Origin of the sequence: Sphaerisporangium siamense (assembly GCF_014205275.1) — a bacterium.
GTDB classification, from domain to species: Bacteria; Actinomycetota; Actinomycetes; order Streptosporangiales; family Streptosporangiaceae; genus Sphaerisporangium; species Sphaerisporangium siamense.
Genome location: NZ_JACHND010000001.1, coordinates 1,812,430 through 2,040,932 on the forward strand (window position 1 = coordinate 1,812,430; position 228,503 = coordinate 2,040,932).

Sequence of the window (228,503 nt, forward strand, 5' to 3'; positions counted from 1 at the left end):
GCCTGCCAGCTCGGCCTGGATCGTGGTGCGGCTCAGGTGACGCAGGTCGTCCAGGGTGCCGGTCTCGACGGCGCGGCCGTCCCTGATGATGGTGAGCCGGTCGCACAGCGCCTCGACCTCGGAGAGGATGTGGCTGGACAGCAGCACGGTGCGGTCGCCGCGCCGCTGCTCCTCGCGGACCGCGTCCCGGAACACCTCCTCCATGAGGGGGTCCAGGCCGGAGGTCGGCTCGTCCAGGAGCAGCAGCTCCACGTCGGACGCCAGGGCCGCGATCAGGGCCACCTTCTGCCGGTTGCCCTTGCTGTAGGCGCGGCCCTTCTTCCGGGGGTCGAGGTCGAAGCGCTGGAGGAGGTCGGCCTTGCGCCGCTTGTCCAGCCCGCCGCGCATCCGGCCGAGCAGGTCGATCACCTCGCCGCCCGACAGGCCCGGCCACAGCGTGACGTCGCCGGGCACGTAGGCCAGCCGGCGGTGCAGCGCGGTCGCGTCGGCCCAGGGGTCGCCGCCGAGCAGCCGGGCCGTCCCGGCGTCCGCGCGCATCATGCCGAGGAGGATCCTGATGGTGGTGCTCTTTCCCGCGCCGTTCGGGCCCAGGAAACCGTGCACCTCGCCGGTGCGTACGGTGAGGTCGAGGCCGTCCAGCGCCCGCGTGGGGCCGAACGTCTTGACCAGCCCTGCCACCGCGATGGCGTCAGTCATGGTTGTCGCTCCTTGAACGCGCGGAGCGCGGCGTCGCGCTCCGCTGGGGTTTGGTCCCGGACCTTGTCCAGAGCGGCGCGCGCCGTGGCGGCGTCCTCCGGACTCACGAGAGCGTGCGAATAGATGTCGAGCAGCGCCATGGCGAGGCGGTGGTCTCCCTCCGGCGTCATCGTGTCGACGCCGAGCCCCCGCGAGACGTGCTCGTGCAGCACCGGGACGGCCAGCGCCATCGCGGTGAGCACGGTCGCGCGGGCACGGCGGTCCGCCGTGAAGGTGGCGTCGCCGGTCTCCTCGAAGGTGGCGAGCCACGCCTCGGTCATCTCGACCATCTGGTCGAACAGTGCCGCGGCGGATCCGTCGGCCAGTTCGCGCGCCAGGTACCTCTGGTAGGGGATCAGGGCGGCACGTGCGGCGGCGATGTGGTTGATGTCGCCGAACGTGCCGTCCTTGTGGCCTTCGCGCGCCTGGTCGTTCAGTTCCCGGACCGTCTTGGCCATGTAGTCGTCGCACGCCTCGCGCAGCGCCTGTTTGGAGCCGAAATGGTGGCGTACCAGACCTGAGGACACTCCCGCGGTCCTGGCGATCTCGCGGATGGTCGCTCTCTCGAATCCGTGCTCTCCGAAGTGCAGCAACGCCGCGTCTCGGATGCGGGCACGGGCGGTGAGGTCCTCGGGGTTCGGCTGGGTCGTCGCCACGATCTCTCTTCCTGTCCAGGCGTGTAGCCGACTACACCTGCGTGAAGGAAGCTATACGTGTGTGTAGTCGGCGTCCAGGCTTCCCTACGCGTTCTTGACGCCAAGGCTCTCACTTGGGCGTGATCCGGCCCGATGGCCGCCGGAAAAGCTGACGGATCCTGACGGGTACGGCCGGTAGCGTCGCCGTGCACTCCCGGACGGAACGCAGGTGAGATCGATGCGCTACGTGGCGCTGCTGCGCGGTATCAACGTCAGCCCCCGCACCCAGATCGCCATGGCCGATCTCCGGGCGCTGCTGGAGGGCCTCGGGTACGGCGATGTCCGCACCCACCTGCGGAGCGGGAACGCCCTGTTCACGGCCGCTGAGGAGGACGCCGCCGGCCTCGCCGCCCGCATCGGGCGCCGATGCGCCGAGGAGCTGGGCGTCGGGCCCGCGGTCATCCTGCGGACGGTGCCGGAACTGCGCGCCGTCGTCGAGGAGAATCCCCTGGAGGTCCGGGATCCGGCGAGGTTCATGGTCGTGTTCCAGGCCGAGGCCCCCGACCGGAAGGTCGTGGACGGCATCGACCCGGCGCTGTACGCGCCCGAGGAGGTCGCGGCCGGCAGGCGGGAGCTGTACATGTACTTCCCCGACGGCCTCAGGCGGACCAAGCTGCCGGCCCTGCTGGAGGAGCGGTCCCGTGTCCCGGCCACCATGCGCAACTGGAACACGGTCACGCGGCTGCTCTCACTCGGGGAAAGCTCTCCCTGACGAGTCGCCGTGGGCCGTCATCGCGAACGAAGACCGGCCGCAGTCCGGCCTGGCTTCGTCACCGGAGCGACGGGATCGCCCGCGTGAGGCGCCGGTGAAGCGGAGCACGTGCGGATGGCCATCCTCGTGACCGGGGCGACGGGCACCGTCGGACGCCATGTGGCGGATGTGCTGATCAGAGCCGGCCGCCGGGTGCGCGCGCTGACCCGCGACCCGTCCAGGGCCCCCGGCCGGGGCGTAGATCGTGGCCGGAGACCTCACCGACCCCGGCGGGTTCGTGGACGCGTTCGAGGGCACGGAAAGGTGTGACTTCTGTGCAAGGCAATGGGATACGGCCCGACCTGATCCGGCCTTTCTCCTAAAAGCGGCCGGATCAGGTGGACGTGGGGAGGCTCATCCCCCTGTGGTGTTCCTGCGGGTATACGCTGCGTTCTGGCGTATCCGAATGTTACAGATGCGGTGCTTCCTCTTGCAGTTGCCTATTCCTATCGCCGAGCTTCCGTGCTGCAGTTCGAGCGACATGTTCTGCGTGCCGATGTTATAGTTCGGACTGCTCGTCTCAAGGATGGCGGAGATGTATTTGCCGTTACCCACCCTGCTTATACGGTTGTGGGACCCCCTCCCGTGATCATCCGAAGCGGTGATCGTGGGAGAGGCCGCCTCGGCCGGTGACGCGGCGATCGCCCCGGCGAGCCCGATGACGAACACGGCGGTCACGAGCCGTGTCACGGCTCCCGTCAGGTATACGAGCGGATTGCCCGCGCGGTGACTCATGCGTCGCGCACCTGCCTTCAAATAGATCGGTCGGCGGGTCCTTACGTGCGCCTCGCCTCGGCGACACCGCCTGCATACCCGCCGACCAGGTCGGAGTCTCCTTTCGCGCGATCGGCGGTCTGGATGATTGCCTCCTTTTTGTCCGGCCATCACCGGGACCGCCTTCCTCGCGCTTTTCGTAAACCGTCCCCCGGTCGATTCTCGCCCCCTTTTGACCTGATCAGATGTGTAGTGCGGCTAATGAGCTGAATGCCGAAGATGATGGTCTTGATGTGGTTGGCCGGAATCGTCCGAGGGCGGCGGCCGGACAGAATTCCGCGGGGTATCGCCGGCGGCAAAGTTACGGCAAACTACTCCAGGTGTCAGGGTCGTCACCTTTGGTGAGGGCCGCGGTCGGCTCACGAGAGTAGGCGCGCTCATGCAGGCTTTCACGCTGCCGAACTTCTACTTGGCCTATCCGGCGCGGCTCAACCCGCACCTGGAGCGCTCACGGGCGCACAGCGAGGCGTGGGCAGAACGCATGGGCATGCTCGACGAGCCGAAACCGTCCGGCGAGGTCATCTGGGACGCCCAGGCCCTCGCCCGCATGGACTACGCGCTGATGTGCGCCTACACCCACCCCGACTGCGACGGCCCCACCCTCGACCTCGTCACCGACTGGTACGTCTGGGTCTTCTACTTCGACGACCACTTCCTCGAAATGTTCAAACACTCCCGCGACCTCGCCGGCGGCAAGGCCCACCTCGACCACCTCGAACGGTTCATGACCGTGGACGGCGAGGCCCCGCCCGAGCCGGGGAACGCCGTCGAGGCCGGGCTGAAAGACCTGTGGGAACGCACGGTGCCCGCCATGTCGCCCGCATGGCGGCGGCGGTTCATCGCCAGCACCCACAACCTCATGGTCGAGTCGATGTGGGAGCTGGACAACATCAACCGAGGCCGCGTCGCCAACCCCATCGAGTACGTCCAGATGCGGCGCAGGGTCGGCGGGGCTCCCTGGTCGGCCAACCTCGTCGAGTTCGCCGCGCACGCCGAGATCCCCGGCGTCATCGCCGCGACCCGGCCGATGCGCGTCCTCGCCGACACCTTCTCCGACGCCGTCCACCTGCGCAACGACCTGTTCTCCTACCAGCGCGAGGTCCGTGAGGAAGGCGAGAACTCCAACGCCGTCCTGGTGTTCGAACGGTTCTTCGGCTGCGCCACGCAGGAGGCGGCCGAGATGGTCAACGACCTGCTGACGTCCCGCCTGGAGCAGTTCGAGACCACCGCGCTCACCGAGGTCCCCGCGCTGCTCGCCGACCACGCCGTCCCGCCGCACGAGCAGATCGCCGTGGCCGCGTACGTCAAGGGCCTCCAGGACTGGCAGTCCGGCGGCCACGAGTGGCACGCCCGGTCCAGCCGGTACATGAACGAGGGCGCCGTCTCTGGGCCTGGCGGCCTGCCGGCCGGTCCCACCGGCCTCGGCACCACCGCCGCGCTGGTCACGCGCTCGCCGCTCGCGCCGGGGCTGCGCCGCCGGGCGCGTCAGCATTCCCACGTCCCGTTCGTCCCCGTGGGCCACCTTCCCCTGCCCGATCTCCTGATGCCCTTCGCCCCGCGCAGCAGCCCCCACCTGGAGGGCGCGCGTGCCCACGGCATCGCGTGGGCGCGCGAGGTCGGCCTCTTCGACTCGCTGCCCGGGGTCGAGGCGGGTGGGGTGTGGGACGAGCGGTGGTGCCGTGTCACCGACCTCGCGCACTGCGCCGCGATGATCCACGCCGACGCCACCCCCGGGCAGCTCGACCTCTCCACCGACTGGCTCACCTGGGGAACCTACGCCGACGACTACTACCCGCTCGTCTTCGGCAGGTCCCGCGACCTGCCGGCGGCCAAGCTGTGCACCGAGCGGCTGTCGGCCTTCATGCCGCTCGACGCCGGAGCCGCCCCCGAGCCCGCCAACCCGCTCGAACGCGGCCTGGACGACCTCTGGCGGCGCACCGCCGTCCCCATGTCGCCGGACGCCCGGCGCCACCTTCGCGCGGCGGTCGACGAGATGACGGCGAGCTGGCTGTGGGAGCTGGCGAACCAGGCCGAACACCGCATTCCCGACCCGATCGACTACGTCGAGATGCGCCGCAGGACCTTCGGGTCCGAGCTGACCAAGAGCCTCGCCCGGTTCGCCGAGGGCGACACCGTACCGTCCGAGATCTACGGCACCCGCGTCATGCACGAGCTGGAGACCGCCGCGGAGGACTACGCCTGCTTCACCAACGACCTCTTCTCGTACCAGAAGGAGGTCCAGTTCGAGGGCGAGTTCTTCAACATGGTCGTGGTCGTCGAGAACTTCCTCGGCGTCGATCGCTACACGGCGCGCGACATCGTGGCCGATCTCATGGCGGCCCGCGTGCGGCAGTTCGAGCACATCGTCGCCAATGATCTGCCGGTGCTGTTCGACGAGCTGGGCCTGGACGAACGCGCCCGCGGCGCGGTGTACGGCTACGCCGGCAAACTCAAGGACTGGATGTCCGGCATCCTCGAATGGCACCGCGAGTGCGCCCGCTACACCGAGCCCGAACTGGCGCGCCGCCACCTCCCGGCGATCCGCCCCGACTTCACCCTCCACCCCACCGGCCCGGGCACCACGACCTCCCGTTCACCCTCCGGCGCACCGTCCCCCACCCCCACCTCCTCGCCCCCTGCGCCGACTCCGTCGTCAATCCCCACACTGTCCCCCGTCCCGACCGCCGCCTCGTTCGCCGCGTCGATGCCGGCCGCTGAGGTGAGTGCCGGTGCCCCCGCTTGGACGGGCATGGCCGCCGATGTGACCGGCACTCACCGGGCTTCCGGGTCCGCTTCCGGAGCCGTGCGCGCGTCGGAGGTCAAGGGGTGAGGACGATCTTGCCTCGGGTGTGGCCGGTGGCGATGAGGTCGTGGGCCTTGGCGGCCTCGGTGAGGGGGAGGGTCTGGTCGATGTGCACGGTGAGGCGTCCGGCGTCGACGAGGGCGGAGAGCTGCCCGAGGTCGGCGGCCGAGGGGCGTACGGAGACCACTTCCAGGCGCACGCCCCGCCGGCCGGCCTCCTCGGGGGTGATGCCGAGGTTGTTGCCCAGCGCGCCGATGAGCAGGCCCCCGGGCTTGAGCGCGGCGGCGGAGCGCGCCCCGTATTCCCCGCCGACCAGGTCGAATACCGTGTCCACCGGCGCCGTGGCGGTGACGAAGTCGGTGGCGGTGTAGTCGATCAGCTCGTCGGCGCCGAGCTCGCGCAGCCAGGCGTGGTTGGCCTCCCCGGCCGTCCCGATGACGTACGCGCCCCGCGCCTTCGCGATCTGGACGGCCAGGTGCCCGACGCCTCCCGCGGCCCGGTGGACGAGCACCCGGTCTCCGGCGCCGACGTGCCCGATGCCGACCAGCGCCTGCCAGGCGGTCAGGCCGGCCAGCGGCAGTCCCGCGGCCCGCTCCACGGTGAGCCCGGTCGGCTTGCGGGCGATCTCGTTCACGGACGCCAGCACGTACTCCGCGTAGGTGTCGCCCGCGCCGGGGAAGGCGAGCAACCCGAACACCTCCTCGCCGGGCTCGAAGGCCGACACCCCCGAGCCGACCAGTTCGATCACCCCGGCGACGTCCCAGCCGAGCGTGAACGGCGGCTCGCCGAGCACCGGGTACCAGCCCGCGCGGACGGCCACGTCCGCCGGGTTGACGCCGACGGCCCCCACCTTGATCAGAACCTGGCCGGGCCCGGGCCGTGGCCGGTCCACCTCGACGAGGTCGAGCACGGAGGGGTCTCCGAAGGACGTCTGAGTGATGGCACGCATGTCGATCTCCTAGGTCGCGTTCTCCTGCCGCGACCATCGTCGGCTACAGCACTCTCTCTCCGAAAGTCGGCACCTTTGCGATATATAGGTACCTTGTGGATACCGCCTCTGACCAGTGCACGACGTTCTCCGTCGACGCCTACATGCGGGACTGCGCCTCCCGGACGGTCCTCGACGCCATCGCCAACAAGTGGACCTGCCTGCTCGTGGACGCGCTGCGCGCCGGCCCCGTGCGGTTCGGGGTGCTGCGCCGCCGCCTGGACGGGATCACCCAGAAGAGCCTCACCCAGACGCTGCGCACGCTGGAACGGGACGGCATGGTGATCCGCACCGTCTATCCGACGATCCCGCCCCGGGTGGAGTACGAGCTGAGCGAGCTCGGCATGAGCGTGGTGTCCCTGATGAAGGGCATCAAGCACTGGGCGGAGGAGCACGTGCCCGAGATCGTCGCCGCTCGTGCCGCCTTCGACCGGCGCGCCACCGAAGAGCCGGTCCCCATCTCGACCCCCACCCCGGCGGGCTGAGGCGCCGCAGAGCCCGGGAAGATCAGGAAGAGGCTCGGGTGTCGTAGGACCGCCGGGCGTGGAGCAGTTCGGGAAGGTGCTCGCGCGTCCAGGCGCATCCGGCGGCCATGGGCACCAGGAGGGAGCGGCCGAGGGGCGTCAGCTCGTACTCCACGCGCGGCGGGATCTCGGCGAACGCCGTGCGGGTGACCATGCCGTCGCGCTCCATGGCGCGCAGGGACTCGGCCAGTACCTTCGGCGTGATGCCGCGCAGCGGAACGCGAAGCTCGGAGAACCGCCGCGGGCCGTCCTTCAGGCAGTGAATGATCTTCGCGGTCCACTTGCCGCCGACCATGAGCGGCGTGAACGGGTCACATCCGGCGAACATCTCGGGATCAAGAGGCTCCGGCACGCGAACCACCCTACGCAGGTACCGTTGCGGAAACCAACGCCCCCAGGGCTACCGTCTGCCGCACCAGACCGCACAACGACGGTCCGGCCCGGATCGGCAGGGGGTTCCCAATGAGCGAGACCAGCAGAGCACCCGAAACCACGGACCAGGGCGAATTCCGCGGAGTCGGAGACCAGGGCCAGCCGCGCCAAGTCGGGGACCAGGGCGGATCCGCCGAAGCGGGGGGCCAGGGCGGAGCGCGCGAGGCCGGGGGACGACACGGAAGTGCCGCTACCGACACGGCGGGGTCGGGTGAGGGCGATGCGCGGCGGGGTGTGGTGGTGTTCGGGGCCGGAGGGCGGGCGGGCCGGCGCGCGGTCGCCGAGGCCGTCACGCGCGGGCATCGCGTCACCGCCGTCGTCCGTGACCCGGACCGCTACCGCGCGGCACACGGCGAGCCGGGCGCGGGCGTGTCGCTGGTGGCGGGCGACGTGACGGACGCCGGCAGCGTGGCGGCGGTCGCGGCCGGGCACGACGTGGCCGTCAACGCCGCGGCCCGCATGGACGTGCCGGCGCGGGAGTTCTTCACCGCCGCCGCGCGCGCCCTGCTCGCCGGCCTGGAACGGGCGGGGGTGCCGCGGCTGGTCATGGTCGGCATCGGCACGACGCTGGAGACCGCGCCCGGCGTCCGCGTGATGGACGCGCCCGGCTTCCCCGAGGAGGCGCGGAACTTCTCCGAGGGCCACGCGGCCGAGCTGGCGATCTTCGAGGCGGAGGGCGGCGGCGTCGACTGGGTCATGATGGTGCCCCCGCCGACCCTGCTGGACGACGAGGCCCCCCGGACCGGCCGCTACCGGACCGGCGGCGACCAGGTGCTGCCCGCGGCCGAGGACGCGGGCACGCTGTCCTACGCCGACCTCGCGGTCGCCCTGATCGACGAGGCCGAGAACCCGAAACACCACCACCGGCAGATCGCCGTGGCCCCGTAGCCGCACAGAACCCGCCCACCAGGCCGCCCCGAAACGGCCGTTGTGTCCCCAGGATCCCCCGTCGGGCCGGTGGCGGTCCCCGCGACCCGCGGCGTCAGCGGGTCCACAGGGTCTCCTGGGTGGAGCGGACCAGGGCCATCAGTTCGGGGGAGGTCTGGTCGGGGGGCCAGGTCAGGCCGAAGGTCAGGCGCAGGTCGTCGGCGTCGAAGGGGACGAAGGTGATGTCGGGCCTGCGGATCGACGAGATGAGCAGGTGGGGGACCGGCAGGAGGCCGGCGCCCGCGGCGACGAGGTCGAGGGCGGCGGCGAAGTCGTCGATCTCGTCGGCCACGACGTGGTGCTGGTGCGGGCCGCGCAGCCGGGCGGCCAGCCGCTCCCACATGCCGCCGGGCGGCCGTTCACGCGGCATCAGGATCTTGTGGCGGGCCAGGTGGGCGGGGCGCAGCGGCCCGCGTGCCGCCAGCGGGTCGCCCGCGGGCACGGCCAGGTGGCCGACGGTGACGTGGAAGCGGGTGCCCGTCGTCATGCGCAGCGGGAACGGCGAGCCGAGGATCGCCGCCGACGCCTCGCCCCGCTCCAGGGCCGCCGTGGCCGCGCGCCGCCCGAGCGGGGTCAGCTCGACGGCGATCGGCGGCGTGCGCCGGGCGAGCCGCCGCGCCACGCGCGCGGCCAGCACTCCGACCAATGGCGCATAAGCCAGACGAATAGCTGGGATTTCGGGGATGGTGAGCCGCGCCGCCTCGGTGGTGAGCGCGGTCAGGGCGTCCAGGACGGACTCGGCGTGCGGCAGCAGCGCCTTCCCTGCGGACGAGAGCCGTACCTCGCGGCTGGTGCGGCCGAACAGGCGTACGCCGAGACCGCGTTCGAGGCGGGATATCGCCTGGCTGACGGCCGGCTGGGACATGCCGAGCTCGGCGGCGGCCCGCGAGAAGCCGCCGTTGCGCGCCACGCTCACGAAGCAGCGGAGGTCGCGCGGGTGCGGGCCGTGATCCATGCTCCAGTATGACCTCCGCGCGGCCAGGGACGACGCGGCCATTCATAAGCGAACGCAATCAATGGGCCCGGTGCGCGGCGAAGCAGGGCACGATGCCGTCCGACCGATCTTCCGCCGGAAGGAGCCCGCATGCCCGCCGAACGCACCTCTCCGTTCCCCGCCTCGACCGTCCTCGGCTACCCGAGGATCGGGCCGGACCGGGAGCTGAAACGGGCGCTGGAGCGGTACTGGGACGGCCACGCGACCGCCGGCGAGCTCCGGCAGGAGGGCGCGCGCGTCCGCGAGCGGACCTGGCGCCACCTGCGCTCCCTGGGGCTGGACGCGCTCCCGTCCAACACGTTCTCCTACTACGACCAGGTGCTGGACACGGCGGTGGCGCTGGACGCCGTCCCCGAGCGGTACCGGGGGCCGTCCCCGCTGGACACCTATTTCGCGATGGCGCGCGGTGCCCCCGACGTCGCGCCGCTGCGGATGACCAAGTGGTTCGACACCAACTACCACTACATCGTCCCGGAGATCGGCCCGGACACCGTCTTCCGTCCCGTGCCGGACAAAGCGGTCGCGGAGGCGCGCGAGGCGCGCGCGCTGGGCCTGGACACCCGGCCGGTGCTGATCGGGCCGGTCACGTTCCTGCTGCTGGCCCAGGCGGCCCCGGGCGCCCCGAAGGGGTTCCACCCGCTGGACCGGCTGGGCGACGTGCTGGACGTCTACGGCCGCCTGCTCGCGGCGCTCGCCGCCGAGGGCGTGAGCTGGGCGCAGCTCGACGAGCCCGCCCTCGTCGCCGACCGCACCGGCGCGGAGCTGGACGCGGTCCGGCAGGCGTACGAGCACCTGGGCACGCTCACCGCCCGGCCGGGGCTGTTCGTCGCCTCCTACTTCGGCGACCTCGGCGAGGCCCTGCCGGTGATCGCGCGCACGCCGGTCGAGGCCGTCGGCGTGGACCTCGTGCGCGGCCGCACGCCCGTCCGGACGCTCGGGGAGGAGCTCGCTGGCAAGACCGTGGTGGCGGGCGTGGTCTCCGGGCGCGACGTCTGGCGCACCGGCCGCGACCGGGCGCTGGCCACGCTGCGCGCCCTCCGCGCCCACGTGGACCGGGTCGTGGTGAGCACCTCCTGCTCACTACTGCACGTCCCGCACAGCCTGGAACGCGAGACCGGCCTGGACCCGGCGCTGCTGCGGCGGCTGGCGTTCGCCGACGAGAAGGTCGCCGAGGTGGTGGAGCTGGCCCGCCTGCTGAAGGCCGCCCCGCGCGTCGAGCCGTTCCCCGCGCCCGACGTCCACGGCGGGACGGAGGCCGGCCTCCCCGTCTGGGAGACCCGCTCGCCGTATCCCGTGCGAGCCGCCGCCCAGGCCGAACACCTGGGGCTGCCCGCGCTGCCGGTGACCACGATCGGCTCCTTCCCGCAGACCGACGAGCTGCGCGCGGCCCGCGCGGCGCTCGCCCGCGGCGAGCTGCCGGTGCCGGACTACGAGGACCGCGTCCGCGCGGAGATCGAGCGCGCCGTCCGCGTGCAGGAGCGGCTCGGCCTGGACGTCCTGGTGCACGGCGAGCCCGAGCGCAACGACATGGTGCAGTACTTCGCCGAGCACCTCGACGGCTTCGCGGTGACCCGCCACGGCTGGGTGCAGTCGTACGGCTCGCGGTGCACGCGCCCGCCGATCCTGCACGGGGACGTCCACCGGCCCGCGCCGATCACGGTCCGCTGGGCGCGGTACGCGCGGTCGCTGACGGACCGGCCGGTCAAGGGCATGCTGACCGGCCCGGTGACGATCGTGGCCTGGTCGTTCCGCCGCGACGACCTGCCGCTGCGCGAGGTGATGCTCCAGGTGGCCGACGCGGTGCGCGCCGAGGTCCTCGACCTGGAGGCGGCGGGCGTGTCGGTGATCCAGGTGGACGAGCCGGCGCTGCGCGAGCTGATGCCGCTGCGCCGGGCGGCGCAGGACGCCTACCTGGCGTGGGCGGTGGCCGCGTACCGGCGGGCGACCTCGGGCGCGGGGGACCGGACGCAGATCCACACCCACCTGTGCTACTCCGACGCCGACCAGATCATCGCCGCCGTCGACGCCCTGGACGCGGACGTCACGACCGTCGAGTCGGCCCGGTCGCACGGGCGCGTCCTGCGGGAGCCCGCGGTGCGCGACTTCGGGCGGGGGCTCGGGCCGGGGGTGTACGACATCCATTCGCCGCGCGTGCCCGCGGCCGGGGAGGTGGAGGAGCTGCTGGAGGCGGTGCTGCGCGTCCTGCCCGCCGAGCGGGTGTGGGTCAACCCCGACTGCGGCCTGAAGACGCGCACCTACGAGCAGGTGGAGGCGGCGCTGGCCACCATGGTGGCCGCGACGGGCCGCCTGCGCGCGAGGCTCGCGCCTCAGCCCTCTTCTTCGTCGTCGTCGGTGTAGGCGTCGAGGAGTTCCCGGCGCAGCAGGTCGGTGCGGACCATCAGCGCGCCGAGGAGCTCCTCGTCGTTGAGCCCGTCCGTGCGCCGGAACGCCCACGAGGAGCGGCCCTCGTCGTCGAAGCACTTGACGAGGATGATCGCGCCCAGGGCCGTCCACCCGTCGGGGAGCGGTGAGACAGTGAGGCCCGACAAGGCGTCGCCCACCGGGACGTAGTCGTCGTCTTCCACCGTCGCTTCTCCCCGAGTCCGCAGGTCGAAGACCTACTTTATGGTCACAGGATCCTCGGGTGCGCGTCCGGGCCCACGTCAGGGGCCTGATTCGCCGATAAGATCGGCCCATGACCCCGGAAGCGCCAGACGGGCCCGGCGGCCCGTCCGGGGTCGCGGCCGAGCGTCCCCTGCGGGCCGACGCCCGGCGCAACCGGGCCCGCGTGCTGCGGGCGGCGGACGCCGTCTTCGCGGCCAAGGGCGCCGGCGCCTCCACCGAGGAGGTCGCCCGCGAGGCGGGGGTGGGCATCGGCACGGTCTTCCGGCACTTCCCCACCAAGGAGGCCCTGCTGACGGCCGTCCTCGTCGACCGCCTGCGGAGGCTGGCCGACGAGGCGGAGGCGCAGGCGGACGCGGAGGACCCGGGCGGCGCGTTCTTCCGCTTCTTCGCGCGCGTGGTGGACCAGGGCCGTACGAAGAACACCTTCACCGACCTGCTGCGGCAGGCCGGTGTGGACGTCAGGGCGGAGACCGCGGCGTACGGCGCCCGCGTCAGCGCCGCGGTGGCGGGCCTGCTCGTCCGCGCGCAGCGTGCGGGGGCCGTGCGCGAGGACGCCGGGGTGGCCGAGGTGCTGGCGCTGATGGCCGGGGCCGCGCGCGCCGCCGAGCACGCCGCGTTCGACGACGAGGTGCGGGCCAGGGCCCTGGCCATCGTCTTCGACGGCCTGCGCCCGGCGCGCTGACCCGATATCCGGATGCGGGCCGGTCCCCGCTCTGGATACCCTCCGCGGGAAGGCTTGGAGGGATCGTCGTGGGTCATGTCGAGGTGGGTCGCCTGACCTACGTGCTGCCCGATGGGCGTCCCCTGCTCAACGAGGTGTCCTTCCGCGTCGGCGAGGGCCTGAAGGCGGCGCTGGTCGGCCCGAACGGGGCGGGCAAGACCACGCTGATGCGGCTGATCGCCGGCGACGCGCGGCCGGTGGAGGGCAGCGTCGCGTCCTCGGGCGGGCTGGGGGTGATGCGCCAGTTCATCGGCAGCATCCGGGACGGCCGCACGGTCCACGACCTGCTGCTGTCGGTGGCCCCGGCCCGCGTCCAGGAGGCGGCGCGCGCGCTGGAGGCGTCCGAGCTGGCGATGATGGAGCGCGAGGACGAGAAGACCCAGATGCGCTACGCCCAGGCCATCACCGACTACACCGACGCCGGCGGCTACGACATCGAGGTGCTCTGGGACACCTGCACCATGGCCGCGCTCGGCGCGCCGTACGACCGGGTCAAGTACCGCGAGGTGGACACGTTGTCCGGCGGCGAGCAGAAGCGCCTGGTGCTGGAGGCCCTGCTGCGCGGCCCCGACCAGACCCTGCTGCTGGACGAGCCGGACAACTATCTCGACGTCCCCGGCAAGCTCTGGCTGGAACAGGCGCTCAGGGAGACGCAGAAGACCGTCCTGCTCGTCTCGCACGACCGCCAGCTCCTGGCCAACGTCGCCGACCGCATCGTCACGGTCGAGGGCGGCAACGTGTGGATCCACGGCGGCGGGTTCGCCACCTACGCCGAGGCCCGCAGAGATCGCAACGCCCGCCTGGAGGAGCTGCGCCGCCGCTGGGACGAGGAGCACGCCAAGATCAAGCGGCTGGTCGTGATGCTCAAACAGAAGGCCATGTACAACGACGGCATGGCCCCGGCCTACCACGCCGCCCAGACCCGCCTGCGGCGCTTCGAGGAGGCCGGCCCGCCCGAGGTGGCGCCGAAGGACCAGTCGATCACGATGCGCCTGCGCGGCGGGCGCACGGGCAAGCGCGCGGTGATCTGCGAGCACCTGGAGCTCACCGGCCTGATGAAGCCGTTCGACCTGGAGGTCTGGTACGGCGAGCGGGTGGCCGTGCTCGGCTCGAACGGCTCGGGCAAGTCGCACTTCCTGCGTCTGATCGCGGGCGAGGAGATCCGGCACACGGGCGTGGCCAGGCTCGGCGCGCGGGTCGTCCCCGGCCACTTCGCGCAGACCCACGCCCGGCCCGAGCTGCGGGGCAGGACTCCCTGCGAGATCGTCATGACCGAGCACGCCAGGCTCAAGAACGAGGCGATGAAGGCCCTGGCCCGCTACGAGCTGGCGGGCGCGGTCGCCGAGCAGCGGTTCGAGACGTTGTCGGGCGGCCAGCAGGCCCGGCTGCAGATCCTGCTGCTCGAACTCTCGGGCGCGACGCTCCTGCTCCTCGACGAGCCGACCGACAACCTCGACCTGGCCAGCGCCGAGGCTCTGCAGGACGGCCTGAGCGGGTTCGACGGCACGGTGCTCGCGGTCACGCACGACCGCTGGTTCGCCGCCGACTTCGACCGCTATCTGGTGTTCGGCGCGGACGGCCGCGTGTACGAATCGCCGGAACCGGTGTGGGACGAGACCCGGGTGGCGCGCGAGCGCTGAGCGCGCGGCCCGGGTGTGCCGCCGTTAAAGAATCCGTACGGGTTGCGCGTGTCGGAGGAATCGCGCCCGACTAACCGGGCTATGACGGCCTTGTGACCCAGCGTAGTCGAAACTCGACAGCACTCGGACTCGCTCTCGGCGTGGCGGCCTCGCTCGCCGGGCTCGCCGGGTGCGGTGGCGAGGCGCCGCGGCGCGAGCGGCCGCTGAAGCCGCTCGTGCTCAAGGAGCAGACCTCGTCGGTCGCCCAGGGGACCGGCGGGTACGTGGTGACGTGGGCCGGCGTGATCAGCAACCCGAACCGCTGGCACTTCGGCGAGAACGTCGCGGCGACCGTGGTGGGCAAGGACGCCTCCGGCAAGGAGGTGGTCCGCATGCAGCAGCCGCTGGACGCCGTCCCCCCGTGGGGGGCGCTGAAGTTCACCGGCCAGGCCACCGCCGCCTCCGCGCCCGTGGACGTCAAGGTGTCCTTCCGTCCGGCCCACTGGCGGCGCGCGGCGCGGATCCCTTCCGCGTTCGTGCCGTTCCCCGTCTCCGGGGCCAACACCGAGAAGCTCGGCAACGGCACCTACCTGGTCACCGGCGCGGTCGGCAACCCGTACGCCAAGGCGGCGACGAGCCTGGTCGTGACCGCGCTGCTGCGCGACAAGGACGGCAGGCTGATCGGCGGCGGCAGCACCTACGTGGACGACGTGCGCGCCGGGTCGCCGCGCCGGTTCGTGCTGACGGTGGACAGCCTCAGCGGTGGCGCGCAGGTGGCGCGCACGGACATCGCCGCGCGGACCTGGGGGTCCAGCGCGCGGCCGTACGAGGAGCTGGCCATGAGCGGCGCGGTGCCGCCGAGCACGGTCAAGCCGAGGACCCCACCGTTCGCCAGGGACCGCGGGTATCAGGCGATGCCCGTCGACAGCCGGCCGTGAGTCCCGGGCTGACCGCGTCGACCGCCGGGACCGCTCCAGGCGGAGACCGGCCCGCCCCGCTATGGATCTTGAAAAGCCCCGCGGGTTACGGTACTTACATGACCTCCCCCCGGATAGTCATCTTCGGCGCCACCGGTTACACGGGCAGGCTCACGGTCGAGGCGCTCCTGGCCCGCGGCGCCCATCCGGTGCTGGCGGGACGCGACCCGGCGCGGCTGGAGTCGCTGGCCTCCTCGCTGCCGGTGGAGCTGCCGACCGCGGTCGCCGACGTGAACAGGCCCGCGACGATCCGGCGGATCATCGAGCCGGGCGGCGTGCTGATCTCGACCGTGGGGCCGTTCGCCCGGTGGGGCGAGCCCGCGGTCGAGGCGGCGATCGAGGCCGGGGGCGTCTATCTGGACTCCACCGGGGAGCCGACGTTCATCCGCCGCATCTTCCAGCGGTACGGCCCGGCGGCGGCGGCCTCGGGGGCGACGCTTCTCACCGCGTTCGGATATGACTACGTGCCGGGCAATCTGGCCGCGGGGCTCGCGCTGCGCAAAGCGGGGCCCGAAGCCGTACGCGTGGATATTGGGTATTTCGTACAGGGCAATATGGTGCGGCGGTCGAGCGCGGGCACGCGGGCGTCGATCCTCGGAATGCTCCTGGACCCTATGTACGGCTTTCGTGAGGGCCGTATTCTCCGCGAGCACGGGCGCACCCGCGTTTTCTCGGTGAACGGCAGGCGCAGGCAGGCGCTGTCCGTCGGCGCCTCGGAGCATTTCGCGCTGCCGCGGACGCACGCCGGGCTCCGCGAGGTGAACGTCTACCTGGGGTGGTTCGGCGGGCTCACCAGGGCGGTGGGCGCGGCGGCCAGGGCGACGCCCTTCTTCGCCGCGATCCCGGGCGCCAAGCGGGTCACCGAGCTCGTCGCCGACCGCGTGCTCCAGTCGGGAGGCAGGGACGGATCTTCGACGGCGTCCGCCGAGGAGGTCTCGTCCCAGGTCGTGGCCGAGGCGTTCGACCGCGACGGGGTGCGGCTGGCCTCGGTCGAGCTGCACGGCGGCGACCCGTACGACTTCACCGCGCGCGTGCTGGCGTGGGGCGCGGTCACGGCGGGGGTCGAGGGCGTGGCGGCCCAGGGGGCGGTGGGGCCCGCCGAAGCGTTCGGGCTGGAGGGCCTCGTGCGCGGGTGCGACCAGGCGGGGCTGCACGCCATCGCCTGACCGGGCGTACGAGGTTCCGTGAATCCGTTTCATATAAGCCGTGGTGAATTCGCCGTGCCGTCAGGTCGATGTCGCGATATGTGAATGACTTTTCATGCCGGTCTGCCGTCATTCGGCCTATGGTTCTGTCTGATCATCTGGTGATATATCGAGCCTGATAGCGGTATTGCGGGCGCACCGTCCCGAACAATCTTGCTGGCTTTCATTACGGTATTAATACAAGGCAGGTCATTGTCCGGGAAACGGTGGAGCGAGCAGTTACCGAGCCTTTACTGTCGGTTACATGAATGACCGCGACCTGGTCGAGGCACTCCGCGCCCGCGATCCCGGTGCCCTCGCTGCCCTCTACGACACCTACGCGGACGACCTCTACGCGTACGCGTCGGCCATGCTCGGCAGCCCCGACAGCGCGCAGGTCACCCTGCGGGACACCTTGATCGCGGCCGAGGCGCACATCGAGACCTTGTCAGACCCCGCGCGGCTGCGGCCCTGGCTCTACGCCCTGGCCCACGGCGAATGCCTGCGCCGGCGCGCCGTGCCGCCGGACTTCTCCGCCCAGGACACCGCCGAGTCGGCCGCGGTTCCCGGCGGCGACCTGCGGCGCGTGGCCGTCGGCGCCGTCGGCGCGCTGCCGGACGACGAGCGCGAGGTCCTGGAACTCCTCGTCCGCCACTCCATCGCCGAAAGCGATCTCGCCGCCGTGCTCGGCGTGCCGCCCGCGCGGGCCGACGAGCTCCGCGACGCCGCCCGCACCCGTCTGCAGGACCTCGTCACCGTCGAGATCCTCACGAGCGGCACCGCCCAGGACTGCCCCGACAGGACGCGCGTCCTCGCCGACGGCCCGGACGAGGAGGTCCGTGAGCGGCTGGTCGAGCACGCCGTCCACTGCCCCATCTGCGGCCCCTACCGCGAGCGCCAGGTGTCGGTGGCCAAGGTGTTCTCCCTGCTGCCCCGGCCGGTCCTGCCGGAGACCCTCCGGGTGCGGGTGATGAGCTGCTTCATCGACCCCGAGCTCGTGCCGTACCGCAAGTTCGTGGCCAGGCGCACCGGCCTGCTCGACGGCGACGGGTTTCCCGTATCGGAGACCAAAGGGGATGGGCGGCGGCCTCGGCTTCTTGCGGGCGCTGTGGCGGCGGTCGCGATGGCCGTCGCCGCCCTCGTCCTGGTGAGCGCGTTGAGCCGGGGCGAGGGGCTCTCGCAGACCGCGTACGGCGTCCTTCCCGCGTCCTCCCCGGCGGAGGCCACCGCACGGATCACCACGGCCGGGGGCACGCCGCCCCGCACCGCGCCGCCGGACCCCACGCCCACCGGCCCGGTGCGCGAGCACGTCCCCGCGATCACGCTGCCGGTGGTCGCACGGCCGGACGCCCGCGTGCCCGTCCGCCCCGCGACGCCCCCGGGGTCCGCCGTCCGCACGTCGCGCCCGGCCCCCGCGCCGCGCACGCCGTCCCCCCGCCCCGCGCCCACGGCGCCCACGCCGTCGCCGCCGGTCCACACCACCCCGCCCGGTCCCACCCCGGCCCCGACGGCCACCGCCCCGCCCACTTCTCCGCAGCCGACCGCCGCGCCGACCGTGCCGCCGCCCACAGGGCACCGCCCCCGGCCGCCGCGCCGCCGCCCGCCGGACCGTCCCGCGCCCACCGCGGGCCACCAGCACCGTCCGGCGCCGACGCCCTGCCGCCGCACGCCGCCCCCGGCCGCGACCCCGCCCGCGCAGAGCTCGTCCACGACCGCGCCGGCCCCGCGGCCCCCCGGCAAGGGCGAGCGCCCCTGGCCCGAGGGGCGCGGGCGGGGCGGCGAGGCGCGAGCCGGCCGCTGACGGCGGCCCGCCGCCGTGTTCACCGCCCGCGACGACTCCCACCTCGGCCGCCGCGTCTTCCCGTGTCCGGTGCCGGCCGAGCTGGCCGCGCTCGTGCCGCGCGCCCACCACGCCGCCTGGCCCGTCTGGCTGGACCCGGGGCCCCGCATGCTGCGTGACGTCCTGGAGCTGTGCCGCCTGCAGACCGCGCGCGGCCTCACCGTGCTGTCGTGGCTGGCCTCGGGGCACCGCCCCGAGGACGTGGCCTGGCTGTGGCCGGGCCGGCGCCTGACCGGCCCGCGCCAGCGGCTCATGTACGCGGCCGCCGACGCGATCCCGGGAGCCGCGCTCGGCCTGGTCGTCGCCGACTGGACGTGGATCATGGACACGCGGTTCGCCGGCCAGGTCATGGCGCCGTACCTCGCCGGCACCGCCTACCCCGACGACGGCTTCGCGGCGGCGCAGGCCACGGTGACCCTGACGCGTGTCTGGGACCGCCAGGCCGAGGCCCGCGCGGCGCTCGGCGCCGCCTGGGCCGCCTGCCGCACGATCGCCGACTGGTGCAAGGCGGCCGAGCTGCACGCCTCGTACGGGCACGAGGTGCCCGTCTTCACCTATCCCCGCGGTCCCATGCCGCGGCCGGCGGGCGTGCGCCCGTGGATCTCCCGGCTGTTCCGCCTGGGCTGATCACAACCCGGCGGCCTCCCCGCGCGCCGGTGATCCACGTGCCGCCCGCCCGGCGGGCGCGTGTCAGTTCTCCTCGTGCTCGTCCTCGGCGGGCGCCTCGGCCTCGGGCTGCTCGGCGTGCCCCTCATGCCCCTCGTGCCCCTCGTGGTCGAGGTGGCGCTTGGCCGAACGCTGGATCTCCATCTCGGCCTCCACGCGGCCGACCCAGTTGGCGCCCTCGACCGACTTGCCCGGCTCCAGATCCTTGTAGACCTCGAAGAAGTGCTGGATCTCCAGCCGGTCGAACTCCGGGACATGGTGGATGTCGCGGATGTGCTCCATGCGCGGGTCCGTGGCCGGCACGCAGAGCACCTTGTCGTCGCCGCCCTTCTCGTCGGTCATCCGGAACATGCCGACCGCGCGGCATCGGATCAGGCAACCGGGGAAGGTAGGTTCCTGCAGGAGGACGAGCGCGTCGAGGGGGTCGCCGTCCTCTCCCAGCGTGTCTTCGATGAAGCCGTAGTCGGCGGGGTACTGCGTGGAAGTGAAGAGCAGGCGGTCCAGGCGGATCCTGCCCGTCTTGTGATCAACCTCGTACTTGTTGCGTTGCCCTTTCGGGATCTCAACGACAACGTCGAACTCCACCGCGGTTCCTCCGCTCAGCCGTCCGGACGCTCCGGACGGGCGTTAATGTCTCGTAGGCGTATTTCCAGGATGACGCATGTGAGAAGGGGGCCGGCGAGGTGGTACGACACGAGCGCGTTGCCGCGGTGGCGACACTCGCCCTGCTGCAGGCGTTCGTCTGCGCCGTGGGCGCGTACGTCCTCGCGGCCGGAGGGGTGGGCGGTGACGCCGCGAGCCCGCCGGTCAAGGCCGTCACGCCGACGCGGGCACCCGTCGCCATCGTGACCTCGGGCCCCGTGCTCGCACCGGCCCCTGATGGATCTCTCCCGGGAAAGGGTACTTTGGCGGCCCGGCTCACCCGCGCGATGGGTGACGCCGCGCTCGGCCGCAGCGTGGGCGCGGTGGTCGTCGACATCGCCGGGGGCGGCGTGCTGTACGGCAGCAAGGCCGACACCGGCATCACCCCGGCCTCCACCACCAAGGTCGTCACGGCCGTCGCCGTGCTCTCCGCCGCCGGGCCGGACGCCAGGATCGCCACCCGCGTCGTCCAGCCCAAGCCCGGCGTGGTGACGCTGGTCGGCGGCGGCGACCCCACGCTGGCGAGCCCCAAGGCCGAGCGCGTGCCGGGCCGTCCCAAGTTCGCCTCCCTGGCGACGCTGGCCGCCCGCACCGCCCAGGCCCTGAAGGCCGCGGGCGTCGCCTCGGTCACGCTCACCTATGACGACTCCCTGTACTCCGGCCCGCGCACCGCGCCCGGCTGGAAGCCCGGGTACGTGCCCGAGGGCAGCGTCGCCCCGGTCTCCGCGCTGACCATGGACGAGGGCCGGCAGAACCCCGGCCACGAGAACTCTCCCCGCTTCGCCGACCCGTCGGGGACGGCCGCCGGGGCCTTCGCCGCCCTGCTCGCCCGGGAGGGCGTCAAGGTCGGCAAGTCGGTCAAGCGGCTGCGAGCCCCCGCCGGGGCCAAGGAGGTCGCCCGGGTGGAGTCACCGGCGGTGTACGAGCTGGTCGAGCACATGCTGACCGAGAGCGACAACGACCTCGCCGAGGCCCTCGCCCACCTGGTGGCGCTCAAGCAGGGCGGCCCGGGCAGCTTCGCGGGCGCGTCCAAGGCCGTGACGTCCACGCTGGGTCGGCTCGGCGTCGCCGCGGGCGTCGCGGTCAGCGACGGCAGCGGCCTGTCGATCCGCAACAGGATCACCCCGGCCGCGCTGGCCCGCCTCGTCGCCCTGGCCGCGTCGCCGGCCAACCCGCACCTGAAGGCCGTGATCAGCGGGCTGCCCGTCGCCGGGTTCACCGGCACGCTCGGCGGCCGGTACGACAAGGGCGTGGCGAAGGCCGCGGCGGGAGTGGTGAGGGCCAAAACGGGCACGCTGAACGGAGTGAACACCTTGACGGGCCTCGCCAGGACCATCGACGGCCGGCTCGTGGCCTTCGCGTTCATGGCCGACGACGTCCGCGATCCCGCCGGCGCCGTGGAGGCTTTGGACAGGCTGGCCGCCACCGTCTCCGGGTGCGGGTGCTCATGACGCGGCCCGACGACGTACGGTGGTTAACATGCAGGTGATCGACTGGGACCTCGCCGTTTCGACCGGTGTCCGCCTCGTCCGCCCGGGCCCTCAGGTCAGCCGGGAGGAGGCCAGGCACGCCGTCGCCGAGCTCCGGCGGCTGTCGCGTGAGGCCGAAGGACACGTTCAGGAGTTCGCCCGCATCGACGGCGCGGCCGAACCGGAGGCCGCGACCATCGTCGACCGCCCGGGGTGGATCCGGGCCAACGTCGACGGGTTCCGGGTCGTGCTGGAACCGCTGACCGAGCGCATGAACGCCCGCCGCTCCCAGATCCCCGCGATCGTCGGCGCGGTCGGCTCGCGGGTGACCGGCGTCGAGGTCGGCGCGGTGCTCGCGTTCCTGGCCACGCGCGTGCTCGGCCAGTACGAGCTGTTCCTCCCGCCCGACCCGAGCGGGCGGGCCCCCACGGGCCGGCTCACGCTCGTCGCCCCCAACATCGTCAACACCGAGCGCGAGCTCGGCGTGAACCCCCGCGACTTCCGCCTGTGGGTCTGCCTCCACGAGGAGACCCACCGGGTGCAGTTCACGGGCGTGTCGTGGCTGCGCGAGTACGTCCGGTCCCAGATGACCGAGTTCCTGCTCGCCTCCGACCTCGATCTCGGCACCCTGCTCGACCGCATGCGCGCCGCGTCCGACGCCGTCGCCGACGCCATCAAGGGCGGCGAGGGCAACCTGATCGACGCCATCCAGACCCCCGAGCAGAAAGAGATCCTCGACCGGCTGACCGCGGTGATGACGCTGGTCGAGGGGCACGGCGACTACGTCATGGACGCCGTGGGGCCCGCGGTGGTGCCGTCGGTGGCCGAGATCCGGTCCCGCTTCCAGCACCGGCGCGAGGGCGGCTCCCGCTTCGACAAGACGCTCAGGCGTCTGCTCGGCATCGACCTGAAGATGAAGCAGTACGCCGAGGGCGCGGCGTTCGTCCGCAAGGTCGTCGCCGAGGCGGGCATCGACGGGTTCAACCGCGTGTGGGGCTCGCCCGCCACGCTGCCCACCCACGCCGAGATCCGCGAGCCCGAGCGGTGGATCTCGCGGGTGCTCCACGCGCCCGAGCTGCCCACCTCCAACGGACACCTCTGACCTCCCGCGGGCGGCGGTGATCCGGCGGCCCCGCACGCCGCCAGACTAGGAACATGGGGCCTCATCCCGCCGTCGCGGAGATCCGCCGCGCCGTACGCCTGTCGCTCGCCGGCCTGCCGTCCGGCGCCCTGGTCCTGGCCGCGTGCAGCGGCGGGGCCGACTCGCTCGCGCTCGCGGCGTGCCTGGGCTTCGCCGCGCCGCGCATGGGACTGCGCGCCGGGCTCCTCACCGTCGACCACGGCCTGCAGGAAGGCTCCGCGCGGCGCGCCCGCGAGGTCGCGGAGCTGGCCGCCTCGCTCGGACTGGAGCCGGCCGAGGTGCTCACGGTCACCGTCGGCCGCGCGGGCGGCCCGGAGGCGGCGGCGCGCGAGGCCCGGTACGAGGCGCTGACGCGCGCCGCCGACCGGCTCGGCGCCCCGGCGGTGCTGCTCGGCCACACGCGTGACGACCAGGCCGAGACCGTGCTGCTGCGGCTGTCCCGGGGGAGCGGCACCCGCTCGCTCGCCGGGATGCCCGCGGCGGCGGGGCTCTACCGCAGGCCGCTGCTCGGCGTCGGCCGCCGCGCGACCCGGGCGGCCTGCGAGGCGCTGGGCCTGTCCCCCTGGGAGGACCCGCACAACGCCGACGCCGCCTACGCCCGCGCGCGGGTCCGGCACGACGTGCTGCCGGTGCTGGAGCGCGCGCTCGGGCCCGGCGTCACCGAGGCGCTCGCCCGGACGGCGAGCCTGTGCAGGGACGACGCCGACGCGCTCGACGCCTGGGCCGAGGAGGCGTACGCGGCGCGCGCGCGGGTCACCGGCGCCGGGGTCGAGCTGGACGTGGACGCCGTCGAGGACCTGCCCGCCGCGGTGCGCCGCCGGGTGATCCAGCGGGCGGGGCTGGCGGCGGGGGCGACGGCGTCGGCGCTGGCCGCCGTCCACATCGCGGAGGTGGACCGGCTGGTCACGCAGTGGCGCGGCCAGCGCGTCGTGGAGCTGCCCGGGGGGGTCGGAGTGGTCCGGCGGTATGGCACCCTGGTGTTCGCCAGCACCCTCTTGTGAAGGAAAACCCCTGGTGGACGCAGCCGACATGGGCACGGACCTTGAAAAGGTCCTCATTTCCGAGGAAGAACTTCAGGCGAAGGTCAAGGAGCTAGCCGGCAAGATCGACGCGGACTACGCGGGCAAGGACCTCCTGATCGTCGGGGTGCTCAAGGGGGCGGTCATGGTCATGGCCGATCTGGCGCGCGCGCTGCACATCGACGTCCAGATGGACTGGATGGCCGTGTCCTCCTACGGCGCGGGCACCAAGTCCTCGGGCGTCGTCCGCACCCTCAAGGACCTCGACACCGACATCGCCAGGCGGCACGTCCTGGTGGTGGAGGACATCATCGACTCCGGGCTGACGTTGTCGTGGCTGGTGCACAACCTGCGCTCGCGCAACGCGGCCTCGGTCGAGATATGCACGCTGCTCCGTAAGCCGGACGCCGTGAAGGTGCCGATCGACGTCAAGTACGTCGGCTTCGACATCCCCAACGAGTTCGTGGTCGGCTACGGCCTCGATTACGCCGAGCGGTACCGCAATCTGCCGTTCATCGGCACGCTCGCGCGGCATGTCTACGGCGGCGAGTAAGCCCTGAGCGAATTTCCAGGCCCGCAACCGGAGAGTCGGCCCCTTATTGGGACTCGTCGTGGGGAACACCGGGCGGGCTGACGTACGTTGGTAGGACAAAGCCGGTGTCGCCGGAGCAGTGACCCTGCGCGGCGGCCCGGTGTACCTTCGGATGTCTCGGAGGGATCATCCCTTCGGGTCGTCAGTAGGAGCGGTTGGATGCCGCTAACCCCGGGTCCGCCCGGGGGTCAGGCCGTGTTCAGGAAGGGACGGGCCCGCAGGGGTTCCGCATCGGATGGATCTCAAGCGATTTACACGTGGGCCACTGCTGTGGATCCTGGGCATCGTCGTGCTGCTCCTGCTCGCCTCCACATTCTGGAGCGGCAACAGCAACTACGCCCAGCGAGACACCTCGTTCGTCATCACCCAGATCGAGAACGGCGCCGTCGACAACGCCGTGATCGTCGACAAGGACCAGCGCATCGAGATCAAGACCACGCAGAAGATCCGTGGTGAAGATCGCTTCTACGCGTACTGGGTCCAGGGGCAGGGCGTCGAGCTTCAGAAGATGCTCCAGACGCAGGTGAAGGCGGGCAAGCTGCCCGGCGGCTACAAGGTCACCGTGCCGACGGAGAACTTCCTCGTCGGCCTGCTGGTGAGCTTCCTGCCGATCGTCGTCATCGTCCTCATCTTCTTGTTCATCATGAACCAGATGCAGGGTGGCGGCTCCCGGGTCATGAACTTCGGCAAGTCCCGGGCGAAGCTCATCACCAAGGACACTCCCAAGACCACTTTCGCCGACGTCGCCGGTGCGGACGAGGCCATCGAGGAGCTCCAGGAGATCAAGGAGTTCCTGCAGGCCCCGGCCAAGTTCCAGGCCATCGGCGCCAAGATCCCCAAGGGCGTGCTGCTGTACGGCCCGCCCGGCACCGGCAAGACGCTGCTCGCCCGCGCGGTGGCCGGCGAGGCGGGGGTCCCGTTCTACTCGATCTCCGGTTCGGACTTCGTCGAGATGTTCGTCGGCGTCGGCGCCTCCCGCGTCCGCGACCTGTTCGAGCAGGCCAAGGCGAACGCCCCGGCGATCATCTTCATCGACGAGATCGACGCCGTCGGCCGGCACCGCGGCGCGGGCCTCGGCGGCGGGCACGACGAGCGCGAGCAGACCCTGAACCAGCTCCTCGTCGAGATGGACGGCTTCGACGTCAAGGGCGGCGTGATCCTCATCGCGGCGACCAACCGTCCCGACATCCTCGACCCCGCGCTGCTGCGTCCCGGCCGGTTCGACCGCCAGGTCGTCATCGACCGCCCGGACCTGGAGGGCCGCAAGGGCATCCTGCGCGTCCACGGGCGCGGCAAGCCGTTCGCGCAGGACGTCGACCTCGACGTCATCGCCCGCAGGACTCCCGGCTTCACCGGCGCCGACCTCGCCAACGTCATCAACGAGGCCGCGCTGCTCACCGCGCGCCAGGACCAGAAGCTGATCACGATGAACACCCTTGAGGAGTCCATCGACCGCGTCATGGCGGGCCCGGAGCGCAAGAGCCGGGTCATGTCCGACCAGGAGAAGAAGATCATCGCCTACCACGAGGGCGGCCACGCCCTGGTGGCGCACGCCCTGCCGAACTCCGACCCGGTGCACAAGATCACGATCTTGTCCCGTGGCCGGGCGCTGGGCTACACGATGACCCTCCCCATGGAGGACAAGTTCCTGGCCACCCGCTCGGAGATGATGGACCAGCTCGCCATGCTGCTCGGCGGGCGCACGGCCGAGGAGCTCGTCTTCCACGAGCCCACGACCGGCGCGGCCAACGACATCGAGAAGGCCACCTCCATCGCCCGCCGCATGGTCACCGAGTACGGCATGAGCGAGCACCTCGGCGCCCGCAAGTTCGGCACCGGCAACAGCGAGGTCTTCCTCGGCCGTGACATGGGCCACGAGCGCGACTACTCCGAGAAGATCGCCTCCACGATCGACGAAGAGGTCCGCCGCCTCATCGAGTCCGGGCACGACCAGGCGTGGGAGATCCTCGTCCAGTACCGCGACGTGCTGGACAACCTGGTGCTCGAACTCATGGAGAAGGAGACGCTCTCCCGCGAGCAGGTCCTGGAGATCTTCGCGCCGGTCGTCGTCAAGGAGAAGCGCCCGTCCTACTCCGGGTACGGCAAGCGGCTCCCGTCCGACCGTCCGCCGATCCTCACGCCCAAGGAGGTCGCGGGCAACGGCAACGGCACCGCGCTCCCCGCGGGCAACCAGGCCGGCTCCGGCGCTCTGCTCAGGAACGACCACCCGACGCCCAAGGACGAGGCGTAACGGGTGAGCGTGGATCCACTCAAGGTCGACTCGGGCCGGATCGAGAAGGCCGTTCGCGAGATCCTTCTCGCGATCGGTGAAGATCCGGACCGGGACGGCCTGGTCGACACCCCCGCCCGGGTCGCCCGCGCGTACGCCGAGCAGTTCGCCGGGCTCGGGCAGTCCCCCGAGGACGTCCTGACCACGGTCTTCGACGCCGACCACGACGAGATGGTGCTCGTCAAGGACATCGAGGTCTTCTCGACCTGCGAGCACCACCTCGTGCCGTTCCACGGCGTCGCGCACGTCGGCTACGTCCCGAACGACAAGGGCCAGATCACCGGCCTGTCCAAGCTGGCCAGGCTGGTGGACGTCTACGCCCGGCGTCCCCAGGTGCAGGAGCGCATGACCTCCCAGATCGCCGACGCGCTGATGGACGTCCTCGCGCCCCGGGGGGTCATCGTGGTCATCGAGGCCGAGCACCTGTGCATGACCATGCGCGGCGTGCGCAAGCCGGGCGCCAAGACCATCACCTCGGCCGTGCGCGGCGACTTCCGCGACAGCGACAGGACGCGCGCCGAGGCCATGGCACTCATCCTCGGCCGCCGCTGACGAGCGTTCCCGGCGCCAGGTGGTGGGAAGCAGCCGACCGACGCGCGCCGGGTTTCGCCGGATATGAGATCTCACGCGCAAGTCGGGCTGATTCGTTATCCACAACCCGGACCCATGGCGCAGATCGTCATCGGGAAGCACCTAGGCTGGACGCCATGACCACATGGACGGTGCCGGGCCTGCCCGACCCGGGGCGCTGCCTGGTGATGGGCGTGGTCAACGTCACCCCCGATTCCTTCTCCGACGGCGGCCGGTGGTTCGACCCCGAGGTCGCGGTGCGCCACGGCCTCGACCTGGTCGCCCAGGGCGCCGACATCGTCGACGTCGGCGGCGAGTCCACCCGGCCCGGCGCCGCGCGCGTCCCCCTGGACGAGGAACTGCGCCGGGTCGAGCCGGTGGTCCGCGCCCTGGCCGAGCAGGGCGTGGTCGTCAGCGTCGACACGATGCGGGCCGAGGTGGCCGAGGCCGCGGTGGCCGCGGGGGCCCGCCTGGTCAACGACGTGAGCGGCGGCCTCGCCGACCCGGCGATGCCGCGCCTGGTGGCCGCCTCGGGCGTCGCCTACGTCGTCATGCACTGGCGCGGCCACAGCCACGACATGGACACGCGCGCGATCTACTCCGACGTGGTCGGCGAGGTCACCGAAGAGCTCCGCAAACGGGTCGACTCCGTGCTGGCCGAGGGGGTCGCCGAGCACCAGGTCATCGTCGATCCGGGCCTGGGCTTCGCCAAGAAGGCGGAGCACGACTGGTCTTTGCTCTCGGGCATCGGCGAGCTGGGGCGGCTGGGCTACCCGATCATCATCGGCGCCTCGCGCAAGCGCTTCCTCGGGCGCCTGCTGGCCGGCCCGGACGGCACGCCGAGGCCCTTCAGCGGCAGCGACGACGCCACCTTGGCCGTCACGGCGCTCGCCGCCCAGGCCGGCGCCTGGTGTGTTCGCGTTCACCATGTGCGTCCCAACGCCGACGCCGTCCGCGTCGCCGCGGCCTGGAAGGGCGGTAGACGATGAGCACCACAGCCGCTGAGATCGAGAAGCTCAACGAGGCGTTCTACACCGCCATCGAGAGCGGCGACCTGGACCGCATGACCGAGATCTGGGCCGAGGACGAGAACGGCCGGGTGGCGATGTGCGTCCACCCCGGCTGGTCGATGGTCACCGGCAGGGCCGAGGTGCTGCGCTCCTGGGCGCTGATCATGGCCAACACCACCTACATCCAGTTCGTGCTGACCGACGTCCGCACCACCGTCGCGGGCGACGTCGCCGTGCTGTCCTGCGCCGAGAACATCCTCACCGCCGCCGACACCGAGGACGCCACCTTCGCCGCCGGCCGCGTGGTCGCGACCAGCACCTTCATCCGCACCCCCGCGGGCTGGCGCCTCTGGGTGTACCACGGTTCCCCCGTCCTGCAGGCCGATGACGACGACGAGCAGGCGGATGAATGACCGCTGCCCGCCTCCGCGCGGACGCGGCGGGGTTCGAGCACGTCCCGGGCCTGGTTAGCGTGGAAGCTGCTCCGGAGGTCCCGGGGCGCGTCGGAACGGGAGCGGTTCCATGAGTGGGGACACGATCAGCCTTGTAGGGCTGCGTGCGCGCGGCAGGCACGGCTGCCTGCCCGCCGAGCGCGAGCTCGGCCAGGAGTTCGTGGTGGACGTCACGTTGTTCCTCGACACCGCCCCCGCGGCCGCCGCCGACGATCTGTCCAGGACCGTCGACTACGGCGAGCTGGCCCTCCGGCTGGCCGCCATCGTCGAGGGGGAGCCGGTCGACCTCATCGAGACCCTGGCCGCGCGCCTGGCGGACGCGTGCCTGGCGAGCGGGCCGGTCGAGGCGGCCGAGGTCAGCGTGCACAAGCCCGCGGCGCCGATCCCGCTCCCGTTCGGCGACGTGGTCGTGACGATCAGGAGGAGGCGCGGATGAAGGTGGTCCTGGCGCTCGGCAGCAACGTCGGCCGCCGTTTCGACACGCTTCAGGGCGCCGTCGACGCGCTGTTCGACGCCCCCGGGCTCGAATTCGTGGCGGTGTCCCCGGTGTACGAGACCGACCCGGTCGGGGGTCCCCCGGACCAGCGTCCCTATCTCAACGCCGTGGTGATCGCGAACACCATGACGCTCGGCCCGAAGGCGATCCTGGAGCGCGCGCTCGGCGTCGAGAGCGCGTTCGGCCGGGTGCGCACCGAGCCGTGGGGGCCGCGCACGCTGGACGTCGATCTGATCATGGTCGGCGACCTGCTCTCCGACGACCCCGAGCTGACGCTCCCGCATCCCTTGGCCCACGAGCGGGCGTTCGTCCTGGTGCCGTGGTCGCAGGCCGATCCGGGCGCGGTGCTGCCCGGCCGCGGCTCGGTGGCCGGGCTGCTCGCCGACCTGGACGAGGGGGGCGTGCGCCTGCGCGCCGACCTGGCGCTCCAGCCGCCCAGCTGACCGTCCCCCTCCGGACCGGCGCGTGCCGTGTCCGGAATAGGCCACGCCTCGATGGGCTTTACTCTCACGATGACGCCGCCAGGGCCGTCCGCCGGGGGCTTCGCGCGGGGGAGGCCGGGGTGCCGGTGGCAACGATGAGGAGGATCACGTGAGACCGAGCCGTCCCGGCGTGCTCGTCGTGCTGGTGGTCGCGTTCGCCCTGGTGACGTGGCTCGTGCTGCAGCAGGTCTACTCCGACCTGCCGACCGTCCCGTGGACGGCCATCCCCACGGTGCTCCTGCTCGCCGTCGGCGAGGCGTACAGCGGGTGGATGACCCGCGCCCGCATCCAGCGCAAACCCGACACCAAGCCGGTGGAGCCGCTCGCGGTGGCCCGGCTGGCCGCCCTGGCCAAGGCGTCGGCGTACGTGGGGGCGGCGTGCGCCGGGATCTTCGCGGGCTTCGTGTTCTACGTCATGCCGCTGCTGGACCAGGACACCCCCCGGCGCGACTTCTTCCTGGCCGGCGGGTCGCTGCTCTCCTGCGTCGTGCTCGTCTGCGCGGCCCTGTTCCTCGAACACTGCTGCCGGGTGCCGAAGGGCCCCGAGGACGACGAGAAGCGCTCCTGAGCCGGGGCATGCGACGGGGCCCGGCACCACCACCGGGCCCCGCCACCGCAAGGAGTCACCCTTGTCTCTTCCACCCTGTCCCTTTACGCACAGGTCTTCTGCACCGGAGCGGGACGTCTAAACCTGCGGTTCGCGCCGGGCCTGGTGGACGGTCACTTGTCGATGTCGCCGACGACGAAGAACATCGACCCGAGGATGGCCACCATGTCGGCGATGAGGTGCCCGGGCAGCATCTCTCTGAGCACCTGCACGTTGTTGTAGGAGGCGCTGCGCAGCTTGAGCCGCCACGGCGTCTTCTCGCCGCGTGACACCAGGTAGTAGCCGTTGAGCCCGAGCGGGCTCTCGGTCCAGGCGTAGGTGTGGCCCTCGGGCACCTTGAGCACCTTGGGCAGCCGCTGGTTGATCGGCCCCGGCGGCAGCGACCGCAGCCGGTCGACGCAGGCGTCGGCGAGGTCGAGGGAGTGCTTGACCTGGTCGAGCAGCACCTCGAAGCGGGCGTGGCAGTCGCCGGCCGTGCGCGTGGCCACCTTCACGGGCAGCTCGCCGTAGGCGAGGTAGGGCTCGTCGCGGCGCAGGTCCAGGTCGACGCCGGAGGCGCGGGCGATCGGCCCGCTCACCCCGTACTGCAGGATCGTCTCGCGGTCGAGCACGCCGACGCCGCGGGTGCGGGCGAGGAAGATCTCGTTGCCGTAGATCAGGTTCTCGATGTCGGACAGCCGCCCGCGCGTGTCGCCGACCGTCGCGGCGACCCGGTCCAGCCAGCCGTGCGGGAGGTCCTCCTTGAGGCCGCCGACCCGGTTGAACATGTAGTGCATGCGCCCGCCGGAGATCTCCTCCATCACGGCCTGCAGCATCTCGCGCTCGCGGAAGGCGTAGAAGATGGGCGTGATCGCGCCGAGCTCCAGGGGATAGGAGCCGAGGAACATCAGGTGGTTGAGCACGCGGTTCAGCTCGGCGAGCAGCGTGCGCGCCCAGACGGCCCGCACCGGGACCTCCATGCCGAGCATGCGCTCGACGGCGAGCACGACGCCGAGCTCGTTGGCGAAGGCCGACAGCCAGTCGTGCCGGTTGGCCAGCACGATGATCTGCCGGTAGTCGCGCACCTCGAACAGCTTCTCGGCGCCCCGGTGCATGTACCCGATGATCGGCTCCGCCGAGGCGATGCGCTCGCCGTCCACGGTGAGCCGGAGACGCAGCACACCGTGGGTCGAGGGGTGCTGGGGCCCGATGTTGAGGATCATGTCCTCGGTGGCGAGCTCCTTGGCCCCGGCGCCGATGCCCACGACCCGCTCGATGGGCCCTCCCGCGGCATGAGGTCCGGTCATAGACCCCATGCTGTCACGTCACCGCCGGGAGACAAGTTCGGTCAGGGCGGCGACCAGGCGGCGCACGTGCTCCTCGGTGGTGCCGATGCCGATGGAGGCCCGCACGGCGCCCGCGGTGCCGTCCGCGCACGTGCCGTCGTCGAGGCGCCCGGCCTCGCCGAGCAGGTGGCGGACGAAGGGGTGGGCGCAGAACCTGCCGTCGCGGACACCGATGCCGTACTCCGACGACAGGGCCTCGGCGACCTCCCGCGCGCTCCAGCCGTCCACCACGAACGAGACGATGCCGACGCGCGGGTGCCCCGGGCCCCACAGCGAGAGCTCGTGCACGCCGTCGATCTTCGCGAGGCCCTCGCGCAGCAGGCCGATGAGGCGCTCCTCCTCCTTGACCAGGGAGGTCCAGCCGGTGGCGGACAGCGCGTCGCAGGCGGCGGCCAGCGCGACCGCGCCGAGGACGTTCGGGGTGCCGGCCTCGTGCCGCTGCTCGGCGTCGTCGCTCCACTCGGTGGCGAGCGGCGCGCCCTCCGCGGCGCCCCCGGCGACGTTCCTGGAGGCGCCCCCGCCCCGCAGGTACGGGTCGGCGGCGGTGAGCCAGTCGGAACGGCCGATCAGCACGCCCGCCCCGAACGGCGCGTACAGCTTGTGCCCGGAGAAGGCGACGTAGTCCAGGTCGAGGGCGGTCAGGTTGAGCCTGCGGTGCGGGACGAGCTGCGCGGCGTCGACGAGGACGCGGGCGCCGTGCCGGTGCGCGATGTGCGCGAGCGCGGCGATCGGCCACAGCTCGCCGGTGACGTTGGAGGCGGCGGTGACGACGAGCAGCTTGGGGCCGTCGATGGCCGCGAGGGCCTCGTCGGCGGCGCGCACGGCCTCGCCGGGGAAGGCGGGCGGCGCGAGGCGCACGGCGTCGGCCCAGGGCAGCAGGGACGCGTGGTGCTCGGTCTCGAAGACCACGACGGTGGTGCCCTCGGGCAGGCAGCGGGCCAGCAGGTTCGTCGCGTCGGTGGTGTTGCGGGTGAACACCACGGCGTCGCCGGGGCGGGCGCCCGCGAAGGCCCGGACGGTGTGGCGGGCCTGCTCGTAGCGGGCGGTGGTGAGCTGGGAGGCGTACCCGGCGCCGCGGTGCACGCTGGAGTAGGCCGGGAGCGCGGCGGCGACGGCGGCGCTCACCGGCTCCAGACAGGGGGCGCTGGCGGCGTAGTCGAAGTTGGCGTACCTGACCAGCCTGCCGCCCTTGACCGGGACCTCCAGGTCGGCGCCGACCACCGCGGGGATGCGGGAGCGCGCGCCGAGCGGGGACTCCGGGTCACCGGAGGGAACGGGGGACGAGCTGGAAGGGGTGGTCAGGTCGGTGACGACGGACAACGCCGGCCTCCTCGGGTCAGGGGCCCCCGGTCATGGCGTTGAGACGACGGAGCCCGCGCTTGCCCGGCACACCTCGTGCCGGACCTGGTCTTCACCCGGGGCACCCCGCCGCGAGCGCGAGGGTTGCCGGCCAGCGAGCCGGGGCTTGGCGCTGGCACTCATGACCTACACCGGGACTATAACCCACGCCCCGGCCGTCCTCGCAACCTCTGACACCCCGGTGTAGGGGTGGCGATCCGGGCGAACTCTGGTGAACCCCCGTGCGTTGGACAGGGAACGGTCCGCCCGCCGGGCGGGCCGTCGTTCGTGCACCGCTGGAGGAGTACTCGCATGGATTGGGTCGCCGACCCCACGATCTGGATCGGGTTCCTGACCCTGGTCGCCCTGGAGATCGTTCTCGGTATCGACAACATCATCTTCATCTCGATCCTGGCGGGGAAGCTTCCCGCCGAGCAGCGGGACAGGGCGCGCAAGCTGGGTCTCGCGCTGGCGCTGCTCAGCCGCCTGGCGCTGCTGCTCGGCCTGTCGTGGGTCGTCCGGCTGACGGAACCGCTGTTCGAGGTGTTCGGGCACGGCATATCGGGGCGAGATCTGATCTTGATCCTCGGCGGGCTGTTCCTGCTGGGCAAGAGCGTGTACGAGATCGGCGACAGCATGGAGGGCTCCTCGGGCCACTCCGGCGGGCGGGCCGCGGCCTCCTTCGGCGCGGTGATCGTGCAGATCATGCTGCTGGACGTCGTGTTCTCGCTGGACTCGGTGATCACGGCGGTGGGCATGGTGGACGAGCTGGGCGTCATGATCGCCGCGGTGATCGTCGCGGTCCTGGTGATGCTCGTAGCGGCGCGGCCGATCGGCGAGTTCGTCGAGCGGCACCCGAGCATCAAGATGCTGGCGCTGTCCTTCCTCGTCCTGATCGGCGTCGTGCTGATCGCCGAGGGCTTCGACCAGCACATCTCCAAGGGCTACATCTACTTCGCGATGGCGTTCTCGCTGATCGTGGAGCTGCTGAACATCCGGGTGCGCAGGAAGGCGGGCCGGCGGCCGGTGGAGCCGCGCGAAAGCCACGAGGAGTCCCCGGAACCGGACACCGCGCGCTGAGACCGGCGGCCCCGCCCGGGGGCGTTCCCCCGGGCGGGGCAACGGCTCGACTTTCGGTGCATACGATGACTTTGTGCACTTCGACCCATGGAACCCCGCCTTCGTCGCGCACCCCTACGACGTGTACCGCGAGCTTCGCGACCGCGCGCCGGTCAGCTACTTCGAGCCCACCGGCCAGTGGCTGGTGGCCCGGCACGGCGACGTCAACGCCGCCCTGCGCGACCGCAGGCTCGGCCGCTCATACCTGCACGTGGCCTCGCACGAGGAGTTCGGCCGCGAGCCCGAGCCCGGCTTCCAGGAGCCGTTCTGGCGCGTCATCCGCGCCGGGATGCTGGACGTCGAGCCTCCCGTCCACACACGGCTGCGCCGCCTCGTCTCCAAGGCGTTCACCCCTCGCATGGTCGAGGAGCTGCGCCCCCGCGTGCGGCGCGTCGCCCGCGAGCTGGTGGCCGCGTTCGTCGAGCGCGGCGGCGGCGACCTGATCGGCGAGGTGGCCGAGCCGCTGCCGGTGACGGTGATCGCCGAGATGCTGGGCGTGCCCGAGTCCGACCGTCACCTGCTGCGCCCGTGGTCGGCCGACATCTGCGGCATGTACGAGTTGAACCCCTCGACGGAGGTACAGCACACCGCGGTGCGTGCCGCGTCGGAGTTCTCGGACTACCTGTCCGGGCTCGCCGCCGCCCGCCGCGCCGACCCCGGCGACGACCTGATCAGCGCGCTGGCCCAGGTTGCCGACGAAGGGGACACGCTGACCGAGGAGGAGCTCATCGGCACCTGCGTGCTGCTGCTGAACGCCGGGCACGAGGCCACGGTCAACGTCACCGCCAACGGCTGGTGGGCGCTGTTCCGCAACCCCGCCGAGCTGGAGCGGCTGCGCGCCGACCCCTCGCTGCTGCCCACGGCGGTGGAGGAGCTGATGCGCTACGACACCCCGCTGCAGATGTTCGAGCGGTGGGTGCTCCAGGACGTCACCATCGGCGGGGTGGACATCCCCAAGGGGACGGAGGTGGCCCTGCTGTTCGGCTCGGCCAACCACGACCCCGAGGTGTTCGACGACCCCGAGCGGCTGGACGTGGGCCGCAAGGACAACCCGCACATCTCGTTCGGGGCAGGCATCCACTTCTGCCTGGGCGCGCCGCTGGCCCGCGTGGAGCTGATCGAGTCGTTCGGCGCCCTGCTCGCCGCGGCGCCCGGACTCGAACTCGCCGAGGAACCCTCCTGGAAGCCCAACTTCGTCATCCGCGGCCTGGAGTCCCTGAAGGTCACCATCTGACCCTCGCGTCGCCGAAGGCGCGGGGAGGCGCGGGCCGCGCCATGGCCGGGCGCCGGTCGCGGTACGCCCCGGGACGCCGGTGGGTCATGGCTTGCCCTGGGCGAGCCAGCCGAAGCCGCCGAGGCCCGCCGGGTCGATCAGCTCGGCCTCCTGGGACGCCCGCGCCAGCGCCCGCAGGTAGCCGCCCGGATCGGTGGCCGCGAGGCTCAGCGGCGGCCGCCGCCCGGTGACCCCGAGATCGCGCAGCGCGTGTCGTTGCGTGGTCAACGTTGTGGATATCGCGCCCGCTCGCTCGCCCGCCGCCGCGCAGGCGTCCAGCGCCACGTGTGCCGTGATATCGCAGGATCCGTCGGGTATGGGCGGCACACACGCCCCGTCGCGGTACCCGGTCAGCGTGCCGTACGGCGGCCGGTTATCCACAGGGTGTGCATAATCGGCCGCCACCGCGAGCCCCCGCGCCAGCCGGGCTACCACCCCCGCCCACGCCTCGTCGCGCGGCCTGCCGATCTCGGCGCGCAGGCCCGTCGCGGCGAGCGGCCACCAGCGCTCCAGCCACCGCCGGTCGCGCTCCTCCGGCGGGCCGTCCAGCCGCTCCTCGCCCGTCCCGGGATCGACCAGGACCAGCCGCGGCCCCTCGGGCGTCTGCTCGGCGACGTCGAGCGGCACGTTGTCCAGCCACTCGTTCGCGAACACCAGCCCGGTGATCTCCTCCGGGAGCGCGGGCGTCCAGGCGACGGCCCCGGGCAACCCCTCGGGGCGCGGGGACAGATCGACGGCCGTCACCCGCAGCCGCCGCGCGAGGGCGGGCTCGGCCGCGCGCAGCACCTCGGTCACGAGCGCGCCGTCACCCGATCCGACGTCGGCCAGGTCGAGCGGGTCGGGACGGCCGAGGCCGGCGTCCACCCGGATCAGCAGGCGCAGCACCGCGGCGGCGAACGCGGGCGAGGCGCCGACCGAGGTGCGGAAGTGACCCGAGGGCCGCTCCCGCATGTAGAACCCGTCCTCGCCGTACAGCGCTCGCCGGAAGGCCTCCCGCCAGGTCACCCACACGGCACCGGACGTTACCAAGGAGGACGCCGCCCGCCGACCGGCCCGGTGAGCCCGGACGGCGCGGCCGGGGGAGCCGGGCGGCGGTGATCGGAGAGGCGCCCGTTACGCTGGGGCGTCTGAGGCTGATACGTCGAACGTGAACGGGAACGTGATGCGGACAAGCGACCGCCCGGGGCGCCTCGCGGTCGGCGTCGTCGGCGCCGGGCGGGTGGGCTCGGTGCTCGGCGCGGCGCTCGCCCAGGCCGGGCACCACGTGACGGGAGCGGCCGGGGTCTCCGAGGCCTCGGGCCGCCGGGCCGCCGATCGTCTCGGCGTCCCCCTCTCCCGGCCGGACGACGTCATCCGCGACGCCGAGCTCGTGCTGCTCACCGTGCCCGACGACGTGCTGCCCGGCCTGGTCTCCGGCCTCGCCACGACCGGCGCCGACCTGCGCGGCAAGATGCTCGTGCACACCAGCGGCGCCTACGGGCTCGGCGTGCTCGACCCCGCGACGGCCGCGGGCGCGGTGCCCTTCGCGCTCCACCCGGTGATGACCTTCACCGGCAGGGACGACGACCTGCGCCGCGTCGAGGGCTGCTCGTTCGGCGTCACCGCGCCCGAGGCGCTCAGGCCGGTCGCCGAGGCCCTGGTCATCGAGATGGGCGGCGAGCCGGTGTGGATCCCCGACGAGGACCGCCCGCTCTACCACGCGGCTCTGGCGGGGGCCGCCAACCACATGGTCACGCTGATCGCCGAGTCCCAGGAACTGCTGAGGAAGATCGGGGTGGAGCACCCGGGCCGCATGCTCGGCCCGCTGCTCGGCGCCGCCCTGGACAACGCGCTGCGCCTCGGCCTGTCCGGGCTCACCGGGCCGGTCGTGCGCGGCGACGCGGGCACGGTGCGCAAGCACGTGGACGCGCTGATCGTCGCCGCGCCCGAGGCCGCCGACGCCTACATCGCCCTGGCCAGGCTCACCGCCGACCGCGCGCTCGCGGCCGGGCTGCTCAAACCCGAGACGGCCGAGCGGCTGCTCGACGCGCTCGGCGGCAACACGTGGACATGACGGCCGGGCCCGGCGCCCGGCCCGCGTACCGAGGAGGCGACGCGTGGACGTGATCGTCGCGCATGACCGCTCCGAGCTCCTCGCGGCCCGCGCCGCGCTCGGCATCGGCGCGGACGGCGCCTCGGCGCGGCCGGGAGGTCAGGGCGCCCTCGCCCTGGTGCCGACCATGGGCGCGCTGCACGAGGGGCACCGCGCGCTGATCCGCCTGGCGCGGGAGAGGGCCGAGCACGTCGCGGTGAGCATCTTCGTCAACCCGCTCCAGTTCGGGCCGAACGAGGATCTCTCCCGCTATCCCCGGACGTTCGACGCCGACCTGGAGGTGTGCGCGGCCGAGGGCGTGCGCGTGGTCTTCGCGCCCTCCGCCGGCGAGATGTACCTCCCCGACCGCCAGGTCGGCGTCTCGGCCGGCCAGATGGGCACGATCGTGGAGGGCGCGTTCCGCCCCGGCCACTTCGACGGCGTGCTGACGGTCGTGCTGAAGCTCTTCAACCTGGTCGCGCCGGACGTCGCCGTGTTCGGGCAGAAGGACGCCCAGCAGCTCGCGCTGATCCGCCGCATGGTCGCCGACCTGAACCTGCCGATCGCGATCGTCGGCGCGCCGACCGTGCGCGAGCCCGACGGGCTGGCCCTGTCCAGCCGCAACCGCTACCTGTCCGAGGCCGACCGCGGCACGGCCCTGTCGCTGTCGGCGGCGCTGCGCGAGGGCGCGGCGCACAAGCGCCCCAAGGACATCCTGCACGCGGCGCACGCCGTCCTGGACGCCGCCGCCGGGGCCGCGCCTCCGCTCGCGCTGGACTACTGCAGCCTGGTCGATCCCGCGACGTTCGCCGCCGTCGGCGACGGGCACCAGGGGGAGGCGGTCCTCGTCGTGGCGGGACGGGTCGGCGCCACCCGCCTGATCGACAACATGGTGCTCACCCTGGCCCCGTAACGGGAGGCGCGGCGGGTCGGGTACCTTGGGCTCTCACCTGCGACAACACCGTTCGTCCCACCCCTCTCCGCCCCACCTTCGCCTCATGGTTTATCGTCATCTTGACGAAATGAGGGGAGTACCCATGTCCCACCCGCCCATCCCCCGGCGGCTCACCGCACCCGCGCCCGGCTGGACCGCGCGCGCCGACGTCGTCGTCGTCGGGTCCGGCGTCGCGGGCCTCACCGTGGCCCTGCGCCACGCCGAGCTGGTCCCGGGCGCCAAGGTCCTCGTGGTCACCAAGGACGTGCTCTCCGCCGGATCCACGCGCTGGGCCCAGGGCGGCATCGCCGCCGTGCTCGACCCGGCGGACTCCCCGGAGGAGCACCTCGACGACACGCTCGTCGCCGGCGTCGGCCTGTGCGACCTGCCCGCCGTCCGTACCCTCGTCACCGAGGGGCCGCCCGCGCTGCGGCGGCTCATGGCGCGCGGCGCCCGCTTCGACAGGGACCCCGCCGGCGACCTCCAGCTCACCCGGGAGGGCGGGCACCACCGCAACCGCATCGTCCACGCCGGCGGGGACGCCACCGGCGCCGAGGTCCAGCGCGCCCTGGTCGAGGCCGTGCGCGCCACGGGCCGTATCGAGATCATCGAGCACGCCCTGGTCCTCGACCTGCTCAAGGACGCCGCGGGCGCCGCCTGCGGGATCACCCTGCACGTCATGGGCGAGGGCGCGCGCGACGGCGTGGGCGCGGTCCGCGCGGACGCCGTCGTCCTCGCCACCGGAGGCATGGGCCAGGTCTACGCGGCCACCACCAACCCGCTGGTGTCCACCGGGGACGGCGTGGCGCTCGCCCTGCGCGCCGGCGCGGTCGTGCGCGACCTGGAGTTCGTCCAGTTCCACCCCACGGTGCTCTGGCTCGGCCCCGACGCCACCGGCCAGCAGCCGCTCGTCTCCGAGGCCGTGCGCGGGGAGGGCGCGGTCCTGCTCGACGCCGCCGGCGAGCGCTTCATGCTCGGCGTCCACGAGCTCGCCGAGCTCGCGCCCCGCGACGTCGTCGCCAAGGCGATCATGCGCAGGATGCTGGAGACCGGCGCGGAGCACGTCCACCTCGACGCGCGGCACTTCGGCGAGGAGATGTGGCGCACCCGCTTCCCGACCATCTACGCCGTGTGCCGTGAGCACGGCGTCGACCCCGTCCACGAGCCGATCCCCGTCGCGCCCGCCGCCCACTACGCCAGCGGCGGCGTCCTCACCGACCCGCACGGCCGCACCAGCGTCCCCGGCCTGTACGCCTGCGGCGAGGTCGCCTGCACCGGCGTGCACGGGGCCAACCGCCTCGCCTCCAACTCCCTGCTGGAGGGCCTGGTCTTCGCCGAGCGCATCGCGGCCGACCTCGCCGCCACGCGGTGGGCCCCCGGCGAGCCGGTGGACGACGGCCGCCCCTCCGGGCTCGTCGACCCCCGGGCGCGGGCGCGCGTCCAGGGACGGATGAGCGCGGGCGCGGGCGTCCTGCGCGGCGCGGAGAGCCTGTCGGAGGTCGCCAGGGGCCTGCTGGACGCCCGCTGGACCCCGGTGGCCGTGGAACCCTGCATGGAGGCCTGGGAGGCCACCAACCTGCTCACCGTGGCCACCGCGCTCGTCGCGGCGGCCGGCGCCCGCGAGGAGACCCGCGGCTCCCACTGGCGCGAGGATTTTCCCGAGCGAGACGACGCCCGATGGCTGGGGCACCTGGACGTGACCCTGGGCGAGGAAGGACCGACCATGACCTATCGGCGGCACGACGACGGCCGGGCGGCGAGCGCGCTCGGCGAGCACCTGGAGGCCGACCTCGCGCTGGCGGGCCTCGACCCCGAGGCGGTGGCCGCGGTGGTCGCCGCCGCCCTCGCCGAGGACCTCGCGGAGGCGGGCGACGTCACCACGATCGCCACCGTCCCCGCCGGCAGGACGGCCGTCGCCGACGTCGTGGCCCGCGCCGACGGCGTGGTGGCCGGCCTGCCCGTCGCCGAGGCCGTGTTCGCCGCCGCCTCCTCGGGACGGCTGAGCGCCGAGCGTCACGTGAAGGACGGCGAGCGGGTGGCGCGCGGCGACGTGCTGATGACGGTCACCGGCCCGGCCCGCGACCTGCTGACCGCCGAGCGCACCGCGCTCAACCTGGTCACCCACCTGTCGGGGATCGCCACGCTGACCCACCGCTGGGTGCGGGCCGTGGACGGCGCCAAGGCCCGGGTGCGGGACACCCGCAAGACCCTCGCGGGGCTGCGCGCCCTGGAGAAGTACGCCGTCAGGTGCGGCGGCGGGACCAACCACAGAATGTCCCTTTCGGACGCGGCCTTGATCAAGGACAATCACGTGGTGGCGGCGGGTGGGGTCGCCGAGGCGTTCCGCGCGGTACGGCAGGCGTACCCCGGACTGCCGATCGAGGTGGAGATCGACCGGATCGACCAGCTCGAACCCGTGCTGGCGGAAGGGGCGGAGGAGATCCTGCTGGACAACTTCACCGTCGAGGACCTGGCGCTGGCCGTACGCCTGGTGGACGGCAGGGCGCGCCTGGAGGCCAGCGGCGGTCTCACGCTGGAATCCGCGCGTGAGGTGGCCGAAACCGGTGTTGACTACCTAGCCGTGGGGGCTCTGACCCACTCCGCCCCCGCACTCGACCTCGCTCTGGACCTTCGGGGGGCTTGATGCTGCTCACGATCGACGTCGGCAACACCCACACCGTGCTGGGACTCTTCGAGGGCGAAGAGGTCATCGAGCACTGGCGCCTCGCCACCGACGCGCGGCGCACCGCCGACGAGATCGCGGTCGTCCTGCAGGGGCTGCTCGGCCAGAGCCCCCTGCTCAAGGGCGCCGACATCAGCGGCATCGCCATCTGCTCCACCGTCCCGTCCGTGCTCAACGAGATGCGCGAGATGTGCCGGCGTTATTACGGCGACGTGAACGCCGTCATCGTCGAGCCGGGCGTGCGCACCGGCGTCCCGGTGCGCATGGACAACCCCAAGGAGGTCGGCAGCGACCGCATCGTCAACGCGCTCGCCGCCATCACCCTCTACGGCGGTCCCTGCGTGATCGTCGACTTCGGCACCGCGACGTCCTTCGACGCGGTTTCGGCCAAGGGCGAGTACGTCGGGTCCGTCACCGCCCCGGGGATCGACATCTCCGTGGACGCCCTGGCCGCGGCGGGCGCGCAGCTTCACAAGGTGGAGCTGGTGCGCCCCCGCTCGGTGATCGCCAAGAACACCGTGGAGGCCCTGCAGGCGGGCATCATCTACGGCTTCGCCGGCCAGGTGGACGGCATCGTCGAGCGCATGGCCCCCGAGCTGGCCGCCGACCCCGACGACGTCACGGTCGTGGCCACCGGCTCGCTCGCCTCTCCCGTCGTGGACGAGGCCCGTTCGATCGACGTGCACGAGCCGTGGCTGACGCTCATCGGCCTGCGGCTGATCTACAACCGCAACACCAACTGACGTTCCGCCCCACGCGCCCCGGCCTTCCGGCGCGGCCGGGCGCGCCCCGCATGGGATTCGACGCGTCGAAGACGCTTTCGGTCGGTCGCGCGCAGATAACGAAGACCAGTCCGTTCGCGGCGTGCCGATGACGCGCGCGTGATGGCCGGCCGCCCGGCGGAGATCCATATCGCAGCCGCGCCGCGGCGCCGCCTGCAGATTACGCCGCCCGTGGCCCATGCCGGGAATGCCCCCGTGACACCGCGCGCACGCGGCCGTGTCCAGCCGAAAATGATGGGAAAGGGCCTGTGATTTCACGCGAAATTATGGCTGGAGAGGCGTTGATCTTATATGCCTGGCATGGGGCGATCCGGGGTGTCCTGCCCGCCGACCTGCCGTGAACCGGCGCCACGGGGTCTCCGCCGCGTCCCGGCGCCGGTGCCGTCCATGATCGTCTTGCGGCTCGGCCTGCGGCTATGGGTTCGCGAACATGTCATGAGTAGTTCACATATGCACAGGTATGTCAATCGTAGCGGTAACGACTATGCGGGGCCGGTGCTTGACGACCTTTGAACGTGGCGTTTACCGTTCCTGACGGGCGGGCTAGAAGCATTCGAGTATGTTGCCGAGTTCGTCGTGGGGGAGGACACCCGATGGCGTATCCGGATCTGGTTTCCCGAGGGAATGACATTCACCCGGGATCAGACGGCGTGGGATTGAGCGACGATGATCTTCTATTGCTCGCCGAACTGGCCAAGGGCGTCACCGTCGACCGTGTCGGCCGGCGGCTGGACGTCAGCGGCAGGACGGTCCGGCGCCGCCTCCGGGGCATCTGCGACCGCATCGGCGTGGCCACCGCCATCGAGGCCGTGGCCTGGGCGGCGCGGCGGCGGCTGATCTAGCCCCCGGTCGCCGGCCCGCCCGCGTTCCCGCGCGTCGCCGTGTCAGTCGGCGATGCGCACGGCCCCGGCGAACGGACGGTTGCCGAGCGGGGCGACCCTCACCACGTCACCTGTGCGCGGGGCGTGCACCATCATGCCGCCGCCGATGTAGATGCCGACGTGGTGCAGGTCGCTGTAGAAGAAGACCAGGTCACCCGGGCGCATATCCTCACGCGAGACGTGGGTGCCCGCGGTCCACTGGTCGCCGGTGTAGTGCGGCAGGCTGATGCCCACCTTCTGGTAGGCCCACATCACCAGGCCGGAGCAGTCGAAGGTGCTCGGGCCGGCGGCGCCCCAGACGTACGGCCTGAGCTGCTGGGTCAGCGCCCACTTGGTGGCCTCGGCGGCCTTGCCGGTCCCCGGGATCGGGATGTCGATGCGGGTGGCCCTGCCGCCCGGCTGGCCGGCCTGCGCGAGGGCGCGCTTGAACAGCGAGCTCTCGGTCTTGGCGATCAGACCACGGATCTTGTCGCGCTGGGTGGACAGGCTGGACACCAGCTTCTTGACCTCGGCCTCGCGCGCCTTGGCGCCCGCCTTCGCGCGCTCGGCGATCTGCATGGCCTTGGTGATCTGCGCGACCTCCTCGCCCTGTTGCAACTGCAGGGCGTAGGTGGTCGCCGCGCGGTCCAGATAGCCGTCAGGATCGCCGGACATGGCCAGGGCCAGGGAGGAGCCCACCCCGCCGGTCATGTAGGCGTCCTGGGCGAGCAGGCCCGCCCTGCGGCGCTTCTCCTCAAGGTCGGCCTGGCTCTTGGTGAGCGTCTTCTTCGCCAGGTCCGCCGAGCGCTGGGCCTGCTTGAGCCGCTCCTTCTGGCCGTTGTACTGCTCGGTGAGCGACTCGATCTGGTTGTACAGGTCCTCGACCTGCTTCTTGAGCTGGGTGAGGCTCGGTTTGGGCTCGGCGGTCGCCGCCACGAGCGGGGAGCCGAAGGTGAGCACCGTCAGGGCGGTGGCGATGAGCGCGATGCGGCGTGGCAGCCGCCTGGGGATCGCGCCGGCGAGCCGGGCACGCGTCGTGTGTTCGCGGGGGCGGGCGTGCCTGCCCGCACTCTTTCCAGGCGTGCGCCTAGGCTGCACCAACGAGCTCCTCTCCTCGGCCGCTTACCGGGTTAGCTGACGGGTTCGGGCCGGAGCAGCCCTACCGAGTTCGCGATCATGGAGAACTCCATGCCTCCCTCTCGGATTCACCCCAGGAACAACGGCTCGCACGGTCGGGGCCCGTGCGCCGGTTGGGTCCCCGGCTCCCTGCCGCACGGGGACGCGGCCGGGATTAGGCGGCGCGGCCATCGCGGGGGCGATGACCGGCATCGACGCTGGACACTAGTGCAGCGCGGGTTCCTGCTCAACCAGAACTGCGGATTCTGTTGAGCTTTCACAACTGAGGTGTCACAGGACGATCACGCTCGAACCGCTGACCGACCCACTTTACCGTGCGTTTACGGCACTTTGCCCTCGCCTTGGCGACGGCGCCCGCAGGTGGGCGACTGTGCGGAACCTCAAACGATGCCCTGGTGGACCCCATGGACATCAAGTGTGCGCAACCTCACCTCCGGCCACCTGAGTGCGCACGCGTCCCCGGTTTCGGACCGTCCGTTATGTGCGGCGGCGGAACGGCGCGGCAGCCGGGCCGCTCGCCGGGGCGGATACGCTGGCGCTTCATGGAGCAGGTCGTGGAGTTCGTGCCGTCCGGCGGCACGCTCGTGGTGCGACGCGCCCGCACGCCCGACGTCCGGCGCATCAGGCGCCTGGTCGACGCGTACTCCGGCGACGGCCCCCGTCTGCTGCGCAAATCGACCGCCACCCTTTATGAGGACGTCCAGGAGTTCTGGGTGGCCGAGCGGGACGGCGTGGTGGTGGGCTGCGGCGCCCTCCATGTCCTCTGGGAGGATCTCGCCGAGATCCGCACCGTCGCGGTCGACGACTCCTGCCGCGGCCTGGGCATCGGGCATATGATCGTCTCCGCGCTCATCGAGGCGGCGCGCGAACTCGGGTTGCGGCGGGTGTTCTGCCTGACATTCGAGGTGGAATTCTTCGCCAAGCATGGGTTCATCCCGATCCAGGGCACTCCGGTCTCTCCTGAGGTGTACGCCGAGTTGCTCGACTCCTACGATGAGGGCGTAGCCGAGTTTCTCGATCTTGAACATGTCAAGCCCAACACCCTCGGCAACACGCGCATGCTTCTCCATTTGGTCCCACGCTCTGACCAGCGTGGTGACCCGGTGGAAAGGTGACTGTTGATGCCGCTGTCGCTACGTTGGGCAACACCACAGCATGCGTGTCTTACATATGTCGCATGCGAAGCCGAAGTGAGGTGACACGGTGAGCACCGGACAGCCGCCGTACCCACGCGATGAGCCGGGGGGCAACGAGTCCTCCGGCTCCCCGTATGGGCAGCACAACGCAGATCGGTCGCTCCCCGGCGCCGATCCGGAGGTGACGGTCGTCCACCGTCCCCAGCCGACGTCGGAACACCCCAACCAGTCCAGCCAGTCCAACCAATCCAGCCAATACGGTCAGCAGTCCTACGGCCAGCAGGGTTACGGGCAGTCGCAGTACGGCCAGGCCCAGCAGGGCTACGGCGAGCAGGGATACGGCCAGCAGAGCTCGGGCCAGCAGTACGGCCAGCAGCAGGGCTACGGGCAGCAGGGGTACGGGCAGTCCCAGGCGAGCTCGGGCTACGGCGACCAGGGGTACGGCCAGCAGCAGGGCTATGACCAGCAGCAGTCGTACGGTCAGTCCGGCCAGCAGGGCTACGGCGACCAGGGTTACGGCCAGCAGCAGGGTTATGGCCAGCAGGCGCAGTACGGGCAGCAGGGCCAGCAGGGCCAGCAGGGCCAGCAGGGTTACGGCCAGCAGTCCCAGTACGGCCAGCAGCAGGGCTACGGCGAGCAGGGCTACGGCCAGCAGCAGAGCCAGCAGGGTTACGGCCAGCAGCAGGGCTACGGCGAGCAGGGCTACGGCCAGCAGCAGAGCCAGCAGGGGCAGCAGGCTTACGGCCAGCAGTCCCAGTACGGGCAGCAGGGCCAGGATTACGGGCAGCAGGGTCAGTACGGCCAGGCCCAGCAGGGCTACGGCGAGCAGGGGTACGGCCAGCAGGCGCAGTACGCCCAGCCCGGTTACGGCCAGCAGCCCGGTTACTCCTCCCCGGGGTACGGCCAGCCGGGCTACCCGCAGACCTCGGGTGGCTACCAGCAGCCTTACGGCGTGGCGGGCGCGGTTCCCCCGGGCGCGCCGGCTCCCCTGGCCGAGTGGTGGCAGCGGCTCGTCGCCCGCATCATCGACGGCGTGATCCTGGCGATCCCCACCTTCATCCTCAGCGCCATCGTCACCGCGATCCTGGTCACCAGCGCGTCGGTCGACCCCTCCACGGGCCTCTCGGTCGTGGAGAGCGGCGTGTTCGTCGCCACGCTGGTGAGCGCGATCCTCGTCGGCGCCGCCTACGTGGCGTACGAGTTCCTCATGCTCAAGCAGCGCGGCCAGACGCTGGGCAAGATCGCCATGGGCATCAAGGTCGTCCCGGTGGGCGGCGCGGTGGACTCGCGGCTCGGCACCGATGTCGTCGGCAAGCGGGCGATCGTCCTGATGGGCCCGCAGCTCATCCGGTGGATCCCCGTCGTCGGCTGGCTCACCAGCATCTTCGCCCTCGTGAACGTCCTGTGGCAGCTCTGGGACAAGCCGTTGCAGCAGTGCCTGCACGACAAGTTCGCGAACACGATCGTGATCAAGGTCAAGTAAGAGTCGGGCAAGCGGATCACGTCCGGGGCCGGAGGCGCGTCCTCCGGCCCCGACGCATGTCCGGAGATCTTCAGGGAAGTGCCGCGGGAGCGCCGGGTACAGGTGTCCGTCCCCGAATCGTGATGCCTGGCTTGGCGAATCGGTAACGGACAGACCTGTATGTGCGATAGGACCTTGCACGAACCAGAAACACCTTCGCTTGCCGCGAAAGGCGATGAGATGACCGCAGAACCGTCCCCGCCGGCCGGTCACCCCAACGTGCCCCACTTATCCCCCCGACAGGCCTACGGAGCCCCTCAGGGCTTCCCGTGTGGCCGCCCCCGTACCCGAGGCCTCCTGTCCCCTCCCGCGGGTGCCGCCATCGCACCCGCTTCCGTAGCACAAAGGCGCGGCGGATCGCCGCGCGGCCCGTCGAGGGCCACGTTCCCGGAAGCCACCGTGCCCTCCTGCGGCCGGCCCTGACGCCCGCCGGCCTTACTTCTCCCCCGCGATTCCCCGCCGGAAAGGCGGCGCCCGATCGCGTCCGATCGCGCGGCGCGCGCCCTGCGGCGGCGCCATTGCGTTCGGCGCGCATACCGCCTACGACTATGCGTCGCATTCCACGGGCCCCCCGGCTCCGGGAAGAAGGTGATGAAGATCCGTCTTGCCGGGATCGGCGGCGGCGCCCGCACGATTCCCCGGCGACGTGAAGCGCCCCGCCGACTTCCGCGTGGCGGCGCTTCTCCGCAGCATTCCCATGCGCGGATGGCCGGACTCACTTCGCCCTCGCGGCGGGGGTGCTAAAGAACGGACAAGCGGCCGCCTCCGGCGCCGCGCGGTACGACCGCCGGCGCCGTTGTCGTCATGGATCCTCGACGGGATCGGCATTATCGGCGCGGGCGGGCGTGTCGCGGGCGCGGTGTGCCTGTTTTCAGGGGATCGTCATTACGCGGGCATCCGGTAAGACGGCTGACGAGATCGGGAAAGCCCTGGAACGGTCCTTCGGGAGGCTTTGGGCGCCGCCCCGCAACCTGCCCTGACCTCCTGTGGGGATAGAGTCGGATCCTGACTCCCCGATCAGGCGACCGTGGCACAGGACCACGGGGCACCGTGTGACAATTAGCGTAGGGGACAGGTGAATGCCCGCCCCCCGCGTGGAGCGAGGATCAATGAGCGATGTATTGTCCGCCTTGATACCGCCCGGCGTAGTCGCTGCGGTGGTCATCGCAGCCGTCGTCAAGCTGATGCGTTCCGAAGCCGCGGGCCGGCGGGAGGCGGCGGAACCACAGGAGAAGTCCGAGCCTTCCGGCTGACCCTCGTGGGGCCCGGCCCGCCTTCCCTTCAATCGACACGGCTCTTGAATTGTCAACAAGGGTTTGTGGGTATATGTTTAGCTGGCGAATCGAACAATGCTCTGCGAAAGGATTGCCAGATGGCCACGCAGATCCAGAAGATACTCATCGACGACCTCGATGGCGGCGAGGCCAATCAGACTGTCTCCTTCGCGATTGATGGCTCCGCCTACGAGATAGACCTGAGCGACGAGAACGCCAAGAAGCTGCGCGACGCGCTGTCCGCTTTCGTCTCCGGTGCCCGTAAGGCCGAGGCCGCACCGGCGCGGGGCCGTAAGCGTGGTGGCGGGCAGCGGCCTTCGAGGGAAAAGAGTTCGGAGATCCGGGCCTGGGCCAAGGCCCACGGCATCTCCGTGAGTGAGCGCGGTCGTATTGCCTCCTCCGTGGTGGAGCAGTACGAAGCGGCACACTGACGGCTGTTTGCGATCAGTCGGCCATGGCGGTGATCGGCCAATCACCGCCATGGCCGCATGATCGTGTTAACCCTGAGAGTGATCGTCCGGCGCGTGCTCCAGGGGCCCACGGATATCCGTGATGTTAAACGTCGTTCGCTTCCGGCGTAGCGGGAACACGTGGCCCCCCAACAGTAGTTGGATGGAGCGTGAACGCCCTGCTGTCGGGGAACGTCTGGTGTATAGAGCGGTCACCGGTCGGGGCTAGCATGCGGATGCGGCGGGCCCGGATATCCCGAGCAGCCTGACCGCTCTGTGAGGAGCGACGAGATGTTCGAAAGGTTCACTGACCGCGCACGGCGGGTTGTCGTCCTGGCCCAGGAAGAGGCCCGGATGCTCAACCACAACTACATCGGCACTGAGCACATTCTTCTTGGCTTGATCCATGAGGGTGAAGGCGTTGCCGCCAAGGCTCTGGAGAGCCTCGGCATCAGTCTTGAAGGTGTGCGCCAGCAGGTCGAGGAGATCATCGGCCAGGGCCAGTCCGCGCCGTCGGGGCACATCCCCTTCACCCCGCGCGCCAAGAAGGTCCTTGAGCTGTCGCTCCGCGAGGCCCTGCAGCTGGGCCACAACTACATCGGCACTGAGCACATCCTTCTGGGCCTCATCCGTGAGGGCGAAGGCGTTGCCGCTCAGGTGCTGGTGAAGCTTGGTGCCGATCTCAACCGGGTACGTCAGCAGGTCATCCAGTTGCTCCACGGCTACCAGGGCAAGGAGCCCGCGGCGGCGGGGGGCCCGCAGGAGTCGGCCCCGTCGACCTCCCTTGTGCTGGACCAGTTCGGCCGCAACCTGACCCAGGCCGCCCGCGAGGGCAAGCTGGACCCGGTGATCGGGCGGGACAAAGAGATCGAGCGCGTCATGCAGGTCCTGTCCCGCAGGACCAAGAACAACCCCGTCCTGGTCGGCGAGCCCGGTGTCGGCAAGACCGCCGTGGTCGAAGGGCTGTCCCAGAAGATCGTCAAGGGCGAGGTGCCCGAGACGCTCAAGGACAAGCAGCTCTACACCCTCGACCTCGGCGCGCTGGTCGCCGGCTCTCGCTACCGCGGTGACTTCGAAGAGCGCCTGAAGAAGGTCCTCAAGGAGATCCGCACCCGCGGCGACATCATCCTGTTCATCGACGAGCTGCACACGCTGGTCGGCGCGGGCGCCGCCGAGGGCGCGATCGACGCCGCCAGCATCCTCAAGCCGATGCTGGCCCGCGGCGAGCTCCAGACCATCGGCGCCACCACGCTCGACGAGTACCGCAAGCACCTGGAGAAGGACGCCGCGCTTGAGCGCCGCTTCCAGCCGATCCAGGTCGCCGAGCCCTCGCTGAGCCACACGATCGAGATCCTCAAGGGTCTGCGCGACCGTTACGAGGCTCACCACCGCGTGACGATCACCGACTCGGCCCTTGTCGCCGCCGCCCAGCTGGCCGACCGCTACATCAGCGACCGGTTCCTGCCGGACAAGGCGATCGACCTCATCGACGAGGCCGGCTCGCGCATGCGCATCCGCCGCATGACCGCCCCGCCGGACCTGCGCGAGTTCGACGAGAAGATCGCCCAGGTGCGCCGCGACAAGGAGTCCGCGATCGACGCGCAGGACTTCGAGAAGGCCGCGGCCCTCCGCGACCAGGAGAAGCAGCTCCAGCTCAAGCGCGACCGGCGCGAGAAGGAGTGGAAGGCCGGCGACATGGACGTCGTCGCCGAGGTCACCGAGGAGCTCATCGCCGAGGTCCTCGCCACGGCCACCGGCATCCCGGTCTTCAAGCTCACCGAGGAGGAGTCCCAGCGGCTGCTCCGCATGGAGGACGAGCTCCACAAGCGCATCATCGGCCAGGACGACGCCATCAAGGGTCTGTCCCGGGCGATCCGCCGCACCCGCGCGGGTCTGAAGGACCCCCGCAGGCCGGGTGGCTCGTTCATCTTCGCCGGCCCCTCGGGCGTCGGGAAGACGGAGCTGTCCAAGGCGCTCGCCGAGTTCCTCTTCGGCGACGAGGACGCTCTGATCATGCTGGACATGTCCGAGTTCATGGAGAAGCACACCGTTTCGCGGCTGTTCGGCTCCCCGCCCGGCTACGTCGGGTACGAAGAGGGCGGCCAGCTCACCGAGAAGGTCCGGCGCAAGCCGTTCTCCGTGGTCCTGTTCGACGAGATCGAGAAGGCCCACCCGGACATCTTCAACTCGCTGCTGCAGATCCTGGAGGACGGTCGCCTGACCGACGCCCAGGGCCGCGTCGTCGACTTCAAGAACACCGTCATCATCATGACGACCAACCTCGGAACCCGGGACATCTCCAAGGGCATCGGGGTCGGGTTCGCGAAGACGAACGACGTCGAGGGCAACTACGACCGCATGAAGGCCAAGGTCCAGGAAGAGCTCAAGCAGCACTTCCGGCCCGAGTTCCTGAACCGCGTCGACGACACCGTGGTCTTCCACCAGCTGACGCCCAATGAGATCATCCAGATCGTCGATCTGATGCTCGCCCAGGTGGACGCCCGGCTGAAGGACCGCGACATGGGCCTGGAGCTCACGCAGGAGGCCAAGCAGCTGCTGGCCGACCGTGGCTACGACCCCGTCCTCGGCGCGCGGCCGCTGCGCCGCACCATCCAGCGCGAGCTGGAGGACGCCCTGTCCGAGAAGATCCTGTACGGCGACCTCCGCCCGGGCCAGATCGTGAAGATCGCGATCCAGGGCGAGGGCGAGGCCGCGACGTTCACCTTCACCGGTGAGCAGAAGGCCCAGCCGGAGATCCCGGACTCGGCGGCGGCCATCGCCGACGCCGCGCCCGCGAGCAGCCGCGCCGGCGCCTCGGCCGGTCCGGCGGACCGCACGCGCCCGTAGGGACGTCCCGCGTCCCTGCCGCAGGGATCCGAGACTCGCGAAAGACCCCTCGTGAGCACCACTCACGAGGGGTCTTTCGTATTTCATGAGATCACTTTGGTGTGATTCGCTATGACACCACCGAAGGTAGTACTACACTCCGTAGAGCGAATCAGGCCAAGTCTCGACCAAGTGGTTCACAAGATCCACTCAGTACGGTGCGGCTCACCGGGATCCACCCGCTGACGTAGCGGCGGATCACCTGCCGGGCGGACGCGCCCGCCGGCCCGTACCGGGAAGACTCGGGCGGGCCAGGCCGGATTCCCGGCAGAAAGAGACCTCCGCCGCGCGGGCCCGAGACCCGCGCGGAGCCCCGGAGGCCGGCAAAGAGTAGTACGTCTGGGAGGCACCCACATGCGCTTGTGTCATGAGGACGGCACGCTCGTTCACGTGTCCTACAACGCGGGCGTGCACCCCGCGGAGGATCTCGAGAACCTCATCGCGCACCTGACCCGCTACGCCGTCCCGGTGCGCCGGCGCCTCGGCGTCGACAGGCTCGGCATCGGCCTGTGGCTGGCCCCCGCCGTCGCCGACCACCTCACCGCCGACCGCATCGAGCTCGTCCGGCTGCGCCGCTCCCTGGAGGAACGCGGCCTCGAAGTCGTCAGCCTGAACGGCGCGGGCGGCCGGGGCATGGGCCAGGACAGCCCCGGGCCCGACTGGGCCAAGCCCGAGCGCTACCGGTACACGATGGCGCTGGCGAAGATCCTCGCCTTCCTGCTGCCGGAGGACGTCCGGTTCGGCAGCATCTCCACCATCCCCATCGGGTGGCGGCGCGACTGGCCCGCCGACCTGCACGCCATCGCCTCCCGGCGTCTGGACCGCCTGTCGCGCGAGCTGCGCGGCCTGCACAGCGTCACCGGCAAGACCATCAGGGTGGGCTTTCAGCCCTGGCCGGGGTGCGTGCTGGAGACCACCGAGCAGGCGGTGCGCCGCGTGTGCGGCATCGACTCCGAGTACCTGGGCGTCTGCCTGGACGCCTGCCACCTGACCTGCGGCGTCGAGGAGCCGGGCGCGGCGCTGCGCGGCGTGGCCGCCGCCGGGGCGACCGTGGTCAAGCTCGGCCACGTCCACAACCACACCGGCGAGGTGCCCGGCACCGAGTCCATCCTGGAGGACACCCTGGCCACGATCCTGGCCGGTCCCGGCAGCGGCGGCGCCCACATCGAGGTCGAGGCGCACGGCCTGGCCGCCCCCGCCAAGGACAAGGGCCCGGCCGCCCTGGTGGCGACCCTCGCCGACGAACTCGACTGGACCCGCCGCAACCTCACCGCCCTGGGCCTGAAGCTCGCCGCCTGACCCTTCGGGGTCACCGGCTCCCGAGGATCAGGCGGCGTTCCGTCCGATCGCCTCAGGCGGGCAGGCGGTAGGTGCCGCCGGGGAGCGGTTCGGCCAGGCCGTCGGCGACGAGGCCGTCCAGGGCGCGTTCGCGCTGGACGGGGTCGTCCCAGACGGCGTCGAGCGCGGCCTTCGGCACGGGGCCGTGGGCGTCCCTCAGCACCGCCAGCAGGCGGCCGCGGCACTGGCGGTCCGTCCCGGCGTAGGTCTGCCCCCGCCGCTCCGGGCCCTCGTAGGCCGGCCGTCCCGCGAGGCGCCAGGCGCAGCGCGCCGCCACGGGGCAGTCGGCGCAGCGCGGACCGCGGGCCGTGCAGACCAGCGCGCCGAGCTCCATGACGGCGACGGCCCACCGGGGCGCGTCCACGGCCGGGATCAGCGACTCGGCCAGCCGGCGCTCGGCCGCGGTGGTCGCCGTGGGCGGGTACTCCTCGCCCCGCACGGCACGCGCCAGCACCCGCCGCACGTTGGTGTCCAGCACGGCGTGGCTGCGTCCGAACGCGAAGCTCGCCACCGCGGCGGCGGTGTAGTCGCCGATGCCGGGCAGCCGGCGGAGCTCCTCGTACGCCGACGGCACCTCGCCGCCGTGGTCGGCGGTGATCGCGCGGGCGCAGGCGTGCAGGTTCAGGGCGCGTCGCGGGTATCCGAGACGCCCCCAGTGGCGTACGGCCTCGCCGGGCGGCTCGGCCGCGAGCGCCTCCGGGGTGGGCCACCGCGCCATCCATTCTTCCCAGATCGGGAGGACCCTGACGACGGGCGTCTGCTGCAGCATGATCTCGCTGACCAGGATGGCCCAGGGGCTCGCCTCGGGCCGCCGCCAGGGGAGATCGCGCGCGTTCGCCGCGTACCAGTCGAGGATGGGCTGATGAAGTCCGATGGCCACGCCGCCGAGCCTAGGACGTCCCCACCCCGCCCGCGTCGCTTTCCCCGCGCCGCGTGAGCGCATCCGTGGGGGATATGTCGGGCGCGGCGCGGGCGGCTTTTCCCGGATCGGCGGGTTGACACGTCCGGCGAGCCACAACTCACCATACTGTCAGTATGGATCCGGACACGTTCCGTGGCGATGTCGGCGTAGAGGGCCCGGAGGTCTACTGGCGCCGCAGGGTCGCCGTGCTCACCGGCGCCCTCGTCGTGGTCGCCGTCGTCGCCTGGGCCTGCACGAGCGCGTCGGGCGGGTCGGGGTCCGACGCCCGAGGCCGCCGCGACGGCGCCGTCCCGAAAGGCGGGCCCGCGGGCGTCACGGCCACGCCTTCGCCGGCCGTCACGGCGACGCCGCCGGCCAAGGCCGCCGCGCCCCCGCCCCCGTCCGCGACGCCCGCGCCCACCCGCGTCCGGCGGCCCGGAGACCCGTGCGAGCGGGCCGACCTGGTGCTCAGCCTGCACGGCGAGTCCGAGGTCTACACCGGCAAAGGGGCGCCGATGTTCATGCTCACCCTCGTCAACACCGGTCGCGTGGACTGCGCGGTGGACGTCGGGCCTCGCGCGATGGAGGTCCGCATCACCTCCGGCGACGACCGCGTCTGGTCCACGGCCGACTGTCTGAGCGGCGAGCGCAGGCAGGTGCGCCGGCTGCGGCGCGGCGTCCCGCACCTGCGCACGATCCGCTGGGACCGCCACCGCTCCGCCCCCGACTGCGACGCCTCGCGCCCGAAGGCGCGTGCGGGCACGTACGTCGCCCAGGCGCGCCTGGGCGTCCTGAGAAGTCCCAAGGTGGTGTTCCACCTCCGCCGCGCCTGACGGCGGGCCAGGCCGCGCCTGGGAGCGTTCTAGACGTACCGCTCCAGGATGGACGCCTCGGCGAGGCGGGAGAGGCCCTCGCGCACGCTGCGCGCCCGGGACTCGCCCACGCCGCCCACCGTCTGCAGGTCGTCGATGCCGGCGGCCAGCAGTTTCTGCAGGCCGCCGAAGTGGTCCACGAGACGGTCCACGACGGTCGCGGGCAGCCGGGGCACCTTGGCCAGCAGGCGGAACCCGCGCGGGCTGACCGGCCGCTCCATGGCCTCCGAGCCGGCGTGGCCGAGGACGTGCCCGACCGCCGTGAGGTCGAGCAGGTCGCTCGGCGACAGCCGGTCCAGCTCGGCGAGCGAGTCGGCCACGTGACGCGACCGGCGCCCGGCCTCGGCGGGCAGGTAGTCGCGCATGATCAGGTCGCGGTCCTCCTCGACCCCGGCGACCAGCTCGGCGAGCTGCAGGGACAGCAGCCGCCCGTCGGTGCCGAGCTCGACGACGTAGCCCTCGATCTCGCCCGCGATGCGGCGCACCATTTCGAGCCGCTGGACGACGACCGCGACGTCGCGCGCGGTGACGAGATCTTCGATCTCAAGCGCGGACAACGTGCCGGAGACCTCGTCCAGGCGCATCTTGTAGCGTTCGAGCGTCGCCAGCGCCTGGTTGGCCTTGGACAGGATCGCGGCGGACTCCTCCAGGACGTACCGGACGCCGTCCAGGTAGAGCGCGATGATCCGCATCGATTTGCTGATGGAGACCACCGGGGAGCCGGTCTGCCTGGCCACGCGCTGGGCCGTGCGGTGGCGGGTGCCCGACTCGTTGGTGGGGATGGACGGATCGGGCACGAGGTGCACCGCCGCCCGGACGATCTTGTTGGCCGCGGAGTCCAGGACGATGGCGCCGTCCATCTTGGCCAGCTCGCGCAGCCGCGTCGCGGAGAACTCGACGTCGAGCGTGAACCCGCCCGTGCACACCTCTTCGACGCCTTTGTGATAGTTGAGGACGATGAGCCCGCCGGTGTGCCCACGGAGAATACGCTCCAGGCCGTCGCGTAGTTCGGTGCCCGGAGCGAGGGCGGCAAGGGTGGATCTCCGGCGGTCGTCGATGCCCTTGGGATTGTTCGCCACATGACCCCCGCTGGTCGCTGACGCGCCCAGTTTAGCGGCGGCGCGTGGACACCGGCCCGGGCCGCGCGCCGTACGGCTCACGTGACGTGCGTCAGCGCGTCCCAGACGTTCTCTGCCTCTGTGACGTCGAAACCGTGCGCGAAGTTCGTCGTGCGCAGGGGAGACCTGGCCACGGGGACGGGTTTGCGGCCCTCGCGGCCCTCGGGAGAGGCGAGCGCGGTGTCCTGTTCGAGGGAGCCGGTGGGGACCAGGGCGTGCGAGAAGCCCAGCCGCGCGGCCTCGGCCACCCGGCGCCGGACGTCGCGCACCGGGCGCAGCTCGCCCGCCAGGCCGACCTCGCCGAGAACGATCAGGCCCGGTGGGAGGGGACGGTCGCCCGCGGCGCTCGCGACCGCGAGCATCACCGCCAGGTCGACCGCGGGGTCGTTGAGGCGGATGCCGCCCACGGTCGCGGTGAAGACGTCGCAGCCGCTCAGGCGGGCGTTCAGCCGGCGCTCCAGCACGGCGAGGATCATGGTCACGCGGAAGGGGTCGAGGCCGGAGGTGGAGCGGCGGACCTGCTGGGCCTCGGTGGGGCCGACCAGCGCCTGCACCTCGGCCGGCAGGGGACGCGTGCCCTCGACGGTGACGGTGACGCAGGTGCCGGGCACGGGCTCGGCGCGGCGCGAGACGAACAGGCCGCTCGGGTCGGGCAGGCCCTGGATGCCCCGCTCGTTGAGGTCGAAGCAGCCGACCTCGTCGGTGGGCCCGAACCGGTTCTTGATGCACCGCACCATGCGCAGCCGGGAGTGGCGGTCGCCCTCGAAGTGGAGCACGACGTCGACCAGATGCTCCAGCACGCGGGGACCGGCGATCGAGCCGTCCTTCGTGACGTGGCCGACCAGGACGGTGGACAGGCCGCGCTCCTTGGCCAGGCGGACCAGGTTGCCCGTCACCTCGCGGACCTGGGTGACCCCGCCCGGCACCCCGGTGGCCTGGGTGGAGCCGATGGTCTGCACGGAGTCGACGATCAGAAGGCGCGGCTGGACCCGCTCGACATGGCTGATCAGCGCGCCGAGGTCGGTCTCCGCGGCGAGGTAGAGACGGTCCTGGATGGCGTTGATGCGGTCGGCGCGCATGCGGACCTGGGCGGCGGACTCCTCACCGGTGACGTACAGGACGGTCTCGTGGCGGGCCATGCTCGCCGCGGCCTCCAGCAGCAGGGTGGACTTGCCGATGCCCGGCTCGCCGGCGAGGAGCACGACCGCGCCGGGCACCAGGCCGCCGCCGAGCACCCGGTCGAGCTCGCCGACCCCGGTGGTGCGCGCGCGGGCGAACTCGGCCTTGACCTCGCCGATCGGGAGCGCGGGGGCGGTCACCGCGCCGCCCTGGACGACGTGGACGCCGGCCCGGCCGCCCTCTTCGTCGACCGTGCCCCACGCCTGGCACTCGCCGCAGCGGCCGACCCACTTGGGGGTGCGCCAGCCGCACTCCGCGCAGCGGTACCCGGCCTTCTGCGTCTTGGTCATGGGGGGCACGTTAGCGGCCCGCACCGACATTTCCCATCGGCGCGGGCCGCGTCAGGCCGTCAGAACTCGCCGTCCAGCTCCGCCAGCAGCAGGCGCTTGGGCTTGGCGCCGACCACCCGGCGCACCACCTCGCCGTTCCGGTAGAGGTTCATGGTGGGGAAGCCCATGACCCCGTAGCGGGAGGCGATCTCGGGGTGGTCGTCGGCGTTCAGCTTGGCCACGGTCAGGCGGCCCTCGTACTCCTTGGCGATCTCTTCGAGGATCGGGGCGACCATGCGGCACGGCGGGCACCACTCGGTCCAGAAGTCCACGAGGACGGGCTTGTCGCTCTCCAGGACCTGCTCGGCGAAGTTGTCCGCGGTCAGCGTGATCATCTTGTTCCTCCGGTTCTCAGCGCGCATCCCGGGCACGCCGCGGCGAGTTGGGCCGCCACCTCGGCGCGGCGGCCGAACAGGGTGCGGATCTGCTCGTCGATCTCGGCGAGCTTGCGCCGGTAGACCTCCACGGACTCCGGGCAGGCGTTCCCCGACTCGTTGCCCGCGCGCAGGCAGTTCACGAACGGCCGCGCGTCGTCCAGCGTGAAGCCCACCGTGAGCAGCGAGCGGATCTCGGCCACGAGCTTCAGGTCGTCCTCGTCGTACTCCCGGTAGCCGTTGGACGAGCGGCGGGCGGTCAGCAGTCCCTGCTGCTCGTAGTAGCGCAGCGCCCGCGTGCTCACCCCCGCGCGCCTCGCCAGCTCCCCGATGCGCATAGGCCCTCCCTGATCCGCGCTCACGCTAACCCTTGACGTCAACGTCAAGGTCAAGCCGGAACGTCCCGCCGACGGGAAGGACAGGAGGGCGAAGGGTCAGTAGAGGCGCCAGCGCAGGACGTTGGGGTAGGCGATCTCCAGCCCTTCCGTGCGCGCGATGGCCTCCTCGGCGACGGCGGGGGCGAACTCGATGCGCAGGACCGCCTCCAGGTCGGCGCGGGAGGAGAACACCATGCGCAGGTCCAGCTCCTTCCGCTCCCACCCCTGCCGCGCCCAGAACGCCTCCACGGCCGGCGCGGAGTAGCTCGGCACCGTACGGCTGAACCAGGCCCCGAAGTCGCCGCGGCCCGCGTCCAGGTCGATGACGAACGCGGCGCCGCCCCGCCGGATCACCCGCGACAGCTCGCGCAGCCCGGGCTCACAGCCGGGCCCGAAGAAGTACGCCCACCGGGCGAAGGCGACGTCGATCGACGCGTCGGGGACGGGCAGGGCCTGGGCGGCAGCGGTGCGGACCGTCACGTGGGGCAGGGCCCGGCAGCGGTCGGCGGCGAGGGCCGCGAGCCCGGCGTGCGGTTCGACGCCGACGACCTTGGCGGCGGTCGCGGCGAGGCCGGGCAGGTGGAAGCCGGTGCCGCAGCCGATGTCGAGGACGGCGCCGCCCGCCCACGGCCGGATCGCCGCCATCGCGGCCTCGGCCGCGCCGTCGGGGTCGACGGCGCGGTTCTCCAGTTCGTAGGTGCGGGGGGAGTTCCAGATGTTCGGGCTGGGAATGGCCCCGTCGACGATCCTCGCCATGGGACATACGCTAGACCAGGCATAACGCCGGGCACGCGAGTGTGATCTCCGTTGCATCCGGGTTGCGCAACGCGACCTGGGCGCGACCCGGCTTAGGCTGGCAGATGTGACCGACGTCATCCGTGTCCCCAACGCCAAGATCGCACTGTCCACCGCGTCGGTGTATCCCGAGCGCACTCCTGACGCTTTCGAACTGGCCGCGCGCCTCGGTTACGACGGTGTCGAGGTCATGGTCGGCGCCGACCCGGTCAGCCAGGACATCGACGTGCTCGAACGCCTCTCGGACCACTACGGCGTGCCGGTGCTGGCCGTCCACGCCCCCTGTCTTCTCGTCACCCAGCGGGTGTGGGGCCGCGACCCGTGGGCCAAGCTCGTCCGGGCGCGCAAGGCCGCCGAGCGGCTCGGCGCCCGCACGGTCGTGGTGCACCCGCCGTTCCGCTGGCAGCGCGAGTACGCCCGCGACTTCGAGACCGGCCTCGCCCGCATGCGCGACGAGACCGACGTGATCTTCGCGGTCGAGAACATGTTCCCCCTGCGCGCCCGCGGCGCCGAGGTCGTCCCCTACTCCCCGGGGTGGGACGTCGTCGACTACGACTTCCCGCAGGTCACGCTGGACCTGTCCCACACCGCCGTGTCCGGGTCCGACGCCCTGCAGATGGCGGAGAAGCTCGGCGACCGTCTCGCCCACCTCCACCTCGCCGACGGGGTGGGCACCACCAACAAGGACGAGCACCTGGTGCCGGGGCGGGGGAGCCAGCCGTGCGCGCGGGTGCTGGAGCGCCTGGCCACCGCCGGGTACGGCGGCCTCATCGTGCTGGAGATCAACACCCGCAAGGCCACCGGGCGCACCGAGCGCATCGACGACCTCGCCGAGGGTCTCGCCTTCGCCCGCCTCCACTTCGCCGCCTCGTCCTCGACATGATCGGATCTTCCCGGCATGATCCGATCCACGATCGGCGATGACGGCGCGGAAGGCGGAGGGGTGACGGGGGAACGGCGGCGTCCGGGGCGGCGCCCCGGCTCGGCGGACACCCGCGGCGACATCGTGGCCGCGGCCCGCAAGATCTTCGCGGAGAAGGGGTTCGACAAGGCGACGATCCGGGGGATCGCCCGCGAGGCCGGCGTGGACCCCGCCCTGGTGCACCACTACTTCGACACCAAGGAGGGCATCTTCGTCGCCGCCCTCCAGCTTCCCGTCGACCCGTCCAAGGTGCTCCCCCTGGTCATAGAGGGTCCCCGTGAGCAGATCGGCGAACGGGTCGTCCGGTTCGTCCTCACGCTGACCGCGGACGCCCAGGCGCGCGAGCCGATCCTGGCGCTGATGCGCAGCGCGATGACCAACGACAAGGTCGTCGCGATGATCCGCGAGTTCATGACGCACGCGGTGATCGGGCGGGTCGCCACGGGGCTCGGCGTTCCGCTGATCCGCATGGAGGCGGCGTTCGCGCAGATGTTTGGCGTGATCCTGATGCGGTACGTCCTCCGGGTGGAGCCGGTGGCGTCCGTCGACGCCGAGGAACTGGTCGCCCTGCTGGCGCCGACGATCCAGCGCTACCTCGGCGAGGCTTGATCGACCCCGCCGCCCGGCCTTCGTAGAGCATTGTTCTAATATCGAACCGTCCGGCGGGACGACGCCCTGGTCAACCCACAAATCACCTGTGGGTACCATTCGCAGTGGTTCCACCGTCACGCTGGATGACCGGCATGTCTACGCTGGGCAGCCAACGCACAGTTTGGAGGACCCGTGCTCCTGGTAGCGATCATAGGGCTCGTGATGACGGCGGTGGCCGTCACCCTCGCCGGTCGCCGCGCGCACTGGCTCTACAGTCTCGCGACGAGCGGCCAGCCGGCCCCCGAACGCGTGCGTTACGCCAAGGACAACGCCGGCGCGGAGCTCAGGGCCCAGGTCGTCGAGGTGTTCGCGCAGAAGAAGCTGCTGAAGTGGACGCCGTCGGGCGTGGCGCACTTCGTGGTGTTCTGGGCGTTCGTCATCCTGATCACCGTCTACGTCGAGGCGTACGGCGCGCTGATCCAGGGGGCGATCACCGGGGAGCCCGACTTCCACATCCCGCTCATCGGCACCTGGCCGGTGCTCGGGTTCCTCCAGGACCTCATCGCCGTCGCCTGCGTCCTCGGCCTGGCGTCCTTCGCGGTCATCCGCCTGAAGAACTCGCCCAAGAAGCTCGGCCGCGAGTCCCGGTTCTCCGGCTCGCACCTGGGTGGCGCCTGGCTGATCCTTTTCATGATCTTCAACGTGATCTGGACGCTGTTCCTGTTCCGCGGCGCGTCGATCAACACGGGCAACTTCCCCTACGACTCCGGGGCGTTCGCCTCCGAGGCCGTCGCCGCGGCGCTCCGCCCGCTCGGCACGGGCGTCAACGAGGCGCTGGAGCCGGTGGGGCTGCTGCTGCATATCGGCGTGATGCTGGTGTTCCTGGTCATCGTGGTGAACTCCAAGCACCTGCACATCTTCACCGCGCCGCTGAACGTGCTGTTCTCGCGCCGTCCCGACGGTCTGGGCGCGGTGCCCGAGATGCGCAGCAACGGCAAGGTGCTCGACTTCGAGGAAGCCGACCCCGACACCGACGTCTTCGGCCGCGGCAAGCTTGAGGACACCACGTGGAAGGGCTTCCTCGACTTCTACACCTGCACCGAGTGCGGGCGGTGCCAGTCGCAGTGCCCCGCCTGGAACACCGGCAAGCCGCTGTCGCCCAAAATGCTCATCCTCGACCAGCGCGACCACGCCTTCGCCATCGCCCCGTACCTGCTGGCCGGCGAGGAGGAGCGCGCCAAGCTTCCCGAGGACGTCCTCGCCCTGGCGGGCAAGCCCTTGGTCGGTGAAGAGGGTGTGATCCACCCGGATGTGTTGTGGTCGTGTACCAACTGTGGCGCGTGTGTGGAGCAGTGCCCGGTGGACATCGAGCACATCGATCACATCCTCGACATGCGGCGTTACCAGGTGATGATCGAGTCCAGCTTCCCCTCCGAGGCGGGGGTGATGTTGAAGAACCTGGAGAACAAGGGCAATCCGTGGGGTCTGCCGGAGGGTAAGCGCGCCGAGTGGATCGAGGAGCTGGCCTCTCGTGAGGTGGACCCGATCGAGGTCCAGATGGTCGACGAGAAGATGCCCGGCGATGTGGAGTACCTGTTCTGGGTGGGGTGCGCCGGTGCGCTGGAGGACCGGGCCCGCAAGACCACCAAGGCGGTGGCCGAGTTGCTGCATATCGCCGGGGTGAGGTTCGCGGTGCTGGGGCCGATGGAGGCGTGCACGGGGGATCCGGCTCGTCGTCTTGGCATGGAGTTCGTGTTCGACATGCTGGCCCGGCAGAACATCGAGACGTTGAACGAGGCCGGGGTGAAGAAGATCGTGGCGACGTGCCCGCACTGCTTCAACACTCTGGCCAACGAGTACCCGCAGCTCGGCGGCCACTTCGAGGTGGTGCATCACACGCAGTTGCTGGCGCATCTGGTGGAGCAGGGCAGGCTGACGCCGGTGACGCCGATCGAGGAGAAGATCACTTATCACGATCCGTGTTTCCTGGGGCGGCACAACAAGGTGTACGCGCAGCCGCGCGACATCATGGCCACGGTGCCGGGGGTGCGCACGCAGGAGATGCACCGGTGCAAGGAGCGGGGGTTCTGTTGTGGTGCGGGTGGGGCGCGGATGTGGATGGAGGAGCGGATCGGCAAGCGGATCAACACCGAGCGGGTGGACGAGGCGCTGACCACCGATCCCGACACCGTGTCCACCGCATGCCCGTTCTGCCTGGTGATGCTCGGGGACGCGATCAACGAGAAGAAGAACACCGGCCAGGCCAAGGAGACCCTGGAAGTCGTCGACGTCGCCCAGCTCCTGATCACCTCGGTGAAGGGACAGAAGGACCAGAAGGGACAGCAGGGCGAGCCGGTCGGAGCCTGACCGAACCGCCGAGGCGGGGCGGCGCCTGCGACCAATGTGGCCAGATTGAAATAGCCTGGAAATCCTTTCTCCTCATAACGGACGGATTACGGTAACCTCAACGTCGCGCGGCTCAATCAACGGGGAGGGGGCCCGGTGCGCGTTGTCGTAACCGACGCCGAGGTCACGATGGCGGATGTCCTCTCGCTCAGGCTTGCCATCAGCGATCCTCTGGCCGAGGGCACCCGGCTCGTCCTGCGGCAGCGCGGCGGCGGCGCCGAGGTCGCCGTGGCGCTCGGCGCCCCGGGCGCCGAGGTGCGTGAGGCTTCCGTCGCGGTGTCGCTCGCGCCGCTCGCCCTGACCGCCGGCCGCTGGGACGCCTATCTCGAACATGAGGACCCGCCCAGCGGCCCCGAGGGGGTCGCGCGTCCTCCCTCGTGGGAACGGTCCCCGGATCGCACGCCCAGGCGCACGCGGGTGCAGTGCGTGGACCCGGGCTTCTCGCTGGACCGCCTGGACGCCTACGCCCTCAGCCGGCGCACCCTGGCCTACCGCGCCTACCGGACGCGCAACGGCTACCTCGCGGTCAAGGTCGCGCACGTCGAGCCGGGCGCCGACGTCCGGGCGGTGTGGTTCCGCGAGGGCCGCTTCGAGGTCACCGGCCTGCTCGCCTACACCGGCTTCGTGGACGACGACTCCCACCACACCGCGCGCCTGGCCCTGCGCCGCGCGGAAGGCCCGGAGACGGCCGTGACGGCCACCGCGACCGTGAAGGGCGTCCGCTTCCACGCCGCCCTGTCGTTGTGCGACGTGCTCGCCGCGACGCCCGAGTACGAGGGGGTGTGGGAACCCTCGCTGGAGGTCGACGGCCTGGAGGCCCCGCTGCCGCTCGGGGCGCGCATCGACGACGTCGACGGCAAGGGGCGCAGGGTCCAGTACCCCGACACCCGCGTGGACGGGGTGCCCGTCCGCCCGTGCTACACCTCCGACGACGAGCTGCGTCTTGAGGTGGGGGGATGAAGATCTCCTTCCTCGTGCCCTCGGCGTACGGCATGCGGGGCGACACCCGGGCGGTGCTCAACCTCGCCGCGGGGCTGGCGTCCCGGCACGAGGTCGAGATCATCAGCGTCAGACGGGTCCGCGAGACCCCCTTCTTCCCGGTGGACCGGCGCCTGTCCATGCGCTGGCTGATCGACGCGCGCCCCGGCGTCCGGCACATCCTGCCCGGCGGCCAGATGCGCACCGAGATGGCCCTGTGGCGGGCCCTGCGCGGGCTGCGCGCGGACGTCCTGGTCACCACCCGGGCGGCGCTGAGCGTGCAGGCGGCGCGGCACGTTCCCCGTGAGACCCTGCGGCTGGCCAGGGAGTGGACGCGCCCGGCCGTCCCCGCGCCCGTCCGCCGCTTCTATCCCAAGCTGGACGCCGTGGTGACCTCGACGGAGACGGCCAGGGACGACTTCGCCCGCGTCTTCGACGGCGCCGCCCGCCCCCGCCTCGAAGTCGTGCCCGACGCGCTGCCCCAGGGCCCGTGGCCGCGCTCGCGCATGGACAACCGCATCGTCTCCGCCGGCGGCCGGTGGCTGCCGGGCAAGGCGTTCGACCAGCTCATCAACGCCTTCGCGATCGTCGCGGACAAGCGTCCCGACTGGCGGCTGCGGCTGTACGGCGGCGGGCCGGAGGAGAAGCGGCTGCGCGCGCTGGTCGGCCGGCTGAACCTGCACAACAACGTGTACTTCATGGGCACGACGCCCGATCTGCAAGGTGAGTTCGCCAAGGCGTCGCTGGTGGCGGTGACCTCGCTGGCCGAGAGCCCGGGCATGACGGTGATCGAGGCGCTGGGCTGCGGCGTTCCCGTGGTGGGCTTCGCGGGGGCGCGCGGCGCGGGGGAGTTCGTCACCCCCGGCCGCGACAGCGTGCTCGTGCCGCGGGGCGAGGACGAGGTGGAGGCGTTCGCGTCCGCGATGCTGACGCTGATCGACGACGAGCGGCGCCGCATGGTGCTCGCGGCGGGGGCCCTGGAGTCGGCGGCGGCCAGGCACGCCGGGTCGGTGATCGCCGCACAGTGGGAGTATCTCGCCGACGACCTGCGGGGACGCGGGGCCAAGGTGGCGTCGGGACGGTGAGGGCACCCCGGCCGTCCGGCGCGCGCACCGCTGTGGTATACCCCGAACCGGTATGGTAGATGCCATGCACGGGTACAGCGGAGACAAGCAGGCGTATCTGACCAGACTTCGGCGGATCGAGGGACAGATCCGCGGCCTGCAGCGCATGGTCGAGGAAGACTCTTACTGCATCGACGTCCTCACCCAGGTGTCGGCGGCGACACGCGCCCTGCAGGCGGTGGCCCTGGGCCTCCTGGAGGACCACATCGGCCACTGCGTCACGGACGCCATCGCCAACGGCGGTCCTGAGGCGGAGGCGAAGGTCAAGGAGGCGTCGGCGGCCATCGCGAGGCTAGTGCGCTCGTAGGGCGGTACGACCGTCCGGCGGTCCGGCCGGACTAGTCCCGTCGGGTGGTAAGGGTGGGGTGGTAAGGGACCTTTTCACAAAACCGTCCCGAACCCCCGAGGAGTCCGGGACCAGTTCTGTGAGCTTCTTCAGCGACTTACCGAAGTACGCAATCCGAGCGCGTTGTCGAGCTCATCCAAGGTCAGCTGTCGCTCGCTGACGGCGACGGCGCTGAGCACCTCCGCGTAGAGCGCGATCTCGTCCAACGCGACACGGTCATGGACCCGTGAGTCCAGGTTGTCGTGCCCCACCGCGTCGTCCTTCCTTCCGCAGCCCACACCCACTTCGAGGTTACGACCGGGCGGCTTTCGACGACATGGCCCATCGGGACCATTCGCCGGGGCCGCCCGTGTACTGGGGGAACCATTTCCAGGATCGTAGATCACAATTCGGTCAAAGCCGCTGATAGGGGGATGGGGAATGATATACGAGAGGTAAGTATGAAATAGCCGGATTTAACGTTTAGATCACGACGCCCCGGTCACGTGTGGTGAATCCATTCGCCTGAGGTCTCCGTGGCTTCGGACGACGGGCCCGTCTCCTCAGGGAGCGCCGCGGGCAGAGGGTCGTCCCGCTGGCCGATCAGGCAGCTCACCGTCGCCGCCGACGCCGGGAACCCGCGGGCGGGAGGCTCGGTTCCCGTCAGCCCGCACCACGCCAGCCCCGTCGCGTACCCCGCCCCCAGCAGCGCCGCCGCCGACGCGCGGTCGGGCGGGCGCAGGCCGTCGGCGGGCGCGCCGTCCTCGGGCCAGCAGCCACGCAGCGGGTGGCCCGGCTCGGCGAGCGCCAGGTAGTACGTCCGCCGCAGCTCGGGGTCCAGGTAGGGGTACAGCCGGGCCGCCGCCTCTGGCGCCACCTCGTGGACGTCGGCGGCCAGCAGCGACGCCGCCACCACGCGCGGATCGGCGCCGTCGCCCGCGGCGAACGCCAGCGCCTCCACCAGGTCGTACAGGGTGTGCCGGAAGTGGTCCTCCGGAGAGGTCTCCGCCAGCACGGCCGCCGCCCGGCCGCGCGGGCAGCGGGCGAGCCAGGCGTCCCTCAGCGCCGCCGCGTCCCGGGCCGCGTGGTCCAGCCACGGCCGGGCCAGCAGCGGCTCCAGCATCGCGATCAGGGCGTGCGCGCGCGGGGTGAACCGGCCGTCCGGGAGCAGCACGCGGGCGGTGTCGGCCATCACGGCGACCAGCCGCAGCGCCGCCCCCTGGGCGCCGTGCCCGAGCGGCTCGCAGTAGAGGGCGGCCAGCGCCTCCAGCGGCATGGGCGGCAGCCACCGCACCCAGTCGTCCCCGGGCAGCGGCCGCCTCAGGAACTCGCCGAACATCGACAGCAGGACCTCGTTGCCGTCGAACGCCGGGGCGTAGGCGCACCACATGATCGTGCCCCAGACCGCCGCGACCCCCGCCGTGACGTCCCCGTAGAAGAGGTCGCGCAGCGGCCCCGACACCAGGGGCGCGTCCTCCCGCGGCCGGCAGGCCTCGGTCAGCAGCCCGCGCACCCGCTCGGTGACCTCGCGGGAGACGTCCGGCCCCACGAACGCCTGGGTGGAGCCGCGGCCGGCGGTCACGTCCGCGGGGCCGGGCAGCAACCCCTCGGGGATCGGGACGCCCGGCTGCGGCGGCCGCGCGGCGGCACGGATGGCGGGCGCGGCCGGAGGGGCCGACAGGTGCCAGGCGGCCTCCGAGCCGTCGGTGCGGTACCAGCGGGCGTGGGCGCCGAACATCCAGCAGGCGCCGTCCTCGGTGCGCAGCAGACGCGCCGCCATCGCCTGGAGCTGGGTGGCAGGAGGGACGTCGGCCCACCGCGGGTCCGCGACCATGGCGCGGACATCCCGCTCGATCGCCGCGAAGGGGTCCCACTGCACGGCGGCCATGCTACTGGTGACCTGGAAACGGATCCCGGACGGCGGACGCGCCCGGCCTCACGCCCCTCGCAGCGGGGAGGCGGCGCGGTGGCGGGCGGCCTTCGCCATGTAATTGTCCGGCGTGCGTGCGAACGTGGACCGGTCGGCGTCCGTCAGCTCCCGCACGACGCTCCCCGGCACCCCGGCGAACAGCACCCCCGCGGGGACGTGCCGGCCCGGCGGCACCACGCACCCGGCCGCGATCAGCGACCCCGCGCCCACCCTCGCGCCGTTCAGCACGACCGCGCCGATGCCGACCAGCGCCCCGGTCCCGACGTGCGCCCCGTGCACCACCGCCCGGTGCCCCAGGCTGACCCGGTCTTCCAGCACGGCCGGCAGCCCCGGGTCGGCGTGCAGGCAGCACAGGTCCTGGACGTTGCACTCCTCGCCGACCTCGATCGCCTCGTCGTCGCCGCGCAGCACGGCGCCGTACCAGACGCTCGCGGCGCGCCCCAGCCGCACCCGGCCGACCACGACGGCGGTCGGCGCGACGTACGCCTCGGGGTGGATGGACGGCGTGTCGGCGTCCAGCGACGCGATGTACGGCGGGAATGGGGGCTCGTTCATGCCTTCGAGGATCTCATGCGGGCATCCGCCGGTTTCGGGACCCTTGCTGCTGGTAGGCGGTCATTAGACCGCATGAGGCCATGCGTTCGGGTTGCGGACTTGGGCGGATGGCAGGAAAGTCGTGTCCTGACGTGTCGTATGCACGACCCCCACTCGAATCCAGACCCCCAGGGCTCAGCCATGACGAACCAGCACGACAGCTTCCCCGACATGATGCACGAGGACCTCGGCTTTGAGGTCGTGATGCGTGGATACAGCCGCAGGCAGGTCCACGATCACATGGTCCGAACGCGCAACCAGATCCGTGATCTTGAGGAACGTCTGGCGAGGGCCATCGATCAGGCCGAGCAGGGCCGCATCGAGCTCGCGGAGGCCCGGCGCCGCCTGGCCGAGGCCCCCCAGGACTATGACGAGCTGGGCCAGCGGTTGAGCGCGATACTGAAGCTCGCGGAGGAGGAGGCCAAGTCCAAGCGCGAGTCCGCCGACGCCGACGCGACCAAGACCCGTGAGGAGGCCACCGCCGAGGCCGAGCGCATGCTGACGGCCGCGCAGGCCGAGGCCGAGCGCCGCGTCCACGAGGCCACCGAGTCCGCCGAGCGGCTGCTCGCCCAGGCCGGGTCGGACGCCGAGGAGACGCTGGGCACCGCGCGCGCCGAGGCGGAGGAGACGCTGCGCAGCGCGCGCGCCGAGTCCGACCGCACGCTGACGGCCGCGCAGCACGAGGCCGAGCGCCTGGTGAACGAGGCCGACGCCCAGGCCGAGGCGACCCGCGAGTCCGCCTCCGCCGAGGCAGAGGCGACGCTCAAGTCCGCGCGGGACGAGGCCGCCGAGACGCTGTCCTCGGCGCAGCGGCGCGCCACCTCGCTGGACGACCACACCGGGCGCCGGGTCACCTTCCTCACCGACACCCACAGCGAGGTCATGCGCCGCCTCAACGAGATGGGGTCCGTGCTCACCGACCTGCTGCAGCGCGAGAACTCGGCGGGCCCGCTGATCGACGAGGCCGCCGTCCTGCCGCCGCGCCCGGTGCTCGTGGACGAGCCCGCCGGCACGGCGGAGGAGCGCGAGGCCGTCCGGGTGGTCCTCGACGACGCCGACGAGACGGCCGGCCAGGACGACCGGGACGACCGGGACGCGGCGGAGAAGGCCGCGGGCGGGAACGGCGACCAGGACTTCGCGGACCCGCGGGCCGGCGCGCGTACGGGCGAGGACGCGCGCCGCGAGGACGACTCCGTGGCGGTCTCCGACGCCAAGGCCGGGGACGGTCAGGACCACGACGAAGAGGAGTACGTGGAGTTCCGGCGGCACGACGCGGCCGGCCCGGAGGACACGGACGGGGCCAGCGGCGTGGTCCGGGGGCGCGGGGCGAACGACGTCCACCAGGCCAACGACCACGAGGGCCCGTCGCAGGGTCGCGTCCGCGGGTTCTTCGACACCGGCGACGTCCACGTCGCGGCGGCGGGTAACCGCGCCGGTGAGGACGGCCTGACCGCGCACCGGCCATAGGGCCGGGCGGAGCGGGGCCCGGGGTGCCGAACCGAGCGGGAGAGCCCGGGCTCCGCGTCATGAGGCGACGGCCGGCTCTCCGGCCGGCACGGAAACCTCCGCCCCCGATCGGGTCGGAGGTTTCCGTGCGTCCTGTCGGCCGGCGTCGCGGGCGATCAGGTCTCGTTGTCGTCCGGCGCGCCGCGCTCCTGCTGTTCGAGCAGCCGTTCGCGCAGGCCCTCGGCGTCGTCGGCGTCGATCGTCATGGCGCAGCCCGCGTCGCGTTCCTCTTCGGTGAGCAGGCGGTGCCGGGTGGCCCACCATCGCCCGGCGTCGCTCCGCCAGATGGTCCAGTCGGGGAATTCCCGGGCGATTTCGGCGAGGTGCCGATCGAACGACATCCCGTCCACCCTTCGCAGCGCCAGGTTTGTACCTTTCACCCTCACGTTGAGGGACATCTCTAGAGAAATCAATGTTCGGTGGGGACAGGTCAACCTAACGCTTGTCGTGACGCCTTGACTCACGCGTCGAAGTCGTACTGAAGTACATACGAGGCGGCGTCCATGATCATCTTATTGAGCTCGACCGCCACGCCGCCGGCCGCGAACGCCGTACGGCACACCTCGATCACCGGCGTCCCCGCGGGCAGGCGCAGCCGCGCCGCCTCCTCGGGTGCGGGCATGCGGGCGCGCACCTCCTCGGTGAAGTGCACGGGCGCGCGGCCGAGGTCGCGCAGCCGGGCGTAGACGCCGCCCGCGCCGGTGTCGGGCGTGGTCACCGGCGTGCCCTCCACCAGCTCGGCGGGGAAGTGCGAGGCCGCGAGCTGCACCGGCCTGCCGTCCACCGCGTAGCGCCGCCGCCGCACCCACACCTCGTCGCACTCCAGCACCCGCCCGACGTCCTCGGCCGCCGGCTCGCGCGCGATGACCAGCTCGTCCACGGTGTACGGCCGGCCGCTGACGTCGGAGTCCCAGATCGCCTTGCCCGTGCCCCACTGCTCCCGCGCCAGGCGGCGCGACCCGTGCCGCCGGATCGGCCGGAACTGGCGTACGTAGACCCCCGACCCGCGCTTGGGCACGGCCACCCCTTCGTTGATGAGGACGGCCAGCGCCTGCCTGGCTGTGGCTCTGGCGATGCCGTACTCGGACATGAGGGCGTTCTCGCCCGGCAGCCGGTCCCCGTCCCGCAACTCGCCGGACAGGATCGCCTGGCGTAGACGGTCGGCGATGCGGCGATAGATCGGGGGTTCATGTGGTACCGGGGATCCTTCAATCACGCTCTACCACCCTCAGTCACCAAAGCGGCCCGCGTCTCCAGAGAACTTGCCCCGCCTTGTCCACGATCGCACAGATACGGAGGTTGGTCCCGTGCTTCTTTTGCGCGGATCGTGCCTGTGTGGTGATCTGCGGGGCGTTCTGGGGTTGTTACCGTGGAGCGCTTCCGGCAACCGTGGGGCGCGCATGCCATCGCAGAGTGGCCAGACTCGCCAGCGCGGCCCCCGCGGAATTGAGCAGGACGTCGTCCACCGAGGAGATCCGGCCGAGGTCGAGAACGTACTGCGCGGCCTCCACGGTCACCGAGAGAGCCGCCGCGAGCAGGGTCACCCGCCACACCCCGGCGAAGCGGGGCGAGCGCACGGGCAGCAGTGCGCCAAGGGACGCGAATACCAGAAGGTTGCCTCCGACCTGCGCCAACACCGTTCCGGGCGGCGCCGTCGCGAGTTCGGCCAGATCGCTGAACGGCAGCAGCGTCACGCCGGAGGCGCCGCCGGGCGTCAGGATCATCCACAGCCACGGGATCGTCCCCGCGACGGCGAACACCTCCGCGTACGCCGTACGGTACGGATGCGGGTCGCCGCGCCGCGCCCGCCGGACGGCCACGCCGTACGCGACGAGCGCCACCACCGGGAGGGACAGAAATGTAGCTAGAACGACATATCCCCAGATCTGCAATTCAAGCCGCACACCCCCATCATTCCTAACGTTCACACCCGCACGAGCAGGCTCGGGAGCAACACGAAGTAGCCCACCTCCCTGTGACCGGAGGTGTCAGGGAGCCGGGAGGGTCGTCCACAGGCCGAGGATCTCGCGGGCCACCTCGTCCACAGGGCGGGCGTCGTTGTGGACGACCGCGTGTTCCAGGTCCGCGTGCTCGACCGCGTGCTGGAACGCCTCCAGCTCGGCCAGGTGCCCGTCGAGGGTCGCGCCCCGGTCGCGGGCCCGCAGGCGCTCGCGCGCGGTGTCCGGCGAGACGGCCAGGCGTACCACGGTGATCGCCGCGCCCGGCAGCGCCCGGCGTACCGCGTCGAGGTGGGACGGCTCCAGCAGGGCCCGCGCCAGCACCAGCCGCCTGATCCCCGCGGCGGCGTAGGCCGAGGCCACCGCGCGGAGGTTCGCCGTGAGCATCTCGCGCACGTCCGCGCCCGCGCACCAGCAGAGCCAGTCGAGGTCGATGACGGCGTGCGGCACGTCCCCGAGCGACTCGCCGACCGCGATCGCCAGCGTCGTCTTGCCCGACCCGAGCCCCCCGGTCAGCACCAGCGCCTCGGCCGCGCCCTCATCACCGGCGTCCGGCGCTGCCCCGGGGACGTGGTCGTTCCTCACGGCGCCGGACCTTCCCGCGGCGGGGACGTCATCCGGCACGGGAGGCGTCGAGCTCGGCGACGAGGCGTTTGGGGGCGACGATGCGGTAACTCTCCTCGACCCAGTCGTCCAGGACCTCGCCGTCCGGCATGTCGTCGGTGAACGGGACCGTCACCCATCCCGACCGCCCGAGGCCGTGACCGGTCGGCGCCGCGCCGGGGACGCTCAGCGCGTGGCCGTGGGACCCGCCGAGCTTCACCGAGAACTGCGGCCGCCACTTCCCGGTCGGTTCCTCCAGGCCGAGGAATACGAAGACCTTCTTGTTGACCTTGACGACGCTCTCGCCCCACGGGAAGTCCTCGTGCGCCCCGGGAAGGCCGAGGGCGAACGCGCGCAGGCGTTCCCGCGTCTCCTGCCATTCGCTCATGCGTTCTGTCCTGGTCCGCCGGAGGCCAGATGGCGCCGGCCTTCGGCGAAGAACCCGGGCACGTCCGAGACCTCGCTCATCGGACGCGCGGCCCCGAACGGGGCGTTCCAGAACTCCCCGCTCCGCGCCTCCCACGGCACCACGTAGGCGTACGGCACGCCGAGATAGGTGTCCCCGCACGACACGCCGTAGGCGACCTGGTCGAGCAGGATCCCGATGTCGAAGTGCTCCGGCCACAGCACCGGCGTCTGGCCGGGGGCGAACGCGCGCAGCGCCTCGTCCCCGAGGGCCAGGCACCGCTGCAGGTACCGGGCCGCGCCCGCGTCCACCCGCAGCACGTCGGCGATGGACGCCCCGGAGCCGTCGTGGTAGAGCCCCTCGGGGGCGCCGGCGCCGGCCCCGGTGACCGCGCCGAGCTCCCGGGGGGACCGCCCGTCCAGCGGCAGCCGCGTCCCGCCGGTGACCAGGGCGTCCCCCTCGACCCGCAGGTCGGGCGCCGCGACGGTCCCGAAGCCCTCCGGGGTGGCCCGCAGCCTGATGGTCCCGCTGGTCCGGTACTGCGGCCCCGCCAGCAGCAGCTCGGCGACCGCGTGGAGGGACAGGCGCGTGGCGGTGTAGGTGTCGGCGTCCGGCAGCTCTTCGGCGTTCATGGGTCTCCGTCCTTCACGGCGTCCGCGGCCCGGCGATACGGCCACATCCTGCTGGAACATCGCCTCGCCCGCCACTTCGCCTACTGTGGGTGAGGAACGGCGCCGCTCCCGTGACGACCTCGACGGCCGGAAGGAATGATGCAGACATTCCTCCCTTATCCAGACTTCGCGGCCACGGCCCGCGTGCTGGACCCCCGCCGCCTCGGCAAGCAGAGGGTCGAGGCCCTCCAGGTCCTGCGCGCCCTCACCGTCCCCGGCTACGGCTGGCGCCACCACCCCGTCGTCCGCATGTGGGCCGGCTACGAGGAGGCCCTGGTGAGGTACGGCCTGGAGGTCTGCGCGCACTGGTGCTCGCTCGGCCGGGCCGACACCTGCGCCGCCAAGATGCTTCACGAGCTCGCGGAATGCCACGCCGTCACCGCGCCCCGCTCCCAGCCCCGCCTCGGCGAGGCGGGCGAGCTGCCCCCGTGGCTGGGCGACCGGGCGCTGCACCTCAGCCACAGGTCGGCCCTGGTCCGCAAGGACCCGTCCTTCTACGGTCCGCTCTTCGCCGGCACCCCGGACGACCTGCCCTACCTCTGGCCCACCTCAGACCGCGCCCCGTCCCGTCCGTGCTGAGCCTTCTTCGCCGGGCGTCCGTCAGGTCTCCTTCGCGCTCTTCTTGCGCAGGCGCCCGCGGGTCCAGCGGACGGCGCGCTGGGCGACCGGGCCGGCCAGGCTGATCTCCGAGGTCGCCTTGCGCAGCGCCGCGGTCGTGGCGCGGGACTCGGCGAGCGACCGCTTCAGCTCCTCGGAGGTGCGCTTGAGGTCCGCGCCGAGGCGGCGCAGGGTCGCGGCGTCCACCGCAGGCTCCGCGGGCTTCTTCTTCTCGTTGACGCGCAGCAGGTCCCGGTCCCCGAGCGGGTCGACGGTGAACCACAGGTCGGAGCTCTTCTCCAGCCACGCCCGCAGGCGCGTCCGCAGCGGCTCGGGGTCGCCCCACGTGCCGTACAGCTTCTGCGTGCTGACCGCGATGGGCTCCAGCCCGAGGTTGACCACCGCCTCCCACACCGCCAGCGCGACGCCCGGGGTGTGGACGCTGCGGTAGTCGTCGAACACCACGACGCCGTCCGGCCTCAGCACCTGCCGCGCCGCCAGTACGTCTTCCCGGACGTGCGTGTAGAGGTGCGACGCGTCGACGTGGACGAACCTGCACGAGCCCGGCGCGACGTGGTCGAGGATGACCGAGGTGGGGCCGTGCACGATCCTGGGCAGCGCGTCGTGGAAGGTGAGGTAGTTCTCCTCGAACTGGTCCCGGGTCAGCGTGCGGTACGAACGGCTGGTCTCGGTGTTGTTGGCCTCCTCGGGCGCCTCGGACTCGAAGAGGTCGCACACGGTGAAGGTCTCGCCCTCACGCAGGTGGGCGCCGATCAGGATCGCGCTCTTGCCCAGATAGGTGCCGAGTTCCAGCAGGTCGCCCGGGGGTTCGTCGGCGGCCTTCTCCGAGAGGATCCAGCTGAAGAGGCGCTGGTCCGTCCCCCAGAACCAGCCAGGGATCCGGTCGAGAGCCTTGGGGGTGAGTTCTTCCCTAGCCGCCATTGGCGCATCGTAACAGGACGAAGTTCTAGATCATGGCTTATAGCCCTTTTATTACCTCATATAGCCCATTAGACACCTGACGTTTCCCCGCGCTTAACTCGCGCCGCACGGGAGCACCTTTGATACGGATGACGATGCGATTAGCGTGCCTCATGACATCCGCGACCCGAAGGTCGGGCAGCTGAACCTCCGTGCTCCTGATTCCCATCTGACACTCGGCCACGTTTCGAACGGGACTTCGCGGGGCAGAACGCCGCCTGCGTGACCGTCCGCCGATCCACCGGGCCGACGGTCGCATCGCACGATGGCACGACGACTCACACGGACAGGCACGACGACCGGGCGCCGTACGCCCAACGCGCCGCCCGGCGGGCACGTCGGTGATCACCGCACCCCCTGACAGATGGGATGTCGTCCAATGAAGGTGGCAGCTTTCGTAACGGGGTTCCTCACCCTCCTCGTGTCGACCCCGGCCGTCGCCACGGCCGAGGCCGCGACCGGAACCACGAGCCCCGCGTCCGCCTCCGCGGGCAAGCCGAGCTACCCGACCGAGTTCTCCCTTCCCGACGGTTTCCAGCCGGAAGGGATCGCGATCGGCCCGGGTCCGGCCGCGTACTTCGGCTCACGCGCGAACGGCGCGATCTACCGCGCCGACCTGCGCACAGGAGAAGGAAAGATCATCAACCCCGGGCCGGGCACCCCGTCCCTCGGCCTCAAGGTCGACCCGCGCGGCCGGCTCTTCGTCGCCGGGGGCAGCGGCGGCGACGCCCGCGTGATCGACGCCCGCAGCGGCGAGGTCATCAAGTCCTACAAACTCACCAGTGGCGCCGCGTTCGTCAACGACGTCATCGTCACGCCCGACGCCGCGTACTTCACCGACTCCACCAACCCCGTCCTGTACAAGCTGCCGTTCGGGCGCAGGGGAGCCCTGCCGGACGAGGCGGTGAAGGTGCCGCTGAGCGGCGACATCGTCTACACGCCCGGCTTCAACGCCAACGGCATCACTCCGACCCCGGACCACAAGGCCCTGGTGATCATCCAGTCCAGCACCGGCAAGCTGTTCCGCGTCGACCCCTCGACCGGTGCGGCGACCCTGGTGGACATCGGCGCCGAGACCCTGGCCGCCGGGGACGGCCTGCTCCTGCAGGGCCGCACGCTCCGCGTCGTCCAGAACCGCCTCAACACGGTGACCTCCATCGAACTGGACCGCCACGCCACCACCGGCAAGGTCGTCGGCAAGCTCACGGACCCGCGCTTCGACGTCCCCACGACGATCGCCGCCTTCCGCGACCGCCTCTACCTCCCCAACGCCCGCTTCGCCACGCCTCCCACTCCCACGACTCCCTACAACGCCGTTTCTGTGAAACGCCCCTGAGCGCGGGCGAGAATAACGCGCTGCACGCCGACCCTGGATACCACCGTCGTGGATATCAGCGGTCCACACTGAAAACGCCCTCTTGGCCGTACTCGTATCGAACGGCCAAGAGGGCGTTGCGCGCCGGGCGGCCCGGCCTGCTCCCGGACTACCGGGACGGGGGCGCCTTCGCGCGGTGAATCAGCAGGCGTCGATGAGCTGCCCCGCCCATTTCGCGGAGTCGGTCCCCAACTTCTCCAGTGCCTTGATGGCGGTGTCGTCGTTGGTGACGTCGAGGTTCTTCAGCTTCTCCGCGACCTCGGTGGCGGCCTTCTTGAGTTCGTCGTCGCTCGTCTTGTCGGCGACCTCGGCCAGCTTGGCGGCTCCGTCGTTCAGAGCCTTTTCCATCCCCGCGGGGTCCTCGGAGAGGGCGGTGGCCTTCTGCACGGTGCTCGTGACGATACCGCCCGCGTCCAGGCACTGCTGGGTGCCACCGGAACACCCCGCGCTGACCAGGAGGGCGGTCAGCGCGGAGAGGGTGACGGCGGAGATACGTCCTAAAAAGGGCTGCATTAAAAGAATCCTAACTCGGATATAACGCGAGCAATTCCGAGAGCTCTGCTCAACGGTCACCGCAGTATAGTGGAGCTTACGACCTCTCGCCATCGCACTTATTGGAATCACATTCCGCGACAGCGCGACCACGATTTTCGCCGGATTTGAACGCCGGATCGACTCGAAATGGTCGCCGTCAACTGCGGTCATCGCGCAGCGTCGGCCGTCCTGCGCTTTCCGTTAATGCGTGCGTCCTGCGGCATCGGATAGGCGAGATCGGGACGCGATGGCATATAACGAACAACCCGAGCGGAGTTCGAGTGCGGCCGGTCGGCGCCGAAGGGGTGCGCACGGTCCGAGGGCTGTATTGGAACCGTCCACACTGGGCGGCCCGGATGTCGAATCGACGCGAAATGTTCTGAAAAGCTGTTCAGCGATCGCGACTCCCCGATGAAGCGCCGTATGCCCCCCTCAACAGATCGGGATGCCCGGCGTCAGGGAGATGGCCGCGGCGTGTCTCGGCCCGGGATCCCGGCCGCGCGTGAGTTCAGTACTTCTGCTGAGGAACTCGGTGTGCCTGCTTGCATAGCGTGATCACTGGGTCATGGCGTCCGGTGCGCCAGAGCCGGCGGCACCGGTACGCCGTCTCAGGAGAGGGGGCTCACTTGAGAAAGTCGTCCTACGCCACACCGCCCGCACGGCGGATTCCCCGGCGCTGTCACGCCACCCGGGTCCGCGACCCACCGTCACCGCTCTGGTGGTGAGCCCGGTCGCCGTCCTCGCGAACTCACGCGCCCAGGACGAGCCCTCGCGCGACGCCGGCCGTACCCGGCTCGGGTTCCAGCCCGCGAACGGCGCCGGACCTGACGAAGCCACCGCGCGTTCCATGACCGGCGACCGGCCGTAGAAACGATCGATGGGCTGGTCGGCGAATACCTGGTGAGCCGAGGATACGCCCGGTAATACCGGCTCGGCCATTATGCGCCGCACATCGACGCGGTACAGGGGGCAGGCGGGGCGATTTGTGCTGCCCGTCGAGGCTACTCAGCCGCTAATTTCTGAGGATTTATCGGGTGTTGTAGGGATTTATCGTCCGTGATACGCCTGGCGAAGTAGTTACATATCTGCCGGTTTAGGAGGGAAATGTGTCGACCAGACCTTGGTTACGCGCCGTCGTCGCCGTAGTAGGCGTCGCGACGGCGGCTCTCCCCCTCGCGACGACCACCGGGATCACCCGGCCCGCCGAGGCCGCGAAGCGCGCGCCCAGCGCCGGCACCCCCGCGATCCGGGACCCCCGGGCCGCGGGGCACGGCAAGCCGGACCTGGACAACCGGCGGGGCAGCGTCCCGCCGCCGGCCGGCCTGAACGCGCGCGCCGCCGGGCCGGGCGCCCAGGTGCGCTGGAACGCGCTCGGCACCCCGGCCGTCATCACCGGGTCCGCGCCGCTGGCCGAGCACCTGGGCGCCGACCCGGTCCAGGCCGCCCGCACGTACCTCAAGAGCCACGAGAACCTCTTCGGCCTGCCGGCGGCGGATGTGGACGCGCTGGAGCGGGTCGCGGTCAACCCGATCGGCCCCGGCCACGCCGTCCTGCTGCGGCAGCGCTTCGGTGGCCTGCCCGCAGGGGTGGATGGAATGGTGACGATCGGCGTCGTGGACGGGAAGGTGGAGTACGCCACCTCCTCGCTCTCGCGCGACACGGCCCCACCTCCGGCCGCCGCGATCGGCGAGCAGCAGGCCGTGGAGATCGCGGCGAAGGACGGCGGCGTCGACCTCGCGACGGTCAGGAACAAGCGGGTGAGGCCCGTGGCCGTACCGGCGCCCGACGGGGTGCACCGCGCGTACCAGGTCGTGCTGATCGCCTTGAGCAAGGACGGAGACGTCGCCGGGTACACCACGCACGTGGACGCGGTCAGCGGCGCGATCCTGGTCCGCGACAACCTCGTGGACGGCTTCGCGGACGCCGACCCCGGCAACCCGTCCTGGACCGTCTTCCCCGCCAACCCGCCGAGCGACTACTCCTCCGCCGACACCCGGCGGCGCCTGTGCCACGCGCCCGGCCCCCGCTGCGACCTCGTGACCGGCGGCGACCCGAGCAGCGGACGGGCCTGGGACGTGGACCCCGCCACGAACGCCCCGACCTTCACCAGCATGGGGAACGCCGTACGGACCTTCGACGCCCAGGAGTACACGGACCAGCACGGAGGCGGCACCCACGGCAACGCCCCGTCGCCGAACCGCGACTACACCTACCCCTGGAAGAACACCTGGTACGAGTCCACGTGCGACCGGGCGACCCTCACCCGGCCGGGCAAGGTCGACCTGGAGACGGCGATCGCCAACCTGCACGCGGCGCTCAACCGTCTGCACGACTGGTCCTACCGGCTCGGCTTCACCGAGACCGCGTGGAACATGCAAGCCGACAACGGCGACCGCGGCGGGCAGGGCGGGGATCCTGAGCTGGCGAACGCTCAGTCGGGCGCCGTGGCGTCGGGCGCCCTCAACGTGGCCGGCCAGGCCAACACCCCTGACGGCATCTCGCCGGTCATCAGCATGGGGCTGTGGGGGCCGATCGGCGGCTTGTTCTACGGCCCCTGCGTGGACGGCGACTACGACATGACGGTCATCGGCCACGAGTACACCCACGCGATATCGAGCCGCATGGTCGGCGGACCGGACGCCGGATGGGCCAGTTGGCAGGGCGGAGGGCTGGCGGAGGCCACCGGCGACCTGTTCGCCGTGGAGTTCCTCGCCGAGTACGGTTTCCCCCCGTCCGGTGACACGCCGTACATCATCGGCGGCTATGTCACCGGCGACACCGGGCACGGCATAAGGAACTACGACATGTCGAAGTCGCCGCTCAACTACAGCGACATCGGGTACGACCTGTGGGGTTTCCAGACCCATTCGGAGAGTGAGATCTGGTCGGCGACCCAGTTCGATCTGCGCGCGGCCTTCCTCAAGCGATACGGCAAGGGCACCCTCGTCCAGCAGCGGGCCTGCGCCGACGGGCGGCGGCCCATCGACCGGTGTCCGGGAAACCGGCGCTGGATCCAGCTCCTGTTCGACGGGCTGCTGCTGACGGACTCCAGCGCGGACGGCTTCGTCGACATGCGCGACGCCCTGCTCGCCGCCGACCGCATCCGGTTCGGCGGCGCGAACCAGGACATCATCTGGCGGGTGTTCGCCGAGCACGGCATGGGCGAAGGCGCGGACGGCACCGATCGGAACGACGAGAACCCCGCGCCGAGCTTCGTGAACCCCACGGGCGAGAACGGCTCGCTGCGCCTGACCTCAGATGGTGCCGCCGAGGGCGCGGTGCTGCGGCTCTACGTCGGCGACTACGAGGCCCGCGCGCTCCCCGTCGCCGACACCGACCCGGCCACCCCGCTCGGCGACACGGTCGCGTTGACGCCCGGCACCTACCGCCTCCTGGTCGTCGGCGCCGGTTACGGCCACACCCGGCTCACGTCGGCCGTTTCGGCCGGCCGGACACAACGGCTCCGGGTGCCCCTGTCACCCAACCTCGCGTCCGCCGCCGCCGGCGCGACGGTCTCCGGCGACGGCGAGAACCAGGACAAGCTGATCGACGACACCGAGGGGTCCAACTGGGTCTCCAGAAGCGGCCCGGTCGCCGGCAAGTCGGTCGTCGTGGACCTGGCGGGCGACCGCCCGGTCACCGTCCGCAGGATCCAGGTCAGTGCCATGCTCAGGCTCGACTGGGAGGACCCGGTCGACCCGGGCTCCCAGGACCGCTTCACGGCCCTGCGCTCCTTCGAGGTGCTCGCCTGCCGCGCCGGCTGCGCCGACACGGCCAACTTCCACTCCGTCTACACCAGCCGGCCGGACGCGTTCCCCGGGGTCCGTCCCCGGCCGGTGAGCCCCGAGCTGATCATCAGGTCGTTCCGCGTGCCGCCGACCGACGCCACACACCTGATGCTGCGCGCGCTCACCTCGCAGTGCACCGGCAACCCGCTGTACGCGGGCCAGCAGCAGACCAACCCGAGCGCGCCGACCGACTGCGCCACGGTCAACCCTCGCCACGACGAGGTACGGGCGGCGGAGTTCCAGGCGTTCTCCCACTGACGCCGCGGAGCGCGTCCACCCACTGACGCGACAGGGCAGGGCGGCGGCACCCCCGCCGCCCTGCCCCATGCCGCTGATCATCTCGGAGCCCCCGCCCGGGGACGTCATCGCGTTTCCTCGAAATGGCCGGTGCTAGCGTCCAGGTCCGTGACAGAGAACGTCTACGTGGGGAACGCCCACCTCGATTCGGTCACCGACCGTGGCTGGCTGCTCGGGCACTTCAAACCCGCCGACGACGCACGGCACAGTGACGACGTCGAGATCAAGTGGTTCGTCCACCCCGCCGGCGACCGGCGCGCCCAATGGGTCACCGGAGAGAAGCGCACCGCGCTCCTCATCCTGATCAGCGGCCGTTTCCGCGTCGAGCTCCCCGGCCGCAGCGTGCTCCTGACCGAGCAGGGCGACTACGTCGTCTGGGGCCACGGCGTCGACCACTCCTGGCACGCCGAAGAGCAATCAGTAGTCCTGACCGTCCGCTGGCCCTCGATCCCCGGCTACGCGGTCCCCACCCCAGGCCAGGAGTAACCACCCGGACGTGGCAAACCCTGCCGACGGTAGCCATCTTCCTGCACCTGAACTGGCCGACAGCCGAGAGGTCACCGGTTCCGGCGAGAAGGTAGCGCTGGCTGTACCTGGCGACTCCAGCAGACGGGCCGATCACGAACGCTCCCGATTCCATGCTTGAGCGGCACCGTAGACGACCATCGAGCAGGGAATCCCCCCATGTCGCACTCCGCTGCCCCCTCTCCCGCCGAACGCGGCTCCGCCGGGCGGCGTGGCCTGCCGGCCCTGGCCACCGCCGCCGCCCTCACACTGACCTGTCTCGCCCTGACCGGCGCCCCGGCCGTCGCCGAAACCCCCGCCGTAACCGACGGGCCGGCCCGATTCCACCATCAGGCACTCGACCGGCACGCCTGCACGACAGGACCGGACGACCACGTCGGTGAGGACCTGGACGCGGCGGGCGCACGGTGTGCCGAGGTCGTCGTCCCCCTGGACCACCGCAAGCCCGGTGGGCGGACCATCTCTGTGGCGATCTCTCGGATCAAGGCCACCGACCCCGCCCAGCGCCGCGGCATCCTTCTCGGCAACCCCGGCGGCCCGGGGGAATCCGGACTGCACATGGCGCGCCTCGGCCAGGCCGCGCCCGCCCTCGGGAGCCGTTACGACACGATCGGATGGACCCGCGCTTCGTCGGCCGCAGCACACCGATCCGGTGCCACTGGAACACCGGCACCTACCTGCAGTCGGCCGGTCCGAACCGCCGCACCTTCAATGAGAGCGTGGCCCTGATGCGGGACCTGGCCGCACGATGCGCCCGGGAAGACCCGGACGTCGTCGGGTCCGGCCCGATGGGCGGGAACGCCCCGGCCACGGCGGCCACGCTGAAGCACTGGGCCGGGTGGGCCGCCGGGCACGACCCCGAGTACGGCCTGGGCGCCACCACGGCCGATGACGACCCACGCGTTCTCACCCACAAAACTCATCGGCACCCGGCTGGCCGACAATGCGCCCGCTATACGGCGTGTGTGCGGACCGGACTCGTCCTTGCGATCATCAGTGCATGGACTGGAAGACCATGAGTGCGACTCTGCTGCCCCTGCTAGGGGTGCTGCTCGGGACGTGTGGCACGCTACTTGGCCAGTACTTAGGCACTCGGACGGACTCCAAACGTCTGGAATACGAAAAGCGGATAGCGGAACGCGCTGAGCGGAAATCCGCCATCCTGTCATTTCTCGAAGCGGCTCAGCGCGTAGAAATGATCGTTGACGGGCAAGCCCAGGCCGGTGTGTCGACTGCTTCCTCCGACACCGAAGAAGCCCTCCACCAGCTGTGGCTCGCCAAAAAGAGCGTCGAACTCTTCTGTTCGCCTGTCATGGCTCAAGCCGCGCACGACTACACTCGCGCTTTGCATCTCAGTTTGCGGAGACCCGCGGATACCATCGACCCGACCGCGAAGGGCCAGTACCGCTATCTCATGATGGAACGCGCCAGGAACGACCTGGGTGTTACCGGAGATCCTCTTCTACGTGAGGTCCCTCCAAAGGAGATACCTGCGTCAGGCGAAGCCTGAACGTGTCCGCGCTACGCGTTAGGGCCCTCAGATTCGCCGACGAGCGCGAGGATGCCGGCGAGAATACCGGGGGCGGCTGCGATCGTAGCCCTGGATCGTGTGGTGTGCGGCGTGCCGTCGATATCGGTGACATGGGCTCCGGCTTCCTTGGCGATGATGACGCCGGCGGCGGTGTCCCAGGGTTTGTTGGCGAGCATGACACAGGCGTCGATCTTGCCTTCGGCCACCCATACCAGGTCGATGGCTGCCGACCCGAACATGCGAATGCGCTGCACGCGGGCAGCGAGCCGCCGGGTGATGGCGTGGCGCTGCCGGTTCCGTTGTTCGGCGTGAGTACCTATGGAGTAGTCGCCGATGGACACCAGGGCGGCATTCAGCGTGGTGGTATCGCTCGCCTTGATGGGCTGACCGTTGACGGTGGCTCCGCCACCCTCGGTAGCGGCGTACCGCGAGCCAAGAAAGGGCAGGTCGATGACACCGAGGATGGGCGTGTGCCGGGCGAGGTGGTCCCGTACCGCTCTCTCGACGACGTAGTCCACTTCGGTAGCCATGTCGCTTTCACCCTTGGCAGTGAGGATGCCGGGCAGCGTGGTCCTGATCAGCTCCCTGGCGACGGCAACCGCATGCAGAGCGATGGGCAGCAAGGCGTGTGCGTCGGTAGTCATCCGAGTCTGCTCAACTCCCACAGCATGGTGAAGACCCGCCCGAACCCGCGGAACAGACCACCGGCCGTGCCGCTGCCGCGAATGACCACGTCAATAAGCCCAGACCGCACACCTGCACCAGCTAAGCCTGAACGACGCACCCCGCTGCCGACAACTGCACTCTGAACCGCGACCCTGAGCAAGCTTCCGGATCATGGGATCTGAGCGTCTGCCCAGTTCATTGGTGGTGGGGGCCAACCTCGCTCAAGGCCGAGGTCGCTGAGCGGGATCAACCGCAGCAGCTCGGGGACGCTGCCGTCATACACCTGACCTCGTGCTGGAACTGCATAGATGTGCTTCGGCAGGCACGCTCACGCCAGTTATAGCTTCTCGCTTCTCCTATTGATGCTCACCGCGTTTCGTTATAAGCTCTAACTATCGCTAGTGATGATAACTCGACTGGCCGGACCGGTCGATGAACAGAGGAGAAGGATGTTCGGTACTCGCTCGACCACCTCGCGAACCCCTCGTCGCCGGACGGGCGCGCGTGCTGCCCTGCTCGCGGTCCCGCTGGCTGTCGCCGGCGTCCTCGGCCCCACTGTCGCGCCCGCCCAGGCCGCCACCCTCGGTCACGGCACCGGCCCGGCCTCACTGACCTGCCAAGGCAAAGGTGTCGACCCGGCCGCCAAAGCCCGCTATCGGACCGAGATCTTCATTCAGGCGCCGCTCCGCACGATCTGGGATCTGCAGACCGACGTGGAAGGCTGGCCCTCCTGGCAGAAGCCCGTCGCCCCCATGACCATAAAGCGTCTCGACTCGGGCCCACTGCGCAAGCACTCGCAGTTCCAGGCGACCATTCACCTACCCCCCAACCCCCCGTTCCCGCCCTCCACGGTGGTCATCACCTCCACTGTCCAGCAACTCCAGTACGGCAGGTGCGTCCGCTGGACCGGACCTGCCGACGGCGCCGGATTCCACATCGACGGCATCCATGTCTGGAACTTCATCAAAGTCCCCGGCGGCACCCTCGTCCGCACCGAAGAAAGCCACACCGGCCCCCAAGCTGACCCCAACTCGGACATGGGCCTCGAAACCTGGCTCAACGACCTCAAAGCCGCCGCCGAATCCGCCCCCCGCAACTGACCAGACAGCGGAGGCTGCACGGGGCAGCGGGTCGGGGGAGGGGACTCAGCTTCGGGGGGTGGGCAGCACGGGGGAGCGGCCCGCGGCGGCCTCGGTGAGGACGCGCCAGGTGTCCACTTCGACTTCGCCGTCTTCGTCGAGGGTGGTGTAGTCGGCGGGTAGCCAGAGGGCGAGCCGTTCGTCCGCGGTGCGCTCGTCTTCGACCGGCGAGCCGTCCGGGAGCCAGTCCAGCACCGGTACCCGGAGACGGAGGTCACCGCCGAGACCGTAGGAATGCTGGTCCTGGACGAAGAGGTCCGCAGTGATGTCGCCCCCGGCCTCGAGGCTGCCGTCATTGTTGAAGCAGACGATCACGTCCGCCTCGATGGCACCGAGCACCAGGTTGAACGCTCCCGTGCGGAGGGCGCGGGCGCGCAGGTCGCCGGTGGCGGCGAACAGGCTGTGGTCGACGTCGCCGTCGCAGAGCAGCCCGTCGACGGTGAGGTCCCCGAGCACGATCAGGGGGCCGTCGAGCGTCAGGTCGGCGTCGAAGTGCGCGTCGCCGAACCACACCACAGGCCTGCCCCTGGCCACCACCCACCCTTCCGCGGTGCGCTCGACGCCCGAGTTGTCGACCGGCCCGTCTTGCGGCAGGGCGAGGGCCAGCACGAGGGCGAACTCCACATAGGAGTTGTAGAAGTCGTCGAGATCCAGATCGGCCAGCCACTTCTGGATCTGTGGCAGCTGCTCGTCGAGCGAGCCGAGGTCGTTGATGCCCGCCTCGCCGTAGGGTCGCAGCCGCTGCAAGGCGGCCTCGAGGTGGTCGGCGGCGGGGCGTAAGTGTTCGGTCCGTAACAGCATGGCAGGAGTATGTCTGATGCGCGGCCGTGAATTCAGCTCCAAGGATGGTCGAAGCCCCAGGTCACCGAGCAGCATCACGGCGGGGTGTAAGGCATACGCAAGTAGGCGCAGATGAGGTTGACGATGGTCTGGCGGTGCTCGGGGTTGTCCTGACCCAGGCGCTCCAGGGCGTAGAGGCCGGCCAGGCGGACGGCGGCCTTCGCGCTGCCGAGCTGCTCGCTGGCCTTGGTGTAGAGCTCGGTGACACGGCGTTCGATGGCGTCATGCTCAGCGGCCTTGGCGTTGCGCTCAGCCAGCTCGGCGTTGCGCTCGGCCAGGGCCGCAGTGGCATGGGCTGAGAGCTCCTGGTGGCGCTGGCGGCGGAAGGTGAGCATCACGGTGACGGCCGCGCCGACGCCGGCACCGGCGGCCAGCGCGGTGCGCACCGCCTCGTTGCGTGCGGCGGCCTCAGCCGCCCCTGTTGGCTCGGGGGGCAGGCTGGTGAGCAGCCAACGGGCCACTCCGTACACCACGGCGGCGATGAGCGCGCTGACCGGGAGGATCCACCACCAAGCGGCGCGCGGCACGCGCAGCGCGGCCAGGATGAGGGACGGCGCGGGCGCGGCGGGAGGGCGGCGTAGCCGTGCGAGCGGGTTCATATCGGGCTTATCGGGGTGGCGGCGGCTGATGTCACTTTCGCAGGTCACCGGCAGGCCAGTCCGGTCGTCTCCTGGCGCGGGCCCATGCTCGACGTCGCCAGCGAGGCTGTGTACCGGGCCGAGCAGGCCGACTACGACGGCTGATCCTGCTGGAAGGCAAAGCGCCCCCACTTCCAGCCGAGTGGAGGCGGGGGCGTCCGGCATGCGACCGGCGGTCCGCGATGATGCCCCGGGGGGACCGTGGTCTTGGCTCGCCGAGGAGCCGACGGGCCGACCCTACAGCAGCGTGCTCACCGTTCGAGGTGATATGACGACGGCGGGTATACCAGGGTGACGGCCCGGGGCATCATCACACTCCAGCGCCTGGGAAGTCAGGTAGTTGCACCCCTGCCGGGCACCCGTCCGCCTGGGATCCCAGGCCTGTGGGTCGTTCTCGACGCCGGGTTCTGGAGCGGTTGCCGACTGATTCGTGGCTGAGATTGCGGGTGCCCGCCCGGCCGTGCGACCAGGTCGAGCGGGCCGCGTGCGTCGTGGCTCTACTGCAGCTGCTGGGTCATTCCAGCATGCATAGATCATCTTTACCGTGTCGCCGAGCACGCTCTGTAGCAGAAAATCTACATTAAGTGCTGGCTTTGCAGGAGCCGGGACAACGTTATCCGGCCCGGTGACAAGCCTGTCCCCGCACAGTCCCTTTGCGCGAGAGAGAGTCGGCATGCCGCACGTCAAGCAGACCACCATGACCATCGCCATGACCCTGACCGCCTGTGCCGTCACGCTTGGCGCATTTGCCACCCCGGCGCAGGCCGATCTCGGCGGCGCCACGGCCTCGGGTGTCCGCGCCGTGGCTATCATCACCGCCGACGGCCACGTCGTGCGTTCCAAGGGCGTCATCGGCGCCCGCAAGATCGCCGTCGGCCAGTACTGCGTCCGGCTCGACTCCGACATCAACCCTGCCTCCACCGTCCCGGTCGCCACCGCCCAGTGGAGCGGAAGCTGGGGCACCAGTGTCCACGTGCGCCCCGACAACTTCGCCGCCTGCGGGGACTCCCGCGATGTATTTGTCGGCATCGGTACCGCCGCCGCCGGTGCCCGCGACACCGGCTTCCACCTCATCGTCCCCTGACCGAGGCCGCCCTTGAGGCGGTCGGTCAGTTCGCCCAGGCGGTCCGCCCGCCTGGGCGACGATCTCCAACGCCGGACGCGGGGGCAGAGCGCGGCGGAACGGAAACGTACGCCAACTTCTCTCTCCGACCGGGGTTGGCCAACCCCCTGGCCGGGACGGTCAGTTCTCACCCCTGGGAACGCCGTGCGCACCACGTTGAGCTGCTCGTTGGCGTGGTTGACCAACTCATGATCACCGGATACCCGATCCCGCGTGGACCGGGGTCTTCAGACGTTGTTTCCGATGGCAGAACTGCGGAGTCGGGGGGACTTGCCCATGAGAAACAAAGCGCGACAGTTCGCGACACTTGCCCTGATGGCTGCTGGCACGCTCACTGCTGGTGCCGGCCTGGGGCAGGCCGCTCAGGCCGCAACGGTGCCGATGTCCAGCCTGCACGAGCCAAGTGACTGCAAGGCATGGTCGTCGAGGTCGGACATTCATCAGGTCGAGGCCAGCACCAACATCGCCGGCCACACGGTCAAGGGCGCGAACTGGACGGATCTGGACTGCGGGTCGCTGACCCTCCAGGTCCCCAAGGGCCGGCAATCGCTGGTCACCGTGTGGCTGAATGCCGAGACGCGGTGCGCGGGCCCAGTGGGAGGCTGGTGCCAGAGCCGGATCCTGGCCGACGGCGCCGAGTTGCATCCGGTGTCGACGACCGACGACCCGACCATCTTCATATGGGACTACGCCCGTCCGGACTCAGGACAGTTTCACGAGAGTTCCCTGATCCGTACCGGGATGATCAAGTGCCCGTCCGACCATGCCACCGCCACCTGCGATGTGAAGATCAAGGTCCAAGTGCGGACCAACGCCGAGCAGACCGAACTATGGGTGGACGACACCATCGTGCGCGCTGAGCGCCTCCACCCCACCCCCTTGCCGGGCCCGACGGTCCCCACGACCCCCAAGCAGCTGGTAGCCAGGCACAGCGACAAATGCATGGATGCGACCGGCACCGTTCTCGTCCAGCAGCAGACGTGCACTAACGGACGCGGCAGCCAGGAATGGACCTTCGTATCAACCAGCGATGGTTACTACAACATCCGAGCCTCTCACAACGGCCAGTGCCTGACCGTGGGAGGCGGTAATCCAAACGACGGAGTTAGTCTGTCGCATCAGCGCTGTGCCGGAGCGCGAGAGCAGGAATGGCGCATCACTCCAACGGATGCCGACTACTTCATGATCGTGAACCGGCGAACCAGCAAGTGCGCTGTCGTGTCGAACTCAAGCATGTTGGACGGAGCCTACATCCACCAGCGAACCTGCGACGGAGGGCACAACCAGCAATGGCGCTTCAGATGAAGCGACAGGCGGTCGGCTCCGATCGCCTGTTCGGCAGCCAAGCAGTAGATGCTTCTCCTGCTACGAATATAGGAGTCATGCTCACCACCATCGTCCCGCTTGCCGTAAAGAGATCACGTCTGGCCAAATAGCGCTGGAGATACCCGGCCTTTTACCGCCGGAACTCACAGCCAGCGGCGTAGGCCGCCAGCGGACGGATGACCTGTCACAGCGAGGCACCCAGGTGGACGACTGCTCCGCAGCAGGCGCCGAAGTATTCCGGGGAGGCCGCCGTCATGGCGCTTCCCCGGGGTTCCGGGTGGCCAGTTCGCGCTCTAGCGCGCTGACGCGGTCCTCCAGCGATCGGCGTTCACGCCGCTCGCGCGCCACGGTGTCCTCCAGGTCCCGGCGCTGGGCGCGCTCGGTGTCCAGCAGGGTCTGTAGTTCGGCGACCTGCTTGTTGAGCCGGTCGTTCATCTCCTTGAGCGTGGTGAAGGTGGAGACGGTGAAGTCCCCCTTGTCCTTGCGGCGGTCGCGCAGGTAGCCGGTGATCGCGGTGATCGCGCCGCCGCCGAGCACCGCGCTGATGACCGTGCCCAGGGTGGTGAGCGTCTCAGGTGCCATCGCCACCTCGCCGGCACAGCAGATCGGCGCGGCGGATGTAGGTGGCCAAGGTCCCCACCAGCAGCGGGTAGGCGGCCAGCACGCCGTCCCACCCGGCCACCGCCACGATCGCCACCGCGTACACCAGGCAGGTCATCGACAGCAGCTGCAGGCCGAGCAGCAGCACCGGCAGGCGCGTCACCACCAGCCGGCCCTCCAGTTCGCGGACGCCGGACAGCCCGGCCAGCCAGGCGATGCACCCGGCGAGCAGGCACAGCGCCCACAGGCGGTTGGCCCACCAGGGCAGCAGGGTCTCCAGGGCGTGCGAGGTGGCGACCCCGGTCAGCGTCGCGACCGCCGAGGGGATGCCCAGGACGGCGAACATGGCGTCCAAGGGCTGGGTGCGTACCCAGGCCGGCAGGCGCGTTACCAGGGGTCTCATGGCATCGGGATGACGATGATGTCGCGGGCGGCGATGTCGGCGGTGTCGGGGTCGGTGCCGGCGCTGGTGGCGTGCATGGTGCGGATGTAGTACAGCTCACCGGGCGTGAGCCCGGTGATGAGGCTGACCCGGCAGCCGTACTGGAACTCGGTGTCCTCGGCCACGCTGCCGTAGCCGCGCAGGCTCACGCTCGGGGCCAGGACCTCAGTGCCCGTGCTGCTGCCGAGGAACAGCTGCGGGGCCAGGAACACCCGGTCCAGGGCGGAGGCGCCGTTGTCACGCACTCCGCCGCCGATGGTGAGCCGCACGGTGCCGGAGGCCGGGGCGACGAAGTACACCCCGACCTCCAGGGTTCCGGGCTCGTAGGCGGTGTTGGTGAGCTGCACCAGGCTGGTGTCTTCGTGGTAGAAGGCGGTCACGCCCATGGAGCGGACCAGGTCACCCGGTTTGATCGTCATGGGAGCGGCACCACCCCGATGTCGCGGGCGGCGATGTCGGCGGTCTGCCCGCCCGGGTCGGCCGCCACCGCGTACATCACCCGGGCGAAGTACTGCTGGCCGGGGGTGAGGCTTCCAGGACCGATTCTCGGCTGCCGTAGACGGTGGTGGAGGCGGCGTTGTCGGAGGCGAACCCGTGGTTGGTGACCTGCGGCGTCAGCACCACGGCGCCGGCGGCGTTGGTCAGCCGGACTTCCGGGGACAGGAAGATGCGGTCGGCGCCCGCCGAGTTGCCGACGCCGCCGCCCACGATGATCAGCACGCGGCCGGAGGTCGGCGCGATGAACGTCACCGACACCGCCGGCGTCCCCGCGGTGTGGGCGGTGCTGGTCGGGTTGGTGATCGAGGTGGCGTCCTGCGCCCACTGCGGGGGCGGGAAGTCCAGTGCGCGCACCGGCTGGCCGGCGTAGTTGCCGCCGAGCGGGCACGGGCAGACGGTGACGTCACGCACCTGCAGGTCCGCGGTGGTGCCGCCGGACACCTTGTGCATCGTGCGGACGAAGTACAGCTGCCCGGGGATCAGCCCGGTGCGGATCGTGGTGCGGGACCGGTAGACGAAGGAGTCCGGCTCGCCGGGGATGCCGACCCCGCGGGTGACCACGTTGGGCGAGAGGTTCACCGTGCCCGTGACATCGTTCTCGCGGATCTCGGGCGCCAGGTGGATGGCGTTGGCGCCGCCGTTGTCTCGCGCCGACAGGCCCACGCTCAGCAGCACCGCCCTTGAGGTCGGGCGATGAACGTGGTGAACACCTCCGGGGTGCGGCGATGAAGCTGGTGGAGCTGATGTTGTCGATCGAGGTCGTGTCGGACGCCCAGGCCGCGGCGGGGAAGTCGGCGGCCTGGACCTTGGCGCCGACCAGGGTGTCGGGCATGTCACCTCCTCATAGTGCGTAGATCGCGGGTTGGTACATGAAGACCTTGGCGCCGGTGGCGTGGCTCTTGACGACGCCGTTGATCGAGCGGATGACGGTGAGGGTCTGCGCCGTCCCGGTGGCCGCGCCGATGGCGGTGACGGTCATCCGTTCGCCGCCGATCACGATGTCGAAGCTGCCGCCGGGTGAGGTGGTCCACAGCGGACCGGTCGGGGTGGTGATGTCCACGCCGGTCTCGGTCGCATCCAGCGGCTCATTGGTGATGGTGTCCTGGGGGCCGTAGCGCGCGGTGCCGTACACGGCCACCTGGTAGGGGCTCTCCGGCGCGCAGGTGAAGGTGATGGCGTGCTCGTAGTTGCCGAGCTGCTCGGTGTAGCCCTGCACGAGCTGGGAGATGGTCTCCGGTGGCAGCCAGGCCGGCGGGTTGGCGACGGTGAGCCGGTCGCCGGCCTCCAGGGCGTAGGCGGCGGCGGTCAGCGCGGCGTTGCCGCTGAAGCGGGCGTGGGCCAGGTTGATGCCGATCTGCGGATAGCGGGCCTCGTCCACGGTGCCCAGGTGCAGCCGCCACCCGGCCTGGTCGAACAGGTCCAGGTCGTGCTCGACGTTCACGGTGACCGCCTCGTCGTAGCGGCCGACCCCGGCCGGCGGGGGCAGCACCGACAGCGCGCCGGTCTCCAGCACCGCGCGCGCCGAGGATCCGCCCTCCCGGGTCACGGTGACGTCGTTGCACGAGCTGGTCGGCATCCACCGGCGCCAGCTCGCCGGCCAGCTGGTAGGCCTGGTAGTCCAGGGCGAGGGACGCGGCCTGGTCGTACAGGCTGGTGCGGGTCCGGTAGCCGAGCCCGAGCACATCGCGCGGCTCGTACAACATGCCGGCGTCGGCGTCAGCGGCCTCGCGGATCAACGTGATGAGCGTGTTGGGCCGTTGAGGTCCCATGCGGACGGTGTCGTTCACATCGCCCAGTGCCCGGAAGGTGATCCCTTCCTCCCGGCAGAGCCGTTGGATGCGCCTGCCGGCCTTCTCCCCGCCCACGCCTCCAGCTGGGCGCCGAGCTCGAACAGGGTGGTGATGGTGTTCTGCAGGCTGAGGTGGCCGATGGCGACGTCGGTGATGCCCCCGCCGGGGGAGATGGCGATCGTGCCGGCGCGGCCGACGGTGTTGGCGGCCAGGGTGCCGGAGAAGCTGAGGCCCGAGGCGGCGCCCGGCTCCAGGGTGAGGAGGTTCCAGTCGATGTTGGCGCCGTTTTGGGTCAGCTCCACCGACACCATGAGCAGTTCTCCGTTCACGGCGAACGCCACGCCCCCGGAGGTGAACAGCTGAGTGTTGAAGGAGTCGAACCCGCGCAGGCCGAGCGTGCCGCCGGTGCCGTAGTGCACCTCCCACCGGCGCACGCTGCCGGTGGTGTAGAACATCGCCACGACCTGGCCGTCCTCGGCGCCCGCGGCCGGGGCGGCCATCAGGAACCGCACCTGGGTGGATCCGGTGTCGGTGTAGGCCGGGACCGAGCCGCGCGTCTCGGCACCGTTGAGGATGGGCAGTGGGTTGGAGGCGGCGAACCCTTCGAAGGACGCCAGCCGCGGCGCGCCGATGATGGTCATCGGGCCGTGCGCCAGCGCCGGCGCCATGGAGGTGGAGCCTTCGGCGTCCTCCAGCGGCCAGTAGGCGACCAGGCCGGTGGTGTCGAACAGCCTCCCCCGGTACAGCGCCGAGCCCAGCACCGAGGAGCCTTGGGACAGGCGGCGGATCACCCCGGAGGTTCGATGGGGGTGTGGACGTCGGTGCCGGTGGTGTCCCAGCGCGGCGGCCAGGACGACACCTCGCCGTGGAAGCGGTACTGCCGGTTGGTGATCTCAGCCTGGCCCGCGATCGTCCAGGTGCGCCCGGAGGCGTCGGCGAAGGAAGTGGCGCCGGGGGTCTGGGTGGTGAAGTCGGGGTTGGCGACCACGCTGCCGCTGATCCCGCTGCGCAGCTCGAAGCCGTGAAACCTGCCGGTGACGGGGCTGTTGGTCAGGTCGGCGGCGTCGCCGAGCTCGACGCCTGCGGTCGAGTCGAAGATCGAGGTGGTGCCGGCGGTGACGACCGGATCGCCGAGCTGCGTCCAGGGCCCGGCGATGGTGTCGGCGTAGTAGAACGTCGTGGTGCGCCCGGCCGCGCCGTTGTTGACGTCCAGGGTGACCCGCAGCGCGCGGCGGCCGGAAGGCGGCGCCGGGACCGGGAGGGTGGACACCTCGGTCAGCACGCCGGCCACGGCCCCGGTGGTGGACCAGGAGACGCCGAGCCTGCCCGAGCCGTCGGCGTGCAGAGAGAACGCGGCATGACCAGATCTTCCGCTACTCCTCCGAACGGTCGGGCAGGAGATGAGCCGGCCAGCAAGAAGAAGGGGGCCAAGCCGCAGACCAAATTGCGGGACGGCGTTATGAAGCGCGGGAACACCTGGTCGTACGTCATTCGCGTCAAAGACCCGGAGACCGGAATCAGCAAACCCAAGTGGGTAGGCGGATTCGTGACCGAGGACGAGGCCAAGGAAGCACGGGACGAGGCCCGGGTGAAGGCACGTCGTGGCGATTACGTCGACCGGAACAGGGTCACCGTGGCCGAGTATCTCGATGACTGGATCGAGACGCACGCGATGGAGATCAAGCCGCTGACCCTCAAGGACTACAAGATGATCATTCGGCTCTACGTGCGGCCGAACATCGGCAACATGCGGTTACAGGCGGTCCGGCCGAGCACGATCACCAAGCTGTACGGCCACCTGCGATCCAAAGGCGGCAAGGATGGAAAACCGCTGTCGACACGATCGGTCAACCACGTGCACGCCGTGCTGCGCAAGGCGTTCGGTGACGCGGTGAAAGTGGAAGAACTGCTCACCTTTAATCCAGTCGAGCGGGCCAAGCGGCCGAAACACACCTATACCGAACCGGGGAGCGTCTGGACTCCTGACCAGCTTCGGACCTTCCTGTCCATCGCGCGGTCGCACCGGCTGTTCGCCTTCTTCCACCTGGCCGCGTACACCGGTGCTCGACGTGGTGAACTGGTCAATCTCCGCTGGTCGAACGTCAACCTTGATGGCAAGGTGATCACCATCGCCGGGTCGGTCGGCATCATCGACGGCGAGCGCATCGAGGGAACCACGAAGAGCGGCCGGATCCGCGTCGTTAGCCTCGACGACGAGACCGTTGCCGTTCTCAAGGCACACAAGGCACGACAGGAAGCCGACGAGGACACTGCGGGCGACGAGTGGCAGGGAGACAAGGAGCCCCACGTCTTCACCACCGGCCTCGGGCGGCCGATCTACCCCGACACCGTCACTCAGCTCCTCAGGGACCTAGTGAAGGCGTACAACGCCCCCGCCGAGGGTGATGGGCCTCTGGAACCGCTGCCGTTTGCCCGGTTGCACGATCTTCGCCACGTCCACGCGACCACGCTTCTGCTCGCCGGCGTGCCGGTGCATGTCGTGGCTGCGTAGCGGCTGTTAGCAGAAGTGTTAGCAAACACCCTCGGACGATCACCGTTCCGGGGGTGTTCTGGCTGGTGGGCCGCCAGGGACTCGAACCCTGAACCTACGGATTAAAAGTCCGCAGCTCTGCCATTGAGCTAGCGGCCCGGTGCGCGGTGCAGGGTACGAGCGTACCGCGCATCGTGCGAGTGCCTTGCCGGTTGCCGGGGGGATGCGGGCGCCTCCGGTGGCCGGGTCGTCCTTCAACTGGTTCCCTGTCAGGGGTGGGTCGAAGCATCGGGAAAGGGGCGAGGGGGTTTCAGGGCGTCACCAGGGTATGGCCAGGGGGAATCCCGATGTGCGAAGAGTGCCCCCAAGGGCAGTCTTGAGACATGAACGAGATGAACATCCAGGGCCACTCCACCGCCAAGCAACTGCGCCGCACTCGTGAGGGCAGGATCGTCGCCGGTGTCTGCTCCGGTGCCGCCGAGTTCATCGGTGTCGACGCCAACGTCCTGCGGATCGCGCTCGCGGTCGCCACCTTCTTCGGCGGTCTCGGGGTCGGCATCTACGCCGTCGCGTGGCTGCTGATCCCCGAAGAGAACAAGCCGACCTCGATCGTCCAGGACCTGATCGGCAAGCAGAAGAGCGACCCCGGGTCGGCGTGGCACCAGGCCGCGGCGTACTGGGAGCAGGGCGTGAAGAGCGCCAAGGGCAACCGCGCCCCGCAGGACGCCGCGCCGTCGTACGCCGACCAGTACCCCACGCCGGGGCAGCAGCCGGGCCGTACGGGCTCGCCGGCGGACGAGCGTCCCACGAACCTCTAGCTCACCTGGGTGCGCACCTTGGTGATTATCTCGGCACGGGACTCGGCCCAGAGCATGGCGAGCAGCGCCGCCACGGTGAGCCCGGAAGCTCCGGCGAGGGCGACCACCGGCTCTGGGCCCAGCACCTGGGCGGCGGCGCCTCCGGCGAGGATGCCGACGCCCTGGGCGGCGAGCAGCCCTGACTGCACGAGCCCGAACGCCTGCGCCCGCCGGTTCGGCGGTACGCACTGGACGAAGGCCGCGTTCGCCGCGAGCTGGTAGGCGCCTCCTATTCCCGCGAGGACCCACAGGCAAAGGACGACGGCCAGCGGCGGCCGTAGCGCGCATCCGATGAGCGGGGCGCAGCTGAGCATGGCCATCCACCCCATCACGCGCAGGCGTCCCGTAGGGGTGACGAGGCGGCTGAAGACGACGGCCCCGATGACCGTGCCCGTCGGCATGGCCGCCATGAGAAGCCCGGTGATCAGCGTGACGTCGCGAGAATCCTCCCCGAAGGTGGCGGCGTACGGCACGGCGATGCCTTCGGGAAGCACGTAGAAGCCGCAGAGCCAGGCGAACATCACCAGAGTCCTGAGCCGTCGGTCGCCGAAGACGAGGCGGGCGCCGGCCTTGGTGGAGCTCCACATGGAGGCGTGGACGCCGTCCTCGGGGTCAGGCGGAGGACGACGGCGCACACCGGCCGCGATGATCAGCGCGGACGCCAGGAAGGTGACGGCGTCGAGCGCCAGGCCCGAGTACGGCCCTATGGCGGCGATCACGGCGGCTCCGGCGGCGAAGCCGAGCATCTGGACCGCCTGGTTGGTCATGTTCTGCAGGGCCGAGCCGGTGACGTAACGGTCGCCCTCAAGGATGTCGGGGAGCAGCGCCGCGCGGGCGGCCGTGAACGGCGAGCTGAGCAGCACCACGCAGAAGACCAGCCCGCACAGGACCGGGAACGGCATGCCGGGGACGGCCATGAGGCCGACGAGCAGCGCCCGCACGAGGTCGCATGTGATCATGACGCCGCGGCGCGCGTACCGGTCGGCGAGCCCCGCGAGGAGAGGGCCGCCGAGGATGGTCGGCAGGTACGTGAGGGCGTAGACGGCGGCGGTGGCGAGCGGGGAGCGGGTTCTCTCGTAGACGAGGAGCGCCAGCGCGACCTGGGCGAGCTGGTCGCCCAGCAGGGAAAGGCACTGACCTAGCCATAGCGAACGAAATTCGCCAATGGCGATGACCTCGCTGTACGTGGCCTGGCTTTCGGATGCGCGGCGGTGCCGCCCCGGCAGCCGACTTGGCCTCGTCGCCGCCATATGTCTCCGCTGGGCTCGCTGGGCCTTACTGACACACCGTGTTCAGTATGTCACCGACGGTGCCCGATCCGCTCGCGGTTGGCGAACCCCGAACGTGCGAGGAATGGCGCGGCCGTTCGTTCTGACCGGCTATTCATAGAAAAATGGTGCCGGAGGCGGCGCCCTGTCCCGGCATTAGAGGCAATAGCTGGAATCCCAGATTGTCGCGGCGGTGGGATCACCAGCCGAGTTCGTGGAGACGGTCATCATTAATGCCGAAATGGTGTGCTATTTCGTGGACTACCGTGATCTGCACCTCCTCGACGACATCGTCCTCCGTCTCGCAGACCTCCCGGATCGAGTTGCGGTAGATCTCTATCCTGTCCGGCAGCACCCCTGAGTACCACTCGCCGCGCTCGGTCAGGGGGATGCCGGTGTACAGCCCGAGAAGTCCGGGCTCGGGGGGATCGTCCACGACGACGATGACCACGTTCTCCATGACCTTGGCCAGCTCGGGCGGGATCGTGTCCAGCGCCTCGGCCACAAGCTCCTCGAACTTCTCCCGCGATACGTCGATCACCCTTCAATCGTGTCACCGCCCCGCCGTGGCGCGCGAACCAGGAGTGGCGGGCGGACCGGGGGCCCCGCCGTCCTGACGGACACCGACACGCCTGTTGACTCGCAACTGCTATGAGTGCGCCCGCGTTTTCGGGTAGGCAGTATGGCGATGAATTCCATGCGCTGGAGGGAAGCCGCACGGCGGCTGAACGAGCGACGCGCCGTACGTGGGACCGGCCGTGTCCTTCTGATCGGCCTTGTCGCGCTGGCAGGGGCCTGGCTCGGGATCGCGATGGGCGCCACCGTGAGCACCGCGGTGGGGCCGGCGCAGATCGGGATGAGCCTGCAGCCGTCCTGGCAGGGCCAGACCGTCCTGGACGTCCGCCCGCTCGGCACGCTCAGATTCGACTCTCATCACGGCCCGATCCGGCTCCGCCTGAGCCTGGACGGCATCCACGCCGACGTCGCCCAGCAGCTCCTCGAGAGCCCGCGCTGGGCCGAGACCCTGCCCGACCTCATCGAGGCCGACCTCCAGGCCGGCCTGCGCGAGCTGATCATCAGGGCCGCCGTCTGCGCCGTGGCCGGAGGCTTCCTGGCCGGCCTGATCGTCTTCCGCGCGTGGCGGCGGGCCCTGTGGACGTCCCTCGGCAGCCTGCTGGCCGTGGGCCTCGTCACGGCCGTCTCCGCGGCGACCTTCAACCCCCGCTCCATCGCCGAGCCCCGCTACACCGGGCTGCTCACCGGCGTGCCCTCGCTCATCGGCAGCGCGGAGTCGATCGTGACCCGCTTCTCGGAGTACCGCAACCAGCTCGCCAAGCTGGTGACCAACGTCTCCCAGCTCTACCACGCGGGGACCACGCTGCCGGTGTACTCGCCCGATCCGAACACGCTGCGGGTCCTGCACGTGTCCGACATCCACCTCAACCCCCTCGCATGGAACACGATCCGCTCCCTGAAGGAACAGTTCAAGATCAACCTAGTGGTCGACACCGGCGACATCGCCGACCACGGGACCAAGGCCGAGAACAGGTTCGTCGAGGAGATCGGCAAACTGGGAGTGCCGTACGTCTACGTGCGCGGCAACCACGACTCCATGGGGACGCAGCGGGCCGTCGCCGAGCAGAAGAACGCCGTCGTGCTCGACGGCGGCGTCAAGACCGTCGAGGGCCTCCGGATCTACGGGGTCGGCGACCCCCGCTTCACCCCGGACAAATCTGTCGACGTCAACTCGGACGCCTCGATGCTCACCCAGCTCGGACGCGCCCACGCCCAGCGGCTGACGTCCGACACGACCGGCCGCAAGCCGTCCTCGTCCAAGAGTTCCCGCGGCAAGGCCGCCCCGACCCCTGGGGCCACCCCGGCGGCCGACAAGGCCGCGGGGAAGGCGGTCGCCGACCTGGTCGCCGTGCACGACCCCACCATCGGACGGGCGTTCAACGGGGCCGTGCCGCTCGTGCTGGCCGGCCACGTCCACCAGCGCTCGACCGAGATGATGTCCTCGGGCACGCGGCTGATCATCCAGGGATCCACGGGCGCTGCGGGGCTGCGCGGCCTCGAACACGACGAACCCACGCCGATCCAGGCGTCCGTCCTCTACTTCGACCGGACCACCCACCGCCTGCAGGCCTGGGACGATGTCACGCTCGGCGGGCTCGGGGAGCAGTGGGTGCAGATACAGCGTCACCTGGAAGCCGCCCCAGGTCGTACAATTCTGCCAGAGCCGGTTCCCACCCCGTCGCCAACGGGAGGGGCCACCGCCACCGTGACACCGACCAGACGGTGACCGCTTTGGCATCGGGGCGCGAAGTCCCCTATGCTTCAGAAGTCCCCGACGGAAGACGTCACGGATCCAGGGCGAAAGTCCTGAGCCCCCATCGTCTAGCGGCCTAGGACACCGCCCTTTCAAGGCGGCGGCACGGGTTCGAATCCCGTTGGGGGCACGCGCGAGCCGAGGCTCACCAGTACGACGGAAGGTCGAAGACCACCGAAGAACTGGTAGGCTAAGCGAGCACAAACAGCCAGGAGCGGCGCTCCGGGCAGCTAGCAAGGTCCTGTAGAGCAGTTTGGAGTGCTCGCCACCCTGTCAAGGTGGAGGTCGCGGGTTCAAGTCCCGTCAGGACCGCTCTGGTAGGTGTAATACCACCACCGGGTCAGGTAGCTCAGTCGGTACGAGCGTCCGCCTGAAAAGCGGAAGGTCGGCGGTTCGACCCCGCCCCTGACCACCTCAATAAGCAGCCAAAACGCCCCTAGCATTCGTGCTACGGGGCGTTTTTGATCTCCAGTGACAGCAATCCGGACAGTAAGGTCTGCCAAGCTGCGCTCATGTGGTTAGTACGCAGACGGCCGAAGCGCGTCGGCGATTTGACGGCTGAGGACGCCGTACGACGGCTGATGGCCCTGGGCTTCATCGGGATCCGCTCGCGAACACATCTCGTTCGCCGAGAGTTGGAGAGCGGGAGTGTAGCGAAGGCGCTCGACTGCCTTGCGGAGATCAGGCGTATGGCGGACGTCTGCCACAACCTCCCCGCGGACTTGCGTCCAGGGAGTAAACGGGAGCGGGAAGCTCGGGCGGTCGAAAGCATCAAGTTTCATCTTCGCGAGCTGGAACCTGATGACCAAGCGGCACAGTGGGTCCGTGAGTGCTTGGATGCGCTCGATTACGACTACCTTCCGCTTCTTCCCAAGCATGTGCAGCGGCGATTGCAACAGCAATGACGCCGGCCAAAACGGCGACGGGGCGTCATTGCTGATGGTTCTAACTCAAGGCGTCCCCGAGCCTGCGTAGGGCAGCGTGCTTGTCGTCGAGGGAGGCGTGGGCGTAGATGGTCATGGTGACCTCGATGTCGCTGTGGCCGACGATGTCGCGGACGACCTGAGGCGGACGCCGAGGTTGAGCAGCAGGGTTACGCAGGTGTGCCGAAGGTCGTGGAAGCGCATGTCGCCGAGGTCGGCCGCTGGGCGGATGGCTGATGTCGCTGCCGCGCGGCGACTACTGGATGAACCTCGGCGCCCACCTGTTCCCGGGCGCGGGCTCACACGTCGAGCGGATGACGTCGGCCCTCGGGCTGGAGACCATCGGCATTCCGGGGGCCAAGTTCGCGCTGACCTTCGCCGGCAGGGTGTACGCCGGCAAACGCGTCGAGATCTACCCGTTCACCCTGCCCCTGTCGCTGCGCGAGCGGGTCGCCCTCGCCAACGTCGGCCTGCGCGCGGTGGGCGCGGTCAAGGTATAGCAGGACACCCAGCGGGAACGGCCCGGCTGGGCGGCCGCCCGCTTCGGCGGCTATCTGGCCGACCGGTCGTTCCGCGAGCTGATCGGCCGCCCGCCGGCCCGGGTGGACGGCATCTTCCGCGCGGCCGGGCACCGCGCCGCCTCCGAGCTGGAGGACCAGAGCGCGGGCACCGGCGGCGCGCTGTTCGGTGGCGTGTGGGCGGGTCGCAAGAGCCTGCTGTCGTACAACCTCCAGGGCGGCTCCGGCCGGCTCGGTGAGGCGATGGCCGCCGAGCTCGGGCACCTGGTGCGCTACGGCGCCTCCGTGACCAGGGTCCGCGAGGCGGGCGGCCACGTCACGGTCACCCTGCGCGAGCGTGGAGAGGAGAAGACGCTGCGCGCCCGCCAGGTGATCATGGCCACGCCCGCGTACGTCTCGCACCGCGTCGTCGAGGGCCTGCCTGGGGACGTCGCCGACGTGCTGGCCGACGTCAGGTACGGCCCCTTCGTCAGCGCCGGCGTCATCACCACCGAGCGCGGTCCGATGCCGTGGGACCACATCTACGCGCTCACCGCCACCGACCAGTCCTTCGACATGCTGTTCAACCACGCCAACCCACTGCGTACCGGCCGCGCCCGGCGTCCCGGCGGCAGCCTCATGGTGTACGCCGGAGGCGACGGAGCACGCAGGATGCTGGACCTGGAGGACAGCGGTGTGGAGTCGCGCTACGCCGACGACCTCGTCGCGGTGTTCCCTCAGCTGCGCGGCAACCTCGGCGAGATCAGGATCCAGCGCTGGGAACACGGCATTCCCTACCGCCGGCCCGGTTTCTCCTTCGAACCGATGCTCCGCCACAGCCGCCGCACCGACGTCGGCGTCCACTTCTGCGGCGACTACTTCGGCGACCTCGGCAACATGGAGCTCGCCGCCGCGTCCGGCTTCCGGGCCGCCCTGCGCGCCACCGTCGCCCTGCGCTGAAGGGTGCTTGACGGTACAAGACGTATATACGAGGATTTATCGGCTTAGGCACTTTCTGTCACAATGGGCCGGAAGGATGGAATTGTCTTGTCCGAAATACCGTTATGGCTTCAGGGGCGTTCCGCCGTGGTCGCCGCCGCGGACTTGAGTGAATGGCGCGACGGTCTGCCCGACTACGACCTTTCGCGGGAAGTCATGCCGCGGCAGCGGACGCATCGGTTCGAGCCCGACTCGCTGGAGGCCGTGGTCGAGCGGATCGTGCAGGTCTTCGAGATGGAGGTCTCGCACAAGAAGGATCCGGCGACCTGGGTCTCGATGGTGACCGAGCATTTCCGGACCAATGTCAACGGCGGTCCGTGGGCCACGGCGGCGGATATCGCGGAGATCGGAAGCTACAACATCCTGATCGGAGACAGCGTCTTCTACCGGAGCGGACAGGAGACCTTCGATTCCTCTCACCACGTCTTCCACAAGGCGTTTCCCGGCGGGTTCTTCTGGGAGGTGCTCGAAGTGCTCAGCCCGCCACCGGTCGTCACCTTCAAATGGCGTCACTGGGGCGTGTTCGAGGGCGAGTACCACGGTTTCCCGCCCAACGGGCAGACGGTCGAAATGTACGGCGTCAGCGTCGCCAAAGTGTCCGACGACCTCAGGCTGGTGGAGGTCGAGCACTACTACGACCCCAACGGCTTCCTCGGCAAGCTGACCGGCGGCTGCCCGGTGGCGCACGGCGAGCCATGATCGCGCGGGCCTGCTTCAGGTTCCAGGCGCCGGCCGGGATGATGTACCGGGTGTGGCCGCCGCGCAGCAGGCGGCGTCCAGTTCACCGTCCGGTGACCCGGCCGACGAGTTGGAAAGCGGCGTCGCTGTTCGGAGGAGCGACGGTCAGTCCGCGGTGGTCGGCTTTGGGAAGGGGGCTACCGGGAGGTTCAGGTTCCAGCCGTTGATTATTGCCTTGGGGCCGATGACGATGCTGTCGCTCCCGAGGTCGTAGCGGACGTAGGCGTTGCCGGAGAAGAGCCAGAGTTGGGACTCGGGGCCGGTGTAGCGGACGGCGGCGTCGATGCGTTCGGCGAAGCCGGTGCCTCGTAGGCCGGCCCAGCCGGCCTCGATGGGCTTCGGTCCGATGAGGACATGGGACGAGGTGAGGCTGTAGCGGAGGTACTGGTCGTCCTTGAACAGCCAGGCGTCGTCGGGGCTGCCGGGGACCGGGACGGCGGCGTCGATGTGGTCGAAGCCCGCGGATCCGAGTCCGGCCCAACCGTCCTCGATCAGGAGCGGGCCCCGGACGACCGAGTCGGCCTCGACGTCGTAGGTGAGATACGAGTGCCCGTGGAAGAACCAGGCCTGGGTTCTGTTCTGCGGGTTCTCCAGCGCGGCGTCGATCCGCCGGGTGAACTCGCCGTGCGCCTTGAGGCCCTGCCATCCTTCGGCGATCGGGGTCACCACGTGGCTGATGACATTGTTCGTGGCGTTGAAACGGAGATAGTAGCCGTCACGGAAGAACCAGATCTCGTCGTTCGCGGTCGGGTGGGGGAGGGCTGCGTCGATGCGGTCCACGAACAGCTTGTTCTGTAATCCCGACCACCCCGCGGCGATCGGTTTGGGCTCGATCCGGATCTGACAGTCGTACGTGTTGTAGCGCAGGTATTCGTCGTCCCGGAAAAGCCACACCTGGTTCTGAAAGCCTGGACAGGCGAGTGCGGCGCTGACGCCGTGGACGAAATCGGTCTGCTCCAGGCCCGGCAGCGCGTTCGTGATCAGGCTGGGGCCGGTGATCGTGTCGTTGTCGAGGTTGTACCGGACGACTTCGGGGCCGCGGAAGAGGTAGACGGCGTTGGCGCCGCTCGGGTCCTTCACCGCGGCGTCTATGTAGTCGACGAACGCGGTGCCCCGCAGGCCTGGCCAGCCGTCGTAGATCTCCTTCGGCCCCACGAGGATGCTCTGGTCGGTGGCGCTGTACCGGACGTACTTCGAACCGCGGAACAGCCAGAGGGTGGCCGTGGCGCCGGGTATGGCGGTGGCCGCGCTCACGCCGTCGGCGAAGTCGGTGCCGGCCAGCGCCGGCCACGAGTACGAGATCGGCAAGGGGCCGACGAGGATGGTGTCCTTCGACACGTCGTACAGCATGATCTCGTTGGCCTGGAAGAAGACGACCGCGTTGTCGCTGTCCCGCAGGTTGACCGCGGCGTCGATCACCGGGTATCGGATGTCGCCGTCGTCGGCCGCGGCCAGGACGGTGGCATCGGCGTATCCGCTTCGGCCGGCGGAACCGGTCTTCAGGTACATGACGGCGAGCGCCGCCGCGACCTCGAACACGGTCGTGAAGGTCAGCGTGCCGACCGTCAGCGGAGGGTAGGTCCTCGCGTCGTCCGCGGGAAGGGGGTTCTCGCCACGCCGTTGGATGTCGAGGCTGATGACCTGCCAGTTTCGCTCCAGGTCGCTCATCTGGCGCCTGGTGTCCGCGTCCACGCTCGTGTACTGGCTCCAGGCCGCGTGGACGGCCCGGGAGATGTAGTAGAAGCGGGTCGCCTCGCAGATCATTTCCGTCAGGAGGAGGATGCCCTGGGCCGCCTGCGCGGTGGACGGAGAATCCAGGAGTAGATCCCTGACCCGCTGGTCCAGGCCCGAGCGGGACATCGTGATGCTCGTTCGCCCCGTCCCCGCGGCGCGCTCCAGGTCCTGGTAGTTCTCCCCGATGCCGAGACCTACCAGGTCGCGATCGGGGACGAGGTCCAGTGCCCCCACCCTGCGTCTGTCGTCTTCGCCGCCTAAATAGTAGAAACGACGAGCGTTTCCCCGGGCGTCCACCTGCGCGAACCCGATGCTGTAGAGATTGTCGCGCCGGATGTAGAGGTCCACCGCGCCGCCGTCGCCCGCGGTCAGCCGGACGCTGAAATAGCCGTCCCTGGTGGTCGGATCCGCCGCGTCGTCCACGCGGTAGACGACGCGGGTCTCGCCGTCGCGGGTGTACGTCCCGAACTGGAGAGAGCCGTTCCTGGTCAAACCCCTGCGGAGGGCTCTGATGAATTGGAGATAGTCCTGTTCATAGCCCTCTTGCTTCGTCAGGTCGAGGGTCGTCATCGGCTCGAGGAGGGGCATGTCGGATTACCCTTCGTGTGCGTGGTGGATCACCGGAACGGCAGGGTGAATTCGCAACGTTCCCGAAACACGGCACACCTGTTCCTGAAAGACCGCCATCACATCATGAAGCCATCGAATCGCCGGCAGATGAAGGTGAGTGTGATGTGCGTCGCCGGTCAGGATTGTCTGGCCGGCTCGCAGGGTGCGAGCGACCGCTCCGCGCTCAGGAGTCGCAGTCGGAGGTCTCAAGGGCCAGTGTGGCGAGGTGGCGGGCGATGCCGTTGGTGTCGGTGTCCTGTACGTTGCTGAGGACGACCACCGCGATGTCGTCGTCGGGGAGGTACATGTTGCTCGCGGCGTAGCCCTGGAGGAGGCCGGGGTGGTAGCGGAGGCGGTGGCCTTCGAGCCGGTCGACGAGCCAGCCGAAGGCGTACGCGGTGGAGGGAAGGTTGAGGCAGCCGGCGGAGGGGCACGGCGCCTGGGGCGTGAACGCCTGCTTGACGGTGGCGGGTGGCGCGACACGGTACGCGCCGAACGCCCGGTCCCAGCGGACGATGTCGTCGGCGTTGGAGTAGACGCCGGTCGCGGAGAAGGCCTGCGAGCCGTTGATCGGCGGGGCCGGCGATCCGACCGTGAAGTAGCCCTTCGCGTACCCGTCGGGCGGGTTTCCCCTGCTGTAGCCGGTGTGCCGGAGCTTCAGCGGGCCGGTGATCTCGTCGTGCAGTACGGCGCCGTACGGCCTGTGCGTCACCTTCTGGATGATCGCGCCGGCCAGGATGTAGCCGGAGTTGCTGTACTCCCAGCAGGTGCCGGGCTTGAAGTCCAGTGGCTTGTGCACGAACCGCTGGATGAGCCGCCGGGTCGTGGTCGGCTGGGAGAGCTTGCGATAGAAGCCGGGCAGTTGCTGGATGTCGGGGATGCCGGAGGTGTGGGTGAGGATCTCGCGGATCGTGATGGGCCGCCACGCCTTCGGGCAGGCTTCGAGGTAGGCCGGGACGAGGTACGGGCAGACGCGGTCGTCCAGGCCGAGCAGCCCCCGGTCGCGGAGCTTCAGCACGACCATCGAGGTGAACTGCTTGGTGACCGAGGCGATGCGGAAGACCGTGTCCGGGCGGATGGGGATGTGCCGCTCCTCGTCCGACTCGCCGGCGGCGAAACGCACCAGCACCCTCCCGCGCCGCACCACCAGCGCCGAGCCGGTGAACCGCTGTTTCGCCGCCAGATCGCTGAGGTACTCCCGCATCTCCGCGGTGATCTGATCGTCCTGCCGCGCCGGCGCCGCGTTCCGGGTGGCCGTGTGATCGGCGCCGCCGGTCACGACGGCGCCTCCGGCGGCCACGGCGTCGGCGGGAGTGGCCGCGGGGACGGCCGCGCCGGTGAGCGCGGCGCCGAGCACTAGCGATATGACAACGTCACGGCACCTGGGCATTTTCTCCCCTGAACGTCTGCTGCCCCGAAATATCGGCACTTCTTCGGGCGCGGGGAGTTCCGTTCGAGAACGCCCTGACGGGCCATTCTTATAGGGGCTTGCCGGTGTCCCTGGGAGCCACAAAGGGTGATCGACGCCTTTTTCCTCCCGCATATCTCTTTGTTAGCACTGCGGCGTGGTGTCAGTCTCCGGTGAACTTGGGCCGGCGACCCTCGCGTACCGAGGCGAAGCCCTCGCGGAGGTCCTTCGTGCCGAACATGAGCTGGTAACCCCGGCGTTCCAGGGCGATTCCGGCCTCGAAGGAGGTGTCCAGGCCGAGGCGTACGACCTCTTTGATCTGCCGTACGGCCAGGCGCGGGCGGGACGCGATCAGCGCGGCCAGCTCCACGGCGCGGTCGATGGCGTCGCCCTCGACCACCTCGGAGACGTAGCCGAGGCGGTGGGCGTCGGCCGCGCTCATGGGCGTGCCGGTGAGCAGGGCGTACAGCGCGTTCTGCCGCCCGATGGTCCGGGGCAGCCGCTGGGTCGCGCCGCCGCCGGGCACCAGGCCGATGGTGACCTCGGTCTGGGCGAAGCGCGCGTTCTCCGCGGCGATCACGAAGTCGCACTGGAGGATGAACTCGTTGCCGCCGCCGAACGCGTCGCCGTTCACGGCGGCGATCACCGGCTTGGCGCTGTACCAGAACGCCTGGTGGGTGTAGGCGCGGATCGCGCCGACCACGTCGCGTTCGGCCTGTTCGCTCAGGTCGGCGCCGACGGCGAAGACGGTGTCGCCGCCGGTCAGGACGATCGCGCCGATGTCGTCGTCGGTGTTGAGCGTGTCGATGGCCTCGGCGAGCAGCTCGCGTACCTCGGTGTTGAGCGCGTTCCGCACCTCCGGCCGGTTGAGCCGGACGATCGCGACGCCGTCGCGGGGCTTTTCGATCTCGACAACTGCCATGGGTGGTCCTGGCCTTTCGGTACGCCCGGGCGGGGGCGGCGGGCGTCAGTGATGGGACTCGAAGGTGTCCATGTTCGGGTTGTTCCTGAGCTTTCCGAAGATCTCGGAGCCGTCGTTGATCCAGTGCGGGGACCGCGGCGTCCCGGTGGCGCCGTCGAGGTCGGCGACGCCGATGTAGCAGACCATGAACCAGATCAGCTCCGCCGCGAACATCTCCGGGTGCTCCCGCGGAATCCGCCCGCCCACCCGCCGGGTCCACTCGGCCATGGCCGTGTCCAGGTCGACGCGGAAGCCGAGGGTGGTGTCCGGTAGGTCCGTGTCATGAAATGTCACTAGAAGCCGGTCTTTGCCGTCCTCGACGGTGTAGTCCACCCCTTCGAAGGTGAACGCCGGCCAGAAGGACCGGTCGTGGAGGTACTCGTCCTCGGCCGGCGCGTGAGAGGCACGCCGGTTGGTGCGGTACCGGTCGCTCAGCAGCGACCACATGTGGTCGCGGATCACCTCGGGCAGCGCGGCGCCGCCGTTCGCGTGCCCCGTGCCGTCCCCGGCGGGATCGACGTTCACCGTGCGTACACCCCCTGGGTGGTCGTTCCTTCCGACTGGATGCGCGCCTTCATCCGCATCACCGCGCGCGGCGTGTTGACCCCCGCGGCGGCGACGACCCGGCCCTCCCGGAAGTAGGTCACGAACGGGTACCCGTCCGCCCCGGTCCTCTCGACGCGGACCTCGTCGTGGCCGTGCGCGTGGCCGACCATCTGGTACTTGAGCCCGTACTGGTCGGACCAGAAGTACGGCACGTCCGCGAAGGGCGCGGGCTCGCGGCCCTCCCGCCCGGCCGACCAGCTCTCGACGGCGTGCCGGGCCTGCGCCGACGCGTTGCTCCAGTGCTCCACCCGCATCCGGCGCCCGAACACCGGGTGCCTCCAGTTGGCGACGTCCCCGGCCGCCAAGATGTTCGGCCGCGCGGTGCGCAGCGCCGCGTCGCAACCGAGACCGTCGGAGAGGTCGAGCCCCGAGCCGTCCAGCCAGTCGCAGGAGGTCACCGCGCCGAGCCCGAGGACGACCAGCTCCGCCGAGGTCTGTTCGCCGTCGTCGTAGGTCAGCACGACCGGGTCATGTGGCCCGGCCGCGGTCAGGCCGGTGACGGTCGTGCGCAGCCGGGCGGTGACGCCGTGGGCGTGGTGCCGGTCCAGGCAGAACCGCCCGAGCTCGGCGCCGAACACCGGCTCCATCGGCAGCCGTCCCTGCACGACCAGTTCGACGGGCAGCCCGCAGGACCGCAACGAGGCGGCCATCTCGCTGCCGACCAGCCCCGCGCCGACGACCACCGTGCGGGGCCGCCCGGCCAGCCGCTCCTTGATCCGTTCGGCGTCGGCGAGGGTGCGCAGGCAGTGGACGCCGGGCAGTCCCGCGAACGCCGCGGGGACGCGGGCGCGCATCCCGGTGCAGACGAACAGGGCGTCGAAGGCGATCCATTCCTCCCCGGAGTCCGCCGTACGCGTGACCAGCACGCGGTCGGCGTCCGGGTCGAGCCGCGCGCACACCGCGTGGTCCAGGACGCGCAGCCGCAGGCCGTACCGCTCCGGGATCGGCAGGCGGATCGCGTCCCGGGTGACCTTGCCCTGGATGAGCTCCTTGGACAGGGCGGGCCGGGAGTACGGGGCCGTGCCCTCGGGGCCCCGTACCCAGACGACGTCGCCGGTGAAGCCGCGCCGGTCGAGTTCGGCGACCACGGTGTGGCCGGCGAGGGAGCCGCCGGCCACCACGATGGTCTGTGAGGTGTCGCCGGCCACGCTCATTCCACCAGGGTCAGGGCGAGGACGGGGCAGGAGGTGACCGACTGCCGGACCTGGGCGTGGACGTCCGGGTCGTCGGGGATCTCGTCGGTGACGTGCAGGGTCAGGTCGTCGTCGACGTCGAAGACGTCGGGGGCGATCCCCATGCACACGCCGTTGCCGTCGCACAGGTTGCGGTCAACAGTGATCTTCATGTCGTGTCCTCACGCGAAGGGATGTCTCGGCGTCAGAGGGCGGCCGGGGTCTCCAGGCCGCCGTCGACCAGGTCCACGTAGTCCTGGTAGCGCTTCAGCAGCCACTGGTTGAACTGGAGGAGCGACTCCTCCTGGAACGAGTAGCGGCCGGGACGGCGGAAACGGGAGCGCATGCCCTTCTGCAGGGAGAGGTCCGAGCTGGCGTCCTGCTGGTGGAAGAGGACGAGACCGTCCTGAGCGATCTTGTAGAGCTGTTCGAAGCGGGGGTGCTTGGTGGACTCCTCCGGATACAGGTGGCCGATGCGCAGGTTCATGTGCTCGGGCCCGGCCGGCAGGACGAGGTAGTAGAACAGGCCCTCCGGCACCGCTCCGAAGCCCAGGTTCGGCGGGATCGAGGCGAAGATGACCTGGTTGCGCTCCTTCTCGCCGAGCGTCGGGATGACCGGGAGCAGGGCCTTGGTGGTCGGGTTGAAACCGGCGTCGGGGTGATAGAAGCCGGTCGGGTGGTAGATCGCGCCCTCGTCGGGGCCGATGTCGACGAAGCTGGTCAGCCTGACGTGCGCGAAGTCGTGCAGCATGCCGTGGAGGTAGGCGCTGTGGTACGGCTCGATGCCGTTCTCCAGCTGGGACTTCCAGTTCCAGTTGTTGCCGCGCAGCTCGGCCACCGGCATGCTCACCATGTCGCCGATGTGGTAGTTCTCCAGTTCGGCGGTCAGCTTGGTGAGCGTGGGCGCGAGGGGCTTCGCGTCCGGGTCGAGGTTGGTGAAGACGAAGCCGTTCCAGATCTCGACCCGGTGCGAGGGCAGGTACGCCTCTCCCTTCAGGTTCTTGAGGCCGATGGTGTCGTTCATGGAGGGCGCCGCGATGAGGTTTCCGTCCAGTCCGTAGGTCCAGGCGTGGAACGGGCAGCGGAACAGCCTGCCGGTGTTCCCCGATCCCTCGCACACCAGGTGGGCCCGGTGCGCGCAGACCGGGGTGAGCACCCGGATCTCCATGTCCTTGCCGCGGACCATCATCAAGGGCTCGTCGCCCATGTCGACGCGGACGAAGTCTCCCGGCTTCGGGATCTCGTCGACGCGGCCGAGGCACAGCCACTGCCGCATGAAGATGGACTCCTGCTCGAAGGCGTAGAACTCCGGATCGACATAGCACTCGCGGGGAAGGTTCCAGCCGGTGGCCATGTCGCGGGAGCCCTCTTCGATGACCTTGAGGATCCGCCGGAGGTTCGCTGAAACGGGCGCCTGACCCATGATCGTGGTGCTCCTTAGGGGTACTGCGTTATCTGTGCGGTGACGCCGGGGGGCGCGAGAGTCAGCCGGTGCCGTCCACGACGGGTGTCCGGGGGCTCTCATGGGCGTCGGCGCTCGGGACGGCCTCGGCCGCCGGTGGGTCCTCGCGGACCAGCAGGTGGTTGAAGAGCAGGTTGAGCAGCAGCGCCACGAGCACGGTGGCCGTGATGGCGCTGCCGAGGATGAACTGCGCGTCCTGGTGGAAGTTCTGGTAGATGGCGGGCACCACGACCGGCAGCATGCCGACGCCGAGGGCGACGGCGACGATCAGCAGGTTCTGGTTGCCCTCGAAGTCCACCTTCTGCAGCATCTGGATGCCCACGGCCGCCGTCATCGCGAACATCACCAGGCCGGCGCCGCCGATCACGGGACCGGGCAGGCCGGCGACGAGCTCGCCGAGCTTGGGGATGGCTCCCATGATCAGCAGAAGCAGGCCGGTGACCGTGATGACGTAACGACTCTTGATCTTGGTGAGGCTGATCAGGCCGACGTTCTGCCCGAACGTGGAGTCCGGCACGGAGTTCATGAACCCGGCGAGCAGGGCGGAGAGGCCGTCGGTGGCCAGTCCCCTGGCCATGTCCTTGTCGGTGACCTTCTTGCCGACGGCGTCCCCGATGGCGAGGACGCACGCGGTCATCTCGCTGAAGACCACCACCATGGCCACGCACATCGCGATGATCGGGACGATCCGGAACTCGGGCGCCCCGAACTGCAGGGGCGTGGAGAAGCCGAACCACTTGGCGCCGCCCACGGACGAGAAGTCGGCGAGGCCCATGAACCAGGAGATCACGGCCCCGAGCGCGAGGCCGAAGAGCACCGAGATGTTGCGGACGAACCCCTTGAACAGGCGGTTCACCAGCACGATGATCGCCACGACGGCGAACGCCAGCAGGATGTACCGCACGCTCGCGTAGGTCGGCGCGGCCGGGTCGGAGCCGATGATCAGGTCGGCGCTCACCTTGATCAGCGAGAGCCCGATGATCGTGATCACGCAGCCGGTGACCAGGGTCGGGAAGAACCGCAGCACCTTGGAGAACGGCCGGGCGATCAGTATCCCGAACACGCCGGCCGCGATCATCGAGCCGTACATGGTCGGCAGGCCGTACTCGGAGCCGATCAGGATCATCGGGGTGAGGAAGGTGAACGAGGCGCCCGCGACCACCGGCATCCGGATGCCGAAGAAGCGGGTCAGCCCGAGGCTCTGGATGATGGTCGCGATTCCGGCCACCAGCAGGTCGGCGTTGACGATCAATGCGATGGTGTGCGTGTCGAGTTTCAGCACCGCGCCGAGCACGAGCGGAACGGCCACACAGCCCGCGTACATGATCAGCATGTGTTGCAGGCCGAAGAAGAACAACTGGGGGATGGGCAGCACTTCGTCGACCGGGTGGCGACGGGAAGCCGCTGACTGGGGTGCGCGGACGGTAGGTGACACGACGGTCTCCTGGGCACTGAGCGGAAACGCGCCCTGGTCCCTCCGGCGGCGTCGACGCGGGCCATGATCCGGAGCTATGGGCGGACGTGTGTCGATTCCTGCGCGTGCAGGAATCCTCGCTGATCCGACGGTCGAGGTTGCCGTCGAGAGCCGTGAAAGAGGGGGATCCGGTACTGCGGTATATGGAGATTAAGGGCGCCCTATATCACTGTCAACGGCTTGTTTCCCTGCCGTTCGCTGCTTAGGATCCTGTATACCGTATCCCCGCTGACCCACCGTCAGACACCCATTCCCCCTCACCGAGCGGAGGCATCGTGCGGCCGACCGCGCGGCGGATAGGCATGATCACCCCGTCGTCCAACACCGTTGTGGAGCCCGTGACCGGAGCACTGCTGGACACCCGGCAGGACGTCTCGGTCCACTTCACGCGGCTCCGGGTGACGAGCATCAGCCTCGATCCCGCCGACACCCGCCAGTTCGGGCAGGACTCCTTCGTCGAGGCGTCCCGGCTCCTCGGTGACGCCCGCGTCGACGTCGTCGCCTGGAACGGCACCTCGGGCTCGTGGCTCGGTCCCGACCGGGACGAGCGCCTGTGCCGTGCCATGGCGCGGGCCGCGGGCACGCCCGCGACGACCTCGACGCTGGCCATCCTCACGGCGCTGCGCACCCGGGCGGTCCGGCGCCTCGGCCTGCTCACGCCGTACACGCCGGACGTCGGCGCGGCCATCGCCGCGCACTACGCCGGCCAGGGCTTCCCCGTCCACGTGGCGCGCCACTTCGGCCGTACCACCAACTACGACTTCGCGCTGATCACGGACGCGGAGCTCGACGACGCCTTCGGCGGGCTCGCCGCCGCCGGCTGCGACGCCGTCGCGGTGGTGTGCACCAACGTGCGTGCCGCGCACCTCGCCGCCGGATGGGAGAGCCGGACCGGCGTCCTGGTGGTCGACAGCGTCGCGGCGACGCTGTGGCACGCCCTCGGACTGGCCGGGGACACGACACCGATCACCGGGTACGGCGGGCTGCTCGCCCGCCCGCCCGCGGCCCTCACGCAGAGATGAGAAACCCCATGGCCAAGGACATAAAGATCCTCATCGGCGTGGACGTCGACGCCGTCGCCGGCTGGCTCGGCTCCTACGGCGGCGAGGACTCGCCCAACGACATCCAGCGGGGCGTGTTCGCCGGCGAGGTGGGCACCCCGCGCCTGCTCCAGCTCTTCGAGCGGTACGGCCTGCGCAGCACCTGGTTCATCCCGGGCCACTCCATCGAGACCTTCCCCGCCGAGATGGCGGCCGTCGCCGAGAAGGGGCACGAGATCGGGGCGCACGGCTACTCCCACGAGAACCCCATCGACATGTCCCGGGAGCAGGAACGCGACGTGCTGGGCCGCTGCGTCGAGCTGATCCGGCGGCTGTGGGGACGCCCGCCACGCGGCTACGTCGCCCCCTGGTGGGAGATGAGCCGCAATACCACCGACCTCCTCAAGGAGTACGGCTTCTCCTACGGCCACTCGCAGAACTACAACGACTTCCACCCCTTCTACGCCCGCGTGGGCGACGAATGGACGAAGATCGACTACAGCCGCCGCGCCGACGACTGGATGAAACCCCTCCGGCACGGCGACGAGGTGGACCTCGTGGAGTTCTGCGGCAACTGGTACGTCGACGACCTGCCGCCGATGATGTTCGTCAAGAAGTCCCCCAACAGCCACGGCTTCGTCAGCCCCCGCGACGTCGAACAGCTCTGGCGCGACCAGTTCGACTGGGTCTACCGCGAACTCGACTACGCGGTGTTCCCCATGACGCTGCACCCCGACGTGTCCGGGCGGCCGCAGGTGTTGCTGATGCTGGAACGGCTCTTCGAGAGCTGGCTCGACCTGCCCGGCGTCGAGTTCACCACCTTCGACGCGGCGGCCGACGACTTCCGGCGGCGCTATCCTTTCGAGGGCGCCGAGCGGCCGGCGCCGGTCGGGAGCGGTCCTGGACCGAGGCGGACCACCGGGGAGACGGCCCTGTGAGCAGGCAGGCTGACGCGCCGAGTTTCGACATCGACGCCGACTACAAGCCCCTCAGGGACCGGGTCCGCGACGAGCTGCGCCAGCGCATCATCGACGACGTGTACCCGGCCGGCACACGGCTCGTCGAGACCGAGCTCGCGGCCCAGCTCGGGGTCTCGCGGCTGCCGGTGCGCGAGGCGATCCGGGCGCTGGAGACCGAGGGGTTCGTCAGGACGATCCCCCGCCGGGGCGCGGTCGTGGTGGAACTGTCCGCCGAGGACGTCGAGGAGCTGTTCGACGTGCGGGAGGCGCTGGAGGTCCTGGCCAGCCAGCAGGCGGCGACCCGGGCCACCAAGGCCGAGCTGCGGCGCGTCCGCGGCATCCTCGACCGTGGCCGCAAGGCGCTCGACGCCGGGGACCGCATCGCCCTCGGCAAGGCCAACGAGGCCTTCCACGACGAGATCCTGAAGCTGTCCCACAACACCCTGCTCCAGGCCGTGCTGGAACCGCTGCAGGGGCGGCTCCACTGGCTGCTGCGCCAGACCGGCGACCCGTACGACCTGTTCGAGGAGCACGCCGCGTGGTTCGAGGCGATCGCCTCGGGCGCGGCCGACCTCGCCGCCGAGCGTGCCCGCAGGCATGCCCGGCTGAACCGCGAGATCGTGCGGAACCTCCTGGCCGAGCGGCAGCACCGCGCCCCTTCCGCCTAGCGGACACCCAGGCGTCCGCGCCTCGCCCTCTCCCACGGCGGACGGGTCGTTCCCGCCGTGTCCCCACCCACCGTCATCTCGCGCTGCCGCGCTGCCCTTTTCCCCCGGGAGCTCCACCATGTCCGACGCCACGCAGCAGACCCTCGACGCCCTCGACGGCACCGCCGTCCATCTGCGCCACGTCCGCAAGGCGCGCGACGCCACCGACCAGGTCGGGCCGCGGCGCTTCCTGCACGCCGGGCCGCCGATCGAGCTCGCCGCCGTCCCCGGGCCCATGCGGGGCGCCATCATCGCGGGCCTGCTGCTGGAACGCGAGGCCGCCTCCGCCGCCGAGGCCGAGGCGATCATCGACCGCGGCGAGGTGAGCATCAGCCCGTGTCACGACGCCGGCGCGGTCGGGGCGATGGCCGGGATCATCACGCCGGACACCCCCGTCGTGGTCGCCGAGACCCCCGGCGGCATCCGGACGTTCTCCCCGCTCAACGAGGGCATCGGCGGCGCCATGCGCTACGGGTCGTACGACGAGGTGACGCTGGCCCGGCTGCGGTGGCTCGGTGACGTGCTCGCCCCGGCCCTCGACGAGGCCGTGCGGCGCTCCGACCCCCTCGACCTGCCGGCCCTGGTGGCCGAGGGGCTGCGGCGGGGCGACGACTGCCACAACCGGCTGGTCGCGACCACCGCGGCCCTGCTCGCCGCGCTCATCCCAGGCCTGCTGCGCAGCCGCTTCGACCGCGAGGACATCGCGAAGGTGGTCGCGTTCATCGCCGGAAACGGGCACTTCGCCCTGCCCTTCGCGATCTCGGCCGCCAAGGCGGTCACGCTCGCGGCGAGCGGTGTCCCCGGTAGCCCGGTCGTCACGGCCATGGCGAGCAACGGGCGGGAGTTCGGCATCCGCGTCAGCGGGCTCGGCGACCGCTGGTTCACCGTGCCCGCGCCGGTCGGCGACCCGGTCCTGGTGGAGGGGGCCACCCTCGACGACGTCACGCCGACCATGGGCGACTCGATGATCGCGGAGACGGCCGGCTTCGGCGCCTTCGCGATGACCGCGGCGCCCGCGATCATGTCCTTCGTCGGCGGCGACGCGGCGCGGGCCCACGAGATCACCCGGCGCATGCGGACCGTCTGCGCCGGGACCAGCGAACGCTTCCTCATCCCCGGCGAGGACTTCCGCGGCACGCCGCTCGGCATCGACGTGCACAAGGTGCGCGCCACCGGCGTCGAACCCGTCATCAACAACGGCCTCGCGCACCGCGAGCCGGGACGCGGCCGGGTCGGCGCGGGGATCACCCCGATCCCGGTGGAGCCGTTCGCCGCGGCCAGCAGGGCGCTGGAGGAAGAAGGCCACGCCGGACGGGCCGCCGCCACCGAGGGGGCGCACGCGTGAGCGGCACCGGCATCCCCGCCTTCACGCCCGCCGATCTCGCCGCCGTCGCCGCCCGGTGGGGACTCGACCCCGACCTGGTGGGCCGGCTCGGCCCCGCGCTGGACCGGATGCGGGACGCCTACGGCCGCGTGCGCGACCTGGCGACCGAGGGGCGCGCCCCCGAGCCCCCGCCCGTCGCGGTCACCCGCGTCCCGCGCGGCCCGGACAATCCCTACGGAGCCTGGCTCTACCGGGTGGACGACCCCGGGCGGCACGGAACCGGGCCGCTCGCCGGGCGGACGGTGACCGTCAAGGAGTCGATCGCGGTGCGCGGCGTGCCGATGACCCTGGGCAGCCGCCTCATGGCCGATTTCGTCCCCGGGTCCGACGCGGCGGTCGTCGGCCGGCTGCGGGACGCCGGCGCCGTCATCGCCGGCACGTCGGTCTGCGAGGACCTGTGCTACTCCGGGTCCAGCTTCACCAGCGCGCACGGCCCCGTCGGCAATCCCTGGGACCCGCGCCGCGCGGCCGGAGGGTCCTCCAGCGGGGCCGCGGTCCTGGTGGCCACCGGGCAGGCCGACTACGGCATCGGCACCGACCACGGCGGCTCGGTCCGCAACCCCGCCGCCTGGTGCGGCGTCTTCGGCCTCAAACCGACGTACGGCATCGTCGGGTACGACGGCGCGATGCCCACCGAGCGCACGCTGGACCACATCGGCGTGCTCACCCGCGCCGCCGCCGACCTCGTCCCCTTCCTGGAGGCCGCCGCCACGCCCCCCACGGCGCGCGATTCGCACGCCGACGGGTACGCCCGCGCGGTCACCGGGCTGCGCGCCGGCGTCCTCGCCGAGGGATTCGGCTGGCCGGACCGCTCCGACCCGCGCGTGGACGGCGTGGTCCGCGAGTCGGCGTGGGCGCTGGAACGGCTGGGGCTGACCGTGTCCGAGGTGTCGGTGCCGCTGCACCGGCACGGGAGGGACGTCCACCTGCCCATCTCGATCGAGGGCGGCCTCACCACCGTCTTCGAGTCCCGTCTCCAGGGCAACAACCACTTCGGGCCCTACCACCCGAACTTCGGGGAGACCTTCGGCCGGGCGCTCGCCCGCAGCCCCGAGGACATCCCGGTCGGCGGGGTGCTGGCGCTCGTCGGCGCCACGCTGCTGCGCGACGCCACCCACGGCAAGGTCATGGCGTACGCGCAGCAGGTGCGGGCGCGGCTGCGCGACCAGGTGGACCACGCGTTGCGCGCGGTGGACCTGCTCGTCCTGCCTGCCGTCCCGATGCCGCCGCACCCGCTCCCGGCCGACCCGCGCGCGGCGGTCATCGACACCGACCTCCCCTTCGAGATGCACGACAACAACTGCGTGTTCAACCTCACCGGGCACCCCGCGCTCAGCGTTCCCTGCGGGTTCGTGGACGGGCTGCCGGTCGGCATGCTCCTGGTCGGACGGCCCGGCACGGACGCGCGCCTGGCCCGTGTCGCGGCCGAGTTCGAGGAGCGCGTCTTCCGCTGCCCGCCACCACCGCACGACCTGCCCGAGGCGCAGGACGAACTTCCCGTCGCGAGGAGCGGACGATGACCGCGCTGAACGTCTTCGGCGAGCCGCTCCGGCCGTGCGGCTTCGACCCGATCACCGGATACCGCCGGGACGGCTATTGCCACACCGGCCCGGACAACCCCAAAGGGCACACGGTCTGCGCGATCGTCGACGAAGGCTTCATCGCCTTCCAGACCACGGTGGACAACGACATCGCGACGCCCCGGCCCGACCTCGCCTTCCCCGGGCTCAAGCCCGGCGACCACTGGTGCGTCATCGCGTCGAAGTGGTACGAGGCGTACCTGGCGGGCCGCGCCTGCCCGGTGAACCTCGCGGCGACCGACATCCGGGCGCTGGAGGTGATCCCGCGCGAGGCGCTGATGGAGTACGGGGTGGACCTGCGGGCGGGCGACGGCGGGGACACCGCGCGGTGAGCCGCTGGGACGCGCTGCGCGCCTACTCGGCCCTGCCCGCCACCACCGGTCCCTGGTTCCTCGCGGTCACGCTGGTCGGCCGCGTTCCCGCGAGCATGGGGCAGCTCGGCGCGCTGCTGCTGGTCAGCGGGGCCACGGGCTCCCTGGCGCTCGGCGGCGCCACGGCCTCGGCCTTCGCCGTGGGGCAGGCGGCCGGCGGGCCGCTCGTCGGGCGGGCGGCGGACCGCTATGGGCACCGGCCGGCCGGGCTGGCCGCGGCGCTGCTGCACACGGCGGCCCTCGTCCTGCTGGTGGTGTGCGTCGCGCGGGACGCGCCCACGGGGGCGGCGCTGCTGTCGTCCGCGGTCGCGGGCTTCTCGGTGCCGCAGGTCGGCCCGCTGTCCCGGGCCCGCTGGACCGCGCTGGCCCACCACGGACGGCTGCCCATGGCGCGTTTCCCGGCGGCGATGAGCTTCGAGGGGACCGGGGACGAGTTCGCGTTCGTTCTCGGTCCCGCGCTGGTCGGCGTCATCGCGTCGGCGACCTCGCCTCCGGTGGCGGTGCTCGTGGCCGCCGGGCTCACGGTCACGACGTGCGTGGCGTTCGCCCTGCATCCCACGGCCGCCGCGGTCGCCCGGGGCCGGGGCAGGGACGCGGGCGCCGCGGCCCCGGTGCTGCGCGTCCCGGTGTTCCTGCTCGCCGCCGGGCTGACCGGCCTCGGGTGCTACTTCGGCGCGGTGCAGGCCGGCGTCACCTGGCGCGCGGTCGACGCCGGCGCCGACGGGGCGGCCGGGCTGATCTACGCGGTGCTCGGGCTGAGCAGCGCCCTCGCCGGCGTGCTCGTGCCGATGCTGCCCGCGTCCTTCCCGCTCGCCCGCCGGCTCCAGGCGGGTTTCGTGCTGCTCGCCGTCCTCACCCTGCCTCTCGCGATCGTCGGCGGGTTGCAGGCCGGCGGGCTGTGGCCGCTCGGCCTGCTGATCGTGCTGCCCGGCGTCACGATCGCGCCGATCCTCGTCACCGCCTACACCCAGGCGGAGATGACGGTGCCCGTGGCGAGGATCTCGTGGGTCATGACGCTGCTCACCTCCGCCGTCGTCGTCGGCTACGCGATCGGCGCCCTGCTGTCCGGCACGCTCGCCGACCGGTACGGCCCCCTCGCGGCCTTCCTGATCGCGCTCGGCGCGGCCGGCGTGGGCATCACGGCCAGCGGCCTCGGGCGGCGCCGGCTGGCGGCACTACGCCCTAACGGAATGGCGCCCCACGAACGGAATCCTGCGGAAATTTCCTGATCTTTCGTGATAGGACGGCCCAAGGGAAATTCGGTTCGGCCGGGCGCTTCGCGGTGGCACGCCCGTGGTGGCCGCTTGTCGCGCCGCCGGTCACGGGGCCGTCGACGGGGATGTTCCGACGGGTGTCGCACGGGGGCCGGCCGACGACGATTGGAGCACTGTGCGACCTAAGTACTCCCTGCTCGCGGCCGTCTTGGTCGCGGTGGTGGCGCTGTTACCCGCCACCACCGCCGCGAGCGCGGACACCCGTGACGAGGCGTCGGGGGACGCGGGGAAGGGCCGGATCTCCTGGGCGCCCTGCGAGGAGGAGCCGGCCGCCGAGTGCGGCACGCTGGCCGTCCCCATCGACTGGGACCGGCCGGGCGGGCCGACCGTCGACCTGGCCCTCGCCCGCCGCAAGGCCACCGATCCCGCGGCGCGGATCGGATCTCTGGTGATCAACCCCGGAGGCCCCGGCGGGTCCGGTGTCGAGTTCGCCTACAACGCGCCGGGCTTCTTCACCGAGGAGATCCAGCGGCGGTTCGACCTCGTCGGGTTCGACCCCCGGGGCGTGGCGCGCAGCCACCCGGTCATCTGCTCGGCGTCGGTGTACAACCAGATGCCGTACGCGATCATGAAGAGCCAGGCGGACTTCGACAGGTGGACCGCCTATTCCAAGAGGCTGCGCCAGGACTGCCGGGCCCGCACCGGCCCGCTGTACGACCACGTCGACTCGGTCGACGTCGCCCGCGACATGGACGCGATCCGCGCCGCGCTCGGAGAGGAGAAGCTCACCTACTACGGGGTCTCCTACGGCACGCTGATCGGCCAGATGTACGCCGAACTGTTCCCGCACCGCGTCCGGGCCCTGGCTCTGGACAGCAACATGGACCACAGCCTCGGCGTGAAGGCGTTCCTCGACACCGAGGCGGCCGCCGTCGAGGACTCCTTCGACGAGTTCGCCGGCTGGTGCGACCAGGAGCCGAACTGCGCCCTGCACGGCCAGGACGTGCGGGTCGTGTGGGAGCGGCTGCTGGCCAAGGCGCGCGAGGGCGAGCTGTACTACCCGGGGGTCCCTGACCGTCCGATGACCGAGGTGCAGGTCCTGTGGCAGGGCGTGCTCGGCACCGAGGGGCCCGCCTGGCAGCTGCTGAGCGAGATGCTGCGCTACCTGGACGGCGGGCCGCCGTCGTCGTGGCTGCCTCCGCTGCCCGGCCGGCAGCCGGTGGAGGGGGACGTCGCCCAGCTTCCCACCGCCGTCCTGTGCGAGGACTACAACCTGCGGGTGCGGAACTACAAGGAGTACGCCGCGCTGCTGCGGAGCAACGCCCGCCTGGCCCCCGACATGCGCCTGAACCCGATGCCGATCGAGGACCTGCCCGTCTGCCTCGGCCACCCGACGAGCAACCCGCAACACCGCCTGCGGTACACGGGCAGCGCTCCGCTGCTGCTCGGCACCTCCATCCACGACCCCTCCACGCCGTACGCCTGGACCACCGAGGTGGCCCGCCAGCTCGGCCCCAAGGCGAGACTGCTCACCTACGAGGGCTGGGGGCACCGCATCTACGGCAAGGAGGAGTGCGCCACGGTGCCCATCGACGACTACCTGATCTCGCTGACCGTGCCCCCGCGCGGCTTCCGCTGTCCCGTAGGCGGCGGAGCCGGTCCCGCGCTGCGGCAGCGGCCCGAGGCGTGGCCGACGGACGGGCTCCCGTGGGCCGCTCCGTCCGTTCCGGGGCCGTCGGCGCCGAAGACGTCCGGCTGAGCGCCTAGCGGACGGCGCCGCGTGCGCCCGCGTCAGGAACCGGCGACGCGGCGCACGCGGCGCCGGACCGCGGCCAGCGCCTCAAGGGCCTGTTCCCGCCAGTGGGGCGAGCCGATCCGGCCCGCGACGTCGGCGGCCGTCGCGTAGTGTTCCGCGGCGCGGGCGGGATCGTCCAGGAACTCCGCCAGCCGCCCGAGCGTGAGGCCCGCGGGACCGAGGGTTATCGCGGAGGTGTGCAGGCCGATCATGTCCTCCCGGGCGGGGAGGAGCAGGCGGTAGCACTCCTCGGCGACCTCGCGGGAGCCGAGGGCCATCGCGTTGCCCGCGCGCAGCGCCAGGTTGATCCTCAGGAAGATGTCCCGCCGCGGCCCGCGGTGCGCCGGCCAGGCGGACCGGGCCTCGTCCAGGCGCCCGGCGGCGACCAGCGCGCTGACGTGGAACTCGTCGATCGCCCCCGGCACGCGGTCGCGGACGGCGGCGAACTCGGCCACCGACTCGTGGGCACGGCCGCACGCCAGGCGTGCCGCCAGCTTGCTCATGCTCGCGAAGACGGCGGCGTTCGGGCTTCCGGCCTCGTCCATCCGGTCGCCGAGGACCGTGTAGGCCGCCTCGGCGCGCTCGAACTCGCCGTCCAGCAGGAGGCGCAGGGCGTCGAGGTAGGCGATGGCGACCAGCGCGAGGCCGAGCTGGCCGTTCGTGGAGTACTCGACGGCCCGCGCGGCGTGCCGCTGGGCCGTGGCCCAGTCGTTGCGCCCGAGCGCGACGTTGCACAGGGCGTAGTGCCCGAGTGTCTGGTAGCCCAGCAGGCCGCCGCGCGCGGAGGTCTCCAGCAGCTCGTGCCCGAGCGCCTCCAGTTCGTCCCCGTGGCCGGGTACGAACGCCACCCAGTAGCGCGCGTTGAGCGCCAGGCACAGCAACCGGGGATCGCCGACGCCGCGGGCGATCTCGACGGCCTCGGCGCTCGCGGCCTCCGTCACCTCGTCGTCGTGGCCCACCAGTTCCTGGGCCAGCGCGGCGAGCAGCCGGCAGCGCAGTTCGCCGGTCGCGGCGGGCAGGCGGCTCCTGAGCGATTCGACCAGGTCGGCGTCGAACCCGAAGTCGGCCTGCGAGATCCAGATCACGGGCGCGTCGTTGGCCACCGCGGCGCGGGCGATCGCCGCGGGGTCGCCGAGCGACCGGGCGATCTCCAGCGCCCGCCGGCGGTTGACCGCCGCCCGCACGAGGTCGCCCGCGCTCGCCTGCGCGGAGACCAGGCGGCACAGCAGGTCCAGCCGGGTGCCGTCCGCGGGTTCCGCGCCGAGGTCGAGGGCTCCGAGGGCGTTCTCCAGCAGGGTGGCCGCTTCCTTGTGCGCGTAGACGGCCGAGGCCTGGGCCGCGGCGCGCCGTGCGTACCGCGCGGCCTCGACGGCGGTGGCCGGCGTGGCGGCGGCCAGCGCGTGGTAGCCGAGCGCGCCGAGGTCGCCCGGTCGCACCCGCTCCAGCGCGGTGAGGACCTTGGCGTGCAGCCGGACGCGGCGAAGCCGGGGAATGTCCTCGTAGAGGGTCTCGCGGACCAGGACGTGCGTGAAGCGGACCCGGCCGGGGCTCGGCTCGGTGAGCAGCCCGGCGACCACGCCCGCCTCAAGGCCGTCGAGCACGGCCTCCTCGTCGGCGTCCTGGACGGCGATCAGCACGTCGGCGTCGGCGTCCCTGCCCATGACGGCGGCGTTGCGCAGGGTCGTCCGCGCCGTCGCGGGCAGGCGCGCGATCCTCCTGCGGATGAGATCGCGCACCCCGGGGGGCAGTGAATGGGCGGCCGAGGCTCCTTCGGTCGCGAGCAGCCGGGCGGTCTCGGCCACGAACAGCGGATTGCCACCGGTCCGCTCGGTGACCGTACGGACGGTTCCCGGGTCGGCCGCCACGCCGGACCGTTCCAGCAGCAGGCGGCGGACCTCGTCCTCGCCGAGCCCGCGCAGGGCCACGTTCTCCGCCGTCTGGACGGTGAGGGCGGCCCGCGTCGCCACCAGGTCCTCGCCGTCCTCGGACGACCGGTGCGTCAGGACCACCAGGACCGGGGTGTTCGCCAGCCGGGCGGCCAGGTGACGCAGCAACTGGAGGGTCGCGTCGTCGGCGCGGTGCACGTCCTCCAGCACCAGCAGCAGCGGCCCCGGCACGTTCTCCAGGTAGTCGCCCACCGCCTGGGCCAGCCAGAACCGGCCGGCCTGCGCGGAGTCCTCCCGCAGGAGGGGCGTGAGCCGTGCCTCGACGCCGGGGGCCGGGGGGTGGACGGCGAACAGGCCGCGCAGCACCTCGCTCCACGCCCACGCGGGCGGCACCCCGCCGAGCGTCTCGGGGCACCGGCCGACCGCGACCTGCCAGCCGTCGTCGTCCAGCCGCCGCAGCAGGGCGTCGGCCAGTGTGCTCTTGCCCGCGCCCGGATCTCCGCCGAGCCATGCCACCCGGAAACCGCGTCCGGCCTGCTCGGCGGCGGAGACGAGCCGGGCGAGCTCCGCCGTCCTGCCGATCATCTGGGACGGCGGCGCGGCCGGGGGCGCGGCGGGACGGATCGGCACGGTGAGCCTGGGCACGTCGAGGGCGTCGCTGTGCGCGAGGATGTCGGCTTCGAGGGCTCTCAGGGCGGGGCCCGGGTCCACGCCGAGCTCGTCGGCGAGGGTGGTCCGGGTCCTGCGGAGCGCCGCCAGGGCGTCGGCCTGCCGTCCCGAGCGGTAGTAGGCGAGAGCGAGCAGCCGTACCGCGTTCTCGCGCAGCGGATGGGCGGCGACCTGGCGTTCCAGCTCGGGCACGACCTCCGCGTGAGAGCCGAGCGCGAGCCCGGCCTCCGCGCGGCACTCGGCTGCGATGATCTTCAGCTCGCGCAGCCGTGCCGCCTCGGGGGCCGCCCACTCCTCGTCGGCGAACTCGGCGAAGGCGGGTCCCCTCCACAGCGACAGGGCGTCGTCGATGACCTGCACGGCGCTGGCCGGGCTTCCCCCGTTGAGCGCCGCCACCGCCGCGTCCACGAGCTTGGGGAACCGCCAGGCGTCGACGTGGTCGGGGTCGAGCCGCAGCAGGTAGCCGGGCGGGGCGCTCACCAGGACGGTGGCCGGGGTCCGCGGCGCCCGGTCCGGCTCCAGGACGCGGCGGAGGTTGGAGATGTAGACCTGCAGCGCGGCCAGCGCCTTCGGCGGGGGCTGGCCCTGCCACAGATCGTCGATGAACCGGTCCGTCGAGACCACGTGCCCGCCGGCGCAGACGAGTCTCGCGATCACCGCCCGCTGCAGCGGCGCGCCCAGTTCGACCGGGCGGCCCTCGACCTCGGCCTGGAACTGCCCGAGCACCCGCAAATGCACCATTTCCCGAGAAGCATAGAGTTCGCCGCTCTCATCGGTACATAGGGGAGGGAAGGCCGCCGAGCCGCCCGAGACATGGTCTACGGCCGGAGCGCGGTCACCGTGAGCAGGTCCAGTCCATGCGGATGAGCTCGGCCACCGCCGGGCGGGTGCTGGGCGGGTAGCTGCTGGCGAACGTCACGTACACCTGCTGCGGGTTCCCGACGGGCTCCACGACGGCGACGCCCGCGCCGCCCGCGAGCTCGGGCGACGCGTAGTACGTGTACGTGCCGCCCTGGTTGGCCATCCCCGTGTCGAAGTAGGGGTAGGCCGAGAGGCAGTTCATCTGGGTGGTGAGCGGCTTCGGGTCGTTCGACCGCACCATGGTGTTGTTCCACCTCTGGTACGTGGTCGGGGTCGCCGAGCAACCGTAGGTCGCCGTCACCGTCGCTTCCTCGGCGTTCGTGTTCGCCGCCGTCATGACCCAGCCGTCGCCGCCCGCGGCCCGCCCGATCTTCTTCGTCACCGTCACCCCCGGGCCGTACTCCGCACGGAACCCGCTCCGCACCAGATAGGGAGCGCCGGCGGGGCACGTCCGGGCGACGGTCACGGTCGCGCCGGGAGCGACGGGGAAAGCGTGCGTCACCTGCGTGTCGGCGGCCGACGCCGACGGTGCGGCGAAGACCAGGCCGGCGACGGCGAGCGCGGTCGCGGTCGCGCTGAGGGCGGCTTTTCTGGACATTGTGGTGTTCCTCCTTGGAAGTGCGCCGGATGCGAGTTCAAGAGTGTCCGGCGGCACTTCGCGACGACTTAGGAGGGACTTGGTGAGAACCGGCGGTCGGCATGGTCCGTGCCGTCGGCGTCGGCGCGTCCCAGGCGTCCGGGCCACCAGGCGCGGGGCCCGAGGTTTCGTACCAGGGCCGGGACCAGCAGGGATCGGACGACCAGGGTGTCGAGGAGCACGCCGAACGCGACGATGAAGGCCGTCTGCACGAGGAAGGCCAGGGGGATCACCACCAGCGCGGCGAAGGTGGCGGCGAGCACGACGCCCGCCGAGGTGATCACGCCGCCGGTGGTGACCAGCCCGCGCAGGATGCCCTCCCGCGCCCCGTGACGCGCGGTCTCCTCCCGCACCCGGGACATGAGGAAGATGTTGTAGTCCACGCCGAGCGCGACGAGGAAGACGAAGCCGTACAGCGGCACGGACGCGTCGCTGCCGGTGAAGCCGAACACGTGCGTGAAGACCAGCGTGGAGACGCCAAGGGTGGCCAGGAAGTTCAGCGCCACGGTCAGCACCAGGAGCACGGGCGCGGTCAGCGAGCGCAGCAGGACGACGAGGATCAGCAGGATGATCCCGAGGACCACCGGGACGATGCGATAGGTGTCCTTCTTCGCGGTCTCCGTCGTGTCGTACCGCTGGGCGCTGTAGCCGCCGACCATGACGCCCTTCTCGGCGGCGAGCGCGGCCCGCAGCCGCTTGACCGTGTCCTGGGCGGCGTCGCCGTCGGGGGCGTCGCTCAGGGTCGCCTCCACCAGGACGAGCCCGTCGACGACCTTGGGGGTGTCGCCGGGGCGTCCGCTCCGGCTCGCCGGCGCGGCGCCGGACACGCCCTTGACGCGCCGGGCCGTCTCCGTGACGGCCGCCGCGCGGGCGGCGGGGGCGACGATGACCGCGGGCTGGCCCGAGCCGCCGGGGAAGTGCTCGCTCAGCGCCGCCTGGGCCGCCACCGACGGCGCGTCGTTGACGAAGGTCTCGTCCAGCGGGACGCCTCTGGCGTTGAGCTGCGGCGCGAACAGGGCGAGGCCGACCAGCGGGAGGATCGTCGCGATCCACAGCCGTCGCGGGTGGCGGTCGACGAGGCCGGCCACGCGGCCCCAGATGCCGTGTCCTTCGGCGTCGGCCGGACGCGGCTTCGCCGGCCAGAGCGCCGCCCGTCCCAGCAGGACGAGCACCGCGGGAAGGAAGGTGAGCGCGCTGAGCGCGGCGCACACGATGCCGATGGCGCCCACCGGGCCGAGCGCGCGGTTGTTGGTCAGGCTGCTGAGCAGCAGCGCGAGCAGGCCGAGTGCCACGGTGGCGGCGCTGGCGACGATCGGCTCGAACGAGCGCCGCAGCGCGACGCGGCCCGCGGCGAAACGGTCGGCGCCGGTGGCGAGTTCCTCGCGGAAGCGGGCGGTCAGCAGCAGCGCGTAGTCGGTGGCCGCGCCGATGACGAGGATGAACAGGATGCCCTGCACCTGGCCGTCCACCCGGACGACGCCGTGGTCGGCGAGGAAGTACACGACCGCGCAGGCCAGGCCCAGCGCGAAGACGGCCCCGATGATGATGATCAGGGGCAGCAGCACGCTCCGGTACACCGCCAGCAGGATGATCAGGACGGCGAGCAGGGCCACGCCGAGCAGTAGGCCGTCGATCCCGGCGAAGGCGTCGGACAGGTCGACCCGCGTGGCCGCCGGTCCCGCGAGCCGAGCCCGCAGGCCGTCGACCGCGACCGCGCCGCCGATGCGCTCCAGGGCCTCCCCGAGGGAGCCTTCGACGTCGGAGCCGAGCTGCACCACGCCCTGCAGTGCCCGGCCGTCGTCGGACGCGATGGCGGGCGAGGGGGTGCCGGCGACGCCCGCCGTGCCGCGCAGCGCGGCCAGGGCGCGGGTCGCCGCGGCGGTCTGCTCCGGGGTGACGGCGCCGCGGTCGGCGGTCCACACCACGATGAGCGGCTGCGTCTCACCCTCGCGGAACCGTTCCTGGACGTGCAGGACGCGTGTCGACTCCGCGCTCTGAGGCAGGAAGGCGGCCTGGTCGTTGGTGGACACCTCGGTGAGCTTGCCGGCGAACGGTCCGAGCCCGCCGCCGACGGCCAGCCAGACCAGCACCAACAGGGCGGGGACGAGCAGGCGGACAGATCGCCGTGCCATGAGAGACGCCTTTCGGTCACCCTATGTAACTCAATGATTGAGATACTCAATGATTGAGTTAATGTAGCATGGCCGCATGGACGGCGACAGCGGGGAGGGCATCGATCTGCTGTCCTTCGCCGTGCGCCTGCGCCGCATGACCGGCGAGCTCAACCGCATCGCGCACGACTTCGCCCACGAGCACGGCCTGCACACCACCGACGTCCAGGCCCTCATCAAGATCTTCGACGCGCCGTCGCCGATCACCCCGAGCCGGCTGCGCGAGGAACTGAACCTCACCTCCGGCGCCGTCACCGCGTGCCTCGACCGGCTGGAGCGCGCCGGGCACATCCGCCGTGTCCGCGACGTGCACGACCGCCGCGTCGTCCACCTGCACTACCTCGACACGGCGAAGGAGTTCGCCGCGGCCTTCTTCCGCCCGCTCGGCCAGAGCACCGACAACGCCCTGCGGCGCTTCACCCCCGACCAGCTCCGCACCGTCGCCGCCTTCCTCGACACCATGAACGACGAACTCGACGCCCTCCGCGCCTCGTCGCGTTCCTCCTGACCCTCCCTTCGGCGCGGTCGTCCGGCACGGTTGCGCCCTTTTTCCGTTCACCCTCCGATGGCAGGGCTCACACGGGCGCGCCGTCGCCGAACCGGCGGGTCGCCACCAGGGCGGCCAGGTCGGGCGCCAGGCGGAGCTCCGCCGCGTCGAGGCCGGGATGGCGGAGCCAGTGCGTCCGGGCCCGGTCGACCACGCCGTCATGGCGGGGCGGCCAGTGCCGGGCGGGGGTCAGGTCGTCGACGACCAGCGTTCCTCCCAGGGTGAGCAGCCGGTGCGGATCGGCGGGCCGCTCACCGTTCTTGCCCTGGCCGCCGCCGTCCAGGACGAGCAGGTCGTACGGCCCGTGCCGATAGATCTCGCGCCAGTCGCCATGGATCACCGAGACCTGTGGACGGCCGCGGAACACCCGCGCGGCCAGCGCCGCACGGTGCGCGTCCCGCTCGACGCTCACCAACCGCGTCCCCGGGCGGGCGCCCGAGACCAGCCAGGCCAGCCCCACACCACACCCGGTCCCGGTCTCCCCGACAGCCTCCGCGCCCGCCGCCAGCGCGTACAGCAACCGTCCCTGCTCGGGCCGGCAGGAGAACCCGAACCCGGCCTCCCTGGCCACCTCGACGGCCTGCCGCACCAGGGGCGGCACCTCTGTCAGATCGGCGTACGCCGCGGTCCCGTCATCGGACATGCCGTCAGGGTAGGGCGGTCGCCGGGGATTTCGTCGGGGCGAGGCGGAGGGTGGTCGTGTGGGAGGCGCCGTGGTGGGTGTTCAGGCCGGTGAAGGTGAGGGTCAGGGGCGGGCCGAGGGTGGCGGAGGTCAGGGCGGGGGTGGTGCGGAGGACGGCGGCGGCGGGGCGGTCCCAGGTCACGGTGAGCGTGGGCAGGTCGCGGCGGGGGTCGGCGACGGTGAGGGCGGCGGTGCCGTCGCCGTGGTCCCGGGCCAGCACGGCGCAGGGGCCCGAGGCGGTGAGCGGGCCCACGGTCCCCGCCCGCCAGAAGTTGACGGCGGTGATCCCGAGCGAGGGGATGTGGACGCCCTGGTGGTGGCCGGTGTTGGCCAGCACGCGGGCCCAGCCGGGGTCGGCGGCGCGGACGCGGGTGGCGGCCCGGTCCGCGCCCGGCATCAGGAGGTAGGCATAGCCGGCCGAGACCGGGTCGACCCCATGGTCGAACCAGAGGGTGGCGTAGCTCCGGCTGACCCGCGGCGAGGACGCCGTGCCCCACGCGGAGGCGCCCGGGGCGGTGCGTTCCTCGCGGAGGGTGCGGAGGGCGGGGCAGGTCAGCAGGACGTAGCCGCCGTGGCCCTCCAGCCAGGCCCAGCCCTCCCGGTCGTCCACGGTGAGCAGGGCGTCGGTCCTGCGGTTGTCCATGATGGTCTCGACCGGGACGCCGTCGCGGGCGGTGATGCCCGCGCCGAGGCAGAGCACCGCGTCGTCCAGGAAGAACCAGGACTTGAACGCCTCCAGCGTGCTCTCCAGGCCGTACAGGTGCTGGCCGGCCGTCGCGTACGTGCCGTCGGTGGCGCCGCCGACCCACCGGGCGGGCGGCGGCGTGTCGCCCCAGGCTCCGCCGGCGCCGTCGGGCAGCCGCCGCGTCGAGACCGTGGTGCCGGGCAGGCGGTAGGGATCGACGGTGGTCCAGAACGAGTCGGAGTACTGGGCGCCGTGCCCGGGCACCCACCAGTAGAGCATCCCCGAGCCGGTGTGCCAGCCGCGAAGGTTCTCGCCGTTGCCGTGCTCGTAGTGGCCGACCGTGGACGACGCCATGCTGAGCGCCGCGCACCAGCCGGGGCGGCGGTGGACGGCGCGGGCGCTCATCGGCATCAGGCGGTGCCCGGCGGGCTCGCGCGCCGCCGGGACGGCGTCGTCGGCCAGGATCCGGGCGAGGCGGGCGTGGAACGCCAGGTCGCCGTCCCTCAGCGCGGCGTCGAGCATGGGGGCGGCGGTGTCGCGCCGTGCCCATCCCTTCACCATGGCCCGCCAGCGGTCCCGCTCGGCGGGGGAGGCCGTCTCGCCGAGCAGCAGGATCGCCGCGGCGATCTCGCGCCCGCGCCGGTGGTCGCCGTACGGCGCCCTGGCGAGCCCCCGGCCCCGGACCAGGTCCATGCAGAAGCCGTCGTGCACGAACGGCGCGAACGACCGTTCCACGCCGTCCAGGACGACCCGCGGGGCGGCCGGCTCCCACGGCGAGCCTTGGAGCACCGCGAGCAGGGTCGCGACCCCGGACAGCAGGGACGCCCCGTAGGCGCCCTGGTAGGGGACGGTCGAGTGCTGGATGAACGAGCCGTCCCGGTAGAACCCGTCCCCTTCGGTGACGTAGGCGAAGACCGGCGCCAGGGCGGACACGGCCCGCGCGGCCCGGCCGGGATCGGAGGCGAGCATGGCGCGCAGCAGCACGACCAGGCACAGGTCCACGCGGTTGGCCCCGGTGCTCGTCCCGCTGTAGCCGGACAGCACGTCGCCGGGGACGAAATGGTCCACCGCCGCCACGAGCGCCGCGCCGCGCGGGCCGGACAGCCCGATCAGCAGGGACGCGTCCAGCAGGGCCTTCGGCACGCCGATCCGCCAGTGCCACCAGTTCCCGTACGGCTCGGCGCCCGCCGCGTACACCCGCCGCCGGTAATGATCGACGCCGGCCGCGACGGCCTCGGCCAGGGCGGGATCCCCCGCGACCCCGGTGCCCGGCAGGACGCAGGCACGGGCCATCGCCCGCAGCCGGGCCGGGGTGGCGACGAAGGAGGGGAACGGCAGGTCCGGCCACAGCGACGCGTCCGCCATGGTCATGGCCGCGGCGTGCCCGGCGGCCCGGGCTCCGAGCCGTGCCAGCCGGGCGCGGTACGGCTCGGCCGCGGCGTCGAAGCCGGACCCCGCGGAGACCTCACGCCAGCGGCGGCGCAACCGGTCGAACGAGGCGGCATGGACGGAGCCGGCCGGCGCCGGCGAGACCGGCGCCGCGGCCGCGGCGCCGCCGAGCGGGATCAGCGCGGTGCCGCCGAACCGCAGGAACCGGCGCCTGGAATATCCGCCCACGGGCGCATTATCGTGCCGCACGCCCGTCGGGCGCGGCCGGCCACGCCGCTACGAGGAAACCGCGTCGGCGGAGGCCGGAGAACAGGGAACCGTTTCAGCGGAGGAGGCGGCCGAACGGACCTCGCTGGGAGTGTGGCCGAAGCGGGCGCGGAACACCCGGGCGAAATGGGCCTGGCTGGAGAAGCCCCAACGGTAGGCGACGTCGGCGATCGTCGTGTCGCGGGTGCCGGGACGGCTCAGCTCCGCGTACACCCGGCGCAGCCGCCGCTCCAGGATGTAACGGGCGGGACTGGTGCCGGCGGCCTCGAAGACGCGGGAGAGCTGCCGTACCGAGATCCCGAGGACGGCGGCGACCACGGCGGCGTCCAGCTTGGGGTCGTGCAGGTGCCGCTCGATGTGCTCCTCGGCGATGATGCGCTGGGTCAGCGACGACATGGGGCCGCCGTACCGCTGCAACGTGAGCAGCCGGATCAGCCCGATCACGGCGTGCTGCAACTCGCCGGGGTCGTCGCCGCCCTGCCGCGGCCCGACCAGGCCGCCGAGGAGCGAGCCGAGCGCCGACACGAGCGCGCCCTCGCGGGCCGACGCCCGGCCGAACAGCATGGGCACGGGGACGCCGCCGGGCACGCACGTCTCGGCGAACAGCTCGCCGGGGATGTCCACCAGGAACTGCTTCATGGAGGAGGAGAACCCGAACAGGTACGGGTTGCGCGTGTCGTACACCACCAGGTCGCCGGTGCCGGCCGCCAGGCAGCCGTCCTGGTGGTAGAAGACGGCGTCGCCCTTGACCAGCAGGCTGGCGAACACCGAGTCGTTGGGGACGGACCGCGCGAGGTGCGGCGTGCGCTCGACGACGTGCGCGTTCCCCGTGATGTGCGCGAGCCGCACACCGCCGACGCGCAGGTTCGTCTGCGTGGCCAGCAGCCCCTTGTCGGAGTAGGACCGGCAGGACAGGCCCACCAGCGCCTTCCGGTTGTACTCTTCCCAGAAGTGGACGCGCTCGGCGGGCGCGATGTCCTCTGTCGTGGCCCGGGAGATCACGGAGATGGCGTCGGCGGGCATCAAGGACCTCCTTACCGCACGATCCTTGTCGAGAGTATGTCGAGAATCAAACGGATAGGTAACCCCCGTCCACGGTGAGTATCGCTCCGGTGACGTACGCCGCCGCCGGCGAGCACAGGAAGGCGATCGTCGTCGCCACGTCGCGGGGGCTGCCGTAGCGGCCGAGCGGGATGCGGGCCAGCACCTCGGCGGCGGCCTCGGCGTCGTCGAGCAGGCCCCGGGCGAGCTGGGTCTCGACGAACCCGGGCGCGACCGCGTTCACGCGGATGCCCTCGGGCGCGTACTCGGCGGCCAGCGACCGGGTGAGCTGGGAGATCCCTCCCTTGCTCGCGCTGTAGGCCGGGCGGTCCTTGCTGCCGAAGAAGGCGAACATGGACGAGACGTTGACGATCTCGCCACCGCCCGCGGCGAGCGCGGGCCGCGCCGCCTCGCACGCCACCATGGTGGCGGTCAGGTTGATGTCGATCACCCGCTGCCAGCGGCCGAGGTCGTACTCGTCGCGGTCGTGGCTGACGCCCGCGCAGTTCACCAGCACGTCGAGCCGGGTCTCCGCGCCGACCAGCCGGGCCAGGCCGTCCCGGTCCAGGACGTCGTGCTCGGCGACGCGCACGCGGGGATGGGCCGGCAGCTCGGCCGCGACCCGGGGGGCGAGGCCGAGAGCCACCACGTCCGCGCCCAGCTCGGCGAGGAGCGTGGCGGTCGCGGCGCCGATGCCCGAGGTCCCTCCGGTGACGAACGCGGTACGGCCGGCGAACAGGCCGTCCTGGAAGGTCATGACGCGCCTCCCGGCCGCACGAGCACCTTGATCTGGCCTTCGCCGCGCAGCAGCGCCTCGAACCCCTTGTCCACCACGTCGTCCAGCGCGATGATCGACGACACGATCGCGGTGAAGTCCACGCCTTCCTGGGCGAGCCGGATCAGCTCCGGGTACGCGTGCCGGTACCCCACGCTGGTGAGGATGTTCTGCTCGCGGTTCACCAGGGCGAACGCGTCGATGCTCACGGTGTGGGTGAGGCCGAGGAACATCACGCGGCCGCCGTTCCTGGTCGCGTCCAGGCAGGTGCGCAGGGTGTGCTCCGCGCCGACCACCTCGAACGCGACGTCCACGCCCTCGCCGCCCGCCGCCTCGCGGATCAGGCCGGGCACCGCGGCGGCGTCGCGGGCGTCCACGAGGTCGGTGGCGCCGAGCCGTCCGGCCAGGGCGAGCCGTTCGGGGGAGAGGTCCGCCGCGATCACGCGCCGCGCGCCGCGCCGCGCCGCCAGCATCACGACGAGCAGGCCGATCGGTCCGAGGCCGACGACCGCGACGGTCTCGTCCCCCTTGACCCCGGCCCGCCGCACCGCGTGCAGCGCGACGGCCGCGGGCTCGAACACGGCCGCCTGCTCCAGCGAGACCGAGTCGGGCAGCCGGTGCAGCATGTACGCGGGGACGGTGGTCCGTTCCGCCAGCCCTCCGTCGCCCATCAGGCCCGCGAAGCCGAAGTGGCGGCAGATGTTGTACTCGCCGTTCAGGCACCTCGGGCACGTGCCGCACCGGTAGTGCGGCTCGACGGCGACCCGGTCCCCGACCGCGAGGCCGGTCACCCCCGGTCCCAGCGCGGTGACCGTGCCGCAGAACTCGTGGCCGAGGACCAGGGGCGCGGTCGCGCCGGATTCCGGGTGTGGTTCTTCCACCGGGATCGCGTGCGGCCCGTCGGCGTATTCGTGCAGGTCGCTGCCGCAGATCCCGCAGTAGGCGACGGCGATGGTCGCCTCCCCGGGCCCCGGCGCGGGGACGTCCACGTCCATGACGCGGACGTCCCGTGCTCCGTACCAGACCGCCGCCTTCACACGGCCTCCCTCGCGGCGAGCCGCTTGCGGACGACGGCGGGGGCGGTCTCCTTCAGGGCGAAGGAGAGCACGACCACCACCAGCGCTCCGCCGGAGGCGATGAACATCGCGGTCTGCAGGCCCCACTGGTCGGACGCCCACCCGGAGACCATCGGGCCGATGAAGCCTCCGGCGAGCTCGCCCACGCCCATGATCACGCCGAGCGCGGTGGCCAGCGCCCCCGGCGGCACGGTCTCGGCCGGGATCGTGGCCATGAACAGGGTGAAGCAGCCGAGCCCGGTGTACGAGACGATCATGAGCGCGCCGAGCAGGACCGGGTTGTCCACGTAGACGAGGAAGATCGGGCAGAGCACCGCCAGCGAGGTGAAGCCGATCAGCGCGGCCTTGCGGCCGATCCGGTCGGAGATGCCCGGGGTGGCGAAGCCCCAGAGCACCCACGCGACGCCGAGGCACGTCATGACGCCGCTCATCGTGCCGGGCGCGAAGCCCTTCTCGTCGGTGAGGAACTTGGGCGTGAAGGTGATCAGCGTGATGAACCACGTCAGGTAGAAGCAGGCGATCAGCATGCAGATCAGGACGTTCCGCTGCTTCAGCACGTCCTTCAGGGCGGGCTTCGGCTGGGCCGGCGCCGCCTCGGTCGCCTCGATCGCCGCGGTCCTGACCAGCGGCGGCTTCTCGCGGACGTACTTCATGATCACCGCGGCGATGATGAGGCCGGGAAGGATCGTGACGAAGAAGGCGGTCCTCCAGCTGGTCGCCTCGGCCACCCACACCACCACGATCGGCGCGAGGATGCCGCCGAGCAGGCCGGCGGACGAGCCCTGCACCAGGCCCATGTTCAGGCCGCGGCGGTGCTCACGCGAGGTCTCCACCATGAGCGACTGCGCCATCGGCAGCACCGCTCCCTCGGCCACGCCCATGAGAGCCCGCGCGGCTAGCAGGCCGACGAAACCCCCCATCAGGCCGGAGACCGACGAGAACACCGAGAACAGCAGTACGGCGACGATGAGGATCGGCTTGCGGCGGCCGAGCTTGTCGGACAGGCGCCCGGCCACCATGCCGGCCAGCGCCCACGTCAGCGCCAGCACGCCGGACAGGGTGCCGAGCTCGGCGTTCGACAGGCCGAAGTCCTTGTCGATGTACGGCGCGAGGAACGCCAGCGCCTGCCGGTCGAAGAAGACGAAGCCGAAGGCCACGAACAGGATGACGAGGAGACGGTTCTCGTACCGCCGCGACTCGTTCTCCAGGGCCGCCGGCGTGGGCGTCGAGATGTCGGTCATCACGTGCTCCGGGGGGAAACGCCGTCGGCTAACGGAAGAGAGAGTTGACGTAGTCCGCGCCGATGCCGACCTTCTCGTAGTGCGCGCGGCACATCGCGATGTAGTCGTGCACGTCGAAGACGCCCTCGGTCTCCCCGTTCTCGTCCAGCCAGATCAGCGGGCCCTTGACGATGAAGAAGGTCTTCATCGGCTCGCCGCTGTCATAGGCCACGAGAGTGTGCCCCTCGCCCGGGGCCTCGTAGATGAAGTCGCCGGCCGTGGCCGTCCAGTCCCGCTCCAGGTACCCCCACTTGCCCGAGATCGTGTAGGCGAAGACCTCGTGCGGGTGGTAGTGGCGGTTGACCAGCCCGGCCTCCTTCGCGCGAAGGATGTCGGCCCAGCTGTTGTCCTTCACATTGATCCACAGCGGACGCGACCCGACCGTCTCGGTGAACGGCACGTAGTAGCGGTCATCGTCCGTGGCGACCTTGGAAAGGTACACTTCGGGAAGCGCGTCAGGCTTCTGGGAATTCTCAATCGGCTTGAGGTTCTTCCAGAACTCCGAGCCCGGGTTTTCCGGCACGTTACGAACTCCTTTCACGCCCACATGGCGAACCGTGCGTCAGAGTGAACATCCTCCGACCCTCATAGGTCTTTCCCCTCCCGGACGTGCGAGGTTGACGATTCGGGACACGCGCGAACCGGCGACGTCCGCGACCAGGCGTCCTTCCCCGGCTCCACGCGGGGATCGCGGCGTCCCGGAGGGACCAGCGGCACGTGAGTAAAACTTTCGCCATGTGGATGGCCTGCTCGGAACCCCCGCGCGCTCGGCCGGCGCGCGACGGGATGGCGGGCTCGATCATCGCGCTCACGGCTCGCGAGCGTCCGCCACAAACGGAGCAGGGGAGGTCCTTCTGGACCTCCCCTGCTCCGTGGAACCTCTCAAGCGTTCGGCTGTGCCACCTGAACGGCCGGGACCGTGCCTGACGCCACAGGACGCTCAGGCGCCTTCTGGGTCAAGTACACCATCCAGATCATGGCCGTACCCATCACGAACGCCGCTATTTTGAGCAGAATCTTGCTTTGGTTCATCGGTTTCCTTATCAACGGCCTTCTTGTGCAAAGCCGTCATAGATGGACGTCATTGGCCATCGACTTGCATCGTGGGCGCAGTACTGCGAACTGCCGAGAGTGATGATTTATGATGCTATGACACGCTAAAGCGTGACATCGCTAAGTTGATCTTAGCGTATGCCGGGAGGGGTAGAGACGCTTATCGGATCGATTCGGTTGCCATTTCGATCACGAAACCCGTCACGATTCGGCAACGTCACCTTGTGGGCCGAGTCGCCTCCGGAGCGTGCCGGCCTCGGGAACGCGCAACTGCTCGTAGTAATCGAGCGCCTGACGGAAAGAGGCCTCCGCCTTGGCCCGCTCGCCGACGCATGCCAGGGTCACGCCCAGGTCGTCGAGCGTGCGTGCCTCCTGATAGATATCGCCGATGGCCTGAGCATGCTCCAAGGCCTTTTCGTAATACGAGACGGCGATTTCGTACCGGTTTGCACGGTGATGTACCGCACCGATATTGCGCAGAGCCTGCACCTCGTCCCCGCGTGCGGATATCTCGACCGCGATGTGCAGGGCCTTCTGGTAACTGATGAGCGCCTCGCGGTCCTTGCCGATGTGTGCGAGACAGGTGCCGATGTTGTTGAGGACGCGTGCCTCCGACTGCCGGTCGCCGATGTCGTGGTAGGCCGTCAGCGCCCGGCGATACTGTTCGAGCGCCTCGGCGTGCCGGTCGAGACGCTGGTAGATCTCCGCGACGTTGTTCAGCAGCGTGGCCCTGTTGGGAGGGCTCACCATCGGATCGACCGATTCGGCCTCCTCGTAGTGGCGCAGCGCCGCCATGTAGTCGCCGCGCCGCTCGTCAAGGTGGGCGGTGTTGTTGAGGGTCATCTGCTCGCCGCGTGGGTCGCCGACCTCGCGGTACAGCGCCAGGGCCGTGTCCAGGCGCTCAGCCGCCTTCGCGTAGTCGCCGCGCTCGAAATCAATCTTCGCCAGGTAGTTGAGAGTGCCGGCTTCACCGTGGCGGTCGTCGTTCTTCTGCCACAGCTCCAGCGCCTGCTGGTGGTAGCCGAAGGCGACATCGAGCTCCGAGCGGAACCCGTGCGCGAGCCCGTGCTCGTCGAGGAGATCGGCGACCGCCCGGTCGTCATGGGCGGCACGCTGGATCTCCAGTGCCTCGGCCGCCGAGCGCAGCGCCTCTTCGTAGTGGCCGGTTCGCCGGCGTACTGCGGTCAGATCCGCCAGGGCGCGCGCCATCGCCTGTCGGTCTCCCATCTCGCGCCACATGGTCACGGCGCGGGTGTGGAGCCGGGTCGCCACTGCCCAGTGCGCCCACAGGTAGAGATGCCGGCTCAGGACGTGGGCGAGGGTGGCGGCGTGTTGCCACCAGCCGTTGTCGGCGGCGTAGCGGGCGACGAGCAGCAGGTTCTCCAGTTCGGCGTCCATCCAGGCGTGGCCCTCGGTGGCCGACCTGATCGAGGGCCGGACGCCGAGGCTGGACGGCATTCCGATGGGAGCGCGCCCGCGGAAGGGATAGAGCATGCGGTCGGCGGCGTCGGCCGTGTACAGGAAGTGGTCGAGGGCGCGCCGGATCGTCGCGGTCGTCTCGGCCTCCGGCGCGCGGTCGGAGAGGCCGAGGGCGTACTCGCGGATGAGCGAGTGGAACGTGTAGCGCCCGCGCCGGGGCTCCATGATGAGATGGTGATCGAGCAGGGCGTCGAGGATCCTCTCCGCCGCCGCCCGGCTCGACGCCAGCAGCGCCGCGGCGGACGACGGGGTCAGGTCCACTCCCGGGTGCAGGCCGAGCCTGCGGAAAGCCTGCCGCTGGTAGGCGTCCAGGTCCCGGAAGGAGAGCTCGAAGGCAGCCGACACCCTGCGGTCCTCGGCCCAGATCTCCCCGAGCAGGCGGTCGGTTCTTTCGAGCAGCTCCACCAGGTCTGCGACGGTCCACGCGGGCCGGTGACGGTACCGGTTTCCCACCAGCGCGATCGCCAGAGGCAGGTAGCCGCATAATCGCACGACCGTGGCGACGTCCTCGGCGCGGCCCGCGCGCTGGGGTTCGACGATGCGGGTGAACAGCGTGACCGCGTCCTCGGGCGACAGGGCGTCCAGGGACAGCGACCGCACGCCGTCCAGCCCGGCGAGGCGCTTCCTGCTGGTGATCAGCACCAGGCAGCCGGGCGCTCCGGGCAGAAGCGGCCTGATCTGGTCGTGCCCGGCGGCGTCGTCCAGGACGATGAGCATCCTGCGGTGGGCGAGCTGGGTGCGCCAGGCCGTCGTGCGTTCCTCCAGTCCCTCGGGGATGGGGGAGACGCCGAGGTCGCGCAGCAGCCGGTCGAGCGCGGCCGCGGGGTCCATCCGCTCGCGCCGGGCGTCGTGGGCGTGCAGGTCGAGGAAGAGCAGCCCGTCGGGGTGGTCGCCGGCGAGCTGGTGCGCCAGGTGCACGGCCAGCGCCGTCTTGCCGACTCCGGGCATGCCGTCGATGGCGATGACGGTCACGGCGTCCTCGCGGGCCTGCTCGATCATCATGCCGCCCAGTTCGGCGGCCCTGCCGGTGAACGTGGGGGTGTCACGGGGAAGGTTGTTGGGGCTCTTGCGGACAGTGGGCCGGGCCTCCTCCGGCAGCAGTTCCGGATCACCTTGAAGGATGCGCTGGAACAGCGTCTGGAGCGCGGGCCCGGGTTCGGTGCTGAAGTTCGCGACCAGGCGCCGGCGCGCCCGGCGGAAGGCGAGGATGGCGTCGACCCCCCGGCCGCCGCGGTACAGCGCGAGCATCAGCAGCTCGATCAGTTTCTCGTCGAAGGGAAAACGGTTCACGAGATCGTCGAGCTCGGCCAGGAGATCTGCCGTCACGGCCTGCGCGATTTCGAGCTGGATCCGATCCACCGCGCCGTGCAGCAGTTCCTCTTCGAGTTTCCTACGGGTGCTCGCGGCCCATGCGCCGGGCAGTCCGGCGAGCGGTTCTCCCCGCCACAGACCCGCCGCCTCTTTGTACAGGCGGACGGCCTCGTCGGCGTCGGCCACGGCACGCGCCTGTGCGCGCATTGAGCGGAATCGGTGGTAGTCGATGTTGCGCAGGTCGGTTTCGAGCACGTAGCCGCCGGAGGAGCGCTCGAGCCGCACGCCTTCCTCGGCGCCGTTCAGCGGTTTCCTCAGCCGTGAGATCGACTGGTGCACCAGATCGCGCGCCTTGTTGGGCGGCGAGCCGTCCCAGACCTTGTGGAGGAACGACTCCACGGTGACGGGCGTTCCCGTCGACATCAGCAGGATGGCCAAAATATGGCGTTCTCTGGCCCACCCCAGGTCGAGCCGACGTCCTTGGGACCAAAACTCGACTGGCCCGAGAATACGGAAATCCATTCGAGCCCCTTTTCCGAGGGACCTGCCTTAATGCTCTGGCCTGACATTTTTTCATCTATCCCGTGGCGAATCCAGTCATAAGTGGGCCCAGAGATGTGTGGGACGTCGTTTGCGTGGCGTCGCACAAGACCTCGGCAAGGGCGCCGCAAGGGTTTCCGCAAGGTGCGGCGTCCACGCTCGAAGACGAGCGATGCAGGGATCGCTTACAGCCATAGGCTGCACTAAAGGGGGCAATTCGAACAAATGTCTGGTCATGAATGGAACAAGGTGCCGATCGGGCCGGACGCCCGACGCTGGGTGACGCGGAGGAACTGCAAACTCGTCCTGGTGGTCGTCCACACCGTCACATCGGGACAGCGCCTGCTGGACACGGTTCGCCTCGTGGAGTCCGACCTGAGAATTCAGGTCGTCTTCACCATGGCCCCGGACGTCTTCAGCAACGGTGTGGAGCAGTTCGTCCGCCGAATCGGGGCGGTCACGCTTCCCTGGCTCCAGGCGACGCAGCAACGGTTCGACCTGGCCATCGCGGCGAGCCTCGGCGGGCTGCACGAGATCCACGCCCCGCTGGTGGTCATGCCGCACGGAGCGGGCTTCAACAAGCTGGTCCCGGCGCCCGGGCGTGCCGCACCGGCGCGGGGGCGCACGGCCTACGGGCTGGACACGCAGCGGCTCGTGCACGACGGCGTCGTGATCCCGGCGGCGCTGGTCCTCGCGCATGAGGCCGAGAAGGCGCGGCTCGCCCGCACGTGTCCCGAGGCGCTTCCCATCGCCATGGTCATCGGCGACTCCTCGTACGACACGCTGGTCGCGAGCCTGCCCCATCGTGACGCCTACCGTCGCGCGCTCATGGTGGGCGGCGGACAGAGGCTCGTGGTGGTCAGCTCGACCTGGGGCGCGCAGTCGCTCTTCGGCAGGCGTTCGGGATTCCTGCCGCGCCTGCTCGCCGAGCTGCCGCCGCAGGAGTTCCGCGTCGTGGCGCTGCTCCATCCCAACATCTGGTTCGGCCACGGCGTCTGGCAGGTGCGCACCTGGCTCGCCGAATGCCGGCGACAAGGGCTGATCCTGCTCCCGCCGGGCGCCGACTGGAGGGGGGTCCTCGCCGCGGCCGACTGGATCATCGGGGACCACGGGTCCGCCACCCTCTACGGCACGGTCACCGGCGCGCCGGTGATGCTGGCGAACTGCCCGCGTGCCGCCGTGGACCCCGCCTCGCCCTCCGCCGAGCTCGCGGCCCTGGCTCCCCGGATCTCCCGGCGCACGCCGCTGCGCGACCAGTTGCTCAAGGTCGCCGCCGAGCGGAAACCGGAACAGTACCGCCGCGTCGCCGAACGGATCACCTCGGCCCCGGGCCGGTTCGACGACAACATGCACCACCTCATCTACCGGCTGCTGAACCTGCGCCGCCCCGCCGTCCCAGCACAGCGGTCGGCCGCCGTCCCCTACCTCACTCAATGAGCCACATCACGCGGAAAGGGAGAACCGGCATGCGGGACAACATGGTCGCCGTACGACTCTTCCGGGTCGAACCCATGCTGACGCTGACCAAGGCGCCGTGCAACAGCGCGACCCCGGACGGGTATACGGGCACGCCCGGCATCCTGATCATTCCCCGGCAGGGGCCGCTCCGCGCGCCCCATCTCATGCTCGTCGCCCGTGGGCCGCGCCGGTGCGAGCCCTCCCCGGGCGTTCGCGTGTTCGCCGACTCGCACGTCGTCGCCGGTCTCGGAGACGGCACGAACCAGGGCACGCCGGCCCTCGCCGACGTGCTCACCGACGCGAGCGCGGCGCAGATCGTCGCCCCGCCGGAGGGGCCCGGCCTGCTCGACAGGTATCCCGGCTGCGGGGTCGCGGTCGCCGCGAGCCGGCACGGGTGCCTCGCCGGGCTGCGCGACGGCAGGCTCGCCGCGATCAGGGGCGCCGCGGGCTTCGCGGCCGGGGCGGACCCCTGGCCGGCCGTCTACGGCTCGTTCGTCCACGGCTGGTGGACGGCACGGATGCCCCTGGAGGGGCTGGTCACCGCCTCGGTGATCGTGGGCCGCTACATCGGCAGGACGGAGAGCGGGCTCGGGTGCTTCCACGTGGCCGGGCGCGGGCGGATCCGGCTGGCGCGGCGCGCGCCCTGGAGCACCGGAGGGATGTCCGCATGACCGGCAGGATCGTCGTCGCCGGGGCCGTCAGCCTGTACATGTCGGTCGGCATCCGCGAGTTCCCGGTCGGGTACGCCCCCACCTGGTCGCCGCGCTGGCTCGTCACCGGCGTGTCGGGGGCGGCCGGCCACATCGCACGGGCCATGAAGGCCCTCGGCGACGAAGTGCGCCTGTGTGGCGTGATCGGCTGCGACCTGGCCGGCGGCGCGATAGCGTCCGACCTCGCCCGGGAGGGCCTGCTCGGCCCGGGCGTCGTCCGGGGGCCGGAGTCGTCCACCGGCTTGGTGCTGGTCGCGCCGGACGGACGGCGCATGGGCTTCCCGCACCTGGCCCCGGTGAACCAGGTCGTCTACCCATGGGACGTCCTCGCGTCCCAGGCGGAGGACGCCGACCTGCTGGTCCTCACGAACGCCCGGTTCGTCCGCGAGCTGGTGCCTCACGCCGGTCGGCTCGGCGTTCCCATCGCGGTGGACGTCCATCTGATCTCGGACGTCGCCGACGCCTACAACCGGCCGTGGCTGGAGAACGCTGATGTGATCTTCTGCAGCCACGAGTGCCTTCCGGTGCCGCCCGCCCGCTGGGTGGCGGACGTGTTCGCACGCTACCCGCGCTGCCGGATCGTCGGCGTGGGGCTCGGAGCCGGCGGCGCGCTCGCGGGCACGCGAGACGGATCCCTGATCAGGGTCGAGGCCGTCGCCCCGAACGGGGTCGTCAACACCTCGGGCGCGGGCGACGCGCTCTTCTCCGGCTTCCTGCACGTGTGGCGTGCCACGGGCGACCCCGTGCGCGCGCTGCGGGCGGCGGTCGTCCACGCGGGGTGGAAGATCGGGCACCGGGCGCCGGCGGCGGCGTCGCTGAGCCGCGGGGAGCTGACACGGCTCGGTGAGGCGCACGCGCCGCCGACGACCGTCGGGCGCTGGGACGGTCAGGTCTCGCCCAGCCGCACCAGCCGCTCCTTCACCGGCCCGACGTCCGCGCCGCGTGCGGAGAGCAGGCGCAATGCCTCCTCGTAGAAGGTCCGCGCGTCTTCGAGGCGCCGCTCACGGGCGGCCAGGTCTCCGAGCGCCTCCAGAGCCAGGGCCTCGCCCGCGTCCGAGCCGATACGCCGCATCTCGCGCAGTCCCTCGTCCAGCAGGCCGGCCGCCTCCGGCTCACCGACGCGGGCCCTGCCCAGGAGAATGAGCATCCGCGCCTGGTTATAGGGGTCGGACTCGGGCACGAGGAGCCGCCGCGCCTCCGTCAGGCGCGCGACGGCCTCCCGGGTCCGGCCCTGGCGGGTCAGCGCGTCCCCGAGGTCTCCGAGGGTGCGCGCGGCCCGCCGCTGCTCACCCGTCCGGCGGTAGCCGTCGAGGGCCTCCTCGAAGAGGGCGACGGCCTCGGCGACCCGGCCACGGTCCAGTTCGAGCAGGCCGAGCCTGCGGTGGCCACCGGCGATCCGCTGGGCGTCCCCCTCACGGCGCCAGATGTCCACGGCACCGCGAAAGTGGACCGCCGCCTCGTCGAGCCGGCCCAGAGCCCGCAGGGCCAGGCCGGTCCGGTTCAGCATCTTCGCCTCCGCGCGAGGGTTCGCGCCGTCGCGGGCCGCGGCCAGCCCCATCTGGTCGATCTCCAGCCGTTCCGCGTGGAGACCCCGGTAGAGGAACAGCGGCCACAGGGCCTCGACGAGTTGCCACGCGGTGGGGAACAGGCCCCGCTCGCTCGCGGTCCGCACGGCGGTCCTGAGGTTGGGAAGCTCCCGCTCCAGCCAGTCGAGCGCCGCCGCGGAGCCGTCGAACGCGACCTGCTCGGCGGGGACGTGGACGATCGCGTCGTAGGTGACGCGGCGGTACGGCATCACCGTCCGGCTCGCCGCGGCCGCGGTGTGCAGGTACCAGTCCAGCACCCGTCGCACCGCCTCCGCGCGGTCGGCGTCCGTGTCGTGTTCCTCGGCCATCTCACGGGCGTGCAGCCGGGTCAGCTCGTGCATGCGGACGGCGCCGCCCGGCGCGTCGTCGAGCAGGTTGGCGTCCACCAGCACGTCGAGCAGCCGCCGGATCTCGGCCCGCGACAGGTTCGCCATCGCGGCGGCGGCCCGCGCGTCGATCGTCGCGCCGGGGAAGAGCCCGAGCAGCCGGTAGACCCGGGCCGCCTCGGACGGGGACAGCGTTCCGTACGACAGCATCAGAGCCGCGCGGATCGTCATGTCATCCTCCATCGACAGCGCGCTGAGGCGCTGCCGCTCGTTGGTGAGAGCCTCCACCATGTCCGTCAGCGGCCGATTCGGCCGGGTGGCCAGCCGGGCGGCGGCGACGCACAGGGCGAGCGGCAGCCCGGCGCACAGCTGCACGAGCTCGCGCGCGGCGCCCGGTTCGTCGCGCACGCGGTCGTCGCCCACGGTCTTCTCCAGCAGTTCCAGGGCCGCGTCGGCGCCGAGCCGGTCGAGCCGCACGGCCTGGGCTCCGCGCGCGAGGAGGCCGCCGAGCCGCATCCGGCTCGTCACCACCGCGACGCTGCCCGCCGAGGCCGGGAGCAGCGGGCTCACCTGCGCGGCGGAGACGGCGTCGTCCAGCACCACGAGCAGGCGGCGCTCGCTGACCAGGGACTGGTAGAGCGCGGAACGTTCCGCAAGCCCGCCCGGGATCCGCTCCGGCATGATCCCGAACGCGCGGATGAAGCGGCCGAGGACCTCTGCGGGCTGCACGGGCGCGTCGGCGGCGTGCCCTTGCAGGTCGGCGAAGAGCCGGCCGTCGGGGAACGCGGCCCGTTCGCGGTGGGCCCAGTGCAGGACCACGGCCGACTTGCCGATTCCCGCGGGCCCGCTCACCACCGCGACGGCGGGGACGCCGCTCTCCTCCAGCCGGGTACGGATCGCGTCCAGCCGGGACAGCGCGGTGGTCCTGCCGACCAGGACGCCGGTGGCGGGGAGCTGGTTCGGCTTGGGCAGAGGGGGTGTGGCGTGGTGCAGGTGGATGTCGCCGTGGACGTCGCGCGCCTGGACGGCCGGGCCGTGCACCGTGCCGCTCAGCTCGTTGACCTGGGCCGCGACCTTCCGGTCCTCCCCGCGGGACTCGGCGTTCATTCATCACCCGGAATCACGTCGAGAACACCCTTGGCCACATTCGTGAGGTCGCCGCCGGCGGAATCCTGATTCGCGCATGAATGATCGACATATTTCTTCCATGCTTGCCCGGGGCCGAACTCCAGTCAAGCGCGGAACGAATGCCGTTCCCCCATAACGTGAGGCGATAGAAAGCGTTGGGGTGGAAGACGCCGGTATGAGGGGTATCCGGATTGATGTCCGGGGGGCGCGCCGGAAATAGCTGTGAACAATGTTACATATGGTGTTCGGCGCTGCGGCGGGCGTCACTTTTCATGAGGGGAGGGCGACCGTCGCGGGGCGCCCTCGTGGAGGTGAGAGCGCCCCGGTGTGGGTCAGGCGTGGCGTTGGAGTTCTTCGGGGGGCTGGTCGACGTAGCCCTGGCTTATTTCGATGATCAGGCCGTCGGGGTCGCGGACCCATACGGTCTTCCAGCCGGGGATGTACTCGTCGAACTTCAAGGGGCCGAGGGTGATGTGGGCGTCGTCGCCGGCCTGGTCCAGGAAGGCGTCCACGTCGTCGACCTGGAAGGCCAGGTGGCGGGTGACGCCGGGGGTGGCGGGGCCGTCGTCGGACGCCTCGGGGGCGGGGGCGGCGGTGGTGGGGAACAGTTCGAGGAGGGCGTCACCGCGGCGCAGGAAGATGACCCGCGTGCCGTCCGCCTCCGCGACCCTCGCTCTCCTGAAGCCGAAGTAGCGGGTGTAGAACTCTTCGGTGGCCTTCTGGTCGCGGCAGTTCAGGCCGACGTGCGACCAGCGCGGGCTGTCGGGCATCCGAACCGCCTCACTTACCGAGGATGGGCGCGAACGGCACGCTGTCGTGGAAGTTGGACATGTAGGAGATGAGCCCGTCGGTGACGACGAAGTAGTTGCACACCCCGGCCTCGATCGACTCGCCGCCGACCGTGACGGCGGAGATGCGCGAGACCACGGCCGCCTGCTCGCCCTCGACGACGACGTGGGCGGGGACGTTGGCGAAGCGCGCGTAGGTCTCCGGGAATCCCTTCATCATCCCGCGCAGGGTCTCCCGGCCCTCGACGTGCCCGGCGAGCTGCTCGTCCATCACCTGGTTCTCGGCGAACAGGTCGCACCAGGCGTCCCACTCGCCGGCGTTGGCGAGCTCGTAGTAGCGCGTGATCACTTCTCTGGTGTCCACGTGTGGTTTCCCCTTCAGGAGACGGGGGCGCTGTCCTGCACCCAGGTGGGAAGCGGGACGTCGATCTGCCGGAACAGGGTGACGAGGTCGTCGACGGCCCAGCGCTCGGCGAAGCGGCCGTCCTCGACGCGCCAGAGCTCGTGGGTGTACCACTCCAGCGCGTTGCCGGTGGGGGCCACGCCGAGGAAGGGGCCGACGTGCCGGCCGGTGAGGCGGATCCGGGTGAAGACCCGGTCCCCGGCGCTGACGACCTCCTCGGGGTGGGCGACCATCTGCAGGGCCTCGATGACCGCGCCGAGGTTCGCCTGGTAGATCGACAGTCCCGCGACGTCGACGAGCCCGGGGTGGTGGTCGATGAAGTCCTCGGTCATCACCTCGCCGAGCCCGTCCAGCTCGCGTGCGTTGAAGAGCTGCGCGAAGCGCTGGTAGAGCTGCTCGCTCATGGTGACTCCGTCCTGCCGAGCAGCAGGTCGGCGGCCTTCTCGCCGATCATGATGCACGGCGCGTTGGTGTTGCCCGCCACGATCTGCGGCATGATCGAGGCGTCGGCGACCCGCAGCCCCTCCACGCCGTGGACGCGCAGCCGGTCGTCCACGACGGACTCCTCGTCGTCGCCCATGCGGCAGGTCCCGGTGGGGTGCCAGAGCGTCCCGGCGTTCTCCCGCACGTACTCGGCCAGCTCGGCGCGCCCGGTGACCGTGGGCCCCGGCGCGATCTCCTCCTTGACCAGGCCCGAGATGGCGCTGGTCGCGGCGAGCGCCCGGGACAGCTCGATGGCCTCCAGGAAGCACTCGACGTCCGCCGGGTCGCTGAGGTAGTTCGGGTCCACGATCGGCAGCTCGGACGGGTCCGCGGACCGCAGCGTCACGGTGCCCGTGCTGCGCGGCTGGATGATGATCGGCGCGAACGTGAAGCCCGGCCCCTCGCGGTCGTAGGCGGGGGAGACGAACTTGATGCCGCCGAACGCCATCTGCAGGTCCGGCGGCCGGTCGGCCGGCGTCGCGCTGGTGCGGGTGAAGAACCCGGTCTCGGCGATCAGCGTCGGGACGAACGGGGGTTCCTCCCTGGCCAGGTAGCAGACCCCGACGACCATGTGGTCCTGGAGGTTCCGCCCGACTCCGGGCAGGTCGGCCACGACGTCGATCCCGTGCCCGCGCAGCTCGGCGGCGGGGCCGATGCCCGACAGCTTCAGCAGGTGCGGGGAGTTGAACGCGCCGCCGCAGACGATGACCTCGGTGCTCGCGTACGCCTGCTGGATGGCGCCGCCGGCCACGTACTCCACGCCGACGGCCCGCTCGTTCCTGATCAGGACGCGGCTCGCCAGCGCCTCGCTCGCGATGGTCAGCCCGGGGTTCTCCAGCAGGGGGTGCAGGTAGCCGGTGGCGGTGCTCGACCTGTGGTGGTCGGGGGTCTTGCTGGTCTGGTAGTAGAAGACCGTCTCTTCCTGCTCGCCCGCGTTGTAGTCGAACCTCGGCCCCTGGTCCTTGAGCCCGACCTCGCCGCCCGCGGCGAAGAGCCTGGTCGAGACGGGGCTCGGGTCGGCGTGGTAGAGGACGCCGATCGGCCCGCCCGTGCCGCGGTACTCCGACTGCCCGCCCTCGAAGTCCTCCAGCCTCTTGAAGTACGGGAGCACGTCGCGGTAGCCCCAGCCGTGGTTGCCCAGCGCGGCCCAGTTGTCGTAGTCCATGCGGTGGCCCCGCACGTACAGCATGGCGTTGATCGAACTGGAGCCGCCCCACACCTTGCCGCGCGCGATGGGCACCGTGCGGCCGTGCAGCGCCGGCTGGGGAGCCGTGACGTAGCCCCAGTCGATCTCGCTCGGGCCCCACAGGGAGATCGTGGACGGCACCTTCTCGTCGTGGATCTCGGGCCGGCTGTCGCGGCCGCCCGCCTCGATCAGCAGGACCGTGGCGTCGCTTCCGGTGACCAGCCGGTTGGCGAGGGCGGCGCCCGCGGACCCGGCGCCCACGACGATGAAGTCGTAGGAGGGGGCGCTCACGAGGCGGCGTCCTGCTTGATGAAGTCGGCGACCCGCTCGGCGACCATGACCACGGCGGTGTGGCAGTTGCCGGTGGTGACCTCCGGCATGACCGAGGCGTCGGCGATGCGGAGCCCCTCGACGCCGTACACGCGCAGGCGCGGGTCCACCACGGCCAGCTCGTCGACGCCCATCTTGCACGCGCCGACGTAGTGGTAGTACGAGCCGAGGTTCTGCTTGACGAACTCGGTGACGTCCGCGCGGCTGGAGACGCCGTCGCCCGGGGTGACCTCCTTGACGCCCCAGTCGGCGAACGCATGGGTGCGGAACAGGTCGCGGGCCATTTCGAACGCGTCGACCATGCGCTCGCGGTCGGAGGGGTGCGACAGGTAGCGAGGGTCGGCGAGCGGCGCGTCCAGCGGGTCGGCGCTGGCCAGGCGCAGCGTGCCGCGCGCCAGCGGGCGGACGAGGCCGGGCAGCATGGTGACGAGCTGCGGGTGCGGCTCTGGCTGGAACTGCGCCCTGTGGATGAAGCCGATCTGCACGTCCGGGACCGCCCAGCCGCCCGTGTTGGCGAACAGGCACACCTCGGACATGTTCATCGTGGGCTCGGGGGCCGCGCGGTCGGTCATGTTGACCGGCGCGACGATGAGCACGTGGTCGTGGTAGTTCTCGCCGACGCCGGGGAGGTTCAGGCGGACGTCGATGCCGAACTGCCTGAGGTGGCTCTCCTGGCCGATGCCGGAGAGCATCAGCAGCTTGGGCGTCTCCAGGCCGTTGGCGCAGAGGATGACCTCCGAGCCGGCGCGGGCCTGGCGCGTCTCTCCGCCGCGCACGTACTCGACGCCGGTGACCCGGTCGCCCTCGAAGAGCAGCTTGGTGGCGCGGGAGTCGGCGCTGAGGGTCAGGTTGGGCCGTCCGAGCGCCGGCAGCAGGTACGCCTGCCGGACGCCGAACCGTTTGCCGTCCTTGATGTCCAGGTGGTGCCAGCCGGCACCGGTGAGCTGGGCGTTGAAGTCGGGCGTGGAGGGGTGCCCGAGCTCGGCGCAGGCGTCGAGGAAGGTCTGGGACAGCGGGTTCGGCTGGTGCCTGCTCGCGTTGATGACGTTGACGGGTCCGTCATGCCCGGCCGTCGGGTTGGTGTCGTCCTCCTGGGACTCCAGCTTGCGGAAGTACGGCAGCACGTCCTGCCAGGACCATCCGGTGGCCCCGTGGTACGCCCAGTTGTCGTAGTCCAGCGGCTGACCCCGCAGGTGGATCATGTGGTAGAGGTTGCCGGACCCGCCGATGCCCTTGCCGGCGGCGAGGTAGACCTTGCGCCCGCCGAGGGCGGCCTGCTCGGTGGTCCAGTACACCCAGTCGATCGGGGTGAAGTGGTGCTCGGCCCACCGGTAGGGAATGTCGACGGTGTCGGGGATCGTGTCCGCGCCGGCCTCCAGCAGGAGAACCGTCGCGTTCTCCAGCTCGCTGAGCCTGTTCGCGAGCACTGAGCCGGACGCTCCCGCGCCCACCACTATGTAGTCATAGGTCTCGCTCATGTTCACTACCTCACTTTTCCGCCGGCGACAGCTGGTTGAGCGCGCCGACGTGGTACTTGACGATGGCCAGGCCGTCCGGCGTCTTCGCCAGCTCCCACTCCTGGGTGACGCGGAAGCTGTTGCGGCTTCCGTCGGAGGTCTGGGTGGCCGTCCACACGACCTGGACGTCGACGTGGACGGTGTCGCCGTCGTCGCGGGCGCCGAGCCGCTCGACCACGTGCTCCTGGTCGGTGAAGGCGGCGCCGACGACGGCGTACCAGTCCCGGAAGTCCTCGTGGCTGCGCAGCGTGCGCTCCGGGAAGGCCATTTCGAGGTCCTGGTCGACGACGAGAGGAAGCAGCCTCTCGACCGGCTCGTGGGCGCTGAGCCGGTCGAACCACTGCCGCGCGAACTCCGCGGTCTCCGCGTCCAGCGCGGACTGATTGGCTGGCATTATGCCACTCCCTTGAATAGTAACGGATTTTAATTATTAAGTCGGAAATGTGTCTCGGGGAGGATCCGCCGAAAAGCAGAACCGGACTCGGATAAATGCACGTAGTGCCGTGTCGGGACTTGACACAGTGCCCCGTGTTTTCGATGAATCCGGTTCTCCGCTTGATAGGCACACCCATAGCCTCGGCTGGTACTTGAATGCCCGTTAACGGGAGGGACCTCCGCCCATGCGAGCTCGATCGATCGCGACCGTGCTGCCGGGAGGCGCGGCACGTCACCCGGTCCTTCTGCTGTCCCTGGGCACCTTCGCCCTGGGCACCGACGCCTTCGTGATCAGTGGCGTGCTGAACGAGGTCGGGCGCGAGCTAGGCGTTTCCCTGGGGACGGCCGGACTGCTCATCACCGTGTTCTCCGGCGTGTACGCGGTGTCGGCTCCCCTGCTGGCGGTGCTGACCGGAAATATGTGCCGCAGACGACTGCTCCTGCTGAGCCTCGCCGTGTTCGTCGCGGCCAATGTGCTGGCCGCCGTGGCGCCCAACTTCGGCGTGATGATCCTCGCCCGGGTGGCCGCGGCCGTCGGCGGCGCCATGTACACGCCCGTCGCGGTGAGCGTCGCCGCCACGCTCGCCGCCCCCTCCGAGCGCGGCCGGGCCCTCGCCGCCGTCGCCGCGGGCCTCACCGTCGCCAACGCGCTCGGGGTGCCGCTCGGCACGCTGATCGGCCAGGCCCTCCAGTGGCGCATGACCTTCGTCTTCGTGGCGATCCTCGGCGTGGTCGCCTACGTCGGGCTGCACCGCGCGCTGGGCGCGCTGCCGTCCCCCGGCGTCGCCTCGCTGCGCCGGCGGCTCGCCGTCGCCACGCTGCCCGGCGTGCCGACCACGCTGCTCGGCACATCCCTGGCCATCTGCGGCATCTTCACCCTCTACGCCTACCTGGCGTGGTTCGCCGGCCAGAGCGCGGGCATCGCCGGGGGCGCGCTCACCGTGGTCTATCTGATCTTCGGCGTCGTGGCGGTGGGCTCCAACCTGACGGCGGGCGTGCTCATCGACCGCACCTCGCCCACCCGCGTCGCGCTGCTCTCCATCGTCGGGCTGGCCGTCGTCTACACCGGCCTGTCGGTGTTCGCCGGGCTCGGCCTCTCCGGCACGGGCGCGGTGGTGACGCTGGCCGTGCTAGTCGGCGTGTGGTCGATGGTCGGATGGCTGTTCAACCCCTCCCAGCAGCAGCGCCTGCTCACCGCCGCCGGCCCGCAGGGCGCGATCGCGCTGTCCCTGAACGCCTCGGCCCTCGCCACCGGGCAGGCCGTGGCCGGGGTCGTCGGCGGGCTCATGCTCGCCGCCGGGCCGGGCCCGCTCGCGCTCGCGGCCGCGGCCTGCGAGGTCCTCGCCGTGGCCGCGCTCGCCGTCTCGGCCCTCGCCGCCCGCCGGAGGGCCGCGGCCCCCGCCCGCCCGCTCGCCACCCCCGTCCCGTCCGAGTCGCACGTGCCCTGACGACGCCCCGCGGCGTGTTCCTTCCCTACCTGACGAGGAGAAGAAGCGACGTGCATCCCACCACCCCCCACCCCCGCACCCTCACCGGGCCGCCTGCCCCGCCGGCCCCGGAGCGTCCGCGTCGGGCGCCATCAATTTAGGGGTTGTTTCCCCGTCTTTCCCGGGCACTGGGGATGACGCGCGCGGTTCTCCTGCCCGGTCAGGGCCCCACCGGCCCGGTCATGAATGAGTCATGTCTCAAGTGGCATCGAGAGTGCCACCATTAACAGGCTCTGTCCCCCCTTCTTCCGCTGCAAGAGGCTTGACACGAACGCGCTGCGCAAGCGGATGGGGGTGTACGCAATGACCACAGCCACTGTCATGTCTAGTAGGGAGCCATCGCCGGCCCACGCTGTGGAGCTGGCGTCTTTGTGCCGGGACCTCTTCGCGTCCTTCACCAGGTCGGACCAGCGTCGCTGGGGGGAGGTCTACGTCCGGGGGTTGCTGTCGGTGTCGGGGAGGAAGTCCATCCGGCGGATGGCCGAGCAGGTCGTCGGCTGGGAGGCCGAACAGTGCCTGCAGCAGTTCGTCAACCAGAGTCCGTGGGACTGGGTGCCCGTGCGGCGCCGCCTCGTGGAGCACGCGATGCCCGCCGTCCAGCCGAAGGCGTGGGTGGTCAGGGAAGTCGTGATGCCGAAGAACGGGTCCAGTTCGGTGGGCGTGGACAAACAGTACGCGCACTCCATCGGCCGGATGATCAACTGTCAGATGGGGCTCGCGGTGTTCCTCGCGGGCGACTCGGGGGCGAGCCCGGTCAACTGGCGGCTGCTGCTGCCGCGGAGCTGGGACGAGGACCCGGCCCGCCGCAGCCGTGCCCACCTGCCCCCCGCCGAGCGGCACCGGTCGCGCTGGGACCTGCTGCTGGACGCCGTGGACGAGATGATCGGCTCCTGGGGGCTGAGCCCCGCGCCCATCCTGGTGGACGCCTGCCACACCGCCCAGGTCGAACCGCTGCTGAGCGGCCTGGAGGAGCGCGGCCTGCGTTACGTGGTCCAGGTCACCGAGGGCACCCGGGTCTCGGTCGGGCCGCGCGCCCGCTGGTCGGCCACGCTCGGCGAGCTGGTCGCGCAGCGGGCCAGGCACGACGCCGTCATGCTGAGCCGCAGGGACGACATGAACGCGACCACGTCGAGGTTCGTGGCGCTGCCCCTGACGGAGCTGGCGGGCCTGTACGACATGGGCCCGGGGGGGCCGTACCGGGGGGCGCGCCGCGTGCTCGCGGAGTGGCCCGTCAGCCAGCCCGACCTGCGCGCGATCTGGCTCACCAACCTCAGCGGCTCTCGCCTGCTCGACCTGATCGGCCTGCTGAGGCTCGGTCACCGCGCCGACCAGGACCTGGCGACGCTGGCGGACGGCTTCGGCCTGCGGCACTTCGAGGGCCGCTCGTTCCGGGGCTGGCACCACCACGTCACGTTGGTCTCTGTCGCCTTCGCCTACCGCCTGCTGCGCCGTCTGGAGGAGCGGGACGAGGCTGATCTGCGCCTGTGGTCGCGCGTGTGAGGCGAGGCCACGACGGCGGCCCGCGCGGCCGCCCGCACGAACGCCGTCGGCGCGCCTGACCTGGCCAAGGGCGCGGCCGATGGCGCCGATCTTGACGCCGGCCTTCCCCGTGCGGGCGCGGAACCCGTCCACTTCGCCCGGCGCCACCATCCGGGGGAAACCGGCGCGCAGGGGACGGCCGGCCATTTCCGTGGGGGTAACTCGGATGGTGGAGAAAATCGAATATCTGGTTCGCGACGCGTGGTGGTCTCCGTTCTGCGAAGACCTTTTCTCATCTTTCGCGCGGGCGGACCAGCGGCGCTGGGGAGACGTTTATCTGCAAGGACTGCTGACCGTTCCGGGTAGGAAATCCATTCGCCGGATCTCCGATCAGGTGGTGGGCCGCCCGGTGGACCAGTGCCTGCAGCAGTTCGTCAACCAGAGCCCGTGGGACTGGCAGCCCGTGCGGAAAAGGCTCGCCGGGCATCTGGCCGCGGCCTTCCGCGCGAAGGCGTGGGTCGTCGAGGAGGTCGCCTTCCCCAAGAACGGGGCCAACTCGGTGGGGGTGGCGCGGCAGTTCGCCCACTCCGCGGGCCGGCTCATCAACTGCCAGCTCGGGCTCGCGGTCATGCTGGTCGGCGAGCACGGGGGGTGCCCGGTGAACTGGCGGCTGCTGCTGCCGCGGAGCTGGGACGACGATCCGGCGCGGCGGGCCAGGACCCGCATACCCGCGCACGAGCGGTACCGGTCACGATGGGAGCACCTTTTGGAGGCGATCGACGAGATGGTCCTCGACTGGGGGCTGCCTCCCGCGCCCGTCGTGGTGGACGCGCGGGCGACGCCCCGGGTCGAGCCGCTGCTGCGCGGGCTGGAGGAGCGCGGGCTGAGCTACGTGGCCAGGGTCGGCGAGAGCGCGCTGATGCGGGGCCGCATGGCGGGATGGGGGTTCGGCGAGGCCGCCGGCGGAACGTCCGCGAACGGCACGACGCTCAGCGGCCCGCGCCGTGACCGGGGCCTGCGGTCCCACCTCACGACCGTCCCGCTGGAGGTGCCGGGCGCGCTGGACGCCCCGCGGCCGAGGCGCCCCGCCAAGCGGTCGGTGACCGTCGAATGGGCGCAGGGCAGGAACGGCCCGAAGGCGATCTGGCTCACCGACCTCGGGGAGTCACGGCTGCCGGAGATCGCCGGCATGATCGAGCTGCGGCGGCGCGCGGCCGCCCAGCTCGCGCTGATGGACGCCGAGTCGGGGCTGCGGCACTTCGAGGGCCGCTCCTTCCGCGGCTGGCACCACCACGTCACGCTGGTCTCCGCCGCGCACGGGTACCGGCTCCTTCGCGGCCTCGACGCCGAGCCCGCGCACGCCCGGGTGCGATCCTATGGGTGAGCGGCCACCGGGCCTGGCCGCCCGGCTGAGGGAGATCGAGCTCTTCGCCGAGCTGTCCGACGAGCAGCTCGGCTGGCTCGCCGGGGTGGGCACGCACCAGAAGCTGGCCGACGGGGACGTGCTGTTCCACGAGAACGAGCCCGCCGGGCACTTCTACGTCCTGCTCGGCGGCGAGCTGCTGTTCACCAAGGTCTTCGGCGGCCAGGAGCACGTGCTCACCAAGCACATCGCCGAGTCGACCCCCGAGCCGCTGCTCGTGCAGTACGACGGCAAGCGGCGCGCGGCGCACCAGTTCACCGGCGAGCTTCCGCTGCTGACCGACAGCGGCTACATCGCCACCGCGATCTCCGCGGGCGGCACCGAGCTGATGGCCTACGACAAGGCGACGTTCCTGGACATGCTCACCCGCTGCCCGGAGGTGAGCCGGGTGCTGCTGCCCGTGCTGGCCTGGCGCATCCGTACGGTGGAGCTGGAGGCCGGGCGCAACCGCATGCTGGAGGGCCTCGGCACGCTCGCGGCCGGGCTCGCGCACGAGCTGAACAACCCGACGGCCGCGATGGTGCGGGCCGCGGGCGAGCTGCGCGGCACGGTGGGCGAACTGACGGACGCCGCCATGCGCTGGGGGCGGGTGGCGACGGCCTCGGAGCGGCGGCTGATCACCCGCGTCTGCGAGAGCCTGCACTCCGGCGCCGGCCCGGGACGCTCCATGGACGTGCTGGAGGCCGCCGAGATCGCCGACGAGGTGATGGAGTGGCTCTTCGCGCACGACATCGACCGCTACCAGGACATCGGCACGGCGCTGGTCGACCGCGGCCTCGGCATCGAGACCCTCGACGAGATCGCCGCCGGCGTGCGCCCGGAGGCGCTGGAGCCCGCGATCGGCTGCCTCGGCCTGATCGTGCAGGCAAGGACGATGGTCGAGGACGTCGCCGAGGCCGGGCGCCGCATCGAGGCGCTCGTGGACACCACCAAGGCGTACACCAACCTGGACCGCGCCCCCGTGCGGGACGTGGACCTGTGGGAGGGCCTGGAGGCGACGCTGGCGATGCTGGCGCCCCGGCTCAGCGGCGTGCGGGTGCGGCGGCACTACGGTGACGTCCCGCTGGTCACGGCGTATCCGAGCGAGCTCAACCAGGTGTGGACCAACCTCATCGACAACGCGGTGGACGCGATGGAGGGCCTCGGCGAGCTGCGGATCAGCACCAAGGTCGAGGGGCACCACGCGCTGGTGGAGATCATGGACAGCGGGCCCGGCATCCCGCAGGGCGTGCTGTCGCTGTTGTTCCAGCCGTTCTTCACCACCAAGGACACCGGCCGCGGCACCGGCCTCGGCCTGCACCTGAGCCGGTACATCGTGTCCCACCGGCACGGCGGCACGATCGACGTGACGTCCGTGCCGGGGGACACGCGGTTCCTCGTGCGGCTACCGCTGACGAGGCGTCAGCTCTCGGCGCGGTAGCGGTGGATCATCGCGACGGCCATCGCGCCCTCGCCGACGCTTGAGGCGATGCGTTTGATGGACTTGGCCCGGGCGTCGCCGGCCACGAAGACCCCGGGCATGCTGGTCTCCAGCGGCAGGGGCTCGCGGGGCAGGTCCCAGCCGTCGATCGACTTCCTGGGCCCGAGGTCCTGGCCGGTGACCAGGAAGCCGTGGCCGTCGCGGGCCACGGCGCCGTCGAGCCATTCGGTGCGCGGCCGGGCGCCGATGAACGTGAAGACGTACTCGGCGTCCTCGGTCACCTCCTCGCCGGTGTCGAGATCGCGCAGCGTGATGCTTTCGAGCCGGTCGTCGCCGTCCGCGGCCACCAGGATCGTCCGCGTCCGCACGTCGACGTTCGGCGCGCGGCGGATCTCGTCGATCAGGTACTGCGACATGCGCGACTCCAGGTCGCCGGCGCGCACGAGCATCGTCACGTGCCGGGCGTGCCGGGAGAAGTGCAGCGCCGCCTGGCCGGCGGAGTTGGCCCCGCCGACGATCCAGACGTGCTGCCCGGTGCACAGGGTGGTTTCCGAGAGGGTGGCGCCGTAGTAGATGCCGGCGCCCTCGAAGCGGCCGGCCCCCTCGGCGTCGAACCTGCTGTAGGACAGCCCGGGGCACAGCAGGACGGTCCCCGCGCTGATCTCCTTGCCGTCGGCCAGGTCGAGGATCACCGCGCGCCCGGCGCGCCGCAGGCGTACGGCCTCCATGGGCGCGAGCAGGTCGACGCCGAACCGGCGGGCCTGGGACACGGCCCGGCTGGTCAGCTCGACGCCGGAGATGCCCGACGGGAACCCCAGGTAGTTCTCGATCCTGCTGGACGAGCCCGCCTGGCCGCCGGGGACGTACGCCTCCACGAGCAGCGTGGACAGGCCCTCGGAGGCGGTGTAGACGGCGGCGGCGAGACCGGCGGGGCCCGCGCCGACGATGGCCACGTCGTAGTGCGGGTGTTTCACCTCCATGGCGAGGCCGAGCGCGGTCGCGAGCTGCCCGGTGGCCGGGGCGGCGAGCCGCCTGCCGTCGGGCAGCAGGACCACCGGCAGCTCGTCCGTCGGGATGTCCTGGCCGGACTCGGTGGCGTCCTGGAACTTGAAGGGCTGGCGGTGGCGGGTGAGAAAGTCGCGCACGCGATGGGTGGCGGGCGCGAAGGGCAGGCCGATGACGGTGATGCCGCCGTAGGGCGGCTCGTAGCTCGACTGCCAGTCGGCCAGCAGCTCGTCGAGCACGGGGTAGAGCCGTTCCTCGGGAGGGTCCCACGGCTTGATGAGGTAGTGGTCGAGCCGGACCTCGTTGATGGCGGCGATGGCGACGCTGGTGTCGGCGTACGCCGTCAGGAGCACCCGGCGCGCCGAGGGGAAGCGGTCCGCGGCGGCGGCGAGCAGTTCGATGCCGGTCAGCTCCGGCATGCGCTGGTCGGAAAGGACCAGCGCGGGTTCCTCGTTGCGGTTGATCAGGGAGTCGAGGATCTGGATCGCCTCGGCGCCCGATCCGGAGGTGAGAACGCGATAGCGGCCCTGGTAGGCCCGGATCAAGTCACGACGTATGGCTCTCAGCACGTGGGGGTCGTCGTCCACGGCGAGCACGACCGGGCGGTGCGGCTCAGGCATCAGGGCGTCTCCGATCGCTGAATGCAGAGTGGGGCTGGGCGTTTCCGCGCGCGCGACGGCGGGCCATGATTGGCCGGGCCACGTCACTTTAACCCGCATTTCGGTGTCGGCGTTCCGACACATGACGAAGTACCGGCTGATTCGCGCGCTGACTATGACGACTTGACGCAATAATCCGACTTCAGGAAGTGAGTCCCGCTCGGTCGAGCGCCCTTGTAGTGAAATATGCAAATTTGTTTGAATCCCGTCGCGGACGATTGTCGATCGACAGGAGCCATCGATGCCGCGCAATATCCTTATCATTCTCTCCGAGTACGGGTACTGGGGAGAGGAACTTCTGGGGCCGCTGACCACATTCGATGAACGTGGATATCAGAGCGTCTTCGCCACCCCCACGGGCAAGCGCCCGCGGGCCCTGCCCCCGAGCCTCGACCCCGGCTACGTCGACCCGCCTCTCGGGCGGCCGGTCACCACGCCCGAGGTCGCCGTGGCCGCCCGCCTGCTGGACGAGTCCGACCGCCTCGACGCCCCGCTCAGCCTCGCCGAGTGGATCCCTGACCGGCCGTACTTCAGCGAGCAGAACTTCATCCGCAAGATCGAGGCCTACTACCGGGACATCGCCCGGCTGGACGAGGACGTCAAGCAGTACGACGCGCTGACCATCGTCGGCGGCAGCGGCCCGATCGCCGACATGGCGAACAACGGCCGGCTGCACGAGCTGATCCTCGCCTTCCTGCGGGCCGGCAAGCCCATCCTCGCCGAGTGCTACGGCGTCGCCTGCCTGGCCTTCGCCCGTGACTGGGAGTCCCGCCAGAGCATCCTGTGGGGCAAGCACGTCACCGGCCACTGCAAGGAGTACGACTACAAGGACGGCACCGGCTTCGTCGGCGTGGACTTCAACATGGGCCCGCCGCCGTACCCCCTGGAGTACATCCTCCGCGACGCCACCGGGCCCGACGGCCGCTACCACGGCAACGTCGGCAAGGAGACCTCGGTCATCGTGGACTACCCGTTCGTCACCGGACGCTCGACCCCCGACTCGTTCCTGTCGGGCCAGAAGCTCGTCGAGGTCCTGGAGTCCGGCCTGCGGCGCTACGGCTGGTGATCACCATGACCTTGCCGCGCCGGTTCTCGTCGACCTCGTGCTGACGTGAGGTGCACCATGAGTGAGAAGCGTTTGGAAGGCTGCACTGTCGCGATACTGATGGAAAGCGACTACGTCGAGCCTGAGATCAACTACTACCAGCGCAGGTTCGTCGAGGAAGGTGCGCGGGTCGAGTTCCTCACACGGCTGTGGGGCCAGAAGTCGATCACCTTCCACGGCCACGAGTACCAGAACCCGTTCACCGTGTCCGGCGACCTGGAGGCGGTGGACGACGACAAGCTCGACGAGTACGACATGTTCATCGTGCCGGCCGGCATGGTGTCCGACCGCCTGCGCTACACCGAGGACGTCCACCAGCTCGCGCCGGCCGTCCAGCTCCTGCGCAGGGCGTTCGAGCGGCCGAAGCTGCTGAAGGGCATCATCTGCCACGGCCTCTGGCTGGCGGCCCCGATACCCGAGGTCGTGCGGGGACGCCGTGTGACCTGCCACAACAACCTGATCGGCGACGCCCGCAACATGGGCGCGATCTACACCGACCAGGACGTCGTGGTCGACGGGGACCTGGTCACCGGGCGCAGCTTCAACCAGTGCCACCTGTTCGCCCGCATGATGATCGACCTGGTCGCCGCCGCCCGCGCGCCCCGCGGGGCGCTGGTCACGGCGGGCGCGGGCACGGCCCCGCTGACGGCGGGCGGGCTCCCGGCGCGCGAGATCGCCGGCGGCGCGAACGGGTCCAACGGGTCCAACGGATCCAACGGGTCCAACGGGTCCAACGGGTCCGCGACGGTGACCCCCGAGCTGGTCGCCCCCCAGGACAACGGGCGTGCCGTGCTGGAGCGCGCGGCGCCCGCGCGCCCGCCCGGCTACCACCCCGACTTCACCTTCTCGGACCTGGTCGCCGGCTACATCACCGGCTACGACCCGGCCCGCGACACGATCGACCTCAAGACCAACGAGGGCAAGGCCGTCCAGGTGCGTCTCACCTCGACGACCTCGGCCGAGTTCCTGCGTAACCTCGGCGAGCCGTACGTCGACGCCACCGGCCACCTGGACGAGCTGCTCAAGCCCGGCGGGTACCTGTTCGCGTACGGCGTCTACTATCCCGAGCACGGCGCGTACACCTTCGAGGCCAAGCGCCTGGTCTTCCTCGGCAGGCAGGCCGGCGACTACAACTTCGAGCGGCCCGACTGGTGGGTGCGCCAGCTCGGCTCGCTCGCCAGGTTCTACAGGAAGGCGCAGTTCGGCGAGGGCGGCCCGATCGACTACACCGCCTACCGCACCGCGCTGCGTCTCGGGGGAGAGAAGACCCTGAACGCCAAGGGCGTGCAGGAGACCGACACGATCTCGCGCCTGACCTACGGCATGGCCTCGGCCTACATGCTGACCGGCGACGAGGACTTCCTGGAGGTCGCCGAGCAGGGCACGCAGTACCTGCGCGACCACATGCGCTTCGTCGACCGCGACGAGGACGTCGTCTACTGGTACCACGGCATCGAGGTGCGCGAGGGCACCGAGCACAAGCTCTTCACCTCGGAGTTCGGCGACGACTACGACGCGATCCCGATGTACGAGCAGATCTACGCGCTGGCCGGGCCCATCCAGCTCTACCGGCTGACCGGCGACCCGCGGATCCTCGCCGACGCCGAGGGCACGCTGCGCCTGTTCCGCAAGTTCTTCCGCGACCCCGAGCAGGGCGGCTGGTACTCGCACGTCGACCCGATCCTGCTCAGCCCGCACCACGAGTCGCTCGGGCCGAACCGGTCGAGGAAGAACTGGAACTCGGTGGGCGACCACGCGCCGGCCTACCTCACGAACCTGTACCTGGCCACGGGCGACCCCCGGCACGCGGAGATGCTGGAGGAGACGTTCGACCTGATCGTCAAGCACTTCCCGCAGGCCGGCAGCCCGTTCGTGCAGGAGCGCTTCCACGCCGACTGGTCGGCCGACCGCACCTGGAACTGGCAGCAGGACCGGGCCGTCGTCGGGCACAACCTGAAGATCGCCTGGAACCTGATGCGGATGATGGCGGTCAACCCCAAGGACGGCTACCGGCAGCTCGCCACCGAGATCGGCAGGAAGATGCCGCAGGTCGGCGCCGACCCGCAGCGCGGCGGCTGGTACGACGTCGTGGAACAGCACCTGCAGGAGGGCCAGGAGCTCCACCGGTTCGTCTGGCACGACCGCAAGGCGTGGTGGCAGCAGGAGCAGGCGATCCTCGCCTACCAGATCCTGGCCGGCCACACCGGCGACCCGGAGTTCCGGCGCAGGGCCCGGGAGGCCTCGGCGTTCTACAACGCCTTCTTCCTGGACCACGACGAGGGCGGCGTGTACTTCAACGTCCTGGCCAACGGCCTGCCCTACCTTCTGGGGAACGAGCGGTCCAAGGGCAGCCACTCGATGAGCATGTACCACGGCGCGGAGCTGTGCTTCCTCGCCACGGTCTACGAGCGCCTGCTGCTCGACGACGAGCCGCTGACCCTGCACTTCCGCCCCAACCCCGACGGCTTCACCGACCGCGTCCTGCGGGTCGCGCCGGACGCGCTGCCGCCGGGCCGGGTGCGGCTGGACTGGGTGGAGGTGGACGGCTCCCCGTACCAGGCCTTCGACGCGGCGGCGATGACCGTGAAGCTGCCCGACTCGAAGTCGCACCTGCGGGTCCGCGCCCACCTGTCGCCCGTGAGTGACTAGGAGTGGCGATGCAACTCCGCACGGAACTGCGCGACGACGTCACGATCATCGCGCTCGAAGGATCCCTGGACAGCCGGACGGCGCCCCAGGTGCAGCAGGAGATCGAGGCGTTGTTCCCCGACCACGGGCTGGTGCTGCTGGACCTGAGCGGCACCAGCTACATGTCCAGCGCCGGGCTGCGCGTGCTGCTGCTCGTGTACCGCAGGGCCCAGGCGGGCACGGCGCGCCTGGCGCTCACCGGGGTCCCGGACGAGGTGCGCGAGATCATGGCGGCCACCGGGTTCCTCGACTTCTTCACCGTCGCCGGGTCGGTGGAGGACGGCGTCAAGGCGTTGACGGTATGACGGCACACCAGGCCATCGAGCGCATCGACGCCTACCCGACGCGCAGGATCGCGGGATTCCCGGTACGCGCCGGGCGGCCGCTGCCGTTCGGCGCGACACCGGTGCCCGGCGGTGTCAACTTCTCCGTCTACTCCAACAACGCGACCGGGATGACGCTGGTGCTCTACCGGGCCGGCGAGCCGGAGCCCATGGCCGAGCTGCCGTTCCCGGACTCCTTCGTCATCGGGGGCGTCTACGCGATGACGGTGTACGACCTCGACGCGGAGGGCATCGAGTACGGCTACCGCGCGGAGGGTCCCTTCGACCCCGAGCGCGGCCACCGGTTCGATCCCACGGTCGTGGTCGCGGACCCTTACGCCCGGTTGATGAGCGACGCCCGCACGGGGCCGCGGCGGTCACGGGTGGCCCTGGACGACTTCGACTGGGAGGACGACAGGCCGCTGCGCCTGCCGCACGAGGATCTGGTCGTCTACGAGCTCCACGCGCGCGGCTTCACCCGTGACCCCTCCTCGGGGGTCACGGCGCCGGGCACGTACGCGGGGCTCGTCGAGAAGATCCCGTACCTGCGGGAGCTCGGCGTCAACTGCGTCGAGCTCCTGCCGGTCTTCGAGTTCGACGAGAACGACAACCCCCGCGCGCATCCGGTCACCGGCGAGCCGCTGGCGAACTACTGGGGGTACAACACGGTCGGCTACTTCGCGCCCAAGGCGTCCTACGCCTCGACGGGCCGGTTCGGGATGCAGGCCGACGAGTTCAAGAACCTCGTCAAGCAACTGCACCGGGCCGGCATCGAGGTCATCCTGGACGTGGTGTTCAACCACACCGCCGAGGGCAACGAGTACGGGCCCACGATCTCGTTCAAGGGCCTGGACAACGCGACGTACTACATGCTCACCCCGGACGGGCACTACTACAACTTCAGCGGCACCGGCAACACGCTGAACTGCAACAACCCCGTGGTCCGCGGCTTCGTGCTCGACTGCCTGCGCTACTGGGCGTCGGAGTTCCACATCGACGGCTTCCGGTTCGACCTGGCCGCGATCCTCGGGCGCGGGCCCGACGGCGCGCTGCTGGCCAACCCGCCGCTGCTGGAGACGCTGGCCTACGACCCGGTGCTGCGCGACTGCAAGCTGATCGCCGAGGCGTGGGACGCGGCCGGGCTCTACCAGGTGGGCAGCTTCCCGAACTACTGCCGCTGGTCGGAGTGGAACGGCCGCTACCGCGACACCGTGCGCCGGTTCGTCAAGGGCGACACCGGCGTGACGGGCGACCTCGCCACCCGCATGGTCGGCTCGCCGGACATGTACGCCCAGCGGGGGACCTCGGCGACGGTGAACTTCGTGCTGTGCCACGACGGGTTCACGCTCAACGACCTGGTGTCCTACAACGGCAAGCACAACGAGGCCAACGGCGAGGACAACAGGGACGGCGACAACAACAACCAGTCGTGGAACTGCGGGGTGGAGGGGCCGACCGACGATCCGGAGATCCTGGCCCTGCGCGCCCGGCAGATGCGCAACGTCTTCATGATCCTGCTGGCCAGCCAGGGCGTGCCGATGATCCTCGCCGGGGACGAGGTCGGGCGCACCCAGCAGGGCAACAACAACGCCTACTGCCACGACAGCTCGCTGACGTGGTTCGACTGGAGCCTGGTCGAGCGCAACGCCGACCTGCTGCGCTTCGTGCGGCGCGCGATCGCCTTCCGCCAGGCCCACCCGGTCCTGCGGCGCGGTCCCGCCTCCGAGGTGAGCTGGCACGGCGTGCGGGCCTGGACGGCCGACTGGTCGGAGCACTGCCGGCTGATCGCCGGCATGTTCGGCACCGGCGCCGGCGACAGCGTGTACGTCGCCGCGAACGCCCACTGGGAGGGCCACCTCCTGGAACTGCCGGAGCCTCCCCAGGGGACGGCCTGGCACCTGTTCGCCGACACCGCGGCGCCGCCGCCGTTCGACGCCCACGAACCGGGCGCGGAGCCCGTGCTGCCGGACCAGACGCACGTGGAGGTGGGCCCGCGCGCCGTCGTCGTCCTGGTCGCTCACAGCCAGGCGGACCAACGAGACAACGGGAAGGAGGAGTGATGGCATTCAAGGCGAAGATGCAGATCGAGGACGGCACCGCGACCATCAGGCTCGAAGGCGAGCTCGACGGCCGCTCGGCCCCCGAGCTCAACGACCTGGTCGTCAAGGCCGCCGAGCAGCATGTGGACCGGCTCGTGCTGCTGCTGGAGGAGCTGACCTACATGTCCTCTGCGGGCATCCGCTGCCTGGTGTTCGCGCACCAGAAGATGCCGGAGGACGCCGAGATCATATTGGTGGGCACCCGGCTCGACGTGGCGGAGACCATCAGGCTGACCGGCTTCGACCGCAGCATCGTGATGCGGGAAACCTTGGAGGCGTGATGGCGGGATGCCGGCTCAAGGTCGACGGCGCCGGCGGGTCCATCGCCGGGCCGGTCGCGGATTTCGTCGGGGCTCTGGCCGAGCGGGCCGGGCTGGGCAGACGCCCGGCCTACTGGCTGCGGCTGGCCGCCGACGAGATCACCACCAACATCGTGCAGCACGGTTACCGGGGGCGCTGCGGTGTGGTGGATCTTGAGGGCGGCATCGAGGCGGGCGCGCTGTGGCTGTGCATAGAGGACGACGCGCCCGCCTTCGATCCCCGGAGATACGATCCCGCCCCGCGTCTCGCCGTCCCGTTGCCCGTGCGCGAGCAGGGCGGATACGGCTTGATGCTCGCGATCGGCAAGGTGGACGAATTCAGATATCAGTACGTCGGGGGGCGCAACCGCAACACGTTGATCATGCGGCTGACCGGTTCCGGCGAAGCACATGGAGGGGTCGATGCCGAACGCGCTGGTGGTGTTTGAGACCGAGACGGGCGTGCCGAAGGTGGTGGCCGAGCTGCGCGAGGTGCTCCGCGCCGACGGCTTCGACGTCACCTACAGCACTCCGGACGATCTGCCGATGCGCCCGGAGCAGGCGCCGCCGGACATCCTGCTGGTGTCCGCCTCGCTCGGCCTGCAACGCGTCGCGCTCGTCGGCCAGCACTTCATGGTCGACGGGCGCACGCCCACCATCATCGCGTTCCCGGAAGACGACCTGGACGCGCTGGAGGAGTGCGTGGAGGGCGGGTTCGACTACATCACCCCGCCCTTCCGCCGCAAGCTGTTGCGCAGCCGCATGGAGTCCTGCCAGGAGAGATCCGCGCTCAGCACCACCGTGGAAGAGATGGCCGCGCTCGCGAGCCTGCGGGAGTACGAGCGCGACCTGCACATAGCCCGTGAGATCCAGTCGGGGTTCCTGCCCGAGCACCTGCCCACGCCGGACGGCTGGGAGGTCGGGGCGCGCTTCCGGCCCGCCCGTCAGGTCGCCGGCGACTTCTACGACGTCTTCACGATCGTCAACGGCCGCAGGCTGGCCTTCATCGTGGCCGACGTCTGCGACAAGGGCATCGGGGCCGCGCTGTTCATGGCGCTCATCCGGACGCTGCTGCGGCACACCGCCGAGCACACCGGGGCGTCCCGCCTGGTCGAGGACGAGTTCCTGGTGTCGATGGACGGGGAGGGCGTGGGCGGGTCGGCGGCGCCGCTGCTGTCCCTGGGGGCGGGCCCCCTGGTCCAGGCGATCCTCGGCACCAACCGGTACATGGCGCGCAACCACCTGAAGCAGGGCTACTTCGCGACCATGTTCTTCGGGGTCCTGGACCCGGTCTCGGGCGTGGTCCTCTACATCAACGGCGGCCACAACCCGCCGGTGGTGGTCCACGCCGACGGCAGGCGGAGCATGCTCCCGCCCACCGGACCGGCCGTGGGCATCCTCCCCGACAGCTCCTACACCCTGGGGTACGTCCAGCTCGACCAGGGCGACACCCTGTTCGCCTACACCGACGGCGTCGTGGAGGCCCGGGACACGCAGGGCGGCCTGTACGGCACGCCCAAGCTGCTGGACCTTCTGGAGGCCAACAGGGGGCGGGACGTGGAGGGGCTGCTGGCGGAGGTGGACACCTCGGTGCGGCACTTCGCGAGCCACGCCGAGCAGAGCGACGACATCACCACCCTGGCCCTGCGCCGCGTCCCGCCGGGCGGGATCGCCGCGGCGAGGTGAGGAAGCGGTACCCACGAGAAGACCCCGGCCCGGGAGGCGAGCCTCCCGGGCCGGGGTCTTCTCGTGGCGGGTCAGGTCTGCTCGGCGGGCACCGCGGCGGCGGTCACCGCCTCGTACAGGTCCCCGGCGAGCAGGCCGATCGGCCGGGCGCCCAGCAGGTCGCCGACCCTCACCTCCACGGACAGGTCCGCCTTGATCCGCGCGCACAGCTTGGCGGCGAGCACCGAGTCCAGGCCGTGCAGGCTGAGGGACACCTCCGGGTCGAGCTGGTCGGGCGGCAGGCCGAGGAACTCGGCGAACCGCAGCATCAGGTACTGGCGGAACGCCTCCGGCGAGGAGGTCGCGAGGTCCGCGCCGTCGTAGGCCACGCCGGGCCGCTCGGGGGCCGCCGCCTCGAACACCGGCTCGGCCACGGGCGCCGGCATCGTGTCCTCCGGCAGGTCGATCCAGAAGCGCTTACGCTGCCACGGATACAGGGGAAGGGGCACGAACTTGCCCCCGGCGTAGAGGTGGTCCCAGTCGGGCTCACAGCCCCGCACGTACGCCGACGCGAGGGCGTGCAGCAGGCACTCCAGCTCCGGCTCCCCGCGGTGCAGCGAGGGGACGGCCGTCGCGTCCGCGCCCGCGGCCGCGATCTCGTCCTCGATGACGGCGCTCAGCAACGGGTGCGGGCTGATCTCGACGAACAGCGTGGGCGACCCCTCGGCCAGCACCGCGCGGATCGCCGCGGCGAACAGCACCGGGCGGCGCAGGTTCTCCATCCAGTACTCCGCGTCCAGCTCCGCGCCGTCGACGACCCGGTTGAGCAGCGTGGAGTGCAGGGGAACCCTCCCCGCCCTGGGCCGCAGCGCGGACAGCGCCTCCAGCAGGGCCGGGCGCACGGGCTCGACCTGCGGGGCGTGCGAGGCGTAGTCCACCTGCACCTGCCGGCAGAACACGCCCTGCCGGCGCAGCGGCTCGATCACCTCGGCCAGCGCCTCGGGCGCGCCCGCGAGCACGCACGACCGCGCGCTGTTGACCACGCCCACGCAGACCTGGTCGGCGTGCTCGCCGATCGCCTCGCGGGCCTGCCGCTCGTCGAGCTGCACGACCCACATCGCGCCCGTGCCCGCGAGCCCGTCCAGCAGGGCGCTCCTGCGGCAGACCACCGCCGCGCCCTGGCGCACGGTGAGGGCGCCGGCGGCGGTCGCGGCGGCGATCTCGCCCATGCTGTGGCCGATGAGCAGGTCCGGTGTGATGCCCCAGTCCCCCCAGACGGCGGCCAGCGAGACCTGGAACGCCCACAGCGCGGGCTGGACCTCGCCGGTGGCCGTCATCGGCGTGTCGTCGCGCAGCCGCTCGATGACCGACCAGCCCAGCTCCTCCTGGATCGCCCGGTCGCACTCGCGCATGCGCCGCGCGAACGCCCGGTTCCGGTCCAGCAGCTCCCGGCCCATGCCGACCCACTGCGCTCCCTGGCCGGGGAAGACGAACACCACCCGGGACGGCCCCGACGCGCGCTGCGCGCCGCCGGCCACCGACTGAGGGAACGCTCCAGAACCGTACGCCCGCAGGGACGCGGCCACCTTCTCGACGCCCCCCACGACGGCGAGCCGGTGCTCGTGATGGCTCCTGCGCCGGCCCGCGCTGTAGCAGACGTCGCGCAGGTCGGCGCCCGGGGCGTTCAGCGCCTCGGCGTAGCGCAGCGCCAGCCGCCGCAGCGCCTGGCCGTCCCTGGCCGACAGGGGCAGCAGGAACGGCCCGGCGCCCGGCCGGCGCCGCGGGGTCTCCGCGGTGGCGGGCGCCTCCGCGAGCACGACGTGCGCGTTCGTCGCGGACAGCCCGAACGAGCTGACGCCGGCCATCGCGGGCCCCGGCTCGTCCGGCCAGGGCTGGGTGCGCATGACGGGCCGCAGCGGCGCGCCGGGCTCGTCGAACAGCGGATGCGGTTGTTTCACGTGGAGCGTCGCGGGGATGGTCTTGTGCTTGAGCGCGAGCGCCGCCTTCACCAGGCCGACCAGCCCGGCCGCGCCCTCACCGTGGCCGATGTTGGACTTCGCCGACCCCACCAGGCAGGGCCGCTCCGGCCCCCGGCCTTCGCCCATGACGCGGCTGAGCGCGACCAGCTCGGTGTAGTCGCCCCGCGGCGTCCCCGGGCCGTGCGCCTCGACATAGGCGACCTGCCCCGGTGACACGCCCGCGTCCTCGTAGGCGTCCCGCAGCATGGCCTCCTGGCCGTCCACGCCCGCGGCGATGAGCGTGCCCGAGCCCCGGCCGTTGCTGTTGACCGCCGTCCCGATGATCGTGGCGTAGATCCGGTCGCCGTCGGCCATCGCCCGGGACAGCGGCTTGAGTATCACGCTGACGGCGGCCTCGCTGCGCACGTACCCGTCCGCGCCCGCGTCGCCGAACCTGCTGCGGCCGGTGGGGGAGAGGACGCCCGCGTCGGCCAGGCTGAGATACAGGTCCGGGGCCAGCAGCAGGTTCACGCCGGCCACGACGGCCAGCGTGCTCTGCCCGGTCCACAGCTCCCGGCACGCCAGGTGGACGCCGAGCAGCGAGGTCGAGCAGGTCGCCTCCAGGCCCATGCTGGGGCCGCGCAGGTCGAAGAGGTAGGAGATGCGGCCCGCGAGCGTGCCCCAGTTGCCGGCGCCGACCGCGGCGTGCATGTCGTACAGCCCGGCCCTGCGGAGGATGTCCCAATAGTCGGACGGCAGGCAGCTCGTGTAGACGGCGGTCCTGCTTCCCGCCAGCCGGGACAGCGGGATCCCCGCGTCCTCGACGGCCTCGGCGGTGACCTCGATCAGGAGGCGGTGCTGCGGGTCGATGCGCAGCGCCTCGTGCGGAGAGATGGAGAAGAAGGAGGCGTCGAACTTGTCGACGTCCTCCAGGAAACCTCCGGCCCGTGCGGCGACGCGGTCCCACCACTCCCCGGTGGCCTGGTCCAGGCCGCCGGAGGGGAACCGGTCGGTGGGGATCTCCCCCACGGTGCAGCACTCGCCGGCCAGGACGTCCCAGAACGCGGACACGTTCGGGGCGCCCGGCAGCCGGCACGCCGCGCCGATGATGGCGATGGGATCTCGGGGACTGGTGGTGCTGTTCATGCGGCCTCCACTCCGCCTGTGACGTTCGGTCTCCCGTGGCCGGTGAGCATCGAGATCGCGACAGCGACGTCCCACCCCGAGCCCTGCTCGCCGCCGTGGAAGTCGCTCGCCAGGAAAGTCGCCTCGCCGGACCTGCCGGCCAGGAGCAGCGCGTCGATGAGACACGCCGTTATGTAGGGCGCCAGCCATGGGGGTCCGGCGTCGGCTCCGCCGGTGCCGAGTGCCAGCGCCCGTCGTAAATGGAAGACGGCCTGCTGCGGGTCGGCGCCGATCGTCGCCGTCGCCCGCGCGGCGTGCACGAACATGGCCGTCTCCCGGTCGTCGCGGTCGAGGCCCCCGATCCCTTCGGAACCGTCGGACCCGCGGCCGGTGACTGCCTGGATCCAGGAGCGGTAGGCGAGGTAACGCCCTCCGGGCCGGGGGCCGCGCAGCAGGGCGGCCTTGAGCAGGAACTCCTCTGCCGCCGCGGGCTCGCCCAGGCCGAACGCCAGGGCCATCGCCTTCGCCAGCGCGAGGTGCGGGGTCGTCTCGACCGTGTCGGTCGGCAGCGAGTCCAGGAAGACGAGGACGTCCCCGGTCCTGCCGTGGAGCAGCAGCAGGTGGGCGAGCACCGGGGCGACCATCTCCCCGGCGCCGCACCACACGGCCGCCTTGCACAGTTCGTGGGCCCGTTCGAGCGACAGCTCGTACCAGGCCCGCGTCGCCGCCTTGGAGAGCAGGGCGAGCGACCCGCGCGTCTCCCCGCCGATCCAGGTGCTCACCTCCCGGAACTCCCACAGATTGTTGCGGCGCACGAAGTGGACACCGAGGTCGCAGGCGCCGATCAGCTCATGGAGCAGCGCCGGGTTCCCCCCGGAAGCGGCGTGCAGGGCCTCGGCCGTGGCATGGCGCACATGCCCCCCGACGACGTCGGCCAGCAGCGTCGTCACCTCGTCCAGGCTCAGCGGCGGGACGTGCACGTTGCGCCGGTGCGGCTCGAACCGCAGGCTGTCCGCCGGGTCCGGCTGCGGGACCGTGCCCGCGGGCGCGGTCGTGACCAGGAGCGTTCCAGCCCCGCGCCGGCAAAGGTCGCGGAGCGTCAGCAATGTGGCGTGGTCGCTGAGGTGCGCGTCGTCGACCACCAGAAGCAGACGGCGTCCGTCCGCCTCCGGGATCCGGGCCGCGACCCCCGTGGGGCCGGCCGGCACCTCGAAACGGACGATCTCGTAACCCTCGGCCTCCGAGGACACGAGCGCCCGTTCGAGGAGCGCGGTACGCCCCACACCTCTTTCCCCCTCGATGATGATCGGACCTGGCACCCGGGCCCCCAGTGACGCGCGGATGCTTTCCAGCTGTCGATTCCGGCCCACGAAATTCCACTGCATAGTGGTTCCCCCTTATTTCCCCAGGCCGCATCCCAAGACGGCTCGCTGGGGTGCAAGACCGCATACGAACGTCTCCTGGCCTGGACGTTAATCAGGGCAGGCGACAATGGAAACGTCCGGCTCCGTGACTGCGCGGTCGTTGCTGTCGCACTTTCCACGATCACGCAGGCGGAATCATGGCGTCAATCCAGAGATGACGGAATCTTCTCCGTACGGGGCGCGCCTATACCAGGCTATTCGGAGCGCCGTCGATCGGCAGATGGACGACGATGGAATGGAATGGACTGTCCATCACGCGCAGGACGGCGATACGGAAAGTGCAAGTACCGAGGCCGGGCACCGCGAGGGTCCTCGGACGGACGTGCTGTTCACGAACGTGCTGCTCGCTCCACCAGAGACGGAACTCCGCGCTCTCGTGCTCAAGGTCGCGCACGAGCTGGTTCATCTTCCTGTCGGCCGCCCTGCCGGCATAGGCGGCCCTTAACCGGGCCACGACATCGCGGGTGTCCTCGGCCCAGCCGATGATCCGCTTCTTGGCCTCCGGATCGGTGAGCATCCACCACAACATGTTCCTGCGGCCTTCGGGGAGGAGCTCGAAGTCGGTGTACCAATCGGTCGTGGCCTTGTTCCAGGCCAGGAGTTCGCCGTACTGATTGGCGGCGTAGACGGGAAAGGGCCCGTATCCGGCTATCTGGGTCACCTGCGTTACCAGATTCCTGCTCTCGTCATCGAGCTCGCTGGAAATCTCTGCAGAAGTCCTGTCGAGCGCGAGCAGGTGTATGTACTTGCGCTCGTCCTCCTCCAGGCATAGGACGTTCGCGAGGCTGTCGAGCACCTGGGGAGACGGGTGAATGTCACGCCCCTGTTCCAGGTACGTGTACCAGGTGGGGCTGAGGCCGGCCAGCACGGCGACCTCTTCGCGGCGGAGCCCCTGTGTGCGCCGGCGGGCGCCGGCCGGAAGACCGACCTGCTCGGGCGTGATGCGCGCCCGGCGGTTGCGCAGGAACCGGGCGAGCTCCTGCCTTCTCTCGCTGCTGCCGGCCACGAAATCTCCCCTGCACCTGACGTGATACGTGCCGGTCGTGCGCACGTCGCTACGACTGTAGGTCACTTACCGGCATATCGTCATCGAGTGGTATCCGGAGGTGGAGTTTTGGCGCTGTCGGGAAGTCGGATCGGCGTCGTGGGCGGGAGCCTGGCGGGCTGCGCCGCGGCCACCGTACTGCGCCGTATGGGCTGTGACGTGACGGTCTATGAAAGGACCACGGGCGAGCTGCGGAGCCGCGGGGTCGGTATTGCCCTTCCGATCGAAATGCAATACGAGCTCGTTTCGGGCGGCTATCTGCAGGAAAATGTGCCATTCGTATCGAATGTCGAGCGCAATTGGGTGGTGGAGGCGGGCGGCGGCGAAAGCAGGCTGATCTGGCGGCAGCACCTGCCCGCGGCCTTCACGAACTGGGGACTGCTGTGGCAGGGCGTGCGCGCGGCCGTCCCCGACGGGGTCTACCGCGCGGGCGTCACGGTGACCGACGTGCGCGCGGGCGACGACGGTGTCGAGATCGGGTTCGCCGACGGCCCGCCCGAGCGGTTCGACCTGGTCATCGGCGCCGACGGCTACCAGTCGCGGCTGCGGCGGCTCGTCCACCCGCGCTCCCGGCTGAGCTACGCCGGGTACGTCCTGTGGCGCGGCACCTGCGAGGAACACCTGCTCACCGACCCCGTCCTGCGGGAGCTGATCCTGCACGGCGCGGTGACCACGTGCTTCGACGGCGGGCACGCGATCCTGTACCGCATCCCCGCTGGCTACAGCGGCACGTCCGCGGACGGCGGGCTGCTGAACTGGGGCATCTACGGCCGGCCGCCGGAGTGGTTCGCGCTGCGCGGCGAGGCGTGGGTTCCCCCGGGGCGGGTGGACGGCGACCTCGCCGGGCACCTCGTCCGCCTGGTCGACGAGCGCCTCTCCGGGGGCTGGCGCCGGCTCGTCCGCAGGACCGGCACCCCCCGGCTGGCCATCCAGCCGATCTTCGACCTCACCATGCCCAGCTACGTGTCCGGCCGCGTGCTGCTGATGGGGGACGCCGGCACCGTCGCGCGTCCCCACACCGGGGCGGGGGCGGTGAAGGCGCTGCGCGACGCCATCGCCCTGGGACGCATCGCGCGCGAGCACGACGACTGGCGGCGGGTGTTCGCCGCCTACGACGCCGAACGCCGCGCCGAGGGCAACGCCACGGTCGAACTCGGCCGCCGCCTCGGGCACGCCCAGGTCGAACGGACCCCCGACTGGGCCGGGATGACCCCGGCCGCGTTCCAGGAGTGGGTGCGCGACACGGTGGCCGGCGGCTCGCGCTACCTGTACACCGAACTGGGGGACGGCTGACCCGGGCCGGCCGACCGGCACGGCCGTACGTGGAACTACGACTGCCATCATCAACGCTTTCTGGGAGCCCGCCTCGCGGCGGAGCAAACTGGAGATCGGCAATAGGGAAGGACGCCTGGATGCGGACCCGTAATCCCAACGCGCGCCGCGACGCCCCGCCACGCGGAGCGGCGCGATGCACCTGATCACCATCGCCGCAGGGCTGATCGGGGTCGCCCTGGTGCTGGTGGTGTGGCTCAGCGTGCTGCGCACGGTCTTCACGCCCCGGATGCGGACCTCCCGGGCCGCGCGCAGGGTGCTGCGCGTCGTCGCCCCCTGCGTCCTCGCCGTCGCCCGGCGCGTTCCCTGCTACCGCCGCGAGCGGGTGCTGGACATGTGCGCGCCGATCACCCTGTTCGGCATCGCCGGAGTCTGGGTCGGCGCGTCGCTGTTCGGGTTCTCCCTGATCGGATGGTCCCTGGACGGCCTGGCCTCCGGCGAGGTCACGCTGGCGGACTTCCACGTGAACCGCGCGCAGGAAGGACCGCTCGCCGGGCTGGTGTGGGTCTCGGAGGCGCTGCTGCTGGCCGCCATCACCACCTACATCCTGCGCTTCACCGACGCCTACGGCCGCCGCGAGCGCGTCGTCGCCAGGCTCGCCGGCCGCGTCGTCCAGCCGCAGGACGCCGACGCCCTGCTGGTCACCTACCTGCGCACGGGCTCGCGCGACCATCTCGACACCATGTTCGGCCAGTGGACCGACTGGATGACCGATGTGGAGAGCACCCATGTCGCCTACCCCGCCCTGACCTTCTCCCGCCCGGCGGGCGACCTGTGCTGGCTGCGCGCCGCGGTGACCGTCCTCGACATCGCGGCCGTCACCGAGGCCGTGGCGCCGAACTGGGCGCCCCCCTGCACCCGCGCCCTGCTGACCACCGGCTCCCGGTGCATGCAGCGCCTGGCCGCGGAGTTCGCCCTCGTGCTGCCCCGCGCGGTGGTCAGCCTCCAGGGCCGCGAGGAGCGCAGCTTCTCCGACACCCTGCGCGCGGCGCAGAACGTCGGCCTGCCGGCGCAGCGCGAGGAAGAGGAGGCGTGGCTGGTCTTCCAGAGCCTGCGCACCCGCTACGCGCCGCACGCGCACGCCATGGAGACGCACCTGCTGTACGAGGACGTCGACGTGGAGGACGACGAGGACGACGAGGACGTCGATCCCGGGCCCGTCCCCGCCCCCGCGGAGGACGGCGAGATCCGCGGGCGGGTCCCGCACAAGGACGAGGCCCGCCGCTGAACGCCTCCCCGCCCGGCGGCCCGGGCGGGGATCGGCACGTCGGTCCCCACGTCAGTCCACGAGGTCGCCCACCGTGGTGAGCCGGGCGCCCGCGGGCACCTCGTCACCGCTGCGGACGGTCAGCCGGGGGTCCACGGTGACGCCGGTCAGCCGCGTCCCCTCCTGGACGGTCGCCTCGTGGCCGAGCGCGGTGAAACCGTCCAGAACGGTGGCCGACTCCAGCGAGGACTCCACGGACGCCATCATCCCGACGTGCGTGTCGACCAGTCGCGCGCCCGCGCCGATGATCGCCCCGTCGAGGCACGCCACCCGTTCCAGGTGGCACCAGGCGTGCAGGTCGACGCCGTCGCCCACATAGGAGTCGCGGATCACCACGCCGGGCCCGATCTCGACGTCCCTGCCGATCCAGGCGTTCGGGCCGACGCGCACCAGGCCGGCGGCCAGCTTGGCGGCCAGCGTCATGCCGCTGACCTCGTCGCGGCGTGCCAGCGAGGACGGGTGGATCGTCGGGGTGCCGGTGCCGCGCAGGCTCGGGTACCCGCCCGACAGCGCGTCCACCAGCGTGATCAGGTACTCGCGGGGGTTGCCCAGGTCGCCGACCTTGGCGATCGGGCTGTGCCGCACCGGATGCCCGTGGGAGACCAGCCACGGCAGCAGGTCGCGGCCCCAGTCGAGCCGGAGCCGCGCGAGCGCGCCCAGCTCGGGGGTAGCGGCCAGCTCGCGCAGCCGCGCGCAGTCGACCACGTACAGGCCGGTGCTGATCGGCACCCGGGAGGGATCGGCCACCATGTCGTTGACCACCTGCAGCGGCGGCTTCTCCACGAACTCGCGGATCCGGCCCCGCTCGTCGGCGACCATCGTCCCGTACGTGCCCGCCACCTCGCGCGCGGTCCTGTGCACGGTCGCGACGGTGACCACGGCGCCGCTGCGCACATGGTCCGCGACGAGCGCGGTGAGGTCGAACTCGAACAGCGAGTCGGTGGGGAAGACGACCGCGACGCCGCGCAGGTCCCATTCCTCGGCGACGCTGAGAGTGGCCTGCCCGGAACCGGTGTTGAACCGGTCGGCGCGCGCCCTTGAATACTCGATTCGCACGCCGAGCGCGTCGCCGTAACCCAGTGCGTCCTTGACCTGATAGCGATTCTCGCGGCCGTTGGCGGCGATATAGAAATTCCTGACGCCCTGCTGACTGAAAGAAGCCACCTGCCATTCGATGAGCGGGCGGCCGATGAAAGGGACGGTGGCTTTGCTGCGCAGATGTCCCGGGCCTTCGAGTGTCAGCGGGCGGGCGCGCACGCCCCTGCCGCCCGCCAGGGCGATCGCGGCGATGTCAGACACCCGTGCCCCAGGTGTGAAAGATGCCGTGACCGGGCGTTTCGTTGCGTCGATGAGTGGATGCGACGTCGGCGGGAGCGGCGCTCCGGCTCGGTGTGGACGTCGCTGCGGGCAGGTGCGCCATGGTGCCCCCTGAGAACGGTGATGAGGAGGACGCGCTTCATTGTTATCATTCACCGTTCGGCAGTCAGATCGGCCGTGACGAAATTCGGAAGCATTTCGTCATGTCGGGCGGGCGCTGATACAGGGGTTTATCGTGACCGGCGGCGGCGGCCCGCGGCTTTCCCCGTTGAAAGCCGCGGAAGTCCCTCCGCGCGTCGGTCACCTGATATACATTCGCGGTCGCGATAGCGACGCTGAAATGGGCCCGCGGCGGGCGCGGGCCGTGTGAATTGCCGATTCCCGGGGCGGGCCGTCACTTGGACAGGTAGACGACCTTCCAGGTGCCGGCGTACAGGCAGTTCAGCGAGGGCTTGGCGGCCTTGGGCTCCGAGCACACCTTCAGCTCGACCTGGTAGACGTCGCGGTAGCCGAACGAGAAGGACTTGGGCGTGCCGTAGGAGCAGTCCAGCACGCTGTGGTGCCGGAACGGGAGCCCGCCCTTCTTGTCGAGGTAGGTGACGCGGAAGACCGCCCAGCCGCAGCCCTTCGTGCGGGTGAGGTCGGTCACCTTGCCGGAGATCCTGACGGAGTCGGCGGTCGGGATGTCGGCGTGGTCCTCCCCGGTGGCCACGAGCCCGCCGAGCGCCTTGGCGCGCTTGCCGGGGGCGTAGTAGGTCCCCCACTTGACGGTCTTGGCGGCGGTCGCGGAGGCGCTCGCGCCGGACGGGCCGGTGGCGGCCTGGGCGGCGACGGGGGCGAAGGAGACGAAGGCGGCGGCCGCGGCGAGGCCGGCGAGGGTGCGGGTGATCGTCATCGGGGGGGCCTTTCTTGTCGTGATACCCGCAGTGTGGGGCGTACCGCTTTCAATCGGCTTGCGGGCGTTTCAATCCGCTTGCCGCCCCGCCGCCGCGCGGGTGTGACCGGCCCACGGCCGGCCGTTCGCGCGCCGCGATCGCCGCGCCGATGCCGGCGTCGAGGAACCTGCGGATCACCCCGCGCTCCTCGTCGGTGAACCTGTCGAAGACGGAGGCGAGGCTGTCGGCCAGCGGCGCGAAGAACCGCTCGGCCAGCGCGACGGCCTGCGCGCGCAGGGTCAGCTCGACCTTGCGGCGGTCGGTCGCGCTGCGCCGCCGCTCGACGTGCCCGGCCCGCTCCAGGCGGTTGAGCAGCGCGGTGGTGGCCGGGGCGCTCAGGTTCAGCGCGCCCGCGAGGCTGCCGGGCGTCAGCGGCGCGCCTCCCCTGACCGCATCCATGATCACGACGACGGCGTTGAGGTCGGTGCGGTGCAGGCCGTGGTCGGAGGCGAACCGCTCGGCGAACCGGTCGAGCTCCACGGTCAGACGGCGCATCAGGGTGAGCAGGTCGGGTGCCGCCGCTCCGCCCTCTGCTGGTCGGTCCGCCGACACGTGCCCTCCTCCGGGTCGCCGGCAGCGCGGTTCCCTGTTCTCGACGGTGGAAGTCCATGGACTCTGGTGAAGTGCGTGGAGCTTTGATCACGGGTGGGGGCCACCGTGCCAGGGCCGGAGGGGCCACCCGGAGAACGGGGGGTGCCGAGCCGTCGTCAGGACGACGGATTCTCCCGGCCGTGCGGGGCGTCCCAGTCGAGCACGGGCCCGGCCGGGACGATGCGCGTCGGGTTGATCTGCGGGTGCGTCGTGTAATAGTGGCGCTTGATGTGGTCGAAGTTCGTGGTGCCCCCGAACGCCGGGCGCTGGAACAGGTCCCTGGTGTACGCCCAGAGGTTGGGGTGGTCCGCGACGCGGCGCACGTTCGCCTTGAAGTGGGTGGCGTACACCGTGTCGAACCGCACCAGCGTCACCCACAGGCGCACGTCCGCCTCGGTGAGCCGGTCGCCGAACAGGTACCGGCCGGTGCCCAGGCGCGCCTCCAGGTCGTCCAGCGTGGCGAACAGCGCCACGACGGCCTCGTCGTAGGCCTCCTGGCTCTTGGCGAACCCGCAGCGGTACACGCCGTTGTTGACGGTCGTGTAGACGAGGTCGTTCAGCGCGTCGATCTCGGGCCGCAGGTCCACCGGGTAGAGATCGACGTCGGTGTTCGCCCATCGCTCGAACTGTGTGCCGAGGTCGATGGTGATGTCGGGGAAGTTGTTGCTGACGATGCGGCCCGTCTCGCGGTCCCACAGCACCGGCACCGACACGTGAGCGTCGTAGCCGGGGTCGCTCGCCTCGTACGCCTCCCGCAGCAGCGCGAACCCGTTCACCGGGTCGGGGGTGTGCCCGGGCCCCTCGCGGAACGCCCACCCCCGGCCGTCGCGCACCGGGTCGACCACCGACAGGGAGACCACGTCCTCCAGGCCCTTCAGGGCCCGCACGATCACCGAGCGGTGCGCCCATGGGCAGGCCAGCGACACGTACAGGTGGTAGCGCCCGGGTTCGGCCGGGTGGCCGCTGGAGCCGTCGGCGGTGATCCGGCCCCGGAAGGCGTACGCGGGCCGGCTGAACGCGCCTCCGGCGCCGGTCGACGCCTTGATCCCGTAGTCGCCGTGGACCTCGAAGTCCACCGGGCTCGCGACGGTCGCTGCGTTCGTCACGGCTGCGTTCCTCCCCGCGCCACGACCCGCTCCTCCGCGGGTTCCCCTCCATCATCTCCGCCCGGCGGACCCCGCGCGCAACCGGGATCGCCTGGAACATGGCCGGATTCGCGGTAAAGGTCCGCCCATGGGCGAGGATGGCGCCATGGACACCAGGGAAGCGGCCGAGCGCTTCGCGCGCACGTGGGAGCGCGGCTGGGCCGCGCACGACGCCGACCTCATCGGCGCCCTCTACGCCGAGGACGCCGTCCACCGCTCGATGCCCTTCCGCCCCGTTCACCGAGGGCGCACCGAGGTGCTGGAGTACATCCGGTGGTCGTTCGGCGCCGAGCGCGCCACCGACGTCCGCTTCGGCGCCCCGATCGTGGACGGGGACCGCGCCTTCGCCGAATACCGCGCGTTCCTCGTCGAGAGCGAGGGCGGCAGGCCGGTCACGCTGGCCGGGTGCGTCGCCGTGCGCTTCGGCGCGGACGGGCTCGCGGTGGAGATCCGCGACTACTGGCACGTCTCCGACGGCCACCGGGAACCCGAGGGCGACCTGTTCCTGTGACGGGCCGATCACGGTCCGGTGACAGGTGTGACGTAGGTGACGCCGTGCGCGTCCCGTCGAGGGGCGCGGACGGCATAGGCTGACGGGGAGTCCCCGGGCAGGTGAACCGCCGGGCGGCGCCCTGACCATATGGGCTCCCGCGCGCGGCGGCGTCACGTGTCGCCGTGACGCCGTGGCGTCCGACTCGGGCAGCGCCGGCGCTTTGCGTGGACCAGGTGGGTCAACCACTTGGCTCCTGTCATCGCGCAGCACTACGCTTTGTCGCAGATCATTCCGCCCTGTGTCCGCGGAGCTTCCTCACATGGAGGTGGCACCGCCATTGGCACGGGCGTTGACCATGCCAAGCGCATGTCAAGCGCGCTGTGGCTCCGCATATCGTCGGCCGCGCTCGCCGCGGCACGCCGTCCGCCGGACGGTGTGGGCGGCATGCCCGAGTCCCTCTTTTCGCTGCCCGGATCGCCGCGCGAGCCGGGCTTTTCGGCGTGCTCTCCCTCGCTGTCCGCGAAAAGTGGGACTAGCGTGCCCGATTTCGGGCAGATGGATGGCGGAAACGCATGCCTCTCCATGAACGCGCCGACGCTGGGGTGAGGGTTCAGCAAGAGGATGGAATATGACACGTATTGATCCGGAGGCCCTGATAGCAAGCCTGAGGGGCCTGCAGAAGGCCTCGGAGGCGACCGGGGTGGTCCACCATTTGGAACGCATAGTGCGGGTGGTGGACCGCCTGTTCGGCTACGCCGGGGCGGGTCTCATGTTCGCCGACGAGGGCAAGACGCTGCGCTACCTCGTCACGACCGATGAGGCCGGCCGAAGCCTGGAGCACGCGCAGGCCGCTCTCGGACGCGGGCCTTGCGTGTCGGCGTATTTCCACAACACGGCGGTGACCACCCGGGACGTCCAGCATGACCAGCGCTGGCCGGAACTGGCCGCGCTCCTTGACTCCCGGGTGCGCGCGGTGGCGGGGGTACCCGTCCGCCTGGGTGACGGGCCGGTGGGCACGCTGAACGTGTACCAGGCGGAACCGCACGATTGGGAAGAGTCCGACACGCAGGCGCTGCTCGCCTACGCGCATGTCATCGAGGAGGTGCTGGCCGCCGCGGTGAAGGCCGAGGAGAAGAGCGCCCTCGCCGACCAGTTGCAGTACGCCCTGGACTATCGAATAGTGATCGAGCGGGCGATCGGCTACCTCATGGGCAAACACGACCTCACGGCCGCCCAGGCGTTCACGGGCCTGCGCAAACGGGCCCGCGACAGCCGGCGCCGCGTCGCCGACCTCGCCGCCGAGATCCTCGGCGAACAGGCGCCGCCCGCCTGAAGGGAACGCCGACCGTGATCACGCTGCCCCCGCACCCGCCTCCGCCGGGCCCGGCGCCCTCACCCAGCCCCCCCACCACCGCCGGCCCCCCGGAGCGCGCCCTGGACGGTGCCGCCGCCGTTCCCCGCCCCTCGCCCTCCGCGGGGACCTCGACCTCGTCTGTGGCACGTTCCTCACCTGCCCGGGCGCGCGCGTGCCGTGGTGGCCAGGCCGCCGCGCGCCGGCGGGACGGCACGGTCACGATCACCCGGCCCTCGCCCAGGGCGGCGCCCCCGCTCCGGGCGTCCGGGCGCTCGTTCCCCGGCGGGAGGTCCGCGTCCGCCCGCCGGCGAGCCGGCGCGTCGACCGGGCGCGGGCCGTCCGGCCGGGCCCCACATAGAGCCCTTGCCGAACCCGGCTACGCTGACCCGTGATGTATCGACTGCTCTTCGCGCAGGTGCTGCGGCGCTTCGACGCCGAGACCATGCACCACATGACCATCCGGGCGCTCCGGGTCCTCTCCATGGCCCCGGTCGCCAAGCGGCGCCTGTACCGCCGCTTCGCGCCGCGGGACGAGGCCCTGCGGGTGCAGGCGTTCGGCGTCCACTTCCCGAGCCCCTTCGGGCTCGCGGCCGGCTTCGACAAGGACGCGGGCTGTGTGGAGGCCCTGGCCGCCTTCGGCTTCGGCCACGTGGAGGTCGGCACCATCACCGCCCACGCCCAGCCGGGCAACCCCCGCCCCCGGCTGTTCCGGCTGGTCGCCGACCACGCCATCGTCAACCGCATGGGCTTCAACAACGCGGGCGCCGACGCGGCCGCGCGACGGCTGCGCCGCCCCCGCGGCGTCCCCGCGGTCGTCGGCGTGAACATCGGCAAGACCAAGGTCATCCCGGAGGAGCTGGCCGTACGCGACTACGTCGCCGCCGCCCGCAAGCTCGCGCCGCTGGCCGACTACCTCGTCGTCAACGTCAGCTCACCCAACACCCCGGGCCTGCGCGACTTCCAGGCCGTCGAGCTGCTCCGGCCCCTGCTGAAGGAAGTGCGGCGGGCGGCCGGGCGCACCCCGCTGCTCGTCAAGATCGCACCCGACCTGGCGGACGAGGACGTCGACGCCGTCGCGGACCTCGCCGTCGAACTCGGCCTGTCCGGCGTCATCGCCACCAACACCACCATCGGCAGGCAGGGGCTCTCCAAGGCCGACGCCGGCGTGGCCGCCGAGACCGGCGGCCTGTCCGGCCGTCCGCTCAAGGCCCGCTCGCTGGAGGTCCTGCGCAGGCTCCGGGCCCGCGTCGGCGACCAGGTCACGCTCGTCTCGGTCGGAGGCGTCGAGAACGTGGACGACGTCTGGGAGCGCCTCCTGGCCGGCGCCACCCTCGTCCAGGGCTACACCGGCTTCATCTATGAGGGCCCCCTGTGGCCCTGGCGCATCAACCGCGCCCTCTCCCGCCGCCTGCGCCGCCACGGCTACACCTCGATCCGCGAGGTGATAGGCCGAGTGCCCACCTGACCCTCGGCGGGAGGTCATTCGCAGGGGAGGCCGAGTTGGTCGCGGAGTTGTAGCTGGTCGAAGTAGAGGCGGAGGCTGACGATGAGGCCGTCCTCGACTGTGGTGAGGTAGAAGCAGCGCAGGGAGATCCGGCGGTACGTGGGCTCGACCACGCGGCCGCCGGGGGTCCGGTACGGTCCCAGATGGGTGCCCTGCATCAGCAGCTCGTCGATCGCCGTGTCGCCGTCGTCGTACGACTCCATGACCGTCGTGCGGACGTCAGGGAACGCCTCCCAGAACTCCCCTATGACCGAGGCGAGCTCCTCGAACCCCTGGGTGACGCAGTCCGGGCTGATGGTCACCCCGTCGGGGCTCAGGGTGCGCACGAGGCTGTCCATGTCGTGGGCGTTCCACGCGGCGATGTACCTGTTGTGCACCTGCCGTGCCTCGGTCATGGCGTCGCCCTCCCCGTAGGCGGATGCGCGAGAGGCGGCCGCGACGCCGGGCGCCTTCTCTCACCCCCCTACCCAGGGCGGATCGCGAGCGTGCCGCTCAGGTGAGGCTGGGGCGGGTGGAGTCGGCGTCGTGGGTGAGTTCTTCCACGTGGCGCATGATGTCGCGCACCTTGACCTCGCCCGGGTGATGGGCGCGCAGCCCCGTGCCGCCGCGCTGCCAGGGGTGGGGGCCCGCGAGCGGGCGGTACTCGACCCCGTAGGCGTCCAGCCGGGCCAGGTGGGCGGGCAGGGCGGCGGTGAAGCCGTCGGCGTCGCCGGACCAGGTGAGCTGGGCCAGGGCGCAGCCGCGCGGCCAGGCGCGGTAGTCGAGGGCCCGGCCGTCGGGGATGCGCTCGGTCCAGAGCTGGAACTGCGCCCCGAGCACGCGCGGCGCCTCCTCGGGGGTGAGGGACTCCGGCACGGTCTCGAAGGCCAGGACGTCGTCCAGGGTGGTCGTGTCGCCGATCGCCAGGGGCTCCTCGGAGGAGGCCGCCTCGGCGTAGTCGAAGTACAGGGGGAAGACCGGCGTCGCCACGATGTCGTGACCGGCGGCCACCGCGCGCCGCCCGACCGGCATGCCGCGCCAGGGCATGACGATCGTGTCCTCGCGCAGGCGCCCGCTCACGAACGCCTCGTCCCACACGACCGCCCGTGAGCCGTGCTCGGCCAGGACGTCGGCCAGCCTGCGCAGGAACCAGGCGTGCAGGCCGGCCGGCGCGTCGAGCCCGAGCGAGCGCTGGTAGGCCGTGATCTCCTCGGAGGCGGCCCAGTCGTCGAGCACACACTCGTCGCCGCCGATGTGGAAGTACGGCACCGAGCCGAGCGCCTCGATGACCTCGGAGAACACCGTGGCCAGGAAGTCGACGGTCTCGGGCAGCGGCGACAGGATGACGGGGGAGATGCCCCAGCGGTCCAGGACCTCGACGGGCGTGGACCGGTCCGCGCCGAGGTGCGGGTACGCCGCCACGATCGCGGAGGCGTGGCCCGGCACGTCGATCTCGGGGACGACCGTGACCGCGCGGGCGCGGGCGTAGGCGGCGATCTCCGCGAGGTCGGCCAGAGTGTAGTAGCCGCCGTGCGGCTTGCCGTCGAAGCCCTCCGGGCCGTCGCGGTACGGCTTGGTGGTGGTCTGCGCCCGATGGGAGCCGACCTCGTGGAGCAGCGGGTAGGCCCGGCTCTCGACGCGCCAGCCCTGGTCGTCGACCAGGTGGAGGTGCAGGCGGTTGAGCTTGTGCGCGGCGAGCAGGTCGATCATGCGCAGCACTTCGCGCTTGGGCATGAAGTGCCGGGCGACGTCCAGGTGGGCGCCCCGCCACGGGAAGCGAGGAGAGTCCTCGACGCGGCCGCAGGGGATGGACCAGCGGACGCCGGGCACGGCCACGGACCGGAACGCCTCGGGCGGGAGCAGCTGCCGCAGGGTCTGCCCGGCGTAGAGCGCGCCCGCCGCGCCGCCCGCGGTGATTCGGACGGCCTCAGAAGTCACTGTGACGGCGTAACTTTCCGCCCCTAGGCTTTCATCCCGCTCGACGGTGATCGCCCCGGAACGCGGCTCTGAGGCCCCGCCGGGGCCGGACCGCGGGGCTTCCTGTGCCCCGCCCGCGAAGGACCCCGCCCCGGGAGCCGCGTCCTGGAGGTCGAGCACGGCCAGCGCCAGCCGTACGGCGTCCACGAGATCGGACGGACCGGACACCACGGCTCGCGGGACGAACTCAAACGAACCGGAACTCTGATCGACGAGACGCGGACGCGGGATGAGGTCACTCATATCCACAGCTCATCCCAAAAGCCTCCGCCCGAGCAATGCCACCACGATCAAATGCTGCATCCTGGAACGATCTTCCGTACTCCGGCACGCCCGCCGCCGGCCCGATGCCGCTCGGTCAGGTCAGGTAGTTCTCGAGGCCCTTGACCAGGGAGTCGGCGATGCGCTGGCGGAAGGACGGGTCCTTCAGCTTGGCGGCGTCGCGCGGGTTGCGCATGTTGCCCGTCTCGACGAACACCTTGGGAACGGTCGACAGGTTCAGGCCGCCGAGGTCGCTGCGGTAGTCGAGCGCGTCCTTCCCGATGTAGGTCGAGTACGGGATGCCGGTGCCGGACTTGTAGGCGTCCCGCAGGGCGAGCCCGAGCTTGGCGGACTTGCCCACCACCGGGTCGACCGGGCCGCCGATCTTCTTCGGCATGATCACGTGGAAGCCCCTGGCCGAGGACGGCGCGCCGTCGGCGTGGACGGAGACCGCCGCGTTGGCGTGCGCCTTGTTGCCGATGGCGGCGCGCTGGGTGATGCACGGCCCGACGCCGGAGTTGTCGGCGCGGGTGAGCTTGACGGTCGCGCCCTTGGCCTTCAGCAGCTTGACCATGCGGTTGGCGACGTCCCAGGTGAAGGCGGCCTCGGAGTAGCCGTCGTTGGTGGCGGTGCCCGTGGTGTCGCAGGGCTTCCACTCGGTGAGGACGTTCACCTTCTTGTTGACGACCTCCGGGTGGCGGTAGTTGCCGCCGTTGTGGCCGGGGTCGATCACGATGACCTTGCCGGCCAGCGGCTTGGCCGGCGTGGGGTCGGCCGCGCCGGCCGCGCGGACCTCGGTCGAGGGGGCGCGCCCGGGCGCGCTCTTCGCGTCGGCGGCACGCGGGGAGGCGGCGCCTTCGGCGCCGGAGGCGGAGACGGCCCCGCAGGCCGTGGCGCCCAGCCCGCACAAGGCCAGGAGCCCGGCGGCCAGTGCTCGACTGGTCACGATGATCCCCTTCGCAGACGAAGTCTCGGCTTTCAACCTACGTGTACCGGAGAGGTGACCCGGCCGTTGTCCACAGAAGGCGAGAGTCCGCGACGTCGTCCACAGGCGCGAAGGAGGCGCGGGACCGGTCCACGACCGGCCCCGGAAGATCACCAGGCGGGCTCGCCCAGATCCTGCCGCTGCAGGAGGGCGGCCAGCTCGCGGGCGTCCTCGGCGTCCAGACCGAGGACGACGCGGGGGCGTCCCCAGGGATGGTCGATCGAGTGGGCGACATAGCTGGCGACCGACTCCGTGGTCCCCTCGTCGTCCTTGCCGCGGGTGGCCCTCCAGTGCGCCCAGGCACGTTCGAGCTCGGCCGCGGCGCGCTGGGCGCACGACACCAGTTCCGGATCACGCATGTCCAACCCCCAGGTCAGGCGCCGGCCGCCTGGCCCGGCGGGCATCGCCTGCCCGCCCGCCGCCCCCACGACAAGCGAGCGTCCCGGCTACGGTCCGGCACGCCGGAGTGCCGGCGCCATGGTACGAGTCAACACGGGCGATGCGCCGATGCCGTGGATGTTGACCTAGCCTTGGGGATCACTTGGAGCCGGGCCGGTGCTGTGCCGCACGACCAGCTTGGGCGTGACCTGCCGTAATCTGCCCACCTTCGCCGGGTCGCCGATGCGGTCGCTCAGCAGCGCGGCGGCCGACCGCCCCATGGCCCTGCGGGGCTGGTCGAGGCTGGTCAGCGAGATGTGGTGGACGGCGGCCAGGTGCGTGTTGTCGTACCCCACCACCGACAGGTCCTCGGGGACGCGCAGCCCCAGCTCGCTCGCCGCCACGAGCACCCCGAGGGCGACGACGTCGTTGGCCGCGAAGATCGCCGTGGGCCGGGGGTCACGTTCCAGAAGCACGCGAGCCGCCCGCCTGCCGCCTTCTTCGGTGAAGTCGCCGTGCTCGACCATGATGTGCGGCGCCAGCCCGTGCCTGCGCATCGCCATCAGGTATCCCTCGCACCGGAACCGCGCCGAGGACGAGGGCGTGCCCTCGATGTGGGCGATGCGCCGGTGCCCGAGCTCGACCAGGTGGTCGACCGCGAGCCTGGCGCCGAGCTGGTCGTCGTCCACGACGATGTCGACGCTCTCCAGTTCGACGTCGCGCTCCCCGACCACCACCGTGGGGGTGTAGGCGGCGGCCTCGGCCAGCGTCTCGCTGCTGGGGGCCACGCCGAGCAGCACCAGGCCGTCGACCCGGAGCTCCAGGAAGGCCTCGACGGCCTCCTCCTCGAACGCGGGGTCCCAGCGCCCGCTCCCGATCAGCAGCCGCAGCCCGTCACCGTGCAGGCTCTCCTGGAGTCCGTCCAGGAACTCGGCGTAGAAAGGATTGTGCAGGTCGGCGACCAGCGCCCCGACCAGGTGGGTGCGGCCCTCGACCAGGCTGCGCGCCACCGCGTTGGGCCGGTAGCCGAGCTCCCTCGCCGCCTGGAGCACCGCCTCGCGGCGGTGTTCGCTGACGTGCGGGGACCCTCGCAGCACCAAGGACACCAGCGACTTTGAGACGCCCGCGCGTTCTGCAACGTTCCTAATCGTCGGCCGGGGACGCGGTCCGTGCGCGTCGCCGAGCGCGTGCTCGGCCGGGCCGACCTCGGATCGGTACCGGGCGGTCGTCTGGATGGACGGTCCTGACATGGTTCTCCCCACGCTGAGTGGATGTGCACCTGTCAGACCAAACGATCGAGTCGCGCGAAGGGTACGGGTGTTTGTGCGCCTCGCTGGATGGTCCTCGGGGCCGCCCTTATTGGGCACGCCCTCAGATAGTGTGCGGATTGTGGGTGCGACATCAAGGGCCCCAGGTGAGCGCGAGGATTCGGGTAGGGGTGGCACGCGCCGGGCACGTCGCCGGCTCAGCGTGGACCGCCGCCGCGAGGAGTTGTTGGCCGCGGCGCTGGAACTCTTCAGCAAGTACGACGCCGAGGACGTCTCGATCGACGACGTCGCCGCGGCGGCGGGCGCGTCCCGGGCGCTGGTGTACCACTACTACGGGGGGAAGCAGGAGTTGTACGTCGCCGCCCTGCGCAGCGCGGCGGTGGAACTGGAGGCGCGGCTCACTCCGTCGGGGGACGGCACGGTGATCGAGGAGCTGCGGGCGGGCCTGGCCCGGTACTTCGACTTCGTGGAGGACCACGCGGCGGGGTTCGCGGCTCTGCTGCGCGGCGGCCCGGCCAACCGCGCGGGCGAGGTCGGAGAGATCATCGAGGGCGTCCGGCGGCGCCTCGTCAAGATGATCATGGGTCGGATGCGCGTCGGCGAGCCGAGCCCGGCGCTGCGCGTCACGCTGAGGTCCTGGATCGCGTGCGTCGAGACGGCGGGCCTGGACTGGCTGGAGAACCGCGACGTGGACCGCGCGGCGCTGGAGCGCCTGCTGGTGGAACAGATGGTGGCCCTGCTCGGCGTGGCGGCCCGCCATGACGGGCGTGTCGAGGGGCTGATCGCCGACTTCGGGCGGTGACCGCCGCGGGGTGACCCCCCGTGACGCCGCCTCCGGAGAGCGATCCGTGATGCTTCCCCGCGAGGTGTGGCGTCCTGGTGACGGCTTCGTATCGCCGCGGCCGGTCCGGCCGCGGGTGTACGTCTGCGGCACGCCGCCCCGGGCGGCGGATAGGGCCACCGTGCGGTGGAGGCCCTAGATCCGTTATCCACCGGGACTGTCCGCATGGCTTCTGTGGGCCGGCGCCGGGCGGGCGGCGCCTCCCACGCCAATCCCCATGACCTCGTCGCGATGTCCGCGACCCTTGGACGGGCGGGGGGACCGTGCCCCTCCGTCATCCCCGGGCCGCTCCCACGCGGTCATGGGTGTGGTGGACGCGCTCACATACGGGACGCGAGCGCGCCGGTTCTCCCCCCTAGGTCCTTGACGGTTCCCGCGTCACTCCGAACGCTGCTGCGGGATGCCCGCGAGCAGCGCACGGACCTCGGTCTCCCGGTACCGCCGGTGACCGCCAAGGGTGCGGATGGACGTCAACTTGCCCGCCTTCGCCCACCGAGTAACGGTCTTGGGGTCGACGCGGAACATGGTGGCGACCTCCGCCGGGGTGAGCAGTGGCTCGGCCTCGGGTGTACGAGCTGACATTTGTGCGGCCTCTCCTCCGTGGACCGGCGACAGCGATCCTGCGACTTGTGTTGGCGCTTGTCACGGATGTCCCGCAATGATCCAGTTCGTACGGATTTTTCTGGACCATATGCGGTATCACCCGATGTGACCATACAGCCACGTAGAGCGATTGGCGAGCCCTCAAAGTACAACGCCTTGTCCACGGGTTGATGTCACGCTCGGTGATTCTAGCGACACGTTTCGTGGTATCGCAGTGAAAACGGCAAACTACTCAGTTCGCAGAAGCGAGCTGGTGACTCCCGTTACCTACTTTTGCAGGTCACGTGCATGATTTGCGGTTCAGTTCGCCGATTCGAGGGCTTGTATTGACTTCCAGCGCACGATCACCCGCTGATACATGGCGTAGGCCAGTTCTTCTTGACCCGTGTCCAACCCCGTGAGCGCCGCCGCCAGCTCGGCCGCGGACTGGTCGGCCTGCAGCGTGGCGTCGTCCATGACGTGGACCAGGCCGCCGTAGTCCAGCTCGACCAGCGAGTGCGGGTGGAACTCCTCCAGCCAGCGCCCCACTTCCTCGACCTCGGCCAGCGCGCCGACCTCGCCCACGTGCCTGCGGATCACGGCGAGCGCACGCGCGACCCTGCGCCTGGCCTGCGCCATCGACGTCACGTACAGCAGGTTCCGGGCCGGGGCCGTCGTGGTGGGCGCGGAAGGCTCGGCCGCCGGCTCCTCACGGTGACCGAGGACGAGCCACCGCTCCGCCGAGTCGAACGGCACGAACCACGACGTCGGCACGTGCCACGTGCTCGTGCGGATGTGGGTGCGCAGCGCCGCGGCGCCGCCCTTCTGCTTGAAGCGGTCGAAGTCGTCGGCGGTCTGCTCGGCGATGGCGCGCGGCACGAAGCGGTCGGCGAGCTTCAGCGGCGTGGCGCCCCGGAACCGGGCGAAGGACAGCCAGGACCTGAGCCTGCTCTCCCACGGGCAGACGTACAAGGTCTCCTCGATGCGCCGCAGGTAGGCGTTGGTGCTCTCGGCTCCGGGGGCCGGCATCGGGGGCACGCCGAGAAGCCGCCTGACGGCCTCCGCGTGCTCGGCCTCCAGGGCGAAAGCGCGGCGCGGACGGTCCTTGCTGTCGGCGTACGCCGCCCAGAAGGTGCGCTCACGTTCGGTGAACGCGGACAACGGCTCGTAGACACGGAGATAGGCGGCGTAGGGCAGCACATCTCGAATGGTGCCATGGAGCGGCGAGCCGACGCGAGCGAGCGAGGATCACCACGTTCAATGGCGTGGCGGCCCGTTCCTGGGCGCGCCGGGCCGTGCCCGCGGACGGCCCCGCACCGCCCGGTGGATGGGATGTGGGTTCCGACGCGTGGACGATCATGGTCCGGGCGTGGTCAGATGGATATGGTGGTTTTCCAGGATTCGCCGCGATGAGGCGGCGGACGATATGGACCGGGAGTCACCACAGTGACCGACGTCTTCGGGCCGTCCCACCAGGACACGGGCCCCTCGATCGGACAGGCCAGACACGAGCAGGTCGTATTCTGCTCCGACGACCGCAGCGGCCTGCGCGCGATCATCGCCATCTACAACACCGCTCTCGGCCCCGGGCTCGGGGGCACCCGCTTCTACCCCTACGAGAACGAGCAGACGGCCCTCGCCGACGTGCTCAACCTCTCGCGGGCGATGGCGTACAAGAACGCGCTGGCCGGACTGGACCTCGGCGGCGGGAAGGCCGTCATCATCGGGGACCCGGTCAAGGACAAGAGCGAGGCGCTCCTGCGCGCCTACGGCCGCTTCATCCAATCGCTCGGCGGCCGGTACTTCACCGCCTGCGACGTGGGCACCTACAGCGAGGACATGGACGTCATCGCGAGGGAGACCTCCTTCGTGACCGGGCGCACCCCCGCGCACGGCGGCGCCGGCGACTCCTCGATCTGCACCGCGTTCGGCGTCTTCCAGGGCATGCGGGCCTCAGCCCAGCACGTCTACGGCTCTCCGACCCTGCGCGGGAGGCGCGTGGGCGTGGAGGGCGTCGGGAAGGTCGGGTACCGGCTGGTCGACCACCTGGTGGCGGACGGCGCCGAGGTCGTGATCTGCGACGTCAACGCCGGCGCCGTCGAGCGCGTGCGCGCGGCGCACCCGGGGGTGGAGGTCGTGGCGGACACCGCGGCGATGAAGCGGGCCGACATCGACGTGTACGCGCCGTGCGCGCTGGGCGGCGTGCTCGACGACGAGGCGGTGACGACGCTCCGCGCGAAGATCGTCTGCGGAGGGGCCAACAACCAACTCGCCCATCCCGGCGTGGAGAAGCAGCTCGAAGAGCGGGGCATCCTTTACGCTCCGGACTACGTAGTCAACTCCGGAGGCGTGATCCAGGTGGCCGACGAGATCGAAGGCTTCAACATGGACCGCGCCAGGGCAAAGGCGACGCAGATCTTCGACACCACGTTGAAGATCTTTTCGATCGCCGAAGAGGAAGGTGTTCCACCAGCGGCGGCGGCCGATAGGCTGGCCGAGCGCAGAATGTCGGAAGTTGGTCGGCTTAGGGGTATTTGGCTGGGCCGCTGACTGTGGACGCCCATACGGCGTACCGAGAGGCGCGCAAAACAGGTACGGTTGTAGGCGAACGAGAGCTGACGCCGGAAGTCAGGCGGCATCAGCGCGTGATGCGTTAGCGACGAGGGGTCGGGCACGACCCCGCATGAGGGGGTCGAGCCGATGGGGCGCGGCCGAGCCAAGGCCAAGCAGGTGAAGGTTGCTCGCCAGCTCAAGTACAACAGTGGCGGCACCGATCTTGACCGTCTTCGCGAGGAGCTCGGAGTCAATCACGACTCCAACCGACACGATGTGGACGCCGTCGACGATGAACTGGCCGATCGGTACGCCGATTACGCCGACATCGACGACGACGAAGAGGACGACAGGTCTCGTCGCCGGTAGGCGATTTTCGGGTTGACGCCGGTGGGCACCCGGTGAGCGACGGCTCGCCGAGTGCCTCCTTCGCGCGCCTGAAGAGCTCCTTGCCATCCCTGATGGCAAGGAGCTCTTCGTCGTGCCCTGGGGCATCAAGGGCCCCCGCGGACACGCCGACGGTCCCGGCGTGGCGCCCACGCCGGACAGGTCAGGAGAAGCCGGGCAATGTGATAGAAGAGCATGCTCTCGCACGGCGTGCGAGACACAGGGCTCCGTGCCGGCCCGGCGGCCGGAGCCCGTGCCCGTCAGCTGGTGAATCGGGCCTGCCCTGAACCCGGCACGATCTCGCCCAGAATCCAAGCGTCCTGCCCGTGCTCGCGCAGGAGCCGCAGCGCCGGATCGGCAGCCTCCGCGGCCACGACCGCGCACATGCCCACCCCGAGGTTGAACGTGCGGTCCATCTCGGCGGCGGGCACCCGCCCGTGCCCGGCGATCACCTCGAAGATCGCCGGCGGCGTCCACGACCCGCGGTCGAGCAGGGCGTCCACCGTGCCCGGCAGCGAGCGCGCGAGGTTCGCCGCGAGCCCGCCCCCGGTGATGTGGGCGAACGCGTGGACCTCCACGCGGCGGGTCAGCTCCAGGCAGGCGAGCGAGTAGATGCGCGTCGGCTCCAGCAGCTCGTCGCCGAGACGGCGGCCGAGCTCGGGAAGCGAGGCGTCCAGCGCCAGGCCCGCCGTGCGCAACACGTGCCGTACCAGCGAGTAGCCGTTGGAGTGGACCCCGGACGAGGCCAGGCCCAGCACGACGTCGCCCGCGCGCACCCGGGCCGGCCCGAGCAGCTCGGACGCCTCGACGACCCCGGTGCCCGCGCCCGCCAGATCGTACTCGTCGGGGCCCATGGCGCCCGGATGCTCGGCGGTCTCGCCGCCCACCAGCGCGCACCCCGCCAGCCGGCAGCCCTCCGCCACCCCGCCGACGATCTCGGCGACGCGCTCGGGGACCACCTTGCCGCAGGCGATGTAGTCCGTCATGAACAGCGGCTCGGCCCCGCAGACCACCAGGTCGTCGACCACCATGCCGACCAGGTCGATGCCGATCGTGTCGTGCCTGCCGAGGGCCTGGGCCAGCATGACCTTGGTGCCCACCCCGTCGGTCGACGTCGCGAGCAACGGCCGCTTGTACCGCAGGAACGCCGAGGCGTCGAACAGCCCGGCGAACCCGCTGGCGTCGTCCACCACCTCCGGCCGCCGCGACCGCGCCACGCGCTCCTTCATCAGCGCGACCGCGCGGTCGCCCGCCTCGATGTCGACGCCCGCCGCGGCGTAACTCGCCCCGGACGTCTCGTTCCCGGCGGTCACGCCTTGGCCTCCAGGACGAACTTGCCCACGTTGTCGCGGTCGATCGGGATCGGGTACGTGCCGTTGAAACAGGCCCGGCACAGGCGGTCGGCCGGCAGCGTGGTCGCCTCGGTGAGCCCCTCCAGCGAGATGAAGCCGAGGCTGTCGGCGCCGATGGACTCGCGGATCTCCTCGACCTCCTTCGACCCGGCGATCAGCTCCGCCTTGGTGGCGAAGTCGATGCCGTAGAAGCACGGCCACGACACCGGCGGCGAGGAGATGCGCACGTGCACCTCGGTCGCCCCGGCCTCGCGGAGCATCTTGACGATCGCCCGCTGGGTGTTGCCGCGCACGATCGAGTCGTCCACGACGATCAGGCGCTTGCCCGCGATCACCTCGCGCAGCGGGTTCAGCTTGAGCCGGATGCCGAGCTGGCGGATCGTCTGCGACGGCTGGATGAACGTGCGGCCGACGTAGGAGTTCTTGACCAGCCCCTGGCCGTAGGGGATGCCGCTCGCCTCGGCGTAGCCGATCGCGGCGGGCGTCCCGGACTCGGGGGTCGGGATCACCAGGTCGGCCTCGATCGGGTGTTCGTGGGCCAGCCTGCGGCCCACCTCCACCCGGGTGGCCTGCACGCCGCGCCCCGCGATCGTGGTGTCGGGACGGGCCAGGTAGACGTACTCGAACAGGCAGCCCTTCGGCTCGGCCAGCGCGAACCGGCGGGAACGCACGCCGCGCTCGTCGATCGTGAGCAGCTCGCCCGGCTCGATCTCGCGCAGGAACGTGGCGCCCACGATGTCCAGCGCCGCGGTCTCGGAGGCCACCACCCAGCCGCGCTCCAGCCGGCCGAGGACCAGCGGGCGGATGCCCTGCGGGTCGCGGGCGGCGTACAAGGTCTTCTCGTCCATGAAGACCAGGGAGTAGGCGCCCTTGACCTTGGGGAACAGGTCGGCCGCGGCGTCCTCGATGGACGTGCCGGGGTCGCGGGCGAGCAGGGAGGTGAGCACCTCGGTGTCGGTGGTCGCCCGGATGGTGCCCGCCGGAAGGCGGGCCATCAGCTCCGGGGTGTTGATCAGGTTGCCGTTGTGGGCGAGCGCCAGCCCGCCTCCGTCACTGGAGCTCAGCGTCGGCTGCGCGTTCTCCCACACACTGGAACCCGTGGTGGAGTAACGGCAGTGCCCGATCGCCAGGTGCCCGCGCAGCGTGCCGAGCACTGACTCGTCGAAGACCTGGGCCACCAGGCCCATGTCCTTGTAGACGAGGATTCTGCTGCCTTCGCTGACCGCGATGCCCGCGGACTCCTGTCCGCGGTGCTGCAGCGCGTACAGCCCGTAGTAGGTGAGCTTGGAGACATCCTCCCCAGGGGCCCACACTCCGAACACCCCGCAGGCATCCCGCGGTGCGTGGTCTTGAGGGTCAAGGTCATGTCCGAGCCGGCCGTCGCCCTTTAGCACGTGCTTCAGTCTAAGTTGGGCGTCTCGCCGCACGGTAATCCGGGTGCGGCCAGGGTCCGCCGAAGTCGTCCCAGGAGGCACGCTCCCGCCGGTCGCGGGCCGAATTTCGTGTCTTTTCGCCGTGTCGGGCGCGCGTGCGGCGAGGATCACAGGGAAGGCTTGTGATCAGGCATGCCCAGGTCGAAAGAGCGGACCGTGACGACATCTGGCGATCCGAACGACTCCCGCGGGTGGGACGACCCGCAAGGCCGCCGCGACGGCGGCGGATCCTCCCCGGGCGAACGTCCCCCGAGCGACCGCCCTCCGTACGGCCAAGAGGGGCGGCCACCCGGCGGTGAGCCCCCGTACGGCCGGACGCCGGGTGGTGGGACGCCTTCCGGCCAGACACCCGGCGGTGGACCCCCCTACGGCCAGACACCCGGCGGTGGGCCGCCGTACGGCTGGCCGCCCGCGGGTGAAGGCCCTCCCGGCGGGCAGCCGCCTCCGTACGGCCCGCCGCCCTACGGCGCCGGCTACGGGCAGCCGCCGGGCGCGCGGGGCGGGCTCGGCACCGCGGCGATGGTGCTCGGCATCGTCAGCCTGTTCCTGCTGCTGATCTGCGGCCTCGGCGTGCTCACGGCGATCGTCGCCATCATCCTCGGCATCATCGCCGTGGCGCGGAACACCAACAGGGGCCGCGGCATCGCCGGCATCGTCCTCGGCGCTCTGACGATCATCCTGGCGATCATCGGGTTCACCTGGTTCTACAGCAACTTCGAGGAGTGCTTCACGCTGCCGACCCAGGCCGAGGCCCAGCAGTGCGTGGAACGCAAACTCGGAGTGAACGTACAGTCGCCCTCCCCGTGAACGACGCCCGCCCGTCCGCCGGCCGTCTCAGGCGGTGCCGTCCGGGCGGGCTCGCAGAGGGTGAAAGGGCAGAGGGGTCACATCGGTCACATTGGTCACAGGGGAAGGTACTCGGACAGGTCTGCGCGGGTGCCGCTCGCGCTGATCTTCCCGGCCTCCATGGCGTCGTCCCAGGTCATACGGCCCGTCGCCAGCTCCAGCCACGTACGGGGATCGGTCTCGACGACGTTCGGGGGAGTGCCCCGCGTGTGCCGGGGGCCGGGCACGCACTGCACCGCCGCGTACGGCGGCACGCGCACCTCGACCGTACGCCCGGGCGCCTTGTCGGCCAGACGGTCCAGCGACACCCGCACGGCGAGCCGCGCGAGATCCTTCTCCGGACGCAGCCCGCGCGCGTAGAGTCCGAGGATCACCTGGACGGCGGCGTCCGGGGCGGCCTGGGGAGGGCCGTCGTAGGGGTGCTCGCCCAGCTCGGCGAGCTGGGAGTCCAGCGCGGCGCGGATGCGTTCGGGGTCGATCTTGCGTGCGGGCACGCCTCTATCCTGCCCCGCGCCCGGCCCGCGACGCGTTCATCCCGCTGGAAGGCGTCGTTCACCTCGCGTTGTGGTGGCGGCCGTACGGTCCGGACGAGGAACCTGTCGCACGATCTTGGAGGGTCCAGTGGCGAACCCCTCGCCGCGCAGAACGCTGCCGTTGATCTCCGTGCCCCCCACGGGCGGGCGAGACGCGATGACATGCCGGTTCAGGTGTGGCAACGCCTGCGCGCACGAAGTGCCGAACAGCAGTGACAATCCCTATTTCCAGGACATCCTGGCCGGTGTCCTGTCGCGCAGGGGCGCGCTGCGGGCCGGCGCCCTCGGCACCCTGGTCGCGACCGCAGGCGTCACCGGAGCCGTCCCCGCCCTCGCCGACCCCGCCGCCGAGACCTTCGGCGGTGGCCACCAGAGGGGCGGCCTGAAGTTCACGCCCGTCGCGCCCAACTCCGCCGACGCCCTCACCGTCGCCGACGGCTACGCCTCCGCGGTCGTCGTCCGCTGGGGCGACCCCGTCCTCCCCGACGCCCCGGCGTTCGACTTCGACAACCAGACCGCCGCCGCGCAGGCCGAGCAGTTCGGCTACAACTGCGACTTCGTCACCTTCTTCCCGCTCGGCCGCGACCGCGGCCTGCTGTGGGTCAACCACGAGTACACCGACGAGAACCTCATGTTCCGCGGCTGGACCAGCGGCGACACCGTCCCCCTGGAGCAGATCAAGATCGGCCTCGCCGCGCACGGCGGGTCCGTCGTCGAGATCGAGCGCGAGGGCCGCACCGGGCAGTGGAAGCTCATCACCCGCGGCCGCCGCCGCTACAACCGGCGCGTCACCGCCCAGACTCCGATCCGGATCTCCGGCCCGGCCGCCGGCTCGCCCCTGCTGCGCACCGCCGCCGACCCGCGCGGCGTCACCGCGTACGGCACGCTCAACAACTGCGCGGGCGGCACCACCCCGTGGCGCACCGTGCTCACCGGCGAGGAGAACTGGAACCAGTACTTCGTCGGCGGCAACGGCGTCCCCGAAGCCCAGAAGCCCTACCTCACGCGGTACGGCGTCAGCACGACCGTCGCCGTTCCCAGCGGCAACCGGCGCTTCGACCGGGTCGAGGAGCGCTTCGACCTCGCCAGGCACCCCAACGAAATCAACCGGTTCGGGTGGATCGTCGAAGTCGACCCCTTCGACTCCGACGCGCGCCCCGTCAAGCGCACCGCGCTCGGCCGCTTCGCCCACGAGGGCGCCACCACCACCCTCACCCGGGACGGCCGGGTCGCCGTCTACATGGGCGACGACGGGCGGTTCGAGTACATCTACAAGTTCGTGTCGGACGACCGCTACATCCCCGGCTTCGATCGGCACAACCGCGACCTGCTCGACGATGGCACGCTGTACGTGGCCGTGTTCACCGGCGACAGCCCGGCCGCCGAGATCGACGGCACCGGCAAGCTCCCCGCCGACGGCGGCTTCGACGGCACCGGCACATGGGTCCCCCTGGTCAGCGGCAAGAAGTCCTTCGTGGACGGTATGACCGCCGAAGAGGTTCTCGTCTACACCCGCGTCGCGGCCGACAAGGCCGGCGCCACCAAGATGGACCGCCCCGAGGACATCGAGCGCAACCCCGTCAACGGCGCCGTCTACGCCGCCCTGACCAACAACACCAACCGGACCGCCGCCAACGCCGACGAGGCCAACCCCCGCGCCGCCAACCGCCACGGCCACATCCTGGAGATCGCCGAGGACCGGAACGACGCGGGCGCCAAGACCTTCCGCTGGGCCCTGCCCCTCGTCTGCGGCGACCCCAACGATCCCTCGACGTACTTCGCCGGGTACGACAAGACGAAGGTCTCCCCGATCTCCTGCCCCGACAACGTCACCTTCGACGCCGAGGGCAACCTGTGGATCGCCACGGACGGCAATGCCCTCGGCAAGAACGACGGCCTCTTCGCCGTACCGCTCGCCGGCCCCGAACGCGGCCACGTCCGCCAGTTCCTCACCGTCCCCTACGGCGCCGAGACCTGCGGCCCCCTGATCGCCCCCGACCAACTGAGCGTCTTCGTCGCCGTCCAACACCCCGGCGAGATCACCGGCGCCACCCCCGACAACCCCGCCAGCCACTGGCCCGACGGCGGCACCACCCAGCCCCGCCCCTCCGTAGCCGTCGCCTGGCACAGACAGGGCAAGAAGATCGGCTCCTGACCCAGAAGCCAAAGCATCCCCGCCAGGGGCGAGCCCCAGCCCAAAGGGCCTCATCCTCGCCCCTGGCACCATTCCACCCGAAGGCTCGCAAACGCGCCCCCCCGGGAAGAGGCATGGGATAGCTCGCCGCCCTGGAAGAGACCCGATGAAGCTCACCACCCGAGAAATGGTCCCGCCCGAGAAGCGGTCCTCCCCTCCGGGCCCTGGGGGCCCTCCGGCTCGGGCTGCATTCCCCAGGGAACTCCGCCCCCCTCGCCCCCCGACGAGGGGCTGCCGCCCCTCGTACTCCCCGCCTCCAGGCCGCCCCAGGAGATCTCGCTCTCATCTCCACGAGGCCGTCAGGTGGAGCCCACAGTGACGATCACCGGGCGCGTCCGAGGATGATCAGTTCCCACAGGTCCGCAATCTGCGCGTACCGCATCCGGGACGTCTGCACTCTGACCCCACGAGGACCGGCTCGTTCGACATACCCGCGCCCGCCAGCCGTGATCAGGTAATACACCTCGTCCTTGCACTCGCAGGTCCACCGGAGAACCTTGCGCCGGTCCTCGGTCGCGACGGCGAGCTGCCAGACGATCGACTCGCAGCCAGGCTGCGCTTCAAGAACATGGATCCCATGTCCGGCACCACCCTCCGCCGCCTTCATCGTCACCGCGCCCCTCGGGGCCTCTCACGTCCAGTGACGATGGCGGCGCACCCGTCGCACATCACCGGCCCCGGCGTCCAGATCAGCCGAGCCCCAAAGACATCCGCGACCGTCGCCTCGACCCCACATGCCGATTCGGCATCGACACGCGGCACGGCCACACTCCACGCCACGGCATGCTCGACCCGAGACGGAACCACATGCGCCACCGCGTACAACTGCCGCTCAGCACCACCGCCCCCCGCGCTCCGAGAGCTTCCCGAGGTCGCGCGACTTCCGGAGCCTTGAGACTCGTCCAGAACGGCTGTTTCCCACCCTCGGAAACGCCACCCCGACGCGCTCGGAAAGTAGCCCCCAACCGAGATCCGCGCCCAAGGGCCCAGCCCGTAGGGATCACACCACCCGTTTCCACGCTCGACGGGCTCCAGCCCTCCCGCGCTGGACCCATCTCCGCTCGCACCGGGATCACCGCTGCCGGTGCCGTCGCCGCTCAGTTCGTCGGCACCGATGCCGTTCACGCCACCCATGCCCGAGACCACCCTCCCGGGTTCGCCGAACCTGTAGATGTCGCCGAGCCGCTTTCAGCCTCACGCATGAGCTCCCGCAGCTCCTCGGCCGTCCGTGCCTCGACCCTGACCGGCACGGAAGCCCACCAGGTCCCGAACGCCACGAACCGCCGCGACCCCACCCCGTAGAAAACGAACCACCCGGGCTCCAGTTGGTTCAACTGGGCGGCCGCGGCGCGCTTGGCCTGATCCCAGCGGCGTGGGTCCATCCGCGCCGGCTCGGCTCCGAGCCGGTGTCGTCCAGGAGTCCGGCTCACGGCATCGCTCCCTTCCGCGGTATCGCGTTGGGCGGAGCGTCGATTGCGTTGGGCCTTTCCGGGGAGAAGGCGAAAGTGCGACGTTGACTCATACGAGCAGTAGATGATGCAACGGCATCGGAGAGGGAGATGACATTCGATGACACGGCGGTGCCGCTAATGGCCGGCACGCTGACGATCACTGGTGCCAGATCGACCGGACATCGTCCAATAGAGGACTATTGGCGGCTTTTTGTGGACTATCTTGGGCCATTCGCCAGGCCGACTGTGGACATCTACCTGGGAGGGGCCTCGGGAATCGACTCGATCGCGCTGCTGTGGCTCGCTACGGAGACCGACACCGCGCTTCATGTCGTCGTTCCAGGGACCGTACAGTCCCAACCATCGGACGCCCGGCACGCCATCCAGGAGACAAGAGCACTTGGGCGACTTGTCGAGGTGGTCGAGTTGAAGCACCCTACGCATCCTTCGCCCGCGAGTTATCATCAACGTAATCGCTGGATGGTCGATCACAGCGAATTCGTCATCGGATTTCCACGAGGGTCGGACCCGTCGAGCGGAACGTGGTACACCCTCGAATACGCGGCACAGCAGAGCAGAACACGGCTGATCATCCCCATATAGGACGCTACGTTTGGATTGGTTCATGGCCGAACCGGCGCGACGAACCGCTGCCCGATCTCTTCGAATCCTCCGCGAGCGCCGGGGGTGGTCATGGGCTGACGAGGCTCGTGCCATCAAGCACGCCGCCCGCGTGCTCTCCGTCAGTGCAGTCGCGCAGACTGCTCTCGCGAGCCTCGTACGTACCATCGCGCGTTGGGAACGCGAAGAGAAGTCGATAGTGCCAGGAGAGCGCTACCGGTTTCTCCTCGGATATGTGTACGCATGTCACGGAGATGACGTTCTGACAGGCCCAGGCTCGGACTTCGACGAATTGATGTCCGCTTTTGCCGGCTATGGCGTCTCCGATGAACGAATTTCGGAGCTACGCGACCAGATCGCATCGATGCCCAGTCGTTGCCAAAGCACATCGATCTTCCTGCCGCCGGGCTTGGCGCGTGACGTCTCGCGAACGCTGGCGGCACCGGAAACGCTCTCCGATGAACTGGTCGCCCGGATCCACCAGTCAGTCCTCGAGGTGAACTCGCGGATCGGGGACGTCCCTTTCACGCGGTTGCAGCTCGCTCTCGCCCCTGCGGTGGAGGCAAGCCGCCTTCTGGTCGCCGTCAAACCGCCCGGGCCCATACGAACACGGTTGGCGCGAACAGCGGCGAATACCTTCATGATCGCCGCTCGAATCGCCTTCGAGGTCCGCGATGACGATGTATCCACGGAAATGTACGCGCGGGCTCTCGGCGCCGGCCGTTCGCTGCCCTTGTGGGAACAGGCGGCCATCCGTACCAGCCAGGCGCTCGTGACGCTGTATTCCACACGAGACGTGTCCGCGGCGCGCGCGGTCGCGGATCTTGCTGTGCGCGATGCCGGTCGAAGCGACAGCCGGATCATGCGCTCCCGCGCTCATGCGTTGCAAGCGGAGATGGCCGCTCGGTCGCGGCGGGAAAAGCATGCGCTGGCGGGCCTGAATCTCGCATGGTGCGAGGCCCAGGCCACCGCCGACGCGGACCCCGCCGCCGGACGCTTCACCATCGGCTATCTGGAGGGTTTCGAAGGGGCCTGCAACCTGCACCTAGGACGAACAACGGAGGCCGAGCCGCAGTTGCTCCGATCCGTAACTTCGCTGGATCATCCCCGACAGATCGTGCAACGAGCGATCGTCACGGCCGATCTCGCTCTCGCGCGCCTCCGGAACGGCGCTCCGGACTCAGCGGCCGAGTTGCTCCACGACTGCGTGAACATGGCCGCCACCGCAAGGGCGCGAGTCTCATGCCTCCGAATCGCCCAGACCCGGAGAGAACTACGCCCCTGGCGCACAGAACCTTTCGTCGCCGACCTCGACGACCACATCAACGAAACCCTCCTGAACGCATGACCATCCGCAGGGAAGCGAAATATCACGAGCTGGGCTGACCACGTGGTTGAACATTGACGGAGTACTCATGCCCGAAGAGCTGACCAGGCTCATGTGCTTTCTGTACGAAGTTGGCCTGCTCAAGCGCTACAAGCGCACGGGGTGGCTGGTCGCCGGGGTGCGCGATCCGGAGAGCGTCGCTGACCACTCTTTTCGGACCGCGATCATCGCGGTGGCCATCACCGCCCTCGAAGGGGGCAACGTAGAACGTGCGGCACTCCTGAGTCTCCTGCACGATACTCAGGAGACACGGACCACCGACATTCCTTACGTCGGCAAGCGTTATCTGAAAACGACGCCGAATGAAGTGGTGACGGCCGACCAGTTGAACGGTGTCCCGGAGCAGGTGAGGGCGATCATCGGTGCGGCGGTCGGCGAGTACGAGGAGAAGGAAAGCCTTGAGGCCGTCTGTGCACGGGACGCCGACAAACTTGAGTGTTTGATACAAGCCATTGAGTACCGAGAGCAGGGGAACCGGAACACGCAACCTTGGATCGACAGCTCCCTGGCTGCTCTCAAGACCACATCCGCCAAGCGCCTTGCCGAAGAGGCGCTGCGTACAGGGTCTATCGAGTGGATGACCCGCATCCTAGGCGCAGACGAGAGCACCTGACTCCGAATGGTGACGTTGGGGAGGCGAGTTCACGAGTTCGCGAGGCGGGAGATCGCCGCGCAGATCGTGGTTATGCGTTCTGGGAGGGGGCCGGCGGGGATGTCGATGAGGTTGTAGCCGAAGGATTGGTAGGTCTGCTCGTGGAGGTGTTCGAACGTCAGGGAGTCTTCGAAGCTGATCTGGCGGGCGTTGCTGGGTTCGCAGAAGCCTAGGTTGCGGATGAAGAACACATGTCGGTCGTAGACCTGCTCTTGGGTGATGCGTTCGATCTCGGCGGAAAGGGTCGGCGGGATCGGGTGGCCGACGTAGGTGCTGAGGGCGTGGGTGCAGACCGGGGAGCGGTCGAAGAACTGGACGGACGGGGCGGTGGTGCTCGATGCCATCTGCCGCTGTCGTTGCAGGGCCACGATCTTGTCGATGAAGGCCGGGCGGGTCCACGGCTCGGCGTCGCCGCTTGCCTGTTCGTCCGCGATGATCGCCGTGGCCGCCTCCTCGACCGTCGCGTATCCCAGCGTTGCCAGCCGCCGCAGGATCGTGGTCTTGCCCGAGCCCGGGGTGCCGGTGAGGATGTAGCGCTTCATAGCGGTCTGGTCGCCTTTCGGGCGGGTCGCGGCGTCGTGATCATTCGAGAGGGGATGGCGGCTGTTTCGCGGCCTGCTCCTGGGAGCGTCGAGGCGATCGTCGGCGTGGTCGACGGTCCAGATGGCGAGGGCGTTCATCGGGCCGTCCACCAGCACCCCTATGGGAACAGGCCGCCGTCCGTACCAGCCAGACGCTCGTGGCACTGTATTCCACACGAGATATGTGTCCGCGGCGGCCGCGCATGAGCCGGCCAGGTTACGCAGCAGCACCAGCCTGGTACAAGCGGCGGCTCGGCTCCCTTTCGGCGTTTCCTCCCGAGTGACGCCGAGGCCGTGGGGAACTCGCGGAGCATCGGTACATGTACATCGAGCATCGGGCCGAGTTGGCTGGGATCTTGCCGTGCGAGCGGGACCCGGCTGTCGGCGCGTCACAGCCTGACGGTCTCACCCGGTCACGGCAGGTGACGTTATGATGCAGCGCATGTGTGACGTGTCGTGGCTGGGCTGGTGGCGCTCCCCGTAGAAGCGGCCGCCTCTTAGACATGACCGGGCCGTTCGGATGGACGGCCCTTTTTCGTCCCCTGGACCAGGGCTTGTTCATCTTCCCGGCCAGACAACCCACCAGGAGATCTTGTGAACACCAACCCCCAGACGGCAGGCCCCGATGCCTCTGTCTCAGGTCCCTTCCCCGACACGCTCGGGGTGTCTGCCGCACAAGCCCGCAGCGCGGTGCTGGAGGAGCTCATCCTCAAGGACCCCGGGCGGTTCCGTGTGCTGACGGGCGACCGCCCTACCGGTCGCCTGCACCTGGGGCACTACTTCGGCACGCTGCACAACCGAGTGCGTCTTCAGGACCTCGGAGTAGAGATGTTCGTGGTCATCGCGGACTACCAGGTTCTGACCGACCGCGACGTAGCGGACAACCTGACCGGGTACGTCGAGGAACTGGTACTGGACTACCTCGCCATCGGGGTGGACCCGGCGCGCAGCACGATCTTCACGCACAGCGCCGTCCCCGCCCTGAACCAGCTGATGCTGCCCTTCCTCAGCCTCGTCTCCGTCGCCGAGCTCAACCGCAATCCCACCGTCAAGGATGAAATCAGCAACTCGCGCCAGTCCGCTGTCAGCGGCCTGATGTTCACCTATCCCGTTCACCAGGCCGCCGACATTCTCTTCTGCAAGGGCAACCTGGTTCCGGTCGGCCAGGACCAACTCCCTCACATCGAGATCACCCGCGCCATCGCCCGCCGCTTCAACGACCGCTATGGCGGCGGCACCGCGGTATTCCCCCAGCCCGATGCCCTGCTGTCGAGCGCGGCACTGCTGCTCGGCACGGACGGAACCAAGATGAGCAAGAGCCGCCGCAACGCCATCACCCTGGCTGCCGACGAGGACGAGACCGCCCGCCTGATCAAGGGCGCCAAGACCGACTCCGAGCGCCACATCACCTACGACCCGAGCACCCGCCCCGAGGTGTCTTCCCTCCTCCTGCTGGCAGGTCTCTGCCAGAACCGAACTCCCCAACAGGTGGCCGCCGACATCGGCTCCGCGGGAGCCGCCGCGCTGAAGAAGACCGTGACCGAGGCGGTCAACGAGTACTTGGCCCCGATCAGGGCCCGCCGAACCGAGTACGCACAGGACCCTGCCTTCCTCCGCCAGACGCTGCACGAGGGCAACGAGCGAGCCAGGGCTGTGGCTGATGCCACGCTCGCCGAGGTGCGTGCCGCCATGAACAGCCATTACTACTGACAACCCCGGACCGGTGAGACACCGCCGTCCTGGTGTGACGGATCGGTGTCTCACCAACCAGCTCCTCCGCCCGCCTGTCAGGTCCTCCGAAGAGCGTTCTGAACGGCGGGATCCTGGGCTACGGCCTGGGCGCACCTGACGGCGAGACGCACCAGTTCGGAATCGGAGCCCTCGCGCCATGCGAGGGACAACCGGGCCGCAGGCACATCCGCCACGGGTATGAAGACGATGTCCTGACGGTGCTGGACGGTCATGACGGTGGCGGGGACGAGGACGGCTGCGTTCTCGAGGGCCACGAGGTCGATGGCCTCGTCGATGCGAGTTGCGGTCGGATGTTCCTTCCATACGGGATTGCCGGGGCGCACCCCACCCCAGAAGTCGGACGACTCGGGTGACCCTCCAGCGGGTCGGATGATCGGAACCTCGTTCAGATCGTCGATCAACACGGAGTCACGGCCGGCCAGCCTGTGGGTGGACCGCAGACAGACGACCCGCGGCAACATGGCGACGGTGGCGCTGTCGAGGCCGGCGTAGTCCGCGGGGTCCAGCACGAAGGACACATCAGCATCCCCTCCACGCAAGCATGCTGTCTGGTCTGTCCACTGCACGTGCCTCGGCACTACCTGATACTCCGAGTGTTCTTCGCGAATGCGTTCGATGGTCCGGTGTGCCAGAGGGTGGCAGACGGCTGGCCGGAAGGCGACGACGAGCCGTTCGATCTCCTGCCCTCCTGCCTGCCGCGCACTGTCGACCGCCACCTGCCAATGCCGCAGCAAGCTCTTCGCGTGAGCCAAGAAGTCGCGGCCGGCCGACGTGAGTTCGACCCTATTACCGGTTCTGTCCAGGAGTTGGAGACCCAGCCCTCTTTCGAGTTGACGAATCGCCACGCTCAACGGCGGCTGCGTCAGGTGTAGGCGGGAGGCGGCTCGGGTGAAGCCGCCTTCCTCGGCTACCGCAACGAAGTACCTCAGATGCCGTAAGCCCAGTTCCATACATATATTATATCGTCCCATTCACAGTGTGTATTGGACTGCATGGATATATCTCACGTATGTTCATGTATGCGCGCCGCCTCCATCGAATCCTCGGCTCTTTTACGGGAACCGTGGAAATTCCCATGGGAGGTCCGTCTTTGTCGCATGGAGTGGATTTCAAGGCATCACGGTCGAGTGGGATGGCGCTTTCGGGCTCACGGCTCACAGGCGTGAATTCGCAGTCGACGGGCATGACGATGACGCTGATCGCCACCGGTGTCTCCATGCTGTCGTACGCACTCATGCAGACCATGGTGGTCCCGGCCCTGCATGTGCTGCAGGTACAGCTCCGCACGACCCCGACGTGGTCGGCATGGATCCTGAGCGTGTTCCTGCTGACCAGTGCGGCGAGCACGCCCGTGCTGAGCAAGCTCGGAGACCGCTACAGCAAACGCAATGTTCTGTTGCTGGTTCTCGCCGCCTACCTGATCGGTACGCTCGGTTGTGCCGCGGCAGGCAATATCGGGGTTCTGATCGCGTGTCGTGCAGTGCAGGGAGTCAGCCTCGCGGCCCTTCCCCTGTCATTCGGCATCCTGCGCGACGCGCTTCCCGAGCATCGGCTGCGTTCGGGACTCGGGCTGGTTTCAGGGACCATCGGTGTGGGTGCCGGTATCGGACTGGTCGTGGGAGGTCTGGTCGTCGACCACCAGTCATGGCGCTGGCTCTTCGCGATCGCCGCGGTACTGATCCTGGCGGCGATGGTCCTCGTCGCGAAGTACGTTCCGGACCAGCGGAACGGATCCAGCGAGCCGGTGGACGTGCCCGGGGCGGTGCTCCTGGCCCTGGTCCTCGTGGCGCTACTGCTCGCGCTGACTCAGGGCACCTCGTGGGGGTGGACGGCCAAAGGAACCCTGGCTCTGTACGGGGCCGCCGTGGTTCTCACGGGATTGCTGGTCATCGTCGAACGGAAGTCGGTCGCCCCCCTGATCGACCCCGCAGTCGTGGCCGGCCGCTCCCTGCTCTCGGTTCACGGTGCGGCGTGCCTGTTCGGCGTGGCCTCGTTCCTGTTCTACGTCCTGCTACCGGCGTATGCCCAGACCTCGCCAGACCAGGGGCTGCCGGGAGGCGGGACGGTTGGCTACGGGCTGGGAACCGATGTCACCGTGGCGGGTTTGCTCCTTCTGCCCGGCTCATTGGCACTGTTACCGGCGGGACAACTCGCGGGTTTGATGCAACGCCTCACGTCTGTGCGTGCGACGCTCGCATCAGGCTTTGCCGCCATGGCTGTCGGGGCGATTTCGCTGTGCTTGTGGAACGGCAACGGGTGGCAACTGGCGGCCGGGTACCTGGTCACCGGAATAGGTTCCGGACTGGTGCTGAGTGGCCTCCCGTCGGCGATCAGCGGTTTGACGGAGGTGAAACGAACCGCAACCGCCAACGGCGTGAACACGGTCGTTCGCACGGCAGGCGGCGTTGTGGGCAGTCAGCTGGCGGCCGCCTTGCTGGCTGTGTGGCACATCTCCGGTTCCGGCATACCGGCGCGGAACGGTTTCATTACCGCCTTCTGGATCGCTGCCGCTGTAGCGGCGTCCGGGGCGCTGTTGTGCTTGGCCGGCATCAAGACCAGGACATCGCAGGAGAGGGACCAACAGGCGTGAACCGTGCCCCGCGTGTGACTTCTACTACGGATGACGGCTTGGCCAGAACGGCAGCAGACGGCGCAGCACCGTTCGGCGACCTGCCGGCGACCGTCCGCTTTGCGGTCAAGCCCGTCATCCGTTTCATCGGCGATGCGCTGCGAGAATACCAAGAATGTCTGGACAGCCGCGACGCCGACGGAGTGCCGAGCCATCTGCCGCGTGCCTCGGCTTTGCTGTTCGGACAGGCGGACGGCGACGAGATAGCGATCAGCGATATCGAGTTCGTACCGAATGTTCGCGACAGCGACGAGAGCGTCATGGCCGAATTCGAAGCGACGATCGTTCCACGGTTCGGCGAGGTCTACAGGAACCCGAAGCGAGGGTTCTGGTCAGACGAAAAGGGCGTCCTGCAGGCGATTATGAAACAGTCCGCGAACGGCCTGGAGCTGATGGGCTCCATACATTCACATCCGAACTGGCATGAAATCGGCCCGCGGCACGAACGATACCAGAGGCTGAGTGAGAAACCGACGAAGATCGATGACTATCTCTTCCGTCAGTCGTGCTGGCCGGTGAACGTCATCTGGTATGTGCATGAGAGCGGTGGCGGTATCGCGCATCGGGTTGCGGGCTGGCGACCAGGGCCGGATCAGTGCGACAGGCTTGACATAAGGATTCCGCCGGCGATCCATGAGCAGTTCGACGTCCGCATCGAGGAGGAATAAGAGATGCCCGATGTCAAACTTCCCGCAGCGTTCCATACCCTGACCGGCGGACGACGGTTGTTGCCCGTCGAGGGCGGCAATGTCCGGGAGGTGCTGGTCAGGCTCGACCAGGCTTGCCCCGGTGTCCTTGAGCGACTCATGGACCTGGACGGGTCGGTGAAACGCTGCGTCAACGTCTACAGAAACGACAGCGACATCAGGAGCCTCGACGGCCTCGAAACGAAAGTTCAGCACCACGACGTCATCTGGATAGTGCCGGCGGTGGCGGGTGGCAGCGAAGTCACGAGCCGAGGAGTCACGATGACGGAGGTCATTCCCACCGAATTCTTCACCGAGCCCGGCTCGAATCCACACGCGGTGGCCGCGGAGTACAGGTCCAGGTGCCCGGTTCATCGGATCAATGTTCCCCCCGGCGCCGACGCGTACGCGGTCCTCGGAAACAGAGTCGTCGAGGAAGCGCTCGGCGACTCGCGCCTGTCCAAGCAAGTCGAGAATCTGCCCGCCCGGTACCGGGACAAGGCCGTGGCCAACAGTCTTCTCGTGGCCGGAAACCTGGGGTTCGCCGACGATCCCAAGCACGCCCGGCTGAAGAAGCCCATCAGCCGGGCGTTTCTGCCGGCCACGGTCGCCCGGCTGCGCCCGCGCATCCAGGACATCGTCGATGACCTCATCGACGCCTTCCCTGAGAATGGTGAAATCGACCTGCTGAGCGCCTTCGCTCTTCCGATGCCGCTTACCGTGATCTGCGAGTACCTAGGGATACCGGTAACGGACAGGCCGCTGTTTCTGGAGTGGAGTTACATCCTCAGCCAGGATCCGCTCCAGCATGACGAGGCCGAACTGAAGGCAGCGAGCGAAGAGTTCACGGACTATTTCACCGAACTCGTGGCTGAACGCCGTAAGGACCTGGGGGACGACCTGCTGAGCGAGATCATCAGGGCCAGGGACGCCGGCGCGTACAGCGAAAGAGAGCTGCTGTCGACGCTCCTCCTGCTGATCATCGCCGGCCACAAGACGGTCGCCAACATGATCGGTAACGGAACAGCGCTGTTGCTCCGCCATCCCGAGCAGCTCGAGATGATCCGAGCCACCCCCGAGCTCATTCCCTCGGCGATCGAGGAGATCCTGCGCTACGAAGGGTCGGCGGCTTGGGCCTCGCTGCGGGTCGCGGCGGAGGACATGCGGCTCGGCGGAGTGAACATACCCAAGGGCAGCTTCGTGCACCTGTCGCTGTCCAGCGCGGGTCGTGATCCGGACGTGTACGACGACCCGGACCGTTTCGATGTCACCCGGTCCCCGAACCGCCATCTGTCCTTCGGCCACGGCCCCCACTTCTGCATCGGCGCTCCGCTGGGCCGGCTCCAGGGCGAGATCGCCTTCTCCTCGCTGCTGCGGCGACTGCCGCGGTTCGAACTCGCCGTGCCTCCGGAGGAGGTCACCTGGCTCGGTGACAGCTCGCTCAGCCGGGGCCTTGAGGCCCTCCCCATTCGTGTAGGGGGGAGGTTACCGCGATGACGGTAGCGGGCGGCCCGAGCATTGCCGTGGTGGGAGCCGGCGCGGTAGGCGGCTATTTCGGCGGCCGGCTCGCCGCAGCCGGGTACGACGTGCGATTCCTGGCCCGCGGCGAAAACCTCGCCTCGGTGAAGCGAGATGGGTTGCGCATCACCAACGGCTCAGATGACTGGCGTGTGCCCAAGGTGCGGGCGTCCGCCGATCCGGAGCGCCTGGGCGAGGTCGACTTCGTGCTGTTCTGCGTCAAGACCTCGCAGTTGCCGCCGGCCCTCGACGCACTGGGCCCGCTGGTCGGCGAGAACACCGCCGTGGTCACGGTGCAGAACGGGGTGGAAGCCCCTGAGCAGGTCGCAGCCAGGATCGGCCGCGGACGGGTGTTACCCGGGGCCGCCAGGATCGTTGCCTCGATGGCAGGTCCGGGCGAGGTACGGCACGTGGGCCCGCCCGGTGCACTGGGCTTCGCAGAGTGGGACAGCACCGTGTCCGACCGGGTGACACGACTACGCGCCGTGCTGCGCGAGGCTTCGGTGACGGTGCTGGAGCCGAGCGATGTCTGGGTCGGCCTGTGGGCGAAATTCCTGTTGGTGGTGCCGATCGGCAGCCTTGGAGCCGCCACCGGCGGGGCGACCATCGGGGAGCTGCGGTCGCGAACCGGCACTCGGAACATGATGATCGCCGGAATGCGGGAGATATACGAGACCGGGATCAAGCTCGGGATCGAGCTGCCGGGAGATGCGGTGGACACCGCGATAGAACTCATGGACCGGCAGTCGGCCGACGTCACCTCCTCCCTGCAACGGGACATCCTGGCGGGACGGCCGTCAGAGCTGGAAGCGTGGACCGGGGCCGTGGTCCGCCTGGCCGGCCGAGGAGGCGTGACCGTCCCGGTCCACGAGCTCCTTTACGAGCTGCTCGCCATGCTCGAATCACGGACAACGAGGAGTTTCCATCCGTGAATGTGGGATTCGCAGAACGTAGCACCCTTCGGGACGTGAGCGCCTACCGGGACAAGGAGTCGTCGAACGCTGAAGGTGGCTCGGACATCACCTTCGACCTGTCCAGCAACGAGCTGGTTCTCTCCCCACTGCCCACCGTGCTCGCCGCCATCGAAGAAGGGCTGCCGCGGCTTGCTCGTTACCCTGACCCCACAGCGCGGGACCTCACCAGAGCGATCGCCGGGCACTTATGCGTCTCCGCAGACGAGGTGGCAGTCGGCCCGGGAAGCGCGGGCGTGCTCCAGCAGATCCTTCTCGCGCTGTGCGGCAGGGGGGACGAAGTCGTCTACGCATGGCCGGGATTCGATGCGTATCCCCTGTTGGTCGCCATTTCGGGTGCGACCAGCGTCCACGTGCCGCTGACCGTGTCCGGAGGCCACGATCTCGATGAGATCCGCACCCGGGTGAACGCGCGGACCAGGGTGGTGATCCTTTGTTCCCCCCACAATCCGACCGGAGTCGTGATCGATCACGGCGAGTTGTGCGGCTTTCTGCGTTCGCTGCCGGATCACGTGGTCGCGGTCATCGACGAGGCGTACGTGGAGTTCCATCGGAACAGCGATCCTGCGGGCATGCCAAAGGTGCTGCGCGAGCACAGCAACGCCGTGGTACTCCGGACCTTCTCCAAGGCCCACGGGCTTGCGGGCCTGCGGGTCGGCTATGCGGCAGGTCCACGGGAGGTCGTGGCCACCGTCCGCAAGACGGCCATACCCTTCGGAGTGACGCGCTTCGCGGAACAAGCCGCGATGCTCTCTCTGCGCAGTGAGGATGAACTGCGTGAACGTATGGCAGCGGTGACCGCGGCGCGCGACGAACTGACGGCGGATCTCGTGGACATGGGCCTGCCCGTCCTGCCTTCCCGAGCCAACTTCGTCTGGCTACCGCTCGCCTCGGCCGCCGAGTCCTTCGCACGTGCCGCGGCTACCGCAGGGGTCAAGGTTCGCGCCTGTCCGGGACATGGTGTGCGGATCTCGGTAGGCGACGCAGAAGCACATCGAACGTTGCTGGCGGCGCTCGGCCAGAAGGACCGTGGAAACCGGCTCTGAGAACTCCGGGTCCGCCCTCACACAGATCAAGACACCGAAGGTGAGAATTCCGTGAGAATCTTGATGATCGCCATGCCGTGGCAAGGGCTCGACACACCCTCCAGCGCACTGGGAATACTGGGTCCGTGCATCCGCAGGAATGCTGTCGACTGGACCGTCGAGGAGTTATACGCCAACCTCCGATGGGCCGAACGGCTGATGCGTGAGAGCGACGGATCCATCACGTGCGAGGATTACGGGAATGTCGCGGATCAGGTCTTCCACGGCGTAGGCGACTGGATATTCACCCCAGCGCTGTACGATGTCGACAGCTATCAGGTCGTCGAGTACTCGCGGTTTCTCGAACAGCGGGACATAGATCCGGCGCTCCCGGTTAGAATGCAGAAGTTCGCCCGCGGATTCATCCAGGATCTCGCTGCCGAGATCGTCGCCGATCCACCCGACGTAGTCGGGTTCACGAGCACCTTCATGCAGAATGTGCCGTCGCTTGCTCTGGCAAGGGCGCTGAAGAAGCTCGCACCGGGCATCCTCACGGTGCTGGGCGGCAGCAACTGCGACGGAGCGCAGGGCCCCGCCCTGCACCGGAGTTTCGAGCAACTCGACTTCGTGATCAGCGGTGAGGGTGAACGGGCACTGCCCGCGTTGCTGAATCGCGTGGCCAAGGGCGAGAGCCTCGCCGACGTCGCAGGGCTCAGCTGGCGGGGGGACGACGGGCAGACGGTGGTGAATCCACCGTCCAAGGCGGCATTGCCGTTCGCCATGGTGCCCGCACCCGGTTACGACAGCTACTTTCAGGCACTCGAAAGGTCACCCGTCCGGCATCATGTCCGTCCCATGCTGGTGCTGGAGACCTCCCGAGGCTGCTGGTGGGGAGAAGCTCATCAGTGCACGTTCTGCGGCCTGAACGGATCGAACATCGACTTCCGGAGCAAGGCCCCTGAGCGCATCGCCCAGGAAGTTCGGGAACTGGCCGAGCGACACCGGATTCTCGATCTGGTCATGGTGGACAACATCCTCGACATGAAGTATCTCAATACGGCCATGCCTGAGTTGGCCGCCCTCGACTGCGATCTGAGAATCCACTACGAGATCAAGTCCAATATGAACCGGGAGCAGCTGAAGAAGCTCAAGGAGGCGAACGTCCTCTTCGTGCAGCCCGGTATCGAGAGCCTGAGCAGTCACGTGCTGCGGCTCATGGACAAGGGCGTCAGTGCCGCGCACAACGTGCGCATGCTGCGTGACGGACAGGATCTCGGACTCAACGTGACATGGAGCATTCTCTACGGATTCCCCGGAGAGACCGAGGACGACTACCGCGGACTGCTCAGGAAAATGACCACACTCGAGCATCTGGAGCCGCCGACCGGGGCCTGGCGCATAGCGCTGGAGCGGTTCAGTCCCTACTTCGAGGATCCCACCCAGGGGTTCATGTTCCGCCGTCCGTCGGAAATATACGACTTCATCTACCAGATCCCACGGGATCAGCTGTACGACATGGTGTTCTTCTTCGACACCAGCATCCAGGGGATTTCGGGGCCCATCGAGGACGAAATGAAGCAGGCGTGCGGGGAATGGGCCAAGGCATATCCGCGGAGCACCCTCTGCTACTGGACCGGCGACCGAGGCCGGGTCATCATCGAGGACCGCCGTGCCAGCTGGCCGGAGGAGGTGATCGAGCTGGACGACGTCCAGAGCAACATGTACCTCGGCATGTTTCAGTGCGCCGCCCGCGAGGGCATACGCCGGCGGCTCGCCGACAGCGGGCACGTAGTCCGCGACGAGGAACTCGAGGAAATACTTCGCTACTTCATCGACCGGGGCCTGGCGTTCGAGGACGAGGGGCGTTACGTCAGCGTCGCCCTTGAGGTCGACCCGTATCGCCGAAAGCTGGTCAGCGGCAAGGAGGTGGAGGCGTCGCTATGAGCGCGTTGATGGGCATCGACGAACTCAGGGACCGAGGTTCGGACGAGCGACGGGTACCGGCCGGCCGGCCCGCGACACTGACGCTGACCCTCGGATCCGACTGGGCTGAACTCCCGGCCGCCACCGAACTGGCGGCTCTACTGCGCCGGGTGCCTGTCGCTGGGGTGTGGCTGGCGGAGGCGGTCGACTTCTCGGCACTCCCCAGTCACGTGATCGTGCGAATCGTCGCGCTGCTTCGCGAATGTTCCTCGATCGGTGCCAGGGTCACCTGGTCGCTGATCCTGGGCGCCGAACAGCTCGGCCTGGTCCCGCGGCTCGATCATCTGCCCGCCCCCGACAGCGTCACGGTGGTGGGGGAAGGAACTCCGTCCGTCGGAGAATGGCGGTCGGCCGGCAATTTTGGCCTCTTCTACTTCCGCAAGGGTCCGAACTTCCTGTTCGTCGTCGATCAGCGCCCCGAATCCAGCCGCGAGATCGTTATGGACGATCCCATTCTGAGGGATGTATTCCTCGAAGCCGTGGAGGGATGTGCGTGGTCCGAGGTGGCCCGGAGTTCGCGATACGCCGCCGCCGCGCGGGATCTGGTGGATAAGGGCCTTGTGATGCGCGTCGGGGATCATTGCGTGGCGCTACCAGTGCGCATGCGTTCATGGCCCCTGGGCGTGGCTCTCCTAGGGGGGACCCTGGCTTCAGCTGGGAAGAAGTCGGAAGATGTTACTTCGTGACCGGCTCGGTCTCAGTGTGCGTTCAGGTGTGACACGCATGGTTACGTCGCCATTGCCGACCGAATCGACCGTCTCGCCGGATGCCGATTCACCGATCGACTCACCCCGCGCGTGCCGTCCCCGGGGCGTGAACCCGGTCACGACGAGCCGAACAGCCCGCCGAGCACCATCGGGTTGCCCCAGTCGGTCGCGCCGCCGCCGTACGCTGGATTCCGTACGTGATCGCGGCCAGCAGGGCGCCGGCGCCGGCCGCGAACGTGATGTTGCCGAACCAGTCGATCCTGCCGCCACGCTGGCCGGACACGGTCTCGCGCAGGCTCAGGTACGACCAGATCGTGCCCGCCACGCTGATCGGCACGCTCACCCAGAACACCGCGCGCCAGTCGATGACGGCGCGCAGGCCGCCGGCGAGCAGGCCGAGGAACTGCCCGGCGAGCGCGGTGATCTGGTTGACGCCGAGCGCCATGCCGCGCTGGCGGGCCGGGAACGCGTCGGTCAGGATGGCGGCGGAGTTGGCGGTGAGCATGGACCCGCCGAACGCCTGGACGATGCGCCACAAGATCAGCCACAGCGCCCGCGCCCTCCCTGAACGGGTCGAGCGACAGGGCGATCGACGCGCACGCGAAGATCAGGAAGCCGAGGTTGTAGATCCTGACCCGGCCGGACATGTCGCCGAGCCTGCCGAGGACCACCACGAACACGGCCGACACCAGCAGATAGCCGAGGATCATCCAGAGCATCCAGCGGTGACCCAGACCGGCACGCGGCCATCCCCGCCGCTTCACCCCCGGACGCACCTGCGAGACCTGGGGCGCCTCGTGACGGTCACGTCGGGCGCCCCAGGCATGCTCCTCGGTCCATCGCGCGGTGACCTCACCGGTCCCGGCGCCGCGTGGGAGCGCGGTCAGGGGTGGAAGGTCTTGAAGTAGTCGGCAGGGAGTTGGTTGAGCCAGGCGTGGGTGACGCCGGTCCAGCCGATGCGCACGAAGTCGGCCTTGCCGTCGCCGTCCATGTCGGCGAACTGGACGTCCTGGGGCGGCACGTCGGCGTCATCGGCGATCTTGCCGATGTCGCGGTAGGTGCCTCCGAGGCCCTTGGGCCCTTCGTTGATCCAGGCCCGGGCGCCGCCGTTGGCGGTGATCAGGATACGGTCGGCGCGCTTGTCACCGTTGATGTCGGCGTATCTGATCTCCCGGGGGAGGAGCAGAGCACCGCTGATCGTTTGAGGGGAATCCCATTTCAGGTACTGGCGGGTGCGCTCGACCGTGTACCCCTGGTTGTACCAGGCGGTCGTCGTGCCGTCCGGCTCGATCAGCAGGTAGTCGTCCCGCCCCCCTCCGGTGACGTCGGCGAACCGGATTTTGGTGGCGGGGTCGATGTCCAGCTTGGATCCCGCGGAACCTTCGGTGCGGACACTCGCTCCGCCGGCGAACTTCTCCTTGTCCATGCACATCCGTGAACCGGAAGGGTTGTCGTCCTTCCAGGTGTAGGCGGACACACCCCCTTGGAGGTCGACGACCATGCAGTCGGGGAAGCCGTCCCCGTCGACGTCGCCGAAACGCAACTGGTTGCCGACGGCCCCGGCCCTGGGCTCGTAGGAGTTCTGGCCCTCCACCATCGGGATCCAGTCATCCCCGGACGGGCCGCCGTTCCACCAGAACCGGAAGTTCTGGTCCTTGTCCACGACCACGAACTCGGCCTTGCGGTCCTTGTTGACGTCCGTCAGCCAGAACCGGCTGCTGGAGGGGAACTGCCGGGCCTGGATGACGCCCCGGTCGTCCCATCCCTCGCCCAGCTTGTTGTTCCCGTCCACGGGCAGGCCCGCGCCGTCGTCCTTGGAGCCGCACGGGCTGGAGCCCACGTTGGCGGCCGGCGGGTTCGGTTCCTGGATCCATCCGTGGTCGTTGGCCTCTTCGGCCGCCTTGCCGAACGCCTCGGCGATCTTGTCGTAGCCCGCGTCGGTGGGATGGACGCCGTCAGAGCGCATCTCGGACAGTTTCAGCGCACTGATGTCGGTGTACACCACCCGCAGGCCTCGTGCCACGAGCCGGTCCACCATCCCGGGGATCTGGGCGGTGAAGGCCTCGCCCCGCGCGTTCGCGTTGGGATTGTCCTTCGGCTTGAGGGGCTGTATTCCCGACACCAGGACGGTGACGCCTGGAGAGTCCTTGCTGACCTGGTCGATCAGTGCCTCCAGTCGCCCGATCGCGGTGTCCATCTGGACGTTGAAGACGACGTCGTTACCACCCGCGATCAGGGTGATGAGGTTGGGCCGGTAGGTCGGGACCGCGCATCCGGCCTTGTCGGCGATCTGACTGATCGTGAAACCGCGCCAGCCTTCGATGTCACGGTCGTCCATCGTCCCTACGCGCACCGAACCGACCCAGTCCACTCTGGGGGTGTCGTCGGCGGCGCCGGCGACCGCCTTACCCGCGGCCTTCTTGCCGATGTTCTCCTCCGCGGCAGCGGAGAAGATGGCCTTCTGGTTGAACCTGCCAAGTCCGTGGAACCTGTATTCAGCGGAGTCCCGGAAACCGTTGCCGTCCGAACTGCCCTCGCCATAAGTGGTGGACGACCCCAGACCCATCACGCTCAGACTCGGCCACGGTTTGAGGTCCCACACCCCGGACGAGGTAGGCGGGCCGAGTTTCATGGGCGACTCAGGGGTTCCCGATGAGGGGAGCATCTCCTCTTGATCGTCAGGTCCCGGGGTGAGAACCTGTGACCGCGTCAGCTCCCACTGCTGATCCGGATTGTCGGGATCACACTCACCGGTCCACACCTCGGCAGTCCCTCGCGGGATGCGCATGAGACAAAGGCTCCCCGCGCCGGAGAGGCGATCAGACAGCAGGTACGTGTTCTGCCTGGAGGCGAAGCGCGGCACCAACTGCTCGCGGGGGCTTTCGGTCGGCGGGAAGAGCATCGGGATGACGCCGCCGAGAGTCTCCACGTTGGTCCATTTCAGCACCAGGGAATGATCACCTCCGACGAAAAGGCGGTACATCTGTCCGGGCACGGGTGCCCTGCAGTCCGGCTCCGCGGCGGCCCGCAGGCCCCACGGCGGCTGCTGACCACAGCCCGGAAGCAGGCGGATGTTCAGGCCCCAGTGGTCGGAGTCGCGTCCGAAGCGCTCGACGTGACCGGTGCGCTGGTCCGCGTCACTCATCCAGGTCCAGTCCAGTTCGCTACCACCCTGGTGAGTGGGCTGAAACGAACGCACGATGTGCCGCTGAAAATGTTCCGGCATCCTGGCGGGGTTGGCGTTGAGGTCGGCCATCATTCTGGCGCGCTCGTGAACCGGCCGGTGATGCATGAACTGGCGGATCGTTTCCAGCACGTCTTCGGCGCCGTTGTCGCGATTTCGGCCGAGGGACGGCGCGTGGGCGTTGAACAGCCAGACGGCGCCGAATCGCACGCCCATCATCGGCCGGGGGTCGAGATTGTCATTGTCGGCGACGTGCAGAGGGAGCTGAACGGCCTCGTCGGCGGCCTGTGGGGTCGCGATGGCCAGGCCGTTGCGTTGCTGGCCCGAATCCATGAAGTAGATGTTGACGGGCACGTGCTGGCCGCGGTCACTTCCTTGGTCCCAGCGGAACTCGGTGACCAGGCCGCCGTTGGCGCTGCGCAGTTCCCGCGTCTCGAAGGCCCTGGGCGGCGGCTCGGTGCCCGCCTCCTGGATGACCACCGCGTCCCGCCCCGCACGGATCATGGGCTGGACGACGAACGTCCAGCGGCTCTCCGTCCGCGGCCGGCCGGTTCCGGGGGCCGAGCCGGGGCCTCCCATCTGGCCGTTCATGTTCCAGGACGCGACGTCGTCCATGGGCGGGTCGTCAACCGCGGCGTAGGCGGGCGCGGTGGCCGGGCCGGCGGCCGTGGCGGCGGTGACGCCCGTGGTGAGCGTGGTCACGACCACCAGCGCCAGGAGCATCGAACCCCAGCGGCGTAAGGCCGGCGGCGGACCCAGGGAACGCGACCGCGCGGTCCGCGCGGCATATAACGCTCTTTTCAAGGAACCCTCCGAAACTCGTTTCTCCGTGAAAACCTTCGCACCGTCTGACAGGCGCAATGACTAATGAGTTCTTATTCGGGATAAATAACGTTTAGTCATGGCTTTCACGCGATGACGATCGCTCGATGGGCCCGCTTGCGGCTCCGCGCGTGCCGGGCGGGCGCCGGCCGGGGGCGTGACCGGCGGCGCTCGCCCGAGTGGGACAGGGAACTACCAGGTGGCGCCGTCGGCGAGGAAGCGCCACAGGCGGTCGTTGCTGTTCTGGTCGCGGTCGAGGTAGAGGGTGTTCCAGCTTCCGGAGCCCTGGTAGACGGCGAGGGTGATGGCGAGGCCGGGCGAGCCCTTGGGGCGGAGGCTGAACCAGTTGGCGCTGGCGCCGCCGGTCTCCTCCCAGCGGTACGTCCAGTTCTGCGCGTCGGAGCCGTCGCACGTGCGCACCACGATGGTGTCGCCGGCCTTCGGGGCCGCGGTCGAGGGTTGCAGGCACTTGTTCGTGTAGACGTTCTTGATCACGATGCTCTCGTCGGCATTGCTGGTGTACGTCCACTTGACGCTCTTGTACTGCCAGCCGGGGGAGCGCAGCGAGATGATCTGGGCACCCTCGCCGAGGCTGTCGGACAGCACGGCGACGCGGCTGCCGTCGGTGCGGTTGATGAGCTGACGCTCGTCGGCCGCCGTCCGGGCGTGCGCCGTGGGGGTAGTCGCGCCGAAGACGCCGACGGAGGTCAGCGCCAGGGTGGAGCACGCGAGAGCCCGCTTCGTGAAGGCCATGAACTGGCACCCTTCTTCTCGGTGTGGGCGGCCTCCCTGCCGGAGACCGCCCACCCCACGGTGCCTGGTGATCACTCAACGGAGTTGAATGATCGTCCCTATAAATGATCAACGCCGTGGGCGCGAACCCGCTCAGCCCACGGGTTCGGGGACTTTCGGGACGTCCACCTGGCTGGGCGGCGCCGTGCGCCGGGCGCGGAGGGTGACGAGGCTGACCGGCACCCCGACCGCCACGATGACGCCCGCGACGACCAGCGCGAGCTGGTACCCCTGCAGGAACGCGGGCAGGGGCCCGGCGCCGTCGGCGATGGCCGCGCTCTGCCGCGCGCTCAGGATCGCGCCCAGGATAGTGACGCCGAGCAGGCCGAAGACCTCGCGCGAGACGTTCAGCACACCCGACGCGACGCCCCCGCGGCCCGCCGGAAGTGCTCCGAGAATGGCGTTGGTGAGCGGGACGAGCAGGCCCGCGCCCAGCCCGTACAGCATCAGCCAGGGGAAGATCTGCCCGTAGGTGCCGTGCTCGCCGACGAAGGACAGGGCGACCACCGCGGCGGCCATCAGGCCGAGGCCCGCGGCGACGGTCGGGCCGGTGCCGAGGCGGGCGGCGAGGCGCGGGGCGACGGTCGCCAGCGCGGCCATCAGCAGCGCCATGGGAACGAAGGCCGCGCCCGCCTGGGTGGGGGTGAAGCCGAGGACGTTCTGCAGCCACAGAGCCGTGAAGAAGTAGATGCCGAAGATGCCGAACGCCCACAGGCCCATGGACAGCAGGCCGCCGCTGAAGACGCGCTCACGGAACAGCGACAGGTCGATCATCGGCTCGGCGGCGCGGCTCTCGATCACCACGAAGACCGCGGCGGCGAGGGCGGCGACCGCGAAGGATCCGAGGATCAGCCCGGACGTCCAGCCCCGGCTCTCGCCCTCGATCAGCGCGAAGGTGAGCGCGAAGAGCCCGAGTGAGGAGACGAGCAGGCCGGGCACGTCGAGGCGGTGCCGGACGCCGGGGGCGGAGCGGCGGATCGCCCACGCGGCGAGGGCGAAGGTGACGACCCCGATCGGGACGTTGATCAGGTAGATCCAGCCCCAGTGCCAGTTCTCGCTGATGAACCCGCCGGTCACCGGGCCGAGGGCGAGCGCGAGCCCGCCGATCGCGCTCCAGACGCCGACGGCGGTGCCCCGCTCGCGCGGGTCGGGGAAGACCTGCGGGATCAGCGCGAGCGCCGTCGGTGTCAGCAGCGCCGCGCCCACCCCCTGCAACCCCCGGCTGACGATCAGCGTCGCGCCGTCCCCCGACAGGCCCGCCGCCGCCGAGGCGATCGTGAACACGCCGAGGCCGGTCAGGAACACCCGCCGCTGCCCGAAGACGTCGGCGAGCCGCCCGCCGGCCATGAGCAGCCCGGCGAACACCAGCATGTAGCAACTGACGATCCACTCAAGGCCCGAGATGGACAGCCCCAGATCGCGCTGGATGGTCGGGAGCGCCACGTTGACCACGTTGTTGTCCAGATACGTCATGAAAGTGGCCAGCGAGACGGCCACCAGAGCCCACCATCGGCGGTTCACATCAAGTTCCCCTCTACGACGTACACGTACGGCGTACATGTACGTCGTACAGGAGAACCTGTACCGCGTATAGTTGTCAAGTGGCCGCAGAGAAGCTGACCCGCGAGAGCGTGGTCGAACGGGCCCTTGAGCTCGCCAACGAAGAGGGCGTCGAGTCGCTGACGATCCGGCGGCTCGCCGGTCGGCTCGGCGTCACGCCCATGGCGCTGTACTGGCATTTCAAGAACAAGGACGAGATGGTGTGGGCGCTCGCCGACCACCTGCTCTCCAGCGTGACCGCGGACATCTCCCCGGACGATCCCTGGCAGGTCCGCCTGCGCGGCATGGTCGAGGCGCTCGTCGCCGCCATGCGCGAACATCCGTCGCTGCCCGATTTCCTCGCCACCGTCGAGGCGAAGCACGATCTGGAGAGCTTCAAGCGGGCCACGGAGGCGGCCCTGGAGGCTCTCACGGCGGCGGGCTTCTCGGTGAGCGAGGGCTACTACATCTCGTCCTACCTGCTCAACGGAACGATCGCGCTGGTCAAGTACCATCCGGGTTGCCCGGCGGGCATGTCGGAGGCCGACGAGGCCGAGGCGCGGCGGCTGCGGCGGCTGCACATCGAGTCCCTCCCGCCCGACCGCTTCCCCCGCATGATCGACTACGGCGCCACGTTGGCCTGCGCGCCGGACGTCGACCACTATTTCGCGTTCGGCGTCGACCTCCTGATGGCGGGCGTGGAGGACATGGCGCGGCGCCGCGCCGCCGGTTAACCGGCCTTTTCCTCTCCGGCCGGACGGCCGGGGTCCGGGCGGGCGCAGGCCGCGGTGACCAGCCCGGCGAGCGCCAGCACGGTCAGCACCAGGTACGTCCGCTGGAAGCCCGACAGGAGCTGCTGGACGGCCGTGGGGGACAGGCGGGCGAGCGTGCCCGCGTACACGAGGTTCCTGAGCGGTGGGGCCAGCGTGCTCGTCAGCACGCTCAAGCTCATCGCCACGCTCAGCACGATCCCCGCGTTCATGATCATGAGCCGGAAGCCGTTGACGACGCCCAGGCCGCCGGGCGGCAGCGCGCTCATCACCTGCGTGGTGTTGCCGGTGAGGAAGGCGCCGTTGCCGCATCCCGCCAGGAACAGGCCGGTCCCGATGACCCAGTACGGCGTGGCGGCCCCCGCCGACAGCGTGAGGCAGACCAGGCCGGCGAAGTTCAGCGCGCCCCCGCCGACCGACAGCGCGTACGGCGACACCCGGCGGCCGAGCGCGCCCGCCGTCGGGGAGGCCAGCGCCATGCCGACGGGCACCGGCAGCACGCCGAGCGCCGCCTCGAACGCGTCCATGCCGCGCGCGGCCTGGAAGTACAGGGCGATGAGCAGGACCAGCGCCGACCGCGACAGCGCCGTGCAGAACGACGCCAGGTTCGCGAACGCCAGCATGCGCCGGCCGAACAGGCGCGGGTCCAGCACCGGATGGGAGGCGCGGCCCTCGACGACGATCAGCACGGGCAGCAGGACCAGGAAGAGCAGCGTGCCCGCGATCACCACGGGGCCGGACAGGCCGTGCGAGCCCGCGTCCGAGAGGGCGACGAGGATCGCCGACAGCGCGGCGAAGACGATGACGTTCCCCGCGACGTCCAGTGAGGTGCGCGGGCCCGCGGGCACGCGGCGCAGCGTCGTCCAGCCCCAGAGCAGCCCGACCACGCCGGCGGGGACGTTGACCCAGAACACCCACTGCCAGCCCGCGGCCTGGGCGATGAGGCCGCCGAGCGTGGGGCCGGCGAGCTGGGCCACCGACAGGGTGCCGATGTAGACGCCCATGCCCTGGCTGAGGCGGTCGGGCGGGAAGGCCACGGTGATGATCACGGTGCCGTTCGCCAGGATCATCGCCGCGCCCAGGGCCTGGACGCCGCGCATGACGATCAGGAACGCGACGGTCGGGGAGAACCCGGCCAGCAGGGACGCGGTGACGAACAAGGCGAACCCGGCGAGGTAGATCTCGCGCCGCCCGAGCAGGTCGGCGACGCGCCCGAAGAAGACCAGCGTCGCGGTGATGATCAGCAGGTACGAGACGAGGATCCACGAGGACGCCAGGGCGCCGGCCTGGAAGTGCCGCACGACGGCGGGGAGCGCCACGTTCAGGGTGCTGCCGTTGATGCCGATGAGGATGAGGCCGAGGCTGGTGACCGAGCACACCCGCCAGGCGTATCGAAGCTGCTTCGCGTACTCCGGCGTCCCGGGCGGGACGGGGGCGGCCTGATCAAGCGGATGGGCGACCATCCCCCAAGTCTGATGTAAGCCTTAGATCCGCATTTGTCACCCAGCCGCGCGCCCCCCGCCCCGACGAGCCGCACACAACGTTAACCACCAACCCCCGTCACACCCCCGCGAACGCCCCCACCACGCGCTCGTGCGCGGGGTCGCCCCTCAGCGGGCGCGTCTGCGGAGGGAGTCGAGGTCGTAGATGGTCACGCGGCGGCGGCCGGTCTCGATGAGGCCGCGGTCGCGGAGGGAGCGCAGGGCCTTGCTGACCGCCTCGCGCGAGGCGCCGGTCCAGCCCGCCAGCTCGTCCTGCGAGAGGGGCAGGGCGACCTTGACGCCGCCATCGGTGGGCTCTCCGAAGCGCTCGGCCAGCTCGACCAGGCGGGTCGCCACGCGGCCGGTGGTGTCGAACGCGCCGTACTCGACGCGCTTGCGGTCGGCGTCGCGCAGGCGCTCCATGACGAGCTGTAACAGAAGAACCGCGACGCGGCCGTGGCCGTTCAGGAACCCGGGGAAATCGTGGATCACGAGCCCCTCGACGGGCTCCAGCGCGGTGATCGTGCCCGAGCGGGGCTCGCCGCTGATGGCCGACATGTCGCCGAGCAGCGCACCGGGCCCGCGGATGGCCAGCACGACCTCGGTGCCCCCGGCGGTGTGCGAGGAGACCTTCACCCGGCCCGAGGTGAGGACGAGGGCCCAGCCGGAGGTGTCGCCCTCGGACATGACGGTCGCGCCGCGCCGCCACCGGCGACCGCGAGCCGCGGCGGTGAGATCGGCGATCTCGTCCGGGGTGAGCCGGGAAAGGAACTCGCCGGGCTCCAGGGACGGGCTGGGCGTCATCGCTCCTCCAAACGGCGCGGCCGGGCAACGCTCCGATTATCACCGCCCGCCCGCCACCCGTTCCCGGTCGTTCTCCCCACCTGTGGAAAACGCCCGCAAGCGTGCGCGGCTCAGTCCAGGGCGGTGAGGACGAACGCCTCGACGCTCTGCTCCTTGCCCTTCAGCACGAGCGGTCCGAGCGGACGTACGGTCGCCCCGGGCCCCAGCTGGTCGCGTGTCGTCGCACCGATCACCACCGTGCCGGGCTCGGCCAGTGACTCCAGGCGGGCGGCGACGTTGACGGCGTCGCCCATCGCGTTGAACCCGCGCAGCTCCGGCGCGCCGATGTTGCCGACCAGCGCGAGCCCGGTGTTGATCCCCACCCGGAACCGCGGGTACCCGGGGTTGCCGGCCGCGATCTCCTCGGCCGCCTCCTGCATGGCGAGGCCCGCCCGCGCCGCCTGGGCCGCGTGTCTCTCCTGGGCGGCGGGGGCGTTGAAGAGCGCCAGCAGGGCGTCCCCGACGAACTGCACGATCGTCCCACCGTTGCGCAGCACGCACGGGACGGCCGCCGCGTGGTAGCGGTTCAGCATCTCGACGATCTCGCCGGGCGCCACCCGCTCGGAGAAGGTCGTGAACCCCTTGAGGTCGGCGAACAGGGCCGTCAGCTCGACCAGCGACCCGCCGAGCGCGGCCTGGCCGGGGTCGGCCAGCAGCGACGCGGCGACGTCGGGCGACATGTACTGCCGGAACAGCGTCTCCAGCTCCCGGTACAGGCGGGCGTTCTCCAGCGCGATGGAGAGCTGGCTCGCCAGGGTCGCCGCCAGCGCCTCGTCCTGGGGCGTGGCGCCGACGGGCACCTCAAGCGCCCCGGCGAGCTTCCCCTTGACGGTCAGGGCGTGCACCACCGACCCGCCGAAGGGGATCACCTCGACCCCTTTGAAATCGTCCGCGCCGAACCGCCGCCCGCCGACCGTCACCTCCCCGTCGGACACCAGCCCGATGCGGACCTCCCCGTACGCCTGCCGCACGCGCTGCAGCGCCCCGGCCAGCAGATCCTCCTCGCCGAGGCCGACCCGCGCGCGGCGGCCGACGTCGGCGAGCGCCCCGAGCCGGGCCGACAGCTCCCGCTCGGCGGCCAGGGCCCGCCCGGCGCGGTCCAGCACGGCCGCCTGGCCCTCGTTGAGGCGGAACTTGCCCGCCAGCCTGGTCGCGACCGGCGGGCCGGACGGCGACCCGCTCTCGCCCATGCGCCGCAGATGGCCGACCAGCTCCTCCAGCGCCTCGTCGTACCGGGCCTGGATACGGCGCACGGTCGCCGCGAGCGCGACCGAGTCGAAGAGCCCCTGGCTGGAGCCCTCGTGCCGGAACTGGACGTAGGCGCTGTAGGCCACGAACACGAAGGCCAGCGTGAGCAGCAGATGCCACTCCCACCACGACATGAGCCAGTTCGGCCGGAAGAACCCCGCGATCATGGCCTCGCCGAGCAGCGCGTACGCCGTGACCAGGCTGACCAGCATCGCCGAGGGCCGCCGCCGGTGGACGCGGAACATGAGCGCGGCGGCCAGGGCGTAGAGCGCGGCGCCGACCCAGGAGACGAAGCCGATCGTGGCCCCGCCGGGGGGCGGCGGCGCGCTGAGCGGCGTCAGCCCCTCGACCAGCGAGGCCCACCCCCACCCCACCAGGACGACCACCAGCCCGGCGCGCAGCAAATCCGCCCGCGCCAGCACCGCGGCGGCGGCCCGCTCGCCGAGCGGCAGGGACGAGACGAACGCGAGCACCGCCGCCACGGTCAGGCCGACCGGCTGGCCGATGTCGAAGCCGTGGCTGCCCCGGGGGAGGATCACGGTGGGCGTGGCGAGGCCGTGCAGGAGGAAGAACCCGGCGCCGGCGAGGAAGACCAGCGAGACGAGCAGCAGCCGGGCGTCCTGCCGCCGGGTGGCGGCCCGGCCGACCAGCAGGCCCAGCCCGACGTTGACGCCGGCCACGGCGACGACCAGCAGGAAGTGGCTCGGCGGATGCTCCCAGCGGATGTTCAGCCGCTCGGGGTTGCTCAGGAGCAGCCAGAGGCCGAGCAGCGGCGCCGCGAGGTGGAGCGCCCACACGACGGCGCGGACCGGCTGCGTCGCCGGGGGTAAGTAGGGCTCGCCGGCGGATGCCTCCGCGTGGTCGTTCGACGGCACGGTGCCCTCCAGCCGATCGGATTCCGCCGGACGTGCCGATTATCCCGCCGTGGCCCGGCGTCCCGGAGAGTTGTGCACAACCTCCGGGACGCCGGGGACGGTCAGGCGCCGAACGTGGCGGGCAGCGCCGCCTCGTGGACGGCACGCAGCTCGTCCACAGGGATGTCGAGGACCTCCTCGACGGTGAGAGCGCCGCCGCCGGTCAGGCCGAGCCCGTAGCACGGCACCTCGTGGCGCGCGCACAGCTCGGCGAGGGCCGGGAACGACTCCGGCCGCACGGCGACGACGGCGCGGCCCGCCGACTCGCTGAACAGGCCGGTGAAGGCGTCGTCGACCGGGAGCCGCACCGTCGCGCCGACGCCGCGCGCCATCGCCGCCTCGGCCAGGGCCACGGCGAGGCCGCCGTCGGACACGTCGTGCGAGCCTTCGAGCAGCCCCTGGGACGACGCCTGGACCAGGACGGTGGCCAGCGCGCGCTCGGCGTCGAGGTTCACGGCCGGGGGCAGGCCGCCCAGGTGGCCGTGGGCGACGTGCGCCCACTCGGACCCGCCGAACTCGTCGTGGGTGTCGCCGAGGAGCACGACCTTCAGGCCGGGCGCGGTGAAGCCGTGCGGCACGCGCCTGCGCACGTCGTCCAGCACGCCGAGCACGCCGACGACGGGGGTCGGGTGGATCGGCGTCGAGCCGGTCTGGTTGTAGAACGAGACGTTGCCGCCGGTCACCGGCACGCCGAGGGTCCTGCAGGCGTCCGCGAGGCCCCGCACGGCCTCGGCGAACTGCCACATCACCTCGGGGTCCTCGGGGGAGCCGAAGTTGAGGCAGTTGGTGACGGCCAGCGGGCGCGCCCCGGTGACGGCGACGTTGCGGTACGCCTCGGCCAGCGCGAGCTGCGCCCCCGCGTACGGGTCGAGCCGGGCGTACCGGCCGTTGCCGTCGGTGGCCAGGGCGATGCCGCGGTCGGTGTTCTCGGCGCCGGGCATGACCTCGCCCACGCGCAGCACCCCGGCGTCCGCGGGCATGGCCAGCACGGTGTTGCCGCGGACGTAACGGTCGTACTGGGAGGTCACCCACTCCTTGGAGGCGAGGTTGGCGGAGCCGAGCAGGTCCAGGAGGGTGGCGCGCAGGTCGGCCGGGCGCGGCAGCCGGGCGGGGTGGTCGGAGTTCAGCGCCGACTGGCCGGCGGGCTCGTGGTACGGCCGCTCGTACACCGGGCCCTCGTCGGCGGCGGTGCCGGGCGGGATGTCGACGATGACCTCGCCCTTCCAGGTCATGACCAGGCGGCCGGTGTCGGTGACCTCGCCGATCACGGTGGCCGGGACGTCCCAGCGGGCGCAGATCGCCATGAAGGCGTCGATGTCCTCGGGCGTGACGACGGCCATCATGCGTTCCTGCGACTCGCTCATCAGGATCTCCTCGGGGAGGAGCGAGGGGTCGCGCAGCGGGACCAGGCCGAGGTCCACGCGCATGCCGCCGGTGCCCTTGGCGGCCAGCTCGGTGGTCGCGCACGACACGCCGGCCGCGCCCAGGTCCTGGATGCCGACGACGACGTCGGCCTCGAACAGCTCCAGGCAGCACTCGATGAGGAGCTTCTCCATGAACGGGTCGCCGACCTGCACGGCGGGCCGCTTGGCGTGCGACTCCTCCTCGAAGGTGGCCGAGGCGAGCACCGAGGCGCCGCCGATGCCGTCGGGGCCGGTGCTGGCGCCGAACAGCACGACCTTGTTGCCGGGGCCCGGCGCGGTGGCGAGCTTGATCTGGTCCTTGCGGAGCAGGCCCACGCACAGCGCGTTCACCAGGGGGTTGCCGATGTAGCAGGGGTCGAACAGGACCTCGCCGCCGATGTTGGGCAGGCCGAGGCAGTTGCCGTAGGAGCTGATGCCCTCGACGACGCCCGGCAGCACCCGGCGCGTGTCGGGGGCGTCGAGCGCGCCGAACCGCAGGGAGTCCATGACGGCGATCGGCCGGGCGCCCATGGACATGATGTCGCGGACGATGCCGCCGACGCCGGTCGCCGCGCCCTGGTGGGGCTCGACGTACGACGGGTGGTTGTGCGACTCGATCTTGAAGGTGGCCGCCCAGCCGTCGCCGATGTCCACGACGCCGGCGTTCTCCCCCATGCCGACCAGCAGGGCGTCGGACTTGGGGGCCTTGGTACCGAACTGGCGCAGGTGCACCTTGGAGGACTTGTAGGAGCAGTGCTCGCTCCACATGACCGAGTAGATGGCCAGCTCGGACGCAGTGGGCCTGCGGCCCAGGATCGCCCGCACCCGCTCGTACTCGTCGGATTTCATGCCGAGCTCGGCGTACGGCTGCGGCTCGTCGGGGGTCTGCGCGGCCCGCTCGACTGAGTCGGTCATGTGTGCTCCTCGCGGCGCGCTCGTGGCGTCGGTCACAGGTTGACGAACCTCTTCAGGATCGAGGTGAAGAACCCTCGGCCGTCCACGCTGGGGGCTCCGGTGAGCTCCTCGACGGCGTGCTCGGGGTGCGGCATCAGGCCGACGACGTTGCCGGCCTCGTTGGAGACGCCCGCGATGTCGTTGATCGAGCCGTTCGGGTTGCCGCCGAGGTAGCGGAAGACGACCTGGCCGCCGGCCTCCAGCGCGGCGACGGTGGCCTCGTCGGCGACGTACCGGCCCTCGCCGTGCTTGATCGGCAGCAGGATCTCCTGGCCGGAGGTGTAGCCGCCGGTCCAGGCGGTGGCGGCGTTCTCCACACGGATGCGCTGGTCGCGGCAGACGTAGTGCAGCCCCTGGTTGCGGGTGAGCGCGCCGGGCAGCAGGTGGGCCTCGCAGAGGATCTGGAAGCCGTTGCAGGTGCCGAGCACGGGAAGCCCCGCGCGGGCCGCGGGGATCAGTTCCTCCATCAGCGGCGCGAACCGGGAGATGGCCCCGCACCGCAGATAGTCGCCGTAGGAGAAACCGCCGGGCAGGAAGACGGCGTCCACGCCCCGCAGGTCGCGGTCGGCGTGCCACAGCGGCACCGCCTCGGCGCCCGCGTGCCGGACGGCTCTGGCGGCGTCCTGGTCGTCAAGAGTGCCCGGGAATGTGACCACGCCCACACGGGCAGCGCTCATGGTTTCGTACCCCTCCACATGCGAACGCCGCGCCGACGTCTCACACACAATCGGACGGCGGTCTCGCGGCGGTACATTCAGGCTACCTGCCGACCGGGACGGGGAGCACCGGGTTACGGACGTACGGCGCGTGCCGCGGACGGGGCGGGCGCCGTTTTCGGCCGTCGGCCGGGCGCGGGAGGAGGGGAAGCCGATGCGAGTCCTGTGGCGGGCGGGGCGGTCAGACGGCGGCCAGCTCGCGGTCGTGGCGGGCCAGGAAGTCCTCGTCCCAGTCCAGTTCCTTGCGCAGCAGGACGGTGGTGCCGCTGCCGGGGGTGATGTCGAAGAAGATCTCGTCGACCACCGACTGCATGATCAGGATGCCACGCCCGTGCTCGGCGTCGCCCGGGGGGTACTGCCGGGGGACGGCCCCGATGCCGAGGCCGTTGTCGACGACGCGCAGCTCGCAACGGCCCTGGCCGATGGCCGCGGTGACCTCGTAGCGCTTGGACGGCCCGCCGTGCCTGACGGCGTTGGCGCAGGCTTCGGAGGTCGCCAGGAGGACGTCGGACACGCAGTTCTCGCTGACGCCGATGCAGCGAAGGGTGTCCCCAAGCACCCGCCGGACCATCGGGATGCCTATGGCGTCCCGAGGCAAGGCCAACGAGAACTCAATATCCACCGGACCCCTCCGTGGTGCCGAAAGTCACGTTGGAGAGGTTTCCCCGATGAATCAGGGCTAACCGCAAAATCACGCTGTTGTTATTTACTGTTGGTCAGACGCTTGCTTTCTCGTCAGCCCAAAGTTACTTTTGCGGTGATTTGCGAAGCCTTGGCGACGCCCGCGCGGCGCTCCCTACGGCTCGACCCGCACAGCGTAGTCTTCGATCACCGTGTTGGCCAGCAGGGTTTCCGCCATCTTGCGGACATCCGAAAGCGCGGCCTCGTCGGCCGGCCCGTCCAGCTCGATCTCGAACCTCTTGCCCTGCCGCACCCCGGCGACCCCGGAGAAACCGAGACGGGGAAGCGCCCGGGCGATCGCCTGGCCCTGCGGATCGAGGATCTCCGGCTTGAGCATGACATCGACGATGACCCGTGCCACGTGTTCCTCCCTGTTCGTGTCCGGCCGCACCAGCCTAACGGTGGCGGCGCGGCCGTCCGTCCCCCGGGCGGCTCTCGATCACCTGCCGCGTGTGCGAAGGGGCGCATCGGGAACGGGAGAAGTGTGGATAAGACGGTGGTACCGCCTTGCGCAATGGCCTGTGAGGTCTGCCACGATGTCCCCAGGCGCATGCGTACCACCACCAGAAGGGACGCATGCGTGTCAACTGGCCGAACGTGGATGGCGACCCCATCGGCACGGCCCCGAACGCACAGGAGCGGCACGTGACATTCGACGCCTCTCATGGTGCCGAGGCACCGCCCGAACTCGTACAGCTGCTCACCCCCGAGGGCGAGCGCGTGCACCACCCCGTCTATGACATCGATCTCACCGCAGAAGAGGTGCGCGCGCTGTACCGCGACCTCGTGCTCGTACGACGCGTCGACATGGAGGCCGTGGCCCTGCAGAGACAGGGAGAACTGGGCATCTGGGCGTCCCTGCTCGGCCAGGAGGCCGCCCAGATCGGGTCGGGACGTGCCCTGACCGACGCCGACATGGCGTTCCCCACCTACCGCGAGCACGGCGTGGCGTGGTGCCGCGGCGTCGACCCGGTCAACCTGCTCGGGCTGTTCCGGGGCGTCAACCACGGCGGCTGGGACCCCGCGGAGCACAACTTCCACCTCTACACGATCGTCATCGGCAGCCAGACCCTGCACGCGGTCGGGTACGCGATGGGGATCCAGCGCGACGGCGCCGAGGCCGCGTCCATCGTCTACTTCGGCGACGGCGCGACCTCCCAGGGCGACGTCAACGAGGCGTTCATCTGGGCGTCGGTGTTCAACGCGCCGATCGTGTTCTTCTGCCAGAACAACCAGTGGGCCATCTCCGAGCCGCTGGAGAAGCAGTCGAGGATCCCCCTGTACCGGCGCGCCAGCGGTTTCGGCTTCCCCGGCGTCCGCGTGGACGGCAACGACGTGTTCGCCTGTCTCGCGGTCACCCGCCAGGCGCTCAAGAACGCCCGCGAAGGCCAGGGCCCCACCCTGGTCGAGGCGTTCACCTACCGCATGGGCGCCCACACCACCTCCGACGACCCGACACGGTACCGGGTCGCCGGTGAGCTGGAGGCGTGGAAGCTCAAGGACCCGATCGAGCGCGTGAAGGCCTACCTGTTCAAAAACCAGCTCGCGGACCAGGACTTCTTCGACAAGGTCGACGCCGAGGCCACGGACCTCGGCCGCGACGTGCGCAAACGTTGCCTGGAAATGCCCGATCCCCATCCCTTGGAAATGTTCGATCACGTGTATGCCGAGCCGCACTCCCTGCTGACAGAAGAGCGGGAGCAGTACGCCGCCTATCTCGCGACCTTCGAGGGAGGCGTGCGATGAGCACCCTCACCCTCGCCAAGGCGATCAACGAAGGGCTGCGCGCCGCCATGGAGGAGGACCCGAAGGTCCTCATCATGGGAGAGGACGTCGGCAAGCTCGGCGGAGTCTTCCGGGTGACCGACGGCCTCCAGAAGGACTTCGGCGAGAGCCGCGTCATCGACACCCCGCTGGCCGAGTCCGGGATCATCGGCACGGCCATCGGGCTGGCGCTGCGCGGCTACCGCCCGGTCTGCGAGATCCAGTTCGACGGCTTCGTCTTCCCCGCGGCCGACCAGATCATCACGCAGCTCGCCAAGATGCCCCTGCGCTCGCTCGGCAAGCTCAAGCTCCCCGTCGTCGTGCGCATCCCCTGCGGCGGCGGCATCGGCGCCGTCGAGCACCACAGCGAGTCCCCCGAGGCGTACTTCACCCACACCGGCGGCCTGCGCGTCGTCGCCTGCTCCAACCCCGCCGACGCCTACCACATGATCCGGCAGGCGATCCGGAGCGACGACCCGGTGATCTTCTTCGAGCCCAAGCGCCGCTACTGGGAGAAGGCCGAGGTCGACAAGAACGCCACGCCGCTGCCGTTCGACCGCGGCCAGATCGTGCGGCCGGGCACGGACGTCACCGTCCTCGCCTACGGGCCCATGGTGAAGACGTGCCTGGAGGTCGCGGC

At 70.6% G+C, this 228,503-nt stretch carries 207 protein-coding genes, 4 tRNA genes, 1 pseudogene and 2 riboswitches (2 of these 214 only partly in view); of the genes and pseudogenes, 111 read left to right on the top strand and 101 right to left on the bottom strand.

The window, feature by feature from the left end:
• Positions 1-696, bottom strand: the 5' portion of a protein-coding gene (locus BJ982_RS08620; RefSeq protein ID WP_184878160.1) for an ABC transporter ATP-binding protein. The gene continues 213 nt to the left of window position 1, outside the view; 696 of the gene's 909 nt are visible here — the first part of the coding sequence; the start codon lies at positions 694-696; its stop codon lies off the left edge, out of view.
• Entirely contained in the window at positions 693-1,391 is a 699-nt protein-coding gene (locus BJ982_RS08625) for a TetR/AcrR family transcriptional regulator (RefSeq protein ID WP_184878161.1), read from the bottom strand. The genes BJ982_RS08620 and BJ982_RS08625 overlap by 4 nt, the downstream gene beginning before the upstream one ends.
• Before the next feature lie 217 nt (positions 1,392-1,608).
• Here BJ982_RS08625 and BJ982_RS08630 point away from each other — a divergent pair, with 217 nt between their 5' ends.
• Complete coding sequence (locus BJ982_RS08630) at positions 1,609-2,142, top strand: DUF1697 domain-containing protein (protein ID WP_184878162.1); 534 nt, start codon at positions 1,609-1,611, stop codon at positions 2,140-2,142.
• Between the two features lie 114 nt (positions 2,143-2,256).
• Entirely contained in the window at positions 2,257-2,451 is a 195-nt protein-coding gene (locus BJ982_RS40865) for an NmrA family NAD(P)-binding protein (protein ID WP_203959034.1), read from the top strand.
• Positions 2,452-2,535: 84 nt separating this feature from the next.
• On the opposite strand, the gene BJ982_RS08640 is transcribed toward BJ982_RS40865, so the two are convergent.
• Positions 2,536-2,916, bottom strand: coding sequence for a hypothetical protein (locus BJ982_RS08640; RefSeq protein ID WP_184878163.1), 381 nt, complete (start codon positions 2,914-2,916; stop codon positions 2,536-2,538).
• 418 nt (positions 2,917-3,334) lie between these two features.
• Between BJ982_RS08640 and BJ982_RS08645 the strand changes: the two genes are divergently transcribed.
• Entirely contained in the window at positions 3,335-5,785 is a 2,451-nt protein-coding gene (locus tag BJ982_RS08645; RefSeq protein ID WP_203959033.1) for a terpene synthase family protein, read from the top strand.
• Here BJ982_RS08645 and BJ982_RS08650 read toward each other — a convergent pair.
• On the bottom strand, positions 5,775-6,707 hold the full coding sequence (locus tag BJ982_RS08650; RefSeq protein ID WP_184878165.1) for an NADP-dependent oxidoreductase: 933 nt from the start codon (positions 6,705-6,707) through the stop codon (positions 5,775-5,777). The genes BJ982_RS08645 and BJ982_RS08650 overlap by 11 nt on opposite strands.
• A gap of 95 nt (positions 6,708-6,802) precedes the next feature.
• Between BJ982_RS08650 and BJ982_RS08655 the strand changes: the two genes are divergently transcribed.
• Complete coding sequence (locus tag BJ982_RS08655; protein ID WP_239122931.1) at positions 6,803-7,231, top strand: winged helix-turn-helix transcriptional regulator; 429 nt, start codon at positions 6,803-6,805, stop codon at positions 7,229-7,231.
• A gap of 22 nt (positions 7,232-7,253) precedes the next feature.
• Here BJ982_RS08655 and BJ982_RS08660 read toward each other — a convergent pair whose 3' ends face one another.
• Complete coding sequence (locus BJ982_RS08660; RefSeq protein ID WP_239122930.1) at positions 7,254-7,622, bottom strand: winged helix-turn-helix transcriptional regulator; 369 nt, start codon at positions 7,620-7,622, stop codon at positions 7,254-7,256.
• A 320-nt stretch (positions 7,623-7,942) separates the two neighbouring features.
• On the opposite strand from BJ982_RS08660, the gene BJ982_RS08665 reads away from it, so the two are divergent.
• A complete protein-coding gene (locus tag BJ982_RS08665) occupies positions 7,943-8,590 on the top strand; it encodes an NAD(P)-dependent oxidoreductase (protein WP_307784625.1) in 648 nt (215 codons plus the stop codon).
• Positions 8,591-8,684: 94 nt separating this feature from the next.
• On the opposite strand, the gene BJ982_RS08670 is transcribed toward BJ982_RS08665, so the two are convergent.
• Complete coding sequence (locus tag BJ982_RS08670) at positions 8,685-9,584, bottom strand: LysR family transcriptional regulator (RefSeq protein WP_184878169.1); 900 nt, start codon at positions 9,582-9,584, stop codon at positions 8,685-8,687.
• Between the two features lie 129 nt (positions 9,585-9,713).
• Here BJ982_RS08670 and metE point away from each other — a divergent pair, with 129 nt between their 5' ends.
• Entirely contained in the window at positions 9,714-11,981 is a 2,268-nt protein-coding gene (gene metE / locus BJ982_RS08675; RefSeq protein WP_184878171.1) for a 5-methyltetrahydropteroyltriglutamate--homocysteine S-methyltransferase, read from the top strand.
• On the opposite strand, the gene BJ982_RS08680 is transcribed toward metE, so the two are convergent.
• On the bottom strand, positions 11,951-12,208 hold the full coding sequence (locus BJ982_RS08680) for a hypothetical protein (protein WP_184878174.1): 258 nt from the start codon (positions 12,206-12,208) through the stop codon (positions 11,951-11,953). The two genes, metE and BJ982_RS08680, sit on opposite strands and share 31 nt — an antisense overlap.
• A gap of 110 nt (positions 12,209-12,318) precedes the next feature.
• Here BJ982_RS08680 and BJ982_RS08685 point away from each other — a divergent pair, with 110 nt between their 5' ends.
• The 6 genes from BJ982_RS08685 to BJ982_RS08710 all read left to right on the top strand — a co-directional run bounded on the left by BJ982_RS08685 (position 12,319) and on the right by BJ982_RS08710 (position 19,216).
• Positions 12,319-12,930: a TetR/AcrR family transcriptional regulator gene (locus BJ982_RS08685; RefSeq protein WP_184878176.1), complete on the top strand. Its 612-nt coding sequence runs from the start codon at positions 12,319-12,321 to the stop codon at positions 12,928-12,930.
• A 68-nt stretch (positions 12,931-12,998) separates the two neighbouring features.
• Positions 12,999-14,609, top strand: coding sequence for an ABC-F family ATP-binding cassette domain-containing protein (locus BJ982_RS08690; protein WP_184878179.1), 1,611 nt, complete (start codon positions 12,999-13,001; stop codon positions 14,607-14,609).
• A 92-nt stretch (positions 14,610-14,701) separates the two neighbouring features.
• Positions 14,702-15,526: an FxLYD domain-containing protein gene (locus BJ982_RS08695; RefSeq protein ID WP_239122928.1), complete on the top strand. Its 825-nt coding sequence runs from the start codon at positions 14,702-14,704 to the stop codon at positions 15,524-15,526.
• 98 nt (positions 15,527-15,624) lie between these two features.
• Positions 15,625-16,731: a saccharopine dehydrogenase family protein gene (locus BJ982_RS08700; RefSeq protein ID WP_184878182.1), complete on the top strand. Its 1,107-nt coding sequence runs from the start codon at positions 15,625-15,627 to the stop codon at positions 16,729-16,731.
• A 283-nt stretch (positions 16,732-17,014) separates the two neighbouring features.
• On the top strand, positions 17,015-18,550 hold the full coding sequence (locus BJ982_RS08705) for an RNA polymerase sigma factor (protein WP_184878184.1): 1,536 nt from the start codon (positions 17,015-17,017) through the stop codon (positions 18,548-18,550).
• 15 nt (positions 18,551-18,565) lie between these two features.
• Positions 18,566-19,216: a hypothetical protein gene (locus BJ982_RS08710; RefSeq protein ID WP_184878186.1), complete on the top strand. Its 651-nt coding sequence runs from the start codon at positions 18,566-18,568 to the stop codon at positions 19,214-19,216.
• Positions 19,217-19,279: 63 nt separating this feature from the next.
• Here the strand turns inward: BJ982_RS08710 and BJ982_RS08715 are convergent, their stop codons facing one another.
• On the bottom strand, positions 19,280-19,840 hold the full coding sequence (locus BJ982_RS08715; RefSeq protein ID WP_239122927.1) for an inorganic diphosphatase: 561 nt from the start codon (positions 19,838-19,840) through the stop codon (positions 19,280-19,282).
• A 125-nt stretch (positions 19,841-19,965) separates the two neighbouring features.
• Between BJ982_RS08715 and dacB the strand changes: the two genes are divergently transcribed.
• From dacB to BJ982_RS08770, 11 genes are all read left to right on the top strand, one after another.
• Positions 19,966-21,348: a D-alanyl-D-alanine carboxypeptidase/D-alanyl-D-alanine endopeptidase gene (gene dacB / locus BJ982_RS08720; protein WP_239122926.1), complete on the top strand. Its 1,383-nt coding sequence runs from the start codon at positions 19,966-19,968 to the stop codon at positions 21,346-21,348.
• A 28-nt stretch (positions 21,349-21,376) separates the two neighbouring features.
• Positions 21,377-22,468, top strand: a complete 1,092-nt coding sequence (locus BJ982_RS08725; RefSeq protein WP_184878190.1) for an Rv3626c family coenzyme F420 biosynthesis-associated protein — start codon at positions 21,377-21,379, stop codon at positions 22,466-22,468.
• 53 nt (positions 22,469-22,521) lie between these two features.
• Positions 22,522-23,508, top strand: coding sequence for a tRNA lysidine(34) synthetase TilS (tilS, locus tag BJ982_RS08730; RefSeq protein WP_184878192.1), 987 nt, complete (start codon positions 22,522-22,524; stop codon positions 23,506-23,508).
• Between the two features lie 13 nt (positions 23,509-23,521).
• A complete protein-coding gene (gene hpt, locus BJ982_RS08735) occupies positions 23,522-24,079 on the top strand; it encodes a hypoxanthine phosphoribosyltransferase (protein WP_184878194.1) in 558 nt (185 codons plus the stop codon).
• Positions 24,080-24,353: 274 nt separating this feature from the next.
• On the top strand, positions 24,354-26,369 hold the full coding sequence (gene ftsH, locus BJ982_RS08740) for an ATP-dependent zinc metalloprotease FtsH (protein ID WP_184878196.1): 2,016 nt from the start codon (positions 24,354-24,356) through the stop codon (positions 26,367-26,369).
• Between the two features lie 3 nt (positions 26,370-26,372).
• Complete coding sequence (gene folE, locus BJ982_RS08745; protein WP_184878198.1) at positions 26,373-26,960, top strand: GTP cyclohydrolase I FolE; 588 nt, start codon at positions 26,373-26,375, stop codon at positions 26,958-26,960.
• A 155-nt stretch (positions 26,961-27,115) separates the two neighbouring features.
• Complete coding sequence (gene folP / locus BJ982_RS08750) at positions 27,116-27,967, top strand: dihydropteroate synthase (protein WP_239122925.1); 852 nt, start codon at positions 27,116-27,118, stop codon at positions 27,965-27,967.
• Positions 27,964-28,401, top strand: coding sequence for a nuclear transport factor 2 family protein (locus BJ982_RS08755; RefSeq protein WP_184878201.1), 438 nt, complete (start codon positions 27,964-27,966; stop codon positions 28,399-28,401). Before folP ends, BJ982_RS08755 begins: the two co-directional genes overlap by 4 nt.
• Positions 28,402-28,510: 109 nt before the next feature.
• Positions 28,511-28,876, top strand: coding sequence for a dihydroneopterin aldolase (gene folB / locus BJ982_RS08760; protein WP_184878203.1), 366 nt, complete (start codon positions 28,511-28,513; stop codon positions 28,874-28,876).
• The gene (folK, locus tag BJ982_RS08765) at positions 28,873-29,379 is read left to right on the top strand and encodes a 2-amino-4-hydroxy-6-hydroxymethyldihydropteridine diphosphokinase (RefSeq protein ID WP_184878206.1); all 507 of its coding nucleotides are present in this window, start codon (positions 28,873-28,875) and stop codon (positions 29,377-29,379) included. The genes folB and folK overlap by 4 nt, the downstream gene beginning before the upstream one ends.
• 148 nt (positions 29,380-29,527) lie before the next feature.
• Entirely contained in the window at positions 29,528-29,986 is a 459-nt protein-coding gene (locus BJ982_RS08770) for a DUF3180 domain-containing protein (RefSeq protein WP_184878209.1), read from the top strand.
• Between the two features lie 152 nt (positions 29,987-30,138).
• Here the strand turns inward: BJ982_RS08770 and BJ982_RS08775 are convergent, their stop codons facing one another.
• Together BJ982_RS08775 and BJ982_RS08780 are read right to left on the bottom strand one after the other, a co-directional pair.
• The gene (locus tag BJ982_RS08775) at positions 30,139-31,311 is read right to left on the bottom strand and encodes an NADH-quinone oxidoreductase subunit D (RefSeq protein ID WP_184878212.1); all 1,173 of its coding nucleotides are present in this window, start codon (positions 31,309-31,311) and stop codon (positions 30,139-30,141) included.
• Between the two features lie 18 nt (positions 31,312-31,329).
• On the bottom strand, positions 31,330-32,670 hold the full coding sequence (locus BJ982_RS08780; protein ID WP_260413739.1) for an aminotransferase class V-fold PLP-dependent enzyme: 1,341 nt from the start codon (positions 32,668-32,670) through the stop codon (positions 31,330-31,332).
• Between the two features lie 50 nt (positions 32,671-32,720).
• Positions 32,721-32,836: riboswitch (SAM riboswitch) on the bottom strand.
• A gap of 164 nt (positions 32,837-33,000) precedes the next feature.
• Here BJ982_RS08780 and BJ982_RS08785 point away from each other — a divergent pair.
• Complete coding sequence (locus BJ982_RS08785) at positions 33,001-33,768, top strand: TerC family protein (protein ID WP_184878215.1); 768 nt, start codon at positions 33,001-33,003, stop codon at positions 33,766-33,768.
• A 73-nt stretch (positions 33,769-33,841) separates the two neighbouring features.
• Positions 33,842-35,041: a cytochrome P450 gene (locus BJ982_RS40310; RefSeq protein WP_184878218.1), complete on the top strand. Its 1,200-nt coding sequence runs from the start codon at positions 33,842-33,844 to the stop codon at positions 35,039-35,041.
• Positions 35,042-35,125: 84 nt separating this feature from the next.
• Here BJ982_RS40310 and BJ982_RS08795 read toward each other — a convergent pair whose 3' ends face one another.
• Complete coding sequence (locus tag BJ982_RS08795) at positions 35,126-36,085, bottom strand: SAM-dependent methyltransferase (RefSeq protein ID WP_307784624.1); 960 nt, start codon at positions 36,083-36,085, stop codon at positions 35,126-35,128.
• A 157-nt stretch (positions 36,086-36,242) separates the two neighbouring features.
• On the opposite strand from BJ982_RS08795, the gene BJ982_RS08800 reads away from it, so the two are divergent.
• The 5 genes from BJ982_RS08800 (at position 36,243) to BJ982_RS08820 (ending at position 42,392) form a co-directional block, all read left to right on the top strand.
• Positions 36,243-37,133 carry a Rossmann-like and DUF2520 domain-containing protein gene (locus BJ982_RS08800; protein ID WP_184878221.1) on the top strand — a complete coding sequence of 297 codons (891 nt, stop codon included), beginning with the start codon at positions 36,243-36,245 and terminating at the stop codon, positions 37,131-37,133.
• Between the two features lie 43 nt (positions 37,134-37,176).
• Positions 37,177-38,064 carry a pantoate--beta-alanine ligase gene (gene panC, locus BJ982_RS08805; protein WP_184878223.1) on the top strand — a complete coding sequence of 296 codons (888 nt, stop codon included), beginning with the start codon at positions 37,177-37,179 and terminating at the stop codon, positions 38,062-38,064.
• Between the two features lie 124 nt (positions 38,065-38,188).
• Positions 38,189-40,729: an L-aspartate oxidase gene (locus tag BJ982_RS08810; protein WP_184878226.1), complete on the top strand. Its 2,541-nt coding sequence runs from the start codon at positions 38,189-38,191 to the stop codon at positions 40,727-40,729.
• Positions 40,729-41,511 carry a type III pantothenate kinase gene (locus BJ982_RS08815; protein WP_184878229.1) on the top strand — a complete coding sequence of 261 codons (783 nt, stop codon included), beginning with the start codon at positions 40,729-40,731 and terminating at the stop codon, positions 41,509-41,511. Before BJ982_RS08810 ends, BJ982_RS08815 begins: the two co-directional genes overlap by 1 nt.
• 689 nt (positions 41,512-42,200) lie before the next feature.
• On the top strand, positions 42,201-42,392 hold the full coding sequence (locus BJ982_RS08820) for a helix-turn-helix domain-containing protein (protein WP_307784623.1): 192 nt from the start codon (positions 42,201-42,203) through the stop codon (positions 42,390-42,392).
• Positions 42,393-42,434: 42 nt separating this feature from the next.
• Here the strand turns inward: BJ982_RS08820 and BJ982_RS08825 are convergent, their stop codons facing one another.
• Positions 42,435-43,508 (bottom strand): C40 family peptidase, encoded by a 1,074-nt coding sequence (locus BJ982_RS08825; RefSeq protein ID WP_184878232.1) that lies wholly within the window; start codon positions 43,506-43,508, stop codon positions 42,435-42,437.
• Positions 43,509-43,513: 5 nt separating this feature from the next.
• Positions 43,514-43,707, bottom strand: a riboswitch (cyclic di-AMP (ydaO/yuaA leader).
• 382 nt (positions 43,708-44,089) lie between these two features.
• On the opposite strand from BJ982_RS08825, the gene BJ982_RS08830 reads away from it, so the two are divergent.
• The 6 genes from BJ982_RS08830 (at position 44,090) to BJ982_RS08855 (ending at position 52,113) form a co-directional block, all read left to right on the top strand.
• Positions 44,090-44,662, top strand: a complete 573-nt coding sequence (locus BJ982_RS08830) for an amino-acid N-acetyltransferase (RefSeq protein WP_184878235.1) — start codon at positions 44,090-44,092, stop codon at positions 44,660-44,662.
• An 88-nt stretch (positions 44,663-44,750) separates the two neighbouring features.
• Positions 44,751-46,166 (top strand): RDD family protein, encoded by a 1,416-nt coding sequence (locus BJ982_RS40315; RefSeq protein ID WP_184878237.1) that lies wholly within the window; start codon positions 44,751-44,753, stop codon positions 46,164-46,166.
• Between the two features lie 1,148 nt (positions 46,167-47,314).
• Positions 47,315-47,458, top strand: coding sequence for a hypothetical protein (locus tag BJ982_RS08840; protein ID WP_184878240.1), 144 nt, complete (start codon positions 47,315-47,317; stop codon positions 47,456-47,458).
• Positions 47,459-47,577: 119 nt separating this feature from the next.
• A complete protein-coding gene (locus BJ982_RS08845) occupies positions 47,578-47,910 on the top strand; it encodes a histone-like nucleoid-structuring protein Lsr2 (protein ID WP_184878242.1) in 333 nt (110 codons plus the stop codon).
• Positions 47,911-48,219: 309 nt separating this feature from the next.
• Positions 48,220-50,775, top strand: coding sequence for an ATP-dependent Clp protease ATP-binding subunit (locus BJ982_RS08850; protein WP_184878244.1), 2,556 nt, complete (start codon positions 48,220-48,222; stop codon positions 50,773-50,775).
• 429 nt (positions 50,776-51,204) lie between these two features.
• Positions 51,205-52,113 carry a sugar phosphate isomerase/epimerase family protein gene (locus BJ982_RS08855; RefSeq protein WP_311772242.1) on the top strand — a complete coding sequence of 303 codons (909 nt, stop codon included), beginning with the start codon at positions 51,205-51,207 and terminating at the stop codon, positions 52,111-52,113.
• Between the two features lie 52 nt (positions 52,114-52,165).
• Here BJ982_RS08855 and BJ982_RS08860 read toward each other — a convergent pair whose 3' ends face one another.
• Complete coding sequence (locus BJ982_RS08860) at positions 52,166-53,032, bottom strand: HhH-GPD family protein (RefSeq protein WP_275411677.1); 867 nt, start codon at positions 53,030-53,032, stop codon at positions 52,166-52,168.
• Between the two features lie 155 nt (positions 53,033-53,187).
• Between BJ982_RS08860 and BJ982_RS08865 the strand changes: the two genes are divergently transcribed.
• Positions 53,188-53,886 (top strand): hypothetical protein, encoded by a 699-nt coding sequence (locus tag BJ982_RS08865; protein ID WP_184878250.1) that lies wholly within the window; start codon positions 53,188-53,190, stop codon positions 53,884-53,886.
• A 29-nt stretch (positions 53,887-53,915) separates the two neighbouring features.
• On the opposite strand, the gene disA is transcribed toward BJ982_RS08865, so the two are convergent.
• From disA to BJ982_RS08890, 5 genes are all read right to left on the bottom strand, one after another.
• Positions 53,916-55,004: a DNA integrity scanning diadenylate cyclase DisA gene (disA, locus tag BJ982_RS08870; RefSeq protein WP_184878252.1), complete on the bottom strand. Its 1,089-nt coding sequence runs from the start codon at positions 55,002-55,004 to the stop codon at positions 53,916-53,918.
• 77 nt (positions 55,005-55,081) lie between these two features.
• A complete protein-coding gene (radA, locus tag BJ982_RS08875; protein ID WP_184878254.1) occupies positions 55,082-56,512 on the bottom strand; it encodes a DNA repair protein RadA in 1,431 nt (476 codons plus the stop codon).
• Positions 56,513-56,571: 59 nt separating this feature from the next.
• Positions 56,572-56,886 carry a thioredoxin gene (gene trxA / locus BJ982_RS08880; protein ID WP_184878256.1) on the bottom strand — a complete coding sequence of 105 codons (315 nt, stop codon included), beginning with the start codon at positions 56,884-56,886 and terminating at the stop codon, positions 56,572-56,574.
• On the bottom strand, positions 56,883-57,263 hold the full coding sequence (locus tag BJ982_RS08885) for a MerR family transcriptional regulator (RefSeq protein ID WP_184878260.1): 381 nt from the start codon (positions 57,261-57,263) through the stop codon (positions 56,883-56,885). Before BJ982_RS08885 ends, trxA begins: the two co-directional genes overlap by 4 nt.
• A gap of 96 nt (positions 57,264-57,359) precedes the next feature.
• A complete protein-coding gene (locus BJ982_RS08890; RefSeq protein WP_184878262.1) occupies positions 57,360-58,058 on the bottom strand; it encodes a class I SAM-dependent methyltransferase in 699 nt (232 codons plus the stop codon).
• Positions 58,059-58,164: 106 nt separating this feature from the next.
• Here BJ982_RS08890 and BJ982_RS08895 point away from each other — a divergent pair, with 106 nt between their 5' ends.
• From BJ982_RS08895 to BJ982_RS08920, 6 genes are all read left to right on the top strand, one after another.
• Positions 58,165-58,980: a sugar phosphate isomerase/epimerase family protein gene (locus BJ982_RS08895; RefSeq protein WP_184878264.1), complete on the top strand. Its 816-nt coding sequence runs from the start codon at positions 58,165-58,167 to the stop codon at positions 58,978-58,980.
• Between the two features lie 15 nt (positions 58,981-58,995).
• Positions 58,996-59,628, top strand: coding sequence for a TetR/AcrR family transcriptional regulator (locus BJ982_RS08900; RefSeq protein ID WP_184878266.1), 633 nt, complete (start codon positions 58,996-58,998; stop codon positions 59,626-59,628).
• Positions 59,629-59,832: 204 nt separating this feature from the next.
• Positions 59,833-61,977, top strand: a complete 2,145-nt coding sequence (locus BJ982_RS08905; protein WP_221482610.1) for a (Fe-S)-binding protein — start codon at positions 59,833-59,835, stop codon at positions 61,975-61,977.
• A 135-nt stretch (positions 61,978-62,112) separates the two neighbouring features.
• Positions 62,113-62,976: a hypothetical protein gene (locus tag BJ982_RS08910; RefSeq protein ID WP_184878270.1), complete on the top strand. Its 864-nt coding sequence runs from the start codon at positions 62,113-62,115 to the stop codon at positions 62,974-62,976.
• Positions 62,973-64,079: a glycosyltransferase gene (locus BJ982_RS08915; protein ID WP_184878272.1), complete on the top strand. Its 1,107-nt coding sequence runs from the start codon at positions 62,973-62,975 to the stop codon at positions 64,077-64,079. The genes BJ982_RS08910 and BJ982_RS08915 overlap by 4 nt, the downstream gene beginning before the upstream one ends.
• A gap of 64 nt (positions 64,080-64,143) precedes the next feature.
• On the top strand, positions 64,144-64,425 hold the full coding sequence (locus BJ982_RS08920) for a metal-sensitive transcriptional regulator (RefSeq protein ID WP_184878275.1): 282 nt from the start codon (positions 64,144-64,146) through the stop codon (positions 64,423-64,425).
• A 128-nt stretch (positions 64,426-64,553) separates the two neighbouring features.
• Here BJ982_RS08920 and BJ982_RS08925 read toward each other — a convergent pair whose 3' ends face one another.
• The 3 genes from BJ982_RS08925 to BJ982_RS08935 form a co-directional block, all read right to left on the bottom strand.
• Positions 64,554-64,715, bottom strand: coding sequence for a hypothetical protein (locus tag BJ982_RS08925; RefSeq protein WP_184610987.1), 162 nt, complete (start codon positions 64,713-64,715; stop codon positions 64,554-64,556).
• A 230-nt stretch (positions 64,716-64,945) separates the two neighbouring features.
• Complete coding sequence (locus BJ982_RS08930) at positions 64,946-66,331, bottom strand: hypothetical protein (protein ID WP_239123412.1); 1,386 nt, start codon at positions 66,329-66,331, stop codon at positions 64,946-64,948.
• Positions 66,332-66,379: 48 nt separating this feature from the next.
• Positions 66,380-66,928, bottom strand: a complete 549-nt coding sequence (locus BJ982_RS08935; RefSeq protein ID WP_184878279.1) for a gamma carbonic anhydrase family protein — start codon at positions 66,926-66,928, stop codon at positions 66,380-66,382.
• A 180-nt stretch (positions 66,929-67,108) separates the two neighbouring features.
• Here BJ982_RS08935 and BJ982_RS08940 point away from each other — a divergent pair, with 180 nt between their 5' ends.
• Positions 67,109-68,434: a coiled-coil domain-containing protein gene (locus BJ982_RS08940; RefSeq protein WP_184878282.1), complete on the top strand. Its 1,326-nt coding sequence runs from the start codon at positions 67,109-67,111 to the stop codon at positions 68,432-68,434.
• Between the two features lie 155 nt (positions 68,435-68,589).
• On the opposite strand, the gene BJ982_RS08945 is transcribed toward BJ982_RS08940, so the two are convergent.
• The 6 genes from BJ982_RS08945 to BJ982_RS08970 all read right to left on the bottom strand — a co-directional run bounded on the left by BJ982_RS08945 (position 68,590) and on the right by BJ982_RS08970 (position 72,072).
• Positions 68,590-68,814 carry a hypothetical protein gene (locus tag BJ982_RS08945; protein ID WP_184878284.1) on the bottom strand — a complete coding sequence of 75 codons (225 nt, stop codon included), beginning with the start codon at positions 68,812-68,814 and terminating at the stop codon, positions 68,590-68,592.
• 119 nt (positions 68,815-68,933) lie between these two features.
• Positions 68,934-69,686 carry a GntR family transcriptional regulator gene (locus BJ982_RS08950; RefSeq protein WP_184888579.1) on the bottom strand — a complete coding sequence of 251 codons (753 nt, stop codon included), beginning with the start codon at positions 69,684-69,686 and terminating at the stop codon, positions 68,934-68,936.
• A gap of 151 nt (positions 69,687-69,837) precedes the next feature.
• Positions 69,838-70,377, bottom strand: a complete 540-nt coding sequence (locus BJ982_RS08955; RefSeq protein WP_184878285.1) for a VanZ family protein — start codon at positions 70,375-70,377, stop codon at positions 69,838-69,840.
• Positions 70,378-70,461: 84 nt separating this feature from the next.
• Positions 70,462-71,016 carry a phosphotransferase-like protein gene (locus BJ982_RS08960; protein WP_184878287.1) on the bottom strand — a complete coding sequence of 185 codons (555 nt, stop codon included), beginning with the start codon at positions 71,014-71,016 and terminating at the stop codon, positions 70,462-70,464.
• Between the two features lie 28 nt (positions 71,017-71,044).
• Positions 71,045-71,422, bottom strand: a complete 378-nt coding sequence (locus BJ982_RS08965) for an MmcQ/YjbR family DNA-binding protein (RefSeq protein WP_184878289.1) — start codon at positions 71,420-71,422, stop codon at positions 71,045-71,047.
• A complete protein-coding gene (locus BJ982_RS08970; protein ID WP_184878292.1) occupies positions 71,419-72,072 on the bottom strand; it encodes a hypothetical protein in 654 nt (217 codons plus the stop codon). Before BJ982_RS08970 ends, BJ982_RS08965 begins: the two co-directional genes overlap by 4 nt.
• A 135-nt stretch (positions 72,073-72,207) precedes the next feature.
• On the opposite strand from BJ982_RS08970, the gene BJ982_RS08975 reads away from it, so the two are divergent.
• Positions 72,208-72,690, top strand: coding sequence for an MSMEG_6728 family protein (locus tag BJ982_RS08975; protein ID WP_239123414.1), 483 nt, complete (start codon positions 72,208-72,210; stop codon positions 72,688-72,690).
• Positions 72,691-72,711: 21 nt separating this feature from the next.
• Here the strand turns inward: BJ982_RS08975 and BJ982_RS08980 are convergent, their stop codons facing one another.
• A complete protein-coding gene (locus BJ982_RS08980; protein WP_184878294.1) occupies positions 72,712-73,650 on the bottom strand; it encodes a class I SAM-dependent methyltransferase in 939 nt (312 codons plus the stop codon).
• Positions 73,651-74,068: 418 nt separating this feature from the next.
• Between BJ982_RS08980 and BJ982_RS08985 the strand changes: the two genes are divergently transcribed.
• Positions 74,069-75,025, top strand: a complete 957-nt coding sequence (locus BJ982_RS08985; protein ID WP_184878296.1) for a Vgb family protein — start codon at positions 74,069-74,071, stop codon at positions 75,023-75,025.
• 180 nt (positions 75,026-75,205) lie between these two features.
• On the opposite strand, the gene BJ982_RS08990 is transcribed toward BJ982_RS08985, so the two are convergent.
• Positions 75,206-75,577 (bottom strand): DUF8711 family protein, encoded by a 372-nt coding sequence (locus BJ982_RS08990; protein WP_184878298.1) that lies wholly within the window; start codon positions 75,575-75,577, stop codon positions 75,206-75,208.
• A 1,127-nt stretch (positions 75,578-76,704) separates the two neighbouring features.
• Between BJ982_RS08990 and BJ982_RS08995 the strand changes: the two genes are divergently transcribed.
• From BJ982_RS08995 to BJ982_RS09010, 4 genes are all read left to right on the top strand, one after another.
• A complete protein-coding gene (locus BJ982_RS08995; protein WP_239123416.1) occupies positions 76,705-79,644 on the top strand; it encodes a M36 family metallopeptidase in 2,940 nt (979 codons plus the stop codon).
• Between the two features lie 147 nt (positions 79,645-79,791).
• Entirely contained in the window at positions 79,792-80,169 is a 378-nt protein-coding gene (locus tag BJ982_RS09000) for a cupin domain-containing protein (protein ID WP_184878300.1), read from the top strand.
• 653 nt (positions 80,170-80,822) lie between these two features.
• Positions 80,823-81,227 carry a hypothetical protein gene (locus BJ982_RS09005; RefSeq protein ID WP_184878302.1) on the top strand — a complete coding sequence of 135 codons (405 nt, stop codon included), beginning with the start codon at positions 80,823-80,825 and terminating at the stop codon, positions 81,225-81,227.
• The gene (locus BJ982_RS09010) at positions 81,209-81,718 is read left to right on the top strand and encodes a hypothetical protein (RefSeq protein ID WP_184878304.1); all 510 of its coding nucleotides are present in this window, start codon (positions 81,209-81,211) and stop codon (positions 81,716-81,718) included. The genes BJ982_RS09005 and BJ982_RS09010 overlap by 19 nt, the downstream gene beginning before the upstream one ends.
• Before the next feature lie 11 nt (positions 81,719-81,729).
• Here BJ982_RS09010 and BJ982_RS09015 read toward each other — a convergent pair whose 3' ends face one another.
• Positions 81,730-82,383, bottom strand: a complete 654-nt coding sequence (locus BJ982_RS09015; RefSeq protein WP_184878306.1) for an inositol monophosphatase family protein — start codon at positions 82,381-82,383, stop codon at positions 81,730-81,732.
• Between the two features lie 471 nt (positions 82,384-82,854).
• Here BJ982_RS09015 and BJ982_RS09020 point away from each other — a divergent pair, with 471 nt between their 5' ends.
• Complete coding sequence (locus tag BJ982_RS09020; protein WP_184878308.1) at positions 82,855-83,505, top strand: SRPBCC family protein; 651 nt, start codon at positions 82,855-82,857, stop codon at positions 83,503-83,505.
• 45 nt (positions 83,506-83,550) lie between these two features.
• Here BJ982_RS09020 and BJ982_RS09025 read toward each other — a convergent pair whose 3' ends face one another.
• Together BJ982_RS09025 and BJ982_RS09030 are read right to left on the bottom strand one after the other, a co-directional pair.
• Entirely contained in the window at positions 83,551-84,345 is a 795-nt protein-coding gene (locus BJ982_RS09025) for a hypothetical protein (RefSeq protein ID WP_184878311.1), read from the bottom strand.
• 74 nt (positions 84,346-84,419) lie between these two features.
• Positions 84,420-84,983: a hypothetical protein gene (locus tag BJ982_RS09030; protein ID WP_184878313.1), complete on the bottom strand. Its 564-nt coding sequence runs from the start codon at positions 84,981-84,983 to the stop codon at positions 84,420-84,422.
• Positions 84,984-85,695: 712 nt separating this feature from the next.
• Here BJ982_RS09030 and BJ982_RS09035 point away from each other — a divergent pair.
• Complete coding sequence (locus tag BJ982_RS09035; protein WP_184878316.1) at positions 85,696-86,106, top strand: hypothetical protein; 411 nt, start codon at positions 85,696-85,698, stop codon at positions 86,104-86,106.
• 315 nt (positions 86,107-86,421) lie between these two features.
• On the top strand, positions 86,422-87,450 hold the full coding sequence (locus BJ982_RS09040; RefSeq protein WP_184878319.1) for an RICIN domain-containing protein: 1,029 nt from the start codon (positions 86,422-86,424) through the stop codon (positions 87,448-87,450).
• A gap of 273 nt (positions 87,451-87,723) precedes the next feature.
• Here BJ982_RS09040 and BJ982_RS09045 read toward each other — a convergent pair whose 3' ends face one another.
• The 4 genes from BJ982_RS09045 to BJ982_RS09060 all read right to left on the bottom strand — a co-directional run bounded on the left by BJ982_RS09045 (position 87,724) and on the right by BJ982_RS09060 (position 89,686).
• Positions 87,724-88,053 (bottom strand): hypothetical protein, encoded by a 330-nt coding sequence (locus BJ982_RS09045; protein WP_184878322.1) that lies wholly within the window; start codon positions 88,051-88,053, stop codon positions 87,724-87,726.
• Complete coding sequence (locus tag BJ982_RS09050; RefSeq protein ID WP_184878325.1) at positions 88,043-88,474, bottom strand: hypothetical protein; 432 nt, start codon at positions 88,472-88,474, stop codon at positions 88,043-88,045. Before BJ982_RS09050 ends, BJ982_RS09045 begins: the two co-directional genes overlap by 11 nt.
• Complete coding sequence (locus BJ982_RS09055) at positions 88,471-88,932, bottom strand: hypothetical protein (RefSeq protein WP_184878328.1); 462 nt, start codon at positions 88,930-88,932, stop codon at positions 88,471-88,473. The genes BJ982_RS09050 and BJ982_RS09055 overlap by 4 nt, the downstream gene beginning before the upstream one ends.
• Before the next feature lie 76 nt (positions 88,933-89,008).
• Positions 89,009-89,686, bottom strand: coding sequence for a hypothetical protein (locus tag BJ982_RS09060; protein ID WP_184878331.1), 678 nt, complete (start codon positions 89,684-89,686; stop codon positions 89,009-89,011).
• 50 nt (positions 89,687-89,736) lie between these two features.
• On the opposite strand from BJ982_RS09060, the gene BJ982_RS39120 reads away from it, so the two are divergent.
• Complete coding sequence (locus BJ982_RS39120) at positions 89,737-89,865, top strand: hypothetical protein (RefSeq protein WP_260413740.1); 129 nt, start codon at positions 89,737-89,739, stop codon at positions 89,863-89,865.
• Here the strand turns inward: BJ982_RS39120 and BJ982_RS09065 are convergent.
• From BJ982_RS09065 to BJ982_RS09075, 3 genes are all read right to left on the bottom strand, one after another.
• Positions 89,853-90,587, bottom strand: a complete 735-nt coding sequence (locus tag BJ982_RS09065; protein WP_184878333.1) for a hypothetical protein — start codon at positions 90,585-90,587, stop codon at positions 89,853-89,855. The two genes, BJ982_RS39120 and BJ982_RS09065, sit on opposite strands and share 13 nt — an antisense overlap.
• 207 nt (positions 90,588-90,794) lie before the next feature.
• Entirely contained in the window at positions 90,795-91,592 is a 798-nt protein-coding gene (locus tag BJ982_RS09070; RefSeq protein WP_184878335.1) for a hypothetical protein, read from the bottom strand.
• Positions 91,589-92,092 (bottom strand): hypothetical protein, encoded by a 504-nt coding sequence (locus BJ982_RS09075; RefSeq protein ID WP_184878337.1) that lies wholly within the window; start codon positions 92,090-92,092, stop codon positions 91,589-91,591. Before BJ982_RS09075 ends, BJ982_RS09070 begins: the two co-directional genes overlap by 4 nt.
• A 66-nt stretch (positions 92,093-92,158) precedes the next feature.
• Here BJ982_RS09075 and BJ982_RS09080 point away from each other — a divergent pair, with 66 nt between their 5' ends.
• On the top strand, positions 92,159-93,313 hold the full coding sequence (locus BJ982_RS09080; protein ID WP_239123418.1) for a site-specific integrase: 1,155 nt from the start codon (positions 92,159-92,161) through the stop codon (positions 93,311-93,313).
• Positions 93,314-93,376: 63 nt separating this feature from the next.
• Here BJ982_RS09080 and BJ982_RS09085 read toward each other — a convergent pair.
• A tRNA-Lys gene (locus BJ982_RS09085) sits at positions 93,377-93,451 on the bottom strand.
• A gap of 224 nt (positions 93,452-93,675) precedes the next feature.
• Between BJ982_RS09085 and BJ982_RS09090 the strand changes: the two genes are divergently transcribed.
• Positions 93,676-94,110 carry a PspC domain-containing protein gene (locus tag BJ982_RS09090; protein WP_239123421.1) on the top strand — a complete coding sequence of 145 codons (435 nt, stop codon included), beginning with the start codon at positions 93,676-93,678 and terminating at the stop codon, positions 94,108-94,110.
• Here the strand turns inward: BJ982_RS09090 and BJ982_RS09095 are convergent.
• Positions 94,107-95,399, bottom strand: a complete 1,293-nt coding sequence (locus tag BJ982_RS09095) for an MFS transporter (protein WP_184878339.1) — start codon at positions 95,397-95,399, stop codon at positions 94,107-94,109. The two genes, BJ982_RS09090 and BJ982_RS09095, sit on opposite strands and share 4 nt — an antisense overlap.
• A 217-nt stretch (positions 95,400-95,616) precedes the next feature.
• A complete protein-coding gene (locus tag BJ982_RS09100; protein ID WP_184878341.1) occupies positions 95,617-95,958 on the bottom strand; it encodes a metallopeptidase family protein in 342 nt (113 codons plus the stop codon).
• Positions 95,959-96,240: 282 nt separating this feature from the next.
• Here BJ982_RS09100 and BJ982_RS09105 point away from each other — a divergent pair, with 282 nt between their 5' ends.
• The 7 genes from BJ982_RS09105 (at position 96,241) to BJ982_RS09135 (ending at position 100,864) form a co-directional block, all read left to right on the top strand.
• Complete coding sequence (locus BJ982_RS09105; RefSeq protein ID WP_311772245.1) at positions 96,241-97,719, top strand: metallophosphoesterase family protein; 1,479 nt, start codon at positions 96,241-96,243, stop codon at positions 97,717-97,719.
• Between the two features lie 84 nt (positions 97,720-97,803).
• A tRNA-Glu gene (locus BJ982_RS09110) sits at positions 97,804-97,876 on the top strand.
• 107 nt (positions 97,877-97,983) lie between these two features.
• A tRNA-Asp gene (locus BJ982_RS09115) sits at positions 97,984-98,058 on the top strand.
• Between the two features lie 26 nt (positions 98,059-98,084).
• A tRNA-Phe gene (locus BJ982_RS09120) sits at positions 98,085-98,158 on the top strand.
• Between the two features lie 747 nt (positions 98,159-98,905).
• Positions 98,906-99,169, top strand: coding sequence for a hypothetical protein (locus BJ982_RS09125; RefSeq protein WP_184878343.1), 264 nt, complete (start codon positions 98,906-98,908; stop codon positions 99,167-99,169).
• Positions 99,170-99,271: 102 nt separating this feature from the next.
• Positions 99,272-100,126, top strand: coding sequence for an FAD-dependent oxidoreductase (locus BJ982_RS09130; protein ID WP_184878345.1), 855 nt, complete (start codon positions 99,272-99,274; stop codon positions 100,124-100,126).
• A gap of 87 nt (positions 100,127-100,213) precedes the next feature.
• Positions 100,214-100,864: an ester cyclase gene (locus tag BJ982_RS09135; RefSeq protein WP_203959343.1), complete on the top strand. Its 651-nt coding sequence runs from the start codon at positions 100,214-100,216 to the stop codon at positions 100,862-100,864.
• 144 nt (positions 100,865-101,008) lie between these two features.
• Here BJ982_RS09135 and BJ982_RS09140 read toward each other — a convergent pair whose 3' ends face one another.
• From BJ982_RS09140 to BJ982_RS09175, 8 genes are all read right to left on the bottom strand, one after another.
• Positions 101,009-103,225, bottom strand: a complete 2,217-nt coding sequence (locus BJ982_RS09140; RefSeq protein WP_184878351.1) for a hemopexin repeat-containing protein — start codon at positions 103,223-103,225, stop codon at positions 101,009-101,011.
• 205 nt (positions 103,226-103,430) lie between these two features.
• Positions 103,431-104,603, bottom strand: coding sequence for a serine hydrolase domain-containing protein (locus BJ982_RS09145; RefSeq protein ID WP_184878354.1), 1,173 nt, complete (start codon positions 104,601-104,603; stop codon positions 103,431-103,433).
• Between the two features lie 214 nt (positions 104,604-104,817).
• On the bottom strand, positions 104,818-105,576 hold the full coding sequence (locus tag BJ982_RS09150) for an enoyl-CoA hydratase-related protein (protein ID WP_184878356.1): 759 nt from the start codon (positions 105,574-105,576) through the stop codon (positions 104,818-104,820).
• A 45-nt stretch (positions 105,577-105,621) separates the two neighbouring features.
• Complete coding sequence (locus BJ982_RS09155) at positions 105,622-106,140, bottom strand: hypothetical protein (RefSeq protein WP_184878358.1); 519 nt, start codon at positions 106,138-106,140, stop codon at positions 105,622-105,624.
• Positions 106,137-107,375, bottom strand: a complete 1,239-nt coding sequence (locus BJ982_RS09160; protein ID WP_184878360.1) for an NAD(P)/FAD-dependent oxidoreductase — start codon at positions 107,373-107,375, stop codon at positions 106,137-106,139. Before BJ982_RS09160 ends, BJ982_RS09155 begins: the two co-directional genes overlap by 4 nt.
• Positions 107,372-107,566: a ferredoxin gene (locus BJ982_RS09165; protein ID WP_184878362.1), complete on the bottom strand. Its 195-nt coding sequence runs from the start codon at positions 107,564-107,566 to the stop codon at positions 107,372-107,374. Before BJ982_RS09165 ends, BJ982_RS09160 begins: the two co-directional genes overlap by 4 nt.
• A gap of 32 nt (positions 107,567-107,598) precedes the next feature.
• Entirely contained in the window at positions 107,599-108,816 is a 1,218-nt protein-coding gene (locus BJ982_RS09170; RefSeq protein WP_184878364.1) for an aromatic ring-hydroxylating oxygenase subunit alpha, read from the bottom strand.
• 61 nt (positions 108,817-108,877) lie between these two features.
• Entirely contained in the window at positions 108,878-110,230 is a 1,353-nt protein-coding gene (locus BJ982_RS09175; protein ID WP_221482291.1) for a nucleobase:cation symporter-2 family protein, read from the bottom strand.
• Between the two features lie 374 nt (positions 110,231-110,604).
• On the opposite strand from BJ982_RS09175, the gene BJ982_RS09180 reads away from it, so the two are divergent.
• The 8 genes from BJ982_RS09180 to BJ982_RS09215 all read left to right on the top strand — a co-directional run bounded on the left by BJ982_RS09180 (position 110,605) and on the right by BJ982_RS09215 (position 119,343).
• A complete protein-coding gene (locus BJ982_RS09180) occupies positions 110,605-111,351 on the top strand; it encodes a maleate cis-trans isomerase family protein (RefSeq protein ID WP_203959344.1) in 747 nt (248 codons plus the stop codon).
• An 8-nt stretch (positions 111,352-111,359) separates the two neighbouring features.
• Entirely contained in the window at positions 111,360-112,307 is a 948-nt protein-coding gene (locus BJ982_RS09185; RefSeq protein ID WP_184878366.1) for a polysaccharide deacetylase family protein, read from the top strand.
• Positions 112,304-112,996, top strand: a complete 693-nt coding sequence (locus tag BJ982_RS40320; RefSeq protein WP_203959345.1) for a GntR family transcriptional regulator — start codon at positions 112,304-112,306, stop codon at positions 112,994-112,996. Before BJ982_RS09185 ends, BJ982_RS40320 begins: the two co-directional genes overlap by 4 nt.
• 118 nt (positions 112,997-113,114) lie before the next feature.
• Positions 113,115-114,380 (top strand): YlbE family protein, encoded by a 1,266-nt coding sequence (locus tag BJ982_RS09195; protein WP_184878369.1) that lies wholly within the window; start codon positions 113,115-113,117, stop codon positions 114,378-114,380.
• Positions 114,377-115,939: an amidase family protein gene (locus BJ982_RS09200; protein WP_184878371.1), complete on the top strand. Its 1,563-nt coding sequence runs from the start codon at positions 114,377-114,379 to the stop codon at positions 115,937-115,939. Before BJ982_RS09195 ends, BJ982_RS09200 begins: the two co-directional genes overlap by 4 nt.
• Positions 115,936-116,331: a DUF2237 family protein gene (locus BJ982_RS09205; protein ID WP_184878374.1), complete on the top strand. Its 396-nt coding sequence runs from the start codon at positions 115,936-115,938 to the stop codon at positions 116,329-116,331. Before BJ982_RS09200 ends, BJ982_RS09205 begins: the two co-directional genes overlap by 4 nt.
• Positions 116,328-117,599 (top strand): MFS transporter, encoded by a 1,272-nt coding sequence (locus BJ982_RS09210; protein ID WP_184878377.1) that lies wholly within the window; start codon positions 116,328-116,330, stop codon positions 117,597-117,599. Before BJ982_RS09205 ends, BJ982_RS09210 begins: the two co-directional genes overlap by 4 nt.
• A 160-nt stretch (positions 117,600-117,759) precedes the next feature.
• Positions 117,760-119,343 (top strand): alpha/beta fold hydrolase, encoded by a 1,584-nt coding sequence (locus BJ982_RS09215; protein WP_184878379.1) that lies wholly within the window; start codon positions 117,760-117,762, stop codon positions 119,341-119,343.
• Between the two features lie 32 nt (positions 119,344-119,375).
• On the opposite strand, the gene BJ982_RS09220 is transcribed toward BJ982_RS09215, so the two are convergent.
• The 3 genes from BJ982_RS09220 to BJ982_RS09230 all read right to left on the bottom strand — a co-directional run bounded on the left by BJ982_RS09220 (position 119,376) and on the right by BJ982_RS09230 (position 125,564).
• Positions 119,376-122,675 (bottom strand): ATP-binding protein, encoded by a 3,300-nt coding sequence (locus tag BJ982_RS09220; protein WP_184878381.1) that lies wholly within the window; start codon positions 122,673-122,675, stop codon positions 119,376-119,378.
• 94 nt (positions 122,676-122,769) lie between these two features.
• The gene (locus BJ982_RS09225; RefSeq protein ID WP_184878383.1) at positions 122,770-123,393 is read right to left on the bottom strand and encodes a hypothetical protein; all 624 of its coding nucleotides are present in this window, start codon (positions 123,391-123,393) and stop codon (positions 122,770-122,772) included.
• A 68-nt stretch (positions 123,394-123,461) separates the two neighbouring features.
• Positions 123,462-125,564: an MMPL family transporter gene (locus BJ982_RS09230; protein WP_184878386.1), complete on the bottom strand. Its 2,103-nt coding sequence runs from the start codon at positions 125,562-125,564 to the stop codon at positions 123,462-123,464.
• A gap of 76 nt (positions 125,565-125,640) precedes the next feature.
• Here BJ982_RS09230 and BJ982_RS09235 point away from each other — a divergent pair, with 76 nt between their 5' ends.
• The gene (locus BJ982_RS09235; protein ID WP_184878388.1) at positions 125,641-126,111 is read left to right on the top strand and encodes a MarR family winged helix-turn-helix transcriptional regulator; all 471 of its coding nucleotides are present in this window, start codon (positions 125,641-125,643) and stop codon (positions 126,109-126,111) included.
• Positions 126,112-126,178: 67 nt separating this feature from the next.
• Here the strand turns inward: BJ982_RS09235 and BJ982_RS09240 are convergent, their stop codons facing one another.
• The 9 genes from BJ982_RS09240 to BJ982_RS09280 form a co-directional block, all read right to left on the bottom strand.
• On the bottom strand, positions 126,179-126,793 hold the full coding sequence (locus BJ982_RS09240) for an O-methyltransferase (RefSeq protein WP_184878390.1): 615 nt from the start codon (positions 126,791-126,793) through the stop codon (positions 126,179-126,181).
• Positions 126,794-126,797: 4 nt separating this feature from the next.
• A complete protein-coding gene (locus tag BJ982_RS09245) occupies positions 126,798-129,134 on the bottom strand; it encodes a polysaccharide lyase 8 family protein (RefSeq protein WP_275411748.1) in 2,337 nt (778 codons plus the stop codon).
• A gap of 48 nt (positions 129,135-129,182) precedes the next feature.
• Positions 129,183-130,196: a helix-turn-helix domain-containing protein gene (locus tag BJ982_RS09250; RefSeq protein ID WP_184878392.1), complete on the bottom strand. Its 1,014-nt coding sequence runs from the start codon at positions 130,194-130,196 to the stop codon at positions 129,183-129,185.
• A 46-nt stretch (positions 130,197-130,242) separates the two neighbouring features.
• On the bottom strand, positions 130,243-130,971 hold the full coding sequence (locus BJ982_RS09255; RefSeq protein WP_184878395.1) for an SDR family NAD(P)-dependent oxidoreductase: 729 nt from the start codon (positions 130,969-130,971) through the stop codon (positions 130,243-130,245).
• Positions 130,968-132,026, bottom strand: coding sequence for a 2,3-butanediol dehydrogenase (locus BJ982_RS09260; protein ID WP_184878398.1), 1,059 nt, complete (start codon positions 132,024-132,026; stop codon positions 130,968-130,970). The genes BJ982_RS09255 and BJ982_RS09260 overlap by 4 nt, the downstream gene beginning before the upstream one ends.
• On the bottom strand, positions 132,023-133,306 hold the full coding sequence (locus BJ982_RS09265) for an MFS transporter (RefSeq protein ID WP_184878400.1): 1,284 nt from the start codon (positions 133,304-133,306) through the stop codon (positions 132,023-132,025). Before BJ982_RS09265 ends, BJ982_RS09260 begins: the two co-directional genes overlap by 4 nt.
• Positions 133,307-133,334: 28 nt before the next feature.
• Positions 133,335-133,868: a 2,4'-dihydroxyacetophenone dioxygenase family protein gene (locus tag BJ982_RS40325; protein ID WP_184878402.1), complete on the bottom strand. Its 534-nt coding sequence runs from the start codon at positions 133,866-133,868 to the stop codon at positions 133,335-133,337.
• A gap of 359 nt (positions 133,869-134,227) precedes the next feature.
• Positions 134,228-134,377 (bottom strand): hypothetical protein, encoded by a 150-nt coding sequence (locus BJ982_RS09275; protein WP_184878404.1) that lies wholly within the window; start codon positions 134,375-134,377, stop codon positions 134,228-134,230.
• Between the two features lie 222 nt (positions 134,378-134,599).
• Positions 134,600-137,611, bottom strand: a complete 3,012-nt coding sequence (locus BJ982_RS09280; protein WP_184878406.1) for an ATP-binding protein — start codon at positions 137,609-137,611, stop codon at positions 134,600-134,602.
• A gap of 342 nt (positions 137,612-137,953) precedes the next feature.
• Between BJ982_RS09280 and BJ982_RS09285 the strand changes: the two genes are divergently transcribed.
• The 3 genes from BJ982_RS09285 to BJ982_RS09295 are packed head-to-tail and all read left to right on the top strand — an operon-like array spanning position 137,954 to position 140,870.
• On the top strand, positions 137,954-139,165 hold the full coding sequence (locus BJ982_RS09285) for a hypothetical protein (RefSeq protein ID WP_184878408.1): 1,212 nt from the start codon (positions 137,954-137,956) through the stop codon (positions 139,163-139,165).
• Positions 139,166-139,194: 29 nt separating this feature from the next.
• Positions 139,195-139,857, top strand: coding sequence for a hypothetical protein (locus tag BJ982_RS09290; RefSeq protein WP_184878411.1), 663 nt, complete (start codon positions 139,195-139,197; stop codon positions 139,855-139,857).
• Positions 139,854-140,870, top strand: coding sequence for a carbohydrate kinase family protein (locus tag BJ982_RS09295; protein ID WP_184878413.1), 1,017 nt, complete (start codon positions 139,854-139,856; stop codon positions 140,868-140,870). Before BJ982_RS09290 ends, BJ982_RS09295 begins: the two co-directional genes overlap by 4 nt.
• Here the strand turns inward: BJ982_RS09295 and BJ982_RS09300 are convergent.
• From BJ982_RS09300 to BJ982_RS09330, 7 genes are all read right to left on the bottom strand, one after another.
• Positions 140,783-142,915, bottom strand: coding sequence for an ATP-binding protein (locus BJ982_RS09300; RefSeq protein WP_184878416.1), 2,133 nt, complete (start codon positions 142,913-142,915; stop codon positions 140,783-140,785). The genes BJ982_RS09295 and BJ982_RS09300 overlap by 88 nt on opposite strands.
• A 353-nt stretch (positions 142,916-143,268) precedes the next feature.
• Positions 143,269-143,706 carry a VOC family protein gene (locus BJ982_RS09305; RefSeq protein ID WP_184878420.1) on the bottom strand — a complete coding sequence of 146 codons (438 nt, stop codon included), beginning with the start codon at positions 143,704-143,706 and terminating at the stop codon, positions 143,269-143,271.
• Positions 143,707-143,716: 10 nt separating this feature from the next.
• Complete coding sequence (locus tag BJ982_RS09310) at positions 143,717-144,088, bottom strand: nuclear transport factor 2 family protein (protein ID WP_184878421.1); 372 nt, start codon at positions 144,086-144,088, stop codon at positions 143,717-143,719.
• A gap of 14 nt (positions 144,089-144,102) precedes the next feature.
• Positions 144,103-144,531: an ester cyclase gene (locus BJ982_RS09315; protein ID WP_184878423.1), complete on the bottom strand. Its 429-nt coding sequence runs from the start codon at positions 144,529-144,531 to the stop codon at positions 144,103-144,105.
• Positions 144,528-146,087 carry a GMC family oxidoreductase gene (locus BJ982_RS09320; RefSeq protein WP_184878425.1) on the bottom strand — a complete coding sequence of 520 codons (1,560 nt, stop codon included), beginning with the start codon at positions 146,085-146,087 and terminating at the stop codon, positions 144,528-144,530. The genes BJ982_RS09315 and BJ982_RS09320 overlap by 4 nt, the downstream gene beginning before the upstream one ends.
• Positions 146,084-147,604: a GMC family oxidoreductase gene (locus BJ982_RS09325; protein ID WP_184878427.1), complete on the bottom strand. Its 1,521-nt coding sequence runs from the start codon at positions 147,602-147,604 to the stop codon at positions 146,084-146,086. The genes BJ982_RS09320 and BJ982_RS09325 overlap by 4 nt, the downstream gene beginning before the upstream one ends.
• A gap of 10 nt (positions 147,605-147,614) precedes the next feature.
• Entirely contained in the window at positions 147,615-148,037 is a 423-nt protein-coding gene (locus BJ982_RS09330; RefSeq protein ID WP_184878429.1) for a nuclear transport factor 2 family protein, read from the bottom strand.
• A 226-nt stretch (positions 148,038-148,263) separates the two neighbouring features.
• Here BJ982_RS09330 and BJ982_RS09335 point away from each other — a divergent pair, with 226 nt between their 5' ends.
• The 4 genes from BJ982_RS09335 (at position 148,264) to BJ982_RS09350 (ending at position 153,887) form a co-directional block, all read left to right on the top strand.
• Positions 148,264-149,526, top strand: a complete 1,263-nt coding sequence (locus tag BJ982_RS09335; protein ID WP_184878431.1) for an MFS transporter — start codon at positions 148,264-148,266, stop codon at positions 149,524-149,526.
• A gap of 360 nt (positions 149,527-149,886) precedes the next feature.
• Positions 149,887-151,065: an IS701 family transposase gene (locus tag BJ982_RS09340; protein WP_184878433.1), complete on the top strand. Its 1,179-nt coding sequence runs from the start codon at positions 149,887-149,889 to the stop codon at positions 151,063-151,065.
• A 205-nt stretch (positions 151,066-151,270) separates the two neighbouring features.
• Positions 151,271-152,428, top strand: coding sequence for an IS701 family transposase (locus BJ982_RS09345; protein WP_184878435.1), 1,158 nt, complete (start codon positions 151,271-151,273; stop codon positions 152,426-152,428).
• Positions 152,421-153,887, top strand: coding sequence for an ATP-binding protein (locus tag BJ982_RS09350; RefSeq protein WP_184878437.1), 1,467 nt, complete (start codon positions 152,421-152,423; stop codon positions 153,885-153,887). The genes BJ982_RS09345 and BJ982_RS09350 overlap by 8 nt, the downstream gene beginning before the upstream one ends.
• Here BJ982_RS09350 and BJ982_RS09355 read toward each other — a convergent pair.
• Positions 153,869-155,512, bottom strand: a complete 1,644-nt coding sequence (locus tag BJ982_RS09355) for an NAD(P)/FAD-dependent oxidoreductase (protein WP_184878442.1) — start codon at positions 155,510-155,512, stop codon at positions 153,869-153,871. The two genes, BJ982_RS09350 and BJ982_RS09355, sit on opposite strands and share 19 nt — an antisense overlap.
• A gap of 280 nt (positions 155,513-155,792) precedes the next feature.
• On the opposite strand from BJ982_RS09355, the gene BJ982_RS09360 reads away from it, so the two are divergent.
• From BJ982_RS09360 to BJ982_RS09390, 7 genes are read left to right on the top strand one after another with little or no spacing between them, the layout of a single operon-like run.
• Positions 155,793-156,617 carry a type 1 glutamine amidotransferase domain-containing protein gene (locus tag BJ982_RS09360; protein ID WP_184878445.1) on the top strand — a complete coding sequence of 275 codons (825 nt, stop codon included), beginning with the start codon at positions 155,793-155,795 and terminating at the stop codon, positions 156,615-156,617.
• A gap of 57 nt (positions 156,618-156,674) precedes the next feature.
• Positions 156,675-159,305 carry an AGE family epimerase/isomerase gene (locus tag BJ982_RS09365; protein ID WP_203959347.1) on the top strand — a complete coding sequence of 877 codons (2,631 nt, stop codon included), beginning with the start codon at positions 156,675-156,677 and terminating at the stop codon, positions 159,303-159,305.
• Between the two features lie 8 nt (positions 159,306-159,313).
• Complete coding sequence (locus BJ982_RS09370) at positions 159,314-159,649, top strand: STAS domain-containing protein (protein ID WP_184611219.1); 336 nt, start codon at positions 159,314-159,316, stop codon at positions 159,647-159,649.
• A complete protein-coding gene (locus BJ982_RS09375) occupies positions 159,646-161,727 on the top strand; it encodes a glycogen debranching protein (RefSeq protein WP_203959348.1) in 2,082 nt (693 codons plus the stop codon). The genes BJ982_RS09370 and BJ982_RS09375 overlap by 4 nt, the downstream gene beginning before the upstream one ends.
• On the top strand, positions 161,727-162,047 hold the full coding sequence (locus BJ982_RS09380; protein WP_184878448.1) for an anti-sigma factor antagonist: 321 nt from the start codon (positions 161,727-161,729) through the stop codon (positions 162,045-162,047). Before BJ982_RS09375 ends, BJ982_RS09380 begins: the two co-directional genes overlap by 1 nt.
• Positions 162,047-162,514, top strand: a complete 468-nt coding sequence (locus BJ982_RS09385) for an ATP-binding protein (protein ID WP_184878451.1) — start codon at positions 162,047-162,049, stop codon at positions 162,512-162,514. The genes BJ982_RS09380 and BJ982_RS09385 overlap by 1 nt, the downstream gene beginning before the upstream one ends.
• A complete protein-coding gene (locus BJ982_RS09390) occupies positions 162,489-163,751 on the top strand; it encodes a PP2C family protein-serine/threonine phosphatase (protein WP_184878455.1) in 1,263 nt (420 codons plus the stop codon). The genes BJ982_RS09385 and BJ982_RS09390 overlap by 26 nt, the downstream gene beginning before the upstream one ends.
• 71 nt (positions 163,752-163,822) lie before the next feature.
• Here BJ982_RS09390 and BJ982_RS09395 read toward each other — a convergent pair whose 3' ends face one another.
• The 3 genes from BJ982_RS09395 to BJ982_RS40330 all read right to left on the bottom strand — a co-directional run bounded on the left by BJ982_RS09395 (position 163,823) and on the right by BJ982_RS40330 (position 169,243).
• Entirely contained in the window at positions 163,823-166,834 is a 3,012-nt protein-coding gene (locus BJ982_RS09395; RefSeq protein ID WP_184878458.1) for a type I polyketide synthase, read from the bottom strand.
• Positions 166,831-168,096, bottom strand: a complete 1,266-nt coding sequence (locus BJ982_RS09400; protein WP_184878460.1) for a hypothetical protein — start codon at positions 168,094-168,096, stop codon at positions 166,831-166,833. Before BJ982_RS09400 ends, BJ982_RS09395 begins: the two co-directional genes overlap by 4 nt.
• Positions 168,097-168,421: 325 nt before the next feature.
• Positions 168,422-169,243 (bottom strand): helix-turn-helix transcriptional regulator, encoded by an 822-nt coding sequence (locus BJ982_RS40330; RefSeq protein WP_184878463.1) that lies wholly within the window; start codon positions 169,241-169,243, stop codon positions 168,422-168,424.
• 138 nt (positions 169,244-169,381) lie between these two features.
• Between BJ982_RS40330 and BJ982_RS40870 the strand changes: the two are divergent.
• The 3 genes and pseudogenes from BJ982_RS40870 to BJ982_RS09415 all read left to right on the top strand — a co-directional run.
• Positions 169,382-169,450, top strand: a pseudogene (locus tag BJ982_RS40870) (hypothetical protein); the annotation flags it as partial.
• Positions 169,451-169,552: 102 nt separating this feature from the next.
• On the top strand, positions 169,553-170,575 hold the full coding sequence (locus tag BJ982_RS09410; protein ID WP_184878466.1) for an FAD binding domain-containing protein: 1,023 nt from the start codon (positions 169,553-169,555) through the stop codon (positions 170,573-170,575).
• A gap of 175 nt (positions 170,576-170,750) precedes the next feature.
• Positions 170,751-171,842: a hypothetical protein gene (locus tag BJ982_RS09415; RefSeq protein ID WP_184878469.1), complete on the top strand. Its 1,092-nt coding sequence runs from the start codon at positions 170,751-170,753 to the stop codon at positions 171,840-171,842.
• A gap of 51 nt (positions 171,843-171,893) precedes the next feature.
• On the opposite strand, the gene BJ982_RS09420 is transcribed toward BJ982_RS09415, so the two are convergent.
• From BJ982_RS09420 to BJ982_RS09435, 4 genes are all read right to left on the bottom strand, one after another.
• Positions 171,894-173,180 (bottom strand): nucleotidyltransferase family protein, encoded by a 1,287-nt coding sequence (locus BJ982_RS09420; protein ID WP_184878472.1) that lies wholly within the window; start codon positions 173,178-173,180, stop codon positions 171,894-171,896.
• Positions 173,181-173,592: 412 nt separating this feature from the next.
• Complete coding sequence (locus tag BJ982_RS09425) at positions 173,593-174,093, bottom strand: hypothetical protein (protein ID WP_184878474.1); 501 nt, start codon at positions 174,091-174,093, stop codon at positions 173,593-173,595.
• 49 nt (positions 174,094-174,142) lie between these two features.
• Positions 174,143-174,685, bottom strand: coding sequence for a MarR family winged helix-turn-helix transcriptional regulator (locus BJ982_RS09430; protein ID WP_203959349.1), 543 nt, complete (start codon positions 174,683-174,685; stop codon positions 174,143-174,145).
• Positions 174,686-174,840: 155 nt separating this feature from the next.
• Entirely contained in the window at positions 174,841-175,830 is a 990-nt protein-coding gene (locus BJ982_RS09435) for a glutathione S-transferase family protein (RefSeq protein ID WP_275411750.1), read from the bottom strand.
• Positions 175,831-175,975: 145 nt separating this feature from the next.
• Here BJ982_RS09435 and BJ982_RS09440 point away from each other — a divergent pair, with 145 nt between their 5' ends.
• The 3 genes from BJ982_RS09440 to BJ982_RS09450 all read left to right on the top strand — a co-directional run bounded on the left by BJ982_RS09440 (position 175,976) and on the right by BJ982_RS09450 (position 179,181).
• Positions 175,976-176,380: a nuclear transport factor 2 family protein gene (locus BJ982_RS09440; RefSeq protein ID WP_184878476.1), complete on the top strand. Its 405-nt coding sequence runs from the start codon at positions 175,976-175,978 to the stop codon at positions 176,378-176,380.
• Positions 176,381-176,990: 610 nt separating this feature from the next.
• Positions 176,991-177,695 carry a GAF and ANTAR domain-containing protein gene (locus BJ982_RS09445; RefSeq protein ID WP_184878478.1) on the top strand — a complete coding sequence of 235 codons (705 nt, stop codon included), beginning with the start codon at positions 176,991-176,993 and terminating at the stop codon, positions 177,693-177,695.
• A gap of 412 nt (positions 177,696-178,107) precedes the next feature.
• A complete protein-coding gene (locus tag BJ982_RS09450; RefSeq protein ID WP_184878480.1) occupies positions 178,108-179,181 on the top strand; it encodes a quinone-dependent dihydroorotate dehydrogenase in 1,074 nt (357 codons plus the stop codon).
• Between the two features lie 14 nt (positions 179,182-179,195).
• On the opposite strand, the gene BJ982_RS09455 is transcribed toward BJ982_RS09450, so the two are convergent.
• The 5 genes from BJ982_RS09455 to BJ982_RS09475 all read right to left on the bottom strand — a co-directional run bounded on the left by BJ982_RS09455 (position 179,196) and on the right by BJ982_RS09475 (position 184,050).
• Complete coding sequence (locus tag BJ982_RS09455) at positions 179,196-179,615, bottom strand: ester cyclase (protein ID WP_184878482.1); 420 nt, start codon at positions 179,613-179,615, stop codon at positions 179,196-179,198.
• Between the two features lie 97 nt (positions 179,616-179,712).
• Positions 179,713-181,419, bottom strand: a complete 1,707-nt coding sequence (locus BJ982_RS09460) for a beta-N-acetylhexosaminidase (RefSeq protein WP_184878484.1) — start codon at positions 181,417-181,419, stop codon at positions 179,713-179,715.
• A 115-nt stretch (positions 181,420-181,534) separates the two neighbouring features.
• The gene (locus BJ982_RS09465) at positions 181,535-182,383 is read right to left on the bottom strand and encodes an N-acetylmuramoyl-L-alanine amidase (protein WP_184878487.1); all 849 of its coding nucleotides are present in this window, start codon (positions 182,381-182,383) and stop codon (positions 181,535-181,537) included.
• A 149-nt stretch (positions 182,384-182,532) separates the two neighbouring features.
• Complete coding sequence (locus tag BJ982_RS09470) at positions 182,533-182,781, bottom strand: hypothetical protein (protein WP_184611253.1); 249 nt, start codon at positions 182,779-182,781, stop codon at positions 182,533-182,535.
• A 165-nt stretch (positions 182,782-182,946) separates the two neighbouring features.
• Positions 182,947-184,050 carry a LacI family DNA-binding transcriptional regulator gene (locus BJ982_RS09475; protein WP_184878490.1) on the bottom strand — a complete coding sequence of 368 codons (1,104 nt, stop codon included), beginning with the start codon at positions 184,048-184,050 and terminating at the stop codon, positions 182,947-182,949.
• A gap of 220 nt (positions 184,051-184,270) precedes the next feature.
• On the opposite strand from BJ982_RS09475, the gene BJ982_RS09480 reads away from it, so the two are divergent.
• Entirely contained in the window at positions 184,271-184,870 is a 600-nt protein-coding gene (locus BJ982_RS09480; protein ID WP_239123423.1) for a TetR/AcrR family transcriptional regulator, read from the top strand.
• A 417-nt stretch (positions 184,871-185,287) separates the two neighbouring features.
• Here BJ982_RS09480 and bldC read toward each other — a convergent pair whose 3' ends face one another.
• Both bldC and BJ982_RS09490 read right to left on the bottom strand, forming a co-directional pair.
• On the bottom strand, positions 185,288-185,491 hold the full coding sequence (gene bldC, locus BJ982_RS09485) for a developmental transcriptional regulator BldC (protein WP_013133571.1): 204 nt from the start codon (positions 185,489-185,491) through the stop codon (positions 185,288-185,290).
• A 321-nt stretch (positions 185,492-185,812) separates the two neighbouring features.
• Complete coding sequence (locus tag BJ982_RS09490; protein ID WP_184878496.1) at positions 185,813-186,691, bottom strand: DUF8083 family protein; 879 nt, start codon at positions 186,689-186,691, stop codon at positions 185,813-185,815.
• A 246-nt stretch (positions 186,692-186,937) separates the two neighbouring features.
• Here BJ982_RS09490 and BJ982_RS09495 point away from each other — a divergent pair, with 246 nt between their 5' ends.
• Positions 186,938-188,041 carry a Leu/Phe/Val dehydrogenase gene (locus BJ982_RS09495; RefSeq protein WP_184878499.1) on the top strand — a complete coding sequence of 368 codons (1,104 nt, stop codon included), beginning with the start codon at positions 186,938-186,940 and terminating at the stop codon, positions 188,039-188,041.
• Between the two features lie 150 nt (positions 188,042-188,191).
• A complete protein-coding gene (locus BJ982_RS09500; RefSeq protein WP_184611263.1) occupies positions 188,192-188,413 on the top strand; it encodes a DUF3073 domain-containing protein in 222 nt (73 codons plus the stop codon).
• A gap of 278 nt (positions 188,414-188,691) precedes the next feature.
• Here BJ982_RS09500 and purM read toward each other — a convergent pair whose 3' ends face one another.
• Both purM and purF read right to left on the bottom strand, forming a co-directional pair.
• Positions 188,692-189,744, bottom strand: a complete 1,053-nt coding sequence (purM, locus tag BJ982_RS09505) for a phosphoribosylformylglycinamidine cyclo-ligase (protein WP_184878502.1) — start codon at positions 189,742-189,744, stop codon at positions 188,692-188,694.
• The gene (gene purF, locus BJ982_RS09510) at positions 189,741-191,177 is read right to left on the bottom strand and encodes an amidophosphoribosyltransferase (protein WP_184878505.1); all 1,437 of its coding nucleotides are present in this window, start codon (positions 191,175-191,177) and stop codon (positions 189,741-189,743) included. Before purF ends, purM begins: the two co-directional genes overlap by 4 nt.
• A 195-nt stretch (positions 191,178-191,372) precedes the next feature.
• Between purF and BJ982_RS09515 the strand changes: the two genes are divergently transcribed.
• Positions 191,373-192,023 carry a DUF4190 domain-containing protein gene (locus tag BJ982_RS09515; RefSeq protein WP_184878508.1) on the top strand — a complete coding sequence of 217 codons (651 nt, stop codon included), beginning with the start codon at positions 191,373-191,375 and terminating at the stop codon, positions 192,021-192,023.
• A 95-nt stretch (positions 192,024-192,118) separates the two neighbouring features.
• Here the strand turns inward: BJ982_RS09515 and BJ982_RS09520 are convergent, their stop codons facing one another.
• The gene (locus tag BJ982_RS09520; protein WP_184878511.1) at positions 192,119-192,556 is read right to left on the bottom strand and encodes a sterol carrier family protein; all 438 of its coding nucleotides are present in this window, start codon (positions 192,554-192,556) and stop codon (positions 192,119-192,121) included.
• A gap of 127 nt (positions 192,557-192,683) precedes the next feature.
• On the opposite strand from BJ982_RS09520, the gene BJ982_RS09525 reads away from it, so the two are divergent.
• On the top strand, positions 192,684-194,750 hold the full coding sequence (locus BJ982_RS09525) for a PhoX family protein (protein ID WP_239123424.1): 2,067 nt from the start codon (positions 192,684-192,686) through the stop codon (positions 194,748-194,750).
• A 361-nt stretch (positions 194,751-195,111) separates the two neighbouring features.
• Here the strand turns inward: BJ982_RS09525 and BJ982_RS09530 are convergent, their stop codons facing one another.
• Positions 195,112-195,402 (bottom strand): hypothetical protein, encoded by a 291-nt coding sequence (locus BJ982_RS09530; RefSeq protein ID WP_184878517.1) that lies wholly within the window; start codon positions 195,400-195,402, stop codon positions 195,112-195,114.
• A gap of 946 nt (positions 195,403-196,348) precedes the next feature.
• Here BJ982_RS09530 and BJ982_RS09535 point away from each other — a divergent pair.
• The 3 genes from BJ982_RS09535 (at position 196,349) to BJ982_RS09545 (ending at position 198,861) form a co-directional block, all read left to right on the top strand.
• Entirely contained in the window at positions 196,349-196,843 is a 495-nt protein-coding gene (locus tag BJ982_RS09535) for a DNA-processing protein DprA (RefSeq protein WP_203959350.1), read from the top strand.
• Between the two features lie 22 nt (positions 196,844-196,865).
• Positions 196,866-198,209 carry an NsdA family TPR-like regulatory protein gene (locus tag BJ982_RS09540; RefSeq protein WP_507763471.1) on the top strand — a complete coding sequence of 448 codons (1,344 nt, stop codon included), beginning with the start codon at positions 196,866-196,868 and terminating at the stop codon, positions 198,207-198,209.
• Between the two features lie 67 nt (positions 198,210-198,276).
• Positions 198,277-198,861: an HD domain-containing protein gene (locus tag BJ982_RS09545; RefSeq protein WP_184878521.1), complete on the top strand. Its 585-nt coding sequence runs from the start codon at positions 198,277-198,279 to the stop codon at positions 198,859-198,861.
• A gap of 29 nt (positions 198,862-198,890) precedes the next feature.
• Here the strand turns inward: BJ982_RS09545 and BJ982_RS09550 are convergent, their stop codons facing one another.
• On the bottom strand, positions 198,891-199,580 hold the full coding sequence (locus tag BJ982_RS09550) for an AAA family ATPase (RefSeq protein WP_203959351.1): 690 nt from the start codon (positions 199,578-199,580) through the stop codon (positions 198,891-198,893).
• A gap of 495 nt (positions 199,581-200,075) precedes the next feature.
• Between BJ982_RS09550 and trpS the strand changes: the two genes are divergently transcribed.
• Entirely contained in the window at positions 200,076-201,191 is a 1,116-nt protein-coding gene (gene trpS / locus BJ982_RS09555; RefSeq protein WP_184878524.1) for a tryptophan--tRNA ligase, read from the top strand.
• A 77-nt stretch (positions 201,192-201,268) separates the two neighbouring features.
• Here the strand turns inward: trpS and BJ982_RS09560 are convergent, their stop codons facing one another.
• Positions 201,269-202,183, bottom strand: coding sequence for a LysR family transcriptional regulator (locus BJ982_RS09560; protein ID WP_184878526.1), 915 nt, complete (start codon positions 202,181-202,183; stop codon positions 201,269-201,271).
• A 233-nt stretch (positions 202,184-202,416) separates the two neighbouring features.
• Between BJ982_RS09560 and BJ982_RS09565 the strand changes: the two genes are divergently transcribed.
• The 7 genes from BJ982_RS09565 to BJ982_RS09595 are packed head-to-tail and all read left to right on the top strand — an operon-like array spanning position 202,417 to position 210,731.
• A complete protein-coding gene (locus BJ982_RS09565) occupies positions 202,417-203,823 on the top strand; it encodes an MFS transporter (protein WP_203959352.1) in 1,407 nt (468 codons plus the stop codon).
• 38 nt (positions 203,824-203,861) lie between these two features.
• Positions 203,862-204,530, top strand: coding sequence for an MPN domain-containing protein (locus tag BJ982_RS09570; RefSeq protein ID WP_184878528.1), 669 nt, complete (start codon positions 203,862-203,864; stop codon positions 204,528-204,530).
• Positions 204,531-204,533: 3 nt separating this feature from the next.
• Positions 204,534-206,045, top strand: a complete 1,512-nt coding sequence (locus BJ982_RS09575) for a cytochrome P450 (RefSeq protein ID WP_184878530.1) — start codon at positions 204,534-204,536, stop codon at positions 206,043-206,045.
• Positions 206,042-206,998 carry a 2-dehydropantoate 2-reductase gene (locus tag BJ982_RS09580; protein ID WP_184878534.1) on the top strand — a complete coding sequence of 319 codons (957 nt, stop codon included), beginning with the start codon at positions 206,042-206,044 and terminating at the stop codon, positions 206,996-206,998. The genes BJ982_RS09575 and BJ982_RS09580 overlap by 4 nt, the downstream gene beginning before the upstream one ends.
• Before the next feature lie 2 nt (positions 206,999-207,000).
• On the top strand, positions 207,001-208,083 hold the full coding sequence (locus BJ982_RS09585; RefSeq protein WP_275411753.1) for a histidinol-phosphate transaminase: 1,083 nt from the start codon (positions 207,001-207,003) through the stop codon (positions 208,081-208,083).
• Positions 208,084-208,134: 51 nt separating this feature from the next.
• Positions 208,135-210,006 carry a RiPP maturation radical SAM C-methyltransferase gene (locus tag BJ982_RS09590; protein ID WP_184878539.1) on the top strand — a complete coding sequence of 624 codons (1,872 nt, stop codon included), beginning with the start codon at positions 208,135-208,137 and terminating at the stop codon, positions 210,004-210,006.
• Positions 210,003-210,731 carry a DUF5825 family protein gene (locus BJ982_RS09595; protein WP_184878541.1) on the top strand — a complete coding sequence of 243 codons (729 nt, stop codon included), beginning with the start codon at positions 210,003-210,005 and terminating at the stop codon, positions 210,729-210,731. The genes BJ982_RS09590 and BJ982_RS09595 overlap by 4 nt, the downstream gene beginning before the upstream one ends.
• A gap of 100 nt (positions 210,732-210,831) precedes the next feature.
• On the opposite strand, the gene BJ982_RS09600 is transcribed toward BJ982_RS09595, so the two are convergent.
• The 4 genes from BJ982_RS09600 to BJ982_RS09615 form a co-directional block, all read right to left on the bottom strand.
• A complete protein-coding gene (locus BJ982_RS09600) occupies positions 210,832-211,290 on the bottom strand; it encodes an MFS transporter (protein WP_239123429.1) in 459 nt (152 codons plus the stop codon).
• Between the two features lie 345 nt (positions 211,291-211,635).
• The gene (locus tag BJ982_RS09605) at positions 211,636-214,659 is read right to left on the bottom strand and encodes a GDSL-type esterase/lipase family protein (RefSeq protein ID WP_184878543.1); all 3,024 of its coding nucleotides are present in this window, start codon (positions 214,657-214,659) and stop codon (positions 211,636-211,638) included.
• A gap of 291 nt (positions 214,660-214,950) precedes the next feature.
• Positions 214,951-215,511, bottom strand: a complete 561-nt coding sequence (locus BJ982_RS09610; protein WP_184878545.1) for an RICIN domain-containing protein — start codon at positions 215,509-215,511, stop codon at positions 214,951-214,953.
• Between the two features lie 132 nt (positions 215,512-215,643).
• Entirely contained in the window at positions 215,644-217,071 is a 1,428-nt protein-coding gene (locus tag BJ982_RS09615; protein WP_239123431.1) for an MFS transporter, read from the bottom strand.
• 80 nt (positions 217,072-217,151) lie between these two features.
• Between BJ982_RS09615 and BJ982_RS09620 the strand changes: the two genes are divergently transcribed.
• The gene (locus tag BJ982_RS09620) at positions 217,152-217,823 is read left to right on the top strand and encodes a TetR family transcriptional regulator (protein WP_184878549.1); all 672 of its coding nucleotides are present in this window, start codon (positions 217,152-217,154) and stop codon (positions 217,821-217,823) included.
• On the opposite strand, the gene BJ982_RS09625 is transcribed toward BJ982_RS09620, so the two are convergent.
• The 7 genes from BJ982_RS09625 to purS all read right to left on the bottom strand — a co-directional run bounded on the left by BJ982_RS09625 (position 217,820) and on the right by purS (position 226,460).
• A complete protein-coding gene (locus BJ982_RS09625; protein WP_184878551.1) occupies positions 217,820-219,322 on the bottom strand; it encodes an MFS transporter in 1,503 nt (500 codons plus the stop codon). The two genes, BJ982_RS09620 and BJ982_RS09625, sit on opposite strands and share 4 nt — an antisense overlap.
• A gap of 147 nt (positions 219,323-219,469) precedes the next feature.
• A complete protein-coding gene (locus BJ982_RS09630) occupies positions 219,470-220,144 on the bottom strand; it encodes a Crp/Fnr family transcriptional regulator (RefSeq protein WP_184878554.1) in 675 nt (224 codons plus the stop codon).
• Positions 220,145-220,254: 110 nt separating this feature from the next.
• Entirely contained in the window at positions 220,255-222,306 is a 2,052-nt protein-coding gene (locus tag BJ982_RS40335; protein WP_239123432.1) for an adenylate/guanylate cyclase domain-containing protein, read from the bottom strand.
• 101 nt (positions 222,307-222,407) lie between these two features.
• On the bottom strand, positions 222,408-224,663 hold the full coding sequence (gene purL / locus BJ982_RS09640) for a phosphoribosylformylglycinamidine synthase subunit PurL (protein WP_184878556.1): 2,256 nt from the start codon (positions 224,661-224,663) through the stop codon (positions 222,408-222,410).
• Between the two features lie 32 nt (positions 224,664-224,695).
• On the bottom strand, positions 224,696-225,379 hold the full coding sequence (gene purQ, locus BJ982_RS09645) for a phosphoribosylformylglycinamidine synthase subunit PurQ (RefSeq protein WP_184878559.1): 684 nt from the start codon (positions 225,377-225,379) through the stop codon (positions 224,696-224,698).
• Positions 225,380-225,599: 220 nt separating this feature from the next.
• The gene (locus BJ982_RS09650) at positions 225,600-225,989 is read right to left on the bottom strand and encodes an ATP-binding protein (RefSeq protein WP_203959355.1); all 390 of its coding nucleotides are present in this window, start codon (positions 225,987-225,989) and stop codon (positions 225,600-225,602) included.
• Positions 225,990-226,214: 225 nt separating this feature from the next.
• On the bottom strand, positions 226,215-226,460 hold the full coding sequence (gene purS / locus BJ982_RS09655) for a phosphoribosylformylglycinamidine synthase subunit PurS (RefSeq protein WP_184878565.1): 246 nt from the start codon (positions 226,458-226,460) through the stop codon (positions 226,215-226,217).
• A 284-nt stretch (positions 226,461-226,744) separates the two neighbouring features.
• Between purS and pdhA the strand changes: the two genes are divergently transcribed.
• Together pdhA and BJ982_RS09665 are read left to right on the top strand one after the other, a co-directional pair.
• Positions 226,745-227,845 (top strand): pyruvate dehydrogenase (acetyl-transferring) E1 component subunit alpha, encoded by a 1,101-nt coding sequence (pdhA, locus tag BJ982_RS09660; protein ID WP_239123439.1) that lies wholly within the window; start codon positions 226,745-226,747, stop codon positions 227,843-227,845.
• Positions 227,842-228,503, top strand: the 5' portion of a protein-coding gene (locus BJ982_RS09665) for an alpha-ketoacid dehydrogenase subunit beta (RefSeq protein WP_184878568.1). Its footprint extends 313 nt past the window's final position; the window shows 662 of its 975 coding nt (coding positions 1-662); its start codon is at positions 227,842-227,844; its stop codon lies off the right edge, out of view. The genes pdhA and BJ982_RS09665 overlap by 4 nt, the downstream gene beginning before the upstream one ends.

What these genes read in the sequence shown, in the direction of transcription:
- BJ982_RS08630 (WP_184878162.1), top strand. Translation starts at nt 1,609, where the DNA reads ATGCGCTACGTGGCGCTGCTGCGCGGTATCAACGTCAGCCCCCGCACC.
- BJ982_RS40865 (WP_203959034.1), top strand. Translation starts at nt 2,257, where the DNA reads ATGGCCATCCTCGTGACCGGGGCGACGGGCACCGTCGGACGCCATGTG.
- BJ982_RS08640 (WP_184878163.1), bottom strand. Translation starts at nt 2,916, where the DNA reads ATGAGTCACCGCGCGGGCAATCCGCTCGTATACCTGACGGGAGCCGTG.
- BJ982_RS08645 (WP_203959033.1), top strand. Translation starts at nt 3,335, where the DNA reads ATGCAGGCTTTCACGCTGCCGAACTTCTACTTGGCCTATCCGGCGCGG.
- BJ982_RS08650 (WP_184878165.1), bottom strand. Translation starts at nt 6,707, where the DNA reads ATGCGTGCCATCACTCAGACGTCCTTCGGAGACCCCTCCGTGCTCGAC.
- BJ982_RS08670 (WP_184878169.1), bottom strand. Translation starts at nt 9,584, where the DNA reads ATGGATCACGGCCCGCACCCGCGCGACCTCCGCTGCTTCGTGAGCGTG.
- metE (WP_184878171.1), top strand. Translation starts at nt 9,714, where the DNA reads ATGCCCGCCGAACGCACCTCTCCGTTCCCCGCCTCGACCGTCCTCGGC.
- BJ982_RS08685 (WP_184878176.1), top strand. Translation starts at nt 12,319, where the DNA reads ATGACCCCGGAAGCGCCAGACGGGCCCGGCGGCCCGTCCGGGGTCGCG.
- BJ982_RS08700 (WP_184878182.1), top strand. Translation starts at nt 15,625, where the DNA reads ATGACCTCCCCCCGGATAGTCATCTTCGGCGCCACCGGTTACACGGGC.
- BJ982_RS08705 (WP_184878184.1), top strand. Translation starts at nt 17,015, where the DNA reads ATGAATGACCGCGACCTGGTCGAGGCACTCCGCGCCCGCGATCCCGGT.
- BJ982_RS08725 (WP_184878190.1), top strand. Translation starts at nt 21,377, where the DNA reads ATGCAGGTGATCGACTGGGACCTCGCCGTTTCGACCGGTGTCCGCCTC.
- tilS (WP_184878192.1), top strand. Translation starts at nt 22,522, where the DNA reads ATGGGGCCTCATCCCGCCGTCGCGGAGATCCGCCGCGCCGTACGCCTG.
- ftsH (WP_184878196.1), top strand. Translation starts at nt 24,354, where the DNA reads ATGGATCTCAAGCGATTTACACGTGGGCCACTGCTGTGGATCCTGGGC.
- folP (WP_239122925.1), top strand. Translation starts at nt 27,116, where the DNA reads ATGACCACATGGACGGTGCCGGGCCTGCCCGACCCGGGGCGCTGCCTG.
- BJ982_RS08755 (WP_184878201.1), top strand. Translation starts at nt 27,964, where the DNA reads ATGAGCACCACAGCCGCTGAGATCGAGAAGCTCAACGAGGCGTTCTAC.
- folB (WP_184878203.1), top strand. Translation starts at nt 28,511, where the DNA reads ATGAGTGGGGACACGATCAGCCTTGTAGGGCTGCGTGCGCGCGGCAGG.
- folK (WP_184878206.1), top strand. Translation starts at nt 28,873, where the DNA reads ATGAAGGTGGTCCTGGCGCTCGGCAGCAACGTCGGCCGCCGTTTCGAC.
- BJ982_RS08775 (WP_184878212.1), bottom strand. Translation starts at nt 31,311, where the DNA reads ATGACCGGACCTCATGCCGCGGGAGGGCCCATCGAGCGGGTCGTGGGC.
- BJ982_RS08785 (WP_184878215.1), top strand. Translation starts at nt 33,001, where the DNA reads ATGGATTGGGTCGCCGACCCCACGATCTGGATCGGGTTCCTGACCCTG.
- BJ982_RS08800 (WP_184878221.1), top strand. Translation starts at nt 36,243, where the DNA reads ATGCGGACAAGCGACCGCCCGGGGCGCCTCGCGGTCGGCGTCGTCGGC.
- BJ982_RS08810 (WP_184878226.1), top strand. Translation starts at nt 38,189, where the DNA reads ATGTCCCACCCGCCCATCCCCCGGCGGCTCACCGCACCCGCGCCCGGC.
- BJ982_RS08815 (WP_184878229.1), top strand. Translation starts at nt 40,729, where the DNA reads ATGCTGCTCACGATCGACGTCGGCAACACCCACACCGTGCTGGGACTC.
- BJ982_RS08830 (WP_184878235.1), top strand. Translation starts at nt 44,090, where the DNA reads ATGGAGCAGGTCGTGGAGTTCGTGCCGTCCGGCGGCACGCTCGTGGTG.
- BJ982_RS08840 (WP_184878240.1), top strand. Translation starts at nt 47,315, where the DNA reads ATGAGCGATGTATTGTCCGCCTTGATACCGCCCGGCGTAGTCGCTGCG.
- BJ982_RS08845 (WP_184878242.1), top strand. Translation starts at nt 47,578, where the DNA reads ATGGCCACGCAGATCCAGAAGATACTCATCGACGACCTCGATGGCGGC.
- BJ982_RS08850 (WP_184878244.1), top strand. Translation starts at nt 48,220, where the DNA reads ATGTTCGAAAGGTTCACTGACCGCGCACGGCGGGTTGTCGTCCTGGCC.
- BJ982_RS08865 (WP_184878250.1), top strand. Translation starts at nt 53,188, where the DNA reads ATGGATCCGGACACGTTCCGTGGCGATGTCGGCGTAGAGGGCCCGGAG.
- radA (WP_184878254.1), bottom strand. Translation starts at nt 56,512, where the DNA reads ATGACCAAGACGCAGAAGGCCGGGTACCGCTGCGCGGAGTGCGGCTGG.
- trxA (WP_184878256.1), bottom strand. Translation starts at nt 56,886, where the DNA reads ATGATCACGCTGACCGCGGACAACTTCGCCGAGCAGGTCCTGGAGAGC.
- BJ982_RS08885 (WP_184878260.1), bottom strand. Translation starts at nt 57,263, where the DNA reads ATGCGCATCGGGGAGCTGGCGAGGCGCGCGGGGGTGAGCACGCGGGCG.
- BJ982_RS08890 (WP_184878262.1), bottom strand. Translation starts at nt 58,058, where the DNA reads ATGGCGAGGATCGTCGACGGGGCCATTCCCAGCCCGAACATCTGGAAC.
- BJ982_RS08900 (WP_184878266.1), top strand. Translation starts at nt 58,996, where the DNA reads ATGATCCGATCCACGATCGGCGATGACGGCGCGGAAGGCGGAGGGGTG.
- BJ982_RS08905 (WP_221482610.1), top strand. Translation starts at nt 59,833, where the DNA reads ATGACGGCGGTGGCCGTCACCCTCGCCGGTCGCCGCGCGCACTGGCTC.
- BJ982_RS08915 (WP_184878272.1), top strand. Translation starts at nt 62,973, where the DNA reads ATGAAGATCTCCTTCCTCGTGCCCTCGGCGTACGGCATGCGGGGCGAC.
- BJ982_RS08920 (WP_184878275.1), top strand. Translation starts at nt 64,144, where the DNA reads ATGCACGGGTACAGCGGAGACAAGCAGGCGTATCTGACCAGACTTCGG.
- BJ982_RS08930 (WP_239123412.1), bottom strand. Translation starts at nt 66,331, where the DNA reads ATGGCCGCCGTGCAGTGGGACCCCTTCGCGGCGATCGAGCGGGATGTC.
- BJ982_RS08935 (WP_184878279.1), bottom strand. Translation starts at nt 66,928, where the DNA reads ATGAACGAGCCCCCATTCCCGCCGTACATCGCGTCGCTGGACGCCGAC.
- BJ982_RS08940 (WP_184878282.1), top strand. Translation starts at nt 67,109, where the DNA reads ATGACGAACCAGCACGACAGCTTCCCCGACATGATGCACGAGGACCTC.
- BJ982_RS08945 (WP_184878284.1), bottom strand. Translation starts at nt 68,814, where the DNA reads ATGTCGTTCGATCGGCACCTCGCCGAAATCGCCCGGGAATTCCCCGAC.
- BJ982_RS08965 (WP_184878289.1), bottom strand. Translation starts at nt 71,422, where the DNA reads ATGAGCGAATGGCAGGAGACGCGGGAACGCCTGCGCGCGTTCGCCCTC.
- BJ982_RS08970 (WP_184878292.1), bottom strand. Translation starts at nt 72,072, where the DNA reads ATGAACGCCGAAGAGCTGCCGGACGCCGACACCTACACCGCCACGCGC.
- BJ982_RS08975 (WP_239123414.1), top strand. Translation starts at nt 72,208, where the DNA reads ATGATGCAGACATTCCTCCCTTATCCAGACTTCGCGGCCACGGCCCGC.
- BJ982_RS08980 (WP_184878294.1), bottom strand. Translation starts at nt 73,650, where the DNA reads ATGGCGGCTAGGGAAGAACTCACCCCCAAGGCTCTCGACCGGATCCCT.
- BJ982_RS08985 (WP_184878296.1), top strand. Translation starts at nt 74,069, where the DNA reads ATGAAGGTGGCAGCTTTCGTAACGGGGTTCCTCACCCTCCTCGTGTCG.
- BJ982_RS08990 (WP_184878298.1), bottom strand. Translation starts at nt 75,577, where the DNA reads ATGCAGCCCTTTTTAGGACGTATCTCCGCCGTCACCCTCTCCGCGCTG.
- BJ982_RS09005 (WP_184878302.1), top strand. Translation starts at nt 80,823, where the DNA reads ATGGACCCGCGCTTCGTCGGCCGCAGCACACCGATCCGGTGCCACTGG.
- BJ982_RS09010 (WP_184878304.1), top strand. Translation starts at nt 81,209, where the DNA reads ATGGACTGGAAGACCATGAGTGCGACTCTGCTGCCCCTGCTAGGGGTG.
- BJ982_RS09015 (WP_184878306.1), bottom strand. Translation starts at nt 82,383, where the DNA reads ATGACTACCGACGCACACGCCTTGCTGCCCATCGCTCTGCATGCGGTT.
- BJ982_RS09020 (WP_184878308.1), top strand. Translation starts at nt 82,855, where the DNA reads ATGTTCGGTACTCGCTCGACCACCTCGCGAACCCCTCGTCGCCGGACG.
- BJ982_RS09025 (WP_184878311.1), bottom strand. Translation starts at nt 84,345, where the DNA reads ATGCTGTTACGGACCGAACACTTACGCCCCGCCGCCGACCACCTCGAG.
- BJ982_RS09030 (WP_184878313.1), bottom strand. Translation starts at nt 84,983, where the DNA reads ATGAACCCGCTCGCACGGCTACGCCGCCCTCCCGCCGCGCCCGCGCCG.
- BJ982_RS09035 (WP_184878316.1), top strand. Translation starts at nt 85,696, where the DNA reads ATGCCGCACGTCAAGCAGACCACCATGACCATCGCCATGACCCTGACC.
- BJ982_RS09040 (WP_184878319.1), top strand. Translation starts at nt 86,422, where the DNA reads ATGAGAAACAAAGCGCGACAGTTCGCGACACTTGCCCTGATGGCTGCT.
- BJ982_RS09045 (WP_184878322.1), bottom strand. Translation starts at nt 88,053, where the DNA reads ATGGCACCTGAGACGCTCACCACCCTGGGCACGGTCATCAGCGCGGTG.
- BJ982_RS09050 (WP_184878325.1), bottom strand. Translation starts at nt 88,474, where the DNA reads ATGAGACCCCTGGTAACGCGCCTGCCGGCCTGGGTACGCACCCAGCCC.
- BJ982_RS09055 (WP_184878328.1), bottom strand. Translation starts at nt 88,932, where the DNA reads ATGACGATCAAACCGGGTGACCTGGTCCGCTCCATGGGCGTGACCGCC.
- BJ982_RS39120 (WP_260413740.1), top strand. Translation starts at nt 89,737, where the DNA reads ATGAAGCTGGTGGAGCTGATGTTGTCGATCGAGGTCGTGTCGGACGCC.
- BJ982_RS09065 (WP_184878333.1), bottom strand. Translation starts at nt 90,587, where the DNA reads ATGCCGACCAGCTCGTGCAACGACGTCACCGTGACCCGGGAGGGCGGA.
- BJ982_RS09080 (WP_239123418.1), top strand. Translation starts at nt 92,159, where the DNA reads ATGACCAGATCTTCCGCTACTCCTCCGAACGGTCGGGCAGGAGATGAG.
- BJ982_RS09090 (WP_239123421.1), top strand. Translation starts at nt 93,676, where the DNA reads ATGAACGAGATGAACATCCAGGGCCACTCCACCGCCAAGCAACTGCGC.
- BJ982_RS09095 (WP_184878339.1), bottom strand. Translation starts at nt 95,399, where the DNA reads ATGGCGGCGACGAGGCCAAGTCGGCTGCCGGGGCGGCACCGCCGCGCA.
- BJ982_RS09125 (WP_184878343.1), top strand. Translation starts at nt 98,906, where the DNA reads ATGTCGCTGCCGCGCGGCGACTACTGGATGAACCTCGGCGCCCACCTG.
- BJ982_RS09140 (WP_184878351.1), bottom strand. Translation starts at nt 103,225, where the DNA reads ATGCCCCTCCTCGAGCCGATGACGACCCTCGACCTGACGAAGCAAGAG.
- BJ982_RS09150 (WP_184878356.1), bottom strand. Translation starts at nt 105,576, where the DNA reads ATGGCAGTTGTCGAGATCGAAAAGCCCCGCGACGGCGTCGCGATCGTC.
- BJ982_RS09160 (WP_184878360.1), bottom strand. Translation starts at nt 107,375, where the DNA reads ATGAGCGTGGCCGGCGACACCTCACAGACCATCGTGGTGGCCGGCGGC.
- BJ982_RS09165 (WP_184878362.1), bottom strand. Translation starts at nt 107,566, where the DNA reads ATGAAGATCACTGTTGACCGCAACCTGTGCGACGGCAACGGCGTGTGC.
- BJ982_RS09170 (WP_184878364.1), bottom strand. Translation starts at nt 108,816, where the DNA reads ATGGGTCAGGCGCCCGTTTCAGCGAACCTCCGGCGGATCCTCAAGGTC.
- BJ982_RS09185 (WP_184878366.1), top strand. Translation starts at nt 111,360, where the DNA reads ATGGCCAAGGACATAAAGATCCTCATCGGCGTGGACGTCGACGCCGTC.
- BJ982_RS09195 (WP_184878369.1), top strand. Translation starts at nt 113,115, where the DNA reads ATGTCCGACGCCACGCAGCAGACCCTCGACGCCCTCGACGGCACCGCC.
- BJ982_RS09205 (WP_184878374.1), top strand. Translation starts at nt 115,936, where the DNA reads ATGACCGCGCTGAACGTCTTCGGCGAGCCGCTCCGGCCGTGCGGCTTC.
- BJ982_RS09220 (WP_184878381.1), bottom strand. Translation starts at nt 122,675, where the DNA reads ATGGTGCATTTGCGGGTGCTCGGGCAGTTCCAGGCCGAGGTCGAGGGC.
- BJ982_RS09225 (WP_184878383.1), bottom strand. Translation starts at nt 123,393, where the DNA reads ATGTCCAGAAAAGCCGCCCTCAGCGCGACCGCGACCGCGCTCGCCGTC.
- BJ982_RS09230 (WP_184878386.1), bottom strand. Translation starts at nt 125,564, where the DNA reads ATGGCACGGCGATCTGTCCGCCTGCTCGTCCCCGCCCTGTTGGTGCTG.
- BJ982_RS09235 (WP_184878388.1), top strand. Translation starts at nt 125,641, where the DNA reads ATGGACGGCGACAGCGGGGAGGGCATCGATCTGCTGTCCTTCGCCGTG.
- BJ982_RS09240 (WP_184878390.1), bottom strand. Translation starts at nt 126,793, where the DNA reads ATGTCCGATGACGGGACCGCGGCGTACGCCGATCTGACAGAGGTGCCG.
- BJ982_RS09250 (WP_184878392.1), bottom strand. Translation starts at nt 130,196, where the DNA reads ATGCCCGCCGACGCCATCTCCGTGATCTCCCGGGCCACGACAGAGGAC.
- BJ982_RS09255 (WP_184878395.1), bottom strand. Translation starts at nt 130,971, where the DNA reads ATGACCTTCCAGGACGGCCTGTTCGCCGGCCGTACCGCGTTCGTCACC.
- BJ982_RS09265 (WP_184878400.1), bottom strand. Translation starts at nt 133,306, where the DNA reads ATGACCGACATCTCGACGCCCACGCCGGCGGCCCTGGAGAACGAGTCG.
- BJ982_RS09275 (WP_184878404.1), bottom strand. Translation starts at nt 134,377, where the DNA reads ATGAACCAAAGCAAGATTCTGCTCAAAATAGCGGCGTTCGTGATGGGT.
- BJ982_RS09280 (WP_184878406.1), bottom strand. Translation starts at nt 137,611, where the DNA reads ATGTCGACGGGAACGCCCGTCACCGTGGAGTCGTTCCTCCACAAGGTC.
- BJ982_RS09285 (WP_184878408.1), top strand. Translation starts at nt 137,954, where the DNA reads ATGTCTGGTCATGAATGGAACAAGGTGCCGATCGGGCCGGACGCCCGA.
- BJ982_RS09290 (WP_184878411.1), top strand. Translation starts at nt 139,195, where the DNA reads ATGCGGGACAACATGGTCGCCGTACGACTCTTCCGGGTCGAACCCATG.
- BJ982_RS09295 (WP_184878413.1), top strand. Translation starts at nt 139,854, where the DNA reads ATGACCGGCAGGATCGTCGTCGCCGGGGCCGTCAGCCTGTACATGTCG.
- BJ982_RS09300 (WP_184878416.1), bottom strand. Translation starts at nt 142,915, where the DNA reads ATGAACGCCGAGTCCCGCGGGGAGGACCGGAAGGTCGCGGCCCAGGTC.
- BJ982_RS09305 (WP_184878420.1), bottom strand. Translation starts at nt 143,706, where the DNA reads ATGCCCGACAGCCCGCGCTGGTCGCACGTCGGCCTGAACTGCCGCGAC.
- BJ982_RS09315 (WP_184878423.1), bottom strand. Translation starts at nt 144,531, where the DNA reads ATGAGCGAGCAGCTCTACCAGCGCTTCGCGCAGCTCTTCAACGCACGC.
- BJ982_RS09325 (WP_184878427.1), bottom strand. Translation starts at nt 147,604, where the DNA reads ATGAGCGAGACCTATGACTACATAGTGGTGGGCGCGGGAGCGTCCGGC.
- BJ982_RS09330 (WP_184878429.1), bottom strand. Translation starts at nt 148,037, where the DNA reads ATGCCAGCCAATCAGTCCGCGCTGGACGCGGAGACCGCGGAGTTCGCG.
- BJ982_RS09335 (WP_184878431.1), top strand. Translation starts at nt 148,264, where the DNA reads ATGCGAGCTCGATCGATCGCGACCGTGCTGCCGGGAGGCGCGGCACGT.
- BJ982_RS09340 (WP_184878433.1), top strand. Translation starts at nt 149,887, where the DNA reads ATGTCTAGTAGGGAGCCATCGCCGGCCCACGCTGTGGAGCTGGCGTCT.
- BJ982_RS09345 (WP_184878435.1), top strand. Translation starts at nt 151,271, where the DNA reads ATGGTGGAGAAAATCGAATATCTGGTTCGCGACGCGTGGTGGTCTCCG.
- BJ982_RS09350 (WP_184878437.1), top strand. Translation starts at nt 152,421, where the DNA reads ATGGGTGAGCGGCCACCGGGCCTGGCCGCCCGGCTGAGGGAGATCGAG.
- BJ982_RS09355 (WP_184878442.1), bottom strand. Translation starts at nt 155,512, where the DNA reads ATGCCTGAGCCGCACCGCCCGGTCGTGCTCGCCGTGGACGACGACCCC.
- BJ982_RS09360 (WP_184878445.1), top strand. Translation starts at nt 155,793, where the DNA reads ATGCCGCGCAATATCCTTATCATTCTCTCCGAGTACGGGTACTGGGGA.
- BJ982_RS09365 (WP_203959347.1), top strand. Translation starts at nt 156,675, where the DNA reads ATGAGTGAGAAGCGTTTGGAAGGCTGCACTGTCGCGATACTGATGGAA.
- BJ982_RS09370 (WP_184611219.1), top strand. Translation starts at nt 159,314, where the DNA reads ATGCAACTCCGCACGGAACTGCGCGACGACGTCACGATCATCGCGCTC.
- BJ982_RS09375 (WP_203959348.1), top strand. Translation starts at nt 159,646, where the DNA reads ATGACGGCACACCAGGCCATCGAGCGCATCGACGCCTACCCGACGCGC.
- BJ982_RS09380 (WP_184878448.1), top strand. Translation starts at nt 161,727, where the DNA reads ATGGCATTCAAGGCGAAGATGCAGATCGAGGACGGCACCGCGACCATC.
- BJ982_RS09385 (WP_184878451.1), top strand. Translation starts at nt 162,047, where the DNA reads ATGGCGGGATGCCGGCTCAAGGTCGACGGCGCCGGCGGGTCCATCGCC.
- BJ982_RS09390 (WP_184878455.1), top strand. Translation starts at nt 162,489, where the DNA reads ATGCCGAACGCGCTGGTGGTGTTTGAGACCGAGACGGGCGTGCCGAAG.
- BJ982_RS09395 (WP_184878458.1), bottom strand. Translation starts at nt 166,834, where the DNA reads ATGAACAGCACCACCAGTCCCCGAGATCCCATCGCCATCATCGGCGCG.
- BJ982_RS09415 (WP_184878469.1), top strand. Translation starts at nt 170,751, where the DNA reads ATGCACCTGATCACCATCGCCGCAGGGCTGATCGGGGTCGCCCTGGTG.
- BJ982_RS09425 (WP_184878474.1), bottom strand. Translation starts at nt 174,093, where the DNA reads ATGACGATCACCCGCACCCTCGCCGGCCTCGCCGCGGCCGCCGCCTTC.
- BJ982_RS09440 (WP_184878476.1), top strand. Translation starts at nt 175,976, where the DNA reads ATGGACACCAGGGAAGCGGCCGAGCGCTTCGCGCGCACGTGGGAGCGC.
- BJ982_RS09445 (WP_184878478.1), top strand. Translation starts at nt 176,991, where the DNA reads ATGACACGTATTGATCCGGAGGCCCTGATAGCAAGCCTGAGGGGCCTG.
- BJ982_RS09450 (WP_184878480.1), top strand. Translation starts at nt 178,108, where the DNA reads ATGTATCGACTGCTCTTCGCGCAGGTGCTGCGGCGCTTCGACGCCGAG.
- BJ982_RS09455 (WP_184878482.1), bottom strand. Translation starts at nt 179,615, where the DNA reads ATGACCGAGGCACGGCAGGTGCACAACAGGTACATCGCCGCGTGGAAC.
- BJ982_RS09460 (WP_184878484.1), bottom strand. Translation starts at nt 181,419, where the DNA reads ATGAGTGACCTCATCCCGCGTCCGCGTCTCGTCGATCAGAGTTCCGGT.
- BJ982_RS09470 (WP_184611253.1), bottom strand. Translation starts at nt 182,781, where the DNA reads ATGCGTGATCCGGAACTGGTGTCGTGCGCCCAGCGCGCCGCGGCCGAG.
- BJ982_RS09475 (WP_184878490.1), bottom strand. Translation starts at nt 184,050, where the DNA reads ATGTCAGGACCGTCCATCCAGACGACCGCCCGGTACCGATCCGAGGTC.
- bldC (WP_013133571.1), bottom strand. Translation starts at nt 185,491, where the DNA reads ATGTCAGCTCGTACACCCGAGGCCGAGCCACTGCTCACCCCGGCGGAG.
- BJ982_RS09500 (WP_184611263.1), top strand. Translation starts at nt 188,192, where the DNA reads ATGGGGCGCGGCCGAGCCAAGGCCAAGCAGGTGAAGGTTGCTCGCCAG.
- BJ982_RS09535 (WP_203959350.1), top strand. Translation starts at nt 196,349, where the DNA reads ATGACATTCGATGACACGGCGGTGCCGCTAATGGCCGGCACGCTGACG.
- BJ982_RS09540 (WP_507763471.1), top strand. Translation starts at nt 196,866, where the DNA reads ATGGCCGAACCGGCGCGACGAACCGCTGCCCGATCTCTTCGAATCCTC.
- BJ982_RS09545 (WP_184878521.1), top strand. Translation starts at nt 198,277, where the DNA reads ATGCCCGAAGAGCTGACCAGGCTCATGTGCTTTCTGTACGAAGTTGGC.
- BJ982_RS09550 (WP_203959351.1), bottom strand. Translation starts at nt 199,580, where the DNA reads ATGAACGCCCTCGCCATCTGGACCGTCGACCACGCCGACGATCGCCTC.
- BJ982_RS09560 (WP_184878526.1), bottom strand. Translation starts at nt 202,183, where the DNA reads ATGGAACTGGGCTTACGGCATCTGAGGTACTTCGTTGCGGTAGCCGAG.
- BJ982_RS09565 (WP_203959352.1), top strand. Translation starts at nt 202,417, where the DNA reads ATGACGATGACGCTGATCGCCACCGGTGTCTCCATGCTGTCGTACGCA.
- BJ982_RS09575 (WP_184878530.1), top strand. Translation starts at nt 204,534, where the DNA reads ATGCCCGATGTCAAACTTCCCGCAGCGTTCCATACCCTGACCGGCGGA.
- BJ982_RS09580 (WP_184878534.1), top strand. Translation starts at nt 206,042, where the DNA reads ATGACGGTAGCGGGCGGCCCGAGCATTGCCGTGGTGGGAGCCGGCGCG.
- BJ982_RS09595 (WP_184878541.1), top strand. Translation starts at nt 210,003, where the DNA reads ATGAGCGCGTTGATGGGCATCGACGAACTCAGGGACCGAGGTTCGGAC.
- BJ982_RS09605 (WP_184878543.1), bottom strand. Translation starts at nt 214,659, where the DNA reads ATGCTCCTGGCGCTGGTGGTCGTGACCACGCTCACCACGGGCGTCACC.
- BJ982_RS09610 (WP_184878545.1), bottom strand. Translation starts at nt 215,511, where the DNA reads ATGGCCTTCACGAAGCGGGCTCTCGCGTGCTCCACCCTGGCGCTGACC.
- BJ982_RS09625 (WP_184878551.1), bottom strand. Translation starts at nt 219,322, where the DNA reads ATGGTCGCCCATCCGCTTGATCAGGCCGCCCCCGTCCCGCCCGGGACG.
- BJ982_RS09630 (WP_184878554.1), bottom strand. Translation starts at nt 220,144, where the DNA reads ATGACGCCCAGCCCGTCCCTGGAGCCCGGCGAGTTCCTTTCCCGGCTC.
- purL (WP_184878556.1), bottom strand. Translation starts at nt 224,663, where the DNA reads ATGACCGACTCAGTCGAGCGGGCCGCGCAGACCCCCGACGAGCCGCAG.
- purQ (WP_184878559.1), bottom strand. Translation starts at nt 225,379, where the DNA reads ATGAGCGCTGCCCGTGTGGGCGTGGTCACATTCCCGGGCACTCTTGAC.
- BJ982_RS09650 (WP_203959355.1), bottom strand. Translation starts at nt 225,989, where the DNA reads ATGGTCCGGCGGGTGCTTGGGGACACCCTTCGCTGCATCGGCGTCAGC.